The organism is Micromonospora sp. NPDC007230, assembly GCF_042869115.1.
Classification (GTDB): domain Bacteria; phylum Actinomycetota; class Actinomycetes; order Mycobacteriales; family Micromonosporaceae; genus Micromonospora.
This window is the reverse complement of record NZ_JBIAFE010000009.1, coordinates 56,684-282,785: the sequence shown is the minus strand read 5'-3', so window position 1 is coordinate 282,785 and position 226,102 is coordinate 56,684. Positions and strand designations below refer to the sequence as shown.

At 71.2% G+C, this 226,102-nt stretch carries 210 protein-coding genes and 2 pseudogenes (1 of these 212 only partly in view); 119 read left to right on the top strand and 93 right to left on the bottom strand.

All coding sequences use genetic code 11. The annotated features are described in order from the left end of the window. Nucleotides 1-950: phosphotransferase family protein (locus ACFYML_RS15900; RefSeq protein ID WP_387421308.1), on the bottom strand; the 950-nt coding region annotated here is incomplete at its 3' end. 303 nt (nt 951-1,253) lie between these two features. On the opposite strand from ACFYML_RS15900, the gene ACFYML_RS15895 reads away from it, so the two are divergent. Both ACFYML_RS15895 and ACFYML_RS15890 read left to right on the top strand, forming a co-directional pair. Then, nucleotides 1,254-1,751, top strand: coding sequence for a hypothetical protein (locus ACFYML_RS15895; protein WP_387421307.1), 498 nt, complete (start codon nt 1,254-1,256; stop codon nt 1,749-1,751). Nucleotides 1,752-1,772: 21 nt separating this feature from the next. Continuing rightward, nucleotides 1,773-2,189 (top strand): YchJ family protein, encoded by a 417-nt coding sequence (locus ACFYML_RS15890; protein ID WP_387421306.1) that lies wholly within the window; start codon nt 1,773-1,775, stop codon nt 2,187-2,189. Between the two features lie 82 nt (nt 2,190-2,271). Here the strand turns inward: ACFYML_RS15890 and ACFYML_RS15885 are convergent, their stop codons facing one another. The 8 genes from ACFYML_RS15885 to ACFYML_RS15850 form a co-directional block, all read right to left on the bottom strand. Further along, nucleotides 2,272-2,820: a gluconokinase gene (locus tag ACFYML_RS15885; protein WP_387421305.1), complete on the bottom strand. Its 549-nt coding sequence runs from the start codon at nt 2,818-2,820 to the stop codon at nt 2,272-2,274. Next, a complete protein-coding gene (gene manD, locus ACFYML_RS15880; protein WP_357440261.1) occupies nt 2,810-4,039 on the bottom strand; it encodes a D-mannonate dehydratase ManD in 1,230 nt (409 codons plus the stop codon). Before manD ends, ACFYML_RS15885 begins: the two co-directional genes overlap by 11 nt. A gap of 23 nt (nt 4,040-4,062) precedes the next feature. Continuing rightward, the gene (locus ACFYML_RS15875; RefSeq protein WP_387421304.1) at nt 4,063-5,016 is read right to left on the bottom strand and encodes a sugar kinase; all 954 of its coding nucleotides are present in this window, start codon (nt 5,014-5,016) and stop codon (nt 4,063-4,065) included. Beyond that, nucleotides 5,013-5,636, bottom strand: a complete 624-nt coding sequence (locus tag ACFYML_RS15870) for a bifunctional 4-hydroxy-2-oxoglutarate aldolase/2-dehydro-3-deoxy-phosphogluconate aldolase (RefSeq protein WP_387421303.1) — start codon at nt 5,634-5,636, stop codon at nt 5,013-5,015. Before ACFYML_RS15870 ends, ACFYML_RS15875 begins: the two co-directional genes overlap by 4 nt. Before the next feature lie 4 nt (nt 5,637-5,640). Next, nucleotides 5,641-6,789: a galactonate dehydratase gene (gene dgoD / locus ACFYML_RS15865; RefSeq protein WP_387421302.1), complete on the bottom strand. Its 1,149-nt coding sequence runs from the start codon at nt 6,787-6,789 to the stop codon at nt 5,641-5,643. A gap of 5 nt (nt 6,790-6,794) precedes the next feature. After that, nucleotides 6,795-7,610 carry a carbohydrate ABC transporter permease gene (locus ACFYML_RS15860; protein WP_387280771.1) on the bottom strand — a complete coding sequence of 272 codons (816 nt, stop codon included), beginning with the start codon at nt 7,608-7,610 and terminating at the stop codon, nt 6,795-6,797. Continuing rightward, nucleotides 7,607-8,557, bottom strand: coding sequence for a carbohydrate ABC transporter permease (locus ACFYML_RS15855; protein ID WP_387421301.1), 951 nt, complete (start codon nt 8,555-8,557; stop codon nt 7,607-7,609). Before ACFYML_RS15855 ends, ACFYML_RS15860 begins: the two co-directional genes overlap by 4 nt. A gap of 77 nt (nt 8,558-8,634) precedes the next feature. Next, the gene (locus ACFYML_RS15850; protein ID WP_387421300.1) at nt 8,635-9,924 is read right to left on the bottom strand and encodes an ABC transporter substrate-binding protein; all 1,290 of its coding nucleotides are present in this window, start codon (nt 9,922-9,924) and stop codon (nt 8,635-8,637) included. Nucleotides 9,925-10,059: 135 nt separating this feature from the next. Here ACFYML_RS15850 and ACFYML_RS15845 point away from each other — a divergent pair, with 135 nt between their 5' ends. From ACFYML_RS15845 to ACFYML_RS15835, 3 genes are all read left to right on the top strand, one after another. Further along, nucleotides 10,060-10,818 carry a FadR/GntR family transcriptional regulator gene (locus ACFYML_RS15845; RefSeq protein ID WP_387421299.1) on the top strand — a complete coding sequence of 253 codons (759 nt, stop codon included), beginning with the start codon at nt 10,060-10,062 and terminating at the stop codon, nt 10,816-10,818. Nucleotides 10,819-11,048: 230 nt separating this feature from the next. Next, nucleotides 11,049-11,777, top strand: coding sequence for a hypothetical protein (locus tag ACFYML_RS15840; protein ID WP_387421298.1), 729 nt, complete (start codon nt 11,049-11,051; stop codon nt 11,775-11,777). Continuing rightward, nucleotides 11,774-12,163 (top strand): VOC family protein, encoded by a 390-nt coding sequence (locus ACFYML_RS15835; RefSeq protein WP_387421297.1) that lies wholly within the window; start codon nt 11,774-11,776, stop codon nt 12,161-12,163. Before ACFYML_RS15840 ends, ACFYML_RS15835 begins: the two co-directional genes overlap by 4 nt. A gap of 122 nt (nt 12,164-12,285) precedes the next feature. Here the strand turns inward: ACFYML_RS15835 and ACFYML_RS15830 are convergent, their stop codons facing one another. After that, complete coding sequence (locus ACFYML_RS15830) at nt 12,286-12,675, bottom strand: DUF2267 domain-containing protein (protein WP_387421296.1); 390 nt, start codon at nt 12,673-12,675, stop codon at nt 12,286-12,288. A 131-nt stretch (nt 12,676-12,806) separates the two neighbouring features. Here ACFYML_RS15830 and ligD point away from each other — a divergent pair, with 131 nt between their 5' ends. Further along, on the top strand, nt 12,807-13,772 hold the full coding sequence (ligD, locus tag ACFYML_RS15825) for a non-homologous end-joining DNA ligase (RefSeq protein ID WP_387421295.1): 966 nt from the start codon (nt 12,807-12,809) through the stop codon (nt 13,770-13,772). Nucleotides 13,773-13,785: 13 nt separating this feature from the next. Here ligD and ACFYML_RS15820 read toward each other — a convergent pair whose 3' ends face one another. From ACFYML_RS15820 to ACFYML_RS15725, 20 genes are all read right to left on the bottom strand, one after another. Beyond that, on the bottom strand, nt 13,786-14,193 hold the full coding sequence (locus tag ACFYML_RS15820) for a DUF2267 domain-containing protein (protein ID WP_357440285.1): 408 nt from the start codon (nt 14,191-14,193) through the stop codon (nt 13,786-13,788). 68 nt (nt 14,194-14,261) lie between these two features. After that, nucleotides 14,262-16,115, bottom strand: a complete 1,854-nt coding sequence (locus ACFYML_RS15815) for a transketolase (RefSeq protein ID WP_387421318.1) — start codon at nt 16,113-16,115, stop codon at nt 14,262-14,264. A 102-nt stretch (nt 16,116-16,217) separates the two neighbouring features. Then, the gene (locus ACFYML_RS15810) at nt 16,218-17,255 is read right to left on the bottom strand and encodes a zinc-dependent alcohol dehydrogenase family protein (RefSeq protein WP_387421294.1); all 1,038 of its coding nucleotides are present in this window, start codon (nt 17,253-17,255) and stop codon (nt 16,218-16,220) included. Beyond that, nucleotides 17,252-18,121 (bottom strand): carbohydrate ABC transporter permease, encoded by an 870-nt coding sequence (locus tag ACFYML_RS15805; protein ID WP_387421293.1) that lies wholly within the window; start codon nt 18,119-18,121, stop codon nt 17,252-17,254. Before ACFYML_RS15805 ends, ACFYML_RS15810 begins: the two co-directional genes overlap by 4 nt. Continuing rightward, on the bottom strand, nt 18,118-19,044 hold the full coding sequence (locus ACFYML_RS15800) for a carbohydrate ABC transporter permease (protein ID WP_387421292.1): 927 nt from the start codon (nt 19,042-19,044) through the stop codon (nt 18,118-18,120). Before ACFYML_RS15800 ends, ACFYML_RS15805 begins: the two co-directional genes overlap by 4 nt. A 57-nt stretch (nt 19,045-19,101) precedes the next feature. Continuing rightward, entirely contained in the window at nt 19,102-20,382 is a 1,281-nt protein-coding gene (locus ACFYML_RS15795) for an ABC transporter substrate-binding protein (RefSeq protein ID WP_387421291.1), read from the bottom strand. A gap of 146 nt (nt 20,383-20,528) precedes the next feature. Further along, nucleotides 20,529-21,290, bottom strand: coding sequence for a DeoR/GlpR family DNA-binding transcription regulator (locus ACFYML_RS15790; RefSeq protein ID WP_073834528.1), 762 nt, complete (start codon nt 21,288-21,290; stop codon nt 20,529-20,531). Between the two features lie 243 nt (nt 21,291-21,533). After that, complete coding sequence (locus tag ACFYML_RS15785; RefSeq protein ID WP_387421290.1) at nt 21,534-22,736, bottom strand: MFS transporter; 1,203 nt, start codon at nt 22,734-22,736, stop codon at nt 21,534-21,536. 198 nt (nt 22,737-22,934) lie between these two features. Beyond that, nucleotides 22,935-23,840: a hypothetical protein gene (locus tag ACFYML_RS15780; protein WP_387421289.1), complete on the bottom strand. Its 906-nt coding sequence runs from the start codon at nt 23,838-23,840 to the stop codon at nt 22,935-22,937. 215 nt (nt 23,841-24,055) lie between these two features. Then, nucleotides 24,056-24,559: a hypothetical protein gene (locus tag ACFYML_RS15775; RefSeq protein WP_387421288.1), complete on the bottom strand. Its 504-nt coding sequence runs from the start codon at nt 24,557-24,559 to the stop codon at nt 24,056-24,058. An 18-nt stretch (nt 24,560-24,577) separates the two neighbouring features. After that, complete coding sequence (locus ACFYML_RS15770) at nt 24,578-25,396, bottom strand: hypothetical protein (RefSeq protein WP_387421287.1); 819 nt, start codon at nt 25,394-25,396, stop codon at nt 24,578-24,580. Between the two features lie 23 nt (nt 25,397-25,419). Then, nucleotides 25,420-26,655, bottom strand: coding sequence for an MCE family protein (locus ACFYML_RS15765; protein ID WP_387421286.1), 1,236 nt, complete (start codon nt 26,653-26,655; stop codon nt 25,420-25,422). Continuing rightward, nucleotides 26,652-28,064, bottom strand: a complete 1,413-nt coding sequence (locus tag ACFYML_RS15760) for an MCE family protein (protein WP_387421285.1) — start codon at nt 28,062-28,064, stop codon at nt 26,652-26,654. The genes ACFYML_RS15765 and ACFYML_RS15760 overlap by 4 nt, the downstream gene beginning before the upstream one ends. Beyond that, entirely contained in the window at nt 28,061-29,311 is a 1,251-nt protein-coding gene (locus tag ACFYML_RS15755; RefSeq protein ID WP_387421284.1) for an MCE family protein, read from the bottom strand. The genes ACFYML_RS15760 and ACFYML_RS15755 overlap by 4 nt, the downstream gene beginning before the upstream one ends. Further along, nucleotides 29,311-30,294 (bottom strand): MCE family protein, encoded by a 984-nt coding sequence (locus tag ACFYML_RS15750; RefSeq protein WP_387421283.1) that lies wholly within the window; start codon nt 30,292-30,294, stop codon nt 29,311-29,313. The genes ACFYML_RS15755 and ACFYML_RS15750 overlap by 1 nt, the downstream gene beginning before the upstream one ends. Beyond that, nucleotides 30,291-31,325, bottom strand: coding sequence for an MCE family protein (locus ACFYML_RS15745; protein ID WP_357440321.1), 1,035 nt, complete (start codon nt 31,323-31,325; stop codon nt 30,291-30,293). Before ACFYML_RS15745 ends, ACFYML_RS15750 begins: the two co-directional genes overlap by 4 nt. Next, nucleotides 31,322-32,617 (bottom strand): MCE family protein, encoded by a 1,296-nt coding sequence (locus ACFYML_RS15740; RefSeq protein ID WP_387421282.1) that lies wholly within the window; start codon nt 32,615-32,617, stop codon nt 31,322-31,324. The genes ACFYML_RS15745 and ACFYML_RS15740 overlap by 4 nt, the downstream gene beginning before the upstream one ends. 2 nt (nt 32,618-32,619) lie before the next feature. Beyond that, the gene (locus ACFYML_RS15735) at nt 32,620-33,414 is read right to left on the bottom strand and encodes an ABC transporter permease (protein WP_338013282.1); all 795 of its coding nucleotides are present in this window, start codon (nt 33,412-33,414) and stop codon (nt 32,620-32,622) included. Nucleotides 33,415-33,424: 10 nt separating this feature from the next. After that, a complete protein-coding gene (locus ACFYML_RS15730) occupies nt 33,425-34,195 on the bottom strand; it encodes an MlaE family ABC transporter permease (protein ID WP_387421281.1) in 771 nt (256 codons plus the stop codon). Next, a complete protein-coding gene (locus ACFYML_RS15725) occupies nt 34,192-35,211 on the bottom strand; it encodes an ABC transporter ATP-binding protein (RefSeq protein WP_387421279.1) in 1,020 nt (339 codons plus the stop codon). The genes ACFYML_RS15730 and ACFYML_RS15725 overlap by 4 nt, the downstream gene beginning before the upstream one ends. Nucleotides 35,212-35,376: 165 nt before the next feature. On the opposite strand from ACFYML_RS15725, the gene shbA reads away from it, so the two are divergent. Both shbA and ACFYML_RS15715 read left to right on the top strand, forming a co-directional pair. Then, nucleotides 35,377-35,955: an RNA polymerase sigma factor ShbA gene (shbA, locus tag ACFYML_RS15720; RefSeq protein WP_387421278.1), complete on the top strand. Its 579-nt coding sequence runs from the start codon at nt 35,377-35,379 to the stop codon at nt 35,953-35,955. Beyond that, complete coding sequence (locus tag ACFYML_RS15715; protein WP_387421277.1) at nt 35,952-36,797, top strand: anti-sigma-D factor RsdA; 846 nt, start codon at nt 35,952-35,954, stop codon at nt 36,795-36,797. Before shbA ends, ACFYML_RS15715 begins: the two co-directional genes overlap by 4 nt. Nucleotides 36,798-36,973: 176 nt before the next feature. On the opposite strand, the gene ACFYML_RS15710 is transcribed toward ACFYML_RS15715, so the two are convergent. Both ACFYML_RS15710 and ACFYML_RS15705 read right to left on the bottom strand, forming a co-directional pair. Continuing rightward, a complete protein-coding gene (locus tag ACFYML_RS15710; protein WP_387421276.1) occupies nt 36,974-37,858 on the bottom strand; it encodes an SPFH domain-containing protein in 885 nt (294 codons plus the stop codon). A 98-nt stretch (nt 37,859-37,956) separates the two neighbouring features. Then, a complete protein-coding gene (locus tag ACFYML_RS15705; RefSeq protein WP_387421275.1) occupies nt 37,957-39,066 on the bottom strand; it encodes an enolase C-terminal domain-like protein in 1,110 nt (369 codons plus the stop codon). A 178-nt stretch (nt 39,067-39,244) separates the two neighbouring features. On the opposite strand from ACFYML_RS15705, the gene ACFYML_RS15700 reads away from it, so the two are divergent. After that, complete coding sequence (locus tag ACFYML_RS15700; protein WP_387421274.1) at nt 39,245-39,751, top strand: MarR family winged helix-turn-helix transcriptional regulator; 507 nt, start codon at nt 39,245-39,247, stop codon at nt 39,749-39,751. Between the two features lie 125 nt (nt 39,752-39,876). Beyond that, the gene (locus ACFYML_RS15695; protein WP_387421273.1) at nt 39,877-40,053 is read left to right on the top strand and encodes a hypothetical protein; all 177 of its coding nucleotides are present in this window, start codon (nt 39,877-39,879) and stop codon (nt 40,051-40,053) included. 59 nt (nt 40,054-40,112) lie between these two features. Here ACFYML_RS15695 and ACFYML_RS15690 read toward each other — a convergent pair whose 3' ends face one another. From ACFYML_RS15690 to ACFYML_RS15640, 11 genes are all read right to left on the bottom strand, one after another. Then, nucleotides 40,113-40,934, bottom strand: a complete 822-nt coding sequence (locus tag ACFYML_RS15690; RefSeq protein ID WP_387421271.1) for an HpcH/HpaI aldolase/citrate lyase family protein — start codon at nt 40,932-40,934, stop codon at nt 40,113-40,115. Beyond that, on the bottom strand, nt 40,934-42,127 hold the full coding sequence (locus ACFYML_RS15685; RefSeq protein ID WP_387421270.1) for a CaiB/BaiF CoA transferase family protein: 1,194 nt from the start codon (nt 42,125-42,127) through the stop codon (nt 40,934-40,936). The genes ACFYML_RS15690 and ACFYML_RS15685 overlap by 1 nt, the downstream gene beginning before the upstream one ends. After that, nucleotides 42,124-44,274 carry an alpha/beta hydrolase-fold protein gene (locus ACFYML_RS15680; RefSeq protein WP_387421269.1) on the bottom strand — a complete coding sequence of 717 codons (2,151 nt, stop codon included), beginning with the start codon at nt 44,272-44,274 and terminating at the stop codon, nt 42,124-42,126. The genes ACFYML_RS15685 and ACFYML_RS15680 overlap by 4 nt, the downstream gene beginning before the upstream one ends. Further along, nucleotides 44,271-46,223 carry a formylglycine-generating enzyme family protein gene (locus tag ACFYML_RS15675; protein ID WP_387421268.1) on the bottom strand — a complete coding sequence of 651 codons (1,953 nt, stop codon included), beginning with the start codon at nt 46,221-46,223 and terminating at the stop codon, nt 44,271-44,273. The genes ACFYML_RS15680 and ACFYML_RS15675 overlap by 4 nt, the downstream gene beginning before the upstream one ends. Nucleotides 46,224-46,299: 76 nt before the next feature. Then, nucleotides 46,300-47,238: a ribokinase gene (locus tag ACFYML_RS15670; RefSeq protein WP_387421267.1), complete on the bottom strand. Its 939-nt coding sequence runs from the start codon at nt 47,236-47,238 to the stop codon at nt 46,300-46,302. Next, on the bottom strand, nt 47,235-48,596 hold the full coding sequence (locus tag ACFYML_RS15665) for an ADP-ribosylglycohydrolase family protein (protein WP_387421266.1): 1,362 nt from the start codon (nt 48,594-48,596) through the stop codon (nt 47,235-47,237). The genes ACFYML_RS15670 and ACFYML_RS15665 overlap by 4 nt, the downstream gene beginning before the upstream one ends. Continuing rightward, nucleotides 48,593-49,726 (bottom strand): ADP-ribosylglycohydrolase family protein, encoded by a 1,134-nt coding sequence (locus tag ACFYML_RS15660; protein WP_387421265.1) that lies wholly within the window; start codon nt 49,724-49,726, stop codon nt 48,593-48,595. Before ACFYML_RS15660 ends, ACFYML_RS15665 begins: the two co-directional genes overlap by 4 nt. A gap of 2 nt (nt 49,727-49,728) precedes the next feature. Then, nucleotides 49,729-51,024 (bottom strand): ABC transporter substrate-binding protein, encoded by a 1,296-nt coding sequence (locus ACFYML_RS15655; protein WP_387421264.1) that lies wholly within the window; start codon nt 51,022-51,024, stop codon nt 49,729-49,731. Nucleotides 51,025-51,062: 38 nt separating this feature from the next. Continuing rightward, the gene (locus ACFYML_RS15650; protein ID WP_387421263.1) at nt 51,063-51,902 is read right to left on the bottom strand and encodes a carbohydrate ABC transporter permease; all 840 of its coding nucleotides are present in this window, start codon (nt 51,900-51,902) and stop codon (nt 51,063-51,065) included. A 1-nt stretch (nt 51,903) separates the two neighbouring features. Then, the gene (locus tag ACFYML_RS15645; RefSeq protein ID WP_387421261.1) at nt 51,904-52,836 is read right to left on the bottom strand and encodes a carbohydrate ABC transporter permease; all 933 of its coding nucleotides are present in this window, start codon (nt 52,834-52,836) and stop codon (nt 51,904-51,906) included. Beyond that, on the bottom strand, nt 52,833-53,912 hold the full coding sequence (locus ACFYML_RS15640; RefSeq protein WP_387421260.1) for a LacI family DNA-binding transcriptional regulator: 1,080 nt from the start codon (nt 53,910-53,912) through the stop codon (nt 52,833-52,835). Before ACFYML_RS15640 ends, ACFYML_RS15645 begins: the two co-directional genes overlap by 4 nt. A 306-nt stretch (nt 53,913-54,218) precedes the next feature. On the opposite strand from ACFYML_RS15640, the gene ACFYML_RS15635 reads away from it, so the two are divergent. The 12 genes from ACFYML_RS15635 (at nt 54,219) to ACFYML_RS15580 (ending at nt 66,276) form a co-directional block, all read left to right on the top strand. Continuing rightward, the gene (locus ACFYML_RS15635) at nt 54,219-54,854 is read left to right on the top strand and encodes an RNA polymerase sigma factor (protein WP_387421259.1); all 636 of its coding nucleotides are present in this window, start codon (nt 54,219-54,221) and stop codon (nt 54,852-54,854) included. Next, nucleotides 54,851-55,813: a CU044_5270 family protein gene (locus tag ACFYML_RS15630; RefSeq protein WP_387421258.1), complete on the top strand. Its 963-nt coding sequence runs from the start codon at nt 54,851-54,853 to the stop codon at nt 55,811-55,813. Before ACFYML_RS15635 ends, ACFYML_RS15630 begins: the two co-directional genes overlap by 4 nt. 433 nt (nt 55,814-56,246) lie before the next feature. Beyond that, nucleotides 56,247-57,380 (top strand): N-acetylmuramoyl-L-alanine amidase, encoded by a 1,134-nt coding sequence (locus ACFYML_RS15625; protein WP_387421257.1) that lies wholly within the window; start codon nt 56,247-56,249, stop codon nt 57,378-57,380. Nucleotides 57,381-57,525: 145 nt separating this feature from the next. After that, entirely contained in the window at nt 57,526-57,939 is a 414-nt protein-coding gene (locus ACFYML_RS15620) for a VOC family protein (RefSeq protein ID WP_387421256.1), read from the top strand. 214 nt (nt 57,940-58,153) lie between these two features. After that, on the top strand, nt 58,154-58,885 hold the full coding sequence (locus ACFYML_RS15615) for an ABC transporter permease (RefSeq protein ID WP_387421255.1): 732 nt from the start codon (nt 58,154-58,156) through the stop codon (nt 58,883-58,885). A gap of 134 nt (nt 58,886-59,019) precedes the next feature. Continuing rightward, nucleotides 59,020-61,086 (top strand): glycogen debranching N-terminal domain-containing protein, encoded by a 2,067-nt coding sequence (locus ACFYML_RS15610; RefSeq protein ID WP_387421254.1) that lies wholly within the window; start codon nt 59,020-59,022, stop codon nt 61,084-61,086. 81 nt (nt 61,087-61,167) lie between these two features. Further along, nucleotides 61,168-61,674 (top strand): DUF2231 domain-containing protein, encoded by a 507-nt coding sequence (locus ACFYML_RS15605; RefSeq protein WP_073838742.1) that lies wholly within the window; start codon nt 61,168-61,170, stop codon nt 61,672-61,674. A 29-nt stretch (nt 61,675-61,703) separates the two neighbouring features. Continuing rightward, nucleotides 61,704-62,621: an NADP-dependent oxidoreductase gene (locus tag ACFYML_RS15600; protein ID WP_387280817.1), complete on the top strand. Its 918-nt coding sequence runs from the start codon at nt 61,704-61,706 to the stop codon at nt 62,619-62,621. A 196-nt stretch (nt 62,622-62,817) separates the two neighbouring features. Next, on the top strand, nt 62,818-63,912 hold the full coding sequence (locus ACFYML_RS15595; RefSeq protein WP_387421253.1) for an endonuclease/exonuclease/phosphatase family protein: 1,095 nt from the start codon (nt 62,818-62,820) through the stop codon (nt 63,910-63,912). Nucleotides 63,913-64,012: 100 nt separating this feature from the next. Continuing rightward, nucleotides 64,013-65,200 (top strand): DNA polymerase IV, encoded by a 1,188-nt coding sequence (dinB, locus tag ACFYML_RS15590; RefSeq protein WP_387280819.1) that lies wholly within the window; start codon nt 64,013-64,015, stop codon nt 65,198-65,200. A gap of 31 nt (nt 65,201-65,231) precedes the next feature. Beyond that, nucleotides 65,232-65,423, top strand: a complete 192-nt coding sequence (locus tag ACFYML_RS15585; protein WP_387421252.1) for a hypothetical protein — start codon at nt 65,232-65,234, stop codon at nt 65,421-65,423. 43 nt (nt 65,424-65,466) lie between these two features. Continuing rightward, the gene (locus tag ACFYML_RS15580) at nt 65,467-66,276 is read left to right on the top strand and encodes a TIGR02452 family protein (protein WP_387280821.1); all 810 of its coding nucleotides are present in this window, start codon (nt 65,467-65,469) and stop codon (nt 66,274-66,276) included. A gap of 74 nt (nt 66,277-66,350) precedes the next feature. Here ACFYML_RS15580 and ACFYML_RS15575 read toward each other — a convergent pair whose 3' ends face one another. Continuing rightward, the gene (locus ACFYML_RS15575; RefSeq protein WP_387421251.1) at nt 66,351-67,841 is read right to left on the bottom strand and encodes a CoA-acylating methylmalonate-semialdehyde dehydrogenase; all 1,491 of its coding nucleotides are present in this window, start codon (nt 67,839-67,841) and stop codon (nt 66,351-66,353) included. After that, on the bottom strand, nt 67,838-69,142 hold the full coding sequence (locus ACFYML_RS15570; RefSeq protein ID WP_387421250.1) for an aspartate aminotransferase family protein: 1,305 nt from the start codon (nt 69,140-69,142) through the stop codon (nt 67,838-67,840). Before ACFYML_RS15570 ends, ACFYML_RS15575 begins: the two co-directional genes overlap by 4 nt. Before the next feature lie 128 nt (nt 69,143-69,270). Between ACFYML_RS15570 and ACFYML_RS15565 the strand changes: the two genes are divergently transcribed. The 7 genes from ACFYML_RS15565 to ACFYML_RS15535 all read left to right on the top strand — a co-directional run bounded on the left by ACFYML_RS15565 (nt 69,271) and on the right by ACFYML_RS15535 (nt 78,885). Further along, nucleotides 69,271-70,875, top strand: a complete 1,605-nt coding sequence (locus ACFYML_RS15565) for a PucR family transcriptional regulator (RefSeq protein WP_387280824.1) — start codon at nt 69,271-69,273, stop codon at nt 70,873-70,875. A 243-nt stretch (nt 70,876-71,118) separates the two neighbouring features. Continuing rightward, nucleotides 71,119-72,675, top strand: coding sequence for an NCS1 family nucleobase:cation symporter-1 (locus tag ACFYML_RS15560; RefSeq protein WP_387421248.1), 1,557 nt, complete (start codon nt 71,119-71,121; stop codon nt 72,673-72,675). Then, entirely contained in the window at nt 72,672-73,514 is an 843-nt protein-coding gene (locus tag ACFYML_RS15555; protein ID WP_387421247.1) for a nitrilase-related carbon-nitrogen hydrolase, read from the top strand. The genes ACFYML_RS15560 and ACFYML_RS15555 overlap by 4 nt, the downstream gene beginning before the upstream one ends. 156 nt (nt 73,515-73,670) lie before the next feature. Then, a complete protein-coding gene (gene hydA / locus ACFYML_RS15550) occupies nt 73,671-75,074 on the top strand; it encodes a dihydropyrimidinase (RefSeq protein WP_387280827.1) in 1,404 nt (467 codons plus the stop codon). 12 nt (nt 75,075-75,086) lie between these two features. Beyond that, on the top strand, nt 75,087-76,079 hold the full coding sequence (locus tag ACFYML_RS15545) for a TIGR03842 family LLM class F420-dependent oxidoreductase (RefSeq protein WP_387421246.1): 993 nt from the start codon (nt 75,087-75,089) through the stop codon (nt 76,077-76,079). Between the two features lie 93 nt (nt 76,080-76,172). Continuing rightward, on the top strand, nt 76,173-78,041 hold the full coding sequence (locus ACFYML_RS15540; RefSeq protein ID WP_387421245.1) for a Xaa-Pro dipeptidyl-peptidase: 1,869 nt from the start codon (nt 76,173-76,175) through the stop codon (nt 78,039-78,041). 232 nt (nt 78,042-78,273) lie between these two features. After that, entirely contained in the window at nt 78,274-78,885 is a 612-nt protein-coding gene (locus ACFYML_RS15535) for a hypothetical protein (RefSeq protein ID WP_387421244.1), read from the top strand. Nucleotides 78,886-78,936: 51 nt separating this feature from the next. Here the strand turns inward: ACFYML_RS15535 and ACFYML_RS15530 are convergent, their stop codons facing one another. The 3 genes from ACFYML_RS15530 to ACFYML_RS15520 all read right to left on the bottom strand — a co-directional run bounded on the left by ACFYML_RS15530 (nt 78,937) and on the right by ACFYML_RS15520 (nt 81,868). Next, entirely contained in the window at nt 78,937-79,650 is a 714-nt protein-coding gene (locus tag ACFYML_RS15530) for an RraA family protein (protein WP_387421243.1), read from the bottom strand. Nucleotides 79,651-79,659: 9 nt separating this feature from the next. Then, on the bottom strand, nt 79,660-81,036 hold the full coding sequence (locus tag ACFYML_RS15525) for an aromatic acid exporter family protein (protein WP_387421242.1): 1,377 nt from the start codon (nt 81,034-81,036) through the stop codon (nt 79,660-79,662). Nucleotides 81,037-81,115: 79 nt separating this feature from the next. After that, entirely contained in the window at nt 81,116-81,868 is a 753-nt protein-coding gene (locus ACFYML_RS15520) for a dienelactone hydrolase family protein (RefSeq protein ID WP_387421241.1), read from the bottom strand. 138 nt (nt 81,869-82,006) lie between these two features. On the opposite strand from ACFYML_RS15520, the gene ACFYML_RS15515 reads away from it, so the two are divergent. After that, nucleotides 82,007-82,456: an SRPBCC family protein gene (locus tag ACFYML_RS15515; protein WP_387421240.1), complete on the top strand. Its 450-nt coding sequence runs from the start codon at nt 82,007-82,009 to the stop codon at nt 82,454-82,456. Nucleotides 82,457-82,489: 33 nt separating this feature from the next. Here ACFYML_RS15515 and ACFYML_RS15510 read toward each other — a convergent pair whose 3' ends face one another. Beyond that, entirely contained in the window at nt 82,490-84,469 is a 1,980-nt protein-coding gene (locus ACFYML_RS15510) for a zinc ribbon domain-containing protein (protein ID WP_387421239.1), read from the bottom strand. Nucleotides 84,470-84,773: 304 nt separating this feature from the next. Here ACFYML_RS15510 and ACFYML_RS15505 point away from each other — a divergent pair, with 304 nt between their 5' ends. The 5 genes from ACFYML_RS15505 (at nt 84,774) to ACFYML_RS15485 (ending at nt 87,208) form a co-directional block, all read left to right on the top strand. Beyond that, nucleotides 84,774-85,139 carry a hypothetical protein gene (locus ACFYML_RS15505; protein WP_387421238.1) on the top strand — a complete coding sequence of 122 codons (366 nt, stop codon included), beginning with the start codon at nt 84,774-84,776 and terminating at the stop codon, nt 85,137-85,139. 107 nt (nt 85,140-85,246) lie between these two features. Then, a complete protein-coding gene (locus ACFYML_RS15500) occupies nt 85,247-85,984 on the top strand; it encodes a peptidoglycan-binding protein (protein WP_387421237.1) in 738 nt (245 codons plus the stop codon). Between the two features lie 213 nt (nt 85,985-86,197). Beyond that, nucleotides 86,198-86,632, top strand: a complete 435-nt coding sequence (locus ACFYML_RS15495) for a DUF2809 domain-containing protein (protein WP_387421317.1) — start codon at nt 86,198-86,200, stop codon at nt 86,630-86,632. After that, a complete protein-coding gene (locus ACFYML_RS15490; protein WP_387421316.1) occupies nt 86,523-86,903 on the top strand; it encodes a DUF2267 domain-containing protein in 381 nt (126 codons plus the stop codon). The genes ACFYML_RS15495 and ACFYML_RS15490 overlap by 110 nt, the downstream gene beginning before the upstream one ends. A 26-nt stretch (nt 86,904-86,929) precedes the next feature. Continuing rightward, nucleotides 86,930-87,208, top strand: a complete 279-nt coding sequence (locus ACFYML_RS15485) for a hypothetical protein (protein WP_387421235.1) — start codon at nt 86,930-86,932, stop codon at nt 87,206-87,208. 98 nt (nt 87,209-87,306) lie between these two features. Here the strand turns inward: ACFYML_RS15485 and ACFYML_RS15480 are convergent, their stop codons facing one another. Together ACFYML_RS15480 and ACFYML_RS15475 are read right to left on the bottom strand one after the other, a co-directional pair. Then, a complete protein-coding gene (locus ACFYML_RS15480; protein WP_387421234.1) occupies nt 87,307-88,236 on the bottom strand; it encodes a diacylglycerol/lipid kinase family protein in 930 nt (309 codons plus the stop codon). A 63-nt stretch (nt 88,237-88,299) separates the two neighbouring features. Then, entirely contained in the window at nt 88,300-89,523 is a 1,224-nt protein-coding gene (locus tag ACFYML_RS15475; RefSeq protein ID WP_387421315.1) for a multidrug effflux MFS transporter, read from the bottom strand. Between the two features lie 243 nt (nt 89,524-89,766). Between ACFYML_RS15475 and ACFYML_RS15470 the strand changes: the two genes are divergently transcribed. The 4 genes from ACFYML_RS15470 (at nt 89,767) to ACFYML_RS15455 (ending at nt 93,440) form a co-directional block, all read left to right on the top strand. Beyond that, a complete protein-coding gene (locus tag ACFYML_RS15470; protein ID WP_387421233.1) occupies nt 89,767-90,531 on the top strand; it encodes a DUF427 domain-containing protein in 765 nt (254 codons plus the stop codon). 57 nt (nt 90,532-90,588) lie between these two features. Then, nucleotides 90,589-91,146 carry a hypothetical protein gene (locus tag ACFYML_RS15465; protein WP_387421232.1) on the top strand — a complete coding sequence of 186 codons (558 nt, stop codon included), beginning with the start codon at nt 90,589-90,591 and terminating at the stop codon, nt 91,144-91,146. 192 nt (nt 91,147-91,338) lie between these two features. Continuing rightward, entirely contained in the window at nt 91,339-92,244 is a 906-nt protein-coding gene (gene murQ, locus ACFYML_RS15460) for an N-acetylmuramic acid 6-phosphate etherase (RefSeq protein ID WP_387421231.1), read from the top strand. Continuing rightward, nucleotides 92,241-93,440, top strand: coding sequence for an anhydro-N-acetylmuramic acid kinase (locus ACFYML_RS15455; RefSeq protein WP_387421230.1), 1,200 nt, complete (start codon nt 92,241-92,243; stop codon nt 93,438-93,440). Before murQ ends, ACFYML_RS15455 begins: the two co-directional genes overlap by 4 nt. A gap of 39 nt (nt 93,441-93,479) precedes the next feature. Here ACFYML_RS15455 and ACFYML_RS15450 read toward each other — a convergent pair whose 3' ends face one another. Continuing rightward, nucleotides 93,480-96,533 carry a BTAD domain-containing putative transcriptional regulator gene (locus ACFYML_RS15450; RefSeq protein ID WP_387421229.1) on the bottom strand — a complete coding sequence of 1,018 codons (3,054 nt, stop codon included), beginning with the start codon at nt 96,531-96,533 and terminating at the stop codon, nt 93,480-93,482. Between the two features lie 156 nt (nt 96,534-96,689). Here ACFYML_RS15450 and ACFYML_RS15445 point away from each other — a divergent pair, with 156 nt between their 5' ends. The 12 genes from ACFYML_RS15445 (at nt 96,690) to ACFYML_RS15390 (ending at nt 108,170) form a co-directional block, all read left to right on the top strand. Continuing rightward, complete coding sequence (locus tag ACFYML_RS15445) at nt 96,690-96,857, top strand: hypothetical protein (RefSeq protein ID WP_387421228.1); 168 nt, start codon at nt 96,690-96,692, stop codon at nt 96,855-96,857. A gap of 321 nt (nt 96,858-97,178) precedes the next feature. After that, on the top strand, nt 97,179-97,697 hold the full coding sequence (locus tag ACFYML_RS15440) for a TlpA family protein disulfide reductase (RefSeq protein WP_387421227.1): 519 nt from the start codon (nt 97,179-97,181) through the stop codon (nt 97,695-97,697). After that, complete coding sequence (locus tag ACFYML_RS15435; RefSeq protein ID WP_387421226.1) at nt 97,694-99,523, top strand: ABC transporter ATP-binding protein; 1,830 nt, start codon at nt 97,694-97,696, stop codon at nt 99,521-99,523. The genes ACFYML_RS15440 and ACFYML_RS15435 overlap by 4 nt, the downstream gene beginning before the upstream one ends. Further along, complete coding sequence (locus ACFYML_RS15430) at nt 99,520-99,957, top strand: S26 family signal peptidase (RefSeq protein WP_387421225.1); 438 nt, start codon at nt 99,520-99,522, stop codon at nt 99,955-99,957. The genes ACFYML_RS15435 and ACFYML_RS15430 overlap by 4 nt, the downstream gene beginning before the upstream one ends. Continuing rightward, entirely contained in the window at nt 99,954-101,033 is a 1,080-nt protein-coding gene (locus ACFYML_RS15425; protein ID WP_387421224.1) for a thioesterase domain-containing protein, read from the top strand. The genes ACFYML_RS15430 and ACFYML_RS15425 overlap by 4 nt, the downstream gene beginning before the upstream one ends. After that, nucleotides 101,020-102,582, top strand: a complete 1,563-nt coding sequence (locus ACFYML_RS15420) for an amino acid adenylation domain-containing protein (protein ID WP_387421223.1) — start codon at nt 101,020-101,022, stop codon at nt 102,580-102,582. The genes ACFYML_RS15425 and ACFYML_RS15420 overlap by 14 nt, the downstream gene beginning before the upstream one ends. Nucleotides 102,583-102,608: 26 nt before the next feature. Then, nucleotides 102,609-103,169: a MauE/DoxX family redox-associated membrane protein gene (locus ACFYML_RS15415; protein ID WP_387421222.1), complete on the top strand. Its 561-nt coding sequence runs from the start codon at nt 102,609-102,611 to the stop codon at nt 103,167-103,169. Beyond that, nucleotides 103,166-103,495 carry a hypothetical protein gene (locus ACFYML_RS15410; RefSeq protein ID WP_387421221.1) on the top strand — a complete coding sequence of 110 codons (330 nt, stop codon included), beginning with the start codon at nt 103,166-103,168 and terminating at the stop codon, nt 103,493-103,495. Before ACFYML_RS15415 ends, ACFYML_RS15410 begins: the two co-directional genes overlap by 4 nt. Nucleotides 103,496-103,798: 303 nt before the next feature. Beyond that, nucleotides 103,799-104,869 carry an Ig-like domain-containing protein gene (locus tag ACFYML_RS15405; protein WP_387421220.1) on the top strand — a complete coding sequence of 357 codons (1,071 nt, stop codon included), beginning with the start codon at nt 103,799-103,801 and terminating at the stop codon, nt 104,867-104,869. A 214-nt stretch (nt 104,870-105,083) separates the two neighbouring features. Beyond that, entirely contained in the window at nt 105,084-105,911 is an 828-nt protein-coding gene (locus tag ACFYML_RS15400) for a DUF72 domain-containing protein (RefSeq protein ID WP_387421314.1), read from the top strand. A 51-nt stretch (nt 105,912-105,962) separates the two neighbouring features. Further along, nucleotides 105,963-106,472 carry an FBP domain-containing protein gene (locus tag ACFYML_RS15395; RefSeq protein WP_387421219.1) on the top strand — a complete coding sequence of 170 codons (510 nt, stop codon included), beginning with the start codon at nt 105,963-105,965 and terminating at the stop codon, nt 106,470-106,472. Between the two features lie 393 nt (nt 106,473-106,865). Next, a complete protein-coding gene (locus ACFYML_RS15390; RefSeq protein WP_387421217.1) occupies nt 106,866-108,170 on the top strand; it encodes an MFS transporter in 1,305 nt (434 codons plus the stop codon). A 46-nt stretch (nt 108,171-108,216) separates the two neighbouring features. Here ACFYML_RS15390 and ACFYML_RS15385 read toward each other — a convergent pair whose 3' ends face one another. Continuing rightward, nucleotides 108,217-108,870: a response regulator gene (locus ACFYML_RS15385; protein WP_387421216.1), complete on the bottom strand. Its 654-nt coding sequence runs from the start codon at nt 108,868-108,870 to the stop codon at nt 108,217-108,219. A 2-nt stretch (nt 108,871-108,872) separates the two neighbouring features. After that, nucleotides 108,873-109,964: a HAMP domain-containing sensor histidine kinase gene (locus tag ACFYML_RS15380; RefSeq protein ID WP_387421215.1), complete on the bottom strand. Its 1,092-nt coding sequence runs from the start codon at nt 109,962-109,964 to the stop codon at nt 108,873-108,875. Between the two features lie 214 nt (nt 109,965-110,178). Here ACFYML_RS15380 and ACFYML_RS15375 point away from each other — a divergent pair, with 214 nt between their 5' ends. From ACFYML_RS15375 to ACFYML_RS15360, 4 genes are all read left to right on the top strand, one after another. Further along, nucleotides 110,179-110,676: a cation:proton antiporter regulatory subunit gene (locus ACFYML_RS15375; RefSeq protein WP_387421214.1), complete on the top strand. Its 498-nt coding sequence runs from the start codon at nt 110,179-110,181 to the stop codon at nt 110,674-110,676. 236 nt (nt 110,677-110,912) lie between these two features. Next, the gene (locus ACFYML_RS15370; RefSeq protein ID WP_387421213.1) at nt 110,913-112,592 is read left to right on the top strand and encodes a Na+/H+ antiporter; all 1,680 of its coding nucleotides are present in this window, start codon (nt 110,913-110,915) and stop codon (nt 112,590-112,592) included. 407 nt (nt 112,593-112,999) lie between these two features. Beyond that, nucleotides 113,000-114,259 (top strand): sugar ABC transporter substrate-binding protein, encoded by a 1,260-nt coding sequence (locus tag ACFYML_RS15365; RefSeq protein ID WP_387421212.1) that lies wholly within the window; start codon nt 113,000-113,002, stop codon nt 114,257-114,259. A 2-nt stretch (nt 114,260-114,261) separates the two neighbouring features. After that, entirely contained in the window at nt 114,262-114,474 is a 213-nt protein-coding gene (locus ACFYML_RS15360; RefSeq protein WP_387421211.1) for a hypothetical protein, read from the top strand. A gap of 280 nt (nt 114,475-114,754) precedes the next feature. Here ACFYML_RS15360 and ACFYML_RS15355 read toward each other — a convergent pair whose 3' ends face one another. Next, a complete protein-coding gene (locus ACFYML_RS15355; protein ID WP_387421210.1) occupies nt 114,755-115,225 on the bottom strand; it encodes a DIP1984 family protein in 471 nt (156 codons plus the stop codon). Between the two features lie 131 nt (nt 115,226-115,356). Between ACFYML_RS15355 and ACFYML_RS15350 the strand changes: the two genes are divergently transcribed. Continuing rightward, nucleotides 115,357-116,001, top strand: a complete 645-nt coding sequence (locus tag ACFYML_RS15350; RefSeq protein ID WP_387421209.1) for a helix-turn-helix transcriptional regulator — start codon at nt 115,357-115,359, stop codon at nt 115,999-116,001. 22 nt (nt 116,002-116,023) lie between these two features. Here the strand turns inward: ACFYML_RS15350 and ACFYML_RS15345 are convergent, their stop codons facing one another. Both ACFYML_RS15345 and folE read right to left on the bottom strand, forming a co-directional pair. Next, the gene (locus ACFYML_RS15345; RefSeq protein ID WP_387421208.1) at nt 116,024-117,277 is read right to left on the bottom strand and encodes an NAD(P)/FAD-dependent oxidoreductase; all 1,254 of its coding nucleotides are present in this window, start codon (nt 117,275-117,277) and stop codon (nt 116,024-116,026) included. 17 nt (nt 117,278-117,294) lie between these two features. After that, nucleotides 117,295-117,969 (bottom strand): GTP cyclohydrolase I FolE, encoded by a 675-nt coding sequence (gene folE, locus ACFYML_RS15340; protein ID WP_387421207.1) that lies wholly within the window; start codon nt 117,967-117,969, stop codon nt 117,295-117,297. Nucleotides 117,970-118,555: 586 nt separating this feature from the next. On the opposite strand from folE, the gene ACFYML_RS15335 reads away from it, so the two are divergent. Then, nucleotides 118,556-119,071 (top strand): winged helix-turn-helix domain-containing protein, encoded by a 516-nt coding sequence (locus ACFYML_RS15335; protein ID WP_387421206.1) that lies wholly within the window; start codon nt 118,556-118,558, stop codon nt 119,069-119,071. Nucleotides 119,072-119,173: 102 nt separating this feature from the next. On the opposite strand, the gene ACFYML_RS15330 is transcribed toward ACFYML_RS15335, so the two are convergent. After that, on the bottom strand, nt 119,174-123,532 hold the full coding sequence (locus tag ACFYML_RS15330) for a S8 family serine peptidase (RefSeq protein ID WP_387421205.1): 4,359 nt from the start codon (nt 123,530-123,532) through the stop codon (nt 119,174-119,176). A 361-nt stretch (nt 123,533-123,893) separates the two neighbouring features. Here ACFYML_RS15330 and ACFYML_RS15325 point away from each other — a divergent pair, with 361 nt between their 5' ends. After that, complete coding sequence (locus ACFYML_RS15325) at nt 123,894-124,424, top strand: winged helix-turn-helix domain-containing protein (RefSeq protein ID WP_387421204.1); 531 nt, start codon at nt 123,894-123,896, stop codon at nt 124,422-124,424. A gap of 12 nt (nt 124,425-124,436) precedes the next feature. Here ACFYML_RS15325 and ACFYML_RS15320 read toward each other — a convergent pair whose 3' ends face one another. Further along, a complete protein-coding gene (locus ACFYML_RS15320; protein ID WP_387421203.1) occupies nt 124,437-125,183 on the bottom strand; it encodes a hypothetical protein in 747 nt (248 codons plus the stop codon). A gap of 130 nt (nt 125,184-125,313) precedes the next feature. Between ACFYML_RS15320 and ACFYML_RS15315 the strand changes: the two genes are divergently transcribed. The 3 genes from ACFYML_RS15315 (at nt 125,314) to ACFYML_RS15305 (ending at nt 127,338) form a co-directional block, all read left to right on the top strand. Next, nucleotides 125,314-125,574 carry a hypothetical protein gene (locus tag ACFYML_RS15315; protein ID WP_073835825.1) on the top strand — a complete coding sequence of 87 codons (261 nt, stop codon included), beginning with the start codon at nt 125,314-125,316 and terminating at the stop codon, nt 125,572-125,574. A 127-nt stretch (nt 125,575-125,701) separates the two neighbouring features. Next, nucleotides 125,702-125,902, top strand: a complete 201-nt coding sequence (locus ACFYML_RS15310; protein WP_387421202.1) for a hypothetical protein — start codon at nt 125,702-125,704, stop codon at nt 125,900-125,902. Between the two features lie 23 nt (nt 125,903-125,925). Next, entirely contained in the window at nt 125,926-127,338 is a 1,413-nt protein-coding gene (locus ACFYML_RS15305) for an acyl-CoA synthetase (protein ID WP_387421201.1), read from the top strand. Nucleotides 127,339-127,346: 8 nt separating this feature from the next. Here ACFYML_RS15305 and fmdA read toward each other — a convergent pair whose 3' ends face one another. From fmdA to ACFYML_RS15285, 4 genes are all read right to left on the bottom strand, one after another. Further along, nucleotides 127,347-128,591: a formamidase gene (fmdA, locus tag ACFYML_RS15300; RefSeq protein WP_387421200.1), complete on the bottom strand. Its 1,245-nt coding sequence runs from the start codon at nt 128,589-128,591 to the stop codon at nt 127,347-127,349. A gap of 132 nt (nt 128,592-128,723) precedes the next feature. Next, nucleotides 128,724-129,860 carry an RNA-guided endonuclease InsQ/TnpB family protein gene (locus ACFYML_RS15295; protein WP_387421199.1) on the bottom strand — a complete coding sequence of 379 codons (1,137 nt, stop codon included), beginning with the start codon at nt 129,858-129,860 and terminating at the stop codon, nt 128,724-128,726. 705 nt (nt 129,861-130,565) lie between these two features. After that, nucleotides 130,566-131,078: a hypothetical protein gene (locus ACFYML_RS15290; RefSeq protein ID WP_387421198.1), complete on the bottom strand. Its 513-nt coding sequence runs from the start codon at nt 131,076-131,078 to the stop codon at nt 130,566-130,568. Continuing rightward, nucleotides 131,068-132,822, bottom strand: coding sequence for a RyR domain-containing protein (locus ACFYML_RS15285; protein ID WP_387421197.1), 1,755 nt, complete (start codon nt 132,820-132,822; stop codon nt 131,068-131,070). Before ACFYML_RS15285 ends, ACFYML_RS15290 begins: the two co-directional genes overlap by 11 nt. Nucleotides 132,823-133,092: 270 nt before the next feature. Between ACFYML_RS15285 and ACFYML_RS15280 the strand changes: the two genes are divergently transcribed. From ACFYML_RS15280 to ACFYML_RS15270, 3 genes are all read left to right on the top strand, one after another. Next, entirely contained in the window at nt 133,093-136,248 is a 3,156-nt protein-coding gene (locus ACFYML_RS15280; RefSeq protein ID WP_387421195.1) for a BTAD domain-containing putative transcriptional regulator, read from the top strand. A gap of 66 nt (nt 136,249-136,314) precedes the next feature. Continuing rightward, entirely contained in the window at nt 136,315-137,289 is a 975-nt protein-coding gene (locus ACFYML_RS15275; RefSeq protein ID WP_387421194.1) for an ATP-binding cassette domain-containing protein, read from the top strand. 104 nt (nt 137,290-137,393) lie between these two features. Next, nucleotides 137,394-138,149, top strand: a complete 756-nt coding sequence (locus ACFYML_RS15270; RefSeq protein WP_387421313.1) for an ABC transporter permease — start codon at nt 137,394-137,396, stop codon at nt 138,147-138,149. A gap of 116 nt (nt 138,150-138,265) precedes the next feature. Here ACFYML_RS15270 and ACFYML_RS15265 read toward each other — a convergent pair whose 3' ends face one another. Beyond that, nucleotides 138,266-139,228, bottom strand: a complete 963-nt coding sequence (locus ACFYML_RS15265; RefSeq protein WP_387421193.1) for a helix-turn-helix transcriptional regulator — start codon at nt 139,226-139,228, stop codon at nt 138,266-138,268. Between the two features lie 62 nt (nt 139,229-139,290). Between ACFYML_RS15265 and ACFYML_RS15260 the strand changes: the two genes are divergently transcribed. The 4 genes from ACFYML_RS15260 (at nt 139,291) to ACFYML_RS15245 (ending at nt 143,577) form a co-directional block, all read left to right on the top strand. Next, the gene (locus ACFYML_RS15260) at nt 139,291-139,875 is read left to right on the top strand and encodes a DinB family protein (RefSeq protein WP_387421191.1); all 585 of its coding nucleotides are present in this window, start codon (nt 139,291-139,293) and stop codon (nt 139,873-139,875) included. A 1-nt stretch (nt 139,876) separates the two neighbouring features. After that, nucleotides 139,877-140,314: a VOC family protein gene (locus ACFYML_RS15255; protein WP_387421190.1), complete on the top strand. Its 438-nt coding sequence runs from the start codon at nt 139,877-139,879 to the stop codon at nt 140,312-140,314. Nucleotides 140,315-140,433: 119 nt separating this feature from the next. Then, nucleotides 140,434-142,068: an amidohydrolase gene (locus ACFYML_RS15250; protein ID WP_387421189.1), complete on the top strand. Its 1,635-nt coding sequence runs from the start codon at nt 140,434-140,436 to the stop codon at nt 142,066-142,068. A 261-nt stretch (nt 142,069-142,329) separates the two neighbouring features. After that, entirely contained in the window at nt 142,330-143,577 is a 1,248-nt protein-coding gene (locus tag ACFYML_RS15245; RefSeq protein ID WP_387421188.1) for a M14 family zinc carboxypeptidase, read from the top strand. Between the two features lie 91 nt (nt 143,578-143,668). Here the strand turns inward: ACFYML_RS15245 and ACFYML_RS15240 are convergent, their stop codons facing one another. Next, nucleotides 143,669-145,030 (bottom strand): hypothetical protein, encoded by a 1,362-nt coding sequence (locus ACFYML_RS15240; protein WP_387421187.1) that lies wholly within the window; start codon nt 145,028-145,030, stop codon nt 143,669-143,671. A 464-nt stretch (nt 145,031-145,494) separates the two neighbouring features. On the opposite strand from ACFYML_RS15240, the gene ACFYML_RS15235 reads away from it, so the two are divergent. From ACFYML_RS15235 to ACFYML_RS15165, 15 genes are all read left to right on the top strand, one after another. Next, the gene (locus ACFYML_RS15235; RefSeq protein WP_387421186.1) at nt 145,495-146,541 is read left to right on the top strand and encodes a LacI family DNA-binding transcriptional regulator; all 1,047 of its coding nucleotides are present in this window, start codon (nt 145,495-145,497) and stop codon (nt 146,539-146,541) included. Between the two features lie 39 nt (nt 146,542-146,580). Then, nucleotides 146,581-148,176, top strand: a complete 1,596-nt coding sequence (locus ACFYML_RS15230) for an FAD-dependent oxidoreductase (RefSeq protein WP_387421185.1) — start codon at nt 146,581-146,583, stop codon at nt 148,174-148,176. 22 nt (nt 148,177-148,198) lie between these two features. Next, nucleotides 148,199-149,479 carry an ABC transporter substrate-binding protein gene (locus ACFYML_RS15225; protein ID WP_387421184.1) on the top strand — a complete coding sequence of 427 codons (1,281 nt, stop codon included), beginning with the start codon at nt 148,199-148,201 and terminating at the stop codon, nt 149,477-149,479. Between the two features lie 10 nt (nt 149,480-149,489). Then, nucleotides 149,490-150,437 (top strand): carbohydrate ABC transporter permease, encoded by a 948-nt coding sequence (locus ACFYML_RS15220; protein ID WP_387421183.1) that lies wholly within the window; start codon nt 149,490-149,492, stop codon nt 150,435-150,437. Then, nucleotides 150,427-151,269, top strand: a complete 843-nt coding sequence (locus tag ACFYML_RS15215) for a carbohydrate ABC transporter permease (RefSeq protein ID WP_387421182.1) — start codon at nt 150,427-150,429, stop codon at nt 151,267-151,269. Before ACFYML_RS15220 ends, ACFYML_RS15215 begins: the two co-directional genes overlap by 11 nt. An 8-nt stretch (nt 151,270-151,277) precedes the next feature. Further along, a complete protein-coding gene (locus ACFYML_RS15210) occupies nt 151,278-152,159 on the top strand; it encodes an ROK family protein (RefSeq protein ID WP_387421181.1) in 882 nt (293 codons plus the stop codon). 53 nt (nt 152,160-152,212) lie between these two features. Beyond that, nucleotides 152,213-152,914 carry an N-acetylmannosamine-6-phosphate 2-epimerase gene (locus ACFYML_RS15205; RefSeq protein ID WP_387421179.1) on the top strand — a complete coding sequence of 234 codons (702 nt, stop codon included), beginning with the start codon at nt 152,213-152,215 and terminating at the stop codon, nt 152,912-152,914. 9 nt (nt 152,915-152,923) lie between these two features. After that, the gene (locus ACFYML_RS15200) at nt 152,924-154,564 is read left to right on the top strand and encodes a DUF4127 family protein (protein ID WP_387421178.1); all 1,641 of its coding nucleotides are present in this window, start codon (nt 152,924-152,926) and stop codon (nt 154,562-154,564) included. Between the two features lie 212 nt (nt 154,565-154,776). Further along, nucleotides 154,777-155,703, top strand: a complete 927-nt coding sequence (locus ACFYML_RS15195) for a hypothetical protein (protein ID WP_387421177.1) — start codon at nt 154,777-154,779, stop codon at nt 155,701-155,703. Next, nucleotides 155,700-156,155, top strand: a complete 456-nt coding sequence (locus ACFYML_RS15190; RefSeq protein WP_387421176.1) for an ABA4-like family protein — start codon at nt 155,700-155,702, stop codon at nt 156,153-156,155. Before ACFYML_RS15195 ends, ACFYML_RS15190 begins: the two co-directional genes overlap by 4 nt. A gap of 5 nt (nt 156,156-156,160) precedes the next feature. Further along, the gene (locus ACFYML_RS15185) at nt 156,161-157,432 is read left to right on the top strand and encodes a sensor histidine kinase (RefSeq protein WP_387421175.1); all 1,272 of its coding nucleotides are present in this window, start codon (nt 156,161-156,163) and stop codon (nt 157,430-157,432) included. Continuing rightward, a complete protein-coding gene (locus tag ACFYML_RS15180) occupies nt 157,429-158,055 on the top strand; it encodes a response regulator (protein WP_387280944.1) in 627 nt (208 codons plus the stop codon). Before ACFYML_RS15185 ends, ACFYML_RS15180 begins: the two co-directional genes overlap by 4 nt. A 149-nt stretch (nt 158,056-158,204) precedes the next feature. Beyond that, nucleotides 158,205-159,401, top strand: a complete 1,197-nt coding sequence (locus tag ACFYML_RS15175) for an NAD(P)/FAD-dependent oxidoreductase (RefSeq protein ID WP_387421174.1) — start codon at nt 158,205-158,207, stop codon at nt 159,399-159,401. Then, complete coding sequence (locus tag ACFYML_RS15170) at nt 159,398-160,318, top strand: RNA polymerase sigma-70 factor (protein ID WP_387421173.1); 921 nt, start codon at nt 159,398-159,400, stop codon at nt 160,316-160,318. Before ACFYML_RS15175 ends, ACFYML_RS15170 begins: the two co-directional genes overlap by 4 nt. Before the next feature lie 80 nt (nt 160,319-160,398). Continuing rightward, nucleotides 160,399-160,830: an ankyrin repeat domain-containing protein gene (locus ACFYML_RS15165; RefSeq protein ID WP_387421172.1), complete on the top strand. Its 432-nt coding sequence runs from the start codon at nt 160,399-160,401 to the stop codon at nt 160,828-160,830. Between the two features lie 468 nt (nt 160,831-161,298). Here the strand turns inward: ACFYML_RS15165 and ACFYML_RS15160 are convergent, their stop codons facing one another. Beyond that, complete coding sequence (locus tag ACFYML_RS15160; protein WP_387421171.1) at nt 161,299-162,102, bottom strand: DUF998 domain-containing protein; 804 nt, start codon at nt 162,100-162,102, stop codon at nt 161,299-161,301. A gap of 499 nt (nt 162,103-162,601) precedes the next feature. Beyond that, the gene (locus ACFYML_RS15155; RefSeq protein ID WP_387421170.1) at nt 162,602-163,471 is read right to left on the bottom strand and encodes a hypothetical protein; all 870 of its coding nucleotides are present in this window, start codon (nt 163,469-163,471) and stop codon (nt 162,602-162,604) included. A gap of 267 nt (nt 163,472-163,738) precedes the next feature. On the opposite strand from ACFYML_RS15155, the gene ACFYML_RS15150 reads away from it, so the two are divergent. The 3 genes from ACFYML_RS15150 (at nt 163,739) to ACFYML_RS15140 (ending at nt 167,901) form a co-directional block, all read left to right on the top strand. Next, nucleotides 163,739-164,197, top strand: a complete 459-nt coding sequence (locus tag ACFYML_RS15150) for a hypothetical protein (RefSeq protein WP_387421169.1) — start codon at nt 163,739-163,741, stop codon at nt 164,195-164,197. Further along, nucleotides 164,194-166,812, top strand: coding sequence for an alpha-amylase family glycosyl hydrolase (locus ACFYML_RS15145; protein WP_387421168.1), 2,619 nt, complete (start codon nt 164,194-164,196; stop codon nt 166,810-166,812). Before ACFYML_RS15150 ends, ACFYML_RS15145 begins: the two co-directional genes overlap by 4 nt. 423 nt (nt 166,813-167,235) lie before the next feature. Continuing rightward, the gene (locus tag ACFYML_RS15140) at nt 167,236-167,901 is read left to right on the top strand and encodes a hypothetical protein (RefSeq protein WP_387421167.1); all 666 of its coding nucleotides are present in this window, start codon (nt 167,236-167,238) and stop codon (nt 167,899-167,901) included. 88 nt (nt 167,902-167,989) lie between these two features. Here the strand turns inward: ACFYML_RS15140 and ACFYML_RS15135 are convergent, their stop codons facing one another. Together ACFYML_RS15135 and ACFYML_RS15130 are read right to left on the bottom strand one after the other, a co-directional pair. Beyond that, complete coding sequence (locus tag ACFYML_RS15135; protein WP_387421166.1) at nt 167,990-168,673, bottom strand: class I SAM-dependent methyltransferase; 684 nt, start codon at nt 168,671-168,673, stop codon at nt 167,990-167,992. 66 nt (nt 168,674-168,739) lie between these two features. Beyond that, nucleotides 168,740-169,573, bottom strand: coding sequence for an ATP-grasp domain-containing protein (locus ACFYML_RS15130; protein ID WP_387421165.1), 834 nt, complete (start codon nt 169,571-169,573; stop codon nt 168,740-168,742). 340 nt (nt 169,574-169,913) lie between these two features. Between ACFYML_RS15130 and ACFYML_RS15125 the strand changes: the two genes are divergently transcribed. The 6 genes from ACFYML_RS15125 to ACFYML_RS15100 all read left to right on the top strand — a co-directional run bounded on the left by ACFYML_RS15125 (nt 169,914) and on the right by ACFYML_RS15100 (nt 173,531). Continuing rightward, nucleotides 169,914-170,759 (top strand): hypothetical protein, encoded by an 846-nt coding sequence (locus ACFYML_RS15125; protein ID WP_387421164.1) that lies wholly within the window; start codon nt 169,914-169,916, stop codon nt 170,757-170,759. Between the two features lie 148 nt (nt 170,760-170,907). Beyond that, nucleotides 170,908-171,315, top strand: a complete 408-nt coding sequence (locus ACFYML_RS15120; protein ID WP_387421163.1) for a hypothetical protein — start codon at nt 170,908-170,910, stop codon at nt 171,313-171,315. Between the two features lie 520 nt (nt 171,316-171,835). Continuing rightward, nucleotides 171,836-172,252, top strand: a complete 417-nt coding sequence (locus ACFYML_RS15115) for an ASCH domain-containing protein (RefSeq protein WP_387421162.1) — start codon at nt 171,836-171,838, stop codon at nt 172,250-172,252. Between the two features lie 114 nt (nt 172,253-172,366). After that, complete coding sequence (locus ACFYML_RS15110; RefSeq protein WP_357440678.1) at nt 172,367-172,714, top strand: metalloregulator ArsR/SmtB family transcription factor; 348 nt, start codon at nt 172,367-172,369, stop codon at nt 172,712-172,714. After that, nucleotides 172,711-173,175, top strand: a complete 465-nt coding sequence (locus ACFYML_RS15105) for an SRPBCC domain-containing protein (RefSeq protein WP_387421161.1) — start codon at nt 172,711-172,713, stop codon at nt 173,173-173,175. Before ACFYML_RS15110 ends, ACFYML_RS15105 begins: the two co-directional genes overlap by 4 nt. Beyond that, nucleotides 173,172-173,531: a nuclear transport factor 2 family protein gene (locus ACFYML_RS15100; protein WP_387421160.1), complete on the top strand. Its 360-nt coding sequence runs from the start codon at nt 173,172-173,174 to the stop codon at nt 173,529-173,531. Before ACFYML_RS15105 ends, ACFYML_RS15100 begins: the two co-directional genes overlap by 4 nt. 67 nt (nt 173,532-173,598) lie before the next feature. On the opposite strand, the gene ACFYML_RS15095 is transcribed toward ACFYML_RS15100, so the two are convergent. The 6 genes from ACFYML_RS15095 to ACFYML_RS15070 form a co-directional block, all read right to left on the bottom strand. Then, the gene (locus ACFYML_RS15095; RefSeq protein WP_387421159.1) at nt 173,599-174,045 is read right to left on the bottom strand and encodes a hypothetical protein; all 447 of its coding nucleotides are present in this window, start codon (nt 174,043-174,045) and stop codon (nt 173,599-173,601) included. Next, a complete protein-coding gene (locus ACFYML_RS15090; RefSeq protein ID WP_387421158.1) occupies nt 174,045-174,485 on the bottom strand; it encodes a hypothetical protein in 441 nt (146 codons plus the stop codon). The genes ACFYML_RS15095 and ACFYML_RS15090 overlap by 1 nt, the downstream gene beginning before the upstream one ends. A 126-nt stretch (nt 174,486-174,611) precedes the next feature. Continuing rightward, complete coding sequence (locus ACFYML_RS15085; RefSeq protein ID WP_387281850.1) at nt 174,612-175,097, bottom strand: hypothetical protein; 486 nt, start codon at nt 175,095-175,097, stop codon at nt 174,612-174,614. A gap of 836 nt (nt 175,098-175,933) precedes the next feature. Continuing rightward, on the bottom strand, nt 175,934-176,719 hold the full coding sequence (locus ACFYML_RS15080; RefSeq protein WP_377418345.1) for a dihydrofolate reductase family protein: 786 nt from the start codon (nt 176,717-176,719) through the stop codon (nt 175,934-175,936). Between the two features lie 60 nt (nt 176,720-176,779). Beyond that, nucleotides 176,780-178,405 (bottom strand): dolichyl-phosphate-mannose--protein mannosyltransferase, encoded by a 1,626-nt coding sequence (locus ACFYML_RS15075; RefSeq protein WP_387421157.1) that lies wholly within the window; start codon nt 178,403-178,405, stop codon nt 176,780-176,782. Between the two features lie 107 nt (nt 178,406-178,512). Continuing rightward, on the bottom strand, nt 178,513-179,109 hold the full coding sequence (locus ACFYML_RS15070; protein ID WP_387421156.1) for a GNAT family N-acetyltransferase: 597 nt from the start codon (nt 179,107-179,109) through the stop codon (nt 178,513-178,515). 362 nt (nt 179,110-179,471) lie between these two features. Here ACFYML_RS15070 and ACFYML_RS15065 point away from each other — a divergent pair, with 362 nt between their 5' ends. After that, on the top strand, nt 179,472-180,677 hold the full coding sequence (locus ACFYML_RS15065) for a DUF418 domain-containing protein (RefSeq protein WP_387421155.1): 1,206 nt from the start codon (nt 179,472-179,474) through the stop codon (nt 180,675-180,677). Nucleotides 180,678-181,709: 1,032 nt separating this feature from the next. Here the strand turns inward: ACFYML_RS15065 and ACFYML_RS15060 are convergent. Further along, nucleotides 181,710-182,579 carry a class I SAM-dependent methyltransferase gene (locus tag ACFYML_RS15060; RefSeq protein WP_387421154.1) on the bottom strand — a complete coding sequence of 290 codons (870 nt, stop codon included), beginning with the start codon at nt 182,577-182,579 and terminating at the stop codon, nt 181,710-181,712. Next, nucleotides 182,557-183,078 carry a hypothetical protein gene (locus tag ACFYML_RS15055; RefSeq protein ID WP_387421153.1) on the bottom strand — a complete coding sequence of 174 codons (522 nt, stop codon included), beginning with the start codon at nt 183,076-183,078 and terminating at the stop codon, nt 182,557-182,559. Before ACFYML_RS15055 ends, ACFYML_RS15060 begins: the two co-directional genes overlap by 23 nt. A gap of 178 nt (nt 183,079-183,256) precedes the next feature. Between ACFYML_RS15055 and ACFYML_RS15050 the strand changes: the two genes are divergently transcribed. Continuing rightward, nucleotides 183,257-183,901: a TetR/AcrR family transcriptional regulator gene (locus ACFYML_RS15050; RefSeq protein WP_387421152.1), complete on the top strand. Its 645-nt coding sequence runs from the start codon at nt 183,257-183,259 to the stop codon at nt 183,899-183,901. Between the two features lie 112 nt (nt 183,902-184,013). Here the strand turns inward: ACFYML_RS15050 and ACFYML_RS15045 are convergent, their stop codons facing one another. Beyond that, nucleotides 184,014-184,715 (bottom strand): response regulator, encoded by a 702-nt coding sequence (locus ACFYML_RS15045; RefSeq protein ID WP_387421151.1) that lies wholly within the window; start codon nt 184,713-184,715, stop codon nt 184,014-184,016. Further along, on the bottom strand, nt 184,712-185,956 hold the full coding sequence (locus ACFYML_RS15040) for a sensor histidine kinase (RefSeq protein ID WP_387421150.1): 1,245 nt from the start codon (nt 185,954-185,956) through the stop codon (nt 184,712-184,714). Before ACFYML_RS15040 ends, ACFYML_RS15045 begins: the two co-directional genes overlap by 4 nt. Before the next feature lie 223 nt (nt 185,957-186,179). Between ACFYML_RS15040 and ACFYML_RS15035 the strand changes: the two genes are divergently transcribed. From ACFYML_RS15035 to ACFYML_RS15015, 5 genes are all read left to right on the top strand, one after another. Continuing rightward, nucleotides 186,180-186,587: a DUF6220 domain-containing protein gene (locus ACFYML_RS15035; RefSeq protein ID WP_387421149.1), complete on the top strand. Its 408-nt coding sequence runs from the start codon at nt 186,180-186,182 to the stop codon at nt 186,585-186,587. Further along, nucleotides 186,584-188,581, top strand: coding sequence for a multicopper oxidase family protein (locus ACFYML_RS15030; protein ID WP_387421148.1), 1,998 nt, complete (start codon nt 186,584-186,586; stop codon nt 188,579-188,581). The genes ACFYML_RS15035 and ACFYML_RS15030 overlap by 4 nt, the downstream gene beginning before the upstream one ends. A gap of 67 nt (nt 188,582-188,648) precedes the next feature. Beyond that, on the top strand, nt 188,649-188,885 hold the full coding sequence (locus tag ACFYML_RS15025) for a hypothetical protein (RefSeq protein WP_387421147.1): 237 nt from the start codon (nt 188,649-188,651) through the stop codon (nt 188,883-188,885). Between the two features lie 10 nt (nt 188,886-188,895). Beyond that, a complete protein-coding gene (locus ACFYML_RS15020) occupies nt 188,896-191,061 on the top strand; it encodes an MMPL family transporter (RefSeq protein ID WP_387421146.1) in 2,166 nt (721 codons plus the stop codon). Between the two features lie 666 nt (nt 191,062-191,727). Then, nucleotides 191,728-193,275, top strand: coding sequence for a hypothetical protein (locus ACFYML_RS15015; protein ID WP_387421145.1), 1,548 nt, complete (start codon nt 191,728-191,730; stop codon nt 193,273-193,275). A 118-nt stretch (nt 193,276-193,393) separates the two neighbouring features. Here ACFYML_RS15015 and ACFYML_RS15010 read toward each other — a convergent pair. Beyond that, nucleotides 193,394-194,934 (bottom strand): annotated as a pseudogene (locus ACFYML_RS15010) (IS1634 family transposase). 158 nt (nt 194,935-195,092) lie between these two features. On the opposite strand from ACFYML_RS15010, the gene ACFYML_RS15005 reads away from it, so the two are divergent. The 5 genes from ACFYML_RS15005 to ACFYML_RS14985 all read left to right on the top strand — a co-directional run bounded on the left by ACFYML_RS15005 (nt 195,093) and on the right by ACFYML_RS14985 (nt 200,543). After that, nucleotides 195,093-195,236: a hypothetical protein gene (locus tag ACFYML_RS15005; protein WP_167190358.1), complete on the top strand. Its 144-nt coding sequence runs from the start codon at nt 195,093-195,095 to the stop codon at nt 195,234-195,236. A gap of 54 nt (nt 195,237-195,290) precedes the next feature. Continuing rightward, nucleotides 195,291-196,031 (top strand): hypothetical protein, encoded by a 741-nt coding sequence (locus ACFYML_RS15000; protein ID WP_387421144.1) that lies wholly within the window; start codon nt 195,291-195,293, stop codon nt 196,029-196,031. A gap of 464 nt (nt 196,032-196,495) precedes the next feature. Then, complete coding sequence (locus ACFYML_RS14995; protein WP_387421143.1) at nt 196,496-197,290, top strand: methyltransferase domain-containing protein; 795 nt, start codon at nt 196,496-196,498, stop codon at nt 197,288-197,290. 73 nt (nt 197,291-197,363) lie between these two features. Further along, nucleotides 197,364-198,107: an SDR family NAD(P)-dependent oxidoreductase gene (locus ACFYML_RS14990; protein ID WP_387421142.1), complete on the top strand. Its 744-nt coding sequence runs from the start codon at nt 197,364-197,366 to the stop codon at nt 198,105-198,107. Between the two features lie 627 nt (nt 198,108-198,734). Next, complete coding sequence (locus tag ACFYML_RS14985) at nt 198,735-200,543, top strand: M14 family metallopeptidase (RefSeq protein ID WP_387421141.1); 1,809 nt, start codon at nt 198,735-198,737, stop codon at nt 200,541-200,543. A 123-nt stretch (nt 200,544-200,666) separates the two neighbouring features. Here the strand turns inward: ACFYML_RS14985 and ACFYML_RS14980 are convergent, their stop codons facing one another. Next, nucleotides 200,667-201,254: a hypothetical protein gene (locus tag ACFYML_RS14980; RefSeq protein WP_387421140.1), complete on the bottom strand. Its 588-nt coding sequence runs from the start codon at nt 201,252-201,254 to the stop codon at nt 200,667-200,669. 53 nt (nt 201,255-201,307) lie between these two features. Beyond that, nucleotides 201,308-201,889 (bottom strand): alpha/beta fold hydrolase, encoded by a 582-nt coding sequence (locus tag ACFYML_RS14975; RefSeq protein ID WP_387421139.1) that lies wholly within the window; start codon nt 201,887-201,889, stop codon nt 201,308-201,310. A 612-nt stretch (nt 201,890-202,501) separates the two neighbouring features. Here ACFYML_RS14975 and ACFYML_RS14970 point away from each other — a divergent pair. Then, a complete protein-coding gene (locus ACFYML_RS14970; RefSeq protein ID WP_387421138.1) occupies nt 202,502-203,671 on the top strand; it encodes a DUF418 domain-containing protein in 1,170 nt (389 codons plus the stop codon). A 141-nt stretch (nt 203,672-203,812) separates the two neighbouring features. Further along, nucleotides 203,813-204,994 carry a YncE family protein gene (locus tag ACFYML_RS14965; protein ID WP_387421137.1) on the top strand — a complete coding sequence of 394 codons (1,182 nt, stop codon included), beginning with the start codon at nt 203,813-203,815 and terminating at the stop codon, nt 204,992-204,994. A gap of 525 nt (nt 204,995-205,519) precedes the next feature. Here ACFYML_RS14965 and ACFYML_RS14960 read toward each other — a convergent pair. Beyond that, a pseudogene (locus ACFYML_RS14960) lies at nt 205,520-206,065 on the bottom strand (GNAT family N-acetyltransferase); the annotation flags it as partial. A 47-nt stretch (nt 206,066-206,112) separates the two neighbouring features. Here ACFYML_RS14960 and ACFYML_RS14955 point away from each other — a divergent pair. Together ACFYML_RS14955 and ACFYML_RS14950 are read left to right on the top strand one after the other, a co-directional pair. Next, entirely contained in the window at nt 206,113-206,709 is a 597-nt protein-coding gene (locus tag ACFYML_RS14955) for a TetR/AcrR family transcriptional regulator (RefSeq protein ID WP_387421136.1), read from the top strand. 152 nt (nt 206,710-206,861) lie between these two features. Next, nucleotides 206,862-207,359: an N-acetyltransferase gene (locus ACFYML_RS14950; RefSeq protein WP_387421135.1), complete on the top strand. Its 498-nt coding sequence runs from the start codon at nt 206,862-206,864 to the stop codon at nt 207,357-207,359. Nucleotides 207,360-207,677: 318 nt separating this feature from the next. Here ACFYML_RS14950 and ACFYML_RS14945 read toward each other — a convergent pair whose 3' ends face one another. After that, nucleotides 207,678-209,195, bottom strand: coding sequence for an FAD-dependent monooxygenase (locus tag ACFYML_RS14945; RefSeq protein WP_387421134.1), 1,518 nt, complete (start codon nt 209,193-209,195; stop codon nt 207,678-207,680). 89 nt (nt 209,196-209,284) lie between these two features. Here ACFYML_RS14945 and ACFYML_RS14940 point away from each other — a divergent pair, with 89 nt between their 5' ends. The 7 genes from ACFYML_RS14940 to ACFYML_RS14910 all read left to right on the top strand — a co-directional run bounded on the left by ACFYML_RS14940 (nt 209,285) and on the right by ACFYML_RS14910 (nt 217,275). Continuing rightward, nucleotides 209,285-209,851 (top strand): TetR family transcriptional regulator, encoded by a 567-nt coding sequence (locus ACFYML_RS14940; RefSeq protein WP_387421133.1) that lies wholly within the window; start codon nt 209,285-209,287, stop codon nt 209,849-209,851. Nucleotides 209,852-210,249: 398 nt separating this feature from the next. Further along, nucleotides 210,250-211,071, top strand: a complete 822-nt coding sequence (locus ACFYML_RS14935) for a carbohydrate ABC transporter permease (RefSeq protein ID WP_387421132.1) — start codon at nt 210,250-210,252, stop codon at nt 211,069-211,071. Between the two features lie 23 nt (nt 211,072-211,094). Then, entirely contained in the window at nt 211,095-212,369 is a 1,275-nt protein-coding gene (locus tag ACFYML_RS14930; RefSeq protein WP_387421131.1) for an ABC transporter substrate-binding protein, read from the top strand. Further along, a complete protein-coding gene (locus ACFYML_RS14925; RefSeq protein WP_387421129.1) occupies nt 212,366-213,379 on the top strand; it encodes an ABC transporter ATP-binding protein in 1,014 nt (337 codons plus the stop codon). Before ACFYML_RS14930 ends, ACFYML_RS14925 begins: the two co-directional genes overlap by 4 nt. Continuing rightward, nucleotides 213,376-214,257 (top strand): carbohydrate ABC transporter permease, encoded by an 882-nt coding sequence (locus ACFYML_RS14920; protein WP_387421128.1) that lies wholly within the window; start codon nt 213,376-213,378, stop codon nt 214,255-214,257. Before ACFYML_RS14925 ends, ACFYML_RS14920 begins: the two co-directional genes overlap by 4 nt. Nucleotides 214,258-214,275: 18 nt before the next feature. After that, entirely contained in the window at nt 214,276-214,743 is a 468-nt protein-coding gene (locus ACFYML_RS14915) for a hypothetical protein (protein ID WP_387421127.1), read from the top strand. A 141-nt stretch (nt 214,744-214,884) separates the two neighbouring features. Then, complete coding sequence (locus tag ACFYML_RS14910) at nt 214,885-217,275, top strand: WD40/YVTN/BNR-like repeat-containing protein (RefSeq protein ID WP_387421126.1); 2,391 nt, start codon at nt 214,885-214,887, stop codon at nt 217,273-217,275. 75 nt (nt 217,276-217,350) lie between these two features. Here ACFYML_RS14910 and ACFYML_RS14905 read toward each other — a convergent pair whose 3' ends face one another. The 3 genes from ACFYML_RS14905 to ACFYML_RS14895 form a co-directional block, all read right to left on the bottom strand. Continuing rightward, nucleotides 217,351-217,761 carry a DUF2267 domain-containing protein gene (locus tag ACFYML_RS14905; RefSeq protein WP_387421125.1) on the bottom strand — a complete coding sequence of 137 codons (411 nt, stop codon included), beginning with the start codon at nt 217,759-217,761 and terminating at the stop codon, nt 217,351-217,353. A 152-nt stretch (nt 217,762-217,913) separates the two neighbouring features. Continuing rightward, a complete protein-coding gene (locus ACFYML_RS14900; RefSeq protein WP_387421124.1) occupies nt 217,914-218,165 on the bottom strand; it encodes a hypothetical protein in 252 nt (83 codons plus the stop codon). Next, the gene (locus ACFYML_RS14895) at nt 218,162-218,461 is read right to left on the bottom strand and encodes a DivIVA domain-containing protein (protein WP_387421123.1); all 300 of its coding nucleotides are present in this window, start codon (nt 218,459-218,461) and stop codon (nt 218,162-218,164) included. The genes ACFYML_RS14900 and ACFYML_RS14895 overlap by 4 nt, the downstream gene beginning before the upstream one ends. Nucleotides 218,462-218,729: 268 nt before the next feature. Between ACFYML_RS14895 and ACFYML_RS14890 the strand changes: the two genes are divergently transcribed. Then, nucleotides 218,730-219,620: a helix-turn-helix domain-containing protein gene (locus ACFYML_RS14890; protein WP_387421122.1), complete on the top strand. Its 891-nt coding sequence runs from the start codon at nt 218,730-218,732 to the stop codon at nt 219,618-219,620. Then, entirely contained in the window at nt 219,613-219,816 is a 204-nt protein-coding gene (locus tag ACFYML_RS14885; RefSeq protein ID WP_387421121.1) for a DUF397 domain-containing protein, read from the top strand. Before ACFYML_RS14890 ends, ACFYML_RS14885 begins: the two co-directional genes overlap by 8 nt. Before the next feature lie 144 nt (nt 219,817-219,960). On the opposite strand, the gene ACFYML_RS14880 is transcribed toward ACFYML_RS14885, so the two are convergent. From ACFYML_RS14880 to ACFYML_RS14860, 5 genes are all read right to left on the bottom strand, one after another. Next, nucleotides 219,961-220,959: a restriction endonuclease gene (locus ACFYML_RS14880; protein ID WP_387421120.1), complete on the bottom strand. Its 999-nt coding sequence runs from the start codon at nt 220,957-220,959 to the stop codon at nt 219,961-219,963. A gap of 157 nt (nt 220,960-221,116) precedes the next feature. Further along, nucleotides 221,117-221,902: a hypothetical protein gene (locus ACFYML_RS14875; RefSeq protein ID WP_387421119.1), complete on the bottom strand. Its 786-nt coding sequence runs from the start codon at nt 221,900-221,902 to the stop codon at nt 221,117-221,119. A 75-nt stretch (nt 221,903-221,977) separates the two neighbouring features. Continuing rightward, nucleotides 221,978-223,006: a hypothetical protein gene (locus tag ACFYML_RS14870; RefSeq protein WP_387421118.1), complete on the bottom strand. Its 1,029-nt coding sequence runs from the start codon at nt 223,004-223,006 to the stop codon at nt 221,978-221,980. Nucleotides 223,007-223,151: 145 nt separating this feature from the next. Further along, nucleotides 223,152-223,388, bottom strand: a complete 237-nt coding sequence (locus ACFYML_RS14865) for a hypothetical protein (RefSeq protein ID WP_387421117.1) — start codon at nt 223,386-223,388, stop codon at nt 223,152-223,154. 437 nt (nt 223,389-223,825) lie between these two features. After that, nucleotides 223,826-224,296 (bottom strand): UPF0158 family protein, encoded by a 471-nt coding sequence (locus ACFYML_RS14860; protein ID WP_387421116.1) that lies wholly within the window; start codon nt 224,294-224,296, stop codon nt 223,826-223,828. Nucleotides 224,297-224,616: 320 nt separating this feature from the next. Between ACFYML_RS14860 and ACFYML_RS14855 the strand changes: the two genes are divergently transcribed. Then, nucleotides 224,617-225,165: a YceI family protein gene (locus tag ACFYML_RS14855; protein ID WP_387421115.1), complete on the top strand. Its 549-nt coding sequence runs from the start codon at nt 224,617-224,619 to the stop codon at nt 225,163-225,165. Nucleotides 225,166-225,341: 176 nt separating this feature from the next. Beyond that, nucleotides 225,342-225,809 carry an AAA family ATPase gene (locus ACFYML_RS14850; protein ID WP_387421113.1) on the top strand — a complete coding sequence of 156 codons (468 nt, stop codon included), beginning with the start codon at nt 225,342-225,344 and terminating at the stop codon, nt 225,807-225,809. A 146-nt stretch (nt 225,810-225,955) separates the two neighbouring features. Here the strand turns inward: ACFYML_RS14850 and ACFYML_RS14845 are convergent, their stop codons facing one another. Then, nucleotides 225,956-226,102, bottom strand: partial view of a hypothetical protein gene (locus tag ACFYML_RS14845; protein ID WP_387421112.1) — the 3' portion only. 90 nt of this gene lie beyond the right edge of the window; the window shows 147 of its 237 coding nt (coding positions 91-237); its start codon lies off the right edge, out of view — the gene reads right to left on this strand; it ends in the stop codon at nt 225,956-225,958.

The window sequence follows — 226,102 nt, the reverse complement described above, 5'->3', positions numbered from 1 at the left end:
TTCCACCTCCACGCCCACGCGACCCCACCACGGTGGGAAACGATCCCGGAAACCCCATCCGACTCAGGATCGCTAAGCTGATCAGGGACGCTCAGGCGGCGACGCGTTCCGGTGTCCAGGGGGAACGGCGCGATCGTCCGGTAGGCCCGCACCACGGGGTCGTCCAGTTCGTCTTCGGTTCGCTGGAACAACAGCGGCGACACCAGGTCCATCAGCGGGTCGCCCCACAGGTATCGCTCGCCGTCGACCAGACCGCTGAGCCGGGGCGTACCGTCCGGGCCGGCGACCGCGAGCACGTTGCCCGCCCAGCCGTCGAAGTGCAGCAGTGCTGGGCGGCGTACCGCGTCGAGCACGGGAGCGTGTCGGTCGACGAGCTCCCGGACCCGGTCCGCCGGCACCGGCAACGGCACCCGCCAGTCCGCCGCGTCGGCGAGCAGATCGTCCAGCATGGCCAGATACGCGCCCCGCCAGGTGTCGGCGCCCGCGCGGCCGCCGTCGTAGCCGTACCGGTCACCGGTGATCCCGTGCAGGGCGGCCAGCGCGACGCCGAACTCGGCCCGGACCTCGTCGGTGTCGTCGCCGGCCTGGGTCAGCTCCCACAGGCTGCGGCCGGGCAGCAGGCCGGTGAGCAGCCAGTCACCCAGCACCGGGTCGCTGCCGTGGTGAAGCAGCGGCGGGACGGGAACGGCGGGCGCGCGCTCGGTGACCAGCTGCAGGTAGCGGGCCTCGGCGCCGACCATGTCGTGCTCGTAGCGCAACAGCGGCACCTGTGCCGGCGGCCCCACCTTGAGCACCACCGCGCGCCCGTCGGCCAGGTTCACCCACCAGACGGCGGCGAAGCCGCCGCCGGTCATCGGCCCGCATCCGGTCACCCGGGGCGCGGGGCCGAGGGACGCGGCGACGTACCGGCGGACCGTGTCCGGGTCGAGGCGGCGTTGCGTCGGGCTCATCCGGCCGCCCACCCCGTCCGGCCGCTGCGGATCCCCGTCGTCAGCTCCATGTTCCGTCCCACGCTAACGGTTCCACCGGCCCGGCGGTGTCCCGCGACCACCCTGCGGGCCGCCGAGGTCCTCGCCGACCGGCGCCAGGAATCCGATCCGTACCTCCACCACTGAGCCAATTGCGGCTGGGCCGGATCCGCGTTTGGTCGCCCGGTTCGGGGGAAGACACCGGCCCGCCGAGCGTGCCGGCCGGCGGACGCCCGGGCGTCCCCGGGCCACCGGCGCGGACGACGCAGCCGAGGAGGAGTGACGATGGCCCAGGCGGCGACCAGGCCCAGCAGCGCCCGGAAGGCCACCGGCGCGCGGAAGGCTCCGATGCCGAACAAGGCCGCGGCCAAGAAGGTCGCGACCGTCGCGAAACGGGCCACCGGGGCCACCCAGGCGAAGACGCCGGGTGGCAAGCCGACCCCGACGACGGCCCGAGCCGCCCGGAAGAAGGCCACCGCGGCCACGGCGACCCCCGCCCGGACGAAGAAGGTGCCCGCCACGAAGGCGCCGGCGACGAAGGCGCCGGCCACGAAGGCAGCGGCGAAGAAGGCGCCCGCGAAGAAGGCCACGGCGAAGAGGGTTGCCGCGAAGGCGCCGGCCAAGCGGGCGACGGAGGCGTCGCTGACCCGCACGACCGCCGCGAGCCGGGCCCCGGCGAAGGCGGCGAAGAAGGCCACCACCATGGCGTCGTTCGGCAAGCGGAACACGGCGAGCACGCCCGGCCGCAAGCCGGTGGGCAGGGCGACTCGCGCGCCGCGCTGACCGGTCGACGAGAATGGCCGGATGGCGAAACGCGCTGGCCGCCGGAGCGCGGCCGTTCCGACCGGAACCTGTCCGTGCGGCTCCGGTGTGCCGTACGCGGACTGTTGCGGCCCGGTCCACCAGGGCGCGTCCACGGCGGCGACCGCCGAGGCGTTGATGCGCTCCCGGTACAGCGCCTTCGCCGTCGGGGACGCCGACTATCTGCTGCGCAGCTGGCACTCCAGCACCCGGCCGGCGCGGCTGCGGCTGGATCCGGGGCAGCGGTGGATCCGGCTGGAGATCCTCGGGACCGACCGGGGTGGCCTCTTCGACACCGCCGGCACAGTCCGGTTCCGCGCCCACTACCGCGAGGCGGGCCGCCCGGGCTCGCTGGACGAACAGAGCCGTTTCGTCCGGGAGGACGGCCGCTGGGTCTATCTCGACGCGCTGCCCGACTGACCATCGGCGGCGCCGCCCGCTCGCGCCGCCACCGGCCCGGTGTCTCGGTGTCGGCGCCCCGCACCCCCGGGCCGGCGGCCGGTCAGCGGCCGGCGGCCGCCGTGCCCAGCAACGGCAGGCGGAGCCGCGCGATCGCCGCCGTGACCAGTTCGGCCGGTGCTGCCGTCACCTGCAGCACCACCCCGGACTCGTCCGGGTCCAGTTGCTCCAGGGTGGCCCGTTGCGAGTCGAGGAGGCTCGCCGGCATGTAGTGCCCGACCCGCCGGCTCAACCGGTCCCGGATCAGCTCCGCCGTCCCGTCCAGGTGGAGGAACTCCACGTCCGGCGGCCCCTGCCGCAGCACATCCCGGTAGGCGCGTTTCAGCGCCGAGCAGGCCAGGATGGTGGAGACCCCCTCGGCGTGCCGGTCGGCCATCCAGCCGGCGAGGGCGCGCAGCCAGGGCCAGCGCTGCGCGTCGTCGAGCGGAATGCCGGCCCGCATCTGCGCCACGTTGGCCGCCGAGTGGAACTCGTCCGCCTCGGCGAACCGCAGCCCGGTCAGCTCACTGATCCCCCGGGCCACCGTCGTCTTGCCCGCCCCGGACACGCCCATCACCACGACGTGTCGGGTGGGCCGCCGCTCACCAGTCATGGACGGTGCCGTCCTTGAGCCGGTTGTACGGCAGGTACGCCGGCTGGTACGGGAACCGCGCGGCGGCCTCCTCGTCGAGTTCCACGCCGAGGCCGGGCTGCTCTCCCGGGTGCAGGTACCCGTCGGCGAAGGTGAACGACTGCCGGAACACCTCGTTGGTGAGCGCCCCGTGCTGCATGTACTCCTGGATGCCGAAGTTGTGGATGGCCAGATCCAGGTGCAGCGCGGCGGCCATGCCGACCGGCGAGATGTCGGTGGGGCCGTGGATGCCGGACTTGATCTGGTACTGGGCGGCGAAGTCGAGCAGCTTGCGCATGGCCGTGATGCCGCCGGTGTGGGTGACGGCCGACCGGACGTAGTCGATCAGCTGTTCCCGGATCAGGGTCTGGTAGTCCCAGACGGTGTTGAAGATCTCGCCGATGGCCAGCGGGGTGGTGGTGTGCTGACGGACCAGCCGCAACGCCTCCTGGTTCTCGGCCGGGGTGCAGTCCTCCAGCCAGAACAGGTCGTACGGTTCGAGGGCCTTGCCGAGCTTGGCGGCCTGGATGGGGGTCATCCGGTGGTGCCCGTCGTGCAGCAGCGGCAGCTCGGGGCCGAACTCGTTGCGCACCGCCTCGAAGACGCCGGGCAGGTGGCGCAGGTAGGCGCGGGTGTCCCAGTCCTCCTCGGCGGGCAGCGGGGTGCGCTGGGCCGGCTCGTAGTCGTAGCGCTTGCCGTCGGCGCTGGGCTGCGCGGCCACCCCGTAGACGGCGTTGATGCCGGGCACCGAGGTCTGCACCCGGATCGACCGGAAGCCGAGGTCGAGGTGGTGGCGGATCGAGTCGAACAGCTCCGGCAGGTCCCGGCCGGAGGCGTGCCCGTAGGCCATGATGCCGGTCCGGGAGGCGCCGCCGAGGAGCTGGTAGAGCGGCATCCCGGCGGCCTTGGCCTTGATGTCCCAGAGGGCGACGTCCACGGCCGCGATGGCGGCCATGGTGACCGGGCCGCGCCGCCAGTACGCCGACCGGTAGAGGAACTGCCAGGTGTCCTCGATCTGGTGCGGGTCCCGCCCGATCAGCAGGGGGACGACGTGATCGGCCAGGTAGGACGCGACGGAGAGTTCGCGCCCGTTGAGGGTGCCGTCTCCCAGTCCGGTCAGCCCCTCGTCCGTGGTGATCTTGAGGGTGACGAAGTTGCGGTCGGGGCTGGAGACGATGACGTCCGCTGCGACGATCTTCACGCGGGTGCCTTTCTCGGGGTGGATCAGCGAAGGGTGCTGCCGGGCAGCAGGTCGTCCAGGAGGGACAGCTCGTCGCGGCGCGGCAGGGCCTCCCAGTCGCCGTGCCCGGCGACGGCGAAGGCGCCGAGGGTGACCGCGCGGTGCAGCCGCCCGGCCAGGTCGAGTCCGTCCAGGTGGCCGGAGAGGTAGCCGGCGGTGAAGGCGTCCCCCGCGCCGACGGTGTCGACCGCCGTCACGGGCAGCGCCGCCGCGTGCCGGCAGCCGTCCCGGGTGTACGCGCGGGCGCCGTCGCCGCCGAGCTTCACCAGCACGGTCGACACACCCCGGTCCAGCAGCCGGGCCACCACGGTCTGCTCGTCGGCGCCCGGCGCGCCGACGAGGTCCAGCTCGTCCGCGGAGGCCACGACGACCGAGACGTGGTCGGCGAGCGGGGCGAGCACCGTCCGGGCGGCGTCCCGGCTCCACAGCTTCGCCCGGTAGTTGACGTCGAGGCAGACCAGTGACCCGGCCCGGGCGGCGCTCTCCGCCGCCCACGTCGTGGCCTCCCGGGCGCTGTCGGACAGCGCCGGGGTGATCCCGGTCAGGTGCAGCACCCGCGCCCCGGCAGCCAGGGCGGCCCGCAGGTCGTCGACGCGGAGCGCCGATCCGGCCGACCCGGCCCGCTGGTAGATCACCCGGGTCAGGTCGGCGGTGCGCCGCTCCAGGAACATAAGCCCGGCCGAGCGCTGCGGATCGCGGGTCACGTGCGCCACGTCGACGCACTCGGCCCGCAGCTGCCGCAGCAGGAACCCGCCCAGCTCGTCTTCGCTGACCCGGCCGGCGAAGGCCGCGCGGTGCCCGAGCCGGGACACGCCGATGGCCACGTTGCACTCCGCTCCGGCGAGGTGCGGTGTGAGCGGGCTGCTGGCGGCGAGCGGCCCGGCCGAGCGCAGCGAGACCAGGGCCTCGCCGAACGAGAGCAGGTCGACGGCGGTCACGAGGTGGCAGCCAGGTAGGCGCGGGCCCGTTCCCGCAGGGCGTCGAGGTCGCCGCCGGAGGCCGCGTCGCCGACCAGCGGCCCGCCCACGCCGACGGCGATCGCCCCGGCGGCGAAGTAGCCGGGCAGGTCGGCCAGACCGACCCCGCCGACCGCGACGAACGGGATGTCCGGGAACGGGTCGCGCACCGCCCTCAGGTACGCCGGGCCTCCCACCGACACCGGGAACAGCTTGATCGCCGACGCCCCCATCCGCATCGCGGTGTACGCCTCGGTCGGGGTGAACGCGCCGGCGGCGACGGGCAGGCCGCGCCGCGCCGCCTCGGGGATCGACTCGACCACGGCCGGCGTCACCACGAACTGCGCGCCCGCGGCGGCCACGTCGGCGACGTCGGCGGCGGTGAGCACCGTTCCGGCGCCGACCAGGGACCCGGCGGGCGCGGCCGCGCGCAGCGCCTCGACGGCCGACGCCGCGTTCGGCGTGGTGAGGGCCACCTCGACAATGCGTACGCCCTCTTCCAGCAGGGCGGTGCCGGCGGCGATCGCACCGGCGGTGTCCGTGCCCCGGATGACCGCGAGGATCCGGGCGGCGGCGAGTTCGGCGGTGAGATTGACGGTCATGTGGTCACCATTCCGCGTAGGAGCCGTCGCGGTGCCGCCAGGTGGGGCTGCGCCAGGCGTGGCCGCGCTTGTCCGCCGCCCGCACCGCGTCTTCGTCGATCTCGATGCCGAGGCCGGGTCCTGTGAGCCGCTCGACGTGGCCGTCGACGAAGCTCAGCGGCTTCTTGTCGAGGCAGTAGTCGAGCACCTCGGCGCCGAGGTTGTAGTGGATGCCGATGCTCTGCTCCTGGATCAGGTAGTTCGGCGTGGCGAAGCCGACCTGCAGGCAGGACGCCAGGGCGATCGGGCCGAGCGGGCAGTGCGGCGCGAGCTGTACGTCGTACACCTCGGCCAGCGCGGCGATCTTGCGGACCTCGGTGATGCCACCCGCGTGCGAGAGGTCCGGCTGGGCGACCGCGATGCCGGCCTGGAGCACCGGCAGGAACTCCTGCCGGTTGTAGAGCCGCTCCCCGGTGGACACCGGCGTGGTGGTGGCGCGGACCAACTCGCCGATGAGGTGTGAGTTCTCCGGAACCACCGGCTCCTCGAGGAAGAACGGCCGGTAGGGCTCGAGCAGCGGGGCAACCCGGCGGGCGGTGGCGAGGCTGAACCGGCCGTGGAAGTCGACCGCGACGTCCCGCTGATCACCGAGCACCTCGCGGGCCGCGGCCACCCGCTGGACCACCCCGTCGAGTTCGGCCACCGAGGCCACCGGGCTCATCCGGCCCGAGGCGTTCATCTTCACCGCGGTGAGGCCCGTGTCGACGGCGGCGCTGATCTGGTCGCGGACCTCACTGGGCTCGTCGCCGCCGACCCAGCCGTACACCCGGATCCGGTCCCGGACCGGGCCACCGAGCAGCTGGTGCACCGGGGCGCCGTAGTGCTTGCCGGCGATGTCCCACAGCGCCTGGTCGAGGCCGGCCACGGCGCTGGCCAGGATCGGCCCACCGCGGTAGAACGAGCCCTTGGTCATGACCTGCCAGTGGTCCTCGATGCGCAGCGCGTCCTGGCCGATCAGCAGTTCGCTGAGCTGCTCGACGGCGGTGCGGACGGTCTCGGACCGGCCCTCGCAGGTCGCCTCGCCCCAGCCGACGATCCCGTCGGTGGTCTCGACGCGGACGAAGAGCCAGCGGGGGGCGACGAGGAAGGTCTCGATACGTGCGATGGTGGTCATGCTGCTCAGCCCTTCGTGGCACCGGCGGTGAGGCCGGAGACGATGTACTTCTGCACGAACAGGGCGATCACCATGATCGGCAGGGTGACCACGGCGGCCGCGGCCATCAGGCCGCCCCAGTCGATGCTGGCGTAGCCGACGAAGTCGAAAATCGCCACGGGCAGGGTCTTCGTGTCCGCGCCGGAGAGCACCAGGGCGAACATGAAGTTGTTCCAGGAGAAGATGAAGGACAGAATCCCGGCGGTCGCGATGCCCGGTACGGACAGCGGCAGCGTGATCCGGCGGAACGCGCCGATGTGGGTCAGCCCGTCGACCAGCGCCGCCTCTTCCAGGTCCTCCGGCAGGCTGTCGAAGAAGCCCATCATGATGTAGACGATCAGCGGCAGCGACACGAACATGTGGCTGAGGATCAGCACCGTGAAGCCGCCGACCATCTGCAGGTTCGAGAAGACGTAGTACCAGGGCACCAGGAGCGACACACCGGGGATGACCCGAGCCATGAGCACGACGAGCGCGGACTTCTTCATGTTGAAGCGGCTCATCGAGTACGCGGCGGGCACCCCGAGGATGAGGGAGAGCACCGTGGCGGCGAACGCCACCCAGAGGCTGTTGCCGATGAACTGGACGTAGTTCGCCTGCTGGAGCACGTTGTGGTAGTTGTCCAGCGTGGGCGAGAAGGAGAACGCCTTGCTGGTGTCGTAGATGTCGACGTTGGTCTTGAACGAGGCGGCGAGCATCCAGAGCAGCGGCGCGACCAGCGAGATCACCACGACGGCCAGCGCCAGCGCCTTGAACACCTTGAACGGCTTGCCCGGGTTCATCGCTGCAGCCCCTTCTTGCGGTAGGTCAGAGCCCACATCACCCCGATGATGATCAGGAAGAAGATGATGAGGACCGTCGATGAGACGCCGTAGTCGTTGTAGTCGAAGCTGAGGCCGTACGCGTAGACGTTGAGGGTTTCCACCTCGTGGAACGACCCGCCGCCGCGGCCCTTGGTGGCGTAGAGGATGTCGAAGGTCTTCAGCGCATCGATGCCGCGCAGCAGGATCGCGACGATCACGGTGGGCATCAGCAGCGGCAGGGTGACGTGCCGGAACCGCTGCCAGGTGCTGGCGCCGTCGATGAGGGCCGCCTCCTGGGGCTCGTCGGAGAGCGACGTCAACCCGGCGAGCAGGATCAGCACGACCATCGGGGTCCACTGCCAGATGTCGATGAACATCGTCGTCGGCAGGGCCGAACTCTGGCCGGCCAGCCAGGGCTGGGGGCCGATGCCGACCCAGCTGAGCATCTGGTTCGCCATCCCGATGTTGGGGTCGAAGATCAGCCGCCACATCATGCCGACCGCGACCGGGGTGGCCACCAGCGGCAGGAGGATGGCGACCCGGACCCACTTCTCACCGCGGAACGGTCGCCACAGCAGCAGGGCGATCGCCATGCCGAGCACGACCTCGACGAGGAGCACGACGCCGGTGAAGAAGACGGTTCGCCACACCGCCGGCCAGAACCGTTCGGTGTCGGTGAGCACGTCGAGGTAGTTCTGGAACCCGATGAACTGGCTCTCGGCGCGTACCGAACCTTCGGCGTCGGTCAGGCTGAGGTATCCGGTCCACGCCACCGGGAAGATGATCAGCACGGCGACGAATGCCATGGCGGGTGCCGCGAAGAGCCACTTGCGGTGCGCGTTGGCCCAGCGCGACCAGGCCGACTCCGCCGAGGGTGCCGGGCTGGCGTCGGGCGATCTGGTGACGGGTGTGGTGACGGCTGACATGAGGTCTCCGGGTGTTCAGGGCCAGGGTCCCGGCGCGGGGTGGCGGGGCCGGTCAGCCCTGCCACCCCGCGGTCGGACTACTTCGCCTCGTCGTCGAGGAACTTCTGGAACGCCTCGTTCGCCGCGTCCGCCGAGGCGGCCGCGTCCTTGCCGGTGATCGCGTCGACGATCGGCTGGCCGACGATCTCGCGAGCCTGGGCGACCTTCACGACCAGCGGACGGTCGTGGCCGATGCCGTTGGCGGTGCTGACCTTGGTGGCCTCGGCGAGGTCCTTCGGGTAGGTCGCGGTGCCCTCCGGGTTGTCCCAGACGGAGGCCCGGGCGCCGGGGACGCCGGCCTTCTGCTGCGTCAGGGACTGCTCCTTGCCGGCCGCCCACTGGATGAACTTCCAGGCGTTGTCCTTGTTCTTCGACGCGTCGTTGATGCCGAGCGCCCAGGACGGGATGTTGTACGGCTTCGAGCCGGCCGGGCCGGCCGGGAAGGTCGCGAAGCCGACGGTGTCGGAGACCTTCGACTTGGCCGGGTCGGTGGCGTTCTTGTAGAGCGAGTTGGCCTCGGTGTAGAAGGCCGCCTTGCCCTGGGTGAAGATCGCCATCGCCTCGGACCAGCTCATGTCGGTGCTGAGGTTCTTCGGGCCGTGGTCGCGGAGCAGCCCGCCGTAGTAGGCGTACGCCTGCTTGGCCTGCTCGGTGTTGACCGAGGCCTTCCCGCTGCCGTCGACGAAGTCGCCGCCGAAGCTGTACAGGAAGCTGGAGAACTGCGTGACCGCGGCCGCCTTGCCGGTACGGGACACGAAGCCCGCGACTCCGGGGTTGTCGGCCGCGACCTTCGCCGCCTGCGTCTTGAGCTCGTCAAGGGTCTTCGGCGGGGCGGTGAAACCGGACTTCTCCAGCAGGTCCTTGCGGTAGTAGAGGACCTCCTGCTCGGTGATGATCGGCACGCCGACGATCTTGTCCTCGTACGTGGTGGCCTGCACCGGACCGGCCTGGAAGTCGCTGAACTCGAAGGCGCTGTCGGACTTGGTCCGGTCGGTCAGGTCGGCGAGGTACTTGTTCTTGGCGAACAGCTTCCCCTCCTGCAGCGGCCGGTACATCATCACGTCGAGGTCGCTGGACCCGGCGTTCAGCTTGACGTTGTACTGGTCGGAGAGCTGGTCCTCACCGAGCTGGGTGACCTCGACCTTGAGGCCCGTCTGCTTCTCGAACTCCGGCAGGGCCTTCTTGATGTTCTCCGTCCAGACGTGGTTCACCAGCGTCACGCGCAGGGTTTTCGACCCGCTGCCGCCGTCGGCCCCGCCGCCGCAGGCGGACAGGCCCATGGCGGCGACGACGGCCAGCGAAGTGCCGATTATCGATCGACGTCGCACGCTTATCTCTCCTTCGGTCCCGGTCGCGGCCCCTGATGGGCGCCACCTCGGGGTTTACATCCGCTTAACGTCGGGATGCTAGGCCGAAAAAGCTGACTTATTCAAGGGGTAGACCCAACTGATATGATCCTTGGCGTGGAACCGTACTCCTCCGGGGGCACCACCGCCCAGCACGCCCCAGCCGAAGCCGGGCTGCATGCACGTGTCCTTGAGCACCTCGGCACCGCCATCTGCGGCGGCGAATTCGCCCCCGGGGCGGTCCTCAACATCGACGATCTGGTGGACCGCTACGAGGTGTCCCGCTCGGTGGTCCGCGAGGTGCTGCGGGTCCTGGCGTCGATCGGGTTCATCGAGACCCGCCGACGGGTCGGGGTGACGATCCGGCCGGCGCACGACTGGAACGTCTTCGACCCGCAGGTGATCCGCTGGCGGCTCGCCTCGAACAGCCGGATCACCCAGCTCCGGTCGATCACCGAGCTGCGCACCGCCATCGAGCCGCACGCCGCCCTGCTGGCCGCCAACCGGGCCGGCCACGACGAGGCGAGCGATCTGGTCGGACTCGCGGCGAAGATGTGGGCCGCCGGCAAGGCCGGCGACGAGGAGCGCTTCCTGCGCCTCGACATCGAGTTCCATCGGCGGGTGCTGCTCGCCTCCGGCAACGAGATGTTCGTCCGGTTGCAGGATCTGGTCGCGGAGGTGCTCACCGGCCGACACAAGCACCACCTGATGCCCCACCACCCGCACGAGCAGGCGCTGCAGCTGCACGCCGAGGTCGCCCAGGCGATCCAGCGGCACGACGGCGAGCGCGCCCGGGAGGCGATGGTGCAGCTCATGGAACAGGCCTTCGACGAGATGAAGTCGATCTGGGAGCAGACCGCCGAACCGGCCCGATGAGCTGACCTCCCCCACCCCGGGCGTTCGGAGGCGTATGCTTGCCCCGGCGCAGTCCCGCGCCTCACCTCCTGCCCGGTGCTCACGCCGCCGGCCTCGCGGAGGCAAAGGGGACCTCGGGTCCTCGGGGCGCGGTGCCGACTGGCCCACCTCGACACGCCACATGCACTCCAGTGCGGCGAGGTCGACGGGAGCGTGAGTCCCTGCGACCGCGCCGCCGACGGGAGCATGTGATGACGACCCAGAAGTCGTTCAAGACCCGGGTGCGGGCCCGGATGGCGAAGACCGGCGAGAGCTACGCGACCGCCCGCCGCCAGCTACTCGCCAAGGCCACCACCGGCACCCCGGCCCCCACGACCGCCGGCACGCCCGACCCCGTTCCGGCCGCCGCCGGCGGCCGGGGGCAGCGGGACCGGGTCTCGGATGCGGTGTTGCGCGAGCGGACCGGACGCGCCTGGGACGACTGGTTCCGGCTGCTCGACGAGTGGGGTGCCGCCGAGCGCGGCCACACCGAGATCGCGCGCTGGCTGGTCACCACGCACGACGTGCCCGGCTGGTGGGCGCAGACGGTCACCGTCGGGTACGAGCAGGCGCGCGGGCTGCGCGAGCCGGGGCAGCGCCGGGGCGGCGGCTTCGAGGCCACCGGCAGCCGGACCGTGGCGGTGCCGGTAGCGGTGCTGTTCGCCGCGTTCGCCGACGAGGCCGTACGCCGGCGGTGGCTGCCGGACGTGCCGGTGCGGGTCCGTACCGCCACCGCGCCGAAGACCTTCCGGGCGGACTGGGCGGGTGGGCCCACCCGGATCGCCGTCGGCTTCACCCCGGCGGGCGAGGCAAAGGCGCGGGTGGCGGTCCTGCACGAGAAGCTGGCCGACGCCGACGAGGCGGACCGGCTCCGGGCGTACTGGCGGGACCGGCTGGCCGCCCTCAAGCAACTCCTGGAGTCGCCGGAGGAGACCCGATGAGCAGCGGAACGTTCGTCAACCTGCCGGTACGCGACCTCGACCGGGCGGTCGAGTTCTTCACCGCCCTCGGCTTCACCGCCGGGCCCCGGCAGCCCGGCGGGGAGAGCGCCCAGCTCACTCTCGGCGGCAGCACCCACCTGATCCTGCACACTCCGGCGGCCTTCGCCGCGTTCGCCGGCACCGCGGTGTGCGACACCGCGACCAGCCGGGAGGTCATCGTCGGCCTCGGCGTTGACCGGCGGGAACGGGTCGACGAGCTGGTCGACCTGGCGGCGGTCGCGGGCGGGCAGTCGCTGGGCCCGGGCCAGGACCTCGGGTTCATGTACATGCGCGGGTTCCGGGACCTCGACGGCCACCAGTGGTCGTTCCTGTACCTGCCCGGCTGACCGGAGGAGTCCCGGCGGTCCACGGGCGACCGCCGGGACCACGGAAATGCCTGCCCCGGCCGCCTCTTGGGGCGTCGCCGCTGGGTGTTCGTCCGCCCCGGCTGGCCGCCTGAGCCGCGCGGTCAGCGCCCGCGGGGCACCGGCTGGGCCAGGTTCCGGATGTCCGCCGGCAGTTGCGACAGCGCGTTCGTGAATTCCTGGTGCCCGACCACGGGGTCCAGGGTCCGCAGGACGGCCCGGGCGCCCCGCTCGGCGACCTCACGTTCCACTCCCGCGCGCTCCGCCACCCGGCGCAGGAACTCGTCGTACCCGAATGCCTCCGGCTCCTCGGGGCGGGCCCGGGCCAGGAGCGGACGCAACTGGTGCGCCACGTGGTCGGCCAGGTCGGCCGCCTCGCCGCCGCTGATCCGCTCCGCGAGGGTACGCAGGGTGGCGTCGGTCAGCGCTCGCGCCGTCTCCGCCGGGACCCCGGCCCCCGCCGCCACCTTCTCGACGAACTCCAGTTCAGCCATGCCCCGTCCTTCCCGTCCTGGAGACCGGGTGGCTACCCGCCGCCGCCTGCCACAAACGACGGCGGTCCGGCCACCGGGCGAAAGGCCGGAAACCGGCGTTGCCCGGCGGCGGCGTTGGCCATGATCGAGGCGTGGGTGCCAGGATGCCGAAGCTCGTGCCGCCGATGCTCGCCTCCAGCGGCGCGCTGCCCACCGGGTCGGGTTGGGGCTACGAGTTCAAGTGGGACGGCGTCCGCGCGATCGCCTACGTCGACGGCGGGTTGCGGCTGCTCAGCCGCAACGACCGGGACGTCACCCGGGCGTATCCGGAGCTGGGCGAGCTGGCGCGGCTGCTGGCGGGGCGGCGGGCGGTGCTCGACGGGGAGATCGTGGCGCTCGACGGCCAGGGGCGGCCCAGCTTCTCGGCGTTGCAGCACCGGATGCACGTCCGGGCGCCGGCCGCCGCGCTGGTCGAGGCGACCCCGGTGCGGCTGTACCTGTTCGACCTCCTGCACCTGGACGGACGGGACCTCACCGCGCTGCCGTACACCGAGCGCCGCGCGGCGCTGGAGGAGCTGAGCGTCAGCGGCGAGAGCGTCGACACGCCGCCGTACTGGACCGGCGAGGCCGGCCGGGACCTGGCCACGGCGGCGGCCGAACTCGGCCTGGAGGGGGTCGTCGCCAAGCAGCTGGGTGCGCCGTACCAGCCCGGCCGCCGGGCACCGGCATGGGTCAAGGTGCCGCTCAACGACACGGTCGAGGTGATCGTCGGTGGCTGGAAGCCGGGGTCCGGCCGGCGGGCCGGCACCATCGGTTCCCTGCTGCTCGGCATGTACGACGCGGACGACAAGCTGATCTACATCGGTCACGTCGGCACCGGCTTCACCCAGACCGTGCTGCGCGACCTGCAGCGGCGCCTGGAGCCGCTGGGCCGGCCGGACTCGCCGTTCGACTCCCCGGTGCCACGCGAGCACGCCCGCCACGCCGTCTGGGTCGACCCGGCCCTGGTCGGGGACGTCACCTTCCGGTCCTGGACCCCGGACCGGCGGCTGCGGCACCCGTCCTGGAAGGGGCTGCGCAGCGATCGCGAGCCGGCTGAGATCCGGCTGCAGGGGTGACCCCCCGAGCGCCCTAGGTGCCGACCCGGCGGGTTTCGAACCGGTTGACCGATGGTCCGGTCAGCTGCCAGAACTCCTGCGGCAACTGGTCGACGACGTCGCCGTACTCCTTGGCGCTGATCTTCTCCCGCAGGGTGTCCAGCACGGCGCGCGCGCCGTCGGTGGCCTCCTGGCGGTCGACCGCGGCCCGGTTCTGCACCCGCTCGAGGAACTCCGTCAGCCCGAACGGTTCGGGGTGCTCGTCGGGCTTGTCGACACACGACCGCAGTTCCTCGGGAAGCTGGGTGGCGAGGTCCCGCGCCTGCCCGCCGGTGATCCGTTCCGCCAGCGTCACGAGCGTGGCGCGGGTGATCGGCTCGGCCTGCGCCGGTGCGGCCAGCGGTTTCGCCGCCACCGACTGGATGAACTCGGTGTAGTTCACCTGGACCCCCCTCTCGGACCGGACCTGCGGGTACCCGCGCCGGCGGGGGTGAAACGACGCGGGGACCGTCACCCCAGGGCGCGGGCCGCCGAGACGATGGCGGTCACCCCGATCCCCGCCTGGTCCATCAGCTGGGTCGACGTGCCGGAGGTGGGCAGCCCGCGGACCGCCAGGTGGGTCACCCGCACCGGGTCGGCGAGGTCGGCCAGCGACTCCAGCACGGCCGACCCCAGCCCGCCCTCCGGGTAGTGGTCCTCGACCACCACCAGCCGGCCGCCGGTGTCCCGCACCGCGTCGAGCAGCCGCTGCCGGTCCAGTGGCTTGACCGAGTAGAGGTCGATGACCCGAGCGTCGATCCCCTCACGCGCGAGCTCGTCGGCGGCGGCGAGGCAGTTGTGCACGGTCACCCCGGCGCCGATCAGCGCGACGTCGTCACCGGGGCGGAGCAGCTTGCTGCCCCCGATGGGGAACTCGTCGCCGTTGTCGTAGAGCACCGGGTACTTGCCCCGGGTGGTGCGCAGGTAGCTGACGCCCTTCCGGTCGGCCAGCTGCGCGACGAGGGCGGCGCAGGACACGGCGTCGCTGGGATAGAGGACGGTCGAGCCCTGGACGGCGCGCATTGCGGCGAGGTCCTCCAGCCCCATCTGCGAGGGCCCGTCCGCCCCGATCTCCACCCCGGCGTGCGAGCCGGACAGGGCGATGTCGGCCCGGGAGATGGCGGCCATCCGGATGAAGTCGTAGGCGCGGGAGAGGAACGCCGCGAAGGTCGCGGCGAACGGCCGGTAACCACGTACCTGCAGGCCGACCGCGGCGGCCACGAGTTGCTGTTCGGAGATGAACATCTCGAAGAACCGGTCCGGGTAGGCCTCGCCGAACTTGTCGGACCGCGTGGAGTCGCTCACCTCGCCGTCCAGGGCGACCACGTCCGGCCGGGAGCCCAGCGCGCGCAGCGCCTCACCGTACGCGTTCCGGGTGGCCACCTTCGCCCCCTTGTCGTACCGGGGCAGCTCCGGCGGCTTGGCTTCGGGCTTGGCGGCGGGCTTGGCGGGCTCGGGCTTCGGGCCGGCGACCCGGATCTGCCGGACGCCGCCGAGCGCCTGGACGGCCCGTTCGGCCATGTCGGGTTTCAGGGGTTTGCCGTGCCAGCCCGGCTTGTTCTCGACCTCGGCCACCCCCTTGCCCTTGACCGTGCGAGCGAGCACCACCGTCGGCCCGGTCGCCTGCCGGACGCGGCTGAACGTCGCGTCGATCGCCGCCAGGTCGTGGCCGTCGACGACCAGGGGATGGCAGCCGAACGCCTCGACCCGCCGCCGGTAGGTGTCCAGGTCCCACTCCAGCTCGGTCGGCCCCCGCTGCCCGAACCGGTTCACGTCCACGATCGCGGTGAGGTTGCGCAGCCCGTAGTGCCCGGCCTTGTCCAGGGCCTCCCAGATGGAGCCCTCGGCGGTCTCGCTGTCGCCGCAGAGCACCCAGACGTGGTACGGCAACTGGTCGAGGTACTGGCCGGCCAGCGCGATGCCGACGCCGACCGGCAGCCCCTGGCCGAGCGAGCCGGTGGCGACGTCCACCCAGGGCAGCGCCGGGGTGGGGTGGCCCTGCAGGCGCGACCCGAGCTGGCGGTAGGTGTCCATCAGTTCCTGGTCGCTGATCGCGCCGACCGCCTTGAGGACCGCGTACAGCAGGGGGGAGGCGTGGCCCTTCGAGAAGATCAGGTGGTCGTTGTTGCGGTTGCGGGCGTTCACCCAGTCGTAGCGCAGGTGCCGGGAGATCAGTACCGCCATCAGGTCGGCGGCCGACAGGCTGGAGGTGGGGTGCCCGGAGCCGGCCTGGGTGCTGCAGCGGATCGAGTCCACCCGTAGCTGGGCGGCGAGTTCACCCAGCTGGCTGATCTCCTCCGCGCGCAGGGTGCGCTCTGCTTCCATGGTCACCGGTATCGCCTCCCGAGGTCCGCCCCGCTCGGCCGGTCCTCGGCCCGCACGGGCGGCTGACCGCCTCCCGCCAACGGTAGTCCGAAAGGCCAGACATCATCCGGTAAAGACTGATTTGCCGGTCGGGCTGTCGGCATCACCGCCCGGCCCGGTCACCTGGATCTTGCGACCGACGCCGGCCCGGAACTGGGCCATCGCCTCGGCGTACCGGTCGAGCGGGAAGCGGTGGCTGATGAACACCTCCGGGTCGAGCACGCCGGCGGCGAACAGTTCCCCGGCCCGTTCGAAACTGTGCAGCACCGCCATCGAGCCGGTGACGGTGATCTCCCGGTTGTAGATCCGGTACGGCTCGACCGTGGCCCGGGTGCGGTACTCCGAGACGCCGAACTGCAGGAATGTCCCGGCCGGGGCGACCCGGCCCAGCCCGTCGTCGATCGCCGCGCGCACGCCCGTACAGTCGATGACCACGTCCCACCCCCGGGGGCGGAGCACCTCGTCGGCGCTCGCGGCACTGGCCGAGCAGCCCAGCCGCACCGCGGTGGCGAGCCGGTCCGGGTTCGGGTCCACCACGCTGACGCTGGCCGCGCCGCAGCGCTTCGCCAGCTCCAGCATCATCAGGCCCATGGTGCCGGCGCCGTAGATCAGGTAGTGGTCGGCGAGCCGGCGGGGCAGCACGTCGAAGCCGCGTACCGCGCAGGAGAGCGGTTCGATCAGCGCGGCGTCCGCCGGCGCGATGCTCTCGGGGAGCAGGAAACAGTTCCGCACCGGCGCCACCGCGTACTCGGCCGCGCCGCCGGAGGCGGTGACGCCGATGGCCGCCCAGCGTTCGCAGAGGTTGCCCCGGCCGCGCCGGCACTGGTAGCACTCGCCGCAGTGCAGCGACGGGTCGACGGCGACCGCATCGCCCGGTCGCACCTCGGTGACGTCCCGCCCGGTGGCGACCACCGTGCCGGCGAACTCGTGGCCGGGCACGATCGGGTACGCGGGTGCGAACTCGCCGTCCATGATGTGCAGGTCGGTGCCGCAGATCCCGCACCCGGCGACCTCGACGACCACCTCCCGTGGCCCTGGCGTGGGATCCGGCACGGACTCCAGCGAGATCTGTCCCGGCGTGACGATGACCGCTGCCTTCATTTGACCGCCCCCATGGAGAGTCCTCGGACGAGCTGCTTCTGGGCGATCCAGCCGGCCAGCACGACCGGCAGCGACACGATGGTCGCCGCCGCGCAGAGCCGGGCGAGGAACAACCCTTCGGACGTGACGAAGCCGACCAGGAAGATCGGTGAGGTGCCGGCCCGGGTCGCGGTGAGGTTGACCGCGAAGAAGAACTCGTTCCAGCTGAAGATGAAGCAGATCAGCGCGGTGGCGGCCAGGCCCGGCGCGACGATCGGCAGGAGGATCCGCCGGATCGTGACGGTCAGGCTGGCGCCGTCCATCGCCGCCGCTTCGATCAGCGCCGAGGGGACCTCCAGCAGGAACGAGCGCATCATCCAGACCGCGAGCGGCAGGTTCATCGACGTGTAGAGGACGACCATGGTCCAGACGTTGTCGAGCATCCCGAGGTGCTTGACCAGCAGGTAGATCGGCAGCAGCGCGGCGACCGCGGGCAGCATCTTGGTGCTGATGAAGAAGAACAGCACGTCCCGCCACTTGGCGACCGGCCGGATCGACAACGCGTACGCCGCGGGGGTGGCCAGCAGGAGCACCAGCAGGGTGGAGACCAGGCTGGCGGTCACCGAGTTGAGCAGGTACGGGGTGAGGTCCCGGTCGAAGACCTGCCGATAGCCGTCGAGCACCGGGGTGAAGGACCAGGTCGGCGGGTTGCTGGCCGCGTCGACCTCCCGCTTGAATCCGGTGAGGACCATCCACAGCACCGGCAGGAAGAACAGCAGTCCGGCGAGCCAGGCCAGCGTGGTCCAGGCCGCCCCACGCACGCCGCTGGCCCGCCGGGTCGGGCTGGTGGGCCGGCGCCGGGACGGGTGCCGGGTCAGTTTGGTCATCGCGCACCCTCCATCCGGAAGAGGCTGGAGATCACCCGCAGCGCGAAGGTGGCGACCACGATCGTGCCGATCACCACCACGACGCCGGCCGCGGCGGCCTCGCCGTACTCGAACTTGCGGAAGGTGGTCAGGTAGATCTCGTACGGCAGGTTGGTGGTGGCGGTGCCGGGGCCGCCCTGGGTGATGGTGAAGACGGCGTCGAAGGTCTGCACCAGATAGATGGAGCCGAGCAGGGCGCCCAGCTCCAGGTAGGGGCGCAGGTAGGGCAGCGTCACCCGGGTGAAGGCCTGCCACGGCCCGGCCCCGTCGACCCGGGCGGCCTCCAGGGTTTCCAGCGACTGGCCCTGCAGCCCGGCCAGGATGATCAGCATCATGAAGGGGGTCCACTGCCAGACCAGCGTGGTCACCACGGAGATCATCGGGTACTGCGACACCCAGTCGGTGCTGCCGCCGGCGATGCCGTTGATCAGGCCGTACGACGGGTTGTAGATGGCGTGCTTCCACAGCAGCGCCGCCGCCATGGGCATCACCAGGAACGGTGTGATGAGCAGGGTGCGGACGACGCCGCGTCCGGGGAACCGGCGGTCGAGCAGGATGGCCAGGCCGAGGCCGAGCAGGACGGAGACGACGACGGAGGCGGCGGTGAGCAGCACCGTGTTCAGCAGGGCGGCGCGCAGCCGGGCGTCGGTGAGCACCTCGCCGTAGTTGGCGAGGCCGATGAACGCGCGGCGGCCGGGTCGCAGCGCGTTCCAGTCCAGGGTGGACAGGTAGAGGGTGACCAGGAACGGGATCTGGGTCACCACGATCGCGAAGATCAGTGCGGGCAGCAGCGGGGCGCGGCGGGTCCAGCGTTGCCGGGCGCCGAGCGGGACGGGTCGGACGGCACGGCGCGGCGGTGCGCCGGTGGTGATGGTCCGGGTCATCGGTTCACCTCGTGGGGTGGCCGGGGCCGGCCGTTCGGCGGCCGGCCCCGGCGGCGGCTACCGGTATTCCTTGGCGACGTCGTCGGCCAGTCGCTGGCCGTCGGCGAGTGCCTTCTCCACGGTGGTGCTGCCGGCGATGGCGGCGGAGACCTCCTGCGAGACCTTGGTGCCGAGGTCGGCGAACTCGGGGATGCCGACGAACTGCACCCCGAGCGCGGGACGGGGCTGCCGGCCGGGGTTGACCGGGTCGGCCTCCTGGATCGACTTCAGGGTGAGGTCGGCGAAGGCGGTGGCGGACTGCCGGTACTCCGGGATCTCGTAGGTGGACTGGCGCTTGCCAGCCGGCACCCGGGACCAGCCGAGGGAGGAGCCGACCAGCTTCTCGTACTCCTTGCCGGTGGCCCAGGCGATGAACTTCCAGGCGGCGTCGGCGTTCTTGGTGGTCTTCGGCATCGCGAGGGCCCAGGCCCACAGCCAGCCCGACGACGTCGTCCGGTTGACCGGCGCGTACGCGTAGCCGACCTTGCCGGCGACCTTGCTGGCGCTGGCGTCCTCCAGCGTGCCGGCGGCGGAGGTGGCGTCGTACCACATCGCCGCCTTGCCCTGGCCGAAGGTGTTCAGGCACTCGGTGAAGCCGGCCTGCGGGGCGCCGGGCTCACCGTGGGCGCGGATCAGGTCGACGTAGAACTTCGTCGCCTCGGTGAACTCGGGCGCGTTCACCTTCGGCGTCCAGTCCTTCTCGAACCAGGTGCCGCCGAAGGTGTTGACGACGGTGGTCAGTGGCGCGAAGAGTTCGCCCCAGCCGGGCAGGCCGCGCAGGCAGATCCCGGCGACGCCGGCCTTCTTGTCGTCCAGCGTCGCGGCGAACTGTGCCACCTGCTGCCAGGTCGGCCGCTCCGGCATGGTCAGACCCTTGGCCGCGAAGAGTTCCTTGTTGTACATGAGAAAGGACGACTCGCCGTAGAACGGCGCCGCGTAGAGCTTGCCGTCTTCACCGGAGAGCGAGGCGACCATCGGCTTGAGCAGGTCACCCTCGTCATAGCCGCCGTCGGCGTCGGCGTACGAGCTCAGTTCGTGCAACCAGCCGTTCTTGGCCCAGATCGGTGCCTCGTACGCGCCGATCGTCGCCACGTCGTACTGTCCGCCCTGGGTGGCGACGTCCTGGGTGACCTTGTCGCGCAGTTCGTTCTCCGGCAGGATCGTGAACCGCACCGTGATCCCGGTCTGCTTGGTGAAGTTGTCGGCGGTGACCTTCGCCAGGTCCTCCATCTGCGGGTTGCCGACCATCAGCACGGTGATGGTCTTGCCACCCCCCCGGGCCGGACGAGGAGCCGCCACCGGCTCCGGAGCAGGCGGTCAGAGTCAGGCCGGCCGCGACGGCGACCGCGAACGCGCCGCGCCATCGGCGAGGAGACCGTGTTCTGGACACAGTGAACCTCCATGGGTGGTGGTGGGGTTGTGGTGGAGGCGGGTCGGCCCGGCGCTCAGACGCGCAGCACCACGGGGCCGAGCAGCGAGTAGCGGTGTGCCTCGGACGCCGGTAGCGCGGTGTCCGTGACGATGGTGTCGACGTCGGCGACGTCGGCGAAGCGACAGAAGCTGTGGCCGCCGAACTTGGTGTGTACGCCGGCGAAGACCACCCGCCGGGCCACCCCGATCGCCTGCGCCTTGACCGCGGCCACGGCCGGGTCGGGCGTGGTCAGCCCGTGTTCCCGGGAGATCCCGTTCGCGCCGACGAAGGCGAGGTCGATGACGAAGCCGGCGAGCATGGCGGTGGCCCAGTGGTCGACGGTGGCGAGCGTGCGGCCGCGGACGCGGCCGCCGAGCAGGAGGACCGTGAGGGTGGGTGAGTGGGCCAGCGCCGCGGCGGTGTGCAGCGAGGCCGTGACGACGGTCAGCGGTCGGTGGGTGGGTAGCGCCTCGGCGATCAACTGCGGGGTGTAGCCCTCGTCGATGAAGATCGACTCCGCGTCGCCGACGTGTTCGACCGCGGCGGCGGCGATCCGCCGCTTCTCCGCGACCATCCGGGTGGTGCGGGTCTCCAGGGTGGTCTCGAAGCGGGCCGTCTCCACCGGGTACGCGCCACCGTGCGTGCGCCGCACCACGCCCTGCTGGGCCAGCATGCTCAGGTCGCGCCGGACGGTCTCCGGGGCGACGCCCAGGTCGGCCGCCAGCTTCTGCACGTCGACCTCGCCGTGCCGGCGGGCCAGCGTGAGGATGTGGTGTCTGCGTTGCGCTGCGTCCACCTGGCACCTCCCCGACTCGTGCCTCTGTTTCTAACACCGCCGAACGGGCGTGACGACGGTCACATCTTGGGTAATGACTTGGGTTTGCCGCCCGGGATGCCGCCCGAACGGGCAGCGGAGACCGGGCGCATCCGGCATACCTCTCTTTTGGCTCGCCCGTTTCTCGCCATCCGCTGCCCGATCTCGACCCGGCCCGCCCGAGCGGGCCGGGCGGGGACCGGCCTGCGGCCCCGCCCGGCCGGGTCAGGTCCGGCGGGCGGCCAGCCAGACCGCCACCACCAGGTACGGCACCAGGGCCACCGCGAACGCCACGGCGTTGCCGGCGGCGGTGGCGACCGCGCCGTAGCCGGCGTAGACCGCGATGATGCTCAGGTCGGTGGCCATCCCCGCGGCCGAGGTGACCGTCGCCCGGCTCGGCCCGGTGATCCGCGACTGCAGCCGGACATCGGCGAGCACCGTGGCGAGTTGGAACGCGCCGAACGCCGCCCCGATCAGCACGAACCCGGCCGGATGGCGAACCAGGGCACCGGCGGCCAGGGCCACCGCCGCGACCACGAGCAGGGCCGCGTACCCGCGGGTGGCCAACCGCTCCCCCACCGGGGTCAGCAGCCCGCCGAGCGTCGTGCCCGCCCACACCAGCACGAGCAGCAGCGGCACCCGGTCCAGCGCCACGCCGGTGTCCCGGGCCAGCAGCGGCGTGTACTCCTCCAGCGCGCCCCAGATCGCGGCGACGGCCGGGACCAGCAGCAACGCGGCCCGGACCGACCGGTCGGCGCGGGCCTCGGCCAGCCCGCCGCGCAGACTCGCCAGCCACCCCGGATCGGCGTCCGATCCGTCGTCGTCGGCCGGGCCAGTGCCGTCGGCCGGGCGGTGCTCGGGGAACCGGGTCGCGACCGCCGCGGCGAGCAGGCAGGCGGCGACGCTGGCCGCGCCGACGGCCCGGTAGCCGCCAAGGGCGAGGACCGGGCCGGCGAGTCCCATCGCGGCGAGCACACCCAGGATCTCGGCGGTCTTCGCCCGGCCCATCAGGCGGGCATACCGGCCGGTGGCGTCGAGCCGGTCGAGTTCGGTGAAGACCAGCGCCTCCAGGGCGCCGGAGCGCAGTGCCCCGCCGGCGCCCCAGAGCAGGAAGCCGACGGCGAACGCCGGGTAGGACGGGACGAGCACCCAGAGGGCGAAGCCGGCGGCGGGCAGCAGCGGCGCGAGGCAGAGCAGCAGCCGCCGGGAGACCGCGTCGGCCCAGGCGCCGGAGGGCACCTCCAGCAGAATGCCGGTGGCCGACCAGATGACGAACAACGAGGAGATCTGCCCGACCGACAGCCCGGTGTCGGCGAAGAGCAGCGCGTAGAGCGGGTAGAGCAGGACGAGGTCGGTGAGGAACGCGTACGCGTAGAGCGTCGCCGCCAGCGGGCGGACGTCGGATCGGCGCGCGGAGACAATGAGCATGGAGGCCTTCCCACGGGGACGTGACGGACACCGGACATGCGGTGTCCGCGGCGGCCCGCGGCCTCGGCCTTCAGGGTGGGATCAACATCGCCAGGTCATGCGCCGATGGTAGTCGGCGCCGGTCGTCCCCGCCGCCCCGCCAGACGCGAAACCGGGGTGGGACCCGGCTGGGCCCCACCCCGGTCGCGACGCGGGCGGTCAGCGGCGGAACTTCTCCGCGGTTGCCGGCGGGATCACCATCGTGGCGTCGTTGTCCACCGCCTGCCCGGCCGTGGACTGCCGCGGGGTGGCCGCCGCGCCGGCGTGCGGCATCGGCTGGGTGGGCTCCGCCGCACCGTGCGGGCCGACCGGCTGGGTCCGCTCCGCCTCGGCGTACGGGCTGCCCAGCTGGGCCGCCACGTCCCGCCGCCCGGCCTGGTACGCCCGGGCGTGCTCGGCGATGGTCCGGCGCTCCTCCTCGGCACGAGCCAGCCAGCTCTCCCAGCGGGCCTGCATCGGCCGGACCAGCCCGCCGCCGACGCCGACGACCAGGATGCCGCCGATCGTGGCGAGCACGGCGATCAGCACCGGGGTGGTGACCGTGGTGGCGACACCGATCTGGTTGAGCGCGGCGATGACGCCCAGGCCGAGGATGAACACCGAGACGATGTTCGCCAGCACCCGGCCGTAGGAGAGGCCACCGAGGGCGCTGGCGATGATGTCCTTCACCGCCTTGGCGATCGCCGCGGCCACCACCACGATCACGATGGCGACGAACGCCTTGGGCAGCCACGCCACCACGCCGCGGATCAGGTCCGAGATCGGATTCGGGCCCCAGATGCCGAACGCGAGCTGCAGGGTGACCAGCAGCACCGCGTAGTAGGCCAGCTTGGCGACGATGTCGCTGGCGTCGTACTTCGAGCGCGCCAGCGCGGTCTTGATGCCGCCGCGCTCGACGGCCCGGTCGAAGTGCACCCGCTCCAGGATCTTGTCCACGAGCTTCAGCACGGCCTTGGCGATCAGCCAGCCGACCACCAGGATCGCGATGAAGGCGACCGCCTTGGGCAGGAACAGCATCACCGAACGGAACGCGTCTCCCACCGCGTTGCCGAAGTTGTCTCTCATCGAATGGCCTCCACCCATGTGTTCCGGTCAGTCCCGTGAGGACCTACCCCGGGCACACCGGCGGAAAACGCGGTCAGCCCCCGCCGGCAGCGGTCAGCGACCTGCGCGCCGGCCTGTGCCGGCGACGGCGACATCCTCCAGTGCCGGGCCCTGGCCGACGTGATCATGAGCTCGACGATGCTGTCCCGCCGGAGCCGATGGCGGAAGCCCGCCGGTCAGATCGCGGTGGCCTTGACGACCTTCCACTCCCCGTCGACCGGGACCATGGTGAGCACGACCCGGTTCTGGTCGACCTTCTCCCCCGCCGTGGTCACGTTCCGCCGGTACTGGTTGAGGAAGAGCAGCAGCTCCACCCGGTCGCTGTCGGCGCTGACCACGCCGGTGGCGGACACCTCGGCCAGCACGACCGCCTGCTGCTTCGTGGCGGTCTGCTTGAGCGCGGCGGTGGTCTGCGCGTACTCGTCGGCGAACGCGCCGGTGGCGAAGGTGCGGCCGTTGGCGATGCTGTCGTCGAAGGTGCGGTAGTCGTAGGAGAAGAGTGCCTTCGCCGCGGCGGGCGCGGTGGCCAGGGCCTGGCGTACGGCCTGGTCGCGCTGGCCGGCGCGGCGGTCGCCGTACCAGGCGGCGAGGGCCACCGCCGCCACCAGGACCAGCGCGACGACCAGGGTGGGCACGGGGCGCAGCCGCGGCGGGCGGCGCAGGACGGTCGGGACACGCATCGAGGTCTCCTCCTCCGGTCAGCCGACGAACTGGAGCTTGAACACCAGCCAGTCGCCCGAGTCCTTGTCCCGGACCAGGTCGAGCTGGATCCGGTAGTGCGACGGCCGCCCGTCGGGTGACTTCACGTTCTTCACCGTGGCGTCGACCGCCACCAGCACCACCGCGTGCCGGCGGTCTCCGGAGACCAGGCCGGCGCGCAGCACCGTGCCCTGCGACTGGACCTTGTTCTCCACCACGGCCGTGCGGACCTGCGCCTGGCCGCGGGTGAACTCGTCCTTGAAGTCGCCGGTCGCGCCGGCGGTGATGCGCTGCAGGTCGCGGTCGACGCTGGCGGCGCTGACCGAGACGAAGTTGACGGCGGCCTGCCGGGCGGCGGCGACGGCGTCGCCGCGGGCCTGGTCGGTGGCCCGGTCGACGTACCAGCGGTGGCCGTAGACGCCGGCGGCGGCGAGGGCGGCCGCGAGCAGCACGACGAGCAGTGCGGTCAGCGCCCGGCCGCGGCCCGGCGTGCCCGGCGCCGCCTCGGCCCGTCCGCCGTCGGCCGCCGCGGTGGCGTCGGCATCCTTCGCCTTCGGGTCGGCCCCGGTGTCGGTGCCGGCCTCCTTGTCGTCAGGGTCGGGGGGGTCTTCGAGCCCGACGGGGTCGGCGACGACCTTCAGGTCGCCGGCCGCCGCGGGGGCCGCCACCGGCTCCCGGTCGAGGCGTTCCAGCACCTGCTCGATCGGCTCGGCCGGCCGGGGCACGGGACGGGTGACCAAGCGGCGTCGCGCCGGGGACGGGCCACCGGCCAACGCTCCCTTGATGACTTTCAGCGTGGTGTTCCTGCGGCTGGTCATCGCCACCTCCTCGGGTACGCCGGTCACGGGGTCACCCCGGCGAGCAACAGCTGTTTCCAGGACTGGTCACCGGCCGTGCGGTACTGGCCGCCGGTCCCGCCGAACTGCAGCGGTCGTCCGTCGGAGCCGAGCACCAGGCCGGTCGCCGGGTCGTAGCCGGCGTTCGCCCCTGGGTCGGACGGCGGCGGCGCCGGCTCCCGGCCGGACGGTCGGGGGGCGTTCTGGGCCCCGCGTACGCTGGCACCGGCGGCGCGCTCGTTGCCGCTGCACCTGGTGCTGCCGCCCCGGTAGACGCAGGACGGCGGATCGCCGGCGTTGACCACGAGGCCCAGGTGGGCGGTGCCGTCACCGGGGGTGACGGTGAATCCGCCGGCCACCGCGATCGGGTACGTCACGAGCAGCTGCTCGATACCGGGCAGCCGCCGGGCAGCGATGCCGTTGACCGTGACCAGGTTGCCGAGCAGCGCCCCGACGTCGGGTTCCAGGCCGCGCAGCAGCGCCCGCAGCTCGGCGCCGGCCGGCGGTCCGGTGGCGAGCAGCCGGCGCAGGTCCGGGTCGGCGGCGCGGATGGCGGCGGCCAGCTCGGCCAGGCCGGCTGACCAGCGGCGCAGCGCCTCGGCGGACTCGGCCTGGGTGGTGAGCACGGTCCGGGCGTCGCGAATCAGGGTGAGCGTCTCGGGCAGCCGGGTGTCCGCCTCGGTGAGCAGGGCGTCGCCCGCGTCGAGGATCCGGGCGAGGGCCTGCTCGTTGCCCTCGAACGCGGTGCCGAGCTCGGTGATCAGCACGCTCAGGTCGTCCGGGTCGACCGAGCGGACCAGGGCTTCGAGGTTGGTCAGCAGGGTCTCCGGGGCGAGCGGGAGGCCGGTGCGGTCGGCCGGGATCACCGCCCCGTCGGCAAGGTAGGGCCCGCCGTCGCGGTCGGGGCGCAGGTCGAGGTACTGCTCGCCGACGGCGGACCGCTGGGTGACCACGGCCCGCAGCGCGTCGGGCACGCGTACGCCCCGGTCGATCCGCAGGTCGGCGCGGACCCCGTCGGCGCGCAGCGCGACGGCGGTGACCCGGCCGACGGGCACGCCGCGGTAGGTGACCGGGGCGTTGGCGAACAGGCCGCCGGCCCGGGCGAGGTCGACGTGGACGACGTAGCCGGTGCCGAACAGCCGGTCCCCGAGGCCGACGTAGCGGATCCCGACGTAGCTGACGCCGAGGAGGCTCACCAGCACGAAGGCGAGGACCTGGAGTTTCGCGGTGCGTCCGATCACTTGATCAGCCCTCCTCCGAGGAGGTCGGTGAGGCCACCGAGCTGGCCGATGACGGCCCCGGTCACCGGGAGCACGCACTGGGCGGTGAGCACGGTGCCGTCGGGCAGCTCGGTGCCGGCGGGGAACGCCGTGCCGGGCGGCACGAGGCCCTTGGGCAGGAGCAGCCCGCCGAGCGGCACCGTCGAGCCGGGCTTGAGCAGCTGGCAGCCCTCCGGCAGCCCGCACTCCTCGGGCGGGGTGAAGATGGCCGGGAAGTTCTTCAGATCCGGCAGACACCCGGTCAGGGGCAGCTCGGGGAGGATGCCGCCGGGCTTGCCGCCGGGCCGGTTCGGGCCGGTGCCGGGTGACCGGGGCGCGGTCGGCGCCTTGGCGCCCGGGGCGGGGCGGTTCCGCTGGGCCGGGGCGGGTGCGGCGGCCACCAGGTTGGCCAGGATGCTGGCGGCGTCCAGGTCGGCGGTGACGGACAGGTTCACGAAGTCGCCCACGATGGCGCCGGTGACGTTCGGCGGGAACGGGTACGACAGCATGAAGTCCAGCGACTTGGGCAGGTCGTCGCCGGCCCGGGCGAGCTGCTCCAGGATCGGTTGCAGGGAGCGTACGGCGGCGACGGTGTCCGCCCGGCTGCGCTCGACCACCCGGGTGCCGACCGTGCCGAGCTGGCCGAGGGCGGTCAGCGCCTTGGTGAGCTGGACGCGTTGTCGGGCCAGGACGGTCAGCCCGGGCGCCAGGGAGTCCAGCGCGTCGCCCACGACCTGCCGTTGCCGGGCGAGGCGGCCGGTCAGCCGGTCGAGCGCGTCGATGGCGCGGACGATGTCGGCCTTCTGCCGGTCGAGCCCGGCGAGGAAGGTGTCGAGCTGGGTGAGGGTGTCCCGCAGGGCGGGTTCGCGGCCGGCGAGCGCCTTGCCGAGCTCCTCGTTGATGGTCCGCAGCTGGGCCAGGCCACCGCCGTTGAGCAGCAGGCCGAGGGCGGCGAGGACCTCCTCCACCTCGGCGCCGCGGGTGGTGCGGGACAGCGGGATGAGGTCGCCGTCGGCGAGCCGGCCGCGGGCGGGCTCGGTGGGCGGCGGGGCCACCGTCACGTACTTCTCACCGAGCAGGCTGCTCTGCCGTACGGCGGCGGTGGCGTTGGCGGGCAGCCGCACGCCGCGGTCGATGCGCAGCCGGACCCGGGCGTGCCATCCGGACAGGGAGATCTTCTCCACGCTGCCGACGGTGACGTCGTCGACCTTGACGGCGGCCTGCGGCACCAGGTCGAGCACGTCGGCGAACTCGGCGTTGATGGTGTAGCCGTCGCCGGCCGGCTTGCCGCCCGGCAGCGGCAGGTCCGCGACCTCGGGCAGGCCGCAGCCGGCGGGCAGCAGCGCCACCGCGAGCGCGCCGGCCAGCAGGCGGAGCAGCCGGGCGCTCATGCCGGACCCCGCAGGATGCCGCCGAGCGTCGGGTCGCTCGTGGTGGTGGGTGGTAAGCCGCCCGGCGCCTCGTCGGCGGTCGGCGCACCGGGGGAGCTGATGGAGCCCGGTGGGGACCCGCCGGCCACCGGGGCGCCGGGCGGCAGCTTGAGCAGCTTGCGCAGCTGGTCGGTCAGGGGCAGGTTGCGGGAGTGCAGGGTCTGTGCGAGTGCGGTGCACTTCGCCGGCACCTCGGCGGCGGGGAGCTGGTCCACGATCAGTGAGCAGACGAAGCTGGCCGGGTCGTACGGGCCGAGCGGGTTGTCGCGGGTGTCCAGCGTCCCCGAGCGTGCGTTGTACGCGAGGTTGAGGTTGCTCAGCGCCAGCGGGGCCACGTCGAGGATCTGGACGACGGCCTGCTGCTGGCGGACCAGGATGCGGGTGATGTCCGCCAGCGCGGTGACGTTGGAGGTGAGTGCGGTCCGGTTCTGCCGGACGAAGGTGGTCACGTCGGCCAGCGCGGCGGCCAGGTTGCGCAGCGCGGCGGCCAGCTCCTCCTTCTCCCCCGCGAGCTGCTCGGCGACGTCGGCGAGCTGCTGCTGGAAGCGGCGTACCTGCTCGTCGCTGCGGGCCAGGGTGGTGGTGAAGCGTTGCAGGTTGGCCACCGTGCCGAACAGGTCGCCGCGGCCGTCGGAGAGGGTGGTCAGCGCGCGGGACAGCCCGTCGAGGGTGTCGTGCAGGTTGGCGCCGTTGCCTTCCAGGTTGGCCCGGCCGGTGGTGACCAGGTCGGACAGGGCGCCGTCAGCGTTGGCGCCGGTCGGCCCGAGGGTGCGGTTGAACTCGTCGAGCGCCCGGTAGATGTCGTCGATCTCCATCGGCGCGGCGGTCCGCCCGACCGGGATCTCGGCGCCGTCGGCGAGCGCGGAACCGCCGGTGAACGCCGGGGTGAGCTGCACGTACCGGTCGCTGACCACGCTGGGCGGGACGATCAGGGCCTGGGCGTCGGCGGGGAACCGCAACGCCGGGTCGTAGCGCATCTCGACCCGGACGGTGCGCCCCTGCGGGACGACCTTCTCGACCTCGCCGACGCGGACGCCGAGCACCCGGACGTCCGAGCCGGGATACACGCCGACCGCGCGGGTGAAGTAGGCGACGACCCGCCGTTGGGGTGCCTCGTGCCGCCACACCACAGCGCCGACGGCGCCGGCGAGAAGCAGGACGGTGGCCGCGGCGAGCGGGCGCCGCCAGCGCTGGACCGGACCGGGCATCAGCGTCCTCCCGTCGTGGGCAGGTACGGCTGGAGCAGGCCGTCGACGTACGAGTCGAACCACCGGCCGTTGCCGACCACGTTGGCGAACGCGGTGACGAACGGCCCCATCCGCTTGATGGTCTGCTCCAGGTCGTCGCGGTTGCGTTGCAGGACGGCGACCACGTCGCGCAGCTTGCGCAGGGCCGGTTCGAGCTGGGTGCGGTTGTCGGCGACCAGCCCGGACAGCTGGGTGGCGAGCTGGTCGGTGCCGACGAGGAGCTGGTGGATGGCGTCCCGGCGGCGGGTGACCTCGGTGAGCAGCTTCTCCCCGTCGGTGACGAGCTTGCGGAACTCCTCGTCGCGTTGGGCGAGCACGCCGGTGACGTCCCGGGCGCGGGCGAGCAGGGTGCGCAGCTCGGCGTCGCGGCTGGCGACGGTGCGGGACAGCCGGGACAGCCCGGTCAGGGAGGTGCTGACGCTGGCCGGGGTGTCGGCGAAGGTCTGCGACAGGGTGGTGAACGCCTGCGCGAGCTGGTCGGTGTCGACCTTGTCGAGGGTGTCGGCGAGCCCGGTGACGGCCTGGACCACGTCGAACGGGGCGGCGGTGCGGTCGAGCGGGATCTGGGTGTGCTCGGGCAGCTTGCCCGGTCCGGCCGGGGACAGGGCGAGGTACTTCTGGCCGAGCACGGTCTTGATCCGGATGGTGGCGCCGGTGTCCCGGCCCAGGCGTACGCCGTCGTCGTCGACCCGGAAGCGGACCCGGACGTACGGCTGGCTCTCGCGGGCGAGTTCCACGGCGGTCACCACGCCGACGCGCACCCCGGCCACCCGGACCTCGTTGCCGGTGGCGAGTCCGCTGGCGTCGTGGAACGCGGCCTGGTAGCTGCGGCCGGTGAGCGCGGCGAGGCGGTCGAGCTGGAAGGCGCCGAGCAGGGCGGCGAGGATCACGGTCAGCCCGACGGCACCGACGACGACCGGGTTGCGTTCGCGGAAGGGTTTCACTGGCTGCCTCCGGTGGCGCAGCGGGCGGCGGTGGCGCTGACGCCGGGCGTGGTCAGCGGCGGCTGGCCGGCGACGGCCACCCGGCCGTCGAAGTCGCAGAGGTAGAAGTTGAACCAGGAGCCGTACGAGGCGACCCGCGTCAGCGACTCGTAGCGCTGTGGCAGCCGGCCCAGGGTGGCGTCGATGACGGCGGAGTTGCGGTCGAGGGTGCCGGCGAGATCGCCGAGGGCGCGGACGTCGGCGGCCAGCGGCGGCCGGGTCTGGCGCAGCAGCCCCGCGGTGGTGTCGGTGAGCTCGCCGAGGCTGACCAGCGCCTCGCCGATGGCGGTGCGGTCGGCGGACAGCCCGGAGACGAACTGCTGGAGCTGGGTGACGCTCTCGTCCAGTTGCTGGTCGTGGCTGGCCAGGGTCGCCAGGACCTGGTTGAGGTTGGTGACGACCCGGCCGATCACGGCGTCCCGGTCGGCCAGGGTGTTGGTCAGCGAGGCGGTGCGGCGCAGCAGGCTGGCGACCGTGCCGCCCTCGCCCTGCAGCACCTGGATGATCTCGTACGCGAGCTTGTTGACGTCGTCGGGGTTGAGCGCGGTGAACAGCGGCCGGAACCCGTTGAACAGCACGGTCAGGTCCAGCGCCGGTTTGGTCTGGGTGAGCGGGATCAGCCCGTCGGCCCGTAGCGGCCGACCGTCGCCGGGTCCCTCGGTCAACGCCAGGTAGCGCTGCCCGACCAGGTTGCGGTAGCGGATGGCGGCGCGGACGCTGGTGGCCACCGGCACGTCCCGGTCGACGGTGAAGGTGACCTCGGCGACGCTGTCGTCGACCACGGCGATGTCGCTGACCTTGCCGACCCGCACTCCGGCGATGCGGACGTCGTCGCCGGGCAGCAGGCCGGTGACGTCGGTGAACCGGGCCCGGTAGGCCACCCCGCCGGGCGGGAACGCGCCGAGGGTCTGCGCGAGCAGCGCGGTGGCCAGCAGCGTCACCGCCGCGAAGATCACCAGTTTGACCAGCGCGGGCGTCGTCTTCCCGGTCATCGCGCGTTCACCACCGCTCCACGTAGCAGCGGCCCCCAGAGCAGCACCGCGATGTCCGGCACCTCGGCCGGCGGGGTGCCGGTGAGGCCACCGACGAGGGGTTTGAGCAGGGCCTGTTCCGCATCGGTGCCGGCCTGGCCCATGGCCGGGGAGGCGGCGGCCGGGGCTGCGCCGCCGGACGCGGCGGGCAGCCCGACGGGCAGCAGCGGCGGGGTACGGGTGCCCCGGTAGTCGTAGCCGTCGGCGACCGGCACCTGCGGGGCGGGCATCGGCGGGTCGGGCAGGTGCCGGCAGTTCGGGCCGTCCTGGGCGCCGTAGACCGGCTCGTCGCGGCCCCGCTCGTAGGGGCCGCCGTCGCGGGTGACCTCGAGGGTGATGTGCATCCGCCCGCCGGAGAAGACCTCCTCGACCCGGGGTTGCAGGGCGACCAGCCCGCTGACCAGGCAGGGGTACTCGGGGGCGTAGGTGGCGAGCAGTTCCAGCACCGGCCGGCTGACCTTGCCGAGGTGGATGAGCTGGTCGCCGTGCCGGTCCAGGAAGCCCCGGGCGGTGTCGGCGGTGTCGGTGGTGTCGGCGAGGAACGCGGCGAGCTGGGTGCGCTGGTCACTGACGGTGCCGGCGGTGACGGTGACGTCGCGCAGCAGGGCGAGCAGGTCGGGCAGCGCGGCGTCGTAGCTGTCCAGCACGACGGCGAGCTTGCGGAGATCCTCGGCGATGGTGGGCAGTTCCGGGTTGAGCTGCCGCAGGTACGCGCCGAGCCGGGTGAGGTTCGCCCCGAGCTGGTCGCCGCGTCCCTGCAGGGCGGTGGAGATCGCGCCGAGGGTGGCGGCGAGCTGGTCGGGGCGGATCGACTGCAGCAGCGGCAGCGCCTGGTCGAGCACGCGTTCCAGCTCGACGGCGGTGCGGCTGCGGTCCTGGCTGATGACCGAGCCGTCACGGATCGGTCCGACGGTGCTGCCCGCCGGCGGGACCAGTTCGACGTACCGCTCCCCGAAGAGGGTCTTGGGCAGCAGCCGGGCGGTCACGTCGGCGGGGATCCGGCCGGTGGTGGCCGGGTCGAGCGCGAGGCCGATGACGGCGCCGCCGCCGTCGCTGCGGACCGAGCGGACGTCGCCGACGACCACCCCGCGTACCTTGACGTCGGCGCCCTCGAGGAGGTGCAGGCCGGCGCGGTCGGCGTGCAGGGTGACCCGGTCGACCGGGGTGAACGCCTTCCGGTACTGCAGCACGGAACCGGTCAGCGCCGCGGTGAGCAGGGCGATGAAGACGATGCCGAGGACACGGTGTCGCATGGTCACCCCGCGATCCGGACGGTGGTGGTGGCGCCCCAGATGGCCAGGGACAGGAAGAAGTCCACGACGTTGACGGCGACGATGGCGGTACGCACGGCCCGTCCGACCGCGACGCCGACGCCGGCCGGCCCGCCCTGGGCGGTGTAGCCGTACCAGCAGTGCACGAGCACCACGATCACGCTGAACACGAGCACTTTGCCGAAGGACCAGAGCACGTCCCCGGGGGGCAGGAAGAGGTGGAAGTAGTAGTCGTAGGTGCCGGCGGACTGGTCGAAGTAGACGACCGCGATGGTGCGGGTGGCCAGGTAGCTGGAGAGCAGGCCGATCACGTAGAGCGGGATGACCGCGATGAAGCCGGCGATCATCCGGGTGGTGACCAGGAACGGCAGGGACGGCACGCCCATCACCTCCAGCGCGTCGACCTCCTCGGAGATCCGCATCGCGCCGAGTTGGGCGGTGAACCCGCAGCCCACCGTGGCGGACAGGGCCAGCGCGGCCACCAGCGGCGAGATCTCCCGGGTGTTGAAGTACGCGGAGACGAACCCGGTGAACGCGCTGCTGCCGATCTGGTCGAGCGCCTGGTAGCCCTGCAGCCCGACCTCGGTGCCGGTGAAGAAGGTGAGGAAGCAGATCACGCCGACGGTGCCGCCGAGCACGGCGAGTGCGCCGGTGCCGAAGCTCACCTCGGCCAGCAGGCGGATCACCTCGCGCTTGTAGCGGCGCAGGGTGCGTGGCGCCCAGGCGAGGGCGCGCAGGTGGAAGGCCAACTGCCCGCCGAGGTCGTCCAGGTAGCGCAGCACGGCCACGTCAGCTTCCCTTCTGCGGTACGACCTGGAAGTACACGGCCGTGACGATGAAGTTCAGCGCGAACAGCAGCATGAAGGTGATGACGACGCTCTGGTTGACCGCGTCGCCGACACCCTTCGGGCCGCCTTTGGCGGTCATCCCCTTGTAGGAGGCGACCAGCGCGGCGGTGGCCCCGAACAGCAGCGCCTTGACCTCGCCGACCAGCAGGTCGGGCAGTTGCCCGAGGGCCTGGAAGCTGGCCAGGTAGGCCCCCGGGGTGCCGCCCTGCAGGAGGACGTTGAACGCGTACCCGCCGGTGACGCCGACGACGCTGACCAGGCCGTTGAGCAGGACGGCGACCAGCATCGAGGCGAGCACCCGGGGCACCACGAGGCGGTGGATCGGGTCGATCCCGAGGACCTGCATGGCGTCGAGTTCCTCGCGGATCTTCCGGGAGCCCAGGTCGGCGCAGATCGCCGAGCCGCCGGCGCCGGCGATGATCAGGGCGGTGACGATCGGGCCGGCTTCGCGGACCACGGCGAGCACCGAGGCGGCGCCGGTGAACGACTGCGCGCCGAGTTGGCGGACCAGCGAGCCGAGTTGGAGGGCGATGACCGCACCGAACGGGATGGAGACCAGGGCGGCCGGGAGGATGGACACCGAGCTGATGAACCACGCCTGCTGGACGAACTCGCGTACCTGCACCGGCCGCCGGCCGAGCCCGCGCAGGGTGTCCAGACAGAACGCGAAGAACTCACCGGAGCGGCGGACGGCCGCGGTCGGGGCGCTCATCGGGCCACCTCCCGGCCGTGCCTGCCCGGGTCGTCGGTGAGGTGTGCCGCCAGGTCGATGGTCGGTCGCTCCACCGGCCGGAGGCCCTCGAACGAGCCGGGCGGCGGGGTGACGCCGTGCTCGCGGCACCACTGCCCGGGTGGACGCTCGGCCCGGCGGGGCAGCCCGTCCGACGGCTGCAGTTGCAGTGGGATCGGCGGCAGCGGCGGCAGTTCCACCCCGGACTCCGCCTCGGCGGCCAGTTCGTCGGCGTCCTTCTCCTCGGCCATGCCGATCGGCCCGATCCGCTGGGCGTTGAGGAACTGCCGGACCACCGGTTCGGTGCTGGACAGCAGCATCTCCCGCGGCCCGAACATGGCCAGGTGCCCGTGGTAGATCAGGCCGATGTTGTCGGGCACCGTGCGGGCGGTGTTGATGTCGTGGGTGACGATCAGGAAGGTCGCCTCGGTGCGCTGGTTGAGGTCGATGATGAGCTGGTTGAGATAGGCGGTGCGCACCGGGTCCAGCCCGGAGTCCGGCTCGTCGAAGAGGATGATCTGCGGGTCGAGCACGAGCGCGCGGGCCAGGCCGGCCCGTTTGCGCATGCCGCCGGAGATCTCGCCGGGCAGCTTCTTCTCGGCTCCGACCAGGCCCACCATGTCCAGCTTCTCGGTGACGACGGCCCGGATCTGGGACTCGGACATGCGGGTGTGCTCGCGCAGCGGGAACGCCACGTTGTCGTAGATGTTCATCGAGCCGAACAGGGCGCCGTCCTGGAACAGCACGCCGAAAAGCTTGCGTACCTCGTACAGCTCGCGTTCGGACAGCCGCGGCAGGTCCTTGCCCTCGATCAGGATGGCACCCCGGTCGGGCCGCAGCAGCCCGACCAGTGTCTTGAGGAAGACCGACTTTCCCGTGCCGGAGGGTCCCAACAGGACGGAGATCTCCCCGGCGGGCAGGGTCAGGGTGATGTCCGACCAGACCGGCTGCCCGCCGAACGACTTGGTCAGCCCTTGCACGGCGACCTCGACGCCCACTGGTCCCTCCCCTCTCCGTCGCTGCCTGACACATCGGCGCGACCGTGGAGAACGCAACAAACTTCTTTCCGGCGTGGGTTCGTCACAAACCGTGAGCTAGGAAAATTGAGCAAGGCTCGATAGCGTGCCGGTAACCCGCCGGTAATGAAGGTGCCTCGCGAGCTCATGACAGTGATCCAGCAGCCAGATCTCGTCCGCCGGGCCGCCGCGGGCGACCCGGCGGCGACCGCGACACTGCTCACCGACGTGCGCCCCGGTTTGGTCCGTTACTGCCGGGCCCGCCTGGGGAGGGTCGGCGGGGCGTACACCACCGCGGACGACGTGGCCCAGGAGGTGTGCGTGGCGGTGCTGCGCGCGCTCCCCCGCTACCGCGAGCAGGGTGTCCCGTTCGCCGCCTTCGTCTACGGGATCGCCGCGCACAAGGTCGCCGACGCCCAACGCGCGGCCATCCGGGACGCGGCCGTCACCCCCACCGACGCCCCGCTGGATCAGCCCGACGCCGCGCCCGGGCCGGAGCAGCAGGTGATGGCCACCGACCTGGCCCGGCGGCTGTCCGCCCTGCTGGACCGGCTGCCCGACGTCCAGCGGGAGATCATCCTGCTGCGGGTCGCGGTGGGCCTGTCCGCCGACGAGGTGGGCACCATCGTCGGGATGACGGCGGCGGCGGTACGGATGGCCCAGTCCCGCGCACTCGCCCGGCTCCGTACCCTTGCCGGGGGTTCCCTGGACGAGGTGGCAGCATGAGCGGGCGGACGCCGGACGGCGGCGAGGCGGTGGATCTGGACATCCTGGCCCGCGACGACGCGCTGCTCGACGCGCTGGGACGGGGCGAGCTGATGCCGGCCGGGGACGAGTTGGCCGAGTTGCTCGCCGCCTGGCGGGCCGACATCGCCGACGGCGTCCCCGAACCGGCCGAGGTCCGTCCGGCGGCGCCGGCCGAGGACCCGGTCGAGCCCACGCCACTTCCGGTACGTCCGGCCCGGACCAGGCGACCCCGCCCCTGGGCGGTGCGTCTCGCGGCGGCCGCCGTCGCGCTGCTGGCCCTGGCGTCCGGGCTCGGGATCAGCAGTCGCGACGCCGAGCCGGGCAGTCCGCTGTGGTCGCTGACCAGGCTGCTCTACCCGCAGCAGGCGGAGATACGGGACGTCGAGGACACGATCACCCGGGCCCGCACGGCCCTGACCGAGCGGCGGTTCGACGAGGCCCAGGAACTCGTCGACCAGGCACACGGCGAACTCGACCAGGTCACCGACCCGGCGAGCGCAGCCCGACTGCGCGGCGACCTCGACGTGCTCGGGCGGGACCTCACCGCGGAGCGGGCAAAGCTCCTGCCCACCGCCGTGCCGATCTCCCCCATGCCCGGCGTCGTCCCGACCACCCCGGCCACTCGCCCCAGCACCGGCACGGTGGCTCCGCCGCCCGGGCCGTCCCAGCCGCCGGCCTCGACCACGCCGGGCGGCGCCGTGAGCGACGGCGGCAGTCTGCTGCCGCTGCCCAAGCCGCCGCGGCCGCCCTCGCCCAGCCTCTCGCCCCTGTTGCCTGGGCTGCCCGGGCTGCCGCTACCCACCGGTGGCCTGCTCGACTGAGCAAGGTCCGGCGAACGGCCGCCCGTGGCCCCGGCCTGAGCGCGGGGGGCCACCGGCGGCGGACGCCCGGCCCACACCAGCACCAGCCAGCCGACGACCCCGGCCCAGGCGAGTCCGGCCGCGATCCGGCGCAGCCCGATCAGGGCGGCGAGCTACCGGTATATGCGCTGTCCCGGTCAGCGCTGCGGTCGGTGCCCGTCCCCCTCGGCCGCCGCGGCGACGCCCTCCGTGGTCGGGCCGAGCGCCTCGGCCGGTTCTGCCCGCCCCGGCCCACCGGGCGCCGCCTGCTCGCGGGTGCGCCGCCCGTACTCCTGGAAGAACTGCAGCAGCTCCACCGGGAACGGCATGACCAGCGTGCTGTTCTTCTCCGCGGCCACGTCCACCACCGTCTGCAGCAACCGCAACTGGTACGCCCCAGGCGTGTTCGCCATCGCCCGCGAGGCGTCGGCGAGCCGGCGGGAGGCCTGGAACTCACCGTCGGCGGCGATCACCCGCGCGCGCCGTTCCCGCTCCGCCTCGGCCTGCCGGGACATCGACCGCTTCATCCCCTCGGGCAGCGACACGTCCTTGACCTCGACCCGCTCGATGAGCAGGCCCCACGGCTTCTCGGTGGGCGCGTCGATGACCGCCTTCAGCTCGGCGTTGATCTTGTCCCGGTCCCGCAGCAGGGTGTCGAGGTCGGCCTTGCCGATCACCGACCGCAGCGCGGTCTGCGCCACCTGGAGCACCGCCGCCGGATAGTCCCGCACGTTGACCAGGGCCTTCACCGGGTCGACCACCCGGTAGTAGACGACCGCGTCGACGGTGAGCGTGACGTTGTCGCGGGTGATGACGCCCTGCGCCGGCACCCCGATCACCGTGGTCTGCATGCTGACCCGCACCATCCGGTCCGCGACCGGGATGATCAGGTGGAACCCGGGTTGGCGGATGCGCTCCAGCACCCGGCCGAAGCGGAACACGACACCGCGCTGGTACTGCTGCACCAGCCGGACGCTCAGCGACAGCACGATCAGCGCGAGCACGACGACGATCACCACTGCGACGATGGCGGCGACTGCCATGGTCCCCCTCGATCCCGGAGGCGCCCGCCTCCCGGCGCCGGGCCTACCCGTTCCGGCGCCGTTCAGTCCTGCCGGATCGCGGCGGAGACCCGCCGGATTCACCCGATCCGGTACGGCGCCGCCGCCGACTCGTCGAACCGCAGCCCGTGCCCGGGCACGGACAGGTCGGGCCGCAGCAGGCCGCCCGGCTCGGGCGTGACCGTGCCCTGGAACAACATCGACTCGATGCGGACGTGGTCGTGGAACCACTCCAGGTGCCGCAGGTTGGGAGTCGCGGCGGCGACGTCGAGGTGCAGGTGCGGGCCGCAGTGGCCGGAGAGCTGGAGGTTGTCCGCGGCGGTCACCGCGGCCACCCGCTGCCACTCGGTGATGCCTCCGCACCGGGACACGTCCGCCTGCAGGCAGTCCACCGCGCCGGCCCGCACCATCGCGGCGAAGTACGGCAGGTGATAGCCGTACTCCCCGGCGGCCACGTCGGGCAGGACGGCGTCGCGCACCTGCCGCAGGCCGGCCAGGTCGTCTGAGGAGACCGGCTCCTCGTACCACCGCACGTCCTGGTCGGCCAGCGCCTGCCCCACCCGGATCGCCTGTTTGCGCTGGTAGCCGCCGTTGGCGTCGACGTAGAGCTCGGCGTCCGGGCCGATGATCTGCCGCGCCGTGCCGACCCGGGCCAGGTCGCGTTCGACGCGGGTCCCCCACGACTCGCCGATCTTCATCTTCACCCGCGGGATGCCCAGCTCGTGCACCCAGTGGGTGAACTGGGCGCGCAGCTGCGCCTCGTCGTAGGTGGTGAAGCCGCCACTGCCGTAGATCGGCACGGTTTTCCTGGCCAGGCCGAGCAGCCGGGCCAGCCGGATCCCCAGCAGGCGGGCCTTGAGGTCCCACAGCGCCACGTCGACCGCGGAGATGGCGTAGGCGGCGACGCCGGGGCGGCCCACGTTGCGCACGGCCGCCTGCATGGCCTGGTAGCTGCCGGGGACGTCGAGCGCGTCGCGCCCGGTCACCACCCCGGCCAACAGCTCGGTGACCAGCTCGCCGGCGGCGGCCGCCGCGTACGTCCAGCCAGTGCCCACCTCGCCGCCCGCGCTGACCTGGACCAGCACCAGCGTGGTGGCGCTCCAGGCCGCGGTGCCGTCCCCTTCCGGGGCGTCGGTGGGGATCCGGTACGCCCCGGCGGTCACCCGGTCGACCACGGAGTCACCCCGCACGGCAGGCCTCCCGACGCGGTGGGACGGCAGGACCTCGGTCCACGCGCCGGGGGGCCAGGGCTGCGGAGGTGATGCGCTGCATGAATCGGAGATACCGCGGATCGCGGGAAGCAAACCCCCGCCGGCGCCGCCCCCGGCGTCGCCCGACGGGCTGCCGGCTTGCTGGAATGATGGCGGGATGCAATCACCCGCCGGCGACACCGAAACGGCGGCCGTCGAGGCGCTGATGGCGGCCAGCCGCGCGTTCGTCGGCCTCGCCGCCCGCTCACTGGCCGGCCTCGACGCCGAGGTCACCCTGCCGCAGTTTCGGGCGTTGGTCGTGCTGGCCACCCGGGGACCCCAGCGCGCCGTCGACATCTCCGCCGAACTCCAGGTCGCCCCGTCGACCGGCACGCGGATGTGTGACCGTCTGATCCGCAAGGGCCTGGTCCGCCGGTCCCGCTCCACCAGCGACCGCCGCGTGGTCCGGCTACGGCTCACCCCCGCCGGGCTGGCCCTGGTGCAGGAGGTGATCCGTCGGCGGCGCGCGGAGCTGTGGCGGATCGTCGCCGCGACCTCGGCGTACTGGCAGCCGACGGTGACCGAGGCGCTGACCGCGTTCGCCACCGCGGCGGGTGAGCTGCCCGAGCAGGAGTGGTGGCTGGGCTTCGCCGCGGCGGACAGCCCGGCGGAGGCCGAGGCCTGACCGCGCCGTCTAACGGTCATGCGTCAGAACCTGGCCGAGATGCTGGCACAGTGCAATGATGGCCTTATGCAAGCGATGCGGTGACAGCATCGACCATCGTCACGACCAGTGACGGGAGGCGCGCCATGGACCGCGACGGACACCACGAGGTCGCCCGGATCGACGACACGGTCACCCCGGACACCCTGCACGAACGGGCCGAGCGGGTCGCCGTGCCCGACTTCGACTACCTCACCCAGTTCATCGAGGCGGTCGCGGACGGGCTCACCCCGCACCCTGCCAGCCCGACCAGGCGAGGTTGACCCGCCGCCGCCCCGGCCGGCGGACATCGGCCAGGGCGGCTGACCGGAGTGGGCTGCGCTCAGGCGGCGTAGCGGGCGGCGAGGTCGACGACCCGGCGGGCGGCGGCCACCATGGCCCGGTCGGCGAACCGCCCGTCGGGCAGCACCACGGTGCCGGAGTCGCGGGTCTGCGCCTCGGCGATGGCGGCGAGCAGTTCCCGGGCCCGGGCCACCTCGCGCTCGGCCGGGCGGAATGCCGCGGCGATGACCGGGAGCTGTCGTGGGTGGATGGCCGTCCGGCCGAGGAAGCCGAGCCGCTGGCCGGCGGCGCAGGAGGCGGCCAGCCCGTCGAGGTCGGCGACGTTCGGGTACACCGACATGGCCGGCGGCGGCAGCGCGGCGGCGCGGGCCGCGACGACGATCCGGCCGCGGGCCCAGAGCAGGCCGTCGTCGCCGCCGACGCCCAAATCGGAGCGGAGGTCGGCCTCGCCGAGGCCGAGCGAGGCCACGCCCGGGTGGGCGGTGGCGATCCGGTACGCGGATTCCAGCCCGACGGCGGACTCGATCAGCGGGTGCAGCGGGGTGTCGACCCGGGTGGCGACGGCGGCGACGGCCGCCGGGGACTCCACCTTGGGCAGGCGCAGGCCGGCCAGCCCCGGTTTACCGGCGACGGCGGCCAGGTCGGCGTCGACGTCCGGGCCGGTCAGTTCGTTGACCCGCACCTGGACCGGCACCGGCGACGGTTCGGCGAGGAACTCGGCGACAGCGTCCCGGGCGTACGCCTTGCGGCCGGCGACGACGGCGTCCTCCAGGTCGAGGATGACCGCGTCGGCGCCGGAGGCGACCGCCTTGGCGAACCGGTCCGGCCGGTCGCCGGGCACGTAGAGCCAGGTCAGCAGCATCAGATCACGCCCCGCTCGCGCAGCGCGGCCAGGTCCGCGTCGGTCAGGCCGAGCGCCCGGAATACCTCGTCGGTGTCCTGGCCGTGCCGCCGGCCGACGTGCCGGATCTCGCCCGGGGTGGCCGACATCCGGAACGGGACGTTCTGCATGCGGACCTCGCCGAGGTCGTCGTCGGGGACGGCGACGACGGTGCCGAGCGCCGCGTACTGCGGGTCGGCGAGGATGTCCCGGACGTCGTAGACGGGCGCGACGGCCGCCTGGGCCGCCTCGAAGGCGGCCACCACCTCGTCCCGGTCCCGTTGTGCCACCCAGCCGGCGACGGCGGCGTCGAGTTCGTCGGCGTGCGCGGCCCGGCCGCTGCCGGTGGCGAACCAGGGCTCGTCGACCAGCTCGGGGTGGCCGACGAGGCGGATGACCCGCTCGGCGATGCTCTGCGCGCTGGTGGAGACGGCCACCCAGCGGCCGTCCGCGCACCGGTAGGTGTTGCGCGGGGCGTTGTTGTTGGACCGGTTGCCGAGCCGGGGCTGCACGTAGCCGAGCTGGTCGTACCAGGTGATCTGCGGGCCGAGCATCGCCATGATCGGTTCGATGATGGCCAGGTCGACCACCTGGCCCCGGCCGGTCAGGTCGCGGCCACGCAGGGCCAGCATGACCGCGTACGCGGCGGCGAGCGCGGTGACCGAGTCGGCCAGGCCGAACGGGGGCAGGGTGGGCGGCCCGTCGGGTTCCCCGGTGGCGGCGGCGAAGCCGCTCATCGCCTCGGCGAGCGTGCCGAAGCCGGGCCGGGGTGCGTAGGGGCCGACCTGGCCGAAGCCGCTGATCCGGGCGATCACCAGGCGTGGGTTGACCGCGTGCAGGCCGTCCGGGCCGAGGCCCCAGCGTTCCAGGGTGCCGGGGCGGAAGTTCTCCACCAGCACGTCGGCGTCGGCGAGCAGCCGGCGCAGCAGTTCGGCGCCCTGCGGGTCGGACAGGTTGAGCGTGACGGTGCGCTTGTTGCGGCCGAGCACCTTCCACCAGAGGCCGACGCCGTCCTTGGCCGGGCCGTGCCCGCGGGACGGGTCGGGCTTGGCCGGGTGCTCGACCTTGACCACGTCGGCGCCGAAGTCGCCGAGGAAGGCGGCGGCGAGCGGGCCGGCGAAGAGGGTGGCCAGGTCGACCACCTTGACGCCGTGCAGCGGGGCGGGCGCGGTCATGGCGTTCCCTTTGCCGGTTCGACGGCGGCGAGGAACACGTCGCCGTTGCCGAGGGCGGCGCCGCCGGTGGGCGTGCCGGCGGTGCGGCCGCTGACCAGCAGCCGGCCGTCGGGGGCGAGGGTGGCGTAGACGTTCTCCTCGCCGAACGGGTCGGCCGCGTCGTCGCGGGCGGTGCCGTACTGCGCGACGGCGAGCTGCCGGCCGCGGGCGTCGAGGCGCAGGGTGAGCACGTCCGCCCCGCCGGCCGGCACGCCGAGCGTGCTGCCGGTGAAGCCGACCACCGCGAGCGAGCCGTCGGCCAGGGCCAGAACGTCGGTGCCGGCGTCCGCGCCGCGCCCGCCGGTGACGGTCCGCCAGCGCTGTGCGCCCTTGCTGGTGTACGCGACGGTCAGCACGTCGCCGGAGGTGGCGCCGGTGGCCACGACCTGCCCGGTACCGGTGACGGTGACGCCGCCGAGCAGGTCGTCCCCGTCGCCGCCGGCGACGGTGAGCCAGTCGCGGGTGCCGTCGGGGGTGAACCGGGCGAGCCAGCCGTCGGCGCTGCCGAGCGGGGTGGTGTCGGGCAGGGCGGCCGAGGTGCCGCCGGCGACATAGACGCCGTCGGGGCCGACGGCGACGGCGTACGCCTTGTCCTCGCCGGGGCCGCCGAACTGGCGGGTCCAGGCGAGCGTGCCGTCCGGGGCGATCCGGGCGAGCACGGCGTCCTTGTCGCCGGCGTTGGTGCCGCCGAACGCGCCGCTGGTGTAGCCGGCGACGTACGCGCCCCCGTCCGGGGCGGCGGCGAGGGCGTAGAAGCGGTCGGCCTTGGCCGGGTCACCGGCCTGGGTGAGCCAGGCGCGCTGCCCGGTGGCGGTCAGTTTCGCCACGAACCCGTCGTCCGCCGGGCTGCCCGGGTGCCGGCCGTCGAGGTCGCCGCGGGTGTAGCCGGCGGTGAGCACGCTGCCGTCGGGCAGCGGCACGGTGCCGTAGAGCCGGTCGTTGGCGGCGGTGCCGAACTGGGCGGTCCAGCGGGCGGTGGTGCGGTCCGCGGCGAGCCGGGTGAGCACGGCGTCGAGGCCGCCGGCGTACGGCTGGCCGGCGACGCTGCCGGACGCCGCGTAGCCGAGGGTGACGTCGCCGTTGGGGTGGGCGGCGACCCCGCCGGCCCAGTCCGCGCCGGGGGTGCCGTGCAGCGGGGCGGGCAGCCCGGCGGGCGGGGTGACGCTGAGGGTGGCGGCGAGGTGCGTGAGACCGGCGCCGAAGGCGGGGCGCCAGACGTCCCAGTCGTGCCCGCCGTCGAGGACGCGGAACTCGGCGGCGATGCCGTCGGTGCGCCGGACGGTGTTGTAGAGGGTGGCGGCTTCGTAGTCGAGGTCGTGGACGGCGTCGGCCGGGTCCGGGTTGGGCCATTCGTCGTCGCCGACGGCGATGAACATCCGGACCGGGGATTCCGGGTCGACGCCGGGGAGCAGGGCCGGGTAGTTCAGCCGCCGGTAGACGTTGTCGGAGAAGAGCTGGTCGCCGGCGCCGAAGGCGCCGAACTCGCGGGCCGAGGAGTCGGCCGGCGGCAGCGGCCGGTAGACGGCGGGGCTGAGCACCAGCGCGTTGGCGAAGAGGTCCTGGTGGGCGAGGGCGTAGCGCAGCGCGCCCGCGCCGCCCATCGAGTAGCCGCCGATGAGCCGGGCGTTCCGGTGCGCGGCGGTGCGGTAGGTGGCGTCGACGTGGGTGACGAGGTCGCGGGTGAGCGCGGTCTCCACGGGGCGGCCCGGGTTGTCGGCGCCGGTGTACGCGGAGTCGACGTACCAGCTGCCGCGGCTGCTCCACGGGGCGTCGGGCAGCACGGCGATCACCGGTGGCACCTCCCCGTCGGCGATCAGCCGGTCGAGGTCCGACTTGATGCGGGTCCACGCCTGCATGGTGTCGCCGCGCCCGTGCAGCAGGTACAGCACCGGGTAGCGGGTGGTGGCCTGCGCGGGGTCGCGGTAGCCGTACGGGAGGTAGACCGTGTAGTCGATGCTGCCGCCGAGGGCCGGCGAGGGCGCGGTGGCGGTGCTGAGCGTGCCGGCGGGATCCTTGGCGGCGACGGCGGTCTCCGGCGCCAGGCCGGTGAGCCCGACGGCGGTCAGCAGGGCGACGAGGATGGCGCCGGTGCGCCACGTTCTGCTCATCGGGGGGCTCCTTCGGCGGGCAGGTCGGCGGCGCAGCGGAAGCCGATCGAGTCGGAGCGGGTGAGGCCGGCGCCGGTGAGCAGCAGCTTCACCGACACCTCGGGCGGTTGGGGGCCGCCGTCGAGATACCAATCGGAGCCTTCCGCCCGGTACGCGCAGCCGCCCTTGAGGATGACGAACCGGGTACGCCCGTCGGAGTGTTCACTTTCGGTCAGATTCCAGACCAGGGGTGCCCGGCGCGCGAGCAGTCCCGCCTCGGCGGCGACCTGCCATTCGTCCTCGGTGGGCAGCCGCAGCCCGGCCCAGTCGGCGTACGCGCGGGCGTCGGCGAGGTCGACGCCGGTGACCGGGGCGTCGGCGGGTCCCTGCCCGGCGGTGAACCGTTCCGGCCGGACCGGCCGGTAGCCGGTGGCGGCGAGGAAGCGGGCGTACTGGCCGTGGGTGACCTCGTGGGTGTCGATGGCGAAGCGGCCGAGCCGGACCGGGCGGCGCAGGGTGCCGGTGTGGTGCAGTCGGGGCGGCAGGGGCTTCCACTCGTCGACGTAGGGGGCTTCGCCGTACAGGCCGGTCTCCCGGACGCGGTGGCGGACGGTCAGCTCGCGGTGGCCGCCGTCGACGCAGACCATGCCGTCGGGCAGGGCCGCGAGGGGCGACCACGGGGTGCGGGTACGCACGGCGGCGCGGGCCGGGAAGGACGGGTCACCGGTCGGCGGCTCGTGCCGGTCGACGGGGGTGTCGGTGGCGACCACCGCGGCGATCGCCCCGGCGGGCAGCGGCCCGCCGACGGCGACCCCCCCGTCCTCGAGTTCGGTGACGGTCAGCTCGGCGCCGGTGACCAGGTCGACGAAGCGGCCGGGACGGGGCTCGGTGAGCAGCCAGGGGCCGTCGTGGTCGGCGCCCCGGTTGACCACCGTCCACAGGGGCTGGCCGTCGTGGGTCCAGCGGGACGCGTACACCTGGCCGGTGCCGGGGTGATCGGCGAGCGGGATCCAGTCCTCGGCGCGCAGCCACGCCGCGTGGCTGGCCTGCACCCGCCGCATGGCGCGCAGCACGGCCTTGTCCCGGTCGTTCCAGCCGACCCAGACGCCGAAGACGCTCTCCCAGATCAGCACGCCGCAGCCGTTGAGCCAGGCGGAGTGCAGCTCGTCGAGGTGGCTGCGGTGCCAGCGGCGGGTGTGGTGCAGGATGTGCCGCCGCTCGAACCACTTGGCCCGCAGCACGCCGGGCACGTCGGAGTCGGCGAACCACTGCGCCCAGGACATGGCGTGGTCGGCGATCCGGGCCAGCGGCACCCGGCTCTCACCCTCCAGGACCAGGCCGGGGCGAACGGCGTCAAGGGTCTTGCGCAGCTCGCCGGCGCCCTCCTTGAGGGTGTCCAGGAAGACCCCGTCGACGCCGAGGGCGGCGGCCAGCGCGGCGACCTCCTCGGCGTCGGTGCCGGGCTGCCGCCTGGTGCCGGTGTCCCAGGGGTTGTAGTCGACGAACACCCGGACGCCGTGGGCCTGGAACTGGCGGACCACGTCGGGCAGCTCGGGGACGTCCCGGTACCAGTCGAACTGGTTGCGCGCGTCCAGCCCGATCACCGGGTACGCGTGCCAGAGGACCACTCCGTCGAAGCCGCCGAAGTCGCGCCGCGCCGCGTCGAGAAACGCGTCCACGGTGAATTCGCCCCGGTCGTGGTCGTAGAGGGTCTCGTCCCACAGCCAGGCGAGGCAGACGGTGAAGCAGTCGCCGGTGATGTCGTCGTAGTGCTCGCCGGTGTAGGCGAGCCGGGCCCGGGCGTCGGCCCGCCAGCGGGTGAGCTGGTCGCGCCAGGCGGGCCAGTCGGCGGGGTGGCCCGGGGCGGCGAAGATCTTCGCCTCGTCGAGGGTGGCCAGGTCGGCGTGCGCCCCGAGCGGCACCTCGGTGGGCCGGTCGATGGGGCGCGGGACGTACGGGTTGAAGCTCACGCCGCCGCCTCCCTGCGGTCGGCGCCGACGCGAGGCTCCACCGCACTGAGTTTGATGGTTCGCTCGCTACGCTCGTTCACTCTTCCGCTCCGTAGGTCGCGGCGTGCAGGGTGTCGATGGCGGCCCGGTCGGGCAGCGCGGGGGACGCGCCGGGGCGTTGGGCGCAGGCCGCCCCGGCGGCGCAGGCCCAGCGCAGGACGGCCGGCGCGGTGGCGGCGGTGAGGGTGCCGCCGCGTTCGGCGAGGGCGACCGCGAGGGCACCGGTGAACGCGTCGCCGGCCGCGGTGGTGTCGACCGCCTCGATCGCCGGCGCGGGCACCTGCAGGCGGGTGCCGTTCCGGTCGGCGTAGGCGGCGCCCCGGGCGCCGAGGGTCAGCACCACCCGGGGTACCAGGGCGACCAGCGCGTCGAGCAGGGCGGCGGGCTCGTCGATGAACAAGCCGGCGACGACGGCCGCCTCGTGTTCGTTCACCACCAGCACGTCGACGAGGTCGAGCAGCTCGACGGGGAGCGGGCGGGCCGGGGCGGCGTTGAGCACCACGGTGGTGGCGTCGGCGCGGGCCCGGTCGGCGGCCTGGGTGACGGCCGCCAGCGGCACCTCGAGCTGGAGCAGCAGCACGTCGCCCGCGCCCACCGCCGCCCGGTCGGCGGGGTGCAGGTCGGTAAGGGTGGCGTTGGCGCCGGGCGCGACGACGATGCAGTTCTCCGCGGCGTGGTCGACGGCGATCAGCGCGACGCCCGAGGGCGCGTCGACGGTGCGCAGGCCGCCCACGTCCACGCCGGCGGCGGTCAGGTTGTCCCGCAGCTGCGCCCCGAAGTCATCGGCGCCGACCGCGCCCACGAAGGCGCAGTCCGCGCCGGCCCGGGCGGCGGCGACCGCCTGGTTGGCGCCCTTGCCGCCGGGCACGGTGCGGAAGCCGTCACCGAGCACCGTCTCGCCGGGCCTGGGCAGCTGCGGCGCGGTCACCACCAGATCCAGGTTGGCGCTGCCCACCACGACCACCCGCGCGGTCACGCCGCACCCCGGTGGGCCAGGGCGAGCGTCCGGCCGGCCAACTCGTCGAAGCGGACGCCGTCGAAGCCGGCGATGCTGCTGGCCAGGCGGTTGCGCAGCGGGGCGACCCAGCGCCCGGGCAGGGCGGACGCGCCGGTGAGCGCCCCGGTGACCGCCCCGACCGTCGCGCCGGTGGAGTCGGTGTCCCAGCCGCCGGAGACCACGGCGCAGATGGACCGTTCCAGGTCGCCGCGCCCGTACGCGAGGGCCGCGGCGACCAGGGCGGCGTTGTTGCGGACGTGCACCCAGTGCAGGTGCCCGTGCCGGGCGTAGAGGGTGTCCACAATGTGCTCCCAGTCGTCGGTGCCCGCGCCGAGGGCGCGTGCCTCCCGGATCGCGGCGGTGAACCGGCTGTCCGGGGGCAGCACCGACTCGCCCGCGTCCAGCACCTCGTCGATGCTGGTGGCGACCGGTGCCGCCGCGGCGAGGGCGGCCACCCAGATCGCCCCGTACGCCCCGGCCCGGACGTGGCTGACGGCGGCGTCCCGCCAGGCCGCCTCGGCGGCGCGGTCGGGGCGGCCGGGGTTGGTCCAGCCGTACACGTCGGTGCGGATCTGCGCGCCGATCCACTCCCGGAACGGGTTGTGCCGGCGGGCGGTCCGCGGCGGGGTGAGGCCGAGCAGCAGGTTGCGGTAGGCGACCCGTTCGGCGGTGAAGACCCGCCCGGCGGGCAGCCAGTCCAGCCAGGCCTGCGCCACGTCGGCGCTGGTGAAGTCCGGCCCGTACGTCTCCAGGATGCGCAGCGCGAGCAGCGCGAAGTTGAGGTCGTCGTCCTCGGGCATGCCGGCGATGTTCTCGGCCAGGCTGGTGGGGGCGCTGCGCCGGTTCCACGGCCAGCGGGCGGCGACCTCGGCGGGCAGCCCCTGCGCGGTGAACCACCCGCGCAGGGGCCACCGGCCGGTGGCGGAGAGGATCTCCCGGATCCCATGACGGGGGATCTTCTCCACCGGCTTGCCGAGCAGGCAGCCGGCGGCCCGGCCGAGCCAGGCGCCGTGCAGCCGGTCCCGCTCGACCGTGGTCGGCAGGTGCCAGGCGCTCGGCCAGGTCGCGCGGACCGCGTCGAGGTCGTCGGGCTCGTGCGCGGTGTCCGGTCCGGGCCGCGCGTCGGCGGCGTCGAGCAGGTCGACGGCGAGGGCGCGCAGCCGCGGCGACGCCGGCACGGGCGAGGCGCCGCTGACCGGGGCGGTGACGTCACCACCGGCCGCCGCCCACCGGTCGGCGAGGTCGGTGACGTCGCGGCCCTCGTCGCGGCTCGCGGCCAGCTCGTGCGGCAGCAGGTCCTCCGGCTGCACCCAGGTCAGCCGTAGCCCGTCGCTCATGCCAGACCGCCGAAGCGTTCGGCGCGGCGGGCGAACCGCTCCCGGTCGCGGTCGAAGACCTCGGTGGCCACCTGGGCGAGGACCCGGGCGGGCTCGACCAGGTCGGTGCGGGACGCGGAGGCGACCGCCTGCGACCACTCGGCCGGCACGGCCGCGGCGCCGCCGAGCGCCCCGGCGATCGCACCGGCCATGGTGGCGGTGGAGTCGGCGTCGCGGCCGTAGTTGACCGCACCCAGCACCGCCGCCCGGTAGTCGCCGCCGGCCACCGCCAGCATGCCCAGCGCCACCGGCAGTTCCTCGATGGCGTGCAGCCGGCTGGGCCGGCGGGCGCCCAGGCCCGGGTTGCGGTACTCCTCGCCCACCGTGTCGTAGGGCGCGACGGCGGCGCGCAGCGCGGGGATGGCCACCTTCCAGTCGTCGTACCCGCGGGCCTCCTTGACCACCGCGTCGACGGCGGCGCGGGTGCCGTCGCGGGCCAGGTCGAGCGCCGCGGCGATCACGTCGTCGACGCCCGCGCCGGGTGCCGCGGCGGCGGCGACCGCGGCGGCGAAGACCGCCGCGGCCTCCCGCCCGTAGCTGTGCTGGTGTGCCCCGGTGAGCTCCACCGCCTCGGCGTACGCCCCGGCCGGGTCGCCGGCGTTGACGATGCCGACCGGGGCCACGTACATGGCGGCGCCGCAGTTGACGATGTTGCCCACGCCGGCCTCGCGGGGGTCGGCGTGCGCGTGGTGCAGGCGGGTGACCAGCCACCGTTCGGCCGCGGCCAGCCGGTGGAAGGTCACCCCCTCCCGCTCCAGGTCCGGGAGGTACACCACCCGCTCGATCAGGTCGGGGACGAGCAGTTCCGCCACGTCGTACGCGTCGAGGTGGTCCCGTTTGGCCGCGTACGCGCGGACCAGGGCGTGGGTCATCAGTGTGTCGTCGGTGATGTGCCCGTCGCCCTTGTGGTACGGCGCGAGTGGCCGCGCGGTGGCCCAGTCGGCGTGGTACGGGGGCACGATCCCCTCGACCCAGCCGCCGAAGCGGGCGCGGATCTGCTCCGGCAGGGCTGTCTCGGTGGCCCCGCCGAGGGCGTCGCCCACCGCGGCGCCGACCAGGCAGCCGACCGACTTGTCGAGCAAGAGTGACATGGTTACCTCAGCACCTGCTTGCCCCCGTCGACCAACTGCGTGCCGAGCTGGTCCAGGGTGATCTTGTTGGCGAAGTACTGCTGCAGTGCCGGGGTGGCGTACTTGGTCTTCCACTCCGGGTAGCCGTCGACCTTCTGGAACGGCGCGACGGTCAGGTCGGCGGCGCTGTCCGCGGCGACGTCCCAGCCCTGCTTGCCGCCGGTGGCCTTGACCAGCTCCTGGTTGGCCTGCTTGCCGGTGGGCACCAGCCAGTCACCCTTGGCGAGGGTGGCCATGTTGGTGGGGTTGAGGAACCACTCCAGGAACTGCGCGGCCTGCTTCTTGTGCTTGCTGTCCTCGGAGATGGACAGCGTCTGCGGGTTGGCGGCCTGCTTGCTGGACAGCCCCTTGATCGGCGGGAGGGTCACCCACTCGAAGCCGGCGGGGGCCTGCTCGACCATCTGCTGGCGCAGCGAGACCGAGCCGGGGAGCATGGCGTACTTGCCGCCGAAGAAGCCGGGCAGGGTGTCCGCGCCGCTCATGCCGAGGGCCTCCGGGGAGGCGGACTTGGCGGTGTAGAGCATGTCATGGATCCGCTTGGGCACCTCCTTCTCCGGGTCGCCGACCTTGACCTCGGTCTTGCCGCCGTCGGTGTAGAAGAACTTGCCGTCGTAGTTCAACGCCAGGTTCATCACCCGGTTGGTCGGCGACTTCAGCGCCCAGGCCACGCCGTACTGGCCGGGCTTGGTGAGCTTCTGCGCGTTGGCCTGGAACTCGTCCCAGGTCCAGCCGCCGTCGGCCGGCGGGACGGTGACGCCGGCGGCGTCGAGCAGCTTCTTGTTGGCGATGACGACCTGCGACTCAAGCAGGAACGGCACCCCGGTGACCTTGCCGTCGAACGTGACGGTGTCCCAGACGCCCTGGTCGATCTGGCCCTTGAAGTCGTCGCTGAGCAGCTTCGAGACGTCGGCCAGGTAGCCCTGCTTGGTGAACTCGCCGATGGCGGATGCCTCGTAGTGCACGATGTCGGCGGCGTCGCCGCCCTCGAACGAGGTGACCAGCTGGTCGTGGATCGAGTTCCAGTCGCCCTGGACGTACTCGACCTGGATGTCCGGGTGTTCGCTGTTCCACTTGGCGACCAGGTCCTTGTTGGCCTGCAGCGACTCCTTCTGCCAGGCCAGGCTGAGGAAGCGCAGCTTGACCGGGCCGGACGACGCCTCGTCCTTGCCGCCGCCGTCACCGCAGGCGGTGAGGGCGCCGAGGCCGACGACCGCGACCGCGGTGGCCGCGGCGAGCCGACGGAATCTGCTTCGGAGCATGGGGGTTTCCTCCTTGGTGGTGGGTGGGGGGATGGGGTTCAGCCCTTGACCGCGCCGGCGAGCGACCCGGACGAGAGCCGGCGTTGCATGAACGCGAAGAAGATCAGGCTGGGCAGGGTGGCGAGCAGGGATCCGGCCGCGAGGGGGCCGAGCCGGGCGGTGCCCTCGATGCCGACGAACCGGGCCAGGGCGACCGGCAGGGTCGCCAGCTCGGGCGTCTTGACCAGCACCAGGGCGAAGAAGAACTCGTTCCAGGCGGAGATGAAGGAGAACAGCGCGGTCGCCACGATGCCCGGCGCGAGCAGTGGGAACACCACCCGGCGCAGCACCTGGAGCCGGCTGGCGCCGTCGACGGCGGCCGCTTCCTCCAGGTCGCGGGGGATGTTGCGGACGAAGCCCTGCAGCATCCACAGGGCGAACGGCAGCGCCCAGACCACGTAGATCAGCACCAGCCCGGCGTGCGTGTTGGCCAGCCCGACCTGCCGCAGGATCAGGAAGATCGGGATGATCAGCAGTACGAACGGGAACAGCTGCGACAGCAGCACCCAGCCGAGCGCGACGGTGCCGAGCCTCGTGCGGAACCGGGCGAGGGCGTACGAGGCGGGCAGCGCGACCAGCACGGTGAGCACCGCCGAAGCGAGCGACACCTGGAGGCTGTTCAGCGCTGCCCGGCCGAGTTGCTGCTCGGTGAAGGCCTGCACGAAGTTCTGCAGGGTCGGGTTGCTGGGGATCAGCGTGGGGTGCAGCTGGACCAGTTCCCGGGGCGGCTTGAACGCGGTGGAGAGCAGCCAGACCAGCGGGAACCCGAGGAAGACCAGGTAGCCGGTCAGCGCGAGATATTGCAGCGTGCGCCCGGTGCGGCTCGGCTTTCCGAACATGTCAGTTCGCCTCCCTCAACCGGCGACGCAGATAGACGGCGAGCAGCGCCACGATGATCACGACCATGACGTTGCCGAGGGCGGCGGCGTAACCGTAGTTGCCGTAGCGGAACGCCTCCTCGTAGGCGAAGAGCATCGGCAGCATCGTCTTGCCGCCCGGCCCGCCCGCGGTGAGCACGTAGACCAGGCCGAACGAGTTGAAGTTCCAGATGAAGTCCAGCGAGGTGATCGCCACGATCACCGGCGCGATGGCGGGCAGGGTGACGTTGCGGAAGCGGTGCCAGGTGCTGGCACCGTCGACCGCGGCCGCCTCGTGCAGCTCGCGCGGCACACCCTGCAACCCCGCCAGGAGTACGACGGTGGTCTGCGGCATGCCGGCCCAGACCCCCACCAGGATCACGGCGGGCAGCGCGGTGCTGAAGTCGCCGAGCCAGTTGGTGCGCAGCCCGTCGGCGCCGATGCGGTGGAAGAACTCGTTCAGCAGGCCGGCGTCCGGGTGGTAGACGAGCTTCCACAGGATGCCGACCACCACCGGCGGCATCGCCCACGGCACCACGGACAGCACCCGGGCCACGCCGCGGAAGCGCAGCTGCTGGTTGAGCAGCAGGGCCAGGCCGAGGGCGAGCAGGAACTGCAGCACGGTCACGCCGACGGCCCAGAGCAGGCCGATCTTGAAGGAGTTCCAGAACAGCTCGTCGCCGAGGAGCTCGCGGTAGTTGGCCAGCCCGGTGAAGCTGATCTCGACGTGGCGTCCGGCGCGGGCGTCGGTGAAGCCGAGGTAGATGCCGCGCAGCAGTGGGAACACCGACAGCACCACGATCGGCAGCAGCGACGGGAGCAGCAGCAGGTAGATGCCCATCCGGTCGGACCGGGACCGGGCCACCCGCGGCCCGTCGGCGGGGGCGACGTCGGGCCGCTCGGCCAGGGTGGTCATGCCGTCACCTCCGGGGTACGCGGTGCGGCCAGAGTTACGCCGGTCGCGGGCCCGGTGGCGCTGGAGGCGCGGACGGCGAGGCTGGGCGCGACCTGTTCCCGCCGGGGCGGCAGGGTCGGGTCGGCGATGCGTTGCAGCAGCAGCTCGGCGGCGCGCCGACCACGTTCGGCGGAGCCGAGGGAGACGCTGGACAGCTGCGGGAACATCATCCGGGCCAGCTCGGTGTCGTCCATGCCGACCAGCGCGACGTCCTGCGGGACGCGGTGGCCGGCGGCGAGCAGGGCGTGCAGCGCGCCGACGGCGATCAGGTCGTTGGCGCAGACCAGCGCGTCGGGGCGGGCCCGGGCGAGCAGCCGTTCGGTGGCTGCGCGGCCGGCGGCGTACTGGAAGTCGCCGACCTCGACGAGGCGCTCGTCGAGGTCGATGCCGTGGGCGGCCAGGGCGGCCCGGAAGCCGGCGTCGCGGGCGGCGCCGGGGACGGTGTCGAGCGGGCCGTTGACGAACCCGATCCGCCGCCGCCCGGCCGCGACCAGGTGGTCGACCGCAAGCCCCACACCGGTACGCGAGTCGGTGCGCACGTTGTCCACCGGCGCGTCGGCGCCGAGCTGGCCGACCACGACCACCGGCACGGGGCTGTCGACCAGCGCGGCGAGGTGGTCGTCGGTGACCCGGATCGGCGAGACGATCATCCCGTCGACGTAGCGGTGGGCGAGCCGGCGCAGCAGCGCGGTCTCGTTGGCGATCTGCCCGCCGGTGGCGTGCACCAGCAGTTGCCGGCCGGAGGCGGCGACCACCGACTCGATGGCCCGCATCATCTCGACGTAGACCGGGTTGCCGATGTCCTCGACGGCGAGCGCGATCAGGCCGGTGCGCTGCGACTGGAGTGAGCGGCCGATGGCGTTGGGAACGTAGCCGACCTCGGCCGCCGCCTCGCGCACCTTGCGGATGGTCTCCGGGCTGCCGCCGACGCCGTTGAGCACGCGGGAGGCGGACGCGATGGAGACACCGGCGCGGGCGGCGACGGTGTGGACGGTGGGACGGCCGTCGGCCGGCTCCTGTAAACGTTTACGACCCACGCCCGGCACCTCCACCTGTCTGCTGTAAACGTTTCCGGGAGTCTGCGCCGAGCCGGCGATCAGGTCAAGGGCTCGTTACGAAAACGTTTCCAATCACGCTGAGCTGCGATGGCAGGCCGGGTCCAGAACGAGTTCGGGCTGGAAGCCGTGGTGGCCAGGCCACGGCATCGTTGCGCCCGCGTGTCCCTACCTCTTGCGCCCACACCTTGACTGATGGGACCCGTGTGTCGAACCAGTGGCATTCAGCATGCCGAACGGTTCACGAAAATTGCTGGAACCGGGAGCTTCCTGCGGACAGGAGAAGGTGTGAGCGCAACACTGCGAGCCCGAATTCGCGCGGGGGACGCTGCCGCCTTCGGACAGGTATTCGACGAGCATGCGGCAGCCGTCTACCGGCATGCGGTGCGGGCCGACGGTCACACCTCGGACGCGGAGGACGTCGTGTCGCTGACGTTCCTGGAAGCGTGGCGGCTCCGCGCCACGCTGCGGCCCGACGGTGACAGTCCGCTTCCCTGGCTGCTGGGCATCGCGACGAATGTACTGCGCAACCGACGCCGTGCGACCCGACGGCATCGGGCGGCCCTGCTGCGGATCCCGCCGGCTGCCGCAGTCCCAGACGTCGCCGAGGAGGTCGTCGGCCGGATCCACGATGCGCGGCAGTTGGCCGCAGCCGCGGCCGCATTACGTCGGCTACGCAGGGCGGAGCGGGAAGTGTTTGTGCTCTGCGTGTGGTCGCAGCTGAACTATTCGGCCGCCGCCGAGGCTCTCGGCATACCCGTCGGCACGGTGCGGTCACGGTTGTCGCGGGCCCGCACCCGGTTACGCGCGCTGGTCGAGGTGGAGATGTCGCGCACGGAAGTGCGGAACTCGGCGGTGCGGCCAGGACAGGAACAAGGCGGGCCGCACGGCACGGCTCTGTATGAGGCAGGAGGTTCCCGATGACCACGCCACCCCGCAGGACCGAAGTCAACGACCTCGCCGAACTGATCACGCTGCTACCACCGCCGGGCAATCCAGGACTGCCGGATCGCCGCCTACAGGACCTGAAAGGGCACTTGATGAGCGAGATCCAGCATGCGGCTGCGGTTCGGCCGCAGATCCGGGGCCGCCGCCGGCTGCTCATCGCGGCATCGGCCGCGGCGAGCGTGTTGGCTGCGGCGCTCGCGGCCGGTGTTGTCATGCGCCCTTGGGAGCGGGCAGGCCAGCCCGCGCCGATCATTCAGGTGTTGCAGGGCGATGCGAGCGGCGCGGGCGCTTTCTTGAACCGGGTCGCGCTGGTGGCGGCCGCAAAGCCGCAGGAGCCGGTCGGGGCGGGTCAGTACATCTACATCAAGAGCCGAATCGCCTACTCCATACTCGGCGACGGCCCACGGCGGCTGGACAACCTGCACGACCGGGAGATCTGGATTCCACAGTCACCCGGGGGCCACGGCAGGCTTCACGAGGCTGGCCGGCCATCGGATCTCGGCATCACCACGTCTAACGAAGAGATGGTCGACCTGCCGAGCGACCCAGACCTGCTGCTCAAGAAGATCTACGCCGACACCCGAGGGCAGGGCAACAGCCCGGACGGCGAAGCCTTCACCACCATCGGTGACCTCCTGCGTGAGTCGCTCATGCCACCGAAGATCAGTGCGACCCTCTACCGGGCGGCGGCCAAGATCCCAGGCGTGGTGCTCGTGCCTGACTCGGTCGACGCCGCCGGACGCCACGGTGTCGCCGTTGCACACGTTGAGTTCGGCGAACGCACAGAGTGGATCTTCGACAAGACCACCTATGAATACCTCGGCGAGCGCAGCTATCTGGTCGAGGACACCAGCGACGGCAAGGCAGGCATGCTCACCGCCACCACCGCCGTCATCACCCGGGCCGTGGTCGACCGGGCAGGCCAACGCCCATAGCCGTTTCACAGCGCGAGGGCCAACCTCGACCAACCGCCAGTGCTGAACCCCAACTGGCCACCACCACACCGCGACGGCGACAGGCCGCTGGACTCTCCTCCAATATCGCCGGATAGCAATCCTCGTACAGGCGATATGCCTCTGAGGCATGTTCATGCCCCAGAGGCATATCGCTTTCAGGCCCCCTCGCGGGGATGACGACACGCCGCACAGCAACACGCAGACGCGGACGCCACAGCCAATCCGGGCAGCCACGCCCGCCCGAGTTGACCATACTGGGCCACATTCGACCCTCCACCTGGGGCGCTGATCGATTCTTGTCGCCGTCAACCTCTAGCGCGACACCCGCTGTTGGCAATATCCTCCGTCCCACGCGCGGCTCTTGAAGTTCCTTTTCATGCCCTGGTCCTTGCCCGGCCGCGGAGGAGACGACATGCACTTCAACCACCCTGAGCTGGACCGCCGCACCCTGCTGCGGGCCGGATTCGGCGCCGCCGCGGTCGCGGTCGTCGGGAGCGAACTCGCGTTCCCGGCCGCCGCGCAGGCCGCGCCCGGCGCGAACCTCGACTGGATCATCAGCTGCGACGAGTGGGGCGCGCGCCCCCCGGCGGACCCGCTGTCGATCAGCGCCATCGCCACCAACAAGATCATCGTGCACCACATGGCGTTCCCGAACAGCACTGACTACTCCGAGGAGCACGCCAAGCAGCTGGCCCGCGACTGCCAGGACCTGCACATGGACGGCAACGGGTGGTCGGACACCGGGCAGCACTTCACGGTCAGCCGGGGCGGGCACGTCCTGGAGGGCCGGCACGGCAGCCTGGAGCGGCTCCAGGCCGGCGACCGGCAGATGATCTCGGCGCACTGCCCGGGCGAGAACGGCCGGGCCATCGGCATCGAGAACGAGGGCACGTACGTCACCGACACGCCGCCCCGGGAACTGCTCGACTCGCTGGTCAAGCTCTGCACCACCATCTGCCAGCAGTACGGCCTGCACGCGCACGACATCTTCGGCCACTGGGACTTCCGCGCCACGCTGTGCCCCGGTGCGATGTTCTACCGGGAATTCCCCACCCTGCGCCGCCGGGTCTTCGCCGAGCTCGGCACCAACCTGGCCGACGTGCCGGCCCGCCGGTGGCCGGACATCTGGCGGTTCGTCGGCGGCCCGGTGGTCCGCGTCGCCCAGTACCTGCTCACCTTCCGCGGCTACACCGTCCCGGTCAACGGCGTCTTCGACGCCGCCACCGTCGCCGCCGTGCAGGACTGGCAGGCCCGCAACGGCATCCCGGTCGACATCGACGCCACCCTCACCGCGCCGACCTGGGAGACCCTGGCGCCTGAGCTGGACAAGGACGCGACTGGCATCCCGGTCACCGCGGTGCAGTTCATGCTCAACTCCAAGGGCTACGCCGACGTGGCGATCACCGGCGAGTACGACTACGTGACCAAGAAGGCCCTGAAGGACCTGCAGCACCTGCACGGTCTGGACCCGAACGGCAAGGTCAGCACCACCACCTGGTGTGCGCTGGTGGGGGGTGTGGTGCGGCAATCCTTCCAGCAGGACTGACGTACCGGCGGGGAGAGCGGTGGGGGTGGCAACGGCGCCACCCCCGCCGCGTCCGTTTCGGTACGACTCGCCCAGCACACGTCGTTGTCCCTGTCGCACCTGGCTGCGACGATGACCCTCGTCAAGGACGAAGGAGGGTCGCACAATGGCGTCTCGGCTCAACCCGTACCTCAGCTTCCGCGACAACGCGCGGCAGGCCATGGAGTTCTACCAGAACGTGTTCGGCGGCAACCTGACGCTGAGCACCTTCGGCGAGGCCGGCAACCCGGATCCGGCGGTGGCCAACCAGGTCATGCACGCCATGCTGGAGACCGACCGGGGGTTCACCCTGATGGCCTCCGACACCCCGCCGGAGATGGAATACAGCCCCGGCAACAACATCTCGATCAGCGTGAGCGGGGACGACGCCGACGAGCTGCGCGGCTACTGGAAGCAGCTCGCCGAGGGTGGCACGGTCTCGGTGCCGCTGGAGAAGCAGATGTGGGGCGACGAGTTCGGCATGTGCGTGGACCGGTTCGGCATCGGCTGGATGGTCAACATCGCCCAGCCGCAGGCCTGACCCGGGCAACGGCGGCTGCGCGAGCGTCCCGCCGTGCCGGCCACGACGCGCGGGCCGGCCCGCCGAAGGGACTTGAGGCGCTGAGGTCCGGCAGGAGCGGCCGGTCGTGCGCGCCGGCGGGACGGCCCGAATACGATCACCAGGTGGCCGGCGTCGACGACATCCCCCGCGACCGGGCGCGACGATGAGCGGCGCGGCGACAGGTGGCGGCACGGTGCCGATCGGGCCGACCCTGGTGGTCGCCCTCACCGGGCTCACCCTGGCCGGTGCCGTGGTGCTGCGGCTGTCCGGGCTCGGGCGGGCGCGGGCCGTGCTGGGCGCGGCGGGCCGGGCCACCATCCAGCTCGGTGCCGTCTCGCTGATCATCGTCGCGGTGCTGCGGGCGTGGTGGAGCACCGCCGCGTTCATCCTGCTCATGTACGTGGTCGCCAGCGTCACCGCGGGACGGCGGATCGGGCCGGCCGTCCCGCGCCGGGTCGCGGCGCTGGCCATCGCGGTCGGGGTGGTGCCGAGTCTCGCCGTACTCCTGGCCAGCCGGGCCCTGCCCGCGACGCCGCTGGTGGTGCTGCCGACGGCCGGCATCCTGATCGGCGGGGCGATGACCGCGGCGAGCCTGGCCGGCCGGCGGACCCTCGACGAGCTGCGCACCCGGCACGGCGAGTACGAGGCGGGGCTGGCCCTGGGGCTGCTCCCCCGCGACGCCGCGCTGGAGATCTGCCGGCCGGCTGCCGGGCAGGCTCTCATCCCGGCGCTGGACCAGACCCGCACGGTCGGGCTGGTCACCTTGCCGGGCGCGTTCGTCGGTGTGCTGCTCGGCGGGGCGGGCCCGCTCCAGGCCGGGGCGACCCAGCTGCTCATCCTGATCACCCTGCTCGCCGTGGAGGCGGTGGCGATCGCCCTCGCCGTGGAGTTGCTCGTCCGCCACCAGGCGCGGATCCAGCCGTGAGGCCCCGGCGGGCACGTGTACCGGCCGTCCGACCGGGTACAGGCGTGCCCGATGACCAGGGTGCGCAATCTCCGCGTCCGGCCCGACCTGCTCTACGTGGCGAGTGGGTGGAGCACGCTGGTCACCGACGTGCGTTGCCGGGTCACCGGAACCGACCGCAGGGATTCTTCGCCCGGAACACCCGGGTGCTCAGCGTCGAGCAGGTCACGGTCGACGGCCGGGAGCCGATCCCGTTCAGCGCGGCGAACGTGCTGGGCAGCTCCCAGCTGTCGTACGCCGCGCTGGGTGACGGGGAGGAGCTGCCGTCCCGGGCGGCCTACCTGCTGACCGAACGGTTCGTCGGCGCGGGGCTGCGGACCAGGCTGACCCTGGTCAGCTACGCCCAGCAGCCGCTGCGGCTGGCGCTGGCGGTCCGGGTCGAGGCGGACTTCGCCGACAGCGTCGAGGCCGAGACGGGCCGCCGGTTGCAGACCGGCGATGTCGGTGCGGACTGGGACGCCGCGGCGCAGGAGCTCCGCCTGACCTACCTGCGCGACGACATCGACCGTGCGGTCGCCGTCGCGGTGCGCGCCGACACCCCCGTCCGGTACGCCGACGGCGCGTTCACGGTCGAGGTCGAGGTGTCGCCGCGCGGCGCCGCCCGGGTGGACCTGATCGTGGAGCCGATCTTCGACGGCGCGCGCCTGCCCGCGCCCCCGGCCAGCTTCACCGGTGCCACCGACACGGCCGCCCGGGCCCGAGGCCTGCTGGTCAGCGAATTCGCCGGGTTGACCAGCAGCAACTTCGACGTCACGGCGGCTTGGCGCAACGCGGTGGAGGAACTGGCCGTGCTGCCGCTCGGCGAACCGGCCGGGCCGACCGCGCCGATGGCCGGGCTGCCCATGTACCAGGAGATCTTCGGCCGGGACACGATGACGGCCTCCTGGCAGGCGCTGCTGGCCGGGCCGACCATGCTGGCCGACAGCCTGCGGCTCAACGCCCAGCACCTCGGGCAGCGATTCGACGACTGGCGGGACGAGGAACCCGGCAAGCCGCTGCACGAGGCCCGCCGGGGCCCGGTCTCGGTGCTCGGCCTGGACCCGTACACCGCCTACTACGGCGACTGGTCCACCGCCCCGGACTTCCTGGTCTTCCTCGGGCAGTACCTGGCCTGGACCGGCGACCTGGACACGGTGCGGGACCTGCTGCCGACCGCCCGGCAGGCCCTGAACTGGATCGAACGGTACGGGGATCCCGACGGCGACGGCTTCCTCGAGTACCACCACCGCTCCCGGGGCGGTCTGAAGAACCAGGGGTGGAAGGACTCGGACACCGCGATCGTCGACGAGGACGGGCAGGTGGTGCCCAACCCGATCGCGACCAGCGAACTGCAGGGCTACTGGTACGCCGCGCTGCGGCACGCCGCCGTGGTGTTCACCGTGACCGGCCACCCGGCCCGGGGCGCCGCGCTGCTGGCCCGGGCCCGTGCCCTACGGCGACGCTTCCACGACGCGTACTGGCTGCCGGACCGGGGCTGCTACGCGATGGCGCTCGGGCCGGACCGGCGGCCGGTGCGGTCGACCAACTCCAACGACGGGCACCTGCTCACCACCGGCATCGTCCCGGCCCGGGCCGCCGCCCGGGTGGTCGACCGGCTGTTCGCGCCCGACATGTTCAGCGGTTGGGGGGTCCGGACGTTGTCGGCGGAGCATCCGGCGTACAACCCGTTCAGCTACCACCGGGGCAGTGTCTGGCCGGTGGAGGCCGGGACCATCGGGCTCGGGCTGGCCCGGTACGGGTGCTGGAAGCACCTGCACCGGTTGGCCGAGGGGATGTTCGCCGCGGCGGCGCTGTTCGAGGAGCACCGCCTGCCCGAGGCGCTCAGCGGCCTGCCCCGAGACGCCGATCATCCGCACCCCGGCGTGTACCCGAACTCCTGCGCTCCGCAGGCGTGGTCGGCCAGTGCGATCGTGGCGCTGGTGCAGGCGCTGCTGGCGCTGCGCCCGGTCGCGCCCCTGCGGGCGATCATCGTGGACCCGCACCTGCCCGACTGGCTGCCGGACCTGCGGCTGGAGGGCGTACAGGTGGGGGGCGCCACCGTCGACCTGACTGTGCGCCGCCGGCGCGGCGGGCGAACCTCGATCAGCGCGCGCGGGGACCGGCTGGCGGTGATCCGGCGTCCCCCGCGGCAGGCGGTCTCCCGCCGTGGGCGGCGGGCCTGAGCGGTCGACCGGGTGGGCCGGCACGTGTAGTCCGGCGGTGGCGGGGAAAGCGCCCTCACCTGAACAGACAGGAGGGTTGGCATGGAGAGTCGCGCCAAGGCGATGGGGCACGGGATCCACCCCATCCTGATCGTGTTCCCGCTGGGCCTGCTCGCCACTTCGGTGATCTTCGACATCCTTTACCTGATCACCGACCGGGCGGGTTTCCAGATCTCCGCGGCGTACACGATCGCCGCGGGTGTCATCGGCGGCCTGATCGCCGGGGTGTTCGGCCTGGTCGACTGGCTGTCCATCCCCGCCGGCACCCGCGCGAAGCGGGTCGGCGCGGTCCACGGCCTCGGCAACGTGGTGGTGCTGCTGCTGTTCGCGGCGAGCTGGTTCCTGCGGCTGTCGGCAACAAACTGGGAACCCCCTGCAGCGGCTCTGGGCTGCAGCTTCGTCGGCATCGTGCTGGCCGGCTTCACCGGCTGGCTCGGCGGTGAGCTGGTCGAGCGGCTCGGCGTCGGCGTCAGCGACCAGGCGGGGGTGAACGCGCCGAGTTCGCTGTCGCGCGGCGCCGCTGGCCGGCCCCACACGCGGGGCGCCTGACGGACCGCGGCGACGAGAGGGGTACGCGCATGCGGGCGATCACGCTGGTCGCGGAGGGAGGGGAACCCGCCCTCCGCGACCTGCCCCAGCCCAGCCCCGGCCCCGGTGAGGTGCTCGTGCGGGTCCGGGCGTCCTCGGTCAACGGCTTCGACAAGAAGGCGGCGGCCGGGATGATGAAGGGCGGGCTCGAGTACCGGTACCCCGTCGTGCTCGGCAAGGACTTCGCCGGCGAGGTCGCGGCGCTCGGCGACGGGGCGACCCGCTTCCGCGTCGGCGACCCGGTGTTCGGCGTGGTGATGCGGTCCTACCTGGGCGACGGCTCGTGGGCCGAGCACGTGGCGGTCGGCGAACAGTTCGGCATCACCCGCCTTCCCGCAGGTCTCGACCCGTCGACCGCGGGGGCGCTCGGGCTGGCCGGCGCCACCGCGGTCGACGTGGTGAACACCGTCGCACCCGGTCAGGGAGACACCGTCCTGGTCGCCGGCGCGACCGGCGGCGTCGGCGCGCTCGCCGTCCAGTACGCCACCGCGGCCGGCGCGCGGGTCATCGCCACCGCCCGCCCCGGCGCCGCCACGGACTTCGTCCGGCAGCTGGGCGCCGCCGAGGTGGTGGACTACACCGGCGACCTGAGCGCCCAGGTCCGCGCGGTAGCTCCCGACGGGGTGTCCGCGGTGGTGCACCTGGCCGGTGACGGCATGGAACTCGCCGGGCTGCTCGCCTTCGAGGGGCGCCTCGCCTCGACCATCGGCTTCGGCCCCGACCAGCATCCGGCCGCCACGTCGATCATGGGCAGCCCGAGCCCCGAGACGCTCGACCGGCTCGCCGGCGACCTCGCGGCCGGTCGGCTGCACGTCCCGGTCACCCGACGCTACGACCTGGCCGAGGTGCCCAAAGCGCTCGGCGACTTCGCGGGCGCGCTGGGCAAGCTCGCGATCACCGTCTCCTGACCGCCGCACGACCAACGACCGGCGGCCGCCCTGGACCGGGGCGGCCGCCGGTCTGTCGCACGTATCCCTGCCCGTCTGACACTGCTCTCGGAGCTGGTGGAACCGCCCGAACGGCGGTGTCCACGATGGTCGCCGCGGCGCTACCGTACGCCCTGGTTACCCGACGCGGATCATCCGCTGGAGAGAGGACCGGGGCATGGACGGCAGAACACGTTTCCGACTGACCCGGCTGGTCACCGCCGCCGCCGTCGTGGCCGCCAGCCTGGGGCTTCTCCCGGCGCCGGCGCAGGCGGAGGCCGGCCCTAAGGTGACGGTGCTGACCCGCAACCTCTATCTCGGCGGCGACCTCACTGGATCGATGACCGCGCCGACCCTGCCGGCGTTCCTGGCCGCCAACGCGGCCCTGCTCAGCCACGTCGACCGGATGGACTTCCCCGCCCGGGCGCGGCTGGTCGCCGCGGAGATCCGCGAGCGCAAGCCCGACCTGGTCGGCCTGCAGGAGGTGGCGCTGTGGCGCACCGGGCCGCTCGGCGATCCCGCGCCGGCCACCACGCTCCGGTACGACTACCTGGCCCTGCTGATGTCCGACCTGGCCGGCTCCGGCCACCCGTACGACGTGGCGGTGGTGCAGAACGAGGCGGACCTGGAGGTCCCGGCGGGGGCGCCGCACAACGTGGACGCCCGGCTCACCATGCGCGACGTGATCCTGGTGCGGCACGGCGGCCGGGTGAAGGTGACCGGGACGTCGTCGGGGAACTTCGTGCACAATCTGGTGACCCCGCTCCCGCCGGTCGGTGGCAGCGCCACCAGCACCCGCGGCTGGACGGCGGTGGACGTGGCGCAGGGCAGCCGGACCTACCGGTTCGTCAACACCCACTTGGAGGCGTTCCACCCGGGCGTCCGGGTGCTGCAGGCGCAGGAGCTGCTGCAGGGACCGCTGCGCACCACCGGCCGGCTGATCCTCGTCGGGGATCTCAACACCGGGCCGGAACTGCCCGATCCGAACAACCGGCTCGCGTACTTCACGCTGGTGGGCGGCGGCATGATCGACACCTGGCCGGTCCTGCACCCCGGAGACCCCGGGTACACCTCGGGACTGGGCGACGACCTGAACCAGCCGGCCGGCGACGTCGAGCACCGGATCGACATGGTTCTGGTCAAGGGGCGCGGTCGTGCCGGTGCGCAGCGAGGTCTTCGGCACCGAGCGGCAGACCCCGGACGGCCGGTGGGCGTCGGACCATCTGGGGCACGCCGCGGTGCTCGCGCTGCCGTGACCGGTCCCCACCGCTGAGCCAACCCGGGCGCCGCCGCAGTGCCCGGGCCGGCGCTGAGTTGACCTGTTTTCGGCAGGTCAGCGGAGCATTGTCGAACACCTGTGCGAACATGTGTTCGTGTCGGGCGAGGCCACCATCCTGCATGCCGACCTGGACGCCTTCTACGCGTCGGTCGAGCAGCGCGACGATCCCCGGCTGCGCGGCCGGCCGGTGATCGTCGGCGGCGGCGTGGTGCTGGCGGCCAGCTACGAGGCCAAGGCCCGGGGCGTACGCAGCGCGATGGGCGGGCGGCAGGCGCTACGGCTGTGCCCGGAGGCGATCGTGGTGCGGCCGCGGATGGCCGCGTACACGGCGGCGAGCCGGGCGGTGTTCGAGATCTTCCGGCAGACCACGCCACTGGTGGAGGGGCTCTCCATCGACGAGGCGTTCCTCGACGTGGGCGGCCTGCGCCGGCTGGTCGGCCCGCCGGCCGACATCGCGGCCCGGCTGCGCCGCGAGGTACGCGAGCAGGTCGGCCTGCCGATCACCGTCGGCGTGGCCCGGACGAAGTTCCTCGCCAAGGTGGCCAGCGGGGTGGCCAAGCCGGACGGGCTGCTGGTCGTCGAGCCCGGGCGGGAGCTGGCCTTCCTGCATCCGCTGCCGGTGGAGCGGCTGTGGGGCGTCGGCCCGGTGACCGCGACGAAGCTGCGCGACCGGGGCATCCGTACCGTGGGGCAGGTGGCCCGGCTGGACGAGCCGACCCTGGTGTCGCTGCTCGGCGGCGGTGCCGGCCGCCACCTGCACGCCCTCGCCCACAACCGCGACCCCCGCCGGGTCCAGGTCGGGCGGCGCCGGTCGTCGATGGGCGCCCAGCACGCACTGGGCCGGGAGCCGCGCTCCCCCGCCGAGCTCGACGCCGTGCTGGCCGGGCTGGTCGACCGGGTGACCGGGCGGATGCGCGCGGCGCGGCGCACCGGCCGTACGGTCACCCTACGGCTGCGCTTCGCCGACTACACCCGGGCGACCCGCTCGCACACCATCGACAAGGCGACCGCCCAGACCCGGCCACTGCTCGAGGCCGCCCGCGCGTTGCTGCGGGCGGCGCTGCCGGAGATCGACGCCCGGGGTGTGACGCTGATCGGGGTGTCCGTCGGCAACCTCGACACCGGGCACGTGCAGCTGACGCTGCCGTTCACCCGCGACCCGGGCGCGGAGCTGGATGCGGCGGTGGACGCCGTCCGGGACCGGTTCGGGTCGTCCGCGCTGACCCGGGCCGTGCTGCTCGGCCGGGATCCCGGCCTGGAGATGCCCCGCCTGCCCGACTGAGCGGCGTTGGGACGACCACGGCCTCGACCCGGTGCCGTCGGGACAGCGCGCGGCGGTCGTCCTCTGGACCGACGACACGGCCGCCGCGTACGCGGCGCTCACCGCCGACGGCGCACCCGCACTGGCCGCCCCGCACGTCTGGCTCGACCGGCTGCTGATCGCCTGGACGGCCGACCCGGACGGCAACCCGATCCAACTCGTCCAGCACCTGCCGGCCCGATAACCGGTCGTCGCGCCCCGGACCGCTGCCGCACAATCAGGCGATCATGAGTACGCGGCTGCGGGCCATCGCCCGCGACACCCTGGACATCCTCGACGCCGGCCGGTACCTCAACGGGCACGGCGAGCCCGTCGAGCTCACCGACCCGGTCCGCGCCGCCGTCGCCGGCACCCGCCTGCACCTGCCCGACGACCCGCTGCCCACCCCACCCACCGGTGACGCGGCCCCGGCGGTGGAGGTGACCGGGGAGAGCACGCTGCTGGCCGCCCGCCGCCTCGCCCGAGGCGGGGACGTCGCCGCGCTGGTGTTCGCCTCGGCGAAGAACCCGGGCGGCGGGTTCCGCACCGGGGCGCAGGCGCAGGAGGAGAGCATCGCCCGGGCCTCGGCGCTCTTCCCCTGCCTGACCGCGGTCCCCGGGTTCTACGACTTCCACCGCGCGCAGCGGGACCTGCTCTACAGCGACCGCGTCATCCACTCGCCGCGGGTGCCGGTGTTCCGCGACGACAAGGGTCGGCTGCTCGACGCCGCCCACGAGGTGTCGTTCCTGACCGCCGCCGCCCCCAACCGCGGCGCGGTGCTGCGCAACCAGCCCGCCGACGCTGAGCGGGTCGCCCCGGCGCTGCGTACCCGGGCCCGTCGGGTGCTGGCCGTCGCGGCGGCGCACGGCCACCGGCGGTTGGTGCTCGGCGCGTGGGGCTGCGGCGTGTTCCGCAATGACCCGGCCACGGTGGCGGAGGCGTTCGCGCTGGCCCTGGCCGACGCGGCGGGCTGGTTCGACCAGGTCACCTTCGCGGTGCTCGACCGGGCCGGCGGGCCGGTCGAGGCCGCGTTCGCCGACCGCTTCGGGGCGTCGTGACGGAGGTCAGTACCCCACCAACCACCGCCCGGGGGCGGTCCGGTCAGGCGGGCAGCCGCCGGGTCGGCCGGTGGTCAGCGGTTCTGCGGGAAGCCGAGGCTGACCCCGCCGTGGGAGGGGTCGGGCCAGCGACTGGTGACCACCTTGGACCTGACGAAGAAGTTCACCCCCTCCGGCCCGTACGCGTGGGCGTCGCCGAACAGGGAGTCCTTCCAGCCGCCGAAGGAGTAGTAGGACACCGGGACCGGGATGGGGACGTTCACCCCGACCATGCCGACCTCGATCTCGTTCTGGTACCGGCGGGCCGCGCCGCCGTCGTTGGTGAAGATGGCGGTGCCGTTGCCCCACGGGTTGGCGTTGACCAGCTCGACGGCCGCGTCGTAGCTGGGCACCCGCAGCACCGACAGCACCGGCCCGAAGATCTCGTCGGTGTAGACGGACATGTCGGTGTCGACGTGGTCGAACAGGGTCGGGCCGAGCCAGAAGCCGGCCTGCTCGCCGTCGACGGGGTGGTTCCGCCCGTCGACCACGAGCTGCGCGCCCGCGGCCCGGCCGGCGTCCAGGTACGCCGTCACCCGATCCCGGTGGGCGCCGGTGACCAGCGGTCCCATCTCGCAGCCGGGGCGGCGGCCGTCGCCGACGTGCAGGGCGGCCATCCGCTCGCTGATCTTGGCGACCAGCTCGTCGCCGACCGGGTCGACCGCGACGACGACGGAGATGGCCATGCAGCGTTCGCCGGCCGAGCCGAAGCCGGCCGAGACGGCGGCGTCGGCGGCGAGGTCGAGGTCGGCGTCGGGCAGCACGACCATGTGGTTCTTCGCGCCGCCGAGCGCCTGCACCCGCTTCCCGTGCCGGGTGCCGCTCTGGTAGACGTAGCGGGCGATCGGGGTGGAGCCGACGAACGAGACGGCCTTGACGTGCGGATGCTCGAGGATCCGGTCGACCGCCTCCTTGTCGCCGTGCACCACGTTGCACACCCCGTCCGGCAGCCCGGCCTCCGCGAACAGCTCGGCCAGGAAGTTCGCCGCGGACGGGTCCTTCTCGCTCGGTTTGAGCACCACGGTGTTGCCGCACGCGATGGCGTTCGGCACGAACCACAACGGCACCATGGCCGGGAAGTTGAAGGGGGAGATCACACCGACCACGCCGAGCGGCTGTCGTAGGGAGTACACGTCGACCTGGGTCGAGGCGTTCTCGCTGTATCCGCCCTTGAGCTGCTGCGGGATGCCGCAGGCGAACTCGACGTTCTCCAACCCGCGCTGGATCTCCCCGGCCGCGTCGGAGAGGACCTTGCCGTGCTCGGCGGTGATGATGGCGGCGAGGTCGGCCCGGCGGGTGTTCAGCAGTTCCCGGAAGGCGAACAGCACGGTGGTCCGCTGGGCGAGGGAGGCGGTGCGCCAGCGGGTGAACGCCTCGCGGGCGGTGGCGACCGCCTCGTCGACGACCGCGGCGGTGGCGAAGTCGACCTGTCCGGCGACTTGGCCGGTGGCGGGGTCGTAGACGTCTCCGGTGCGCTCGGCGACGCCGTGCCACGGCTTGCCGCCGATCCAGTGGGTGGTCCTCATCGGGGCTGCACCTCCTTGGCCACCGCCTCGATCGACTGGGTGAGGATCTCCAGCGCCTCCTCCGCCTCGGCCCGGGTCAGGGTCATCGGTGGCGCGAGGCGGATGACGTTGCCGTACAGGCCGCCCTTGCCGACGAGCAGGCCGCGTTCCCGGGTCTCCTCCAGCAGCGCGGTCGCGGCCGCCGGATGGGGCTCGCCGTCGGGGCCGACGAACTCCAGCGCGATCATCAGGCCCTTGCCGCGCACGTCGCCGACCACGGGATGGGCCGCGGCGACCGCGCGCAGGCCGTCCAGCAGGCGGGTGCCCAGCTGTGCGGCGTTGGCCTGCAGGTCGTGCTCCAGCAGGTAGGTCAGCGCCGCCAGCGCGCCGGTGGTGGCCAGCGGGTTGCCGCCGAAGGTGGAGATCGAGTTGGCCCGTAGGCAGTCCATCAGGTCGGCCCGGGCGACCACGCCGCCGATCGCGAGGCCGTTGCCCAGGCCCTTGGCGAAGGTGATCGCGTCGGGTACGACGCCGTGCGCCTGGATGCCCCAGAAGTGCTCGCCGGTGCGGCCCCAGCCGGTCTGCACCTCGTCGGACACGAGGAGGATGCCGTACTCGTCGAGCACCTTCTTGAACTCCCCGAACAGTCCGTCCGGCGGGGAGGCGAAGCCGCCGACCCCCTGGATCGGCTCGACGATCATGCAGGCGACGTCGCCGGCCGTGGTCGTCTCGATGACCTCGCGCAGGTCGGCCACGCACGCCCTGATGTAGTCCGCGTCGGACAGGTCGCGGAACGGACTGCGGTAGCGGTAGCCGCCGTGCACCCAGCTCACCTTGACCGGGCTGAGCGCGCTGGCCGACCAGCCGCGGATGCCGGTGATCGCGATGGTGGCGAAGGCCCGGCCGTGGTACGAGTTGCGCAGGGCGAGCACCTGTTCGCTGCGGCGGTGCTGGGTGGCGAGCATGAGTGCGGTCTCGTTCGCCTCGGTGCCCGAGTTGGTGAAGAACACCTTCGCGTCCGGGATGCCGGACAGCTGCGCGATCTTCTCCGCCAGCTCGACCTGCGACTGGATCAGGTACAGCGTGGACGAGTGCAGCACGCCGGTGTCGACCTGTGACCGGATCGCGTCGCTGATCTCGGCGATGTCGTAGCCGATGGCGTTGGTGAGGATGCCGGCGAAGAAGTCCAGGTAGGTCCGCCCCTCACGATCGGTCACCCGGCGGCCGTGCGCACCGGCGATCTCGATGGGCTGCTCGTAGTACAACGCCAGCCAGTTCGGCAGCACGGATCGGTGTCGGGCCAGCAGCTCGCGGTGGGCCATCGCGTCCTCCCGTAACTCGTCCCCACGGCGAGTGTGGCGGCAATCGTTGTGCAACCGCTACGCACAACCTGTACCGCTGTGGTCGCCGCACCATTACGTTGTGTGCAGTCCCTCCCCTGGGAGCCGCGATGTACCCCTCCGTCGCAGAAGCCATCGCACTGCCGGTGATCCGGCGCGGAAAGCCGCAGGTGGTGGCCGGTTCGGCCGGCATGCAGGGCCGGGTGCGCTGGGTCCATGTGGCGGAGGTAGCCGACATCGCGCACCTGCTACGCGGCGGGGAGCTGGTGCTCACCACCGGCATCGCGCTGCCCGACGAGGCCGCGGCCCTGGCGAGGTACGTGGACGACCTGGCCGCGGTGCACGCGGCGGGGCTGGTCATCGAGCTGGTCCGGCGGTGGAGCGGCCAGCTGCCGGAGGCGTTGGTGGCGGCGGCCAACCGGCATCGGCTGCCCCTGATCACGCTGGCGCAGGAGACCCCATTCGTGTCCGTCACCGAGGCGGTGGTGGCGCTGATCGTCGACGCGCAGCTCGCCGAGCTGCGGGCCGCCGAGCAGGTGCACGAGACGTTCACCTCGCTCACCGTGGCCGGTGCGGATCCGGCGGAGGTGCTGCGCGAGGTGGCCCGGATCTCCGGGCTGCCGGTGGTGCTGGAGACGCTGGGGCACGAGGTGCTCGCGTACGACGCGGCCGGCCGGGACCCGACGGAGTTGCTGGCCGACTGGGGGCAGCGGTCCCGGTCGGTGGCCGCGCCCGAGCGGACCGCCTACGACGAGGACGCGGGTTGGTTGGCCACCATGGTCGGGGCGCAGGGCGCCGACTGGGGGCGGTTGGTCCTGCTCTCACCGGACCCGCCACCGCACCGGCACGTGGTGGTCGCCGAGCGGGCCGCGTCGGCGTTGGCGGTGCATCGGCTCGTGGCGCGGGACCGGGAAAGTCTGGAGCGGCAGACGCACCGGATGCTGCTCGCGCAGCTGCTCGGTCAGGCCGTACCGCCGCCGGACCTGGCCGCCCGGGCGGCGGCGCTGGGGGTCGGCGTCGAGCGGCGGCAGTTGGTCGGGATGGCGATCCGCCCGGCCACCGGGACGCCCCGGGCCCCCGCGCTGGCCACGCAGGAGGTGTTGCGGGACCTCGCGGAGGCGACCGCGCTGGCGGCGCGGCGGGTGGCGGTGCCCGCCCTGGTGGGCGTGGTGGACGACACGACCGTACGCGCGCTGTTGTCGTTGCCGGCGCAGGCCGGGGTCGACGCGGTGCTGCGCCGGTTGGCCCGGGAGGTGCACCGCTCGGCGGCCGGTCCGGTGCTGGTGGCGGTCGGCACCACCGTGTCGCACGTCGCCGAGGTACGCCGCAGTCTGGGCGAGGCCGCTCACGTGGCGGGGGCGGCCCTGCGCGCCCCCGGCACGCAGCTGTACCACCGGCTGGACAACGTGCGCCTGCGCGGCCTGCTGCACCTGTTGCGCGACGACGATCGGGTCCGGGCCTTCGCGGACCGCGAGCTGGGTCCGCTGCTGGCGCGGGACGCCAACCATCACAGCCGGCTGCTGGAGCTGCTGCGCTGCTTCTGCGAGCAGGGCGGCAACAAGTCCGCGGCGGCGGCTGCCGCACACGTGTCGCGGACCGCGTACTACCAGCAGTTGGCGCGGATCGCGCAGGTGCTCGGGGTGTCGTTGGAGGACCCGGAGTCGATGCTGTCGCTGTACGTCGCGCTGCTGGTGCACGAACTCGACGACGCATGACCCGACGCCGAATCCGGTAGGCGGCCGGAATCCGTCCGCCGCGCGGATTGACATGATCGCTGCGGCCATGCTCGTGGACACAGTGTGCCGTGATCATGGCAAGCGTGGACACTTTGCCACTGCCCGTGGCGGGTCCGTGACACTCACCATTCCGAGATAAAGATCGTGCTGTTCCGCCCCATCCGCAGCACGCGCGCCGGCTGCCCGCCGCTGTTGCGGCAGCGCAACAGGGAGGTGACACCGATGGCCGTTGAACCCCTACCCCACGAAGCCACCGCGGTCGAGCCGGGCACCCAGATCACCCATCCGGATGGCCGAGTGGAGCTGCGCGATTTCTCCACCATCGCCGACAGCCGGTACTTCAACCTCGAACTCGCCCCGGTGCCCATCGAGCGGCGTACCTGGAACACGTACAACTTCACGGCGCTCTGGGTCGGGATGGCGCACAACATCCCCAGCTATCTGCTCGCCGCCGGGCTCATCCAGCTCGGCATGAACTGGGTGCAGGCGTTCCTCACCATCACCCTGGGCAACCTGCTCGTCCTGATCCCGATGCTGTTGAACAGCCACGCCGGGACGAAGTACGGCATCCCGTTCCCGGTCTTCGCCCGCGCGTTCTACGGCGTCCGGGGCGCCAACCTCGCGGCCCTGCTGCGCGCCTTCATCGCCTGCGGCTGGTTCGGCATCCAGACCTGGATCGGCGGTGAGGCGATCTACGCGATCGCCGGCAAGCTGCTGGGTTCCTGGTGGGTCGACGCGGCGAAGGTCATGGACCACCCGTGGACGCTGTGGGCGTCGTTCCTGCTGTTCTGGGCGATCGAGATGGCAATCATCTGGCGCGGCATGGACACCCTGCGCCGCTTCGAGAACTGGGCCGCGCCGTTCGTCATCGTGGTCGCCGTCGCGCTGCTGATCTGGGTCCTGGTCCAGGCGGGCGGGCTCGGCCCGATCCTGTCCCAGCCGTCCAAGCTGGGCTGGGGCGCCGACTTCTGGAAGCTGTTCGCGCCGTCGCTGATGGCGATGATCGCCTTCTGGGCGACCCTGTCGCTGAACATCCCCGACTTCACCCGGTTCGGTGGCAGCCAGCGGCAGCAGGCGTACGGCCAGATCCTGGGCCTGCCCACCACAATGTCGTTCTTCGCCATCCTGTCGATCGTGATCACCTCGGGCACGGCGGCGATCTACGGCGAGGCGATCTGGGACCCCATCCAGCTGGCCGCGAAGTTCGAGAACCCGCTGGTCGTCGCGCTCGGCCTGTTCACGGTGGTGGTGGCCACGCTGTCGGTGAACGTGGCGGCCAACACGGTCAGTCCGGCGTACGACTTCTCCAACGCCGTGCCCCGGCTGATCACCTTCCGGACCGGCGGGCTGATCACCGGCGTACTCGGCATCCTGATCCAGCCGTGGCGGCTGGTGCAGGACCCGAACATCTACATCTTCGTCTGGCTCGGGTTCTACGGGGGCCTGCTCGGCGCGGTCGCCGGCGTGCTCATCGCCGGCTACTGGGTCCGCAACCGCACCCGCCTGCAGTTGCCCGCCCTCTACCGCCCCGAGGGCCGGTACTGGTTCTCTGGCGGCTGGAGTTGGACGGCGGTCGTCGCCACCGTCGTCGGCGCGGTCCTCGCCGTCGGTGGCGCCTACTCCGCGCCCGGCAAGGGCCCGTTCCCGGAGGACGGGCTCATCCCGTTCCTCAAGCCGCTCTACGACTACAGCTGGGTCGCCGGCCTGGTCGGCGCGTTCGTGGTTTATCTGGCGCTGTCGGCACCGCGCGGCAGCCACGCCAAGGGGGAGGTCAGGTGAGCACCATCATCCGAGCCGGGCTGGTGCAGCAGAAGTGGACCGGTGAGAAGGAGTCCATGATCGCGAACGCGGTCGAGGCGATCCGCCGCGCCGCGTCGCAGGGCGCGCAGGTGGTCTGCCTGCAGGAGTTGTTCTACGGTCCGTACTTCTGCCAGGTCCAGGACGCCGACTACTACTCGTACACGGAGGCGATCCCGGACGGGCCGACGACGGCGCTGATGCGCGAGGTCGCCGAGCAGCACGGGGTGGTCCTGATCGTGCCGATGTACGAGCAGGAGCAGCCGGGGGTCTACTACAACACCGCTGCGGTGATCGACGCCGACGGCACCTACCTCGGCAAGCACCGGAAGAACCACATTCCGCAGGTGAAGGGGTTCTGGGAGAAGTTCTACTTCCGGCCGGGGAACCTGGGCTATCCGGTCTTCGACACCGCTGTGGGTCGCATCGGCGTCTACATCTGCTACGAGCGGCACTTCCCGGAGGGTTGGCGCGCCCTGGGGCTGGCCGGCGCGAAGATCGTATTCAACCCCTCCGCCACCAGCCGCGGCCTGTCGGAGTACCTGTGGCGGCTGGAGCAGCCGGCCGCCGCCGTCGCGAACGAGTACTACGTCGGGACGATCAACCGGGTCGGGGTGGAGCCGTTGGGCGACAACGACTTCTACGGCCAGTCCTATTTCGTCGACCCGCGCGGGCAACTGGTCGGCGCGGCGGCGTCGGACACCGAGGAGGAGGTCGTCGTCCGCGACCTGGACATGGACAGGCTGGCCGAGGTGCGCGACCTGTGGGCGTTCTACCGCGACCGCCGGCCCGAGACCTACGAATCGCTGGTGAAGCCATGAGCGAGCGCAGCGAGCGAATCATCAAGCACTGCGCGGATGTGCCTCATGACGGCGGCGAGCGAAGCGAGGCGCCGGCATGAGCGAGCGCAGCGAGCGAATCATCAAGCACTGCGCGGATGTGCCTCATGACGGCGGCGAGCGAAGCGAGGCGCCGGCATGAGCATCGTCATCCGCAACGGGACTGTCGTCAACGCCACCGGGGCGTACCCGGCGGACGTGCTGGTGGAGGGCGAGCGGATCGCGGCGCTCGCCGCACCCGACTCGGGTCTGGCGCAGCAGTGGGCGGCCGGCGCCGAGCGGGTGATCGACGCCGCCGGGAAGTACGTGGTGCCGGGCGGCATCGACGGGCACACCCACATGGAGATGCCGTTCGGCGGCACGTTCTCGACGGACACGTTCGAGACCGGCACGATCGCGGCCGCCTGGGGCGGTACGACGACCATCGTCGACTTCGCGGTGCAGGCCAAAGGCACGTCGCTGTTGTCCGCGCTGGACAAGTGGCACAGCAAGGCGGACGGCAACTGCGCGATCGACTACGCGTTCCACATGATCATCTCGGACGTGAACGACACGTCGCTGAAGGAGATGGAGGCCTGCATCGACGCGGGCGTCAACACCTTCAAGATGTTCATGGCGTACCCCGGGGTCTTCTACGCCACCGACGGGGAGATCCTGAGGGCGATGCAGAAGGCCCGCGACACCGGCTCGATGATCATGATGCATGCGGAGAACGGCATCGCCATCGACCAGCTCGTCCTGCAGGCACTGGCGAGTGGGCAGACCGACCCGGTGCAGCACGGGCTGACCCGGCCACCCGAGCTGGAGGGCGAGGCGACCAACCGGGCCATCACCCTCGCGAGGGTCACCGGCGCGCCGCTGTACATCGTGCACCTGTCTGCCGCGCACGCCCTCGATGCGGTCACCCGCGCCCGGGACACCGGCCAGAACGTGTTCGCCGAGACCTGCCCGCAGTACCTGTTCCTGTCGTTGGACGACCTGGCCAGGCCGGACTTCGAGGGCGCGAAGTACGTCGCCTCTCCCCCGCTGCGACCCAAGGAACACCAGGCGGAGCTGTGGCGCGGTCTGCGCACCAACGACCTGTCGCTGGTGTCCACCGACCACTGCCCGTTCTGCTTCAAGGACCAGAAGGAACTCGGCCGGGGAGACTTCTCCAAGATCCCGAACGGGATGCCGGGCGTCGAGCACCGGATGGACCTGCTCTATCAGGGCGTCGTGCGCGGCGAGATCACCCTGCCGCGGTGGGTGGAGATCAGCTCCACCACACCCGCCCGGATGTTCGGCCTCTACCCCCGCAAGGGCGTCATCGCGCCCGGCGCGGACGCGGACATCACGGTGTACGACCCGACGGCCCGGCAGACCATCTCCGCGAGCAGCCACCACATGAACGTGGACTATTCCGCGTACGAGGGCATGGCGCTGACCGGGAAGGTCGCCACCGTGCTGTCCCGCGGTCGCGTCGTCGTCGACGACGGCGCGTTCCACGGCGCCGCCGGACACGGCACGTTCCTCAAGCGCGATCTCTGCCAGTACCTGGTTTGACAAGGAGTGGCCGTGGACTTCGGTGTTGTACTCCAGACCGACCCACCCGCCCGCGACGTCGTCGCCGGGCTCACCGCCGCCGAGGACAACGGCTTCCGTTACGGCTGGACGTTCGACTCCTGCGTGCTGTGGCAGGAGCCGTTCGTCATCTACTCGCAGGTCCTCGCCGCGACCAAGCACCTGATCGTCGGGCCGATGGTGACCAACCCGAGCACCCGCGACTGGTCGGTCACCGCGTCGCTGTTCGCCACCCTCAACGAGATGTTCGGCAACCGCACCGTCTGCGGGATCGGTCGCGGCGACTCGGCCCGGCGGGTCATCGGCCAGCCGCCGGCGAGCCTCGCCACGCTGAAACAGGCCATGCACGTGATCAAGGAACTGGCCGAGGGCCGGGAGGCCGAACACCACGGCACGCCGGTGCGCATCCCATGGGTACGCGACGGCCGGCTGGAGGTCTGGATGGCCGCGTACGGCCCGAAGGCGCTGCGGCTGGTCGGCGAGCAGGCCGACGGCTTCATCCTGCAGACGGCCGACCCCGACATCGCCCGCTGGACCATCGGCTCGGTACGCGACGCGGCCACCGCCGCCGGCCGGGACCCCGACTCGATCACCATGTGCGTGGCCGCGCCGGCCTACGTGGGCACGAACCTCGCCCACCAGCGGGACCAGCTGCGCTGGTTCGGCGGCATGGTCGGCAACCACGTGGCCGACCTGGTCGCCCGCTACGGCGACTCCGGGGTCGTGCCGAAGGCGCTGACCGACTACATCCGGGGCCGCGAGGGCTACGACTACACGCACCACGGCCGCGCCGGCAACCCGTCCACCGACTTCGTCCCGGACGGCATCGTCGACCGGTTCTGCCTGCTCGGACCCGAGTCGGCCCACGTCGACCGGCTGCAGGAACTCAAGGAGATCGGGGTGCACAACTTCGCCCTCTACCTGATGCACGACGACAAGGAGAAGACCCTGTCCGCGTACGGCAAGGACGTGATCGCGCACGTCTGACCGGGCGCCATTCGCGCCCGAACGACCATCGACCGTGGCCAGTGGCGCAACTACCATGATCCTCTTGGGAAGCCCCCACCACGGGAGGTATACGTGCGCCAACCGCGCTATCGCATTCTCTTCACCGCCGCTCTAGCCACCACAACCGTCTTGGCCGTGCCCGCGGCACCAGCCGCCGCCACGCCGACGCCCGGCATCGTCGTCAGCGACGGAATGACCCAACCGGTGTTCTCGTTCGCGGACGCCATCGAGGAACGGGTGTGGGTGGAGACGCCGCTCGACACCGACCACGACGGCCGGCTCGACCGGGTCGTCGCCGACATCTCCCGCCCCCGGGAGACCGCCACGGCGGGCTTCAAGGTCCCCGTCGTCTTCGAGCACAGCCCCTATCGCAAGGGCACCTGGGGCGACGTGCCGTACCCGAGCGTGCTGGTGGACGAGCTGCCGCAGACCGGGCTCACCCAGCAGCTGCGCAGCCAGTCGCAGGCCATCGGGATCCAGCGGGCCAAGGCCAACCTGCCCGGCTCCCTCGACGACTACTACGTCCCCCGCGGATATGCGGTGGTGCTCGGGCAGAGCATCGGCACCGCGGACTCCGACGGCTGCCCGACCAGTGGGGACATGGCGGAAACGCTGGGCACGAAGGCCATCATCGACTGGCTGGGCGGCCGGGCGAAGGCGTACAACGCCGCCGGCGAGTCGGTCACCGCCGACTGGACCACCGGAGCGGTGGGCATGACCGGCGTGTCGTACAACGGGACGCTGCCCAACCAGGTGGCCACGACCGGGGTCGAGAACCTCAAGACCATCATCCCGGTCTCCGCGATCAGCAACTGGTACGACTACTACCGGGCCAACGGGCTGGTGGTGGCGCCGGGCACCTTCCAGGGCGAGGACCTCGACGTCCTGGCGCAGTACACGGCGGGTCGGGCGCGCGCCGAAGGCCGGTGCGCCGACGAGATCGCCCAGCTGACGGCGGAACAGGACCGGATCACCGGGGACTACAGCGACTTCTGGCGGGCCCGCGACTACCTGCCGGGCGCCAAGAAGGTCACCGCCAGCGTTTTCGTCGTGCACGGGCTCAACGACTGGAACGTGAAGACGGAGAACTTCGCCGGCTGGTGGGACCGGCTCGCCGCGGCCGGCGTGCCGCGCAAGATCTGGCTGCACCAGGGCGGCCACGGCGGGCCGGGCAGCGCCGCGACGGTGACCCTGCCGAGCGGCCAGGCGTGGACCTACAAGCAGACCGAGAACCGCTGGTTCGACTACTGGCTGTGGGGCGTGCAGAACGGCATCATGGACGAGCCCACGGCGGTCCTGCAGCGTGAGAACCGGGCCTACACCACGTACGCGAACTGGCCGGACCCGGGCGCCCGGGACGTGGCGTTGACCCTCACCGCCGACAGCGCCACCGAGCCCGGCAACCTGATCACCACCGACGCCCGGAACCAGCGCACCGAGCAGTCCTTCGTGGACGAGGGCCGCACGATCAGCCCGAGCACGCTGGTGGCCGGTCCTGACACGGCCAGCGCCAACCGGCTGGTCTACCGCTCGCCGGTGCTGACCGGCGACGTGCGCCTGTCCGGGCGGCCGGAGATGCGGTTGCGGATGTCCATCGACAACCGCCCCGACGCGAACCTGTCGGTCTACCTGGTCGACTACGGCGCGCCCGGCTCGACCGCGCGGCCGGTCGTGGTGACGCGGGGCTGGATGGATCCGCAGAACCGGACCGGCTGGTCGCACACCGTCGCGGTCCAGCAGGGCGTGATGTACGACTACCGCTGGACCCTGGAGCCGAAGGACTACGTCTTCGCGGCGGGGCACCGCATCGGGGTCGTCGTCTTCTCCAGCGACCAGGAATACACCCTGCTGCCGCTCGGCGGCACCCGACTGACCGTCCAGCCCGGCTCCAGCCGCCTCACCCTGCCGATCGTCGGCGGCCGCGAGGCGCTCGGCTTCTGAGTACGTCGCCGGCCCGGACGGCTCCTGTCGTCCGGGCCGGCGGTGGCTCGCGGTCCTCGACGTCCCGCCGGTCCCGGTTGCCGGCCGACGCTCCGCGGCTCCGGCCGCTGATCGCAGCGTGGCGAATGCCCGGCCGAAAACGGGGTACACCCGCCGCGCTCGGGCGGACGACCGCGATCGGGCGGCAGCGGCGGCAAATCTCGTGAGGGGCGGAGCGGATGGGGCATTTCCGGTGCGTGACGTCGGACCGCCTCCGGTGATGTTCGGTGGCCACGCGCGGCGCGCTCGTCGCATCCCGGCCGGACCCGTCGGGCGCCGACCCCTGACCCGGCTGACCGTGGTCAGCCTGGCCGGACACGTGGCCTTCGAGCTGGCAGCGGGTGTCGGCATGCCGCTCGCCTCGCTGATCGGGCCGTACGCCGCCGCGGGTTTCTGGACGCTCGTCACCGGCGGCGTCCTGGCCGCGACCGGTCGCGACGAGTCCGCTGACCCGTTGTTGGCCGCGGCGAACGGCTTCGGGCTCGCCGCCGTGTCGGCTCATCTGCGCGGTTGGCCAACTCGTCGCACCAGAGCCGGCCTGCCGTGGTTGAAGGACTGCGAGGGGCTGGGACCGGAGCTGATGCCCTTCTACAACCCGATCCTCTACACCTCGGCCGTCGCGGGTCTGCTCGCCGTGGTCCGGGAGAACCGCACCGCCCGGCTGCGGGTGCCGGCGGTCATGCTCGGACTCGTGCCGGTGCTCGTCGCCTATCAGCACTGGGAGCACCGGCGGTTGCGCCGGCAGGCCCACACTCGCCCCGGGTGGTGGAACCGCCGCCTGCGGCACCTGCCCCAGGCGGCGTGACGCGGCCGACGCCCCCGCACCGCGGGATCGCCGACCGCGACCCCGCCGAGCTCACTCCTCGATCGCGCCGCCAACCGCACGCAGATGGTCCCGGAAGGTCAGCGTCGGGTTCTCGGCCCGTGCGGCCAGATAGCCCCCGAAACCCACCTGCGCCCGCAGCGGTTCGCCGGAACGGATCCGCTCGGCCTGCCGCCGCTCGGTGTCCCGGATGGACTCCGCGAGGTCGAACAACTCCCGGGCCCGGGTGGCCGGGATGAAGAGCACCCCGTCCTCGTCGGCCAGCGCGAGGTCGTCGGGGTCGACGGTCCACTCCCCCACCCGCGCCGACCGCAACGCCTCCGGCGGCCGCGGGTCGAGCCGTCGCGGCCCGGTGGGGGTGGCGCCCAGGCTGAACACCGGCAGCCCCACCGCCCGGATGTCGACGGTGTCCCGGTGCAGCCCCCAGACGACCAGGCCGGCCAGCCCGCCGGCCTGCGCCTCCAGCACCACCAGGTCGCCCACGCACGCCTCGTCGGTGCGTCCGCCGTTGTCCACCACCAGCACGTCGCCGGGCGCGGCCCGGTCGATCGCTTCCAGGAAGATGTCGACGCTGCCGACGTGCCGGGTCGGCAGCACCCGCCCGGCGGCCCGCGCACCGACGACCACCGGTCCGACGCCGGGTGGGGCGCAGCGGACCGGCACGGCGGCCCGCAGGCAGGCGTCGGCGACGTGCGCGGTGGTCAGCGTCGCGAAGCGGTCGCGCAATTCATCCGGGTAAATGGTCATGACCCGACGCTAATCACGCTCGCCGGTCATGGGAGGGGCCAGTTTCCGGTCCGTGGCCTGCCGCTCGCCTCGGGCCGGAGCTCTAGTCCGGGAACTCGTGCCCCGTCGTCCATGGGCTCGCCGCTCCAGCCGCAGGCGCCGCCGGGCGCGCGGGGTGTGCCGCCGGGGCCGGAGCATCCGCGCCCGGATCGGTGGGTGCAGCTCCGCCTCACCCGCGCCGGCGGCGGTCCGCACCATCCGGTTGGCGTCGTCCGGCTCGCATCCGGTGGCGCGCAGCAGCTCACTGGCCGCCGTACGAAGGTCGGTGATCACGCCGTCACCGTACGAGCGGACGCCCTGGGCCCACGCCCGGCCGGCCAGTTGCGCGCTCTCCCGGGTCAACTGGTGGGTGCGGTCCAGGTCGTCGCCGGAGCGGCCGGCGCGGCGCAGCGCCCGTGCGGCCTCAGCGAGCCGGGAGACGGCGTCGGGGAGCGCAGCCGGGATGGGCTCGTCGTACTGCAGGGCGGTGGCGGAGCGACGGGCCACCGACCGGGCGTAGAGGATCAGCCGTTCCAGGTGTGCCGCACCGTTGGCATAGCGGTGGTACAGCGCGCGGCGGTGCCAGCGGGCCGGCGCGAGCGTCACCACCTCTCCGGCGCCGGTGAGCGCCTCGTTGAGCCGCCCGACGTCGGCGTCCAGCCCGCGCAGCCCCTCCAACGCGCGGACCGCCGCGTCGGCGTCCCGGGTGGTCAAAGCGTGCGCCACCGCGTCGAGCTGCTCGGTGAGGACGGTGAAGATCGGCGCGGCGGCCCGGTCCAGCACCCGGATCGGATTGACCGGCAACAGCAGGACGACCACCGCGAGGCCGACCAGGCCGCCGACGAGCGCGTCGAAGATGCGGGGCAGCTCGAGGCCGGACCGGACCGGCGCCAGGGCGGAGATCAGGACCGCCGTACCGCCGGCCTGGCCGACCAGGGCGCCACCCCGGCCGGCCACCAGCAGCGCCGTCGCGATCGCCAGCGCCACGACCAGCCCGAGCTGCCAGGACCCGGAGCCGAGCAGAAAGCGCAACAGGTCGCCGACGAGGATGCCGAGTCCCACCCCGACCAGCAGCTCGAAGGTCCGCCGGGCCCGCTGTCCGATGGCGGTGGCGATCGTGCCGACCGCGGCGGCCGGGGCGAAGACGTGCGCGCCGGGACCGAGGAGGTACTGGGCGAGCAGGGCGGCGAGCGCGGCGGCGAGCCCGGCCTGCACGGAGATCACGGCGGTGACCTCCAGCTGACGCAGGCGTAGCCGGCCGGCCTGTCCGCCCTGGCTGCGGACGCGGGTCACCGCTCGTTCGCCCCGCCCGGTCACCCGGTTCAGGGGTGAGCGGACGGTGTCGGCGGAACGCCGCTTGTCGGCCATGGCGGCGGTTACCCGACGCGACGCGGGTGAATCGTCCTGTTGGTGACGGTTGACCCGGTCGCCGCGTCCAGCTCGCCGGTCAGCGGCGGAACGTGCGGTCGAGCAGGTCGAACAGCGCGGCCCAGTGCCGCTCGGTGGCCTGCTCGTCGTACTCGGAGGTGTCGGACTGGGTGTAGCCGTGGCGGGCACCCGGGTACACCTCGGAGCGGTAGGCGACGCCGGCACGGTCCAGGGCCTGTTCCAGGACCGCGATCTGCTCGGCCGGCATCGACCGGTCCTGGTCGGCGTGGCCGAAGTACAACTCGCCGGTGACCGCGCCGACGGCCAGGTGCGGGCTGTCCGGGGCGTCGGTGGCCAGCCGCCCGGCGTGGAAGACGGCCGCGGCGGCGATCCGGTCCGGGTGCGCCTCAATGGCCCGCAGCGCGTTCAGGCCGCCCATGCAGTAGCCGGTGATGGCGACCGGGCCGGGCGCGACGTCCGGCTGCGCGGCCAGGAAGTCCAGGTAGGCGGCGGTGTCCCGGGCGACGACGGCCGGGGTCAGGGAGCGGATCATCGGGCCGAGTTCCTCGAACAGCGCGCCGCGCCGGGACGGCTCGCGGAGCCCGGAGAGGTCGACCAGCGGCGCGCGACCGAAGCGGTGGAAGAGATTCGGCACCAGCACGACGTGGCCGCGGGCGGCGATCGTCTCGGCCATCTCCGCCAGCCGCGGGCGCAGCCCGTACGCGTCCATGAAGACCAGGACGGCCGGGAACGGGCCGTCCCCGTCGGGCCGGACGAGATACGCGTCGGCCACTCCGTCGCCGGTCGGCACGTCCACGGTCGTCGTCTGCACGGTGCGCCCTCCTCGCGTTGATCGTTCGGCGTGCACGCTACTCGCAAGGTTGCAGGCCCGCCCGTCGCGGGCGCGGGCGCGCGGTGACGGGTCAGACTGGATGCGACGAGGAATCGGCGTGGCCAGGACGCGGAGGGTATGCCCGTGGTGGATGTGGTGTCCGAGGTGGTGATCGACCGTCCGGTCGCCGAGGTGGCCCGCTACGCGGGCGATCCCTCGAACGCGCCCGCTTGGTACCTGAACATCACCTCGGTCGAATGGTTGACGCCGCCGCCCCTGCGGGTCGGTTCCCGGGTCGCCTTCGTGGCGCACTTCCTCGGTAGGCGGCTCGCCTACACGTACGAGATCGTCGAGCTGGTCCCGGACGTGCGGCTCGTGATGCGGACCGCCGAGGGGCCGTTCCCGATGGAGACCACCTACCGGTGGGAGCCGCACGGCGACGGCGCCACCCGGATGATCCTGCGCAATCGAGGCGAGCCCAGCGGCTTCGCGTCGGTCGCCGCTCCGGTCCTGGCCGCCGCGATGCGCCGGGCGAACCGGAAGGATCTGGCCACGCTGAAGGCTCACCTGGAAACCGGCCCCACGTGACCCTCGGCTGACCGCTCGCGTCAGCGTCCCTGATCAGCTTAGCGATCCTGAGTCGGATGGGGTTTCCGGGATCGTTTCCCATCGTGGTGGAGATGCATGGACGTGGAAGTGGAATCCTGCGCCCAGTGCTGCTCCTCCTGGCCGGTGGCCGGCGGTGGTGGATGTGCTGATCGTGTTCACGCCCTGGTGTCGGTGGGCTGCGCGGGGCAGCCTCCGGTCCGTTGGTGCGTGTCCCTCCGGACGCTTACCCGCCTGACCATGAGGCCGGGTGGGGGAGGGTGCCCCGCGTCGCCTGGGCGCGGGGCGTGGAGTGCGGGGCCGGGTGGGGCCGGTCTTCGACCGGTCCCACCGGCTGGCATTAGAGGTGCTTGGGGTGACGACGGCTGCGGCTTCGAGTTCGTCGGCGACCGTGCGGATCACCATCTGCCCGCTGGTCTTGTCGATGACGGCCTTGCCCTGATGGGTCAGGCCACGGGCGGCGATACGCCGCCATGCTCCGTGGTCGCGGTCGCCCTGCCAACCACAGCTGCCGGTGTTGGGGCAGATGGCCCATTTCCATCCCGGTGTGGTGGGCCGGTCGGGGGCTTTGCGGTGCTGCAGTGGGGTCAAACATTGGGGGCAGTGTTTGGAGGTGTTGCGGGCGGGGACGGTGACCACGGCGACACCGGCTTCGGCGGCGAGGTGCCGTATGCGGTCGCTGATCTTTCCGCGGACCTGTTGGGACAGGCGGGTGTTGCGGGTGGCGCCCATGCCCTTGGCTTCCATCGACCGCAGGTCTTCGAGGTAGATGACGGTCGCCGCAGCGGCGATGGCCTGGTCGACGGTCCAGCGGGCGGCAGCCCAGGCGAGCGCGTCGTTTAAGTTCGCGCGGCGGGTGGACACGTGGCGGATCTCGCCGGCCAGCACCTCGTGTTTCGCTCTCAGCTGCTCGTCGGGGCGGCCGCCGAGCAGCCGCGTGTACTGGTCGGCCTTGGCGTGCAGCCGCTCACTGTGGCGGCGCAGGCGGTGCTGCTTGGCCAGGACCCCGGCGGCGCGGAACTGGCCACCCGCCCCCAACGCCGTGATCCGGCCATCCTTTCCCAGTCGTAGGGCTCCGGCGCTGAGGAGGGTGTTGAGACCCCAGTCCACGCCGACCGCCACGGTGTGACCGGTAGACCGGGCTTTCGGCACGGCGTGCGTGTATGCCATGTCGGCGCGGACCGTGCCGTCGGTGAGGCGGAGGGTGGGCAGGTGCAGCACCGCCGAGGCGGGGACCGTGGACGGCAGCCTGATCGGGCAGGCGACCCACGTCCAGTCCCGATACGTCCGCGGATCCGGACGGGTGGGCAGTTGCAGCCGCAGCAGCGCTCTCGCCGGGTCGGTGTCGCAGCGCTCGATGGTGGCCTGCTGCCGGTCGCACGCGGCCAGCAGCAGCATCCGCGGAATCCGCGGGGCGCCTTCCAACTCGAACACGTCCACCGGCAGGCGACCATTGGCCTTGGCGAACGTGACGACCTGCCGGGTGCGGCCCTTGATGACATTGGATGGCAGATACTCGCCGCCGGGGGTCGAGGCCCGAACCTGATCCCACTCGGTGGGGGTGCGCTTGCGCGGATCGGCCGGCCACGCCGCCAGGACCCCGGCGGTCACCTCGGCACGCCACGCCGCCGAACGCAGCGCACGCCCCGCCTGCTCCTGCGCCATCCGCACGACCCGGTCATTGACCCTCACACCTGCCGGCGCGGTCACCGCCCAGCCCAGCCGCCGCAGGGCCATCCACGCGTTCGACGGCAACCGCCGCCCGCCCGCATCCACCCCGCCGGCCAGGACCTCCACATCCACGCTGTTCCAGTGCGCGCCGATCAGCGCGGCCGCCATGCCTGCCACCAGATCGGCACACCACCCGACCCGCTGCGCCAGCACCGCCGGAGACAGGACCTCACCGGTTGCCTCGTCCACACCGGTGCGCAGCACAGCCCGGGCACACGCAGTCCGGGCCGTCTCGCCTTCGCCCAGCCGCAGCTTCCCGCTCACCGGCTCAACGACCCACCATCGATCGAGCAGAACCAACGCTCACGGCCGGCCGCGTCACCGGAATCCGCCCCGAACCAGCCCAACCACCAAGCGTCACGAGGCGGACACCGACAGACGCGCCGCAGTCTGCGAGAATCGAAGAAGGTCCACACGACCAATCTATGATCACTGACGATTCATAATCAAATTGGTCAGCCTGGGCCGGAGCCGAGGCGCGGCGCGCCCGCGGGGTCGTAGGCCAGCATGGCCGGTTCTGACCGCTCGTGGCCTTCCCGTGCCGGTGTGTCTACGGCATGCTGGATCGATGGGAGAGGTGCTTCCGATGCCCAGCTTCGGTGACCTGTTCACCGACCTGCGCGGCGAGGACCGGACGCTGCGGATCAGCTACCACCCCGACCGCGGCGCCGTGGTGTTGTCCCTGTGGAGCGGCTCGCTGTGCCGCGGCTCGTTCCGGATGCCGACCGACGACCTCGGGCGACTTCTGGCCCTGCTCACCGACATGCGGAGCGCCGCCGGCCCCGACGCCACGGCCGGGGGTGACGCGACCGGTTCGGCACCGACCGCCGACGAGACCACGGCCACCGCGCCGGCGCCCTCGGTGGAGCGCACCGGCGACGTCTCGGCGCACCGGGTGGCGCTGCCGATCCAGCCCGTGCCCCGGGTGGCCTGACTCCACACGTGCCCTGACCTCGAACGTGCGGAACCGTTACAAAACAGGGCAGCCGTCCTCGCTTCCACGGGCTACCGTCATGCTCAGGAATTCGGAAGGGAGGGACGATGCTTCCCGTCTCACCACACACCACCCGCCTTCGCCACCCCGCCTCGCGCGCCGCGCTCGGGATGGCCCTCCTCGTGACCGCCGGCGGCCTGGCCGTCACCGCCAGTCCGGCGTCGGCCGCCGCACCCACCCCCAGCACCGTCACCACCGTCACGCTCGCCGCGAGCAGCAAGCCGGTCCTGCGGCAGGGCTCCAAGGGCGCAGCGGTCAGCACCCTGCAACGCCGGCTCACCGCGCTGCACTACGACGTCGGCGGGGTCGACGGCGACTTCGGGCCGTCGACGCACCACGCCGTCGTCGCCTTCCAGAAGGTGAACGGGCTGGCCCGGGACGGGATCGTCGGGCCGCGCACCTGGGCGGCGCTCGACCGCCCGGTCGTTCCCAAGCCGAAGTACACGCACTCCGGCTATTCGCTGGAGGCCAACCTGACCCGGCAGGTGCTGTACCTGGCGCGCGGGGGGTCAGTGGTACGGATCCTGGACGCCTCCAGCGGAAAGTCCAGCACCCCCACCCCCACCGGCAACTACAAGATCGAGCGGCGCATCGACGGCTGGCGGCAGAGCGACCTCGGCCTGCTGTGGCGGCCGAACTACTTCTACCGCGGCTACGCGGTGCACGGCGCCACCTCCGTGCCCACCTACCCGGCCAGCCACGGCTGCGTCCGGGTGCCCATCCCCGCCATGAACCGGCTCTGGTCGGTCATCGGGGTCGGCGTCCCCGTGCACGTCTACCGCTGACGCGCGACCCGGCCGGCGGCCCACCGGATGATCTGGTGGGTTGCCGGCTCGGGACGGCGCGGACGACCCGGCGCCGATAGCATCGCCGAAATGTCGATCCGGCCGACCATCTTCCGGCTACTCATGCTGGTGTCGGCGGCGTTGTTCCTGGCGGTGGCGCTGGCCATCCGGGCCCTCGCCGACGGCCGCCTCGAGTAGCACTCCGGCACGGCCCTGTACGCGTCGCTGGTGTACGCCGGGGTGCTCTTCCTGTGGCCGCGCCTGCGCCCGGTGTCGGCTGGGGCCGTCGCCGTGGGCTTCTGCTGGGCGATGGAGTGTTTTCAGCTCACCGGCGTGCCGGCCGCGCTGTCGGCGCGTAGTCTGCTGGCCCGGCTGGTGCTGGGCGTCCAGTTCGATCCGGTGGACCTGCTCTGGTATCCGGTCGGCGTGGTGCCGCTGGTCGTGCTGCACCGGCTGCTGCCGTTTGAGCCGGCGGCGGCGGGGAAGACGCGGGCATCCGTCCGAGAGAAGGGCCCTGATGATGGACGACAACCAGTTCATCGGCCTGGTGGCGAAGCGCACCGGGACGTCGTCGCAGCAGGCGACCGCCCTCGTCCGGGCCACGCTGACGACCCTGGCGGAGCGGATCGACGGCGGCGAGGCGCGTGATCTGGCCGGCCAGCTTCCCGAGGGTCTGCGGCCGTACGCCTTCGCCCCGACCGAGACCGCCGAACGGTTCGGGCTCGACGTCTTCCTGCAGCGGGTCAGCGGGCGCGCCGAGGTCGACCCGGAGCGGGCGAAGGACGGGGCGACAGCGGTGTTCGACGCCCTCCGCCAGGCCCTCCCACCCGAGGGGTATGACGACGTGGTGTCCCAACTCCCGGCGGAGTTCGGCGAGATCGCCGACCTGACCGCGCCCTTCGTGCAGCGCACCCGCTGAGCGGGCCGCTCGGGTCGGAGGCCGCGATGACCGCCAACTGGGACGAGCAGGCTGACCCGCTGCGCCGGCCGCCGGAGGTCGACGCGCAGGAGCAGCAGCAGGACGAGACCGTGGTCGGTCCGCCGGACGCGGTCTCCGACGCCGTGCCGGAGGCGTCCGAGGCGGACCTGGCGGAGCAGGGCGTCCTGCGTCCGCCGAGTGACCAGACCGACCTGCCCGGCGCGGTCCGCAGTGATGTCAGCCCGGCGGACGCCGTGGAGCAGAACCAGGAGATTCCGGTACCCGACGAGGACCGCCGGGACTGAGGGCCCCGGGGCGCGGGCGGTCCGCCCGGACCGCCACCGGCACTCCGTCAGCACCTGCGGGAGCTCGCCGGTCGGGCAGGACGGGCAGCCGGCCGGGCTCAGCGGTCCGGGCTGTCGGCGGCGGCCATGATGCGCAACGCGTTCGCGTCCAGGCCGATCCGGATCGGCGTCTCGCCGTACAGCTCGCCGTCGACCTCGACCGGCGCGGGCCGGTCGGTCTCCAGCCACAGCTGGCGCACGGCGAGGAACGGCTCGTCGCCGAGCGTGCGGCGGTGCCCGGTGGCGGCGTTGCGGGCGGTGTCGCGCAGCAGCCCGCGGCGCGTCGACCCCCCGACGGGGTACGCCACCAGCAGCCGGTCGTCGGCGTTGGCGTCGGCGGTGATCGGCCGGCCGGCCTGGTGGCCGCCGTTGGCCACGTACAACTGGTGGGTGACGAACTCGTGCGTGCGCGCCTCGGCGCGCACGGTCACCCGCAGCGGCCGGTGCCGGGTGAGCAGCGCCAGGGCGGTGAGCGGGTACGCGAGTCGGCCGATGGCCCGTTTGAGCCGCGGCGGCGTCCGGAGCATCACGTCGGCGGACAGGCCGATGCCGACGTGGTTGGTGAATCGCATGTTCCCGACCAGGCCGAGGTCGACGTCGATCACCTTGCCGGCGGTGAGGATCCCGACCGCGGCGTCGAGGTCGAGCGGGATGCCGACGGTGCGGGCGAAGTTGTTGGTGGTGCCGAGCGGCAGCAGGCCGAGCGCGATGTCGCGGTGGGCGAGCAGCCGGGCGGCGGTGCCGATGGTGCCGTCACCGCCGCCGGCGACCAGCAGGTCCGGCCCCAAATCGGCGGCCGCGGCGAGGCGCTGTTCGAGCTCGCCGGGCCGCTCGACCGGGTATGTGCCGAGCAGGGTGAACCCGGCCGCCACCAGCCGTGACCGGGCTCCTTCGTAGAGCTGGCGGCCCCGGCGGGAGTGGGCGTTGACGACGAGCACCGCCCGCCGCTCCCGTCGGATCGCCGCCCCCAGCTCCTGCTTGGTCCGCATGAGGCCCGACCCTATCCGGCGGGCGCCGGTCGGGGCGGGCAACGACGGGCCGGCGCCCGCCGGTCAGTGCGCGGCCACGGCGACCGCGGCCGGCTCGACCTCGGCCAGCCGCGCTGGCCGGACCACGACGAGCAGGACGGCCATCGCCGCGACCATGCCGCCGGCGACCACCGCGGCCATCGCCACGCTGCCGGTGCCGAGTACGCCGACGAGCGGCGCGGCCAACGCGCCGACGCCGAACTGCACCGCGCCGAGCAGGGCGGCGGCGGTGCCGGCGGCCTCGCCGTGGCGGGACAGCGCCAGGGCGGGCGCGTTCGGCATGGCGAGCCCGGCCGCGGCGAGCACCACCCACAGCGAGGCGAGGATGGCGGCGAGGCCGCCGAAGCCGGTGGCGGCGACGGCGAGCAGCACGAGTCCGGCCGCCGTGCCCACGCCGAGCGCGGTGACGAGGATCCGCTGCGGCGAGTACCGGCGCAGCAGCCGCACGTTGAGCTGGGTGGCCGTGATCAGGCCGACCGCGCCGGCGCCGAAGGCGATCCCGAACTGCTGCTCGTCCAGCCCGTACTGCTGCTGGAAGACGAACGACGACCCGGCCACGTACGCGAAGAGTGCCGCCATGGCGAGCCCGGCGACCAGCACGAGGCCGACGAACGTCCGGTCGCGCAGCAGCGCGAGGTAGTCCCGCCCGGTGGCGGCCAGCCCGCCGCGGCGGCGCCGCTCGGGCGGCAGGGTTTCGGCGAGCCCGAACGCCGCGACCGTGACCAGCAGGACGCCGAAGACGGCGAGGGCCACGAACACGCCCCGCCAGTCCGACCAGCGCAGCAGCCCGCTGCCGAGCGTGGGGGCCAGGATCGGGGCCACGCCCATGACCAGCATCAGGCGGGAAAAGAGCCGGGCGAAGGCGGCGCCGCTGAACAGGTCGCGGACCACCGCCATCGCCACCACGGAGCTGGCCGCGACGCCGAGCCCCTGCAGTACGCGCAGGGTACCGACGATCCCGATGTTCGGCGCGATCGCGCACAGCATGGACGCCACGATGTGCAGCGCGATGCCGGCGAGCAGCGGCTTGCGTCGGCCGACCGCGTCGGACAGCGGGCCGATGAGCAGCTGGCCGAGGGCGAGGCCGGCGAGGGTGCCGGTCAGGGTCAGCTGGACGGCCGCCGACGTGGTGTGCAGGTCGGTGGTGATGGCCGGCAGCGCGGGCAGGTACATGTCGATGGTCAGCGGCCCGATGGCGATCAGCGAGCCGAGGACGAGGACGAGCCGCAGCCGTTGCCGGGTGCTCATCAGGTCACCGGAAAGCTGGGTTGGCGTGGATGTCTCGATGGTGTCGACGGTCGCGGTCACGGGGCCACGTCCGTCCGGACGCGGGCGGAGAACTGTGCGGCGGTCACACCTGCCACCAAATCACCGGACCCCTGATCTCATTCCCACTCGCGACGAAGGTGCCTCAGGTCACACGCGCCGCGAACGGCCGCGCCGATCGTTGAACCGGTACCCGACGCGAGCCAGCAGTGGAGGACAGGACAGGTGCCGGACTACCCGAAGGCGATCACCCCGGTGGACCACATCGAGCCCGTGCCGCGCCGGGTCCGCGCGTTCCTCGCCGCCGAGCCGGTGCTGGACACCACGCGGGCCCGGTACGTCTGGGAGTGGCCCTTCTACCCGCAGTACTACATCCCGAGCGCGGACGTGAACCGTGACCTGCTGGTCGACGAGCAGCGCACGGACCCGTCGCGGCGGGGCACCGGGCGGCTGCACGGGTTGCGGGTCGGCGAGACCACCCGTGGTTCGTGCGCCCGGTGGTACGGGGACGACGCGCTGCCCGGGCTGGCGGACACGATCCGGTTCGACTGGGCGGCGCTCGACGGCTGGTTCGAGGAGGACGAGGAGGTGTTCGTCCATCCGCGTAACCCGTACGCGCGGGTGGACGCGGTGCGGTCCTCGCGCAGCGTGCGGGTGGAACTCGACGGGACCGTGCTGGCCGAGTCGACGTCGCCGGTGCTGGTCTTCGAGACCGGCCTGCCGACCCGCTACTACCTGAACCGCACCGAACTGAACTTCCACCGCCTCGTGCCGTCGGAGACCACGACCTCCTGCCCGTACAAGGGTCGGACCAGCGACTACTGGTCGGTCCGCGGCGACGGCACGGTGCACCCGGACCTGGCCTGGTCGTACCGCTTTCCGACCGGGGCGCTGCTGCCGATCGCCGGCCTGGTCGCGTTCTACAACGAGAAGGTCGACCTGATCGTCGGCGGGGAGCGGCTGGCCCGGCCCAGGACGCACTTCTCCTGACCGTGCCCGCGCAGAACCCGGTGTCGCTTCATGCGGCGCGGGCGCATGCTTGGCGACATGGTCGATGGCACTCCGACGTGGCGCAGCCCGTCCCTGGCCCGGACCGTCGCTGAGCTCGAGGCGGAACTCGAGCTGGCCTGGGGGCGCCTGCTCGCCGAGTTGGACGTCACCCCAGGTTCGCCCGAGGAGACCGCGCTGGGCTGGCTCGTGGCGGACGGTCCCGACGAGCACGACTGGCGGGTGGTGGACGCGGCCCTCGACCGGCTGACGTGCCCGCTCTGCGGATCCACGCTCACCCACGGGCCGGTCACCTGTCACCGGTGCGCCTACTACCACGGCATGCGCTTCGCGGCGCGGGAGACGGACCGGCCGAACGTGCCGCCCGGCAACGAGCATGCCATCCGCGTCTCCTTCGCCGTCGCCCGTAACCGTGGGCGCTACTCGCCCCGGGCCCGGGTCGGCTACGAGCTGAGCCTGCCCGGCCTCGTGGCCGGTGACCTGCCCACCACGGCGCAGGCGCAGGCAGCCAAGGCGTTGATCAACAAGTTGACGCCCGAGGAGTGCGATGAGGTCGTCACACTCGCCGAGGTGGAGGCGCTCGCGCATACCCGGTGACGCGTCGGTGGAGCGGCATTCCCATCGCTGGCAACTTTCTTCATCTTGCCGTCGTGAGGTGGAAAACGTTGACAGCGCTCCGCGGGCCCCGTGATACTCGGTCGCCGGGCGTGCGGTCAGCGCCCGGGCCGGGCTCAACCTGCTCGGCGACGGGCTCCGCAACGCCCTCGACCCGAGAAGTGGACGCAACGCATGACGGATCGCCTGGGTGACCTGCTGACCGAGCAGGTCGACGATCGGTACACCGGCCTCGACACCGCCTCGGTCGCGCAGTTGGCGGTGGTCATGAACGACGCGGACGCGACCGTGCCCGGCGCCGTGCGGGCCGCGCTGCCGCAGATCGTGCCGGCCATCGAAGGGATCGCCGACCGGCTCGCGGCCGGCGGGCGGCTGCTCTACGTCGGGGCGGGCACCGCCGGCCGGCTGGGGGTGCTCGACGCGTCGGAGTGCCCGCCGACGTTCAGCACCCCGCCGGAGCTGGTGCGGGCCGTCATCGCCGGCGGCACCCCGGCGCTGTTCGCGGCGCAGGAGGGTGTGGAGGACGACGAGGCGGCCGGCGCGGAGGCGATCGCCGAGTGCGCCATCACGGCCACCGACGCGGTCGTCGGGATCTCGGCCAGCGGCCGCACCCCGTACGTCCTGGCGGCGATGCGGGCCGCCAGGGAGCGGGACGCGCTGACCGTCGGCCTGTCGTGCAACGCCGACACCCCGCTGAGCGCCGCCGCCGATCACGGGATCGAGGTGCTCGTCGGCCCCGAGGTGGTGGCCGGCTCGACCCGCCTGAAGGCCGGCACCGCGCAGAAACTGGTACTCAACATGATATCGACGGTCTCGATGATCAGATTGGGCAAGACGTACGACAACCTCATGGTCGACCTGCGGGTGACCAACGCCAAGCTGCGCGACCGGGCGGTGCGCATCATCCGGCGGGTGACCGGGGCGCCCCGCGCCGAGGCGGAGGCGGCGCTCGACCGCGCCGACCTGGACGTCAAGACCGCGATCCTGATGCTCGACGGCCCTGCCGACGGGGCGGACCCCCGCCAGCGGCTGGCCGCCAGCGGCGGCCGGCTGCGGAAGGCGCTGGAGGCGAGCCCGTGAAGGTGCTCGGCCTGATCTCCGGCACCTCCCACGACGGGATCGACGTCGCGGCAGTCGACTTCGCGCTGCGCGACGGGGTGCTGCACGGCACGGTCGGGTACGCCGGCAGTGCGCCCTATCCGGAGGAACTGCGCGCCCGGCTGATGCGGGCCCTGCCACCCGCGGCGCTGACCTTCGCCGAGGCCTGCGAGCTGGACACCCTGATCGGTCAGGCGTTCGCCGAGGTGGCGGCCGACGCGGCCGGGCGCGCCGGCGGGGTGGACCTGATCTGCTCGCACGGGCAGACCGTCTACCACTGGGTGCAGGGGCGCCAGGTGCGGGGCACCCTGCAGATCGGGCAGCCGGCCTGGATCGCCGAGCGCACCGGCGTCCCGGTGGTCGCCGACGTACGGGTGCGGGACGTGGTCGCCGGGGGCCAGGGCGCGCCGCTGGTGTCCATGATGGACGTTCTGCTGCTGTCCGGCCTGCCGGGCCGGCCGGCCGCGCTCAACCTGGGCGGCATCGCCAACCTGACCGTGCTGCGGCCGCCCGGTGGCGGCGGCCCGGTGGCCTACGACACCGGACCGGCCAACGCGCTGATCGACGCCGCCGTGGTGCGGGCCAGCGACGGCCGGCTGCGGTACGACGCGGACGGCCGTCTCGCCGCCACCGGCCGGGTGCACGCCGGCCTGCTGGCGGAGCTGCTCGCCGAGCCGTACTACCGGCTCGAGGCGCCGAAGACCACCGGCAAGGAGCTGTTCCACGCCGCGTACCTGGAGTCGGCGCTACGGGCGCACCCGGACCTGCCGGACGCGGACGTCGCCGCCACGCTGACCGCGCTCACCGCGCAGACAGTCGCCGACCAGGTACGCCGGCACGACGTCGACACCCTCGTGGCCTCCGGCGGGGGCTGCGCCAATCCGACCCTGATGGGCATGCTGCGCGAGCGCCTGCCCCGGGTGCGGGTCACCGCCGCCGACGAGTTCGGCGCGCCGGCCGACACCAAGGAGGCGATCGCCTTCGCGCTGCTCGGCTGGCACACCGCGCACGGTCTGCCCGCCACCGTGCCGTCGTGCACCGGCGCGACCGGGGCCCGGGTGCTCGGCGCCATCGTGCCCGGCGCCGGCCCGCTGTGGCTGCCCGCTCCCCTACCCGCCGCGCCCACCGCGCTCCGGCTGACCGGGCCCGACGGAGCAGCCGCAACCGGCAGCCGCTGATCCGTGGGACATCATGCCGGCATCCAGGAAATGCCATACTCAGCCATGGTCGCGATCGGCCGGGTCCTCCCCGGCGACGTCGGACGGGACGGGCAGGCCGAGGTCGGCGAACAGGTCGTACGCCTGGCGCCGGTGCCGCGCGGCGCCACCTCGCTCACCAGCAGCTTGCCGGGCGTTGGCTAGGCCGCGGTGCGCCTGGGCCTGATGGAGCCGATCGCGGGCGGCGTCCGCGATGTCCAGCGCCTCCCGGTAGCAGCGCTCCGCGTCGTCGCGACTGCCGATGGCAGACAGCGTGTCGCCACGTCGGGTGAGCACCATCGCGGTCAGGTTCGGGTCGCCGACCCGCCGGCCCAGGTCGAGCCCCTCGTCGAGGTGCTGCAGCGCCTCGACGGGTCGCCCCTGGCACAGCCTTAGCAGCCCGAGTTCGCCGAGGCAGGTCGCCTCGTCGTGCTGGTCCGCGTGCTCGCGGCTGAGCTGAAGCGCGTGCTCGAGGTGCCGCCCGGCCGCATCGAGGCGGCCGAGTTCCCGGTACGTGGCGCCGAGGCCGATGCGGGCGAAGGTCTCCGCGTACCGGTCGTCGGCGTCCTCACTGACGGCCAGCGAGCGTTCGTAGTGCCGCAACGCGTCGGCGTGGTCGCCGAGCAGGTAGGAGACCTCGGCGATGTTGCCCAGCAGGAACGCCCGGTCACGCGGGTCCTCGTCGGTGCACAGTTCCAGGGCCGCCAGGTAGTGCCGTCGCGCCTGGGCGTAACGGCCGATGCGGTGGTACGCGGTGCCCAGGTTGCCCACGGCGCCGGCCTCGCCGCGCTGGTCGCCGAGTTCCCGCATCAGCTCGATCACCCGCTGGTAGCGGTCGACCGCCCGGGCGGACCGTCCACCGTGGGTGTCGGCGGCGGCCATGCTGTTGAGCATTTCCGCCTCCGCTGTCCGGTCGCCCGCCTCGCGGGCGGCCACTGCCGCGGCCTGGTGACTCGTCAGCCAGTCGTCAAGGTGTCGGCCGAGCAGGAAATACCGCCACAGGGTGTGCGCGAGATGCCAACTGTAGGCCAACTCGCCGACGGCCACCGCGTACCGCACAGCGGCCACGAGTGTGCCCCGTTCGGTGTCCAGCCAGGCCAGCGCCTCGTCGTAGCTGGCGACGGTGGGCAGCACGAGCGGGCCGGGCGGTGGGGCCGCAGGCAGCCGTCGGCGGTGCGGCGCGACCAGGTCCACCGCGCGCCGGGCAGCAGCGTCGTACCCGGCCAGCAGGCGGACGACGGCGGCGCGACGGGCCGGCGCCGGTTCCTCCGTGCGGCACTGCTCCAGCGCATACACCCGAAGCAGGTCGTGCATCCGGTACCGGGTCGGGGCGGTCTCGGTGACCAGATGAACCCCGGCCAGTGTGTTCAGAAGCCGGCTGGCCTCGGGCCGCGTCAGCCCGGCCAGGTTGGCGGCGGCAGTCGGATCGATCTCCGCGGCCGGGTGGAGGCCGAGGAGCCGGAACATCCGCGCGGCGGCGGGCGGCAGGGCGAGATACGACCAGGAGAACGCCGCCCTGACCGCGGCGGCCGGGTCGCCCGCCGCGTCCAGCGTTTCCAGCCGGTGCGCCTCCAGCTCCAGCGCCTTGACCAGTCGGGTCAGCCGGGTGTCCGGGTGACGGCTCATCCGCTCGGCGGCCAGCCGCAGGGCGAGCGGGAGCCCATCGCAGAGCACCGTCAGCATGGTGGCCGCTGCCGGCTCGGCCTCGACCCGGTCCGCTCCCAGCGTACGGCGCAGCAGATCGCGACCTTCGGACGCGGTGAGCGGGGTGAGGGTGATGCGGCGTGCTCCGTCCCGGGCCACCAGGCCGGCCAGCTCGTCCCGGCTGGTCACCACGACGGCACACCGGTTCGAACCGGGCAGCAACGGCCGGACCTGTTCCGCGGAGCGTACGTTGTCCAGCAGGACGAGCACCGCACGGTCGGCGAGCAGCGTCCGGTACAGGGCGGTGCGCTCGGCCAGGTCGGGCGGCACCTCGTCCGCGGGTACGCCGAGGGCGCGCAACAGTCCGCCGATCACCACCTGCGGGGCGACGGGTTCGTCCCGGTCGTAGCCCCTCAGGTCCGCGAAGAGCTGCCCGTCGGGGAAGTGCCCGGCCGCCGCGTGGGACCAGTGCACGGCCAACGTGGTCTTGCCGACGCCGGCGGGGCCGACGATCGCGCTCACCGCATGCCCGCCCGTCAGCAGCGTGTGCAGTGCGGTAAGCGCCTCCGCCCGGCCGACGAAGTCCGGCACGGTGGCGGGCAGCTGACGTGGCACGCGGGACAGGATCGGGGAACCGGTGGTCGCGGCGGCCGGTGCCGACGGAGGTGTCGGTTCGCCGCCCGCGGAGGCGCTGTTGTCCTCGTCCGCCGCGCCCAGCACCTGCCGGAACGTGCCCTGCAGCAGGGGGCCCGGCTCGATACCGAGCTCGTCGGCGAGCAGGCGGCGAATCTGCTGGTAGGCCTCGACCGCGTCGGCCTTGCGGCCGGCCCGGTCCAGCGCGAGGATCAGTTGGCCCCGCAGCCGCTCGTCGAACGGATGGTCGGCCGTCAGCTGGCTGAGCTCGGCGAGCAGTTGCAGGTGCCGCCCCACCCGCAGGTCGGCGTCGATCCGGTTCAGCAACGCGGCCAGGCGGCGCTCCTCGAGGGCCGGCCCGAAGGCGGTGGTCAGCTCCTCGGTGGTGCCGGACAGTGCCGGGCCGCGCCACAGCGCCAGGGCCGACCGCAGCTGCCGGGCAGCGAGATCGGCGTCGCCGGCGCGCAGGACGTCCACGGCCGATTCGCATTGGGCGTCGAACACGTGCAGGTCGATCTGCTCCGGCGGCGTCCGCAGTTCGTACCCGGCCGGAGACCGATGGATCAGGGCCGGGTCGGGCAGCAGGGCCCGCAACGAGGAGACCTGATGCTGCAGCAGTCTCGGCGCGGACGACGGCGCGTCCTCGGCCCACACCAGCCGGATCAGCCGGTCCGCGGGCACCGGCCGGCCGACGTTCAGCGCCAGCACCGCCATCACCGACCGAAGCTTGTGGCCGGTCAGCTGGACCTGGCGCCCGTCACGCCAGAGCTCCACCGGGCCCAGCAGACGAAACTCCACCAATGTCACATCCTCGCCGCGCTCGCCGCGCCGTGCCCACGGATTCGTACACAGAGGACGATAGACCAAGATCGACACACGTTCGCCATCAAGATCGATACTCCTGGCCGGCAGAGTCTGGACCGCCAGTACGAACACCGGAAGGAGAACCGGCAAATGAAGATCGTCAACCGGGTGGGGTACGCCCTCATCAATCGTCTCGCGCCGAAGGTGACGGCGGAGGCCGCCTGCATCTTCATCTCCAAGTACTCGCCGAACTGCGACGGCATCTGCATCTACTCCTACGACAACTGCCCGTCCAGGACCGCGCCCTGCAACTGGTAACGGGTATCGGACCCACGGAGGTGGAACCATGCGAGTGGTGACCCGGGCGGCCGAACGACTGCTGTCACTGGTTGCGCCGAGGATGACCGCGGAGGCGGGGTGCATCTCCCTCGGCACGTACTGCGTATGCACGTCGACGTGCGTGAACTACTGCTGCACCACGTACGACAACTGCCCGACGCGCTGCGTGTGCCGGTAACGGCCGGACGCGGCGAACGGTAGGCCGGCGGCCAGGGGCCACCAGGCCGGACAAGTGTCCGGGTGGCCCCTGGCCGTGCCCCGGCCCCCTTCCGTCAACCATTACCGCAACATGGAGGCGTGGTGTCCGTGACCACGGTCGCGATGACCATCCTGGCGCTCGTCTGCGCCCTCAACCTTCTCCTCCTCGTCGGCGTTATCCAGCGCCTGCGGGAGTACGAGAGCCGTTCGTCCGACCCGCGCCAGCCCGATCTGTCGCTGCCGGTCGGAGCCCGGACCGGCGAGTTCACGGCCGTGTCCACCACGGGTGTCGCCATCTCCGACCGGCTGCTCGACCGGCGGACGGTGGTCGGTGTCTTCTCCCCGACCTGCACGCCGTGCCACCGCCAACTGCCCGCCTTCATCGAATACGCCGGACGCGCGGACTCGGCCATCGCCGTGGTGATGACCGACGGCGACGACCACACGGAGCTGGCCGCCCGGCTTGAGGAGAGCTGCCCGGTGGTCGTCGAGCCGCAGGGCGGCCCGATCACCAGAGCGCTCGGTGTGATCGGCACCCCCGCTCTGCTCGTCCTGGAAGACGGAGTGGTGGTCGCGACAGAGACGGTGGTCGACCGGCTGCCCACCGCCGTCCGGGCATGACCGCCGCCGACCGGGGCCGTACGAGCGCCACGCCCGCCGTGGCGGCCGGCCTCGCCTGGCGCGCTGCGCCCGGGGCACTGACCCTGCTGGCGGTCTGCACGGTCGCGGCCGCGGCGGTCCCGGTCGGCAGCGCGCTGGCCGTCAAGCTGCTGTTGGACCGGATCACCGCGGGCGACACGGCGGTGATCGGCCCCGGCCTTGGGCTCTGCGTGCTCGGCCTCGCGCTGGCCGCCCTGCCTGCGCTGTCCAGCTATCTACGTTCGGAGCTGGCGCGGGCCACCGGACTCACGGCCACCGATCGGCTCTACTCGGCGCTGAACCGGCTGCCCGGCCTCGCCCGGTTCGAGGACCCGGCGTTCGTCGACCGGCTGCGGATGGCGACCCAGTCCAGCGGCACCCCGGTGCAGGTGGTCGACGGTGCCCTCGGCCTGGGCGGAAGCCTGCTCACCGTCGGTGGGTTCCTCACCACGCTGCTGGCCATCAGCCCCGTCATGGCCGCCGTCATCACCGCAGGGGCGGTCCCGGCTCTCCTGGCCGAGTTGGCGCTGGCCCGGCGCACCGCCGCGATGCTGTGGCAGATCGGGCCGGCGCAGCGGCGGGAGTTCTTCTACGCCGACCTCATGGCCAACATCGAGGCGGCCAAGGAGGTGCGGCTGTTCGGGCTCGGCGGCTTCTTCCGGGCCCGGATGCTGGCGGAGCGGCGGCAGGCCAACGACAGGCAACGCCGGCTGGACCGCCGCAACATGCTCGTCCAGGTGTCGCTCGGCGTACTCTCGGCGGCCATCACCGGCGGCGGCATCATCTGGGTGGTCAGCGGCGTACGGGCCGGCACGATCAGCGTGGGCGACGTGGCGATGTTCGTGGCCGCGGCGGCCGGCGTCCAGGCCGGCAACGCGGCGCTGGTCAACCAGATCGCGTCGACCCACCGGCAACTCCTGCTGTTCCGGCACTTCCGCGACGTCGAGGCGACCCGCTCCGACCTGCCCCTGCGCCCACACCCGGTCACCCTGGCCCCGTTGCGCTCCGGCATCGAGTTCCGGGACGTCTGGTTCCGGTACAGCCCCAGCCACCCGTGGGTGCTACGTGGCGTCAACCTGACGATCCCGTACGGGCAGACGGTCGGGCTGGTCGGGCACAACGGCTCCGGCAAGAGCACGCTGGTGAAGCTCCTGTGCCGCTTCTACGATCCGCAGCGCGGGAGCGTGCGCTGGGACGGCGTCGACCTACGCGATCTCGACCCGGCGGAGTTGCGGAATCGGATCAGCGCACTGTTCCAGGACTTCATGACCTACGACCTGTCCGCCGGCGAGAACGTCGGACTCGGCGACCTCCGCCTGCTGCAGGACGAGCCCAGCGTGCGCCGAGCCGCGCGCGGCGCCGGGATCCACGACGACCTCATGTCCCTGCCAAAGGGCTATGACACCCTGCTGACCAGGGTCTTCTTCGACACCGACGCGGACGACGAGGCGACCGGCGTCGTGCTGTCCGGCGGGCAGTGGCAGCGGGTGGCGCTCGCCCGGGCGATCCTGCGCGGGGAACGTGACCTGCTGATCATGGACGAGCCCAGCGCCAGCCTCGACCCGGAGGCGGAGTTCGACATCCACCGCCGAGTCAAGGCGCACCGGGCCGGGCGGACCAGCCTGCTGATCTCCCACCGGCTGGGCGGGCTGCGGGACGCGGACCAACTTGCCGTCCTCGCCGACGGCTGCGTCGCGGAGTTGGGACGGCACGACGAACTGATGGCCCGCGACGGCCTCTACGCCCGCCTGTTCACCATGCAGGCGGACGGTTACCGCAGCGACCTGAATCCGGAGGTACGGGCATGACCTGGATCCTGGCCAGCACGCTGATCGCCGTACTCGGCGCCGGCTCGTTGTTCATCCGGCGTCGGCTGATCATCACCGAGGTGTCCGGGCCCAGCATGTCACCGAGCTATCAGGACGGCGACCGGCTGCTGGCCCTGCGGCGTCTGGCGCGGTCCCCGCTCGCGCCGGGGCAGGTGGTGGTCTTCCGCAACCCACGCCCGGTCGGCGTACCCGGCTCGTCATCTGGCCCGTGGCTGATCAAGAGAGTCGTGGCGGTGGCCGGTGATCGGGTACCCCGCACCGTTCCGGCCACCGGCGTCGCGCTGGTCCCCCCGGGGCACGTCGTGGTCCTCGGCGACAACCCCGACCAGAGCCTGGACTCCCGGCACCTGGGTTTCATCCCGACCGGCAACGTCGTGGCGACGGTACTGCGCCGGTTTGGCGGTCGGCCATGACGGACGCGGCGACGCGGGCGGACACGACGGAGACGATCTGCCGGATCTGGCGCGACCTGCTCGCTATCCGGGTTGCCCCGGACGACGACTTCTTCGACCTGGGCGGCTATTCACTGCTGGTCCCCACCGTGGTCGACGAGGCACGGCGGGAGGGGTTGCCGCTGACGTCCGGGGACCTCTTCACGTACCGGACACCCGCCGCGCTGGCGGCGGCGCTGGAGCGGGTGCAAGCGGAGGGCGCTGCGCGAACGGTCCCCACCGCCCCGGATTTCGGCACGGTGTGGCGCGGCAGCCGCCCCGCCACCGAGCCCGGCCAGGGTGGCGGGCTGGTGCAACTGGCCGACGGCGCCGGCACACCGATCTTCTGCTTCCACTGGGATCTGGGCAACATCCGGTTCATGCGCGGCCTGGTCGACGCGTTCCGGTGCAACCGTCCGGTCTTCGGCACCGAGGCGCGGGGACTGTGGGACCGGCACCGCCCATCCCTGTCCGTCGTGGACGCGGCCCGACATCACCTGGCCCAGATCCGGGCGGTGTGCCCGAGCGGGCCGTACCTGTTCCTCGGCCTGTGCACCGGCGGGCGGATCGCCTACGAGGCCGCCCGGCAACTCGGCACGGACGGCGTACCGGTCGCGGCGCTCGTCCTGGTGAACACGAGGGCACCCGGCCAACCGGAGCTCGACCCCGGCTGGGGGCTGCGCGAGCGGTACGACTTTCGGCTGGACGTGCTTCGCAACTGGTTCGCGATGCCCGACCTGGGCGCGACGCACCAGCGGCTGGTCGAACGAATGGCGGCCGAGGCCTGGCTCGATGAGGGAATGGTTCCGGCGGACCTGTACTGGCGTCAGGTGGTGTGGGCCATGGAGTCCTTCGCTCAGGACCACTATCCCCCGCTGCGTTTCGATGGCGCGCTCACCCTCGTCCAGTCCGCCGGGCATCGGCTGGACGAGCAGTGGCACGGCGTCGCCGCCTCGGTCACCAGCCACACCGCCGCGGCAGCCGGCACTCTGCCGCTGCTGCGCGACAAGTCGGTGGCCGCCATCCTGCGCAAGGAGTTCACCGGTGTCCCCGACTGAACCGCGACCCGCCCTGGCCACCTTCGCCTCGCTGCCTCAACTGTTCCGGGCGGTGGTCGCGGACCGTGGCGATGCCCTGGCTGTCGTCGACGGACGTCGGCGGCTCCGCTACACCGACCTCGACGCGGCCTCCGACCGGCTGGCCGCACGACTGTGTGCGGACGGCGTTCGACCCGGCGAATTCGTCGGGATCATGCTGCCCCGGTCGGCCGACGTCGTCATCGCGATCCTCGGGGTCCTCAAGTCCGGCGCGGCGTACCTGCCGATCGATCCGGTGCAGCCGCCGGAGCGGATTCGCCATCTGCTCGCCGACGCCCAGGTCCGCCGTCTGGTGACGGACGGGCCCCCGCCGACCGGCTGCGAGGTGCGGATCGTCTCGCCGCGAGCGGCAGGTACGGCGCGGATCCCCGCCGACTGGCCGGACGTTCGGCCGAGCGATCCCGCCTATCTCATCTACACCTCCGGCTCCACCGGCACTCCGAAAGGCTGCGTGGTGTCACACGGCAACCTCCTCGCGCTGCTGCCCGCCGCGCTGTCCCTGATCAGCGTCGACACGACCGACCGGTGGGCGTTGTTCCACTCGTCCGGCTTCGACGTCTCCGTCTGGGAGTTGTGGGGATGCCTCGCCACCGGGGCCACCGCCGTGGTGGTTCCGTTGGAGGTGGCACGCTCGGCACCGGACCTGCTCCAGTTGCTCGCCGACGCCCGGATCACCGTGCTCTGCCAGGTCCCGTCGGCCTTCCGCGCACTGGCCCACAGCAACGCGCAGGACCGCGGCCACACGCTCACCCTTCGCCAGCTCATCCTCGCCGGAGAGAGCGTTGAACTGGACGTGGTCCGGGACTTCCTCCACCGCCTGCCTGGACCGGCGCCGGTTGTCCTGAACATGTACGGGCCAACCGAGACGACCGTCTACGCCACGGGCCGGGTCCTCACCCGGGATGACCTCTCCGGGTCCGTACGGTCACCCATCGGCACCGAACTACCCGGCGTCCGCGCGGAGATCCGGGATCCGCACGGCCGCGCCGTGCCACTCGGCTCGGTCGGCGAGCTGTGGCTCACGGGCCCGACCGTGACCAGGGGATACCTCGACCGGCCGGACCTCACCGCCGAACGCTTCGTGGTCGACGAGGACGACCCGACGGTCCGCTACTACCGGACGGGCGACCTGGTCCGCCGGCTGCCCGACGGCGCGCTGGAATATCTCGGCCGAAACGACCGACAGCTCAAATTACGCGGCTACCGCATCGAACCGGGCGAGATCGAGGCTGTGCTGCGCGCCGCCGCAGAGGTACGGGAGGCAGCCGTGGTGCTCACCACCACGCCCGGCGGCGCCCAACTGCTGGTCGCCTTCGTCGTCCCGGACGGCCCCGCGGCGCCGGATCTGGCGGCACGGCTTCGCCGGCACGGCGGGGCCCTCCTGCCTCCGTACATGGTGCCCGCGCGCTACCGACCGGTCGCGCGACTGCCAGTCACCACTTCCGGCAAGGTCGACCGAACGGAACTGGAACGGCTGGCCAGAACCGACGCCGAGGCTACTGTCATTTAGCTGGGCAACCAGCGGAAGGTCACGTGATGCTGTATCTCGCCATCGGCTGCCGGTCCCTGCTTGCCGCGGTGTTCGCCGTCGCGGTCGCCGGTAAGCTGCGAAACCGGGAGGCCTTCGCGGAGTTCGTGCGGTCGATACAGCGGATGGCGATCGTCGCACCGTCGCTGACCCGGCCGGCGGCGATCATCTCCGTCGGCGCCGAGATCGTCGTGGCGCTGTTGCTGGTGACCCCGGCGCCGGGTCCCGGGGCGGCCGGTTTCGCACTCGCCGCCGGGCTGCTCGTGGTCTTCACCGTGGTGATCGTCGGGTCGCTGCGCCGCGGAACCACCGTCCCATGCCGGTGTTTCGGCCGCTCGGAGATCCCGTTGGGGCGCCGCCACGTGCTGCGTAACGCGCTGCTCGTCGCGGTGGCGGCAGCCGGTCTGCTCGCCTCGCTGCCCGGCGCAGCCGTCGACGCCGGGCCGGCGGTGGTCGCCACCGTGACCGGGGGCGTTCTGGGTGCCCTGGTGACAGTGCTCGACGACATCGTCTATCTCGTCGCTCCGGCACCGCCGGACAGCGGGCCGCGGCGGGACGGCGCGCGATGACGGACCACCGGCTGCTGGTGGGCGCCGTCGACCGGCGGCGGTCGTTCGAGCAGATCGTGGAGCTGGTCGCCCGGGTGACCGGCGCGGCGGTCCGAGAGGTGCCCGGCGAGCGCCAGTCGGTGGTAGGCACGCTTCCCACCGGCTACGTCCGGGTGCTGCGCCAACGCGACGACAGGCAGCCGCAGGCCAGCGGCACCTACGTGGTCGATCTGGAGCTGGAGGATCGGTCGCGGGAGCCGGCGCTGATGAACGAGGTCTTCAGCGCCCTCGTCGCCGACGGCTACCGGGTGGTCCTGGTGGCCGGGAGGCGGCAGGACCCAGATTGACCGGTTGACGGCGGTCCGACGCATCGTCGCACGGGACGGTCAGCGGCTTGCGCGGCACGCCGCCCAGCCACCCACCTGGGGCGGGTAACGGAATCGACGCCGACCCTCGGGTGGGGCGCCGCGGGGAGTACTCTCCCGGCGGAGAGGAACGCGATGATCAGTCGTCGAAAGTTGATCGCCACCGGTCTGGGTGTCACGGCCGGCCTGGTGACGGCAGGTTGCAATCAGAAGTCGTCGCCGTCCGGCGCGGCGTGGTCGCAGCCCGGTGCGGCCGCGGCGAACGCGCCGGCGGACGAGGTTCGGGTGACCGTCACGCCGGCCGCCGATGCCACCAAGATTTCACCGCTCGAGCAGGTCGTCGTGGCGGCCGAGGGCGGCACCCTCAAGGACGTCTCGGTGGCCACGGGTGGCAAGACCGTCGCCGGCAAGCTGGGCGACGACCAGACCTGGCGGTCGACCGGCAAGCTGGCCTATGGCAAGACCTACACGGTCACCGTGTCGGTGGCCGACCCGGCCGGCGCGCTGACCGAGCACCGGAGCAGCTTCAGCACCCTCAAGCCGTCCGGGGTCGCCTCCGCCACCTTCCAGGCCAACGCGCTGGCCGCCCTCCGGGCCGGCGGCACGTACGGGGTCGGTCAGCCGGTCATGGTGCACTTCAGCAGGCCGGTCAAGAACCGCGCCGAGGCCGAGAAGGCGATGCTGGTGCAGACCACGCCGGCCGTCGAAGGACGGTGGCGCTGGATCGACAGCCGCAACGCGCACTGGCGGCCGGCGAAGTACTGGACGTCGGGCACGAAGATCTCGGTGCAGGTCAACCTCTTCGGCCAGGACCTCGGCCAGGGCGTCTACGGCGGCTCCAACGTCAGCACGAACTTCACCATCGGCCCGTCCCGCATCGCCATCGCCGACGCCCGCACCCACCGGATGAAGGTCTACCTCGACGGCAAGATGGTGCGGGACATCCCGATCAGCATGGGCAAGGGTGGCACCACCACGGGCGCGAACGGGGAGACCATCAGCTACTGGACGCGGTCCGGCCCGCACGTGGTGATGACCCGCGAGCCCTCGCACCGGATGACCTCGGCCAGTTACGGGGTCACCGACCCCAAGAACCCCAACTATTACGACGAGGTCATCCAGCTCTGCCTGCGGATCTCGTACTCCGGCGAGTTCGTCCACATGGCGGACTGGAACATCGGTGCCCAGGGCAACCAGAACACCTCGCACGGCTGCATCAACGTCGGACCGGCCCACGCCCGCTGGTTCTACGACACGTTCCGGCTCGGCGACGTGGTCGACGTCCGTAACACCCCGCGAGCGATGACGCTCACCGACGGGGTGGGCGACTGGACCATCCCGTGGGACAAGTGGTGACCAGCGGGGCAAGGCTTCCGGGGGCGCGGTAGACCGGGTGCGCGCGAGATTCAGGTGCCGATACTCACGCGCGTCGACTGAACGCCCCGCGCCGACACCGAGCCGGGCGGGCACCCGGGGTCCCGGCCGGATACCGTACCCGCGGCGCGGGTCGCCCCGCGCCGCGCCGTCGAGCGGTGAGGAGGGCCGGATGCGGCTGCACGTCGGGTGCGCGATGTGGACGCACAAGTCCTGGCAGGGACGCTTTCTGGCGCACCCGCTGCCGGCGAACGAGCGGCTACGCGCGTACGCCGGTTGGTGCACCGCGGTCGAGGGGAACACCACCTTCTACGCGACGCCGACGCGGGAGGCGGTGGCGTCGTGGGCGCGGCAGACCGACCCGGGTTTCCGGTTCGTGCTCAAGCTGCCGAAGGCCGTCACGCACGAACGCCGGCTCACGGGTGCGGAGGACGAGCTACGGGTCTTCCTGGACGCGATCGAACCCCTCGGCCCGCGGGCCCACGCCCTGTGGATCCAGTTGCCGGGCTCGTTCGGCCCCGCCGACGTACCGGCGCTCGCCGGCTTCCTGCGCGGGCTGCCCACCGCCCACCGGTATGCCGTGGAGGTCCGCCACCCCGCGTTCTTCGACGACCCCCGGGCGGTGCGCACGCTCGAGGAGACGCTCGACCGCGTCGGCGCGGAGTGGATTCCCTTCGACACCACCGCCTTCTTCCGCACCCCACCGACCAGTGACGCGGAACGGGAGGCGTGGACCCGCAAGCCGCGTACCTCGCTGCGCACCAGGGCGTTGACCGATCGGCCGATCATCCGATACCTCGGCCGGGACGACCCCGCGCGGACGGTCGAGGGCTGGCAACCGTGGCTCGACATGGTGACCGGCTGGCTGCGCGAGGGCCGCACGCCGACCGTGTTCGTGCACACGCCGGACAACGCCGACGCGCCCGACCTCGCCCGCCGGTTCCACGACGAGGTCCGAGCCCGCCTGCCCGAGGTCGAGCCGCTGCCCGAACCGGTGCCGGTCGGGCCGTCGACGCTGTTCTGACCAGCCGAAAATCGGGTGACCGCGGCCGTGGGCCCGGTTAGCTTCCCCGGCATGCAACCACTCGATGAGAAGGACATCCGGAGGTCCTTCGTCAACTGCAGCAAGGGCGAGGCGAGCCGGATCCGGATGCCCGCGGGCTTCGCGGAGGGCACCATTCCCTGGGCCGATCTGGATTTCCTCGGCTGGACGGACCCGGGCGCTCCGCTGCGGGCGCTGCTGGTCCTGCCGGGTGAGGACGGGCCGACGGGCGTGGTGCTACGGCGGCCCGAGGCGTACAAGCCGAGCACACTGCGGTCGAGCATGTGCCGGATCTGTCTGACCGATCACACGGCGTCGGGAGTGGCGCTGTTCGTCGCGCCCCTGGCCGGGGCGGCCGGGCGGAACGGCAACACGATCGGTGAGTACCTCTGCGCCGACCTGGCCTGCTCGCTCTACCTCCGGGGCAAGCGGCAGCCGAAGATGCGGCTGGTCCGCCGGGAAGAGACGCTGACCCTGCAGGAGCGGATCGACCGGGCGATGGTCAACCTAGCCGCCTTCACCAACCGGGTCGTCGCAGGCTGACCCCACGCCCCATCGACGGCGGAACGTGCGTTTGACCGGCAGTTAGGGAGAGACCGCGGGCTGATGAAGCGGACAACGAGTGGCGGCACAAGACGTGGCCCCGCCGGCCGCACGAGCTGCGGCCGGCGGGGCCTGGCCTGAGCTTCTGATCAGGCGGGCCGGCTGTCCGGGCGGCAGGAACCGGGAGAGGAAGGCCCGGATACGCGGGTTGCCCGGCCGATCGAGCACCTCGGCGGGAGTGCTGCTCTCGACGATCCTGCTCGCCTTCGCCGCTTTCGGGGAGCATGATTCACCACAGGCGACCATCGTCCGGCGCTGATCAGGTTCTCCGTCAACGACAGCCACGCGCCGTAGCTGACCCGGTCGGCGGCACGGTGGACGGAGGTGTTGGTGGTGACGCAGACCGACGCTCACCGCACCGGCCGGTTCGTGGTCGCGTGGCGCGCCGCGGCGCCGTACCGGCCGTTGATGATATTGATGCTGGTCAGCTCGACGGCGTCATTCGCGGCACTCGCCGTCCTGTCGTTGTTCGCCCGGGACGAGCTGGGCGCCTCGGACACCATGGTGACGATCAACTTCGTCGTCGTCGCGCTGGCCAGCATGGCGGTGCTGCTCGCCACGGGCCACGTCTCCGATCTCGGCGGCGTCCGACGACTGCTCATCCCGGCGAGCCTCGCCTGGCTGAGCATCGGCTACGCGGTCCTGGCGAGCGTGCGGGCGTACCCGGCGATGCTCGCCGTCGGCGTCGTCTTCTTCTGCGCGGTCGGCGTGCCCAATGCGCAGCTGATGGCCTACGCGCGTGACCTCGTCGAACGCCGGGACGACACCGCCACCTCCACCGCTGTGATCGCCATGATGCGCGTCGTGTTGTCCATCGGTTCGTTCACCGGATTCGCCATCGGCGGGCTCGGCCTGGCCTACCTCGGGGCACGTCCGCTCTTCCGGGTCGTGGCCGTCGTCTGCCTCGGCTGTCTGGCGCTGTCGTGGTACCTGCTGCGCGGGCACGCCACCGATGCCTCCGCAGCACCGCACCCGCATCGGAGCACCGATGAGCAGCGCTACGCCCAGCCAAGGAGGGCCGGTGGGCAGTGGCTACTGCTGGTCCTCGTGGTCGTCATGGTGCTGTTCACCAGCGGACGCGTCATGCTGCTGTCCCAGCTGCCGATCCTGGTGACCGTGTCCCTGCACGCCCCGCTGCAGATGACCGGAATCGTGCTCGCGCTGCCACCGCTGTGCGAGCTGGTCCTCATGCCGGCGGCGGCGTTCGCGGCGCTGCGCTGGGGACGCGGCAGGGTGTTCCTGGTGGGCGGCGCCGCGAGCGTGGTCTACTACGGCGGCCTCGTCGTGGTCACCACGCCTGGACAGCTGATGCTGCTGCAGGTCGGCTACGCGGTGTTCGGCGCCGCCACGATCGTTGCCGGCATCGACCTGGCCCAGCGGCTGATGTCGGGGCGCGCCGGCAGGGCCACGTCGATATATCTCAGTCACGAGAACGTGGCAACCGTCAACGGGAGTCTCGTGGCGATGGTGTCGGTTGCCACGCTGGGGCACCAGGTCGGCTTCGTCGTCCCGGGAGCGCTGTGTCTGATCGCGCTCGCCCTCGCCACGTGGGCGTTCGTCCGCTACCCGGAGACCTTCGACCTGCGCCGCGGCCGACCGCGCGGACCACGACCCCGGATACCCGCCGCTACGACCTGAGTGCCGGCGGACGTCGTCCTGTGCCGGGTGGTCTCGCGAGGGGGTGTCACGGTTCGATGAGGCCGGCCCGGATGGCGTAGCGGGTGAGTTCGAGCCGGTCGCGGAGCCCGAGCTTCTGCAGGATGTTGGACCGGTGCCGTTCGACGGTCTTGACGCTGAGGAACAGCAGGTCGGCGATCTGTTTGCTGCTGTGCCCCTCGGCGACGAGCTTGAGGACCTCCTCCTCCCGGTCGGTGATCCGCCGCGCGGTGGCGGTGTCGGGGCTGCTGCCCCGTCCGAGGTAGTCGCGGACCAGCGTGGTGACGGCCCCCGGGTAGAGGAACGGCTCGTCGCGCATGGCCGCCCGACAGGCGTCGATGAGGTCGCGGTCAGCCGCCGACTTGAGCACGTAGCCGGCGGCGCCGACGCGGAGGGCCTCGAAGAAGTACTGCTCGTTGTCGTACATCGTCAGCATCAGGATGCGCAGGTCGGGCAGTGCGCGGGACATCTGCCGGGCGGCCTGCAGACCGGTCAGCCGGGGCATGGCGATGTCCAGGATGGCCAGGTCCGGGGCCGCGGTGCGGGCCAGCTCGACGGCTTCGGCACCATCGGCGGCTTCGGCGACGACGGTGAGGTCGGGCTCGTTGTCGAGGATGAGTCGCACGCCGCGGCGTACCAGGCCGTGGTCGTCGGCGAGCAGGATGCGGGTGGGTCCGGGCATGGTCAGCTGGTCTCGTTTCGCGTCGGTACCCGGAGGCACACGTCGGTGCCGCCGGTCGGGTCCGGGCCGATCGTGAGGTCGGCACCGATGAGCAGCGCCCGTTCCCGCATGCCGCGGATGCCGGCGCCCTCGTGGGCGGTCGCGATCCCGTGGCCGTCGTCGCGGATCCGCAGCTCGACGCCGCCGGCGGTGCGCTGCAGGATCAGGTGCGCCGTGCGGGCCCCCGAGTGCCGGACGACGTTGGTGAGCCCCTCCTGGGCGGTCCGGTAGAGGACCAGTTCGACCTGGTCGTTGAGCTCCGGGAGGTCCCCGGCGAGGTGCCGGTGCACGGTCAGCCCGGCGGTGGTGTATTCCGTGGTGAGGGCCTTGAGCGCGCTGGCCAGGCCGAGTTCGTCGAGGACGCCGGGGCGCAGCCGGCGGGCGATGCGACGGATCTCGTCGAGGCTGTTGCGGGTGGTCTCCTGCACCTGGTGCAGCTCGTCGCGGACAGGTGATGGTGCGTGGTCGGCGACGCGCTTGAGGTCCAGCAGCACGGCGGTCAGTGTCTGGCCGATCTCGTCGTGCAGTTCCCGGGCGACGCGCCGCCGTTCGGCCTCCTGGGCGGAGAGCGCACGCGCCGCGCTGGTGGCGCGTTCGGCCTCCAGCCGGTCGAGCATGGCGTTGAAGGTGCGGATCAGGTCGGCGATTCCGGCCTGGCCGGTGACCGGCAGCCGGTGCCCGGGACGCAGCAGGTCGATCGTCCGCATGGTGCGGGTGACCCGCTCCAGCGGTGCCAGTCCGACGCGCAGCAGCAGCGCATTGGCCACCAGCATGGCGGCGAGGCCGCCCGCCAGAACCGCCACCTCGGTGAGCACGACGGGGGTCGACACGGTGATCGGGCCGAGCAGCAGCAGGACCGTGGCGACCACGAGTACCGCCGCGTTGAGCAGGAAGATCCGCCAGAACAGCGACAGTGACACGTCGGCCGCCTCCTCTCCGGTGCGCTCCGCGTCCTTTCTAACAGCGTCCCGGGACCCGGGCGGTTGGTCGGCCCGGAACCGCGGCGCCCGTCCAGCCTCGCCCAGCAGCGGGTGGGTCGGCATCGGGGCGGACACCCATGTTTCCGCCCAGGCCAGGGGACGACGCCGGGCACCGTGGGAGGTCGTCGGCGGGAATGGGGGTCGGCACCGATGCGGGGTGCCGGGCTACCGCGCCATCCTGGGGGTGGTCGCCGGGTCAGCATCGCCGCGGCCCGCACCGGCGGCCGCCGGCCCTTGGCACGGACGCGCGGCGCGATCACGGCAGCGCCGAGTTGATGGGAACGAAACGATGACCATGGAACGAATCGCACTGCCCGGGGTCGGTATCGGGTGGGCCACCACCACCCGCGCCGGGCAGCGGCTCGGTGTCGTCTGCCACCTCACCGGCCAGCGCGACCTCGTCGTCTACGACCCCGACGACGCCGAGCGGGCGCTCAGCACGGTCGTCCTCGACCCGGACGAGGCACGCTGGATTGCCGACGTGCTGGACACGACGGTCACCGTCGACCACCTGACGGAGCTGGAACGGCAGGTCGACGGGGTGGCGGCGGTCCGACTGCGCCTGCCGGCCGGGTCCCCCTACGTCGGCCGGCCGCTGGGCGACACGCGGGCACGTACCCGTACCGGCGCGTCGATCGTCGCCGTCGTTCGGGGCGATCAGGTCATCGCCGCGCCGGCCCCGGACTTCGTTCTGCGCCCCGACGACACGCTCGTCGCCGTCGCCGACCAACGCCGGGTGGCCGCCCTCGCCGACCTGCTCGCGGGCGGTCCCGGGGCCGAGCGCTGAGGGTGGTCGAGGCGACACCGGGTTGACCGGCGGGGTCGTGGCGTCGCTCTCCGCGCGCTGCGGCGAAGTCACCCCGCCCATACCAGCGGGTACGCTCCGGACTGCGGCAGACTGCGCGGCCGGCGCTTCAGCGCCGATGCCGCCACCGATCGGCTCCGGCCGGCTGAGCCGCCCGGGCCGGGGCGGTCGCGCATGCCGTCTGCTCGGACCATCCGCCGGCTAGGGAGAGTAACCGGGTGAGCCCCCAGACGACGTTGTTGTTCGTGCTCGCCGCCGTCGCGGTCATCGTCGGCGTGCGGTGGGTGGCGTCGCGCACGGGTCTGCCGGCGGCGGCGCTCCTGCCGCTCATCGGCATCGCGTACGCGCTGCTCCCGGGGCCCAACATCAGCCTTGATCCCAACCTCGTGCTCACGGTCGTGCTGCCGCCGCTGCTCTACAGCGCGGCGCTGGACTCCTCGCTGCTGGGCATCCGCCGCAACCTTCGCATCGTGGTCAGTTTGTCCGTGGTGCTGGTGCTGCTCACCGCCCTACTGGCGGGGGTCGGTTTCCACCTCTTCGTCGCCGGGGCGACGCTGGCCGCCGGGATCGCGGTCGGCGCCGCGATCGCGCCGCCCGACCCGGTGGCCGCGCTGGCGGTCGGCCGCCGGGTCAACCTGCCGCCGAAGCTGGTCACGATCATCCAGGGCGAAGGGCTGCTGAACGACGCCACCGCGCTCACGATCCTCAAGGTCGCCGTCGCCGCCGCCGTGGGCGGTGGCTTTTCGTTTCCGTCCGCTGTCGGCCAGTTCATGTTGGCGGCGGTGGGCGGGGTCGCGGTGGGTGCTGTCGTCGCGTGGGGCGTACGGCTGGCCCGACCGCTCACCGCGGATCCGTTGCTGTCCAACGCCATCTCGCTGGCGACGCCGTTCGTGGCCTACCTGGTGGGCGAGGAGCTTCATGTCTCCGGCGTGCTCGCCGTGGTGATCGCCGGGCTGATCGTCGGCCACCACACGCCCCGGCTCGTCTCCGGCGCCACCCGGCTGCAGACCAGCGCGGTGTGGCGGCTGGTCGACTTCCTCCTCGAGGGCTTCGTCTTCCTCCTGATCGGGCAGCAGCTGCCCACGGTGGTCCGGGGCCTGCACGAGTACGAGACCTCCACGGTTGTCATCGCGGTCGCCGTGTCGGTCGGCGTGGTGCTGCTCCTGCGCCCCGCGTGGCTGGTGCTGATCCAGGTGCTCCCCCGGTCGCTGCACACCCGGCTAGGCGGCACCTCCGACGAGGACGAGCCCGACGAGGCCGGCAGCAGCCGCGAGGCCGCGCGGGCGGAGCGCAACGCGCGTCGACTGACCGGCCGTGAGGTCGCGGCGCTGAGCTGGTCCGGAACCCGCGGCGTGATCAGTCTCGCCGCGATCTTCACCCTGCCGCTGACCACCGACAGCGGCGTGCCCTTCCCCGACCGTAACCTCCTGCTGTTCTGCACGTTCGTGGTCGTTCTCGTGACCCTGGTCGGGCAGGGCCTGACGTTCGCGCCGCTCGTCCGGGCGCTGGGCCTGCGGGCCAACGAGAACGACCAGGCCCGGGTACGCAACGAGGCCCGCTCGGCGGCCGTCGAGGCGGCCCTGGCCCGCCTCGACGAGGTCGCCGCCGACGAGCCGGACCTGGCAGCGGCCGTCAACATCACCCGCGGGCAGCTGCAGACCCGCCTGGCCCGCTATCGGGGTCGCCTCGACCTGCTGCAGAGCGCCGAATCAGCCGAGGTGCCCACCTCACCCGAGTACGAGGCGGCGCTGCGCATCCGGCGGGCCGCGATCGAGGCCCAACGGGAGGAGCTGCTGCGCTGGCGGGACGCCGGCCGGCTGCCCGACGAGGGGCTCCGCGTCCTGGAACGCGAACTCGATCACGAGGAGCTGCTACTCCCGAAGCGCGACCGCCGCTGACCGGCGATCCAGGTGCTGTCCGGTGCGCCGGTGCGTTCGCGGTCTGCCGGCGCGTCGGACCAGTCCCGGCGGCCCGCCCCGCACCGACGATCACCGTCTCCTCGCCGACGCGGACGCCGACCGGCAGCATCAGGCCGGTGCGGCCGTCGACCCGGATCCGCCGGCCGGCGAGCAGCGGTTCGCCCCGGTGGGCCAGTGTGACCGCCACGCCCGACGGGGCGACGTTGAGCAGATGCAGCAGCCGCTGCCCGGCCCGATCGACGATGGAGGTCACGACGAGGCCGGGTCCAGGCGGAAGTAGTGCACCTCTCCGGCGAGCAGCAGGTGAGGTCGGTCGTTGAGCAGGATGCGGCGGCGGTGCAACATCCACCACCGGGCGCCGCCGCCCACTCCGAGAAGGTGAGGCCATGAAGCATCTGCGATATGCGACCGCCCTGGTGGTCGCCCTCGCGCTGGGGGTGCCCGGCTGCGGCCAGGACGAGGCCGACTCAAGCTCGGCCGGCAAGGAGATCGCGGCCGGCAAGGCCAAGGGCGCGATCAGGGTCTGGGCCATGGGCGGCGAGGGCGAGAAGCTCACCGAGCTCGCCACCGACTTCATGAAGGAGAATCCCGAGGCCAAGGTCAACGTCATGTCGTTCCCGTTCGAAGCGGCGCACGACAAGATCGCCACGGCCATCGCGGGCCGGCAGACGCCGGACGTCAGCATGGTGGGTACCACCTGGATGGGCGAGTTCGCCAAGACGGGCGCCTTTGACCCCACCCCCACGGGCCTGTTCGACAAGAGCAAGTTCTTCGAGGGCGCGTGGAACAGCACCGTCGTCGACGGCACCGCCTACGGGGTCCCGTGGTACGTCGAGACCCGGCTGATCTTTTACCGCAAGGATCTCACCGCCAAGGCCGGCGCGCAGAAACCGACCAACTGGCAGGGGCTCACGGACTTCGCCCAGGCGATGAAGGACAAGGGCGGCGCCAAGTGGGGCATCTACCTGCAGCCGGGCGGCACCGAGTCGTGGCAGAGCTTCATGCCCTTCGCCTGGCAGGCCGGCGCCGACATCATGAAGGACGGCAAGTTCACCCTCGACTCCCCCGAGATGCGCAAGGCGCTGGAGTACTACGCCTCGTTCTTCAAGCAGGGCCTCGCGCCGACGAATCTCGCCCCCGAGGCGGTGGCAGCGGGCTTCATCAAGGGTGAGGTCGGCGCCTTCGTCTCCGGCCCGTGGCACATGGGCATCCTGCGCGGAGAGGGCGGCCCGGGCTTCGAGGGCAAGTGGGACGTCGCGCAGATGCCGCACGAGCAGGCCGGCACCTCCTTCATCGGCGGCTCCGACCTGGCGGTCTTCAAGGAGTCCAGGAACCGCGACACGGCCTGGAAGTTCGTCCAGTTCCTCACCACCCCGGCCGCGCAGCAGAAGCTGTACGACCTGGTCGGCAGCCTCCCGGCGGTGCAGGAGAGCTGGCAGTCCGGCACGCTGGCCGACGACCCGCTCCTGAAGGCGTTCGGTGAGCAGCTCAACGATGCCAAGTCGGCGCCGGCGATCGCCACCTGGGAGCAGGTCGCCGACGTCCTCGACGACGGCATCGAGCGGGTGGTGCGCGGCGTTTCCGATCCCGCCACCGCCGCCAAGGAGATGCAGACCACGGCGACCGCGATCGGCACCGGGAGGTGACGGTGACCGGGCCGCTGTCCGCGCCGGTCACCGCCGCCGCGCTGCCCGCGGCCGGCGAACCGCCGACCGTGCGGGTGTACGGCGGCGCGGCGGGCGTACCACCGCACCGTCCGTGGCAGCCGATGATCGGCAGCGAGCGACTGTCCCAGCTGCTGTGCCCGGACCTGACCGGCGGGCGGGAGATCGGCATCGAACTGCTCGCGGTACCGCGGTGACCACCTTGTTCGCTCAGCGCGGCGGGCCCGCCGCGCTGGCGCGACGGCCGCTGCGATGTGGGTGACCCCGAACCCGCCCTCGCCGTCATGGACCTGCACGTGGTGGTGAATGGTGCGCGGTGCGCGATCACCTGTCCTCGGTGCTGGGCTGCGTTGTCACCTCGGGGAGTCGAACCCCCGCGCTGCCCATCGCGCGCCAGGAGAAGGTTGCCGGGTTACAGCCGGCCCTGTCTGTGCACGCTTCCACGACGACTACCTGCTCCACATCGCTGTGGCCGCACTACTCCAGGAGATCGGCCTCCCAGTTGGTGCGCTGGATCAGCACGTCCAGCTCACGGAGCTCCTGGGCGATCCCGTCGGCCTGGCCGCGCAGTTCCCCGACCGGCAGCGCGGCGAGCATCTTCAGCTCCGAGCGGAGCTGCCGTACCACGTGACCACGTCCGCTGCCGGCGGCGGCGTCTGCGGCGGCGGTGAGCGCGGCATGGCGCAGCCGGAGTACGTCGCGGCGGGCGAGCGCGTCGGTCAGGGTTCCGAGGCCACCGATCGTCACGGTTGCGTTGGTGCGGTTGATCCGCCGAATCAGCGCCTCGAGATGGTCGAGTACGCCCTGCAGCTCGGCCAGCAACTGCTGGGCGTCTTCTGCGGGCAGCTCGCCCTCCTGGTACCGGGCGCTGCCGATGATGCGCGACCGGAGCTGTTCCACACGACGGGTCGTCTCGGCACGGTCTGCCAGCGCCTCGCCCAGCTTCACTACAATGAACCTCCCTGACGATGAGTACGCCGAGAATAGATGATCTCGGTCCACCCGGCCGAGGCATTTTCTTCTCGATGGATGCGCCGAGGAGAAATTTCGACAACGCCTGTTGGTGATAAACTCTCGGCATGGCGACGGCCCCCTGGCAGGCGGTGACTGTCCTCACCGACCAGGTACGACGGGCTCTGTACGACTACGTCCGGAGCCAGGACCACCCGGTGACCCGGGACGAGGCCGCCGAGGCGCAGGGGATCTCGCGCAACCTGGCGGCGTTCCACCTCGACAAGCTCGTCGACGCCGGGCTGCTGCACGCGCGGTACGAGGCTCCGGCCGACCAGCCGCGCGGCCGTGGCCGGACACCGAAGGTGTACGAGGCGGCGCCAGGCTGCATCGCCCTGACCATCCCGGAGCGCCGCTACGAGCTGATCGGCGAGATCCTGGCCGACGCCGTCGCCGAGGATCCGACGGATGCCCGGTCGGCCGCCCTCCGCGTGGCGGCGCAGCGGGGCGCGGAGATCGGTCGCCAGGTCGGCGGCGGCCGGCCGGTCGCCGCCGTGCTGGCCGATCTGGGCTTCGAGCCGGCCGGCGAGCAGGAGCTGATCCGGCTGCGGAACTGCCCCTTCCACGCCCTCGCCGCCCGGCAGACCGAGCTGGTGTGCGGCCTGAACGAGGCCTTCATCGCCGGGCTGCTCAGCGGGCTCGGCCGGACGGATCTGCGCGCGCGGCTGGCCCCCGCACCCGACGCCTGCTGCGTGCAGGTCCGCCCGGCCTGACGCGTCGCGCCGGCGCCTGTCGTCAGGGCAGCAGGTCACCCAGCGGCACCTGCGGGTCCGCGAGCCGGTCCAGGTCGACGGCCCGGCCCCGGTGGCCCGCCCGCACCAACGCCTGGATCTGGTCGGTCACGTCCCAGACGTTGGCGTTCATCCCGGCCAGCACCCGGCCGTCCGAGACCCAGAACGCCAGGAACTCCGGCGCCCGGCCGCCCACCACGGCCGGGTCGCCACGGAACACCACCCGGTCGTAGCCGCTCGGGTCCACCCACCCCGAGTACTCCATGCCCAGGTCGTACTGGTCGGAGAAGAAGTACGGCAGCCTGTCGTACTCGACCTGCTGGCCGAGCATGGACCGGGCCGCGGCGGGGCCGCCGTTGAGCGCGTTCGCCCAGTGCTCCACGCGCAGCTGCCGATCGAGCAGCGGGTGGTGGGCGTTGGCCACGTCGCCGGCGGCGAAGATGTGCGGGTCGGAGGTACGCAGCCGGGCGTCGGTGACGATCCCGTTGTCCACCTTCAGGCCGGCCGCCTCGGCCAGTTGCGTGTCGGGTTGGATGCCCACGCCGACGACGACGGTGTCGGCGGGCAGTTCGGTGCCGTCGGTCAGCAGCACCGAGGAGACCCGCCCCGCGCCGCGCATCTCCTGGACTCCGACGCCGAAGTGGAAGGTGACGTCGTGGCCGCGGTGCAGGTCGGCGAAGACCCGGGCGACCTCGTCGCCGAGCACTCGCTGCAACGGCAGGTCGGCGGTCTCCACCACGGTGACGGTGGCGCCGTACTGGCGGGCGGCGGCGGCGACCTCCAGGCCGATCCAGCCGGCACCGATCACCACGAGGCGGGCGCCGCCGACGAGGGCCGTGCCGATCTCGGCGGAGTCGTCCAGCGTGCGCAGGTACCGCACGCCGTCCAGGTCGGCGCCGGGGACGTCCAGTCGGCGGGGCGTGGAGCCGATGGTCAGCAGCAGTTTGTCGTATCCGAGCCGTTCGCCGGTGTCGAGCACGACCTGGCGGAGGTCGCGGTCGACGGCGGTGACCCGGGTCGCCGTCCGCAGCTCGACGTGGTTCGCGGCGTACCAGCCGGGCTCGTGCACATACGCGTCCAGCCACCCCGTGGTCCCGAGCAGCAGGCCCTTGGACAGCGGTGGCCGCTCGTAGGGCCGTTCGGGCTCGGCGCCGAGCAGGATGACGCGGCCGGCGAAGCCCTCCTCGCGCAGGGTCTGGGCGGCCTTGGCGCCGGCGAGTCCGGCGCCGACGATGACGAAGGTGTCGCTGCTTTCCATGCCGCTCTCCAGTTCGGTCAGTGGGCGCCGGTGAGGGAGAAGAACTCGCCTCTGGAGCGGGGGTCGTCTCGTAGGGCGCCGAACAGGGTGGACGTCACGGTGGTGGCGCCGGCGGCCCGTACGCCCCGCAGGGTCATGCACAGGTGCTCGGCCTCGATGACGACGCCGACGCCCTTGGGTGCCAGTTCGAGGGCCAGCCAGTCGGCGACCTGCTTGGTCAGCCGCTCCTGCACCTGCGGGCGGTGGGCGAAGAGTTCCACCACGCGGGCGAGCTTGGACAGTCCGAGGATCCGCTCGCCGGGCAGGTAGCCGACGTGTGCGACACCGACGAAGGGCAGCAGGTGGTGTTCGCAGACCGACCGGATCGGGATGGATCGAGCCAGGACGAGTTCGTCGTAGCCCTCGTCGTTGGGAAACGTGGTCAGGTCGAACGGACGTGCGGTGAGCAGTTCGGCGTACGCCCGGGCCATTCGGCGGGGAGTGTCGCGCAGGCTCTCCGAGTCCAGGTCGATGTCGAGTGCGGCCAGGAACCGGGCGGCGGCCTGTTCGGCAGCGACCAGGTCGAGCACTGGTCGCTGGTCGACGCGGCGTTGGGCCGGTGCGATGCTCACGTCAGCCACCTCCGAGTGCGGTGTGCAGGTGCCACGCCGCAACCTCCGTCTCCACCAGGGATGGTTGCTCTTCGTCGCCATCCTGGCGCGCTTGCGCCGGAATTTCAATAGCGCCCACTGGCGAAAATCCCGCGGGCAGATCGTCGCCCACCGGCAGGGCCTGGGCGCGCTCCCCCGGGCCCGATCGGTCTCCTCGGCCACGCTCCTGAGCGACCTGAACAATCGGTATTGGAACACTCAAACCGGTATCGGCTATCACAAATGCAAGGTGCGCATTGGACGTTGCCCGTTACATCGAAGTGCATTACTATACCAACGGCGTCTTGATCAACGAGGCGGCAAGGAAACGCCTGAAGAGAGGCAGCACGAGCACCCGGAGTGACATCTCGACAGCACCGGAAACCAGCATCAGGGGCCACCTTGAGCGGCGAAGGGTCGAGGCCATGCACCAGGCGAGCAGCGGAGACCGGGTTCGCCATCCATCGCGTACAGTGACCACCCAATAAAATGACGACCACGTTTCAAAATTGTTGTCCACAATCGACTACTGACTCGCCGATCAGCGGATACTTTACGCCAAACGGGCATTAGCACGTAAGAACGCCAATTGATTGGCGTTGCAGGAGAAACATCCCAGAACGGGTCGGGAACCGGAAGGGGTGGGGGGATGAGGGCAATCCCGAGCGAATCCTTGGTCATCGGCATCGCGTCCTCGCCGGCCGAACGTCGGCAACTCGCACAGCTGCTCGGCGGGACGGAGGCCTTCCTGATCGTCTCGACCGTCCAGCAGGCACGGGAGTTCCTCGACGCGGCCGGGGCACCCGGGGCCGCCGGGGCCGCACCGGCTGGCCAGACCGCGATCGTCGACGCCGTGGAGGACAGCGGTCCGCCGCCACCGCCCGAGCTGATCGTCGACTCCGACCGACGGGTGCTGCGCTGGCTGGACCGCGAGATCGATCTCACGCCGCTGGAGCACGATTTCCTGGTGTGCCTGGTCGGTACGCCCGGACAGGTGTGGACCTACGAGCAGCTGCACCTGAAGGTCTGGGGCAACGAGCACCTCGGCCGAGGCTCCGACATGCACTCGGTGGTGCGCCGCGTACGGCGCAAGCTCGCCTGGCTGGACGCCCGGGCGGCGATCCACGCGGTCCGTGGGGTGGGCTTCCGCCTCGCCCTGGCCTGACCACCACACTCAGCCCGCGCCGAAGCTGGCTGACAACCTGCACACACTGATCCGGCCCGCCTGGTCGCAACCAGACGGGCCGGGTCAGTCACTGTTCAGTTGTCAGCACCTGGTTGGGGACAGCGCGAAGTCCTCCACCCTCGGGGTGCTGCTGATCGTCGTCTGACGGTTCTGGGGCTTCCAGCCGTCCTTGGCGACGATCATCTTCAACGGGTTGTGCTTGCGGTCCAGCCAGTAGGCGTACTTGCCCTGGGCGTCGGTGCTGAAGGTCCAGGAGGTCGACTTCGAGTCGACCTGGACGGTCGCACCCTGGAGCGGTGCGCTGACGCCCTGACAGTTCGTCCCGGTGACCGTACCGAGCAGCTTGCCCCAGGTACCCGGCGGCTGCGCGTTCATCGTCACCGGCACCGGCTGCACCGTGTACGGCGTGTTCTCCTTGATCGCGATCGAACCGGAGTAGGTGCCCGGCTGGTCGACGTTCGCCGTCATCCCGACGGTGACCGTGATCTTCTCGCCCGGCGCCAGCGTGGCCGACGTCTTGTCGATCGTCATCCAGCTGACGTCGGCCGGGCGCTCAGCGCACTCCTCGAAGCCAGGCAGGGCCTCGCTGTCCGGTGTGGCGTTGAAGCTGCCCGAGGAGCCGCCGATCTTGTAGAAGCCGCACGCCGCGCCACCGCGGTAGCGGGCCGTGTTGGCGTTCGGCAGGTTGGACCAGGAGTTGGCACCCGGGTCGTAGGCGAAGCCGGCGTTGCTGATGGCTCCGCCCTGCACGCCACCGACGACCATGAGCTTGCCGCTGGCGACGGCGAAGGAGCTGGCCCAGGTGTCGGTCGGCGCGTCGGCGATGGCGGTCCAGGCGTTGGCGCCCGGGTCGAAGGCGTAGCCGGCCTTCTGCGCGGCGGACCCGTCGTTACCACCGGTGCAGTAGACGACGCCGTCGATCCCGCCGCAGGAGGCGAAGGCCACCGACTTCGGGTAGTTGGCCAGCGTCTCCCAGGTGTCGCTGCCCGGGTCGTACCGGACGACCGTGTTGGACATCGGGGTGCAGGAGGCGGTGGTGCAACCGCCGATGGCGTACAGCTTGCCGTCGACGACCGCCTGCCCGGCCGCGGCGCGCGGCGCGGGGTTGCTGGCCTTGCTCGTCCAGGTGTTCGCCGCCGGGTCGTACGACCAGGTGGCGCTGTCGGGCCCGGAAGCCCCCCAGCCGCCGGTCGCGATGATCTTCCCGTCCACGACGCCCACGGTCACGGCGTTGCGGGCACCGGGAAGATCGGCGATCGCCGCCCAGGTCTGCGCGATCGGGTCGTAGACGTAGTTCTTCGCCGAGGACGCCGATCCGTTGCCGCCGGCGATCGAGTACACCTTGCCGTCGAGGTTGACCACCCGGTTGTCCATGACGTTAGCCGGGTAGCCCGCGATGTCCGTCCACGGCGCGGACTGCGGGCCGTCCGCGGTGGTCACCTTGGCGTCCTTGCTGGACGCCTGCGCGGCGAACGACGTCGGGACCTCGAGCCGCTGCTCCGGCGCGCCGCTGGAGGCGAGCAGCTGCTGCTTGCTCATCGTGGATCCGTCGGCCCGAAGCAGCGAGAAGCCACCGTCCCGCTCACTGAACTGGACGTCGACCGGCGCGGCGCCGGTGTTGGTCACGGTGAAGGTCTTGTTGACCTTGCCGCTGGGCATCTGGACCGTCCCGCTCACGTCGGACGGCTGGATGGACAGCCGGCCGGCGCCGAGTTGGAAGGTCGCGGCCGTCGCCCCGTTCTTCTGAACGTTGACGTCCTTGCTCTGGCTGACGTAGCTGCCGGCCTTCGCGGTGAACTTGTGCGATCCGGTCAACGACGAGAACATCCAGAAGAAGCCGTCCGGCAGGTCGGTGTCGTCCGGAGTCGCGGCGGTGGTGGCCTTCTCGGCCGTCCGGTCGTCACTGGTGACGGTGGCGCCGTTGAGGTAGCTGTCGTCGTTCTTGTCCTGCACGTGGCCGAGCACCAGGCCACCGTCGATCGGCTGGCAGCTGACCTGGCTGCCGATCAGCACGTTGTCGACCTGCCACCACCACGCCCAAGAGGCGTCGTAGTAGCGGAACCGGACCCTGGCCTGCGCGTTGCCGGCCGCCTGCGGGATCTTGACCTCGGTGACCAGCGGTCCCCGGGCGCTGGTCGACTGCCGGAGCACGTTGGCCCAGGTGGTGCCGCCGTCGAGGCTGAGGTCGACATCCGCCTTGTTGGTGCCCAACTGCCGGAAGTCCTGGTTGAACCGGATCACCGGCGCCGTGACGTTGGTCAGGTCGACGACCGGGCTGACGAGCGAGCTGTCCTGCCGGTTGCCGCTGCCGTACTTGTCGCTGTCGAGCACCGCCGAGTTGCCGGCGCCGCCGGTCAGGTTGCCGCGGTTGCCGGGGTCGTTGAACTGCCAGACCTGGCCGTTACCGAGACCGTCCACCACCGACCAGCCGGCCGGCGCGGTAGTGCCGTCGAAGGTCTCGTAGACACCGTCGGAGCCGTTGCGGTAGCCAGGCGCCGTGGTGCAGGAGTTGGCGTTCACCGGCACGGCAACGTCGTGGGTGACGTTGCTCGAGCCGACGACGACGTCCTTGGTCACCGTCTGGTAGCCCGGGTACTGCGGCGCGACCTTGATGCTGTACGTCGCCCCGCTCGGGAGCTTGAAACTGTAGTGGCCGTCGGCGGGGGTGGTGTAGCCGGACACGCCCGACGGGCCCTCGACGCTGACCTTGGCGTAGAGCGGCCAGCCCTGCCCGGAACCGTCGGTGACCGTTCCGCTGACGGTGACACTCGGCACCGCCGCCAGCGCGATGCTGGTCGTCGTGGTGGTGTCCTTGGTGACCGTCGCCGGCACCGTCTTGCTCTCGTAGCCGAACGCCGACACGGCGACCTGGTAGTCGCCGGCCGGAAGCAGCGACGAGTACTTGCCGTCGCTCCCGGTGGTCAGCTGGCGGCTGGCCGCGCCGGTCAGGGCCACGGCGGCACCCGCGATCGGGGCACCGCTGCCCGCGTCCGTGATCGTGCCGGTCAGGGTGCCGGTGTCGCCGATCGGGGCGGCGTTGAGCAGCGCGAGGGCGTCCAGCCGGCCCTCGCCGTACACGTTGTTGTTCGCCGCGGTGCCGCCGCACTGGGAGTCGGCCTTGTCGACCGCCGTGGTGTTCAGCAGCGCGCGGGTGGCGTTGATGTCACCGACCAGCGCCGGTGCCGCCGACCACAGCAGCGCGACCGCGCCCGCGAGGTGCGGGCTGGCCATGGAGGTGCCGTTGAAGCTGGCGTAGCTGCTGCCCGGAACGCTCGACCGGACGTTCACGCCGGGGGCCGAGATGTTCGGCTTGATCGCGCCGTCCTGCCCGGCGCCCCGGGAGGAGAAGCTGGCGATGTTGTTGTTGATGTCGTAGGCGCCGGCGGAGTAGTTGTTGATCCGGCTGCCCGGCGAGCCGCTGGTCTGGCAGGACGGACCGTTGTTGCCGTTGGACCAGGCGCCGAAGATGCCCGACGCGGCCCAAGCGTTGGTCACGTCCTCCATGAACGGTTCGTTGGAGGGTGCCGTGGTACCCCACGAGTTGTTGATGATGTTCGGCCGCTTGCTGGCGTCCGGGTTCTGACCGTTGAGGTCCCGGGGCTGGAGCATCCACTGGCCGGAGGAGATCAGTGCGGCGTCGCTGGGGCAGCAGCCGTTCGCGGCGATCCACTTGACCTCGGGGGCGACGCCGATCTGGTTCGCGCCGTCGGTGCCGGCCATGGTGCCCATGGTGTGCGTGCCGTGGCCGTTGCTGTCGCAGGGCGCGGCGGCGCAGGTCCCGGCGGCGTTGAACCAGTTGTAGTTGTGGTCGAACGTGCCGTCGCCGTTGTTGCCGCGGTAGGAGTTCACCAGGGCGGGGTGGTCGAACTGGACGCCGGTGTCGATGTTCGCCACCGTGATGCCCGCGCCTTTGACGCCGTACTGGGACCAGACGTCGTCGGCGTTGATGTTGGCGATGCCCCACTCGAGGGCGTTGACGGTCTTCTCGTTGGTGCCCTTGGTGACCTCGGGAACCTTGTACTCCATGGGGGCGTACAGGCCGTCGACCTCGGCGTGGGCGGCGAAGTTCTGGGCCATCGTGGACGACCCGCCGGTGACCTTGATGGCGTTGGTCGCCCAGAAGGTCTGGTACTTCACACCCGAGCTCTCGAGCTCAGCCTTGATCTTGGCCTGGCTCTCGGCGGCGGTCTTCTGCAACGCCTCCGCGACCGCGGTGCCCCGCTTGGCCCAGTCCGTGATTCCGGTGGCCTTGCTCAGGTCTGCCTTGGCCTTGAAGTGGATCCAGAAGTCGCCCTCGGTCTTGCCCTGCAGCTGCTTGGCCAGGTCCGGGCGGATCTTGTCAGAGGCGGAGGCTGCTCCCGTCCCGGCCTGTGCCGCCTGTGCACCTGAACCGGTGGCCAATCCTGTTGCGACGAGGGCGATCGCCGCGCCGGCGCTCACCAGACATCTGGCGATGCGCTTCCTGTGTGGACGTCTTAGCATTGGTGCTGCCTCCTCCAGAGACGACCCGCAGTTGATCGAGTCATGGCGAAGGGTGCGGGAGACTCCCGTTTGGATCACACCCGGAATGGACGAACTCCCCATGCCCCCTCAGGGCGCCGCGCGGGTCACGTCGACTGCCCAGGGTGGACACTATGATCTAGAGGAAAGCGCGATCAAGGACGCTACGTAAGCAACTTCTCACTAACGGTTGCCTGGTTGGCGGCATGATTGACAATTACTGTCAGGGCCATAGCGAAGTTGGGCAGATTTTGCCCACCGTTCGGGGTGGGGTGCAGTGGCCGAGGACGAGGAAAGCAGGGTGCCGGACCAGTCCGAGCCGGCCGCGGAACTGTTCCCGCTGTTGATCGCGGTGACGCCGTCGCCGGCCGAGCGGCTCCGGCTCGCCGAACGCCTCGACGGCGTCGCGCCGCTGCTGCTGGTCGCCGATCTCGACGAGCTGCGCAGGCTGATCGCGACGCCGCAGCGGCTTGCCCGGGCGGCGGCCGCGCCGCCACCCGCCGCCCCGTCCACCGGAGCCGACGACATCCTGCTGATCGACTCGGCCCGGTCCACCGCCCGCTGGCGGGACCGCGAGATCAGCCTCACCCGCCTCGAGCACGACTTGCTGGCCTGCCTGACCACCGAGCCGATCCGGGCCTGGAGCTACCCCGAGCTGCACCGATCGGTCTGGCGTGACGAAGGGCGGGAGCGCAAGGCGGATGTGCAGTCGCTGGTGAAGCGGCTACGGCGCAAGCTCACCGAACTCGGCACCGGCGTCACCATCGTCGCGGTACGCGGCGTCGGGTTCCGGCTGGCCGGCCACCAACAACCGGGGACTCCCGACGCGTGACGCCCGTTCTGGTCAGGCCCATCTGCCCTCGAAGAGCGGGGCGACCGGGCGGTCCCGGCGGCTGATCCGCAGGTCTCCGAAGACCGTGCTCCGCTCCGCCCGGTCGACCTCCGCGTCCAGGTCGACCCGCAACTCCTGCGAAGCGTCGTGGGCGGCGCCGATGAGCACGAGCTCGGTCCCGGGGTGGTCGAGGAAGCCGGGCGGATCGAGCGGGGCGAAGCGGCGACCGTGGAACTTCTGCTGCAGCGCGGCGGGCAGCTTGACCTTGCGCGACCGGCCGAGGCCGACCCCGGGCGGGGAAGGCGCCCGCGGGTTCTTGACCGTGACGATGTAACTCGCCTCCGGCTCGATGCTCAGCTCGTGCTGCGCCTCGCCGGGCCGCAGCGGCAGTTCCAGCTCGTACGCCAGGTGCGTGTGGTCGTCGTGCCGGGCGATCACGTACGCGCCCTCCGCCACGGGCCGCGCCGGCGGCTGCCGCCGCCGGTCGCGGGTCCTCGTCCGGTACGCCCGCGCCTGCACCGCCTCGTGCAGCTGCTCGGGCCGATCCACGACCTCGTCGACGAACGCCCAGAAGCGGTCGTGCTCGTCGATGTCGGGCAGGCGTTTGCGGCCGATGATCAGCAGCCGCAGGTGCCTCCCGTGCCACGGGTGCAGCACCACCAACAGCCGCTGCACCTCCTCCAGGGAGTCGACGTGCTCCTCCTCCACACGGGGGCGGTAGAGGAAGTAGATGTCGCCGTCCTCCAGCAGCTCCGCCACCCGCCCCGCGTACCCGCAACGGCCGGTCCCGAACGCCGCCCGCGGCCCGGAGTGCTCCCCAGCCCGCCCGTTTGCTCGCCTGCACCACGGGCAATCGGGCGAAGAATGCCGTCACGGGGAGGAGCAGTCGATGAAGATCCACGACCCGTCCAGCCAGGCGATGCAGAAGGACTACGACGTCACCGACATCGAACGCCTGATGGGCAAAAAGGACTGGAAGAACTACGACGACGTGATCAACTGGCTGAAGAAGGAAGGTGACGAGGACCGACGGTTCACCCCCGGCGAAGTGCAACACATGATCGACGACTTCGCCCGGGCGCGGGACAAGAAGATGGACTTCGTCCGCGACCCCGAGCAGCTCTACCAGAACCTCAAGAGCAGCCGGTAGCGACACCGGTCGGGCCTCGGCCCACGTCGACGGCACCCGGGCCGCTGATAGCGGCCCGGGTACGTCGCGCATGCATGCCCGGGGTACGGGGCACACGGGGAGGGCGGCCGGGCGGTACCGTCAGGCGATGACGGACGTGGCCAGTGGTGCCCGGCAGTCGATCCACGCGGAACGGCCCCCCGGCACGCGTACCCTCCTGGCGCTCCACGGTCTGCTCGCGGCCGGCTACCTGCTCGGCGCCGGCGTCACCGCGGCCGTCTCGTTCGCGCTGCTCGCGATCAGCCCGACACCGGACGGCAGCCAGATGCAGGCCTGGCTGCTGGACTGAGACCACCCGAGGGAAGCCACGAGGTGCTGCTGCCGGCCTTGTCCGGGGCGTTCGGTGACGACGCCGACGCGATCCGGGTCGGGGACCGGCGGGCGTCGCGGGAGGAACTGCTCGCCGCCGCTACCGCCCTCGCCGAACGGATCGCCGGCAGCGACGCGATGGCGATCTGGGCGACGGCCAGCATGGAAACCGTGGTGGCCGTGGTCGCCGGCCTACTCGCCGGCGTGCCCGTCGCACCGGTGCCGCCGGATTCCGGCCCGACCGAGCGGGACCACGTGCTGCGCGACTCCGCCGCCTCGCTGCTGCTCGTCCCCCCGGCCGTCGAGGACGGCGCAGCGCCAGCGGACGGACGGATTCCCGTCGTCGCCGTCGACCTGGGCGCCCGCTCGAGCAGCGGCCATCCCGAGCCGGCGCCGCAGAGCCCCGCGCTGATCCTCTACACCTCCGGCACCACGGGAGCGCCGAAGGGAGCGGTGATCCCCCGGCAGGCGATCGCCGCCGACCTGGACGCCCTGGCCGACGCCTGGTCGTGGACACCCGAGGATCTGCTGGTGCACGGTCTGCCCCTGTTCCACGTACACGGCCTCGTGCTCGGGGTGCTGGGTGCGCTACGGGTCGGGTCCCGGCTGGCCCACACCGGCCGTCCCACGCCGGACGCGTACGCCGCCGCCGGCGGCACCCTGTACTTCGGCGTGCCGACCGTGTGGTCGCGGGTCTGCGCCGATCCGCCCGCCGCCCGGGCCCTGTCGTCGGCTCGGCTGCTGGTCAGCGGCAGCGCACCGCTGCCGCTGCCCGTCTTCACGCGGCTCGCCGAGCTCACCGGCCAGCCGCCGGTCGAGCGGTACGGGATGACCGAGACGCTGATCACGGTCAGCGGACGCGCGGACGGCGCGCGCCGGCCCGGCTTCGTCGGCACGCCACTGGCCGGAGTCGAGACCCGGTTGGTCGGCGAGGACGGCGGCCCGGTGGCACCCGACGGGGAGTCCCCCGGCGAGCTCCGGGTGCGTGGGCCGATGATGTTCCGCGGGTACCTCAACCGGCCGGAGGCCCACCGGGAGTCGTTCACCTCGGACGGCTGGTTCCGCACCGGCGACATCGCCACCGTCGACGCCGACGGGTGGCACCGGATCATGGGCCGCGCGTCCATCGACATGATCAAGAGTGGTGGGTACCGGATCGGGGCGGGCGAGGTGGAGGACGCGCTGCTCGCCCATCCCGGGGTCCGGGAGGCGGCCGTGGTCGGCGCGCCCCATCCCGACCTCGGGCAGCAGGTGGTCGCCTACGTGGTCGCCGACGCGGCGAGCGAGGCGCAGCTCATCGAGTTCGTGGCCGGCCGGATCGCCGCGCACAAACGCCCGCGGCAGATCCATCTGGTGGAGCAGCTACCGCGCAACGCGATGGGCAAGGTGCAGAAGAAGCTGCTCGCCGCAGGATGAGGCGTCCCTCAGAAGCTCGCCTTCGGCGCACCCTGGCCTGGATCGATCCTGGTCGGTCCGCCGGCCGACGGCCGCACGTCGAAGTTGAAGATCTCGGTCGGGATGTAGACGGTGGCACAGGAGTCCGGGATGTCCACCACCCCGGAGAACCGTCCCTCGATCGGCGCGGCGCCGAGGAGGAGGTAGGCCTGTTCCGGGGTGTAGCCGAATTTGGTCAGGTAGTCGATGGCATGCAGGCAGGCTCGCTGGAACGCCAGCTGGGAGTCCAGGTAGCGCTGTTCGCCGTCCAGCGTCACGGAGATGCCGGAGAAGGCCAGCCACTGGCAGTACTGCGGGTTGGTGTTTCCCGGCAGGAAGATGACGTTCTCCGAGACGCCGTAGGTGCTCATGCCGCCCTTGATGAGGTCGACGTGCAGGTCGATGAAGCCGCCCATTTCGATGGCGCCGCAGAACGTGATCTCCCCGTCGCCCTGGGAGAAATGGAGGTCGCCGACGGACAGGTTGGCGCCCGGGACGTAGACCGGATAGAAGACCCGTGATCCCTTGGTGAGGTTCTTGATGTCCTGGTTCCCACCGTTTTCCCGGGGCGGCGCCGTCCGGGCCGCTTCCGCCGCCACCCGGTCGAAGTCGGCGCCGTTCAGCGTTCCGAGGATCGCGTCACGCGGCTCGGGTGGCAGTGACAGTGGCGGCACCCGGTCGGGATCGGTGGCCCGCAGCGCCGTTTCCCGTTGGTTCCAGGTCGCCAGCAGCTGGGCCGACGGGGCGGTCCCCATCAGTCCGGGATGGATCATTCCGGTGAACGTGACCCCCGGGATGTGCCGTGACGTGGCCTTCTGCCCGGCAAAGTCCCAGACCGCCTTGTAGGCGTCGGGGAAGTAGTCGGTGAGGAAACCCCCGCCGTTGCGTTTGGGAAAGATCCCGGTGTATCCCCAGCCCTGGCCGGCGAGGGGGCCCGAGTCCTCCTGCGGGATGGGGCCGACGTCGAGGATGTCAACCACGAGCAGGTCGCCGGGCTCGGCACCCTGCACCGCGAACGGCCCGCTGAGGGCGTGGACCTTCGACAGGGGCGCGTCCCGCACGTCCACCGCCGAGTCGTCGTTGTGGATGGCGCCGTCGAACCACTCGCGGCAGTGCACGCGGAACGATTGGCCGGGCCGGACGGTGACCGCGGGCGGGATGTCCGGGTGCCATCTGTTGTGACCGACCTTCGCCTGGTCGGTGAAACTCCTGGCCGAGTCCAGTGGGAACAACACTTCGGGCTTGACATCCTCCCGGCCCTGAAGGGCCAGGATTCTCACGGTCGCCCGTGAGGTTTCCTGTTTCATCGCCGACTGCCTTTCCGGGAGGATCTTCCCTTGAGGTCTTACATCAGCTCCGCAGGCGTTTTACCTCTCCGCCAGCCCGGCGGCGAGGATGTTCTTAGCGGCGTTGATGTCCCGGTCATGCTCGACCCCGCAACCCGGGCACGTCCACGAGCGGACGTTGAGTGCGAGGGTGGTGTTGATCCGCCCGCACCCGGAGCAGGTTTTGGACGAGGGCAGCCACCGGTCGACGGGGATCACCTCACGCCCGTACCAGGTGGCCTTGTACTCCAGCATGCTGCGGAACTGGCCCCAGGCCGCGTCGGAGATGACGCGGGCCAGGCGGCGGTTGCGGAGCATGTTACGCACGCTGAGGTCTTCGATCGCGACCGTTTGAGTCTCACGGACGAGTCGAGTGGTCAGCTTGTGCAGATGGTCCCGACGCCGGTCGGCGATACGGGCGTGGATGCGGGCCACCGTCATTCGGGCTTTGGCCCGGTTGTTGGAGCCCTCCTCCTTGCGGGCGAGGTTCCGCTGCGCCTTGGCGAGCTTGCGCCGGTCGGCCTGCCCGTAACGCGGGTTGGCCACCTTTCCGTGCTCGTCGCTGATTCCGGGGATCGGGTGGGACAGGGTGAGCAGGCTGGTGATGCCCGCGTCCACACCAACCTCCGCCGCTGCAAGCGGCAGCGGCTTCACCGTGGGGTCTTCCACCAGCAGGGAGACGAACCAGCGGCCGGCGGCGTCCCGGGACACCGTGACCGTGGACGGTTCCGCCCCCTCCGGCAACGGTCGGGACCACACGATGTTCAGCGGGGTGTTCATCTTCGCCAACGTGAGCCGGCCGTCACGCCATCGGAACGCGGAGCGGGTGTATTCGGCCGACGCCCGCGACTTGCGCTTGGACTTGAACCTCGGATACCGGGACCGCTTGTCCCAGAACGCCACGAACCCCGCCTGCAGATGCCGCAACGTCTGCTGCAACGGCACCGACGACACCTCGTTCAGGAACGCCAGCTCCTCGGTGCGCTTCCACTCGGTCAGCCACCCCGACGACTGCACATAGGTGGTGCGCTGACGATCCACTGCCCACGCCCGGGTGCGCGCCTCAAGCGCCCGGTTGTACACCAGACGCACGCACCCGAAGGTGCGGTTCAACTGTTCGGCCTGTTCAGGAGACGGGTAGAAGCGGTACTTGTAAGCCCGCTTCACCACCTCACCCACCCCTCACACCCTACCAACCGTCCATGTAAGACGATCACCGAAGGGAGGGAGCGTCGTGTCCTCCCGGCCGTAAACGGCCGGGTTTCCACGCCACAATACCGATGAGCCGCTTCCCTTCGCCGAGTGCCGTGCCGCGGCCCCCTGGGACATCCGATGCCGGGTCCTATCCCACGTTCATCGTCGTGGGAGGCGAGCCTGGAGGGGGTTCGCCGGGCGGCGTCCCGCCTGCTGCCTGCCGGGAATCGACGACACCACGTCGGGTCTTTCCGCGCTCTGCGCCGCGCGGTCGATCGCCACGGCCAACGGACGTGGCGTGCGGATGAGCAGCGGCGCGGAGATCACTCTGGCCCCGTCGCTGCCGCACACCGAACACGGGACACGTGCGGTCGCCTCGCCGATCGGAAACGACACGGCGAAATCGCCGTGTCGGGAACATCGGTACGTGTAGGTCGCCACCCCAGCCTCCCTCGCCGAGGCACGTTCCCGGCCCGTGCGCGTGCGTGACGGAACGGTCCAGGAGTCGCATGCCCGTGGTGCCAACATCGGACGCGGACGGCCTGCCTCGCAGGCCAATGCCGCAAATCGTTAATGCTGGCGCAACAGTCCTCCGCCGTGGCAGGCGCCGGCCCTTGCTCGGCGTCCGGGCCCGGTCCAGCAGCCCGCCGACGGTTTCGCAGCGGGCAGCCGTCCGCGGTTGCCGACCCGTCAATCCTCGCGGAGCACTCGACGGGCGCCGTCGGGCCAGAGGATCGTGGTGGGGATGCCGTGTTCCCGCGCCAAGTCGATCGTCCGGTCCGTCGACGCCGCGTGGCAGCCGGGTTCGCCGTCCCACACCGCCACGAGTCGCTGCACCCGTCGCACCAGTTCCCGGTTGGCCGCCACGTAGGCGGCGGTGCCCGAGCGGTCGTACCCGGTGTGGACGACCTCGACCGCCCGGGCCAGCAGCTCGTCGAAGGCGGCCCGGTTCCCGGGGTGGATCACGGCGGTCCGGTAGTCCCGAGCCGGCAGAATCACCTCGTACGTGCCGCCGGTGGCCAGAATCGTGCGCGCGAAGACCTGATCGGCGCCGGCCGCCAGGCAGGTGACGCCGTGCACCGGCCGGTCACTGATCCGGCGTAGCTCGACGCGGAGCGCGTCGGCGACGAGCCCCTCGGTGGCGCGGGTCAGGTTGATGTGGCCGGTGATGCCGACCCGCACCGGTACGGAATCAGCGGACATTCCCCGGTCCCCTCCGCTGCGCGGGCATCGCGGGTGCCAGCCGGATCAGCTCGAACCCGTTGTCGGACAGCACGTCGGGCAGTGCCCGGATCTCCTCGCGGTTCTGCTCCTGGACCTCGGGAGTCAGTTCGTCCCACGGCCGCAGCGCCGGGTGTCGTCGCCGGGCGTCGTCGCGGGGTTCGCCGTACGTCCAGCCTTCTCCTCGTCGTTCCCGGCACCACCGTTCGTGCTCGAGGCGGGCGAGTTCCTCGATCCGGTCGTCGATGGCCAGCCCGGCGGCGGAGGCGTCGCCGGTGCTGCCGTGCCGGGGTGCCACGACGCAGCCGAGGTTCAACAGCTTGGCGGCGATGTCCTGGACGTGGGCCCGGTTGGCTCGCCGCAGTGACTCGGGCAGTCGTGACCAGTCCACCATCGCCGGCGCGTCGCCGGGGCGTACTCCGGCGCGCTGCTGGGCTTGCAGGTAGCGGTCGTGGATCAGCCGGGCCAGCCGTTCGGTGAGATCCTCGGCGATCAGTCGGGCGTCGCAGGCGCGGGTCAGCACCGGGTAGAGGCGGAGCTTGCCGTGCACCTCGTCGAGGAGGTCGTGGCGGGAGTCGCCGTGGAAGGCGGCGGCGAGCGCGGCCTGCCGATAGACCGGTACGAACACGGAACTCTCCGCGCCCTGCCAGAGGGCGGGCGTGTCCAGCACGAACTGCAGGCCGCTGGTCTCCTCCGGGGCGCAGATGTAGATGCGGTCGTAGTGGTCGCGTTCGAGCGGGGCGAGCTCGACGAGGCGGTCGAGGTCCAGGTTGTACGCGGCGAGCTGGCAGACGGTGGTCAGGAACGGGTAGCGGGACGCCGCGAGGGCCAGTTCGGTGCTGGCGTCCGGGGCGACGAGGTCCACCCGCAGGGGTGTGACGAGGTGACCGGGAGGGGTGTCGGCGCGGCGGGCTCGCCAGTGCCGGGCGGTTTCCACCAGGAGGGCTCGGCGGAAGGGGCCGGTGCCGGCGATGAGGACCCTCGTCGGTCGGCCGGTCGCGGGTGGCAGTGGGTGGTGGCGGTGCAGCGCGCGGGCGGCGACGTCGTCGACGTGGAAGTAGTCCAGCCGTAGTCGGCTGGATCCGGCGGCGCCGAGTCGGCGGGCCTGCAGGGACAGGCACATCTCGGGGTCGTGGACCTGCACGTAGACCCGAGGTGGTTGCCGCCGGTCCTGGACGAGTCGGCTGGCGGTGTTGGCGATCGCGTGGTTGCGGTCGGCGTCGTCGGTGCAGGCGTAGATGGTGTGGGCCAGGGGCAGCCCCGCGCCGCGCAGCACTTCCGGGCTGGTCGGGTCGCCGACGACGCCGAGATAGCGGCGCTGGCGGTATTCCAGCGGTCCGAACGGTTCGGAGCGCACCACGACCACGCGTTCGCCGTCGGCGAAGAGCCGGTCGGCGAGCATGTGGGCGAACTGGGAGTCGCCGCAGACCAGGACGTGATCGCGGGCTCGTCGGGCGCGCAGGCGGCGGATCTCGGCGGCCAGCAGCAGCCGGCCGGTCTCGGCCACGGCGAGGAGGGTGAACAGCGGGGCGGTGAACCGGGCGACCTGCAGCTGCCACGGGTAGGGGCCGGCGTTCTGGAAGGGCTCGGCGCTGAGGACGAAGAGTTGCAGGTCGTAGTAGAGCACGTCGTACGGGTCGTGGGCGGTCTCGGGCCGTACCGCGAGCAGGCGCTCGAAGCCGATGTAGCCGAGGACGAGGGAGGCCAGCCCGATGACTCCGAACACGATGCGCAGCCACCATCCGGCTGGGCGGGAAAAGCCAGCGACGGGGTCCGTCATCGAGCGGCTCTCGGGTCGGTGGGACGGTGGTGGCAGGGGCTGGCGAGGCGGGGACGCCGGTAGGGGCGGCGCGGCCACCAGGTTGCGACCATGAGCGCCATTTTATTTGACGGAGTCGATCGGGGCCGCGCTCGACGCACCTGCGCATTTCGCAGGTGAACCCGAACCGGTGGGCGGTGACCGTCGACCAGGAACGCCTGAGCGACAATCGACGCCGTGCGGTTCGGCATCCTGGGCGCGACCGAGGTGTATACCGCCGACGGTCGCCGGTTGACCGTCGGCGGGCCGCGGCTGCGTGCGCTGCTGGTGCTGTTGCTGCTCGACGGCGGGCGGGTGGTGCCGCGGGGGCGGCTGATCGACGGCCTCTACGGCGCCGAACCGCCGGCCGGCGTGGCGAACGCGCTGCAGTCGCAGGTGTCCCGGCTGCGTCAGGTGCTGTCGACCGGGCCGGTCGATCCGGTCGAGTTCCATCCGGCGGGCTACCGGCTGGCGGTCGACCCGGAGGACGTCGACGTGCACCGGTTCGTCCGCCTGGCCGACTCGGGGCGGGCCGCGCTCGGCGGCGGTGATCCGCGCCGAGCCGCCGACCTGCTGCGCGAGGCGCTCGCGTTGTGGCGCGGGGAACCGCTGGCGGATGTGCCGGAGGCGCCGTTCGCCGCGGCGCAGGCGGCGCGGCTGCGGGATCGGCGGCTTGCCGCGACGGAGGAGCGGATCGAGGCGGAGCTGCGGCTGGCGGTGCCCGGATCGTCTGGCGTCGGGACACTGGTGGCCGAGCTGCGGGAGCTGGTGGCCGCGCACCCGTTGCGGGAGCGGCTGCACGGCCAGCTGATGCGTGTGCTGCGCGCCGACGGCCGCCGGGCCGAGGCGCTCACCGCCTTCGCGGACCTTCGTCGGGTGCTCGCCGACGAACTGGGCACCGACCCGTCCGCCGAGCTGGTCGCGTTGCACGCGACCCTGCTGCGCGACGAGGTCGAACCCCGAGCCGACGCCCCGCCCCGGCTGCCCTCGCTGCCCGGCCAGTTGAGCAGCTTCGTGGGCCGGGAGGAGGAACTGCGCCGCCTCGGCAAGCTGCTCGGCGAGGCTCGGCTGGTCACGCTGCACGGCCCGGGCGGCGTGGGGAAGACCCGGTTGGGTCTTGAGGCCGCCGCCCGGCACGGCGGCGAGGTGTGCCTGGTCGAGTTGGCTGCGGTGCCGGCCGGTGCGGAGGTCGCCCCGGCGGTGCTGGCCGCGCTCGACCTGCGCGACGCCGCGCTGCGCGTGCCGGGCGGGCCCCGCGACGTCACCGACCGGCTGGTCGCGGCGCTCGCCGACCGCCGGCTGCTGCTCCTGCTCGATAACTGCGAGCATGTGGTGGCCGAGGCGGCCCGGCTCACCGCCCGGCTGCTGCGGGCCGCCCCGATGGTCCGGGTCCTGGCCACCAGCCGGGAACCGCTCGGTGTGACCGGTGAGGCGCTCTGCCCGGTGGTCGGGCTGCCGGTGCCGTCCGGCAGCGTCCCGGCCGAGTTGGCCCGGGAGTACGCCGCGGTGCGGCTGTTCGCGGACCGCGCCGCCGATGTGGCGCCGGGGTTCGCGGTGGACGCGAGCACGGTGGCGGCGGTGCTGCGGATCTGCCGTACCCTCGACGGTTTGCCGCTGGCGATCGAGCTGGCCGCGGCGCGGTTGCGGGCGCTGCCGGCGGCGGAGGTGGCGGCTCGGCTGGACGACCGGTTCCGGTTGCTGAACCGGGGCAGCCGGGTGGCCGAGCCGCGGCACCAGACGTTGCGGGCGGTGGTGCGGTGGAGCTGGGATCTGCTGGACGAGCCGGAGCGGCGGCTGGCGCGCCGGCTGAGCGTGTTCACCGGCAGCGCCGACCTGGCGGCCATCGAGCGGGTCTGCGCGCCGGTGGGCGCGGACGTGCTCGACGTGCTGACGAGCCTGGTGGAGAAGTCGCTGGTGGACGCGACCGACGGGCGTTTCCGCATGTTGGAGACGGTGCGCGCGTTCGCGGCCGAGCGGCTCGCCGAGGCGGGCGAGGTCGACCGGCTGCGCCACGCGCATGCGGCGTACTTTCTCGACCTCGCTCGGGCGGGCGACGTCGGGTTGCGGGGTGCGGCGCAGCTGGAGTGGCTGCGGCGGCTGGACGCCGACCGCGATGACCTGCTCGCCGCGCTGCGCCGGGCGGTGGCGGGCGATGACACCGGCGTCGCGTTGCGGCTGGTCGCCGCCCTGTCGTTCTACTGGTGGCTGCGGGGCCTGCGGGCCGAGGGCGCCGCGCTGGCCGGCCGGCTCGTCGACCGGCTCGGCGCCCCGCCGCCGGGGCTCGCCGAGGAGTACGCGCTCTGCCTGCTGGTCGCCGCGGTGAGCGGATGCGGCAGCGCGAACCCGTTGGCGGCCAGCGAGATCCTCTGGGGTCTGGGCCGGCCGCCCGCGTACCCGTTCCTGCTCTACCTGTCCGGGATGACCGCCGGTCCCCCGTCACCGGAGCGGTTGTCGCTGCTCACGCAGCGGCGGGACGAGTTGCTCGGTGGTGATCCGTGGAGCCAGGCCCTGGGGTCGCTCGGGCTGGCCATGTTGTGGCTGCTCAACGGCCGGTACGACGAGGCCCGCGCGGAGCTGGCGGTCGCCCGCGACGGTTTCCGCGCGATCGGCGAACGGTGGGGCATGATCCTGGTCCTGAGCACGCTCGCCGAGGGTGCCTATCGGGTCGGGGATTCCGCGGCGGCAGCCGAACCGATGGCGGAGGCGCTGCGGTTGGCGCGCGAGCTCGGCTCGGCGCTCGACATGGCCGAGTTGCTGCGTACCCGGGCGGACGGGCGGCTCGGGGTCGGTGACCTGGACGGGGCGGGCGCCGACTATCGCCGGGTGGTGGAGGTCGCGCAGCCGGCCGGGGCGCCGGAGTTGGTGGCCGCGGCCCACTACGGGCTCGGCGAGATCGCCCGGCGCAGCGGTGACCTGGACCGGGCCCGGCAGTTGTGCGAGCAGGCGGTGGCGGAGTGCCCGGCCGGTTGGTTCGGCGCCGAGGTGGTGCGGCTGGCGGCGTTGGTCGCGCTCGGACAGATTGCCGACGCGGTCGGGGACGCGCCGACGGCCCGCGCCCGCTACCGGGAGGTGCTGGGCGCGACCTTCGGGGTGTGGGACGTGCCGACCGTCGGCGCCGCGGTGGAGGGCCTGGTCGGGCCGGTGCTGCGGCGCGGTGAGGCCGAGCGGGCGGCGCTGTTGCTCGGGTCGGTGTCAGCGCTGCTGCGCGGTACCGGCGCCGGCGAGGCGGCGCAGGCCGCGCCGGTGGCGGCGGCCGCCCGGGCGCAGCTAGGGGACGGGGCGTTCGAGCGGGCCTTCGCCCGGGGCGCTGGGCTGGGCCGGGAGCGGGCGCTCGCGCTGTTGGACGGGCGCTGACGGCGGGCACAGTCGCCGTCAGCGGACGGTGCGCGGCCGGTCAGCGCGGCCGGCCAGGCTGCTGGCATGACCTACGAAACATCAGCCGTCGTCGCCGAGGGGCTGCGCAAGTCGTACGGCGGCACGCCGGCACTCGACGGGTTCGACCTGACTGTGCCGGCCGGCACGGTCTGCGGACTGCTCGGCCCGAACGGCGCGGGCAAGACCACCGCGGTACGGATCCTGGCCACCCTGCTGCGCTTCGACGCCGGGCACGCGCGGGTGGCCGGGTACGACGTGGCCCGGCACCCCGATCGGGTCCGCGCGCTGGTCGGGTTGACCGGGCAGTACGCCGCGGTCGACGAGATCCTCAGCGGGCGGCAGAACCTGATCCTGTTCGGCCGGCTGCGGCACCTGCCGGCGCGGGTGGCCCGGCGTCGGGCCGACGAGCTGCTCGACCAGTTCGGGCTCGCCGACGCCGCGGACCGCTCGGCCGGGGCGTACTCCGGTGGGATGCGCCGGCGGCTCGACCTCGCCGCCAGCCTGATCACCACCCCGCGGGTGCTGTTTCTTGACGAGCCCACCACCGGGCTGGACCCGCGCAGCCGAAACGGCCTGTGGGAGGCGGTCCGGTCGCTCGTCGCGGGCGGCACCACGGTGCTGCTCACCACGCAGTACCTGGAGGAGGCGGACCAGCTGGCCGACCGGATCTCGGTGGTGGACGCCGGCCGGGTGGTGGCCGAGGGCACCTCGGCCGAGCTGAAGGCCCGGATCGGCGAGGACCGGATCGAGCTGGTGGTCCGGCACGCCGCGCAGTTGCCGGCCGCCGCCGGCGTCGTCGAACGGATCACCGGCGGGCCGGTGTCCGTGGACGTGGAGATCCGGCAGCTCAGCGTGCCCGTCGTGGACCGGATCGGCGCGCTCGCAGACGTCATGCGGGCGCTGCAGGAGCACGGTGTGGCGGTCGAGGACGTCGTCCTGCGCCGGCCCACCCTGGACGAGGCGTTCCTACGGCTCACCGGGCACCAGTCGGCCGGTACCCGCGAGGAGGTGGCGGCGTGAGCACGACAGTCGACTCCCGGCGCGGCGCGGCGGAACCCACCGAGGTGCGGTCGCCCGCCGGTCCGCTGGCCCGGCTCGGCTGGGCGGTGGCCGACGGTTGGGTGATGGCCGGGCGGAACATGCGGCACGTGGTCCGGTCGCCCGAGGAGATCATCCTCTACTTCAGCCTGCCGATCATGTTCGTGCTCGTCTTCGGTTACGTGTTCGGCAGCGGCATGGCGGTGCCCGGCAACGGCAACTACCGGGAGTTCCTGCTGCCCGGCGTGTTCGTGATGACGATGCTCTACGGCCTCGGCGCCACCGCGTCGGCGGTCGCCGCCGACGCCAGCCGTGGCGTGGTCGACCGGTTCCGGTCCATGCCGATGGCCCGGTCCGCACTGCTCACCGGGCGGGCCTGCGCCGATCTCGCCCGGGCCGTGCTGGAACTGGCCACGCTGGTGGTCTGCGGCCTGCTCGTGGGTTGGCGGTGGCGCAACGGGGTGGGCGACGCGCTGGCGGCGGTGGGCCTGATCCTGCTGCTGCGGCTCGCGCTCACCTGGGTGGGCATCCTGTTCGGCCTGCTCGTGCCGAACCCGGACACGGTCTCGGTGATCGTGTTCCCGCTGGCCTTCCCGCTCACTGCCCTGTCCAACGTCTTCGTCGCCCCGGACCTGCTGCCGCAGTGGCTGGGTGCGGTGGCCGCGTGGAATCCGCTGTCCGCCACCGTGGCGGCCGCGCGGGAGTTGTTCGGCAACCCGGGCATCGGCGGCGAGTCGTGGGCGGCGCAGCATCCGCTGCCGTTGGCGGTCGGCTGGCCGCTGCTGCTCATCGTGCTGGTCGCGCCGCTGGCGGTCCGCCGCTACCAGCGGCTCAGCCGCTGACCCACCGGCCGGGCGCGTCGCTCGTACGCCGGAGGAGGTGGGTGCGCAGCCATCCGCCTCCTCCGCTGCCGGCTTGGGCTACCGGTACCGGCTGCGATCCGGCAGCGGACAGCAGCTCATCGACTGATCCCGGCCATCGCCGCGAGGCGCCGGGCGAGCCGAGCGGTCGCTTCCCGCAGCTCCGGAGGCTCCAGCATCTCCGCCTCGAAGCCCAGCCCGGCCACCCGCACGGCGAGCCAGTCCAGGTTGTCGCCGCCGACGACGAGCACGCACCACCCGTCGCGGTCGTCCTCGACGCGCCCCACCTGGGGTGGCACCAGCTCCCGCACCCGGTCGGGCCGGGCGTGCAGCCGCACCCGGGCGAGATACCGGTACGGCGCCTCGGTCACGGACCGCTGCACGTGGGCGACCGGGTCGGGGTGCTCCCTCGCCCGGAAGCGCCAGGTCGTCGCCACCACCTCGCGCATCCGGTCCAGCCGGAACGTGCGCCAGTCGTCTCGGTCGACGTCCCAGGCCATCAGGTACCAGCGGCGGCCGGTGGTGACCATCCGCACCGGTTCGGCCGTACGCTCGCGGTCCCCGCCGTCGCGGCCGGCGTACCGGAACCGCACCCGCACGGCGTCGCGACAGGCCCGGGCGAGCGTCACCAGCAGCTCCCCGTCGATCTCGACCCCGGGGTCGACCAGGGTCTCGGTGGCGCCGTGCACCGCCCGCACCTCGGCGCGCAGCCGGGGCGGCATCACCTGGTCGAGCTTCGCGAGCGCCCGCAGCGCCGCCTCGCCCGCGCCGGCGACCGTGCCCCCGGCCGCCAGCCGCAGGGACACCGCCGTCGCGGTCGCCTCCTCGTCGTCGAGGAGCAGCGGCGGCAGCCGGGTACCCGCGCCGAGCTGGTAGCCGCCGCCGACGCCCGCCGTCGCGTGCACGGGATAGCCGAGCGCGCGCAGCCGCTCCACGTCGCGGCGCACCGAGCGGTCGGTGACCCCCAGCTCGCCGGCGAGCTCAGCGGCGGTCCAGGACGGCCGCCGCTGCAGCAGCGCCAGCAACCGCAGCACCCGCTCGGTCGTCGCTTCTACGGTCACCCGCTCATCGTCCCACGGGATCACGGAACGATCCTGTCCGCATTCTACGCGAGGCTGGCACCATGACCGACCAGACCTGGAACGCCCTGCTCCGGGACCAGCTCACCTGGCACTGGACCACCCAACTGCGCGAGCGCCTCGACGGACTCACCGACGACGAGTACTTCTGGGAGCCGGCGCCCGGCTGTTGGAGCGTGCGCCCGCGTGGCGCCAGTGCGGCACCGGTCCAGGCCGGGTCCGGCGCGATGACCATCGACTTCGCGATGCCGCAGCCCGACCCGCCACCGTTCACGACGATCGCCTGGCGGCTCGGGCACGTGATCGTCGGCGTGCTCGCGGTACGCAACGCCGCGCGCTTCGGTCGCGCGCCCACCGACTACCAGTCGTTCGAGTACGCCACGACCGCGGCCGCGGCGCTGGCCCAGCTCGACGCGGAGTACGCCACGTGGCTGGCCGGGGTCGAGTCCCTCGGCGAAACCGGCCTCGCCCGCCCGTGCGGGGAGGCGGAGGGCCCGTACGCCGAGCGTCCCCTGGCAGCGCTGGTGCTGCACATCAACCGCGAACTGATCCACCATCTGGCCGAGGTGTGCCTGCTCCGCGACCTCTACCAGCACACTCACGAAGAGACCCGACGAAAGGCGAACTGAGATGGCCCGCGACGTACAGATCACTTTTGACTGCGCCGACCCGGCCGGGTTGGCGGCGTTCTGGGCCGACGCCCTCGGCTACCGGGTGCAGGACCCGCCCAAGGGCTTCGAGTCGTGGGAGCAGGCTCTGGAGGCGATGGGCGTGCCGCCCGAGCGCCGCAACGACGCCTCGGCGGTGGTCGACCCCGAGGGCGCCGGACCGCGGCTGTTCTTCCAGCGGGTGCCGGAGCGCAAGCAGGTCAAGAACCGGGTGCACCTCGATGTGCGAGCCGCTCCCGGGCTCGAAGGCGAGGCGCGGATGGCGGCCCTGGAGGCGGAGGCCGAGCGGCTGGTCTCCCGCGGCGCCACCCGGCTCGGGCGCCACGAGCCCGCTCCCCCGCTCGGCGCCGGCCACATCGTGATGGCCGACCCGGAGGGCAACGAGTTCTGCCTCGACTGATCGGCCGCGCGGCGGGCCGGCGACATCAGCCATTGCCGAAGCGTTTCGGTTTGTGCTTCGATCCTGGGCCAACCCCGAGGCGAGGGCCGCCGTGCGGTTGGGCCGGAAGGGGAGGCACCGTGACCGAGTACGCCGACCTGGTCATCACCGGCGCCGACGTCTACACCGTCGACGCCGCCCGCAGCTGGTCCGACGCCGTCGCCGTACGCGGTGACCGGATCGTCGCGGTCGGCTCCGAGCCCGCGTCCGAGCTCATCGGCCCGCGGACCAGGGTGATCGAGGCCGCGGGCGCCATGGTGCTGCCGGGCTTCCAGGACGCCCACATCCACGCGCCCTTCGCCGGGCGCAACCGGCTCCGGGTCTGGCTCAACGACCTCGCCGGCCGGCACGCGTACCTGGACCGGATCGCGCGCTACGCGGCCGACAACCCCGACCAGCCCTGGATCATCGGGGGCGGCTGGGCGATGGAGCACTTCCCCGGCGGCACACCACGAAAGGAAGACCTCGACGCGATCGTGCCGGACCGCCCGGTCTTCCTGTTCAACCGGGACGTGCACGGCGCCTGGGTCAACTCCAGGGCCCTCGAGATCGCCGGCATCACCAGGGACACCCCGGACCCCGACGACGGGCGGATCGAACGCGACCCGGCCACCGGCGAGCCGACCGGCACGCTGCACGAGGGCGCGGCGTACGGCTTCAACGACCGGCACGTGCCGCTGCCGGGGCGCGCCGAGTGGGAGGAGGCCATCCTCAACGCCCAGGAGCACCTACACTCGCTGGGCATCACCGGATGGCAGGACGCCTGGGTGACGCCGGGGACCCTTGCGGCGTACCGGTCGCTCGCCGCGTCCGGTCGGCTCGCGGCCCGGGTCGTCGGCGCCCTGTGGTGGGACCGGCACCGCGGCCTCGACCAGATCCCCGAGTTCCTCGCCCAGCGGGAGTCGGCGACCGGTGGCAGCTTCCACCCGACCACGATCAAGATCATGACCGACGGGGTGCTGGAGAACTACACCGGCGCGCTGCTCGAGCCGTACTGCGACGGCTGCGGCGGCCACACCGAGAACCACGGCCTGGCGTACGTCGAGGCCGAACTGCTCGCCACCGCGGTGACCGAACTGGACCGGCTCGACTTCCAGGTGCACCTGCACGCGATCGGCGACCGCGCCGTACGCAACGCCCTCGACGCCGTCGCGGCCGCCCGCACGGCCAACGGACGCCGCGACAACCGGCACCACATCGCCCATCTGCAACTCGTCCACCCGCAGGACGTGCCGCGCTTCCGGCAGTTGGGGGTCGCCGCGAACTGCCAGGCCTTCTGGGCGCAGACTGAACCGCAGATGGAGGAGCTCACGGTGCCGTTCCTCGGCCGGGAGCGGGCGGACCTGCAGTACCCCTTCGGTGATCTGCTGCGCTCCGGCGCCACCCTGGCCATGGGCAGCGACTGGTCGGTGACGACGGCGAACCCGCTCGAGGAGATCGAGGTCGCCGTCACCCGGATCGACCCGGAGCACCGCGACAACGCGCCGTTCCTCCCGGAGCAGGCGCTGCCGCTGTCGGTCGCCCTCGCGGCGTTCACCGCCGGCTCGGCGTACGTCAACCACGACGCCGACGGCGGCACTATCGCGGTCGGCAAGCGCGCGGACCTGGCCGTGCTCGATCGCAACCTGTTCGCCGCCGGCGCGGGGCTACCGGCCGACGCGCGCGTCACCCACACGATCGCCGCCGGCACCGTCGTCCACGGAGGCGGTTGTTGATCTGCACACTGGAGGCAAAAGTCCCATTTGAGCACGGCAGCGGGTTCGTGGGCTTCTGCCGTCTGTCGGAAAAAGGTGGACGGAGCTCCACCGTCTGTAGGAAACCTTCATTTTCATTGGCAAAGTTGCATCTTCTCATTGCATCGCCGGGGGCGCGCACGCCAAGATCGCCGAAAGGCAGAGGTGGTCCGCTCCCCCGAGCCTCCCCGGTGCTCAGCTGCGCCTCGCTCGGTGGACAGTGGATCCACGAGAGGAGTACGCGTGCAGGTACACAAGATCTCGACGATCCTCCGATCCCGAAGCGCGCTGGCCGCCGCCGTGACGGCCGCGCTGGCCGGTTCGATCCTCACCGCCCCACCCGTCTCCGCCGCCGCTCCAGAGGGACCGGGGCAGGGCAGCTGCAAGATCGCCGACAGCCCCTCCTGGTCGGGCTGGAGCAACCACCAGCAGGTGGGCGAGCAGCTCGCGCAGATCGAGCGCACCAGCGGCGGCCGGGTGGACGTCGACGTGGTCGGGCGCACCCAGCAGGGCCGGGAGCTGTGGGCGGCCCGGGTGGGCACCGGCGACAAGGTGCTGCTGGTCACCAGCGCGATCCACGGCAACGAGCGGACCGGCACGGAGGCGCTGCTCGCGATCCTCAAGCGTCTGGGCAGCAGCGGTGACGCACAGACCCGGAAGATCCTCAGCGAGATCACCTTCGTCGCGATGCCCATGGTCAACCCCGACGGTGGCGAGCTCAACCGGCGGATGAACGTGCGGTCCTGGGACGAGACGCTGGCGGAGTTCCCGCAGCTGGCCGGGGCGCCGCGCGCCTGGTACCACCGGCTCAGCGGAGACGGCATCGACCTGCCCGGCTACGACCTCAACCGCGACTTCAACCCCGACCTCAACTACGTGCCGCGCGCCACCGACCTGCCGGGCCGCGACACCGACGCCGGGTTCTTCCTCTCCCCCGAGTCGCGCGCCATCCGCGACGTCTACGTCGGACTGCGGGCGGAGAAGGGCGCGGTCGACGCGTACGTCGACCTGCACCACATGGGACCGTGCGACCGGCTCACCGGCGGTACGCAGGACGGCAACCTCATCTCCGTCTCGCTCGACTACCCGCCGCTCGGGGTGCAGGATGGCGCCAAGTACAAGGCGGCGTGGCCGGCGCTCGACCAGGACAAGTCCCGCCGCTACGCGCTCACCGTCGCCAACGGCATGCTGGCGCAGTACGGCGACCAGTCCAAGCTCGCGGCCGTGGGCCGGTACTTCCACCCGGACGCGCGGGAGTACGCGGGTCAGGGCCGCTCGGCGTTCGCCCTCAACGGCACCGGCACGGTGCTGTTCGAGGTCCGCGGCCAGCAGGACGACCTGGGCCAGAAGCAGCACGGCATGCTCGTGAAGAGCGTGCAGACCGGCGTGGAGTCGCTGCTCGGTGGCCTCGCTGACGGCACCGTCGACCGGGTCGACGGCGACGACTTCTTCGACCTGCCCGACTACGGCTGGGACACCACCAACGACTGACGATCGACGAGGCAGCCGCGGGGACATCCTGTTCCCGCGGCTGCTCCGTCTCCTCGCCCCTACCCGCCGTTAGGGAGCCGTAGGTTGAGGATCACGCGGGTGGCTGCCCCTCGTCGTGCGGGACGGTGACGGTGACGGTGCAGCCGACCGGTCGTCCGATCTCGTCGTGGCCGGCGTAGGTCAGGTGGTAGACGCGGTCCCCGCCGTTGCCGGCCCGTTCGGCCCGCAGCTTGCCGCTCGTGGCGGGCGTGCCGGTGGTGAAGCCGCTGACGTCCGTGGCGTCGCCGCCGGTCACGCCGGTCAGGGCGAACGCGTTCGGGCCGAGCACCCCGTCGCGCAGGTCCACGGTCACGGTGACGTCGATCAGCTCGTGGTTGGGCGGCCACAGGACCGGCCGGTCCACCGTGCAGTCCAGCTGCCGTTCGGGCAATGGGTTGGCCAGGGTGGCGGTGGCGTGCCCGATGGTCGCGGTGAGCCGGCCGCCGGCCTCGTAGTACATGTGCGCGGTACGCCCGTCGAAGTAGAACGTCGGCGCGGCCGATCGGCCGAGGTCGGGCGCCGCGGACATCGAGTCGTGCACGATGCCCAGGTGGATCTCCTGGTCGAAGTCCTCCCCGACGTCCACCGCGTGCATGTTGCCGTCGGCGGCGTGGTAGATCACCAGATTGCGGTCGTTCCAGCGGAGGAAGAACGGCCCTGAGGCGTTCGGGCCTTCGACGCCCTGCGGGGTCACGATCGGTTCGGGTTGCATGGTCCAGGTCCGTGCGTCGTTGGAGACCGCCCAGCGGATCCGCCGGGACACCGGCCCGGTCGGTCCGGGCAGCGCCGCAGTGGGGTTGTCCATGAACAGCATCAGGTAGCGGGTGCCCAGGCGGGACACGGACTGCTCGAACACCCGGGCGTAGGAGGTCTCGCCGCCGGTGGTCTCGTTGCGGCTGACCGCGGTGCCGCCGTAGGTGAAGTGGATGCCGTCGTCGGAGGTCGCGTACCGGGTGATGGAGTTCTCGCCGTGGAAGTAGAGGAACAGCTTGCGCTCGCCCTCGATCCACACCGCGTGCGGTGAGGAGATGTGGCTGACCGTGGCGTAGTGCGGCAGCCAGGTGTTGCTGATCAGCGGGTTGGCATCGTATTCGGTCCACGGTCCGTTGATCGAGTCGGAGTACGCGAGGGAGATCCCGCCGGGCCGCTCGTGCGGGGCGTAGTACAGGTAGTAGGTGCCGAGCGGGTGGGCGAAGTAGTCGGCGGCCCGGATGACGCTCGGGAAGATGAACTCGTTCGTCGGGTTGTAGGCGAGCTTGCTCTTGTCGAACGCGGTGCCCACGTAGGTGAACTGGGGGAAGTCGAGGCCAGGGTCGGCGGCGGCCGGCGCGGCGCCGGCCATGGCGGCGACGAGCAGGCCGGCGCCGGCGGCTGCCAGGACGGCGCGTCGGGACGAGGCAAGTGGTGGCGTCATGCGTCTTCCTGTTCTGTCGGATCGATCGCTTGGCGGTTCTCGACGGACGGCGCCGGGCGTGCGGGGGCGTCTGGCGGCAGCACGGGAGGCGCCGTCCCGTGCGTGGTGCTCCGCGCCGGCCGCTGGCGGCACGCGGTAACTCTCAGTAAGACGACAAGGTTCGTCGACCGGTCGGAGTCCTCTCGGGCCGCCGGGCTAATACGTATTAGCATCTATGTTTCTCGAATGTTGCTCGCCCGGAAGGGCTCCTGTCAAGAGGCTGGCCCCCCTCCTCCGGTTTCGCGCACCTCTCGCGCCTCCCAGGCGCCGTCCGGTCGGGAACCGTTCCCGCTAATGCGCATTACTACAGGGAGTTCATCGGGCGGAAATCTCGACTCCACCTCTTGACACAGGCCGACCCACCCGCCAAGCTCCATCCCAACGCCGAGCGCTAATACGCATTAGCCGCACCGGAAGGACTCGTCGTGTCCGCTCCCCCCAGACGCGTCACCCAACGTGACATCGCGCGGTTGGCTGGTGTCAGCCAGGCGACGGTGTCGCTGGTGCTGAACAACCGCACCGACGCCGAGGTCCGAATCGCCCCGGAGACCCGGGACCGCGTGCTGCGGGTCATCGCCGAGACGGGGTACGCCGCCGATCCGGTGGCCCGCCGCCTCGCCGCACGGTTCAACCGGATCATCGGCGTGTTCACGTATGAGCCCGCTTTCCCCAGCGGCAGCCGGGACTTCTTCCACCCGTTCCTGCTCGGCATCGAGGAGTACGCCGAGCGGGTGGGCTGCGACCTGCTGCTGTTCACCAGCGCACCCGTGGTGGACGGCCGGCGACGCATCTTCCACCAGGACAACCGGTTGCGCCTGGCTGACGGGTGCATCCTGCTCGGGCGCGAGATCGACGGCGCGGAACTGCACCGGCTCAACCGCGACGGTTTTCCGTACGTCGCCGTGGGGCGCCGCAACGACGCCGGCGGACCGGTGCCCTACGTCGGCGCCGACTACGCGACGGCGGTGGCCCGGCTCGTCGAGCGGGCATTGCGGCGCGGTCATCGGCGCCTGACGTACGTGAGCATGGGCATGAACGCCGAGTCCTCGGAGGACCGGCGCCGTGGGTTCGTCGCCGCCGCGACGACCGCGGAGAGCGCCCGACAGGTTTCCACGGTGGCCGAGGAGGCCGACGCAAGCCTCGACGACCTGCTGGCCGACGGGACCACCGTCGCGTTCGTGGAGGACTTCGCCACGGCGGTGGCGCTGGAGTCGGCCGCCCGGCGGCGGGGGCTGACCGTGCCGGGCGACCTGTCGATCGTCACCCTCGGCGACCCGACCGTCCCGGTCCCCACCGACATCGCGTTCACCGGGTTCCTCATCCCGCGGGAGGAGATGGGCCGGCAGTCGGTCGAGGTGCTGACCGGCGTCATCGACGGCAGCGTCGCCGGCCCGCAGCAGCGGCTTCTCCCCTGCGAGCTCGTCGAGGGCAACACCCTCGGCGCCCCTGATCCGGCGGTCCACCGCCGCTGAGCGGTGGACCGCGCAACTGGAAGGAAGCAAGTGGTACAGATGCGTGCGGACGTCCTCGTCGTCGGGGGCGGACTGGGCGGGGTCGCCGCGGCGCTCGCCGCGGCGAGGGCCGGCCGGTCCGTCATCCTGACCGAGGAGTTCGACTGGCTCGGCGGGCAGCTCACCAGCCAGGCCGTCCCGCCGGACGAGCACTCCTGGATCGAGCAGTTCGGCGCCACCGCCAGCTACCGGGCCCTGCGCAACGGCATCCGCGACTACTACCGTCGCCACTACCCGCTGACAGAGCGGTCCCGGGCCTGGACCGACCTCAACCCGGGCGCCGGCTGGGTGAGCCGACTCTGCCACGAGCCGCGGGTGGCCGTCGCCGTACTCGAGGAGATGCTCGCGCCCTACCGGGGATCGGGGCGGCTGACCGTGCTCCAGCCGTACCGGCCGGTCGCCGCGGAGACCGACGGGGACCGGGTCACCGGCGTCACCCTGGCGCACCGAGACCGGGACGACCGGATCGACGTGGTCGCACCGTACGTGCTGGACGCCACGGAGACCGGTGAGCTGCTGCCGCTGACCGGCACGGAGTACGTCACCGGGTTCGAGTCGCAGGCCGAGACCGGGGAGCCGAGCGCCCCAGCGCAGGCGCAGCCGATGAACATGCAGGCCGTGTCGGTGTGCTTCGCGATCGACCACGTCGACGGTGATCAGACCATCGACCGGCCCGCAGGGTACGACTTCTGGCGCGACTACAAGCCCGACTTCTGGGGTGACCGGCTGCTGTCCTGGCGGTCGCCGCACCCGCGCACGTTGGAGATCGTCGAGCGCAGCTTCACCCCCAACCCGGACGACGACCCGCTGAGCGTCAACGCCGATCAGCGCGTCAACCCGGGTGACGGCAACCTGTGGACGTTCCGGCGGATCGCTGCCCGGCGCAACTTCACCGACGGGACGTACGGCAGCGACATCACGCTGGTCAACTGGCCGATGATCGACTACTTCGAGGGTCCGGTCATCGACGTGCCGAACGCGTCGTGGCACCTGGCCAAGGCCCGCGAGCTGTCGTACTCGGTGCTGTACTGGCTGCAGACGGAGGCGCCCCGGCCCGACGGCGGCACCGGCTTCCCCGGGCTGCGGCTGCGCGGCGACGTGACCGGCAGCCCGGACGGGTTGGCGCAGGCGCCCTACATCCGGGAGTCGCGCCGCATCCGGGCCGAGTACACGGTGGTGGAGCAGGACCTCTCCCTGGCGGTGCGGGGTGAGCACGGCGCGGTGCACTACCCCGACTCGATCGGCGTGGGGATGTACCGCATCGACCTGCACCCGTCCACCGGCGGCGACAACTACATCGACGTCGGCTCCTGCCCGTTCGAGATTCCGCTCGGTGCGCTGATCCCGCAGCGGATGGAGAACCTGCTGCCGGCGGGCAAGAACATCGGCACCACCCACATCACCAACGGCAGCTACCGGCTGCACCCGGTCGAGTGGAACGTCGGCGAGGTCGCCGGCCTGCTCGCCGACTTCTGTCTGACGCGGGGCGAGTCCCCGCGTGCGGTCCGCGGCACCCCCCGCCTGCTGGCCGAATTCACCGACCGCGTCTCGGCCGCCGGCGTGGAACGCCGCTGGCCGCAGATCGCGGGCTACTGAACCCCCCGGTGAGGAGAAGATAGTGAAACGAGGAAAGGGTCTGGCTGTTGTCGCCGCCGCACTGGCCGGCGTCCTCGCCCTGTCCGCCTGTGGTGGCGGCGAGGCGAAGGACAAGGGCCCGGCCAGTCTGCGGATGACCATCTGGTCGGCCAACGAGGCGCACCTGAAGCTGTTCAACGAGATCGCCGACGAGTACCGCAAGAGCCACCCGAACGTCGCCGAGATCAAGTTCGATCCGCTGCCGTTCGACAACTACACCACCACGCTGACCACCCAGATCGCCGGCGGGAACGCGCCCGACCTGGCCTGGGTGTTCGAGAACTCCGCCCCCGACTTCGTGGCCTCCGGCGCGCTGCTGCCCCTCGATGACACGCTCAAGAAGGCCGACGGGTACCAGTACGACGACCTCTCCCCCGCCACGCTGAAGCTCTGGCAGAACGGCGGCAAGCTGTACGCGTACCCGTTCTCCACCTCGCCGTTCGGCGTATTCGTCAACACCGACCTGCTCAAGAAGGCCGGGCAGAAGACCCCGGCCGAGCTGATCGCGGCCGGGCAGTGGAACTGGGACAACGCCCTCGCGGCGGCGGGAGCGGTCAACGGCAAGACCGGCAAGGCCGGGCTGGTGATCCGGGACTTCGACTACAAGGGCTGGGACAACCTGTCCACCTTCTGGACCGGGTGGGGCGCCCAGGCGTGGAGCGAGGACGGCAAGAGCTGCGGTTTCGCCAGCCCGGAGATGGTCGAGGCGATGACCGCCCTGCACAAGGCCATCTTCACCACGAAGGCGCTGCCCGGTCCGGGCACCACCGCCGACTTCTTCGCCGGTGACGCCGCCATGACGATCACCCAGATCTCCCGCGCCTCGCTGCTGAAGGACGACGGCTTCGCCTGGGACCTGGTCCCCCTGCCCGCAGGCCCGAAGGGGCCGTACTCGGTGGTCGGTCAGGCCGGCATCGGGGTGATGAAGAAGAGCCCGCACGCCGATGTGGCCGCCGACTTCGTCGCCTTCCTGACCAACCCCACCAACTCGGCGAAGCTCGCCCAGTTCTTCCCGCCGCCGCGCCAGTCGCAGCTGACCGCGGAGACCCTCGCGAAGACGAACCCGAAGCTCAAGCCGGAGCAGTTGCAGAAGGTCGTCATCGACGGCATCACCAACGGTGTGGTCAAGCCCAACCACGCCGGGCAGGCCGAGCTGAGCCAGCAGGTACGCGCCGGGCTCGACCCGCTGTGGAAGCCGGACGCGGACGTCAAGGCCGTCCTCGACGGGGTCTGCGCCAAGATCCAACCGCTGCTGGCGAAGTAGGCAACCGATCATGACCCGGACGGACACCAGGGTGGGCCAGGTCGAGGCCCGGCCCACCCTGGGCCGGGCGCGGCCGTTCTGGACCACCCGCCGCCGCGACCAGCTCACCGGTTACCTCTTCATCACCCCGCAACTGCTCGGCAGCGCCGTCTTCGTGATCCTGCCGCTGATCCTCGTGGTCTGGTACAGCCTGCACGAGTGGAACGTGCTCGCCGGCACGTTCGACTTCGTCGGCACGGACAACTACCAGGCTCTCGCCGACGATCCCAACCTCGGCGCGGTGCTGCGGTCCACCGGGCTGTTCTCCGTCGGGCTGGTGGTGCTCAACCTCGGCCTGGCGTTGCTGCTGGCCGTCCTGCTCAACCAGAAGCTGCGCGGCACGATCCTGTTCCGCACCCTGTTCTTCTCCCCCGTGGTGGTCTCGCTGGTGGCCTGGACCATCGTGTGGGGCTTCCTGCTGCAGGACAACGGCGGGATCAACGGCCTGCTCGGCACGATCGGGGTGGACGGGCCGAACTGGCTGCGCGGCGAGGGCACGGCGATGCTGTCGGTGATCGTCGTGCAGGTGTTCAAGAACGTCGGCTTGAACATGGTGCTGTTCCTGGCCGCCCTGCAAGGGGTGCCGGCGGAGCTGTACGAGGCCGCGGAGGTGGACGGGGCGAGCCGGATGCGCCAGTTCTGGCGGATCACCGTGCCGCTGATCAGCCCGACGATCCTGCTCACATCGATCATCACGGTGGTCGGGTCGCTGCAGGTCTTCGCGCAGATCGCGGTGCTCACCCAGGGCGGGCCCGGCACGTCGACGACGGTGCTCGTCTACTACCTCTACCAGCAGGCGTTCCAGTTCCACCACTTCGGCTACGGCGCGACGCTGTCGATCCTGTTGTTCGTCATCGTGCTCGCGCTGACCGTGCTGCAGTGGCAGATGCGCAAGAGGTGGGTCTTTCATGAGTCGTGACCTGTCGCGGCGGACCAAGCTGGTGCTCTACGGGGTGCTGCTGGTCCTGGCGATCCCGTTCGTCTTCCCGACCTGGTGGATGGTCACCTCGTCGCTGAAGCCGGTGGCGGACATCTTCGCCTTCCCGCCGCAACTGCTGCCGGTCAACCCACGGTTGGACGCCTACCAGCGGGTGTTCGAGTTGCAGCCGTTCGGGCAGCAGTACCTGAACAGCCTCTACATCGCGCTGCTGGTCACGGTCGGCACCCTGGCCGTGTCGGCGCTGGCCGGGTACGCCTTCGCGCGGATCCGGTTCCGCGGCCAGAACGTGTTGTTCCTGGTCGTCCTCGCGGGCCTGCTCATCCCCAGCGAGGTGACGATCGTGCCGCTGTTCCAGATGTTCTTCAAGCTGGGGCTGATCAACACGCACTGGCCGCTGATCCTGGTGCCGATCTTCGGCGCGCCGAGCGTGCTGGCGACGTTCATCATGCGGCAGTTCTTCATCAGTCTCCCCGGTGAACTGGAGGAGGCGGCCCGGGTCGACGGGCTGGGCCGCTTCGCCACGTTCTGGCGGATCGCCCTGCCGCTGTCCCGGCCCGCGCTCGGCGCGGTGGCGATCTTCACCTTCCTGCACAGCTGGAACCTGTACCTGGAGCCGATCGTGTTCCTCTCCTCCCCGGAGAAGTTCACCCTGCCCCAGGCGCTCACCCAGTTCGTCGACGCCTACGGCGGCCCGATGTGGGACGTCCAACTGGCCGCGGCGTCGATGACCGCACTGCCGGTGCTGGTGGTGTTCGTCATCGCGCAGAAGCAGTTCGTCGAGGGCCTCGCGCACACCGGCCTCAAGGGTTGACGGCCCCGGTGATCGGCATCGACATCGGCGGCACCAAGACGGCCGCCGCGCTGGTCGGCCCCGACGGGAAGGTGCTGCAGCGCCGGGAGGCGCCCACCCCCGCCCGGTCCGGCCCCGAGGCCGTGCTGGACACCGCGGCGGGGCAGGCCGCCGAGCTCCTCGGCCTGGCCGACGCCGGACCGGTGGGGGTGGGCACCGCCGGCACGGTCGACCCGGCGACCGGCCACATCCGGTACTCCACCGACAGCCTGCCCGGCTGGACCGGCACCCCGGTCGCCGACGCGCTGGCCGCGCGGCTCGGTCGAGAGGTGCGGGTCACCAATGACGTGAACGCCGCGGCGCTGGGCGAGTGCTGGGCCGGCGCCGGGCGGGGCCGGGCGCATGTGCTGCTGGTGGCCGCCGGCACCGGGCTGGGCGGGGCGGTCGTGCGCAACGGCCGCGTCGAGGCCGGTGCCCGCGGCGCCGCCGGCGAGGTGGCGCATCTGCCGGCTCCGGGTGCCGAACGGCTGCGGTGCGGGTGCGGCCGGTACGGGCACCTGGAGGCGATCGCCTCGGGCACCGGGCTGGCCGCCGCGTACGCCATCGAGACCGGCGACCGCGTCAGCGGACGGGCGGTGGCGGACCGCGCGGCGGCCGGGGACGCGGTCGCCCGGCAGGTCGTGGACCGGGCCGGCGCCGTGCTCGGCGCGGTGCTGGCGGGGTTGGTGGCCCTGCTCGACCCGGACGCCGTCCTGGTGGCCGGCGGGGCGGCCGGAGCGCTGCTGCCCGCCGCGTCGGCCGCCTACGCGGCGGAACTGCCCGCGGGCTGGGCCGACGTGCCGCTGCTGCCGGCCGCCCTGGGCGCCGACGCCGTCGTGGTCGGCGCGGCCCGGCTGGCCACGAACGCGTAGGAGTGAGCGGTGACCGCGCGAGCCGTACCCACATCAACGGAAGGACCAGAGGGGTGAGTGTGCTCGACGACCTGGCCGGCGGGCTGGTGGTGTCCTGCCAGCCGCTGCCCGACGAGCCGGAGGATCCGATGCGGGACCCGTACGTCCAGGCCCGGGTGGCGGCCGCGGTGGTACGCGGCGGCGCGGTGGCGGTGCGGGTCAACGGGCCGGACGACGTCAAGGCGGTGCGCGCCGCGGTCGACGTGCCGGTGATCGGGTTGTACAAGCACGGCACGGCGGACGTGTTCATCACCCCGACGGCGGCGCACGCGCTCGAGGTGGCGCTGGCCGGGGCGGACATCGTCGCGGTCGACGCCACCGACCGTCCCCGACCGGACGGGCGCACCTTCGCCGACACCGTGCGGGCGGTCCGCGAACGGACCGACGCGCTCGTGCTGGCCGACGTCTCCACCTCGGCCGAGGGTGTCGCCGCCGTCGCGGCGGGCGCGGACGCCGTCGCCACCACGCTGTCCGGCTACACCCCGGACAGCCCGCAGACTGACGGGCCCGATCTCGGGCTCGTGGCGCGACTCGTCGCACTGCTGCCGGTTCCGGTGATCGCCGAAGGGCGGTACCGGAGCACGGAGCAGATCGGCGCGGCCTTCGAGGCCGGTGCGCACGCGGTGGTGATGGGCAACGCCGTCACCTCACCGCTGTGGATCACCCGCCGGCTCGTGCCGGCCACCCCCCGCGCGGCGAGCGCCCCAGAGAAGTAGGGAGAGCAAGTGAAGAGACGTACCCTCCTGGCCACCGGCATGGCCGGGCTGGCCACCGCGGCCATCGGCCGGCCGGCGTTCGCCGGGCCCGCAGACCGGCAGCTGACCGTGGCGCTGGTGCCGTTGGACGACCGGCCGGTCAACACCTACTGCCCCCAGATGACGGCGGCGAGCGCGGGCGCGCGGGTGCTACTGCCGCCTCGGGAACTGCTGGGCCGCTTCTTCACGCCCGGCGACGGGGCCGCCATCGCCCGTTGGCTCGGTGCCGCCGACGGCGTCGACGGGTACGTGATCTCGGTCAGCATGCTCGCCTACGGCGGTCTGATCGCGTCCCGTACCGCCGCCCCGACGCTGGCTGCCGCCCTGGAGAACCTGGCCGCGATCCGGAACCTGCGCGCGACCCGGCCCGGGGCGGTGATCGAGGTACACGACACCATCCAGCGGCTGGCCATCACCAGCACCGGGACGGAGCTGGACAAGTACCGCGACCGGCTGGTCGAGTGGGCGAAGCTCTACGACCAGGTGGTCAACCTCGGGCAGGAGGAGCTGCGGTCCCGGCTCGACGCCGTACGGGCGCAGATCCCGGACCAGGTCGTCGAGGACTACCTCGCCGCGCGGGCCCGCAACCACCAGGTCAACCGGTTGATGGTGGAGTGGGTCGCCGACGGAACGATCAGCCATCTCGTGCTGTCGGAGGACGACACCGCGCCGGTCGGCCTGGCCCGGGCGGAGCGGGTGGAGCTGGAGGCGTTGGTGGCCCGGCTCGGCGTCGGCGACCGGGTGGAGATCTTCCCCGGCGCGGACGAGGTCGACGCGCTACTGGTCGCCCGGGTGATCGCCGCCGGCACGACGCCCAGCTACCGGCTGGAGTACGCCGGTGTGTCGGGTGAGGACTGGACCGCGCAGTTGGAGGGCATCCCGTTCGCGGAGAACATCCGCCGGCACGTGGCCGCCGTGGGTGGCCGGGTGGTCAGTGGCGACGCGGACATCGTGCTCGCCGTGAACACCCCGTCCGCGGCGTCCGGGCAGCGGGCCGCCGACCTGGACGCCTTCGTCGGGCGGGTCGGCGCCCTGCTGGCCGCCGGCACCCCGGTGATCGTGGTGGACCCGCTGATCGTGAACAAGGCCGACCACGACCTGGTCGCGCGGATGGAGAACGGTCTGGATCTCGCGGCGCTGCTGTCGTACTCGGGGTGGAACACCGGCGGCAACGCGCTCGGGCTGGCGCTCGGCCACGGCACCGCCCGCTGGGCCCACCTGCGCTCCTCGGACAGCGGGTACGGCGTACCCGAGCTGCGCGGGCCCGGCCTGGCCCACGCCGAGTACCTGCTCTACCGGTTCGTCAAGGACGACCCGTGGAAGAACGTGGTGCAGGTCGATGCGTACGCGCACGCGCGGGCGCAGGGCTGGGACCCGCTCGCGCTCACGCCTGAGCAGAAGAGCTTCTTCGACGGCTGGGTACGGGAGCGGCTGGTGCCGCTGACCGAGCGGTACTTCGCCGACCACTTCGCCGGGCACCGCGTCATGCTGGGCCGCCGGGGCGCGAGGACGTTCACGGCGACCCTGGCGCGCTTCGAGTCGGCCCGGGTCGAGCTGCCGTGGGACCGGCTGTTCGAGGTGACCCTGGAGCCCCGGCTGCAGCTGTCCTGACCAGCACATCCGGTCGCGCCGGCAGGGGGACTGCCGGCGCGACCGCGGGCCGGCGACCGAACGGTCCCAGCGTCGAACGCCAGCCACGGCACGGACCAGGGCTCACGGTTCCGTCTCCTACCCAGGTAGGAGGAACCGGCTCCGACCGCCGGCCGCGACCGGGGCTTCAGGTCGGGCGAAGTACGCCGGCCGGCGCACCAGCATCTGCAGGTATGACAACCACGATGCGCCGGGCGGCACACTGGCACCGCCCACTGATGCTCTTCGTCGCGGCGATGGCGATGCTCGCCCTCGTCTCCGCGGTCGGCATCGTCGCCGACTCGCGGATCCTCACCGGCGTGCCGATCTGGCTCAAGCCGTTCAAGTTCTCCGTGTCCCTCGCGCTGTACGGCACCACCCTCGCCTGGATGCTCTCCCTGCTGCCGAGACGGAGCCGGATCGCGGAGCGGGCGGCCACCGTCATCGTCGCGATGGGCGTGGTGGAGATGGCGGTGATCGTCGGACAGGTGCTGCGCGGCACCACCAGCCACTTCAACGGGACCACCCCGCTCAACGGCATCCTGTTCTCGCTGATGGGTACCGCGATCATGGTGCTGTTCGTGGCGCACTTCGTCATCGCGATCGCGGTGCTGCGGCAGCCCATCGCCGACCGGGTCGCCAAGTACGCGGTCGGGCTGGGCCTCGGCCTGACCCTGCTCGGCATGCTGGTGGCGATCCCGATGGTGCTGCCCAGCCAGGAGTCGGGCATCGAGGGGATCTCCGGGGCGCACAGCGTGGGCGTGCCGGACGGCGGGCCCGGGCTGCCCGTGGTCGGCTGGAGCACCACCGGCGGGGACCTGCGGATCGGACACTTCGTGGGGATGCACGCGTTGCAGGCGCTGCCGCTGCTGGCGATCCTGCTGCGCCGGTCCCTCGGGCGACTCGACGAACGCACCCAGGCGCGGCTGCTAATGGTTGCGGGCGGCGCGTACGGTGCACTCACCATGCTGTTCACCTGGCAGGCCCTGCGCGGGCAGCCCCTGCTGCGGCCGGACGCGCTCACCCTGGCCGCCGTGGCGGCGCTGGTGGTCGCGACCGCGACCGCCGCCGGCGCGGTCCTGGCCCGTCGGCACCGCGCGGAACTGGTGCTGGCGGCATGACCGGCACCCTGTTCGAGCTGACGTTCGCGGTGGCCGCGCCGTTCTGGGCGCTGATGATCCTCCTGCCCCGCTGGTCGTGGACCGCCCGGATCATCAGGTCACCGCTGATCGTGGCACCGGCCCTGCTGATCTACGCGATCCTGGTGATCCCGGCGCTCGGGGACGTGCTACCGGCGGTGGCGTCCCCGACCCTGGACGGCGTACGCGACCTGCTCGGCACCGACATCGGCGCGGCGGCGGCCTGGGCGCACATGATCGCGTTCGACCTGTTTGTCGGCCGCTGGGCGTGGCTCGACAGCCGGGAACGGGGGGTGCCGGCGCTGGTCATGGCTCCGGTGCTGGTGCTGACGATCCTGCTCGGGCCGCTCGGCCTGGCCGCCTACCTCGCCGCCCGGGTCAGGTGGCCGCAGCCGGTGGCGATTCCGGCCGCCGAGCCGCAGCGCATAGGCTGAACGCCGTGGGGTGGGTGGGACGACTGTTCGACGTGCGCGACGGCTTCGTGCGGATCGTGCTGCTCGACCTGAGCGGCGTCGGCTACCTGGTCTTCGGCGCCCCGATGCAAGGCCACGGGCCGACCGCCACGCAGTTGATCCTCGCGGGGATCGCATTCGGCGTCGCGCTGGTGTTGCACCGCCGACCACTGGTCAACCTGCTGGCGCAGACCGCGCTGCTGGCCGTCGCCATCTGCCTGCTCGACGACATCACCATCAACCAGGTAGGCGCCAGCTGGGCGTTGCTCGAACTGGCCATGCGGGCGCGCCGACCACGGACCATCTGGCTGGCCGCCGGACTGCTGGCCGCGGTCGACCTGACCGATTCGATCGGCGACCCGTTCCCACGGTTGCTCTCCGGCATCGTCGGGCTGCTCGTGGAGGTCGGCGTCCCGCTGCTGCTCGGCCTGGTCATCCGGGCCCAACGGGAACTCACCCGGCAGGCGCAGGAGCGGGCGGCGGAGGAGCAGCGCCGACTCGAGTCGGAGAGCCGTGCCGCCCGCGCCGACGAACGCAGCGCCATCGCCCGGGAACTGCACGACGTGGTCGCCCACCACGTCGCGTCGATGGTGCTTCGGGTCGGCGTGGCCCGGCACGTACTGACGGATCTGGACCCGCGGGTGGGTGAGGTGTTCGACGACGTGCACGGCACGGGGAGCGCCGCCCTGGCCGACCTGCGCCGGCTCGTCGCGGTCCTGCGCAACCCCGACGGCGTGCGCGGCGACGCGGCGCTGACCGCCATCGAGCCGTCGGCGCTGCCGGCGGCCCTCGGCGCGGCGGTCGACCGGGCCCGCCAGGCCGGCGTCACCGTCGAGGCCGACATCGACCCCGCGGTCGGGTCGCTGGATGCGGTACGAGGAATGGCGGTGTTGCGACTCACCCAGGAGGCGCTGACCAACGTGGCCAAGCACGCCGGCACGTCCGCCCTCGCCCACCTGTCGGTCAGCGTGGTCGACGAGGCCGTGCACTGGGAGGTGTCCGACGACGGGGGCGGCTGGGTGCCGGCGGCGATGCCATCCGGCGGCGGCCACGGCATCACCGGCATGCGCGAACGCGTCGAGGTCCTCGGCGGTCAACTGGAGGCCGGCCCGGCGGGTGCGGGTTGGCGGGTGCGTACCGTCCTCCCGGGCCCGGCCATCGCGCTGGCACCTGCTCCCCCCTCCCCTGCCGTCCCACTGGCCCAGTCGGACCAGGACCGCGAGGCTCCGGTCGGGCCCCGCACGACGGAGCCGGCATGATCCGCGTCCTGCTGGTCGACGACCAGCACCTCATCCGCGCTGGCCTGCGCATGCTCTGCGACGCCCAACCCGACATCGAGGTCGTCGGCGAGGCCGACAACGGCCGCGACGCGGTGTCCCTCGCCGCGCGGCTCATCCCCGACGTCGTCGTCATGGACCTGCGCATGCCCGGCGTCGACGGGATCACCGCGACCAGCCGCATCCTCGCCGACCGGCCCGCCACCCGGATCCTCGTGCTGACCACGTTCGGCGACGACGACCACCTCTATCCGGCGCTGACCGCCGGCGCCTGCGGATTCCTGCTCAAGGACGCACCCCCCGCCGACCTGGTGGACGGCGTCCGCAAGGCCGCCGCCGGCGACAGCCCGTTCAGCCAGGAGGTGCTACGCCGCCTCGTCCGGCGCGCGGTCGACGCCCGCTCCGACACACCCCGGCCGGTCGAGGGACTGACCGCCCGCGAACAGGACGTGCTGAACCTGGTCGCCGAGGGCCTGTCGAACACGGAGATCGCCGAGCGACTGCACATCGGCATCACCACGGTCAAGACCCACATCACCAGCCTCATGACCAAGACCGGCAGCGACAACCGGGTACGCCTGGCCCTGTTCGCCCGCGGCGCCTGACCGGTTCGCCCGCAGCCGGGCGGCCAGAACACGACGTCGCGGTCACGCCTGCGGACCGCTGTGCCGCGCATCACAGGGACCTCATGTCACGGACGGGCGGGCAGCTTCCATCTGCTGGTCGTCAGCAACACGTGGAGGAAGGCACAACGATGAGCACACAGCGCGAAGCCGGCAGGACCACCCACCGCGTCCTGATCCTGGGCGCGGGCTACGCGGGCATGGCCGCGGCAGTCCAACTCGCGGCCCGGGTGAGGCGGCGTGAGGACGTGCAGGTGACCCTGGTGAATGCGCAGGAGCGGTTCACCGAACGGCTGCGGCTGCACATGACGGCGACCGGCCAGCGGGTCGCCGAGCTGAGCATCCCGGAGCTGCTGGACGGTACGGGTGCGCAGTTCGTGCGTGGCTGGGTGACGGCGGTGGACGCGGACGCGAAGATCGTGCGGATCGACGACGACCGGGTCCTGCCCTACGACACACTGGTGTACGGGTTGGGCAGCGCGGCCGACATGGCGGCGGTTCCGGGTGTCGAGGACCACGCGTACACCTTGAACAGCGCCCAGGACGCGGAGCTGCTGGCCGCCCGGCTGGCGCAGCTGGGCAGCGGCACGGTGGTGGTCGGTGGCAGCGGGCTGACCGGTGTCGAGTCGGCCGCGGAGATCGCCGAGCGGCACCCGGAACTGAATGTCGTGCTGCTGGGCCGGGGCGAGCCCGGTGCGGCAATGAACCCGAAGGCGAAGGCATATCTGCAGGCCGCGCTCAGGCGGCTGGGCGTCCAGGCGCGCAGCGGGGTCGAGGTGGTGAAGGTGCTGCCCGATTCGGTCGAGCTGGCCAGCGGGGAGAGCATCGCCGCCGAGGTGGTCCTGTGGACCAGCGGCACGCGGGTGTCACCGCTGGCGGCCGCCGCCGGGCTGACCGTCGACGAGCGCGGCCGCGTCGTCACCGACGCCGCGCTGCGGTCGGTGTCACACCCGGACGTGTACGCCGTGGGCGACGCGGCCGCGATCCGTCAGGGCTACGGCGTCATGCACGGCACCTGCCAAGGTGGTATGCCGACCGGGGTGCACGCGGCGGTGTCGATCGTCCGTACCCTGGCGGGTAAGCAGCCCAAGCCGTTCCGGTTCGGCTTCTACCACACCCCGGTGAGCCTCGGCCGGCACGATGCCGTCGTGCAGTTCACCCGCCCCGACGACAGCCCCCGGCGGGTGTGTCTGACCGGCCGCCTGGCGGCACGGTACAAGGAGACGGTGACCGCTTCGCCCTGGCCGACCTACGGCCGAATGAAGAAGATGCCCGCCTCGGGCGCGTTCTGGCCCCACGGCGGCCGCTTCACCCGGGAGGCACGGTGACCCACCTGCCGTCGGACCTCGACCAGCAGGTCTTCCACCAGCATCGCAACCTGCTCTTCTCGGTGGCGTACCGCATCCTCGGCACCGCGGCCGACGCCGAAGACGCCGTTCAGGACGCCTGGATCAAATGGTCGGCCGCCGACCGCGCCCAGGTGGCCGACCCCAAGGCGTACCTGGCGCGGATCGTGTCGAACCTGGCGCTGGAACGGCTGCGCTCCACCCGGCACAAGCGCGAGACCTATGTCGGGCCGTGGCTCCCCGAACCCATCCTCACCACCGGCGACACCGCCGAGGCCATCACGGACGCCGAGTCGGTGTCGACGGCGATGCTGGTGGTGCTGGAAACACTGAGCCCGCTCGAGCGCGCAGTGTTCGTGCTGAAAGAGGTCTTCGACTTCAGCCACGCCGAGATCGCGGAGGCCCTGGAGCGTTCCGAGACCGCGGTGCGGCAGGCCGCGCACCGGGCCCGTAACCATGTGCGTGCCCGGCGGCCGCGCTTCACGGCGGACCGGTCACGGCAGCGCGAGGTCACCGAGCGGTTCTTCGCCGCCGCGACCGGTGGCGACATCAACGCCCTGATGGAATTGCTGTCTCCGGACGTCACCCTGTGGACCGACGGCGGCGGCAAGGTCCGCCAGGCCCTCCGCCCGGTCGTCGGGGCAGGCACGGTGGCCGCCTGGTTCGCCGCCATCGGCACCGTCACCTATCAGGGCGTCGAGCCGGCCGACATGACCGTCGAACTCGTCGAGCTCAACGGCGGTCCGGGCATCGTGTTCAGCGGACCAGACCGGGTGATCGCCACCGTCACCTTCGATTTCGACGCCGACGGCCGCATCACCGCCATCCACAACATGGCCAACCCGGACAAACTCCGGGCGGTCGCCGACGGCACCGCGCACGACATCGGGACGGAGTGAGCCGGAGCGGGCCCTGCCCCCGTCGACCCCGGTCGACCGGGCAGGGCCCGGGTGGTCTGGAGCCGCCTACGCTGGTGCTGGTGAACGTCCGAGAGCGCAAGAAACTCACCACCCGCCTGATGGCGGCGCTGGGCGACGACCCCCGCGCTGTGCTCACGCTGCTGCGTGCGGGGGCGGACCCGAACGCGGCGGACCGCGACGGTACGACGCCCCTGTACCGGGCATCCGTGCACAACGAGCCCGCGGTCGTACGGGTCCTCCTGGAGGCCGGCGCGGACCCGAACGTGGAGAGCGGGCGTGGTGCGGAGGGCACGCCACTGACCGGTGCCGCGGCGTGGGGACACACCGAGGTGGTACGCCTACTCCTCGCGCGCGGCGCGGACCCGAACCTCCGCGAAGACCACGGCAGCGGCCTGTCGCCGCTCGACTGGGCCCTCCGGGGCGACCACACCGAGACGGCCGCTCTGCTGGTGGCCGCAGGCGCGTCCGACGATCAAGGAGCACGCAAGTAGCGCACGAGCACCGGCGTGCCTTCCCGCCCGGCCTGGGCGAGCGATACGGCTCACCGCCGACCTGCCGTCCCGCTGACGCCGCTGTGCGGCAAATCCAGCCGGCCTGGCCGCTCCCGCCGGCGACGGCTTGCGCCCGCGGCGGCCCGGCGTGGCCCGCTCCCCGGATCTGGACCAGGATGGCGAGAGGAAATGCCGAGACGGGGAGGCGACCCGGTCGAGTCGCTGAAGGTCGAGACCGCCATGGCCGAACCCGCCCTGCTGGCTGGCCACCCGACACTGTGGCAGCTGGCCCTCAAGGGTCTCGCCGATCCGGTCCGCATCGAGGCACTGACGGCCCTGCCGGCGCTCTCCCACCTCGACCTGTCCGCCGTCGAGGTCACCGACCTGGAGCGCGTGGCCGCGCTCCCCCGGTTTCGCGTGCTGACGCTCAACTGGCGCCAGTGGCAGCATCTGCGCGACAGGAACGCCCTACCCGCGGCGCTCGCCGCCGCCGAAGTGTCCGGCCACACTTCGCTTGCCGACGCCACCGACTGGGCCGCCGAGCTGGACACGTCCCGCCCGGTACGTCCCGGGCCACCCATCCACGGCACGCTGGCCTGATCGGCCGCCGGGTGGAATCACGTCGGACGTCAATCCCGCCGCCGTCAGTTGCGCGGTTGCCTGCAGGCCCAGGCGAATCGTGCCGAGCAACAGCAGCAGGACGACCTCGCCCAGCGCGACGGCCCGTTCGATCAGCCCGAGGTACGGCTTCAGCGGCGAACTCGCCAGGTAGGCGGAGACGAACGGAACGAGGGCGACCAGACAGACCGCCGCGGTCACCGCCACCACCCGGGCACCAGGTCCGCGCCGGCGCCGGGCCGTCAGCAGCGCGCCGAGCGGCAGACTGAGCAGGGCGATCACGGATGCCCATTTGTGGATCTCTCCGGTCACGGTGGTGGGTGCTCCCACCGGGTCGCGTGGAAAGACCGTCAGCACCACCAGTCCGAGGCACCAGCAGGCGTAGCAGCCGGTGGCCAGCGGCACGGCGGCCTGCCGCCGCAGCAACGGACCGAGCAGGCACACCGAGCTTGCGGCCAGCACCAAGACCGCCGTGTCGAAGATCCAGCCGTCCGGGGAGAGGGCGTAGTCGCTGATCGTGTCCGTAACCGGGCTGAGCCGGGCCACCAACACGTGCAGCAGGGCGAACAGCACCAGCGCCACCGCGGCGGCGGCCAGGCCGAGGAGCCGCCCGAGCCGGTTGGCCACCCGAAGCGCGAGACGGGCGTCGGTCATCCGGCCCACCCCGGCCCGGGCCGCATCCGCCACTGGTGTCCCCGCCGCCCGTCGGCGCACCTCGGCAAAACTGCCGGCGGCGCCGCCACCAGAGACGTTGACAAGGGTTCCCTCCCTATCCCGAAGGCGATGACAGGGCCCCTTCCTGCCGGGATCCACCGTCAGGGGCGCCCCCCGGAGCGCGCCTCGTGCAGTGTCGGGGATCGAGGCACACCTGGCCATCGTCTTCGCCGTCAACCACCGGATCGAGGACGGCACAGGCTGATCGCTCAGGACGCTCATCCGCACCGCTCGCCGCTACCGCACGATCCGTGCTGACGGCCAGAGGCGCTCCGCCGGATACCCGCTGCCCGACGAACTACGCCACCTGCCTGACCGGATTCGCGGTCACCCGCAAAGCCGACCGCGATGATGTAACCGATCGGGCCATCCGATCGCCCAGCCCGAATTCGTCCAGGCCGAACAGGATCCGCTGGCAGCCGCACAATCCCGGGCGTGCTCAGTCGGCGCGGCGCAGCCGGCCTGTCTCCTTGGACCGGGCGTCGAGGAGCACCAGGGTCTCGCCGGCCAGTCCAGCCCGCCAGGACGAAGCTAGCCACGCCCCAACGGGTACCCCGTCGCAGCCGATCAGGGTGCTGGGCCCGGTGGTGGCAAGGAGGGCTCCTCCGGAGCCGACCACCCAGCGCCCGGCTTGGCCATTGCAACCGTCGGATCCGCGCCACTCACCGTCGGCCTTGAACTCGACGTACGCCCTCCTGGGCCCGGACACGGGCACCCACCTTCCGACAAGCCGGTCCCCGGCGGCGGGAGTAAGGGTTGCCGGCAGCGCCGCTGCCGGCGCGAACTGCCGCCGGACCTCGTCGGTGATCTCCGGTGGCGCCACCTCGGACGCCGCCAGGTACGGTCCGGGCGTCGGTGTCGCCCCCGGCCGCAGGCGGGCGACGAGCGCGCCGTCGGCGTCGAGGAGCATCGGCGTGTCACCCTCCAGCCGGTACGAGGTGACCCGCTGCAGCCACTGCGGGTTCGGCTCGGTGTTGGTGCAGCGGGGGCCGCCCTCCGGCCCGGATGAGCCGAACATCCCGGCGACGAAGAGACCACCGGCGTCGGCCCGCCAGGAACCGACCAGGATCCCGCAGCGGCCGAAGAGCTGGATCCGATCGGGTGCGAGGCGCAGGATGCCGTGCGGCTCGTCGGCGACTCCGGCCAGCGTCCAGTTGCCGAGCAGCGCCACCGGATCCGCTGGTCCCGGGCTTCCGGTGGCCGGCGGCAGGGCGGGCTGCGGCGACTTTTCCGCCCCTGTCCCGCCGGCGCAGCCTGCCAGCAGGGCGCCGACCGCGACCATCGTCAGGAGGAACCTTCGCCGGCCCATCTCGTCTCGCCGTCCTTCCCGCCGTGCCGGCCAACCGCCGGTCCCAGTGCTTGGACGGCGCACGGTCACCCTTGGTTGCCGCACCCGGCACGGAATCCCGGCGTCGTCGCGATCTGTCGGATGCACGTCATCACCCGGCCGTCGAGGGCTCGCGTAAGGGTCGGATCGGGTGGTGACGGGCGTGCCGCCGGCACAGCACCCGGCGCCGCGCGGGATCCCATGGCCGGGACCCTTGCACGGTCAACCGAGTGCGACCACGATGGGATCATGGCCGATGGATTGATCTTGCGGGTGGTGTCCGACGGGCCGGTCAGCGATGAGGAACTGGCCGAGCAGACCCGCCAGCTGAAGGACCACCTGAACCACCTTCCAGGCGTCGAGGCGGCGGAGCTCGTCGAGGCGGCCCGGCCGGGGACGCGAGATACGGTCAGCATCATCTTCGGCGCACTCACCCTCGCGGTCTTCAGCTACCCGACCGCCAAGCGGGCCGCGGCGGACATCAAGCACCTGGCCGAGGTCATCAAGCGCTACCAGGACCGCAACAAAGGCAAGCACCTGCGAATGAGTCTCCCGGACGGCACCGAGATCGAGGTGCGGGACGTGTCGGAGAAGACCCTGACCGAGGTCATCAAGTCGGTGTCGGTGCCCCGGCAGGGCACGCCCGCCGTGCCCGAGAAGGTAGATGGTGACGCGGGAGCGTTCGGAGCCGGTGGGCAGCCGCGGTGAAGCGGGCACTCCTGCTCGGTGTGGGCAGCTACACCAGCGAAGGGTTGCCCGATCTCGACTCACCCGCCAGTGATCTCAAGGACTGGGGACGGCTGCTTCGGGACCCCGCCCTGGGCGCGTTCGACGACGTCCGGGACTGCCTCGACGACGACTCCCACACGGTGCAGGTCACGCTCTACGACTTCCTGACGAGCGCCGATCCGCACGACTTCCTGCTCGTGTACTACTCCGGCCACGGCCGGCTGCACGACGGCCATCGCCTCTACCTCACCGCGACCGACACCGACCTGGACCGCCTTCCGCCCACCGCGGTGCCGACCGACGAGCTGCGGCACTGGATCGACGAGTGCCGGGCCAGCGAGCTGGTCCTGATCCTGGACTGCTGCCATGCGGGCGCCTTCGGCGACCTCAAGCAGCGCGGGGATCGCAGCCGCATCGTTGTGGTGTCCGCCGGGGCCACCGAGCTGGCCCACGAGGGTGACGGCTACAAGCAGCACGCGCTGCCGTCCGCGTTCTCCGGTCCCTTCCTCGAAGGGCTGCGGACCGGTGCCGCCGACCGGGACGGCAACGGCATCATCAGCGTCCGGGAGGCCTTCGAGTACGCGGCCGTCCGGATGGTCGACCGGGAACGCCGGCAGACGCCCCAGATGCGGGCCGCCGGCGTCGGGGACCTGATCCTCAGCAACGCGCCCCGGCGGCCCGAGTTGATTCCGGACGATCTTCTCGCGCTCACCCGCAGCGGGCTCGCGTCGGCGCGGGTGCTCGCCGTGGACGAGCTGAGCAACTGGTCGCACGGCAACCAGCGGACCCGCGAGCAGCTCGTGGCCGCGTTCGAGACCCTTGAGGCCTTGGAGCGGGACCCGGCGGAGCGGGTGGCCGCGCGAGCCCGGCAGGCCCTGTCGGGTCGGCTCCGGCTCGCCCGCACCGAGGTCGAGGACGCCCCCGGCCCGCAGCCGCCGGGCGACCCGAACTGGGCGGCCGGCAGCGCCTTCTACGAAGTGAACGTGCCGTTCTTCTACGACTCGGACGGCGACGGCCACGGCGACCTGCACGGCGTCACCGAGAAGCTGGACTACCTGCGCCGGCTGGGGGTGGACTGCCTGCTGCTGAACCCGATCATGGCGTCGCCTTCCCTGGGTGACGGTCGAGCCGCGTCCGACTTCGAGACCATCGACGCCGGCCTCGGGCAGCCCTCGCACCTGCTGGAGCTGCTCAGCCTCGCCCACCGCCAGGGCCTGCGGGTGGTACTGGACCTGGTGCTCAACCACACCAGCGACGAGCACCCATGGTTCACCGCCTCCCGGAGCGACCCGGACGGCCCGTACGGGAACTTCTACGTGTGGCGCGACACGGGCGACGACTACGCCGAGGCGGACGATCCGCTCAGCAGCCGTGGCGGGGGCTGGACCTACGACGGTAAGCGGCGGCAGTACTACTGGCACCGCTACAGCCGGCACGAGCCGGACCTCAACTACGACGCGCCCGAGGTGCGGGCCGCCATGCGCGCGGTGATGGACTTCTGGCTCCGGCAGGGGCTCGACGGGCTGCGCCTGCTCACGGTCCCCTACCTGTTCGAGCGCACCGGCACGTCGAGCAAGGGTCTCGACGAGACGCACACCTACCTGCGGGACCTACGGTCCTGGCTGGACTCGACGTACCCGAACCGGATCCTCATCGCGTGGAGTGAGGACTGGCCGGAGGGTGCCAGCTCCTACTTCGGCACCACCGAGCACCCCGAGTGCCACCTGGTGATGTACGCCTCACTCATGCCGAGCCTGCTGCTCGCCATGCGGCGGGAGACGCACCGCCCGGTGTCACAGGTGCTGCTGCAGATGCGTGACCAGCCGGAGGACCGCCACTGGGTGGTGTTCCTCCGCAACGGCGACGAGATGTCGCTGGGTCTGCTGCCCGAGCGGGAACGCGACGAACTGCTGCACACGTACGCGCCGCTGGCCCGCATGCGCGGCGCGACCGGCATCCGGAGGCGGACGGCCAGCCTGCTCAACGACGATCGGGGCCAGCTCGAACTCGCCTTCGCGTTGCTGCTGTCGATGCCCGGCGTTCCGGTGATCTACTACGGCGACGAGATCGGCATGGGCGAGAACCTGTCGCTGCCCGGCAACCGGGCGGTCAACACACCGATGCAGTGGGCACCGGACCGCAACGGCGGCTTCTCCGTGGCGCAGCCGGAGAACCTGCCGGCGCCACTGATCCATGAGTCGATCTACGGCTACATGGCGGTCAACGTGGAGAACCAGCTCCGCTCACGGTCCTCCCTGCTGCACGTGATCGAAAAGCTGATCGAGACTCGCCACGCCTGGACGGCGTTCTCCCGCCCTGGCTGCCGCATCGTCCGGTCGACCAACCCGGCGGTGCTCGCCTTCCTCCGCGGCGAGCCCGACGACGAGGTGTTGTGCTTGTTCAACTTCTCCCGGTACCCGCAGACGACGACACTGACCCTGCCCTCCCACGCCGGCCGTCGGCCACGGGAGCTCATGGGCGGCGCCGAGTTTCCCGCGGTGCGGGAGTCCGGCGAGTACGACCTGGGCCTCGCCGGTCACGGCTTCTTCTGGCTCTCCCTGTCCACGGCGGAGACCCCGCCCCCGTCCGCCTGAGCTCCCAGCGCATGATCGACTACTGCTGCTCGGGCTGCGGCCGGCGCTGCGCCACGGATCTTCCAGAACGAGTTGGTCTGCCATGCCACGTCTGTGCGGGCAAGGCCACCTGGGAGTCGCTTCCACCGAAGATGCAGCGGGCAATCGATGCGGCGATCAGTCGTGGCGTGATACCTGGTCTCCTCGCGATGCGATCAGCCGACCCGCCGATCCCGCTCCCCCAGGCCATGGACGTGCTCCAGTTCCGCACCAACGCCGGACTCGTTGACACACCGGTTGCCGAGCAGCCGCCTCACGTCCGGTAGTGGGCGCTGTGCGGCACATGTTGTCCAGCAGGGCCCGTTCTTGGCGCGGTGGACGCCGGCATGAGCGGATCTTGTAACCGGCTTGCCCGGGATGGCGGCGGATCGGCACCATGCGGTCGTGGGGTCGGACTGGATCTGGGAGCTGCAAGTGTCCGTGGCGGCGGGGCCGGCCCTGTGCCAGTTGTACGCACTGGCAGCCGAGCGGAACCTGCGCCCGCAGCGCCCCGACGGGCTGATCAACCTGTTCACCAATCCCGACGCCGACCTACGCACGGTCGACGACCTCGACACGGCGCTCGCCGCAATGGCGACGGGCGCCGAGCACGGCCAGTTCTGGACGAACGGCGACATCGACATCTTCGTCAACTGGGAAGACGGGCGCCTCCTCTGGGCTCTGGACGCATGCTTCTGCCATCGCCGCCCGGCGCCCGAGGCGGACAACTTCCGCGAGCTACACGGCCGCCTGACCGGCCTGTGGCTTGATGTCGCGCAGCGTCTGAACGCCGACGTCGGCCGCGTCCTCGACGAGTGGTCGAGTGATCAGATCTGGGAATGGGGCATCCACGACGCCCCGCATCCGACCGGTGGTTGGCCGGCTGAGCTCGGCTGGTGGACCTACCTCGGGCCCGACCGTCGTCTGCCACCGCCACCACTGCCCGAGGTCGCCGTCCGCACGCGCCGGCTTCCCAACGGCGCGCAGTTGGTCACCCTCCTCGACGACCCGGCCGCTATCGACCCGGTCCGCTACAAGGCCATCCACAGCCGCTGGCTCGGGGCGGCATGAGTGCGCCGGGGCAGCAACCTGTGATACGCCTTCGGCGGCCCAGTGCCTACGGCGGCATGTCAGTGGGCATCTCGTCGGCGGCTACTGATCACCGAAGGCCGGTGTATTCGGTGTAGTAGGAGTTGACCGCGGGCTGGCCGGTGTAATTGGGGCCAGCGTGGTCGTCGGCGCCGAGATACGTGTATGGCAACGACACGACGCCGGGTCCGTTTCGCCTGATCCGCCGACGGCGGGTGTCGACGGTGAAGCCTGCCCCGCGCAGTGCGGTGGCGAGTCTTCGCCCTGCGGGCCGGCCATCGGCGAGGCGGATGCTGTCCAGGTCGAGATCGGCGCTGAACTGTCCGTCGTCGGTGAGCCAGCTGGCGATGCGGGTCAACACCGCGAGTTTGTCGCCGACATAGTGCAGTCCGTGGACGCAGGTGATGAGGTCGAATCGTCGCGGCGGCGACCAGGACGTGATGGAGGCACAGTTCAGTTGCAGCGCCGTGCCCCGGATTGGCGTGGGGTCGAAGAAGTCGACGAGATCCACGCCGACGATCGTGACGAGCTGATCGAGCCCGTCGCGGGCGAGGGTGTCTGCGGCCTGTAGGAGGCACCGCCCGGTCCCGCAGCACAGATCCAGCCAGCCGACGGTCGTCTGCTGCGGCGGACCGGGTGGGGATTGCCGGATCCGGGCGACGATCCACTCGAGTGGGTTGAACCCGATTTCCCGCGCGTAGCTGTTCACGCCAGCGAGTTGGCGTTCCCGGTTCATCGCCGAGTTCGCCACCACCGCGGACGATTCCAGGGCCTCATCATCGAGCAAACTATCCGGCACGGAGAACAGCCTGCCAGAGCCCTACTGAACGGCCGATCCGGTGATGAGCGCGGCGATCAGGGCCTGCGGTGGGATGGCGCCTGGCCGGTCGCTGACCTGGCCGTCGCCAACCTCGACAACCCGCCACACGCCGTCGGCGCGCAGCGCGAGGTCCACGGTGACGAATGGCAGCCGAAGCGCCGCCACCCGCGGTGCCAGATCGGTGACGTCGATGTCTGAGGGTGGGTAGTCGTTCGGGGTGTCCGGGTGTGGGCCGATCAGCCGGCAGGCGCCGTTGATCCACCAGGTGCGTACCTCGGCGCCGGTGAAGTGCTCAAAGCGGCGCAACACGAACCCGCCTGCGAAGTCATCCTCACGGAGTTGGCGGAACCGGTCGGCTACCGCCCACGCTGCCGCTCGGTCGTCAACGTCAGGGATGAACATCGCTTCATTCCAGTGGTGCTTCATCGACTTGGTGTGGTCACGCAGCACGGCCGGGCCGGCGCCCAAACCGCTGCAGGCCTCGTCGAAGGCGGCGCGGTCGTCGCCTTCCGTCCACGTCGAGGCTGGCGTCACTGCCTGCAGGCATGGGTACCAGCCGGGCAGTTCGTGTGCCCGCCGGTACTGCTGCGGACCGGTGCGTAGGACCACTCCGCGCAGCGCCAACGCTTCGGCGAACGCGGCGTATTGCGCGCTGGTCAGCATCCAGCCGCGATAGACCGCCTCACCACCGCTGGTCACGCGGGCAACGGCCCGCTCCGTGCCGTCGAGGCGAGCCAGCGCGTCATGGTCGACCACGGCCACGTCCACGCCGGCCGCTCGTGCCGCGTCCGCCTCGGCGGCGAAGTGCGGGTCCGCCCGGCGCGGGTGCAGCACGTCGGCGGGAACCAGCAGGATCACCCAGCTATGGTGATGGACATCGCCTACGGCGTCCACGCTTATTAGGCGATGAGCAGCGACAGATCCATGCACCTGAGCAAGTGATCGAGCAAGTCGCTAACCGATAGTGCTTATCTGGTGCTGCCGCGAACGGTGGCTGCCTGCATCAGCCGGGCCTGGCGGCCGGCTGGCGGCCTTCACGGCCGGGACCTGCCTTCATCATGTCGCTCGGCGTTTCAGGCGAGCCGACGCGTGCCCTGGGACCTGATGTGTCCGTCGGGACAGTGTGATGATCTCTTTCAGGTGACGCATTGTCGCGCTGCGCGGAGGGGGAATCGTGGTTTGCGTTGGGCCTGACGGCGCGTTCTCGGTCAACGCAGTCGGCCTCGACGGCGCACCGTTTCCGCTGAGCTTCAGCGTTCGCGAGATCGCGGGCTGCTGGGTGGTCGCCGCGACGGCGGTGCAAGCGTCGGAACTCGCTGATGTCCTCGTCAGCGCCGCGCAGGACACCGTCGTCGTCGTGGACGTCGCCACCAACAGCTTCCTGGACGAGAAGTATGTGCAGTGGCAGCCATCGCGGATAGCGGCAGCGCAGGGCGTCACCTGCTCGGTTCACGGCTTCGGTTCGCTGGCTGGCGGCGTTGTCGGTCTCAGCGATGAGGCCTTGGTGATGCGGCGCCAGGACCTGCCCGGTTTCCTGCACGGCTGGTCACCGTACGAGTTGACGCTGGTCGGCCTTTCCGGCATGCCGCGCGCGGAGCAGCTGGACGAGATCGCGCTCGCCATCGGAACAGCCGGGCAGGGTCAGCCGATCTTGCCGACGCTTCCTGGATGCTCGCTCTGGTATTCCGGACACGACGATTGTTATGCCTGGGTGGAATCAACTGATCAAGGAGTTTGCCTGGCCATCATGCGGCGCCTGCTGGCTCTGCTGGTTGGCTCTGCCCTGGCCGAGGCCGAGCCCGTGGAGGTGTCAGAACCAGCCGATAGTCTCGTCGAAGCCCTGATCGCGGACAGCCCACATTGGATCGGGAAGCTGGGTGCAGCCTCCTCACGTACGGTTACCGTGAACCTCTCCGCCGCGTCCGAGCCGTGGCGGCTTTCCCGGCAGCTGCCGCGTCAGGTCGATCGCGCCGCGGTCTATGACGTCCTGAAATCCACCTGGCATCTCGTCAGACTGTGAGGAGCACCCGGCGCCCGTCACGCGCCAGGGACGTCCCCGTCGGCGGCTATTCCTGGACCGGCTCTTGTGGCTGCTCGTAGGCCGCAGAGTGAGCGCACTGATGCCAGCCCGTGATGGGTACGTAATGGCGGTCCCCGAGGATTCCACCATGAGGCGTTCGCTCGCCGTGGCGGTAGCCGCGTTCATGGCATGGATGTCGCTGGGCGCCTGCTACCTCGGTCCGAGTCCAGCGCAATACGCGGCCCTGGCCGTGATCGGAGGGCGGCCGACGGCGGTCATCGCCGTCTGCGGACGATCAACAGTCAGCATCGACTTGTTCCTCAACGAGGACACCATGGACGGTGACTTGCACTTGTGGTCTGTCACGGTCACGGCGCCGAACCGGGTTGACGAGGTCGAGGTGGAGTTGCTTGGTAAGGCGCGCCCGGGCTGGGAGGTCACCTCCAACGAGGAGCACGTCATCGGGACCGGCCTGGACAGTTTCAGGGTCATACCGTTGACATCCATCGAACCTGGGCACCGTTACACCACTCGACTCGTGGGAAAGCGGCCCTGAAGGCGCGAGGGCACCGGCGGTCACCTTCACCACGGACAATCTGCCTCAGATCGGCACCGGTGAGGTCCTAGCAGCGATTGACCGCAAGCGTTCCAAGGTGGTCTCACGCGACTCGTTCGTCAACGAGCGCTGTGGGTAGCCTTCACGTCGAGGGGCGCACTCGCCTCGGCGCGACCACGCGATCAGCACAGATCTGTACGCCGTGGGCCCAGTTGGCTCACCGCGCGGGGCCAGCGTCACCCAGCCGCAGATTGTGCCTTTCGAGTGCGGCCTCGATGCTGGGCCCGTCGGCCGGCCACCGACGGAAGATGACCTTGTCGGTCAGGGTGCCGGGATGGCGTACGCCCAGGCGGTCGAGCCCAGGCAGGTCAGGAGTCCGAATCGCCGGAGATCGAGGATGTCATGGTCCAGCCATGCCACGACGGCTGGCCGCGACGAGTCGATCCGCAGCATCCACACTGCTCGTAAGGGCCACACAATCGGCTCGCAGACGACAATGCTCTCTCGTTAGTCTCCCCCGATGACCGCAGATCTACCCAGGTTCGAGTTCGCCTTCCCTGGTCTGCTGCGCGACAAGCTGGTCGCTGCAGTGCTCGATGGGACCAAGACCACCACGACCGGCCTGCTCCAGGACTACGAGATCGAAGGCGAGCCACTACCGGTCGTCGGTGCCCGGGCGGCGGTGGTCGATTCTGCCGGTCGCCGGGTGGCCGTGATCGAACTGACCGAGGTGAGAGTCAGCCGGCTGGGCGACGTCGACCTTGACCACGCCCGAAACGAGGGCGAGGGGCACGACTCGGTCGCCGCCTGGCGGGCTGGCCACGAGGACTACTGGCACGGAACGGACTACCGAGGGTGGCTGGGCGATCCGGACTTCACCGTGGACGACGACACGCCAGCTGTGCTGGAACGGTTCCGGCTCGTCGCGACGCTCTGACCGCGCCACGACCGCACGGCGACATCGCTGCTGGGAGCCCGCACACGGCACCCGCAGGCGCGACATCCGCAAACAGTTGCTTGCGCAAATGATGGTTTGCACTAGGGTGGGGCCATGGCTCCTGCACTCGTGGCCCCTGGTCCGGACCTGGATTTGGCCTTCGCCGCTCTCGGCGACCCCGTCCGTCGCGCCCTGGTGACTCGTCTCGCCGGAGGCGATGCCACGGTGGGAGAGCTTGCTGCACCGTTCGACCTGACCCCACAGGCGATCTCCCACCACGTCGGCGTCCTGCGGCGGTGCGGCCTGGTCGAGCAGCGACGCGAGGGCACCAGGCGCCCCTGCCGGCTCAGGGTCGATCAGCTTTCGCTGCTCGGCACGTGGATCGACGACCAGCGCCGCGCGTGGAACGATCGGCTCGACGCCCTCGAGCGGCATCTCACCGACGAGGGAGCGGCTCGTTGACCAGCGCCGAGCTTCACGGCGACGAACTGATCGCCCAGCGCCACCTCCAGGCGGAACCCGAACGTGTCTGGGCCGCCTTCACCTCGCCGGCAAGCATCGCGGCGTTCTGGGGAGGTTCGCACGCCACCGTGCCGCCTGAGTCGGTAAGCGTCGATCTGCGTCCCGGCGGAGAGTTCGCGCTTGACACACGCGCGCCGGACGGGCGGACCCGCCGGCTGCGGTTCGTCTACGTGAGCGTCACCGCACCGCGCGAACTGGTGTTCGACGAGTCTGTCACCGGCCTCCGCACGACCGTCACCGTCCAACCCGCCGGCGATGGCACGGACCTCACGGTCCATCAGCGGCGCCTTCCCCCTGAGCTCCGGACGGCGCACGCCGTCGACGGGCTCGCCTCGATCCTCGACGCCCTTGCCGCACACCTGCAGCACCACGAGCCCACACAAGGACGGAGAACGCCGTGACGCAAACGACCCAGCGCGACCTCGTCGCAGAGTACTTCGACGGATTCCGGGCGAGCGACCACCCACGCATCCTCGCGACCCTTACCGACGACGTCGAGTGGGTCATCCACGGCCACCGAACCACCCGCGGCAAGGCAGAGTTCGACGGCGAGATCGAGAATCCGGCGTTCACCGGAAGCCCCGAGCTCGACGTTCAGCGTGTCTACGAGGACGGTCGAGTCGTCGTCGCCATAGGCGAGGGCCGCGGCGTCAGCGTCGACCATGGGCCGTTCCGCTTCGCCTTCAACGATCTGTTCACGTTCCGCGGCGGGCTCATCGCCCGGGTCGACTCCTACGTCGTCCCGCTGCCTTACTGATCATTTCAGAATGGGTTGAGCTGCGGGTCTTGCGCTCGGCAATCTTCGTCGGCGAGGTGCCGCCCGCTCAAGACCCCAGTTGCGCCGCGTCCGGTCCCTCGCCCCAGATGTTCATGATCGTCCAGCGGGTCAGCCCGTAGACCAGCGTCCAGCCGATCGGCGTCAGGTAGGACACCACGATGACGAAGGCGGCGACGGTGCCGGCCTGTATCCGGTCCCGCAGACCCTGCTCGCCGTCGCCCTTCAGCGCACGCCGGCCCTGCCAGGCGAGAAACGCCGCGATGAGCGGGGCCAGCCAGGCCACCGCCGTGGCGAGCAAGGTGAACCAGGCGGGCGGAAAGGCCAGTGAGCCACGCACCGACACCCCCTCAGGGAGCGGTCCGTACACCATGTCGTACACGCCGTTGCTGTTTCCGCCGTGCGGCCCGCCCAGCAGCCCGAAGAGGAAGAAGAACACCGCGAGCCCGAAAGCCCACACCAGAGCCAGCTGCGCCCGCCACAGTCCCTTCGTCATCAGTCCACCACCCAGCTCAGCAGCAGTCGGCCCGGCGGCAGCAGCGTGAAGACCAAGAAGGCCAACGTGAGACCGGCTGCCCCGAACAGCGACCGCCGCAGCACGGCGGACATCTCCCGACGCCGCCTGGCCAACGAGGTGAACGACATCAGCAGCAAGAGGACCGCAGCCATCGGCCCCAGAATTGTGATGATCATGGCGGGAACCAGCAGCGCCAACATCGGCCCGCTGAACACGTCGCCGGGCGCCTGGCATCCGGTCGTCGAGCAGTGACCGATCCCCTCGAGGGTGAACGTCAGCAGGTACGGGACGACCACGCCCGCCAGATAGAGCGCCACCATCGACAGCTGCCCGACCACGAGCAACCGCGCCGCGACGAGACGGGACCCTGGCTGTGACACGCACGGAGCATACGGCCAGTGGATCTCCAGCACCAGCACGAGCGCCCGGGATCAGGCAGGAACTAGATTAGGGCGACCACGGCTGGATCAAGTTGACCAGATGCCAGCCATGCCCACCGCGAGTCGTGGTCACCATTCACACCGGACGTCCTGACGATCGCCCGCTCAGCCGGAGAACTTGAACAACCAGTAGATGGGGTAATCGGAATTGCTCTTACGGACACCACCGTAGACGTTCGTCACGTAGTCTTCCGCCCAGTCAAAGTTGCACTTGGCCCACGTACCGCCTCCGTGGGGGTTACGGCAATACCGCCAAGCCACACCCGCGCCGGCATCGATTCGCGCAAGTCCCGAATGGCCGTCTACCCTGCCATCCCTCACATAGACGATGTCGCCGTGTTCTACGACGCAGACAGCCGTGAGGTAGGTTTCGTCCGTCCCGCACTGGTCCGCGACCGTAGGCTCGCCTACCTGGACTCCAGTCTGGCACCTAACGCCGTAATCAGTGCAGTGGTCGAGGTAGTTCTCGTCGGCCCAGCTCGGTGACTGCAAGCCGAAAACGGCGGTGCTGACGGCAACGGTGCCCACTGCGACACGAGATACGGCTCTGCGTCCGGGGGTGGACGGGGTGAACCAGTTTTTCACGGACATGGTGCTCCTTACTCTTACTACTCCAGCCCGGCCCTTATGGCCAGGCAGCGAACTCCAAGGGGAAGCCGGCCCTCTCTTGGCGTCCCTATTAGACATGCCCAGATTCAACGCACGGCGATATTTGAATTCGTCAAGATGCGCCGTCAGCCTGGTTGTCCTTGACGTAGAGGTAGCCACCGTCGCATTTGACGCAGACGGACGTGTGGTGCGGGTCCGCGGACGCCGTGTCGCATTCGCCTTCCGCGTTTCCGACCTCGACGTCGGCCTGGCAACGCACAAACACTTACAGTCAGTTCAGAGCCGTCGTCATTGTCTCAAGGACTGCATCCTCGCTGAATCTGGTTCAAGCTTTCATCGGACAGGGAGCACGTTATGACGCGGCATCCTCTCGGGCCAACCGTGCACGATGCTCAAGTTCCTCTGCCGACCGTGCACGGTGCCCACTCACGGTGCGACAGGCGCGGACAACAGCAACTGCACCTGCTCGCTGTCGGCCGCTGTTCCTGAGCCGGCCTCCGGTGGGTCGGCGGCGCGCCGCGTGGATCAGATGCGGCGTCGTCCGGGAGCGGTCAGCGTGCAGCGGCGCCAGGGCCGACCGTGGACGGGTCGGCCCTGGCGGGCTGTGCCGGCGGACTGGGCATAAGGCTTCCGCCGACGGTGCATCCGGTTATCTAGTGCCACGTCAGGCAACGTTTGCCCTGTCCGCTACCGGCACCTCGGGGCGATGTCCCCTGTCGATATGTCCGCGCGTTCGGGGCACGGCCAGCGCGGGGCAACGCGACCCCGAGCCGTCGTTCCGTCGCGAGGCAGCGACCAACGTGCCAGGACAAATCACGTCAAGCCGGAGCTCGCGTGGCTCGGTATCGCAGGGCGATCGCCCCCGACCGGAACGCATGGCGGTCCACGAGCTCGAGCTGGATGCGCTCGCGCAGACCGGCGAGCAACGTCGGCCCGTGTCCGGCAAGGACCGGCTGCACAAGGAACTCGTACTCGTCGATCAGTCCCAGATCTGCCAACGCCAGGGGGAGCGTCACGCCGCCCACCCACAGGCCCTCGCCTGGCTCCTGCTTGAGCCGCTGAACCGCTTGCCCCAAGTCGCCTCGCACCAGCTCGGCATTCCAATCGACCCCGCTCAGCGTGCTCGACACGACGTACTTCTTCGCCCGGTCGATGGTCTCGGCGAACGGGATCTGCCACTCATTCATCCAGTCAGGCCACGTGCCCGTGGCCGGCTTCCGCCACGCCGACTCCATCATCTCGTAGGTCACCCGGCCGAACAGCAGGGCATCGGCTCGTTCCATCTCAGCGGTCCAGTGGCGCATCGACTCCTCGTCCGGCGGGAGCCCTGCCTCGTGATGGCAGCAGCCGTCGAGCGTGACGTTGATCGAGTATCGAAGTGGTCTCATCTCGTTGCTCTCCCTTGATGCGCGCCCCGCGTTCACCGGTCCATATTTAGACGACTGACGACGCCATTTCTCATCGGCGCCCCGATCGCACCTACTCAACACCGTCGTGATGCGAACCAGACCGCAGACCGAGCGCGCGACCGATTCGGCGCTCGGGGCGTTCAGGTTCGCAACCGGACGGCGCCCATAACGCTCGACTTCGATGCACGGTGCCACGCCGCCCTACCGCCGGCTCAGGGTCAACGACGAACGTCGCAAACGTTGCCTGACGCGGCACTAGATCCAGCGGTTGCCCAACCACATCCGGGCGGCCCAGTCGGTGTACGGCAGAACCTTGCCGACGTAGATCGGATAGAAGTACGCAAAGCAAGCCGCAACCAGTAGCACGTAGGCCGCTGCGACGATGACGCCGATCGGACGCCGGTCAGGTCCGGACGGCGCGTTGCCGGTGGTAGCCGATGGGCGAGGCGGAGTCATGACCATACCGAGGACGTAGACGACGGCGAGGACCAGGAACGGCTCCGCGGGAAGGGCGTAGAAATAGAACATCGTCCGGTGGTCGGCGACGGCGAAGTAGAACCAGGGCAGCAGTCCGGCGAGGATGCCGAGCCAGATGGGGCCGACCCGCCAGTCCCGTCGCGCGATGCCGAACCAGGTCAGTGCGCCCAGCGCCGGGATGAACGACCACCACAGCAGCGGCGTGCCCAACAGCAGGACCTCCCTTGTGGGGGCTGACCCGGCGCATGGTGCGCCGCCACACCACCAGTCGAACGCGACCGGTCGCCCGAGCAGCAGCCACTGCCACGGCCAGGACTGGTACGGATGCGACTTCTCCAGCGTGGTGTGGAACCGTAACGCCTCCACGTGGTAGTGCCAGAGGTTCTGCAGCGCGCCCACGATCGGCAACTCGTCGTGGCCGGCGTCGCGCAACCAGTGCCGGAAGTGTCCCCCGTCGGTTGACAACCAGCCCGACCAGCTCGCCAGGTACACGACGAGGAGAAGCGTGCCGCCGATCGCCAGCCAGCCGATCTCTCTGACCAGAGCGTCCCGCCACGGGCGGCGTACGCCCGCGGAGCGGCGTGCCTGCATCTCCCAGTAGAGCATCAGCGCGGCGAAGGCGAGCACGTACCAGATGCCGCTCCACTTGACCGCGCAGGCGCAGCCGAGCAGAACGAAGGTGGCCAGGCGCCACCACGGCACCGCAAACGGCAGGCGGCCGGCCGGCCCCGGCGCGGAAGGGTCGAGGCCGGCTTCGAGCGCCGTCAGCCAGCGCCGTCGGCGGGCGTCGCGGTCGAGGAGCAGAGTACCGAACGCCGCGAGGATGAAGAACATCAGAAAGATGTCGAGCAGCGCCACCCGGGACAACACCAGATGCATGCCGTCCAGCGCCATCAGCAGACCCGCCGCGCAGCCCAGCACGGTGGATTGGAACATCCGCCGCGCCACGCGTACGAGGATCAGCACCGACAGGGTCCCGACGACCGCGGCGGAGACGCGCCAACCCGTCTCGTTATAGCCGAACACCAGCTCACCGAGCCCGATCATCCACTTCCCGAGCGGCGGGTGGACGACGTTTGCGGCGACGTTGTTCTTCTCGTCCCACTCGAAGCCGCGCAGCAGCAGGTGGTGTGCCTCGGTGGCGTAGTAGAGCTCGTCGAAGATCTTGCCCTTTGGGCTGCTCAGGTTGAGCAGACGCGGCGCGGCGGCAATGGCGACGATCAGCGCGGTGGCCAACCAGGAGCAGAGGTCACCGCCCGCGTCGAACGGTGACAGCCGACGCCGGACGACTTCCGGGACTGCTCGGCGGACGTCACCGGCAGAATCCGCGACGTTCGACCCGCCTGCGGCGGCCGCCTCGCCACCGAGCGGGGCACCTCTCCGGTACGTACCAGCCACCGCCATCACCGGCAGATCGTAGGCCAACGAGCGCCACTGCCGCTGGCACCTGTGGCCGCATGGCGGAGCCTGCTGATCTGGCGGGCGTCGATCAATGCTGGTCTGAACTGAAATCAGGTGAGTGGCGCATCGTCCCGGATGCGGGCGTGCAGGTGCATGTCGTGTCGACCGTCAGAGTGGACGGCGCCGCTCCGCTTGGTGCCTTCCAGAAGGAAGCCGGATTTGGCGGCAACCCGGCAGGAGGCCCTGTTGAAGGTCGAGTGATCCAACTCCAAGCGGTGGAAGCCCGCCTCGCCAAGGGCCCAGACGCTCGCGGCCGTGAGCGCGCGGGAGGCCACGCCTGCGCCGCGGGCGGCCGGGAGTACCCAGTATGCGCATTCAGCGATACCGTCATCGAGATCTATTCCGCGCATCGCGATGCGCCCCAGCACCTCACCGCCACTGTGAGTCACCGCCCAATGCGCACCCTTCTCGTGCGCCCAGTCCTGGCGATGCTGGTCGAACCATTCACCGACCTGATCCTCGGATACGGGTTGGCGGGTGTGCCAACGCTGGATCTCGGGGTCGCGATAGGCGGCGAAGAAGACTGGGGCGTCGGTCGGCTCCCAGGGCCGCAGCAGCAGGCCTCCGGTGGCGGTGAGCACGGGTTGTGAGCCGTCGGCGAGTGTGCCGGCGGGGATGGCGGGGGGCGTCGAGAGGCCTGACGTCATTGCCCATCCTCTTCCAGCGGCCGTCACGCGTGTCAAGCTTCCGAACGACCGCGCGTTGTTGGCGCGGCGACAAAAGCCGACCTCCACGTACCGCTGTTGACCACCATGGACGTGACCGCTGCCGTGGTCACCGCGGACGCGTTACACACCCAGCGCGAGCACGCCCGCTGGCTGGTCCAGACCAAGCAGGCCGGCCACCAACTACCCCGCGAGAGCCCTGGGGTAGGGCCTGTCCCACCGCTCGGGTAGGGCCTGCACCACCGGCAATCTTCACCCTCACCGGCTGTCGTATGGACAGACCGCTTCATAGGGTCGCAGGAAAGCCAACGAACACGATTCCTGTCCGTTCCGGAGGTGGTCACGTGAATTTCTCCATCGAAGACCCGCCCGTCGGGAATCGAGCGTCGTCCGGGACGATCTCCCGGATCGTCGACGTCGACGCGTTGCGCGCCGTGGCGCTTCTCCTCATCCTGGTCGTCAACATCGCCTTCTTCGCCTCCGGCTATTCCTTCCATCTGGTTCCGGATCCCGCGCACGACTCGTGGGGCGACCAGGCGGTCCGGTGGCTGGTCGAGCTGCTCCTCGCGATGAAGGCGTACCTGCTTTTCTCCTTTCTGTTCGGCTACAGCTTCACGCTCCAGCTCGATTCCGCCGCACGGCGCGGCGTCGATCTCGCCCCACGGTTCCGGCGACGGCTGGCCGGGCTCTTCGTGTTCGGCATCCTGCACGCGGTGCTGCTGTTCCAGGGCGACATCCTGACCACGTACGCATTGCTCGGTCTGGTCCTGCTCGCCATGCGGCGAGTCAGCGTCGGGACCGCGCTTCGCGCCGCCGTACTGCTGACCGGCGGGATCGGCTTCATCCTCGCGCTCGCCGCCGCGGGCGGGACCCAACTGGTCACCGATCCGGCGACTGCACTCGCGGCGGGGCAGCGGTCCACCGAGGCACTACAGGGCGGGATCGGCTCGGTGATCACCGAGCACGTACGCCAGCTGCCGGCGATGTTCGGCACGCTCCTCGTGCAGGGGCCGCTCGCCCTCTCGGCCTTCCTCTTCGGTTACGTGGCCGGGCGGCGCCAGCTACTCACCGACGTCGTCGGGAACCGGCAGCTCCTGCGCCGGGTGCAGCAGCTGGGCTATCCGATCGGCCTGGCCGGTGCGGTGATCTTCGCATCGGGCGGGGGCACCGCCAACCTGACCGGGCTGACGGCGGGCGTGCTCACCGCGCCGCTGCTCGCGGCCGCGTACGCCGCCACCCTGCTCCAGTTCTTCCAGACCGACCGGGGGCGGCGGGTCGTCGCCGTACTCGCGCCGGCCGGACGAATGTCCCTGTCGAACTACCTGGGTCAGTCGCTGCTCTGCGTGCTGGTCTTCACCGGCGTCGGGCTGGGCCTCGCCGGTGCCGTCGCACCCTCGGTCGTCGTACTCATCGCGGTCGCGATCTACTGTGTGCAGCTCGCCGCCAGCGCGGCGTGGATGGCCCGGTTCCGGTACGGACCGTTGGAGTGGCTGTTGCGGGCCTGGACCGAGCAGCGGTGGCCACGGCTGCGGGCCGCGGACCCGGCATGACGGGTCCCGGTGGGGCGCATTGCCGCCGGGCCGCACCCAACCGGGCCAGCACTGCATCGGGCAGGTCCGGGGCACACTCGGCGATCTCGGTGACCGTGCTCTGCCCGGCAGCCACCGCCGCGGCCGCGATCGCCAGCACCAGAAGACCGCGCTCTTCCAGGTAACCCCGGAACCGGCGTGGCCACGTGAAGACCGTCTATCCGGTCATATTCCACCTTGCGAAGGCCCTGGCCTCACCTCGCCCACCTGACCGTCGCAGCCGGCGCAACCTTCTCATCAGCCACCAACCCGCCAGCCCCCATCCAAAGGCCACCAGCACCAGCACGGCCAAGCTCTTCACTGGAGCGAGGGGTGTCCCTTTACCGTAGACAACCCTTCGCGCTCCTGTATCGCGCGCAGGCACGGCCAGGCCGATCCGCATCCGATCAGGCGGGGTATCAAGGGCCACACCGCGACGGATGATCCTCTGATCTGTGCTTACGAATGTCCCCCGCCACTCCTGATGACGGCCACCTCGCCCGATAGCATCCACCCGCTCGGGTGTGAACTCCCCCTCCACGCCGTGTCCCGTCGCCGCCCGCCACGATGGACCGAATTCGTCGAACGACTGCCAAACGTCGAGTACAGATATAGCCGCGAGGGCGGCGACCAGCACACCGACCAGGGAGTAACGCGAGTATTGCCGCACGCTCCTCGCGAGCCCCCTGCGAGACATCAGCACCCAGGCCAAGGCAAGCCAGACAGCCAGCAGGACCGGGAGCGTCCTGACCCTGATTATACGAGCGCTGGTCACGTCGTTCGGCAGATGAAGATCATGCGAGGTTCATGCTCGCGCCAACTCATCCAGGGCCTCGTGGCGGGCCGAGTAGAGCCAATGGCCGGGTGACAGCAGCGAAGTCGGCGCGGAGGGGCGTCTTGGTTGCCGTCGCCTGGTGGGGATGCGGCGCGAGCACACCGGGCGGGTCCCTGGCCTGCCCGCAACGCCGGCTCAAGGGGTCGCAGAGCCGCTTCGGAGCGGCTGAGGCGTTGCGCTCAGTGCACGAATTGCTGATCATCTGTTTCCGTTGCGGCGGTGACGAGCCAGAATGCGCCCGTTAGCTGGACGCCGTCGGGGTGCTCGTAGGTGCTCAGTGCGGTGGTGAGCGCGATCCGCGCTCGGGTGGCGGCGTGCCGTTCGCTGTTGTCGAGCAGTGCGCGTGCCGGTCCGGTGCCGAGCACGAGTTGGGCGGCGTTTGCGGCGTCGTGTCCGTAGGTCATGGCGGGATCGAGGCCGGTGATGGTGACGTCGCGGAAGCCGGCCGTGGTCAGCAGTTCGTCGATGCGTTGCGGGTCGGCCAGGGAGAACATGCCCGGCTCGTACGCCGCCCTCGGGTCGGTGTGCGGGACGCGGCCGACGAGTGCGGTCATGAATACGGTGAACCACTGCTGTTCGTCGACGGCTCGCGCGCAGGTGAACGCCAGGCGCCCGCCGGGTCGCAGCGCGTGCGCGATGTTGGTGAAGGCCGCCACGGGGTCGGTGAAGAAGGTCAGCCCGCCTCGGCTGAGGACGACATCGAACTCGCCGGGCGGGAACGGGTGCACCTGCACGTCGCCCTGCTCGAACCGGACGTTGGTCAGCCCTTCGCCGGCGGCGTGGCCCCGCGCGGTCTGCAGCATCGGACCGGACAGGTCGACGCCGAGCGCGTATCCGTCCCGGGCGCGCCGGGCGGCCAGGCGGGTTGTCTGGCCGTTGCCGCAGCCGAGGTCCAGCACCCGGTCGTCCGACTTGATCCCGGCCGCTGCCAGGAGCGGTTTGTTGAGCTCTGCGCTGACGGCGTCCCACTGGGCGGCGTGGTCGGCCCAGTGCCTACCTTCTGGTCCGTTCCACGCCTGTGCCTGCTCAATGTTGACGATCGGCTGCATGTGCCACCTCCTCATTTGCCGCCTGAGCGGGCCGCCGCCGGCCCGGCTTGAAGACTCCGAGGACCACGTTGATCCCGAGGACCAGCAGTGCCGCCGCCGGTGCCGCCACCGCCACGACCCGCTCGCCTCGGGGGACGCCCGCCGGTGATGACCCGACCGCCGCTGCGGCGGCGTGCCCGAGCCGGGGTACGAGCAGGGCAAGGGCGGCCGCGGCGAGTGCCGCCGCGAGTGTGAGCTTGACGGTGACCCAGCCGTGCCGCAGTGGCCGCCACGGCCCGGCGGCCGCCAGTGCGAGGCCGGTCAGCAGGCTGCCCACGGCCAACGGCGCGACCAGCCACCGGCCGAGGAGGTACGCCGCCGGGTACGCCGTGCGTGGGTCGGTGTCGCTCAAGCCGGACATCGCCAGCGCCAGGAGTGCCGCGTCGGCGCCCAGTGCACCCACCGTGACGATGATGTGGGCGGCCAGCAGCAGACGACGAGATCGTGGGGGCAGGTACATCGGGCGTCTCCCTACCGCTGACCTGGCCGGAGCTGCCGGCCATGGCCGAACACTCGTACGATGTCGAACAGCATGTTCGAGTATGGTCACGGGCGGCGAGCCGGTTCAACGACCAGAAGAGGGCCACGATCCGTTACCGGACATCCGCCGACAACTGTTCGGGAAGTGAGGATGCGAGATGCCGGGACAGGATCGCCGGGTACGGCGCAGCCAGCGCCTTCTTCGCGAGGCGCTCGTCGCCCTGATCCCCGAGAAGGGCTACGACCGGATCACTGTGCAGGACATCCTCGACCGCGCCGACGTGGGGCGCTCCACCTTCTACACCCACTACCGCGACAAGGATGACCTGCTGTTGGCCGGCTTCGACGACCTGCGCACCGATCTGCGGCGCGACCTCGACGCCCTCAGCCCCGGTGTGCCACCCCATCCGACCAGCCCGACCGGCGTGATCTTCGCCCACGCGTACTGTCACCGGGATCTCTACCGCGCGCTGTGCGGCCGGCGCGGCGGCAGCGTCGTGCAGCGCCACCTGCACCGGCTCGTCAGCGATCTGCTCCGCGACCATCTGCGCCCGCACATCGAGGCCGCCCGCAGCGATCTACCGGTTGACGTCGCCGCCGCGTTCTACACCTCCGCAGCCCTCGGCCTGCTCACCTGGTGGGTCGACCAGGATTTCCGGCCCGGACCCGCCGCCCTCGCCAGCATCTATCAGCGGCTCGCCGCGCCGGGCCTGCTCGCCGCCCTCGCCCCGCCGGCACCCGAGCCACCACCCTCGACCGGGAAGCGACGAGGGGCAGCCGGCGAGCGCTCGGCGCTGGATTGACCGTGCTCTGGCATACGCGCGCTTGTGCCGTAGCGGGCGAGCGGTTCCGGGTTTCCGTGGCGGGCGTCCGGTCGGCCGATCGATGCGGGCTGCGTCGTGGCGCGGTACGCGTTCATGCCATGTTGGGGCTGACCAGTCCGGTCTGGTAGGCGATGACGACCAGTTGCGCGCGGTCGCGCGCACCCAGTTTCGCCATCGCGTGGCTGACATGGGTGCGGGCGGTGGCCGGGCTGAGGAACAACTCGGTGCCGATCTCGTTGTTGCTCAGGCCCTGTCCCACGAGGGCCAGCACTTCGCGCTCGCGCTGGGTCAGCACCGCGAGCCGGTCCTCCGCGGCCTGGGCAGCGCTTCGTTGCGCGGTGAACTGGCCGATGAGCCGTCGGGTGATCCGGGGTGCGAGCAGCGCGTCTCCGGCAGCGACCACCCGGATGGCGTGCAGGAGTTCGGCCGGTCCGGCGTCTTTGAGCAGGAAGCCGCTGGCGCCGGCTTCCAAGGCCTCGAAGACGTACTCGTCGGTGTCGTAGGTGGTGAGGATGAGGACTCGGACCTGCTCCAACCCGCGCGTCCCGGTGATCTGGGTGGTGGCTTGAATCCCGTCCAGCTTTGGCATGCGGATGTCCATGAGGACGACGTCGGGGCGGGTGGCGCGGGCCCGCTCGACGGCTTCGGCGCCGTTGGTGGCTTCTCCCACCACCATGATGTCGTCCTCGAGGTCGAGCAGGACCTTGAATCCGGACCGGACGAGACCCTCGTCGTCGGCGAGCAGCACCTTGATCGGAGCGTTGGTTGACGGTGACGTGGCTGCTGCGTTCATAGGCGTGACCCGGTCGGCGCGAGGGGCAGCCGGGCCATGACTTCGAACCCTCCGCCCGGAGTCGGCTTTGCCTCGAGTTCGCCGCCCAGCAGTTGGCAGCGTTCGCGCATGCCGAGGATGCCGCGGCCGGGCTTGGCCGAGCTGCCGGTGCCGGTCGGCTGTTGGGCCGGTAGGTGCGGGCCGGCGGGGTCGCCGGCTGGGCGGGCGTGGCGCCCCTCATCGGTCACGCGGATCTCCAAGGCGTCGATCCCTGGGTGCAGCGCTACCGTCACCCGGGTCGGCCCGACGTGACGGATCACGTTGGTGATCGATTCCTGCAGGATTCGGTAGGCGGCGCTGCCCACCGCGCTCGGCAACGGCGCCGCGGGCGAGGTCTGCTCGAGTTTGATGTCGAGTCCGGCGTCGCGTGCCTTGGCGGTGAGGTCGTCGATCTGCTCGAGCCCTGGGTACGGCACGCGCCCGTCGGTGTCGTCACGGAGCACCCCGAGGATGGCTCGCATCTCCCGCAGTGCCCGAGAGCTGGTCTGCTCGATGGCTTGCAGCGCCTCGCGTGCCACTTCCGGCTTCTTGTCGAGCACGTGCGCGGTGACACCGGACTGGACGTTGATGATCGCTATGGCGTGCGCGACGGTGTCGTGGACCTCGCGCGCGATCCGGAGCCGTTCGGCGTCGACCCGCGCCCGTGCTTCCTCCTCGCGAGTCCGTTCCGCCAGCTCAGCGCGCGCCTGAGCCTCGGCGGCGATGACCCGTCGAGACCGGACGGACTCGCCGAGGGCTGCGCTCATGACCGATGCGCCGATCCGGAAGAACACCCAGCCGATGGCGGCGCGGGGCTCGATGTCGGCCGCGGCGACCAGCCACCAGACGGCGAGCACCGTGGTACCCACGCCAGCCACCACCAGCGATCGGCGCCCGTCGCCGTACGCGGTGAGGGTGTACAGAGCTACGAAGAGCCCGAGCCAGCCGGGCCCGTCCGGGAAGTCGAGGCCGTAATACACCAAGCTGGCGAGCGCGGTGGTGACAAACACCGGCACCGGCCACCGGCGGCGGACGGCCAGGGCCAGGCCACTCACCATCAGCAGCGCGTATCCGAGGTTTCCGAAATCGGCGAGCGGACGCGGTGCCCCCTCGATGGCAACCTTGGCGACCGTGCCCTGCACCTGCATCACGGTGACGAAGAGCGCGAGCGCCACGTCTTGCGCCACCATACGCAAGGGGAACGACACGGCACGTGGTTGCATGCGGTGATCCTACTGTTCTCGCTCACGACCGACGCTCGGCGCAGATGCGCGACCTGCTACGCGCACGGGCGTAGTGAGCTACGAGGTCGTCTACGCCCAATTGCGTAGACGCTGCCATCCGTTGTCAGAGGCCACGGCCGCCTCACCGGCGAGACGATCTCCGCCATGAGCGATCACCCTCACCCACTTCGAGGAGCGTGCCATGCGTAGATTCTTCGCCGGCGTGGCGGCCCTGCAGATGCTGGCCGTCGTCGCACAGTTCTTCCTGGCTGCCAGCGGTGCTTTCGACACGGCACCCAACGATGAGTCCTTCCAGCCGCACCGCGCGCTGGGCGGCGGAATTGTTCTGATCGCGGTCCTGGTGACCGTCGTCGCCGCGGCAGCCCGGATGCCCGGGCGGGTCATCGGGATGAGTGGCCTGGTCGCCGGGCTCGCGGTTGTCCAGTTCGTGATCAAGGGGATCGCCACGGCGGTCGACGGCACCGCCGGCGGGCTCGTTTTCGGCCTGCACGCGGTCAACGGTCTCGCCATCGTGGCAGTGACCGGGATGATCATCCGTCAGGCCAGGCAGCCGTCCGGGCCGGACACTCAGCTGCCCAGGCCGGCCATGCCTGCGCGACAGGCGCCATGACCACGGGAATGTGGATCATCCTGGACCACGTCGTCGCGCTGCTGAGCATCGCCGCGTGGTTCGCCGCCGGCGTCACGCTGGCGCTCCGGCGCACTCGGCTGGCGCTCACCGGCCTCGTCGCGGCGGTGCTCGTGACGCTGGTCCGGGTGGGCACCGTGGCGATGCTGGCCGGCCGGGGCTGGTGGTTCGTACAGGAGAAGGTGCTCCTGGGGCTGCCGATGCTGGGGGCCGCCGGGGCCGTCGCCGTGCTGCTCGCCGGCCCGCAACTGCTCGCGGTAAGACGGGGGCGAGCAGCTGGAGGGCCGGCACGTGGCCTGGTCTCGGTGTTCACCGCGGGCTACGCGGCACTGGCCGGTCTGGTGGTGACGTTCCTGGTCGGATACCCGCTCACTGTGAGCGCGGCCTTGATCACGATCTCGCTCGTGGGCGCCGGCGCGTTGCTGACCGCGCGAGTAGTCACGGCGCCCGTCGAGGACAGCGCCGATGCGGGCGTCGCGCAGGCGCCGGAGGATCGACGGGCGATCTCTCGCCGCCGGTTTCTCGGCTGGACCGGTGGCGCGGTCGTGGTGACCGCGGCCGGTGCCGGCACCGGGCTGTCGTTCCTCCCCACCGAATCGGTGACCAGGGGCGGCGGCCCGGGACGCTCGTCCCGGGCGGCCGTGTCGGTGGCCGACCTGCGGGGCTCCGGCTCACCGGCACCGGGTGGCACCGTGCGGCGGCAGGTGCTCACCGCGAAGAAGGCCACCGTGCGGCTCCCGTCCGGGCGGGAGATCGACGCGTGGACCTACAACGGGGAGGTCCCGGGTCCGGCGATCACCGCGACCCAGGGTGACCTGATCGAGGTGCGGCTGCACAACGCCGACATCGACGACGGCGTGACCCTGCACTGGCACGGCTACGACGTGCCGTGCGGCGAGGACGGCGCGCCGGGCGTGACGCAGCTGGCCGTGCGACCCGGTGCGGACTTCGTTTACCGGTTTCGCGCCGATCAGGTGGGCACCTACTGGTACCACACCCATTACGCGTCTCACGTCGGCGTACACAAGGGGCTGTACGGGACTCTCGTCGTGCAGCCGCGCGACGGGCAGCGGGCCGACGAACCCTCCGCGGCGGAGCAGGTGGACCTTACGCTGCCCGTGCACACCTTCGACGGCACCGTCGTGATCGCCGGCGGAGACGGCCGAACCGAACATCCCGCACCACCCGGTGCACCGGTTCGGCTGCGACTGATCAACACCGACTCGGATCCGCACCGGATCGTCCTCGCCGGAACCCCGTTCCGGGTGGCGGCCGTCGACGGCCGGGACCTCAACCAGCCCGGTGAGGTCAGCGACGTCGGACTGCACCTGCCCGCGGGCGGGCGGTACGACCTGGTGTTCCTCATGCCGGACACGTCCGTGGCGCTTGTTGTCGACGACGATCGTGACGGCGGAGTGCGCCTGCGCCCGCGTGGCGATGTGCGCGGTGAAGCGCGTGTCGAGGACACGTCTGACCTGCCGGAGCTCGACCTGCTGCGGTACGGGGCTCCGGCCGCCGTGCCCTTCGACAGCGGCAACGCCGACCGGCACTTCACCATGGTGCTCGATCGCGGAGTGGCGATGGTCGACGGGAAGCCGGCGTTTGCGCAGACGGTCAACGGTCGAGGCCACCCCGCCATCCCCGACCAGCTCGTCGCCGAAGGCGACATCGTCCGGTTCACCGTCGTCAACCGAAGCCTGGAAACGCACCCGTGGCATCTGCACGGCCATCCCGTGCTGATCCTGTCCAGGAACGGGACGACGTCGACGGGCAGTCCGCTGTGGGTGGACACCTTCGACGTCCGGCCGGGCGAGACGTGGGAGGTCGCGTTCCGCGCTACGAATCCGGGAATCTGGATGAACCATTGCCACAACCTGCCGCACGCGCATCAGGGCATGATGCTGCGGCTCCACTACGACGGTGTCACGACGCCATTCGGCGGCTCGCACGGCGGAAGCCCCGGCCATGGCCACTGATTCAGCCCGCGCCGCTGATCGGCCCGCCCGGTGCACGGACGATCTCAAGTCGGACGTCCTGGCCCTGGTGCACCGGCACCACCGGGCCGTCATCGACGCCGAACTGCGTCGGCTGGCCCGTCGAGCACCGTCCCTCTCCCCTGCCGACCTGGACGTCGTCAACACGGCTCTCGAGGAACTCGCCGAGTCGGCGATTCTCGCTCCGCTGCGAAACGCGCCACGGGACACCGCGATTCTGCTGACGCGCATTTTCGGCCACACCGGCAACGGATCAAGGCGATTGAATGCAACGCTCAACGATTGAGGAGAAGATGATGACAACCGAGGCTCCCCGTACGGATGGGGCGCTGGCGGGACTAGCCCGGTTCTGTTTCCGGCGCCGCGGCCTGGTCCTCCTGACCTGGATCGTCGGCGTGATCGCCGTGGCGTTCGTCGGCTTCAGCTACGGCGCCGCCTCCGACAACGACTACGCCGGTGGAGACTCCGATTCCGCCAAGGCACAGGTCCTGATCGAGAAGCACTTCCCCGAGCAGCAAGGGGACACGCTGACTCTCGCGATCAAGGCGGAGAAGGGGATCGACGACCCCGCCGCCCGGCAGAAGATCGAGAAGGTCATCGCCGATCTGGATGCCTCGCCCATCACCGGGCCGGTGATCTCGCCGTATCAGGACGAGAATCTGGTGACGAAGGATCGCCGTATCGCCCGTACGACCATCCCGCTGACCGACAAGGATGTGGCGAAGACTGAGGTCAAGCCCCTGGTGGACAGGGTCAAGGACGCCTCCGGCGGCGGCGTGACGCTGGGGCTGGGCGGGGAGAAGGCGGAGAAGGCGGAGACGCCCAAGCAGGGCCCGGCCGAGGGTGTGGGCCTCCTGACGGCGGCGGTGGTCTTGTTCATCGCCTTCGGGTCGCTGGTGGCGATGGGCCTGCCGCTCGTGACCGGAGTGCTGGCGGTCCTCGGCGGCATCGCCCTGATGAAGCTCGTGGGGCATGTGGTCCCCTCGCCGGATTTCACGGTGCTCGTCTGCTCGTTGATCGGGCTCGGTGTCGGCATCGACTACGCACTGTTCATCCTGACCCGCTACAAGGACAGCCTGCAGGACGGCGACGAGCCCGAGAGTGCCACGGTCAAGGCCATCACCACCGCAGGTCACGCGGTGTTGTTCGCCGGCACGACCGTCTTGATCGCACTGCTGGGCCTGATCGCCATGGGACAGAAGATGATGACCGGCGTGGCCATCGGCGCGTCGGTGACGGTGCTGGTGACGATGATCGCCGCGGTTACCCTGCTGCCGGCGTTCCTGGGCTTCATCGGCCACCGGATCAACTCGCTGCGCCTGCCCCGTCGCACGTCCCGCCGCCGCGGGGCCGGCGGTGTCCCGTCCCGGGAGCGCCGTACCCCGGCCGAGCGTTGGGCCGGCGTGGTGCAGCGCAAGCCGCTGGTCGCCGCGCTGCTGGCCGGCGCGAGTCTGCTGGTGCTGGCCGCCCCCGCACTGTCGATGCGGCTGAGCCTGCCCGACGCCAGTGTCCAGCCCCGCGACCGGAGTAGCTACATCTCATACGAGATCCTCTCCGAGGGCTTCGGTCCCGGCTATGGCGCACCCCTGATCTTCGCCACCGAGGTCGACTCCAGGGACGCCGATCTGAGTTCCGTCGTCGCAGCGGTCAGGAAGACCGAGGGCGTCGCCTACGCCACTCAGCCGCGGATCAGCCAGGATGGGCAGGCCGCCATCTTCATGGCCTTCCCCAAGACCGGATACCAGGACGAGGCGACGGCGGACCTGGTGCACAAGCTCCGCCACGAGGTGCTGACCACGGCACCCGGCGGCAACGCGGTCTACCTCGGCGGCCCGAACGCCGGCGCGATCGACTTCGCCGCGGACACCAGCTCGCGCCTGCCCCTGATGATCACGGTCGTCATCGTGCTGTCCCTGCTGCTGCTGGTCGTGCTGGTCCGGTCGGTCACGATCGCGCTGCAGGCCGCCGTGATGAACCTGCTGTCGATCGGCGCCGCCTACGGCGTGCTGGTCGCGATCGTGCAGTGGGGATGGCTCGGCTCGGCCCTCGGTTTCCCCACGGCCATGCCGATCACGACCTGGGTACCGATGATGATGTTCCCACTCCTGTTCGGCCTGTCGATGGACTACGAGGTCTTCCTGATCTCGCGGATCCGTGAGGAGTACGAGCGCACCGGCGACACCCGGACGGCCGTCGCTCGCGGGCTGGCGCGAACCGCCAAGGTCATCACGGCCGCGGCCGCAATCATGATCGCCATCTTCACGACCGCCGTGCTCGGCCCCGACGTCTCGGTCAAGCAGATCGGTCTGGGCATGGCGATCGCCGTCCTCGTCGACGCGACCATCATCCGGATGGTCCTCGTCCCCGCGGTGATGGAGCTGTGCGGCGAGGCCAACTGGTGGATGCCCGGGCGTCGCTCACCGAAGGCGGCCACGGCGGCACAGGCGCAGGTCGGGGTCTGACCCTTCCTCGTGTGCGCGTGCGGACACCCTCGGGCGGGCGGCTGACCACACAACCCGTAGGCATCCTAGGAGGATGCCTACGGGTTGGTGCGTCGCGGACGCCGTGCTCTGTGGGCGGCATCCGAGCGTGTTGCTCCGCTCGTCGGCCAGAGCCGCTCCGCGCGGCGTGGCTGAACCTGGTGTCGGCGTACGGGTTAACCAGCTGAACATGCACAGTGTCGCGCAGACGGCGGGGGCACGTCCGAGCCTTCAACCGCCCGCGAGCCGGCCGGCGGATTCAGCGAGACCCACAGAAACGGGAGGGCTGCCATCGTGACGTTCCGTTACCAGCGAGCCGGCATCGACCGTATGGCGCACCCGCTTCTAGCCGATGAGCAGGGCGCCCGCTCAGATGTTCGTTGATGTGCCTTAGCCGCTGGAGGCCGCCTGCTCGTTCCAAGGCCACCGACGGTCTCAGTCGGACAACATCAGCTGCCAGACCAGCTTTGGCGAACTCAGTAGAGGCGGTGCAGCACCGGCTTGCCGAACGTGTGTCAGAGCCAGCCGTGTACGCGATGCCGAACGTTCTCAAGACACGCCGTGCGTCGGGGCCTCGCTCGGGCGGACTACAGTGATGTTGGGGCATCCGGCAATCGACCATCGTAACGGGCAGGGAAGGTCCACGACATGGTTGCTGACTACACGAACGGCACTGCCGTCTACCTCGACAACGCCACCATCTACAATGCCTGTTCTGCGTTGCTGGAGCCGGACAGCTTCGACGCATACAAACTGATGGACCTCGAGACCTTCTGTCAGGCGTTCCTGCTGCACTCGAAGGTCATTACTCTAGTCGGCCACAGTTATCAACACCGGGTACAGCGGCATCCCATCATCGCTAAGCAACTCCTCAAGACCGGCGTACTTGTCCACGAGGAATCGTCCATCAGCTACCATGGTCTGGAAAGCGTCGACGAGGCTGCCTCGCGAGTTGACCTAAAGAGGCTCGTCGAAGCGGCGAACGCGACCTTCCCCGACGGCGCACCATGGGTCGGTGATCTGTGGGCTGACACTGGGCTGGCCAAAACAATCATCCTGGGGAGCAGGACGCCGACAAGCTATAGCTACCCGTTCTATTCGTTTTCGCGAGAATTGCTCGCCGAGGCAGGAGTGGGCACACTTCGCGCGGGGGAGCATGATTCGCGCGGCTGGGTGCGGGCCCTCACCGCCCAGACCTTCTTCTACGTTCACCAAGCGGTGAATGCCGGCACGGCGTTCATGTGTTCGGCAGTGCGCGTACCGGTGGTCGCAGAGCTGCTGCAGCAGTCGAACCAGGCGTTTCTGTCCGTCGCCCAGGCCACGCTCGGTTCGGCGGCATCCGCGATGGATACGAGGACTGCCGAGTTGCGGGCGTTCTTCGGTGAACACTTCCTGACGCCGTTGCGCGTTCCGGCGCTTCGGTACGTGTTGAACAACAAACCCGACCGGACCAGCTTCATCGCTGCGCTCCTGGCCGCCAGAGAGGATCCTAAAATCTGCGAATTCCGCCGATGGTGCGGTGCGCTCCAATCGGCGTGGGAGACCAGCAACCTCAAGCGGGTCATGGCCGCGCTCTCGGAACTGCGTTCGGTCTCGGATCGGTTTGACCCAGATGTGACGAGCGCGACCTCTCTCATTCAAGCTCCGGCGACAGGTTTGGTGGATGCACAGCATTTCGGTGGCCCCGCTCTCGCGTTCCTCGCCGACATCCACGGCGACCTCCTCGGCGGAACGTCAACGACCCGGCAGATCGAACGCCTGATCGAGCAGCCCGTCGATGACGACACCGTCAGCCAGTACCACATGTTGAGGCAGCACTGGAACACCCTGCACAGTCCCGGGCGCATCGTGGGTGCGCGCCAACACATCCAGATGGAGGTCCATATGGGCGACCGGTTCGAGCAGGTACACGGTTCCGTGATTGTGAACCGATCGGTTCTCAACAACTCGTTCAACTCCATTGCAAATGTTCACGGTCAGGACGTCGCCGACGCGATACGGCGAATTGCGGTCGAGGTGGAGCGCAGCGGGAGTCAGGAAGCGGCTGAAAACCTGGAGGCTTTGACCGAGGAGTTGCAACAACCACAGCCAAAGCGAGGGGTCCTTCGAGCGCTTTGGAAAGGAATCGTCGAAGCGGTGCCGACCATCACGCAGGCCACTGACGCGGCAGAGCGGTTGACCAAACTGTTCTCCTAGACTGCCGGGCAAGCGCGGCGAGCGCGGGCAGCACGTCGGGGCGGTCGAACGGCACCCCCTCGACCATCACACCGTCGAGCAGGGACGGTCGCACCCCCGCCGCCCCGACTTGGCTCATTTAGTGCGTGCCGTGGATGACGTCGAGTGCGGCGCGGAGTTCGTCGGGTAGGGGGTCGGCGGGGGTGATGCTGTGGTCGCCGGCCTGGATCGTGATCGTCCGGTAGCGGCGGGCGGTGGTGACGAACCGTTTGATGCTCCAGCCGGCGGTGTTCTCGATCCAGCGGGACACGGCCAGGGCGGCGAACACGATGGTCAGGTGCGCTTCGATCGATTCGCGGGTGTGGTGGTAGATCGGCCGGGCGGCCAGGTCGGTCTTGGACACTCGGAAGGACTTCTCGACCTGCAACAGTCGGCTGTAGGCGCCGATGACCTGCTCGGGGTCGGGGGTTGGGCAGGTTGGTGACGTAGCCCTTGATCCCGGCCAGGGCCCGGTTCTTGACCTCCAAGGCCCGGTTCACGCTCTTGACCGCGCCGGTCAGGCGCACGTACCGGTTCCGCTTGACCCCTGTCCGGCCTGCGACCGCGTTTTCGGCCTTGGTGATCTGCTGGTCGATTCCGCGCAGGGTGCGGCGGACCCGGTCAGCCCGGTACTGGTAGTAGATCGTGTGGTCGCGGCGGTTGTCGCCGGGGCCGGCGGGCCAGGGCTGGACGAACACGTGCCCGACTGGGATCTCGGCATCGGGGTGGGCGTTGCGCCACTCTGCGACGACGTAGGGCACGTCGGGGACGCGGGCACCGAGGATGAACGACAAGCCGGCGGCTTCGATCGCGCGTTTGTTCGCCTCCGACATCATCCCCGCGTCGGCCACGACCGTGACATTCGACAGGTGGTGCGCGTTCAGGAAGGCCCGTAGGACCGGCAGCATGGTGGTGGTCTCGGCCCGGTTGCCCTCGAACGCGTGCACCATCAACGGGAACCCCGACCCGTCGGTGAGCAGCCCGACGGTAATCTGCGGCTCCAGCCGGCGTTCCTTGGAGAACCCGGGCTCGCGGAACCCGTCACCCTCGTCGGTCTCGAAGTACAGCGTTGTGACGTCGTAGAGCAGCAACGTCGCCGGCCCCAAGCTGACGTGCGCGGCGCAGGCGCGGGCCAGCCGGGCCCGCCATGGGCCACCGGCCGGATCGAACGTCGGCTCAGCGTCGCCCTCGACCGGCACACCCTCGGTCTTCCCACCGGCCGCGGAAGCCTTGCCTCCCGTGGCATACACCCCCAGCCGCCGCTTGATCGTCGCGTACGACGGCGCCCAGGCGCCAGCCTCGTCCAGCACCCGCACCGAGTCGAGCTTGCTGGTCGGCTCGATGATCCTGGCCAGGACCAACGCCTTGAACACCTCGTCCCGCTCGGCAGCCGCAGCGAACCCCAGCGCGTCGTATCCGCGGCCCAACGCGTCCAGCAGGTGCCCCACGCGTGGACGTGATCGGCAACGGACCGCCTCCGTTGGCCGGACCGTCCGGCAGACGCAGATCCAACTCGCCCTGCCCCGCGGCCAGCCGCTGCCGCGCCACCGCCTTGAGCAGTTCCAGGTCCGCATCCGTGTGCGCAGATCCGATGTGCTCGATGTCCCGCGAACCCCGTCGCTGAAAATGCACGATCTGCACCGCCCGCGCCCCGGACGCCGTCTTCACCGTCCGCACGTACGCCACGACCGACACCATAGAGCCCGACCCGTTTAGTGCGTGCCTCCCGACCCAACACCCCAGGTCACACCCCCACAGACCCCCGAATCAGCCAACCGTGAGTCAAGTCGGGTTAGTGCGTGACTTTGCGGGCGTGGATTCTCGAGGATGGCCTGCTTCTCGGCGGGGATGGCGGGGCGAAGGTCTGTGTCGTGCCATTGATCGCGATGGTCGCCGAGCGCAGCGGCCGCGGCTGCTTGATGACGTTGCGGATCGCCAGCTGAGTCGGCAACCGAGACCTCGCCGCCGACGCTGGTGGCTCTGCAAGGATGGTGGCCATGGCGAGCTTCCACGCGCGGTACGTGTCCGGTGATCCCGACGACGTATGGCGCGACCTGCGCGGTCTTGGCCTACGGGTCTTCGACGCCCCGTACCGCGAGGACGCCGAGGCGGTGGCGCGCGAGTTCGCCGACCGTGCCCGCAGGAACGTCGAGACGCTCGTTGAGCGGCTGCAGGCGCGGGGCTTCCGTGCGGAGGAGAACGACGACGAGGGGACGCCGTGTCGCGCCCACGTTCCCCCGTCGCCGGGCGCGCCCGCGCTGGCCGACTGGCTGGAGGTGACGTTCGCGCCGTTCCCGATGACGATCAGCGCGTGGATCCGGCAGGTGGGCGATGTGTGGCTCGTCGGGGAATTGCCGGGTTGGCCGGCCAGCGTGCTCGCGGACCCGTTGGTGGTGCAGCTCGAGTGGGCCGAGCGGGGCGGCTCGCGCTCCTACTACGAGGCCGAGCACGCCGCGTACCTCAGGGACACCGCGCGCCGGGACGCCGGCATCCCGTTCCAGCTCGACTACGCGCCCGACGAGCTCCACAAGGCGAACATCAGCGGCGACGCGCCCTACGGCATCGACCTGCCCGGCCTCGGAATCGACGGGAAGGTGGGGCCCGCGATCTGGTTCGTCGACGATCTCAACACTGCGTTCGCGGCCGGCGGCTTTCCCGGTGCGCTGTGGGACGAGGGCTACCAGGAGCCGCCCGCCGGATTGCGTGAGTCGCTCGCCGCGGGGCTGCTGCGGCTCTGAGGCCGCCAGACGGCTGGCCGGTCAGACCCAGTTGACTCATTCGGTTAGTGCGTGAAAACAGCCCCACCTGCAGGCATCACCGCAGGTGAACGCGACGCGGGCCTCACGAGCGCGGCACCGTGAGCCAACTCAGGTCACACCGTCGAGCAGGGACGGTCGCACCCCCGCCGCGGGCTCGACCAGCGAACGTGGGGCGACCGCTAGCGATTTGTTACATGCATTCTTCTGCCGCAATGCGCGCGGCGACTCGGGCGGCAAACAGACACCCTCAGTTGTCACGATCTCGGCCCGACTCCGACACGATAGTCACTAAAATCGATGGCCGGATCGACGGCAGGGCGCCGAACGTCCGGGGATCAATCGTTGAGCGTCGCTATGGACCTGTGCACGTTCGGGGCGCACCCGGTTGGGCACGTTGGCCCGTACGCCGACACCTGGACATCAGCGAGAGAGATGATGCGGACGTGGCCGACGACAGCGGTTATCTGCTCGACAATCAGCAGGCGGAAGCGGGGGCGCGCTTTGGCGCCCTGGCGGCGCTGTTCGACCCTTCCACGTTCCGGCACATCGACGCGCTCGGCATCGCGGACGGCTGGCGGTGTTGGGAAGTCGGCGCCGGAGGCCCCAGCGTGCCGTCCTGGCTCGCCGCGCGCGTCGGCCCGGCGGGGCACGTGCTCGCCACCGACATAGACGTCTCGTGGATGACCGCTGCCGCCGACGCTGGCTACGAGATCCGCCGCCACGACGTCGGCGTCGAGCCGCCGCCAGCGGAGGGATTCGACCTGGTGCACGCGCGCCTCGTCCTGGTGCACGTGCCACAGCGTGCTGCGGCTCTGGCCGCCATGATCTCGGCGCTGCGACCGGGCGGCTGGCTGCTGGTGGAGGAGGCCGACCCGATGATGCAGCCGCTGGTCTGCCCGGACGAGGCCGGGCCGGCCCAGCGGCTGGCCAACAAACTCAAGCGGGACTTCCGCACGCTGATGGTTCAGCGTGGTGTGGACCTGTCGTACGGGCGCACGTTGCCTCGGTTGTTGCGCGACGCGGGACTCGTCGGCGTCGAAGCCGACGCCTTCTTCCCGATGGCCGGCGCTGCCTGCACCCTGCTGGAGCAGGCCACCGTGGCTCAGATCCGCGACCGGCTGGTCGCCGCAGGCCTGGCTACCGACGAAGAAGTCGACCGGCATCTCGACAACGTCGCGGCGGGGCTCCTCAATCTCGCCACCTCGCCCATGATCTCGGCCTGGGGCCGGAAACCCTGAGGCCGGGAGTAGCGGCGAACGCGGCGTCCGATCACCGCCGGACGGCTGGGGTTTCGCCGACCAGGCTTGCATCATGAACAACGCACTTGATGGCAAGGTGGCTCTGGTTACCGGCGGTGGTCGTGGCATTGGCGCCGCAGTGGCGCTACGCCTGGCCGAGGAAGGTGCCGACGTGGCGCTGACGTTCCAGCGGAATCAGCAGCGCGCCGACGATGTGGTGGACCAGATCAAGGCCGCGGGACGGCGAGCGATCGCCGTGCAGGCCGACAGTGCCGATCCGGCGGCAGTGATCGCCGCGGTGGACCGGGTCGCCGGTGAGCTGGGTCGGTTGGACATCCTCGTCAACAACGCCGGCGCGTTCCTGCTCGGACCGCTGGAGGAACTGAGCCTGGCAGAGTTCGAGCAGACCGTCGCGGTCAACGTCCGGGCACCGTTCGTGGCCTCGCAAGCCGCAGTACGCCGCATGTCGGCCGGCGGGCGGATCATCAACATCGGCAGCAACATGGCCGAGCGGGCGGTCTTCCCGGGCTTTTCGCTGTACGCGATGAGCAAGACCGCGCTGATCGGCCTGACCAAGGCGCTCGGACGTGAACTCGGCGGCAGGGCGATCACCGTGAATCTCGTGAACCCAGGGGCCACAAACACCGAACTGAATCCGGCCGACGGCCCCAACGCCGACACCATCAACGGATTCACCGCCCTCGGCCACTACGCCGAACCAGCCGACGTGGCCGCCGCGGTGGCGTTCCTCGCCGGTCCGCAGGGGCGTTACATCACCGGCGCGACGATCAACGTCGACGGCGGCTTCACCATCTGATCATCGGCTCACCGCCGTTTGCCCACCCGTGCGCACACCTGCGGCCCGTCCCTACCCGTCGTATCGGGGACGGGCCGCACCTCCTTTCCGGTCGCGTGAGCCGGGAGACCTCGGCGCTGTTACCCCGATGGTTGAGCTTGAGCCGGTGTCGCGTCGTCGTCACGGCTGCACCGGTACGGCTCATTCTCGCCGGAGACGGCGCTTCCCCGGATCGGCCTGCGGCGGGACGAGCAGCCGGGGGCCGGCGCCCGGCAAATGTTGGGCGCGGCAGTAAGGAGTCAATGCCAATCAAGCATTTACATCTGTCTGATGATCGACTACGGTGATCGGAACTCGAGTATCCAAAGGGTGGCCACCCCCTTACCCAGCGCGACTGCCGTGCCTGCCGTGCACGAGAGCGCGCTGACGTGACAGTGGGAGATTGCCTTGGGTTCCGACGCCACACATAACTCATCCGGTCAGCGAGAAGCCTCCTCGCACGACACACCGATCCAGCACACACCAAAAGCGCGCCTCCTGCAGCGCATCCGCCCGGTCTCCATCCTGGCGCCCCTGGCAGCGGGCGCCCTGATCCTCGGCACCGCGCAGCTGTGGGGGCCAGCCGCACAGGGGCTTGACGACACGACCATGTCCGCGGCCCCCGCCTACGCCGTCGGCCTGCAGCCGCCGCAGGATCCGGGCCCGTTCCCCGGCAGCGTGACGCCCACCTCCGCCACCATCACGATCGCCGGGCAGCGGGACGGCGAGAGCACGTTCAAGGTCGTCAAGTACGACCAGGTGAAGCCGAAGAACCCGGGCCAGATGGACTTCGCGCACTTCCACACCGGCATCGAAATCCAGTGGTGGCTGAAGAAGTGGGCCCACGAGCGCCCAGACATCGTCGACCTGCACATCGTCGGCGAGAGCTACAGCGGGCAGCCGATCTACCAGTTGACCATCACCGACAAATCCACCGGCGCCGACACTGACAAGCCAGCGGCCTACTTCGAGGGGAACCGTCACTCGGGCGAGGTGTCGTCCGCCGAGAGTTCGCTATGGCTGGCGAACCACCTCATCACCCAGGCGGGCAAGGACGCGAAGGTCGACAAACTGCTCGACGAGAAGACGGTGTACATCCGACCGGTCAACAACCCCGACGGCCACGACATGTACCTGTACACCGCCCAGACGAACCGGTCGACGGTGCGGCCGGACGACAGCGACGGTGACGGCAAGCGCGACGAGGATCCGGGCGAGGACCTCAACGGTGACGGGTACCTGAGCCAGATGCGCCAGTACGTCGGCGCGGGCAAGGGCACCCACGTCGTCGACGAGCGGGATCCGGCCGGGAACGCCATGCTCAGTGTCGGCGCGGGCAAGGGCGACTACCTGATGTTCTCCGAGGGCGTCGACAACGATGGCGACGGCCGCTACAACGAGGACGGCATCGGCGGCCTCGACCTGCACCGCAACTACCCGTACAACTGGCATGTCATGCCGGCGGACGACGCGACCGGCCGGAACCTGACCCAGGGCGGGGCCGGCGAGTACCCGTTGTCGGAGCCGGAAACTCGGCATGTGTACACCTGGCTGATGTCGCACACGAACATCGCCGCGGTGAACAGCATGGACACCCGGGTGCCCATGCATCTGCGGGGGCCGTCGACCTGCGACCCCGTCGAGTGCATGTATGCGAGCGACCGCAAGCTCTACGAGCACTTCGACAAGGCGGGTGCCTCGTTCACCGGCTACCGGAACACGGGAAGCGTCTACATCGACTACGCCACGCGCAACGGTGGCCAGCCGACGCCTCTGTTCGGGCACGGCCCGGACTTCGGCTACTTCCAGTACGGCGCGGTCTGGTACGGCGACGAGATCTGGAACGGCGGTGACTACATCGACTATGACGAGGACGGCCGGTACTCCGACTGGGAGCGGTCGCGGTGGTGCGCCGAGAACGGCCGCACGAACTGCTTCCTGCCGTGGACGGAGGTGCAACACCCGAAGCTGGGGAAGGTCGAGATCGGCGGGATCAACCCGAAGTTCTGGTCGCAGAACCCGTCGGCCGATCTGATCGGTGAGTGGGCTGCCAACCAGGCCCGGTTCAACCTGTATCTGATCGATTCACTGCCGCAGGTCGGCCTGACCGAGGTCACCGCCAAGAAGCTCACGGGTTCGCAGAGCGACGGCGCGACGCACGAGATCACGGCGACGGTCAACAACAGCGGCCGCATTCCGACCGCTCTCGAGCAGGCGAAGGAGATCAAGATCGTCGCTCCGGACACCGTCAAGGTCGAAGGCGCGCGCATCGTCGGCGCCGCGGCGCAGTTCTACCTGGACGGCGGCGACAAGCAGAAGGTCCGCCTTCGGGTGATCAAGACCAGCGGCGACGCCGTCGCGGTGAAGGCGGTCAGCGTTCGCGGCGGTCTCGATACCACATCCGTACGCCTGAACTGATCCGCTTGTGCGGTCCCCACCCCGTTCACCGGGGTGGGGACCCTCGGCATTCGGACCCGGGCCGGCCGGAAGCGGCGGCCCAGAAGCACAAGATCGGCGATGTGCTCGGAGAGGGCTCGCAGTTCAGCCATCCGCAGCTGTGGTGGCGTCGCCGAGCAGGCGCCGTGCTTCGGCGATGACCTTTGCGTCGACATCCTCGGCCACGGTGCTCGTGTACGACCGCCCTTCGTAGACGGCGTCGAGGTAGTCGTAGGTGTTCTCAAGGTCGATGAGCTCCCTTGCCAGGGGAGTTCCGTCGTAGGTGATGAACCCGGACGCCCAGGACGTGAGGTCGCGAGGTGTGATGCTCTTGTCGAGCAGCCGTCGGGCCATGACCCGGAGGCCTTCCTCTTCCCCCTCTCGGCTTCCTTCCCGATAGTAGGCCAGGGAAAGCTCCGTCAGCGCGTCTCGCAGCCAGCGGCGCAGCTCGTCACTCTCGCTGCCCTTGACAGGCGAGACGCCGGCCAGGATTCGGAGGGTCGGAGTATCTGCGCCTGCTGCCAGGCAGGCGCAGGCGGCATTGATCACGTCAGTTGCAGGGGCGGAACCCACGCTCCACAGAGTCGCGGCTTCCTGGAGGCTGGCGAGAGCTTCTCCACTGGTCATCGACACATGATCTACCTCCAGGGTGGCGATGTCCCGGAGTTTTCTGGGCAGGGCGGGCCGGTCCATCGGCGTGGGCAGATGGTGGGTGGATCCTCGAAACCTGCCTCACACCTTCGTCGCTATCCCTTGGTGACGGGTCCGAGGTCGTCAGGACTTATCGTCTTCGCCACCTCGCTCAGGTCATTGCCCAGCTGGTGATCGCGACCGGGCAGCCGGTGCAGCTGTGCCTGCGGGATGACGCGGGCGTACAGGTCAGCATGCGACGGTGGGGCAGTATCGTCCTGAAGCCCGTGGAACACCTGCACCGGCACGCCTTGCGGCAGCCTCGCACCGAGGTCGTGCGGCAGCTCGAACTCGTCGCCGGGCCAGCCGCCCGCACCGACGAACGGAGCGGCGATCAGCACGATCGCCCTGAGCTTCTCCGGCTCCGGTGGCCGCTCGGCGAGCGCGTTGATGAGGATCGTCCCGCCCACCGAATGGCCGACGACGACCGCGCCGTCGTCCAAGGCCGTCATCTCACGCCGGATGGCCGCGCTCCACTTGACGTAGCTCGGGTCGTGTTCGTCGGGCATGCGCGGGTAGCGGACCTCGTACCCGTCCCCGAGCTCCCGCCTCAAGCTGTCGAACAGCTTGTCGTCCCACTCGTCGTGCGCGCCCGCGCCGCCGCCCTGAATGAACAGGATCTGCCGGATCCCTGCCATGACGATCCTCCTGCGCGCTCGTGACGATCCGGTTCTGGTACCACCGCCGCAACCGGGAGGTCTGGCGCGGCGAGGGTCCGGTGCGAGCTGGGGTCCCTCATGCGGCAAGCGTAGGTGTATGGGCGACCCGGGACGACGCGCCCCAACCGCACCAACATGCCTTCGAAGCAAGGTTCGAGTCCGGCACCCGGGGAGCATTAGGATTTGATGGCTCAGCAACGCCTGTTGCCTTCCTCCCCGGACGTCCGGCACACCTGCTCGTGGTGGAGTAGCAGCTAAGACGGCTGACCTGGCGTGATGTGCAGCTCGCCCGCGAAGTCCGGGCCAGCGTGTTCGTGACCTGTCCCAGCCCCGACATGTGTGGCTTGGTGTCCTCAGTTGGGTGTGAAGCTCAGGAAAGCCCAAGGGCTCCCGTTCCGTCCGGGGACTACAGGTGACGGGAAGGTTGGACGGGCGAACGATCTTGAACTCTTGTTGATGCCCCGTTATGCCGACGTCGCGGAACGGGAAGAAAGACCGGGGTGACGGAGACCGGCCGTTGTGAGGCGGCACCGGCCCACGGGTCCCGCTCGGGCCGTGGTGAACACCGCTGTCCCCCGGGTAAAGGGGCCTATGGCTCGGACGCCACCGAGCAGTGATGCGTTCGACCGGATCCTGGACGTGGACGCGCTGCGGGGATTCGCGTTGTTCGGCATCCTGCTGGTCAACATCTGGTACTTCGCCTCGGGCTACGCGTTCCACCGCATCCCTGACCCGGCGTACCCCTCCTGGCTTGACCATCGGATCCACGACAGCGTGGCGCTGCTGTTCGAGATGAAGTTCTACCTGCTCTTCTCATTTCTGTTCGGCTACAGCTTCACGCTCCAACTCGACGCCGCGCGGCGCCGGGACACCGCCTTCCGGCCGCGATTCCTGCGCCGGCTGGGCGGCCTGTTCGTGCTTGGCGGACTGCACGCCGTGCTGCTCTTCCACGGCGACATCCTCACCACCTACGCCGTACTCGGGCTGGTTTTACTCGCCGTGCACCGGATCCGGCCGCGCACGGCGGTGATCCTGACCGGCCTGCTCGTGGGGGTCGTCGTACTCTCCTTCGGCTCGATGGCCCTGGCGGAGGCGCCGTCGGTCGAGCAGTCGGCCGCCCTCAGGGCCGGGGAAAGCGTCACAGCGGCGCTGGCCGGCGGGCCGGCCTCCGTCATCGCTCAGAACGTCCGTTCGATACCGCATATGATCCTCGGGACAGCGCGGCTGCAGGGACCGGTCGCCCTGGCCATGTTCCTTCTGGGGCTCGCCGCCGGCCGTCGCCGGATGCTGGCCGACGTGTCGCCACACACTCGCGCTCTGCGCCTGATCCAGTGCGTTGGATACCCGGTTGGTCTCGCCGGCGCGTTTGCCGTCGTAGCCCTGGGCGGCCGCACCACGGTCGAGGGCCTTGCCTTGGCCACCCTCACCGGGACGGCGCTGGCGGCCGCGTACGCCGCCACGATGCTGCGGCTGTTCCAGACACCGACGGGGCGTCACCTATCGGCCGCGCTCGCACCGGCCGGCCGGATGGCGTTGACCAACTACCTGAGCCAGTCTCTGGTCTGTGCTCTGATCTTCACCGGGCTCGGTCTCGGGCTGATCGGCCAGGTACCGCCGGCCGGCGTACTGGCCATCGCACTTGGCATCTTCGCCGCACAGCTTGTGCTGAGCGCTCGCTGGATGAGGACCCACCGGTACGGCCCGGTCGAGTGGATCCTCCGGGCGGTGACCAACGCCGAGCGGCCGGCGTGGCGTCGATAAGTCCGACGCGGAAGCCACCGTGGTCGAGCCGGACGACGGCCGGCAGCCGACCCGGACCCGGTGACCAGTCGTCATCACCGCCGCAGTGGAGACGGCAACCGTCCCCCGTCCCGCCGGGCTTTTGTCCGTTATTGTGGGCAAGTGTCCCGTCGACAGTTGTTGGCTGCCGTCCCGGTCCTGGTTCTGTCGGCCGGGCTGCTGGCCTGCACCGACCGGGCACCTGTCCGGGAGGCGGTGACCAGCCCGTCCGCGGGCGTCTCGGCGGGTGGGTCGTTCGGGCCGCTGGTGTCGGGGATGCCGAGTTATCCGGCGGCGGGCAACGTCTACGCCGCGGCCGGCCCCGGCCAGCTCGCCGCCGCGGTGCGCGGGGACCGGCCGGCGGTGTATGTGCCGAACACGAAGAGCAACGACGTGTGGGTGATCGACCCGGCGACGTTCAAGGTGGTGCGGAAGTTCCCCGGCGGGCCGGAGCCGCAGCACGTGGTGCCCTCCTACGACCTGCGCACGCTCTATGTCGCCTCCAGCCAGATCCCCAACGGTGGCCTGGTCCCGATCGACGCGCGTACCGGCGATCCGGGCCAGTTTCGCAAGCTCGAAGACGTCTACAACCTCTACTTCACCCCCGACGGCAAGCAGGCGATCGTGGTCGCCGAGGCGTACCAGCGGCTCGACTTCTACGACGTGAGCACCTGGCAGCGGGTGCGGTCGGTCCGGTTCCCCGAGTGCGGCGGCATCAACCACATGGACTACACCGCCGACGGCAAGACCATGCTGTTCAGCTGCGAGTTCGCCAACCGGATGCTGGTCCTGGACACCACCAGCCTCCGCAAGCTGCGTGACTTCCGGCTCACCGAGACCTCCGACGGCATGCCCCAGGACACCCGACTCACCCCCGACGGGCAACACTTCCTCGTCGCGGACATGCACGCCCACGGCGTGTACGTCTTCGACGGCCAAGCCACCCGCCAGACCGGGTTCATCCGCACCGGCCGAGGCGCCCACGGCATCTACTTCAGCCGCGACGCCCGACTGGCCTACGTCACCAACCGCGACGAAGGCACCGTCACCGTCCTCGACCTGACCACCCTGAAACCCACCACAACCTGGCGGATCCCCGGCGGCGGCAGCCCCGACATGGGCGGCCTCTCCGCCGACGGCAAACAACTCTGGCTCTCCGGCCGCTACCACGACGAGGTATACGTCCTGAACACCGACAACGGCAAACTACTAGCCCGAATCCCCGTCGGCCGAGGCCCACACGGCCTCACCATCTGGCCCCAACCCGGCCGCTACTCCCTCGGCCACACCGGAAACATCCGATAGGGCCGCTCCGGGCCGGCCGCGACAGCCGCTTCCGTGCTCCGTCGCGCTCAAGAATCTGTCGCGGCGGGCTCGAAGGCGGGGTCCCTCGTCCCAGGCCAGCGAGCTCAACTTCCAGCCCGACGGGGTTTTGACGAACTGGGTCGTCTTCATGCCCCGGCCCTCGAACCACTCGCCGTTGAGATAGCCGGACTTGTGGTACTCGCTGAACCGGTGGGCGATCGCGCCGTAGATTTCGGTGGTCTCCGCGGTCTCCCATTCCCGGAACTCAGTCAGCGTCCCGTCGGTGAGGATCTTCTGGCGAGGTTCGACGAACTGGGACAGGTTGTAGATCACCGGGGTCGCGCCCACATTGTTGATGATCATCCCTTCGGGCATGAACACCTCGTAGATCGCCTCGACGTTCGGCCTGGCGCCGCCGGGGTTGGCGAAGGCGCCCAGGAAGGTGGCCATGAGGCCGTCGAGTTCGGCCTTCACAGCAGCGGACATGATGGCCGTGGTGGCGAGAGGGGCCGGTCGGCCGGCGTGGCGGGCCCGCCACTCGTCGGCCAGCACGGACCAGATCTCGAGGTCGATCCGTCCGCCCGCGCCGTCCGGGTAGACCTGACGCAGCGTTCCGTCGCGGCTCATGCCCAGCCGCTGTGCGACTGCGATGCTGCGCTCGTTGCGCGCGTTGGTGCGCCACTCGACGCGAGCAATGCCGCGTTCTTCCACAGCCCAGTCGATGATCCGCTCCGCAGCGCGAGTGATCAGCCCGCGGCCCTGTGCGCCGGGCTCCAGCCAGCAGCCCGCTTCGCAGACGCGCAGCGCGGTGTCGAAGGAGACGAACATGACGCCGCCGACCAGGCGGCCGTCCAGCCAGATGCCCCAGATGCCGCCGCCGTCCTGAGCCCACTTGTCCGCGTAACGCTGCAGCACCGCGCGGGCCTCGCCGACGTCGCGGGCGACGAAGGCGGGCGAGACCCACGGCGCGATGTGCTCGCGCGCCCGGTCCAGGTGGGCCAGGAACTCCTCGGCCTGCCACGGTTCGAGTGGGCGCAGCACGGCCGAGTCGGCGAGGGGCAGCGCGAACATCACGACCTCCGTACATAACAAACGTTTGGCATGTACGCTAGCAGGCCATGAGCCCCGCACGCACCGACCATGACTCCCGCCGCCAGGACGTCTCGGAGGCGGTTTGGCAGGTCCTGGCCGAGCACGGCTTCGGCGGCCTCACCATGCGTGCCGTCGCAGCAGCCCTGGGCTCCTCGACCGGACTGGTCACCCACTACTTCGCGGGCAAGCGCGAACTGATCGCCCACGCCCTCGACATCCTCGAAGAGCGCACCGCGCACCGCCCCCGGCGGACCGCTCCCGCACCCGGACTGGCGGCGCTACGCACGCAGATGCTCAACATCCTCCCGCTGACCCCCGCCGCAGCGGCGATGAACCGGATCTGGGTCGGCTCCTGGGACGTCGCCCTGTCCGACCCCGACCTGTTCGCCGCCCAGAGCCTTCGCTACGAACGTATCCGCGCAGGCCTGCGCGCCTCCATCGAGGAAGCACAGCAGCTGGGCGAAATTCCTGACGTGGACCCCGGCCGGCTCGCGATCATCGTGCTGTCGTTCACCCACGGCCTGGTGGTCCAGGCACTTTTCGACCCCGAGCGGCTGCCGGCCGCGACACAGACCCGACTCGTCAACGACTTCCTCGCAGCGCTCGCGCGCGAAACCGCATGACCATCCACTCGCGCCGGCACTCGCCAGCGGCAAGAAGTCCTTTCCGCTTAAGCATTTAGAACCCGCCCCTACCGCCCGGGGGCCTGTCGCTTGGATTACCTGATCCAGCCGCCCGGATCACCCCGCACCGATCGGCGGTAGCCTCGGCCCCCATGAGCTGGCTGCCTGAGGACTACGTCCACCCCGTCTACGTGCCGGTGCCCAACACCACGCTTCACCTACGGCCGATCCGGGAGGCGGACGCCGCGCGCGACTACCCCGCCGTGATGGGCTCCCGAGAGCGCTTGTGGGAGATCTTCGGCCCGGCCTGGGCTTGGCCCAAGGAGACGATGACCTATGAGGCGAACCGCATCGACTTGCTGCGGCACGAGAAGGAAATTGCCGCGCACCAGTCCTTCAACTACGCGCTGCTGGACAAGGAGGAGACGGCGATCTTCGGCTGCGTCTACATCGACCCGCCCGAGCGCACCGGCTCCGACGGAGAGGTCTCCTGGTGGGTGGTGGACGACCTCGTAGGCGGCGAGGTGGAGCGCGCGCTCGACGCGCTGGTGCCGCAATGGATCGCCGCCGACTGGCCCTTCCAGCAGCCCCGTTATCTTGGCCGCGACATTACCTGGCAGGACTGGCTCGCGCTGCCGCGCGCCCAGTGACGCATCCGAGGCGGCGCCTGGATCGTGCCATGAAGATCGTCTCGTTGTGTGGATATGCCGTTGACGGCTGCCCAATGGGCATGGGTCGAGCCGCTGCTCCCTGCCCGGTCACCCCGTCGTGGCGGCCGGCGGCACGATCACGGCAGGTGATCGACACGATCGCATGGAAGTACCAGACCGGCGCGCAGTGGCGACGCCTTCGGCCGGGCGGGCAGTCCGGGACAGGAACCAAATGGCACCCTGTCGTCCATCCACCCAGCATCGGCGACGTACGGCTCTGAAAGCGGGCCTCTCCCCGCCTTTAGGCGGGAGAGGATGTCAAACCTGCCCAGTTCCCGACCGGACCGCATCGGATTCCTGCGACACGACCGGCGCGCCGCACCACTCGCCGAGCGCGACGCGTAGCTGCTCATCCCGTTGGCCGGGGTCGGTCTCCTCCGACACCCAGGCGATGTACCCGTCGGGGCGGACCAGGGTGAGGGGCGGGCTGGCCTCCGCCGGGGTGGCCAGCCGGACCCGGTCGCCCCAGGCTCGCGCGTTCGACGCGTCGATCCCGGCCGGCACGAGGAGGACGAACGCGCCGCCGCGCAGCGCCTCGGCGAGCCGTCCGCCGGCCTGGTCACCGGCGAGCGGCAGGTCCTCCGCGCGGGTGCCGACTTGCGGGTGCGCGCCGCGCGGGGCGGCGTACCGGATGCCGACACCGGAGATCATGCCGGCCATCCGCCGCCTGACGGGTCCGAGCCGCAGCGCGATGCGCAGGATCATGGTGCGGGCCACCTGGGCCGGCCGTGACCGGATCAGGGCCAACCGGATGATCGCGCCGCTGCCGCGCAGCACCATCCGCCCGACCGGGTGCCGTTCGGCGTGGTAGGTGTCCAGCAACCCGTCCGCCGCACGGCCCTGCACGGCGGCAGCGAGCTTCCAGCCGAGGTTCGCCGCGTCCTGCAGGCCGGTGTTCATGCCCTGGCCGCCGGCGGGCGAGTGCACGTGCGCCGCATCGCCGGCGAGGAAGACGCGGCCCACCCGGTACTGGGGGGCCTGCCGCTCGTCACTGTGGAAGCGGGACATCCAGCGCGGGTCATGCATGCCGAAGTCGGTGCCGAGCGCCTCGCGGGTCACCTCCCGCAGCTCGGTGAGGTCCACCGGCACGCTGTCCGGCTGCTGGTTGCGCCGGTTCCAGGCGAAGACGCGGTACCAGTCGTCGCCGAACGGTGCGATGAAGGCGAATGCGTCGCCGACCGCGTTGACCATCAGGACGTCCCGGGGCGGTTCGGCCAGCCGTACGTCGGCGAGCATGAGCGAGGTGACCACGGCCTTGCCGGGAAACGGCAGGCCGAGCGCCGTCCGGACGCGGCTGCGGTGCCCGTCGGTCCCGACGACGTACGACGTCCGCACGGTCACCGGTCCGTCCTGGGTGGTCACGTCGACGTCGACGCCGTCGGCGTCCTGCCGCAGGCCGGTGACCTCGGCGCCGCGCACCAGGTTCGCCCCTGCCGCCACGGCCCGCCGCTGGAGCAGCCGCTCGACCTGGTACTGCGGGGTGATCAGCACGAACGGGTGCCGGCTCGGCAGCGAGGAGAGGTCGACCCGGACGCCGCCGAAGAGTCGCAGCGACGGCACCTGGGCGCCGGTGCTGATCAGTTCGTCGGCCAGTCCCCGGGCGTCGAGTTGCTCCAGGGTGCGGGCGTGCACCGCGAAGGCGCGGGTGAGGTTGGACTCCTCCAACCGGCGTTCCAACACGGTGGTGCGTACGCCCGCAGCGGCCAGGTCGCCGGCGAGCAGCAGCCCGGTGGGGCCGGCGCCGACGATCACGACGTCGTTCTGCTGGCTGATCATGACAACTCCCCGCAAGTCAACAATCGTTGACATTGACGGTAGGCCCGTCCGAAGATTGAGTCAACACCTGTTGACCTACACTCGTTGACATGACCGCTCCCAGCCGCGCCCGCCGCTCCGACACGACCCGCGAGGCGATCCTGCGCGCCGCCCGGGAACGTTTCGCCGCCGACGGGTACGACCGAGCGACCATCCGGGCGATCGCCGCCGACGCCGGCATCGACCCGGCGATGGTGATGCGCTACTACGGCAACAAGGAGAAGCTGTTCGCCGCGGCGGCCGAGTTTGACCTGCACCTGCCCGACGCCCGCCAACTCCCGCGGGAGAACCTGGGCGAGGCGCTGGTCCGCCACTTCCTGCACCGGTGGGAGGTGGACGACTCACTGGCCGCGCTGCTGCGAGCGGCCGTGACGAACAATGCCGCCGCCGAGCGGATGCGGCAGATCTTCGCCACCCAGGTCACCCCGGCCGTCGCCGCCGGCTGCCCCGACCCGGCCCAGGCCGGGCGGCGGGCCGGGCTCATCGCCACTCAGATCCTCGGCCTCGCCCTGTGCCGGTACGTCGTGCAGCTACCGCCCGTCGTGGCGATGACGCCGGACGAGCTCGCCGCCCAGGTCGGCCCCACCCTGGACCGCTACCTCACCGGCGCCGACTGAGGCGGCGAATACTGCACGAGATTCCGTTCCAGGTAAGCGGCTCGGTACCGGCCCGGCGCCGCGCCCTGGTCGCTCCGCCGGCAAATCAGCGGCGCAGGCGGCGGGCGCGGGAGCTGGCGCGGTCGGCGCGAAGCAGGCAACGTCGGTCGGCGGGAGCGCGACAGGCGTAGGAGCTACCGCTGTTGTTCTTCAACAGCTGCCCGATGATCGGCGAGCCGCCAATTCGTAGGTTTGGCACAGCCGCTTGGTAGCTTCTGACTGGCGCAGAGGACCGGGGCGGTGTTTGTCGGCGGCGGTCAGCCGGCAGGCGAGCCGCCCACCTGTGACCGCTGGCAAGAGAGGCTGGTGTGCGCTTGCGGACGCGCGTTCCCGGGTCGGGGCCCACGGTTGGGATTCGCGTGATCGGGCGCTTTGTCGTGCCGGCTCTGTTCGCGGCGCTGTTCGCCGCTCCGCTGTGGTTGATGGTGGTTGGCTCACTGCGACCGGCCGGCCTGCCCCCGCCACGCACGCTCGAACTGTTTCCGCCCGAGCCGACGTTGGCCGCCTATGCTCGGCTACCCAGGCTGATCCCCCTGTTCACCTACCTGGCGAACTCGGCGCTGGTGGTCGCGCTTGCCGTTCCGTTGACCGTCATCGTCGCCTCGCTGACCGGCTTCGGTCTCCGGCTGCTCGCGCCGCCCGCCCGGCGGCGGGTGGTTCTCGGTCTGCTGGTGGTGCTCCTGGTGCCGGTCACCGGGGTGTGGGCGACCCGCTTCGAACTGTTCCGGCTGGCCGGCGTGGTCGACACCTACGTCCCGCTGCTGGCCCCGGCGGCGCTCGCCGGCAGCCCGTTCCTCGTGCTGCTGTACTTCTGGAGTTTCGGCGGCGTACCGGACACCCAGCTCGGGGCGGCTCGGCTGGAGGGCGCCGGGTGGCTGACAATCTGGCGCCGGGTGGCCCTGCCCCAGGTACGTCCGGCGACCATGGCGGTGGCGGTCCTCGCCTTCACCTTCCACTGGTCCAACTTCATCGACCCGCTGCTGTACCTGCAGAACGGTGACCGCTACACCTATCCGTTGGGTCTGCAGTTCCTACGCCTGCTGAATCCCACCGACTGGCCGCTGTTGATGGCTGGCTGCGTGATCGCGACCGTGCCGTGCGCGGTGGTGTTCCTGCTGGCCCAACGGATCCTGTTGAACGACAACCCGTTGAGGGCATTGAGATCTGGAGGACGCCGATGACCGGAGGCGCTGTACGGCGGTGGGTGGCGCTCGCCACCGCGGCCCTGATGATCGGTTCGGGCGCCGGCTGCGGTGACGCCCGTGGCACGGACGACGCGGCGGGAATCACGGTGGTGCTGGCGGGCAACGCCGAGGAGATAGCCGGCTACCGGAGCCTGGTCGAAGCCTTCAAGAAGACCGATCCCGGGTTCGACGTCACCCTCTCCCCGGTCGCCGGCCAGGACGACCTGATGGCGCGGTTGACCACATCGTTCGCGGGCGGGAATCCCCCCGATGTCTTCCTGTTGAACTACCGCCGTTACGGGCAGTTCGCGGCGCAAAAAGCGATCGAGCCCGTCCAGTCCTACCTGGACGGTAGCAAGGTGCTGAAGGAGAAGGACTTCAGCCCGCGAGCTCTGGAGGCATTCCGTTTCGACGGGGAGCAGTTGACCTGCCTCCCGCAGAACATGTCTTCGCTGGTCGTCTACTACAACGCGGACCTGTTCGCCAAGGCCGGCGTGCCGCTGCCGAAGGCGGGTTGGAGCTGGGCGGACTTCCTGTCGGCGGCGCAGGCCTTGACCGGCGACGGTGTGTACGGTGTCGGCGTGGCGCCGTCGATCGCCCGGGTCGCGCCGTTCGTGTGGTCCAACGGTGGTGAACTCGTCGACGACACGGAGCAGCCCGCCGCGCTGACCCTCACCCGCAACACGGCCACGCGCAAGGCCCTCGACTGGTTCCTCGACCTCCAACTGGTGCACCATGTGGTGCCACCTGACGCCGAGGAGCAGAGCGAATCAAGCGAGGCACGGTTCCTGCGCGGCGGCTTGGGCATGTACCTGAACAGTCGGGTGGCGGTGCCGACACTGCGCACCATCAAGGGCTTCGAGTGGGATTCGGCGTCACTGCCGGTGGCGCCAGGAGGCGTACCGGCCTCGATCCTGCACAGCGACGCCTACTGCATGAGCGCGGGCCGCTCAGACCACGGTGCCGCCTGGCGATTCATCGAGTTCGCCATGGGGGTGCAGGGCCAGGAGATTCTCGCCGAGTCGGGCCGCACGGTGCCCTCCCGCCTCGACGTCGCCAACTCCCCCGCGTTTCTCGCCGCGGATCGGCCCCCACGCTCGTCGGGTGTCTTCCTGGACGCCGAGCCGCACCTGCGCGCCACACCACGCACTGCCACCTGGGCTCGGGTGGAGCGGGAGGCCGACAAACTTCTCGAAGAGGTGTTCTACGGACGGGTTGGGCGGGAGGAAGGACTGCGTCAACTGGAGGAGCAGATCCGGCCACTGTTCACCCTTGAGGTGGGAACCGGCCGGTGAGCATCGAGCACCACGCGATCCGGCTGGAGTCACTGGCCAAGTCGTACGGAAAGGTCAGCGCCCTCGACGGCGTCGACCTGGAGGTCCGGATAGGTGAGCTGGTGACCCTGGTCGGACCGTCGGGCTCGGGCAAGTCGACCATCCTGCGCCTGATCGCCGGACTGGAGCGACCTGACGGCGGCCGGATTCTCGTCAACGGTCAGGATGTCGGCAATCTCCCGCCGCACCGACGCGCGGTGGCGATGGTTTTCCAGGACTACGCGCTCTACCCGCACCTGACCGTGCGCGGCAATCTGCTCTTCGGACTGCGGGTGCGCCGGGTCCGACGCGGCGAGGCCGAACAGCGGGCGCAGCAGGCCGCCGAGCGGCTGGGCATCGCGGACCTGCTCGACCGCTACCCCGACCAGATGTCCGGCGGGCAGCGCCAGCGGGTCGCCCTGGCCCGGGCTGTCCTGCGCGAGCCCCGCGTCTACCTGTTCGACGAGCCGATGGCCAGCCTGGACGCCCCGCTGCGCTTCGCCACCCGCGCCGACCTGCTGGCCCTGCACCGCGAACTCGGCACCGCAACGATCTACGTCACGCACGACCAGGCGGAGGCGATGACGCTCGGCGACCGGGTGGCCGTGCTGCACGGCGGGCAGGTGCGCCAGGTCGGCAGGCCGCAGGAGGTGTACGACCGGCCGGCCGACACCTTCGTCGCCGGTTTCCTCGGCAGCCCACCGATGAACCTGGTCCCGGGCGGGGGTGTGCTGGGCGGCACGGCCGACCTGACGCTCGGCGTACGGCCAGAAGATCTGGCCCTCGACCCCGAAGGGCCGCTGGAGGCCACCGTCGAGGTGGTGGAGGCGCTCGGCAGTGAGGCGATCATGCTCACCCGCTGTGCGGACGGCACCCGGTTGGCGGTACGAACCGGACCAAGGCCGGAGAGTCGGCCGGGCGATCGGGTACGGCTTCGCCCCGACCCCAGCCGGATCCACCGCTTCGACGCCGACAGTGGGCGGCGCCGGTGAAGACCAGCCGGGCCAGACGTCCCCTCACCGCCTGGGCGTTCCTCGCGCCGTACACCGTCGCGGTCGTGCTGCTGATCGCGCTGCCCGCCCTGCTCAACGTGGGCTACGCGTTCACCGACCACACCGGACTCACCCGCGATCCACAGTTCGTGGGCCTGGCCAACGTCCGTCGCCTGCTCGCCGACGACTTCCTGCTCGACAGTCTGCAGGCGTCGCTGTTCCACGTGGCGCTGGCGGTACCGGTCCGGCTGCTCGCCGCCGTGGGGCTCGGGCTGCTACTGGCCGCACCACGACCGGGCGGTCGGTTGTTCCGGGTCGCTGTCTACCTGCCGACCGTCATCCCGGACGTGGCGCTGGCGGTGCTGTTCCTCTGGGTGCTCAACCCGCTGTACGGCCCGCTGAACCAGCTGCTCGGACTGTTCGGCCACTCCGGCTACACCTGGCTGGCCGATCCGACGACCGCGCGGATCGGGGTCGTCCTCATGCTGGCGTTCCCGATCGGGGAGGGATTCATCGTGGTCCTCGCCGCACGCCGGCTCCTGGACGGCCGGCTGTACGAGGCGGCGGCGCTGGAAGGCTGCGGCCCGTTCGGTCAACTCCGGCGGCTCACGCTGCCGCTGCTCGCCCCGGTCCTGGTGCTGCTCGCGGTCCGGGACACGATCCTCACCCTGCAGGTCAACTTCGTCCCGGCGTACGTCCTCACCGATGGTCGGCCCGCCAACGCCACGCTGTACCTGCCGGTCTACATCTTCGACCAGGTCTTCGAGTTCTCCGGGTTCGCCTATGGCTCCCTCATCACGATCATGCTCATGGCGGTCACCGCGGTCATCATCGCCCTGCAACTGCTGCTGGTGCGGCGCTGGCGCGTACTGCGCTGAGCGTGACATCCTGCTGCGGTGAGAGTCCGGGTGGTTGCCCTCGTCGTCGCGGTCGCGTCGCTCGCCGGCTGCGGCGGCACGAACTCATCCCGCGGCAGTGATCGCGCCCGGGGGATGCTCGCGAACCTTCCGAGCTGCGACCGGGTGTCACTAGACGACGATCCCGAGATCAGCGCCGAGGTCACCGGGCTGGTGCTGCCCGACGGCGCGCGGGTCACCTCGGTGCGCGAGCAGGGCGTGCTGACGACGGTGGAAGCCACCGTCCGCATGACCCCACTGGACGTACGCGCGCACTACGAGAAGCGCCACGACATCGACCTGCTGCGCGCCGAGGACGAGACCTTCGAGGCCGAGGTGCTGATCCGCACGCCGCAGCGGCGGATGTACCTGCGGGCCGGCGCGCTCTGCGCGGACGGCACGAGCCTGACCGCGGTGGTGGGCCCGGACTCCGACGAGGCGGGGCTTCCGGAGTTCCAGAACCACTAGGCACCGGGCCAGCTCAACAGCTGTCCTAACCCGACGATGCTAATCCCGTCAGATGCTCGGTGACCTTTGTCACCGGGGTGTCTAAGGTGCGTACGGACGGCCGGTCACCCCGGTCGCGTCCCACCGACAGGGAGATCCTGCATGAATCCAATCCTCCTGCGAAGTCGTCGCGGCCTCACGGTGGCAGCGGGCTTGGCGCTACTCACCGCGGTCGCGCTGACAGCGTCGTCCCTCACGTCCGCCAGCGGCCAGGAATCCCTGGCCACGAGCACGCCGACCGGGCCGATGGAGCTGCCCGACGAATGGATGACCGCCCAACGGCTCAGCGACGGCAGCACGACCTTGTCCACGGCCAAGTACGCCAAGGCACGCGGTGAGGCGAACCAGCTCGCCGCGCACAGCCGCAGCGTCTACCGCGACCTGGCCGAACGGAACTGGAGCTTCTTCGGCCCGACCAACATCGGCGGCCGGGTGGTCGACATCGCGGTGGACCCCCAGGTCGAGGACCAGATCTTCATCGCCGCCGCCTCCGGCGGTATCTGGAAGTCCAGCGACGCCGGTGCGACGTTCACCACCGCGTGGCCGGACAGCTCGGGCCAGAGCATGGGTGCGGTCGCCATGACCAGCAACGGCGTGCTCTTCGCCGGCACCGGTGAGCCGCAGCCGGGCGGCGGCTCCATCACCTTCGGCGGCGACGGCATCTACCGCTCGCAGGACCGAGGCGCGACGTGGCAGCACGTCGGCCTGAAGGACAGCCACGCCATCGCTCGCTTCGCCGTCGACCCGAGCAACGAGGACCGGATCTTCGCCGCGGCGACCGGCAACCTCTTCGTCCCCGGCGGTGAGCGGGGCGTCTACCTCTCGGAAGACGGTGGCGACACCTGGCGTCAGTCCCTCGCCGCGCCGAACGACACCACCGGCGCGACCGAGGTCGTCATCGACCCGAGCAACCCGGCTCGCATGTACGCGGCCATGTGGGACCACCGTCGTGAGCCGCACCAGCGCACCTACGGCGGCCCCGGCTCCAGCCTCTGGCGCTCCAACGACGGCGGCCAGACCTGGCAGCGGATGACCAACGGCCTGCCGACCGACGCCGACCAGGGCCGATGGGGGCTGGCGGTCGCCCCGAGCAACCCGCAGCGCCTGTACGCGTACGTCGGCACGGCCCTCGGCCCGTTCCGCGCGTTCTACCGCTCGGACGACGGCGGCGACACCTGGACGCAGACCCCGGTCACCGCCGGCCAGGCGTCCCAGTCCACCTTCAGCTGGTGGTTCGGGAAGCTCGCCGTCGACCCGAAGGATCACAACCACGTCTTCCTCACCGGGGTCAACCTGATGCGCTCGACCAACGGCGCCCAGAGCTTCTCCTCGGTCGGCGGCCCGCACGCCGACCAGCACGTGCTGCGGTGGGACCCGAAGAAGCCCAACCGTGCCTACCTGGGCAACGACGGCGGCTTCTACCGGTCGGACAACAACGGCGCGAGCGGCTGGGTGAAGTCGACCCACGAGCCGTACACCCAGTTCTACACGGTGGATGTCGCGGAGACCGATCCCGCGCTGCGGGTGGGTGGCGCGCAGGACAATGGATGCAACCGCGGCTACAACGGTCGGGGTGGCGCGTGGAACGCCATCGGCTGTGGTGACGGCCTCCAGGTGATCATCCACCCCGAGAACCCGAACATCGTCTTCGGGTGCAGCCAGTACGGCTCCTGCTACCGGTCGGAGAACGCGGGTGGGGCGCCTCGCCAGAGCATCAGCACCGGCCAGACGGTGTCGGATCGGCGCAACTGGCTGACGCCGCTGCAGTTCGACCCGAGCGACCCCAACGTCATGTACTACGCCGGGAACATCGTCAACCGGTCGACGGACAACGGTCGTACGTGGAAGGCGATCAGCCCGGACCTCACCGGTGGCGGCCCCAACGACCCCTCCGGCTACCCGTGGGGCACCATCAGCACGATCGCGGCCGCCCCGACGGACGGCAACAAGCTGTACGTCGGCACCGACGACGGCCGGCTGTGGTGGACCGACGACCTCGGACAGAACTGGAACCGGGTCGACCAGGCGCAGCTCCCCGGGACGTGGGTGACCCGGGTCGCGGTGCACCCGAAGGACAAGAACATCGCGTACGCCACGTTCTCCGGCTTCCGGTCCGGCAGCGACCGCCCGCACGTGATGGTCACTGTCGACGGGGGCCGTACCTGGACGGACATCGGCCGCGGGCTGCCCGACGCGCCGGTGAACTCCGTGGTACCGACCTCGGACGGGCTGCTGCTGGTCGGAACCGATGTCGGGGTGTACGTCTCCGGTTGGAACGGCGGCGAGTGGGCCTCACTGGGCGCGGATCTGCCGAACGCGGCCGTGATGTACATGCGCTACCACGAGCCGACGCGCCAGTTGAGTGTGGCCTCGTTCGGTCGGGGCATCTACGACCTCGCGGTGCCCCGGTGCCCCGCGGCCTCGACCAAGCTCCCCTTGCGCGCGCCGGGCGTCGGCGTCGTGGGGGCGCTCGCCTCGTGCCGAGCGGGATAATGATCCAGATGTAGTCGGGGCGGGGATCTGGAGGCTTGCCTCCGATCCCCGCCCTCATCCTTGCTGCCGTGGGTGCTACGAGCCGGGGCGCCGCCCGCCGCCGGCACCCACCGGTTCGATCACCTGCCAGAACTCCTTCGACAGCTGGGCCATCGCGTTCTCGAACTCGTCACGGGAAACAGCCTCACGTAGCGTGGTGAGCACCGCGGGGACAACGGCACCGGCGAGCGCACGGTCGACGTCCGGGCGGTCCCCCACCCGCCGCACGAACTCGTCGAACCCGAACGACGTGGCCCGTTCCCGTCCAAGCGGTCTGCTCAGGTGATCAGCCAGCTCGTCCGGAAGCTGATAGGCAAGGTCCTCAGCCTGGCCGGCGCTGATCCGGTCTGCCAATATCTCCAACGTCGCGCCGGTAAGTGTCGCCGCCTGATCGGTCGACACCTTTGCCCGCGTGGCCACGGCGTTGATGAAATCCTGGTATTCCACCTGATCTCCCCTCCGGCCGGATCGCCGTCGAACCGCCCATTGCGAGCCCTTGACCCCGATAGCGCCGCAGCGCCTTGCCAACAGCCTCCTGCGCCGGTGGGTGACCCTGCCTCATCCCCATCGGGTGAATCACCAAGGCGCGCTGCGGCGGGTCAGCGGCGCAGCCGGCGGGCGCAGGGGCCGTCGTGGTCGGCGCGGAGCAGGCAGCGACGGCCACCGGGCATGAGCAGATCGCAGAAGACCCGATGGCGTACGTTCTGGTCGTCCTCGGCGGAGACGGTGGTCTCCCCCGGGTCCGCCTGCGGCAGGACGATCAGCCAGCGGCCGACCACCCGGCCCAGGCGCTGCGCAGCGGGCAGGTCGGTGGCGACGACCGGCAGGTGGATGACGTACCGCTGGGTCACCGCTCGTGTCCCCGGGCGGCGCGGGCGCGGGCCTGGTCGGACTGCCAGCGGCGCAGGGCGTCCTTGATGACGGCGGTCTCCCGGCGGCTGGCGGCCAGGGCAGCGTAGACGGCGGCCATGTCGCCGGCGACCCGGTCGAGGAACGCGTACACGTCGTCGGGGTTCAGGCCGCGGCGTCCGAGCCCGACCGGCTTGAAGCGGCGCTCGCGCACCTGCCACGGCAGCAGGCTGGTGTACGCGCTGGAGCGGTAGGTCGCTCCGCTCCCCCGGGCCGGTCGCTGGTAGCGGACGGTCATCCCGCAGTCTCCCTCGCTCGTCGTGGGTGGATGGGGTGGGGCCACCCGCCCTCCCCGCACAGGCGGACCCACCCCGGCCCTGCCACCGCAGCTCCACTCAGCAGTACGGCAACACGGCCCTTGTGGTCAGCTTGTGACACCGCGAAGCAGCAGCGCAACGTTCCACAGCGGATTTCTCGCCAGATGTATTGACTTTCTTTACTGAAACCTGTACGTGTTGCAGAGCAGCGTCACGCAGTGTTGCAGGACGGAATCAAGGAGTGTTCGGATGGCCGAGGACATCGGATCGACCGTGCCGCGCCGGCAGCTCGGCCGGCTGCTGCGCCAGTACCGCACCGAGGCCGGCGTGACCCTGGACGCCGCCGCCGAGGCCCTCGAATACAGCCGGCAGAAGATCTGGCGCATCGAGTGCGGCCTGGGCGCCGTCCGGGTGCTCGACGTCAAGGCGATGTGCGAGCTGTACGGAGTCTCGGCGGAGATGACCGAGGCGATGAAGGGCCTGGCCACCGAGACGAAGTCGAAGGGCTGGTGGCACGCGTACGGAGACGCGGTGCCGAGCTGGTTCGAGCTGTACGTCGGCCTGGAGTCCGCCGCCGCCCACCTGCGTCAGTACGAGGAGACAATGATCCCCGGCCTGCTGCAGACGCGTGAGTATGCCCTCGGGCTGGCTCGACTCGACCGGCCGTCTGCCGCCGAGGAGGAACGGGAGCGGGCGGTCGAGGTGCGGTTGCAGCGGCAGGGCCTGCTGAGCCGACGGCTGCCGAAGCCGCCTCGACTGGACGCGGTGCTGTCGGAAGCGGTGCTTCGCCGCGCCGTCGGCAACCGTGGTGTCATGGTCAGTCAGCTCAGCCGGCTCATCGAGGCCGCCGAGTTGCCGAACGTGTCAGTGCGGGTGCTCCCGTTCGCCGTCGGGCCACACTCGGGAGCGGTCGCCGGCTCCTTCGTGATCCTGGACTTCCCCGCCACAAAGGGCGGTCGGGCCGCACCGGAGCCGTCCGTCGCCTACAGCGAGTGGCTCACCGGTGCCATCTACCTCGACAAGCCGGACGAGCTGGCTACATATCGAGCCGCGTGGAAGAGCCTGGAGGCACTGGCCCTTGATGAGGCACAATCGACCGACATGATCAAAAAGATCATCGGGGAGGTACGGCATGACTGACCTGGCTGGCGCCATCTGGCGCAAGAGCACCCGCAGCGGCGGCAACGGGGGGAACTGCATCGAGGTTGCCACCAACCTCCCCGACATCGTCGCCGTCCGCGATTCCAAGAACCATGCCGGCCCAGCCCTAACCTTCACGCCGCAGGGCTGGTCTTCGTTCGTGGCCGCCGCCAGGTGCGACACACCTGTCCGCTGATTCAACTCGTGGCGCTCAAAGAGCTTCCCTATCCTTTGCCAGGGCGCACCACTCCATAAGGGACGCCAGATCCGAGCGATTGGGCGGCAGGAGCGCTCAGCGGCGGCCACAGGCAGGCCGTCCATCCACGGAACGAGCACCGACTCAGGCCTCCGAGAAGAAGTTTTCGTCGATCTGCTTGAGGGTGTAGGTCTCCTCGGTTACTACTCCGCAGCCGTGAACGATCATCAACCTGGCGAGCTCCGGACCGTCGATCAAGATAAGCCGAGAGTTCACCCGGTCCGCGTAATCCCTTGCGTCAGCACTGAATCTACTGGTGGTGATAAAGATGCCTCTGTTGGCTTGAGCGCCCTGCAGCGCTCCGACGAATGCCTGAATGTCGGGGCGACCGACAGGCCGGTCGGTGTAACGCTTAGCCTGCACGTAAACGACGTCCAAGCCGAGCGGATCGAGCCGTACCAGGCCATCCAGCCCGCCGTCACCCGGACCACCCATGTGCTCGATCATTCTTTCGAGACCGCCGTAGCCCATCGCGACGAGAAGACGCAGCACGAGGTGTTCGAGAAACTCTGGCGGCTGGCTTACCACTCGACTTAGCAGTTCCGCCGCGACTGCTGAATGAGCTTCCTCGATGAGTTCTTCGATTGCCTCACGAGGTGCCAGCGCCTCAACGTTTACTTCCTCCCCCTGCGCCTGCGGAGCCGCGCCTGGCTGCCGTACTCGGGTACGGGTGCGGAACTCGACGTACTCGGGGAAGCCCTTGAGGATTCTGATATCCACCCGTTCCGGGTGTGCCCGGAGGACTTCCTTTCCCCGCTCGGTGATCTCAGTGACGCCCCTCGTAGGCCTGGTCAGCAGTCCTGCCTGTGCGAGATGGGTGATAGCCCAGGCGATCCTGTTGAGGTACCGGGGCTCTCGCCCACTCGGCAACATCACTTTCCGATCCTCAACAGTGATCGCGAGAGCGGTCGCCACCGCCTCCCGGATCTCCGCCACGGCGTGCGGCTTCTGGTCGTTATGAGCGTTGAGCACAGGCCGCATGAAGGACTGGAAGTCAGGAATTGCCACTATTCTCCTTCGGGCGATCATCTCGCGCCCTTCGTCAAGGCGCATGAGGTCGGTCAGTAGTGCCTCGATCTCCACCGCTCGATGCGAAGCCAGACCGTGGACGCGACGAACATCGAGAAGCATGCGCTGGAGCTTCTTGGCGGGGCGCTGTGTCGCCCACGCCAGCTGGCCGAGCGGGTACGTAACCTCGTACCGCTCAGCGACACGCTCCTGCGCCTGCGCACGCCAATCCCTAGAAACGCTCGCCGTACACGTCAGCAAGCTCCCGGTACGCCTCACGAACCGCGACGATGGCGTCCGGGTCGTGGGCGGCGTTCTCGGCGGCGACGGCGGCGAGTTCGAGGGCGGTCCGGATCCGGGCCAGCTCCGCTTCGGTCTGATCCCACTGCGCCGTCACCTTCTCCCGCTGTTCGGCCAACGCCTGGGCAGCATGGCTGCTTGGCGAAGCGGTCGGTGTCCACTGCTGCTGGCGGACCAACTGCGGGCGTAGCTGCTGCCGGCGGCTGAGCACGTCAGCACCTTCCCACAACACTTGGGCAAGCAACTGCCCGCCCTCGGCCGGATCGATTACCTTTTCAACGGCTGGCAGGGCACGACCGGCCCGCTCGGCCGACTCCACCAGGTCGAAGAAGTCCTCGCGCTCTTCCTCCTCATCGAGCGTGTGGTGCAGCGCCGGGAACGCCTTCTGGTCCGGTGCCACCACTCGAGCAGCCGGGGCTTTCGATGTAGTTGCAGCCAACCCGATACCCAGCACAAGCGCGGCCAGGATGAAGATCACCAGAGCGGGTGCGCCACTGAGGCACAGCCCGAAGGCACCGATCAGCACCAGCGTGGCGAGCACGATGATGCCGGCGATGTTGTGAGACTTCTGTGGCACCGGTACGGCGCGCAGGTCGGTGATGCTGCCCCACTCGTGCTTGAGCGGCGTTCTGGAGATCTTGAGCGGAGCGAGTGCGGCAATGGTTCGCGTGTCGTCCGCGGCGATCCAAAGGTGGAAGGGGGGATCGGACGGGGACACCCGTCCTCCTTTCGGCAGGGGTTGGGAAGTCAGGCAATGCCCTTGCTGGGGCGGATCATCAATAAGTAGCTGATGCTACGCGGTCGGCACGAACCGGGCATGGGCGTTGCCCGCCGTGATCGCGTTCGCCCCGGACGGCCTCGCCGCCTGCCCACCACTGGCGTTGGGCCGCCGGCCGGGCAGTTGGGCGCAGGCCAGGTCGTGCAGGCGCCCCGGCATGACCGCATCGCCGGCGAGGTCCATGCCGGTCATCGCCGGATGCCACGAGCAGTTTTGGCCACTGCCACCTACCTCGCGAAGCGATCGGTGACATCCCTGCCGGCGGTCAGCACATCCGCAAGCTGGATTCGAACATCGGACCTGACCACCTCGGTGCCCGCTCCAAACGAGGCCGGCATCCGCCATGTCCGCCAGATTCTCAACGGGCACCGCCGCCTCCCGCTTCTGCCGCTTGAGGATCGCCTCGGCGGCGATCACGTCGGCGTGACGGCCCTCAACGACCTCGACCAGTTCCGCACCCGCCAGCAAATGCTGTCGAACCCGACGTGCGCCGCCGACGCCGAACTTCAGCAACCCGCGATGCCGGACCAGGTACAGCAGGTAGGACGTGTCTCGCAGCGCGGTAAACGACCGGTCCCCCGGCTCCGGCGGGCACTTCGGACAGGCGCGGTCGCGGAGCCTCTGCCACGACCGACATCGGGTATGGACGCCCCAGGTCCCGTGGGACGAGGTCCCCTGCCGTGCGCCGTACCACGGGAGCCCGTGTACGTCACCAACAAGATCAGTCCAGCCGTCGCGGCAGCGCCGATCGAGTTCCCCGCCGAGTGCGATCGCGGCTTGGAACTCGGCGGCGACGCGAGCGGGAATGGCGTCCGCAGCAGCCAGGCTGGCGAACCGGCGAACCTGGTCCGCGAGGGCGGGCTCAAGCGGGAGCCGGGACAGCAGCCCCTCGCCGGCCGCGAGGGCGAGACCGGCCGAGCGCTCATCCAGGCAGACATGGCATCGGGTCCGCCAACCCGTGCGGCAGACCCGGTGGGTGCCACAATCTCGGCATCGGTAGATCTCGGCGCCGCTGTCGTCTGGCAAGAGGTCGGCCGGTTCCATCTGGTGCCCAACCAGATCCGCGCAGGGGTGGCAGTGGACGAACCATGCGGGCCGCGATGGCGCGAATTCGCCTGGCCCTGGACGGCTTCGCCGCAGTTGACACAGGCTCGTTCAGCGGGCTGGTTGGCCCTTCCCGCTTGCCTTGTCATTCGTCCGAGGCGGCACGATCCCGGGTGCCGGTCCGGTCCGCACCGGCAGCGATCGCCTGCGAGGTACCGCGTCCACTACCTGCCGCCCACGACACCTGGCTGTACTCGTCCCAGCGCTTGTCGAGCTGCGCCGGAGCGGCCCGGTGGTCTGGCGTGACGGTGAAGTCGCAGCCAATGAGGTTCATCTGCATCCATATGGCGTTGACGATGTCCGCGTACTGGTCATCGTCCACACCGCCGAGGCGAACCGTAATCTCCCGCATCTCACCGCTCCCCGTCTTCTATGGACCTGTGCCTGAGCTGGCAAGACAACCAAATCACCTACGGCGGAGCAACCTACGAAAGGGGTAAGGAGCCACCCGACCGTCCGATCGCGAGGTGGGCTTACCGACTGGCGACCATGCGCCGGCGGCATCGGGTGGGCGGGTACCTCGCCGTGGGCTCAGTGCGGCACGCCGGGCTCACGACCGCCTTGCGCCTCAGAGCGACGACGGGGCCGCGCGGACGAATACCGCCCCGGCACTCCCGGTGAAGCTGAGGACCGTTCCCGTGCGGCCCTTGCTGTCGTACGGTGACGGCGCCTATGCGACTCCCTCCCGCGTTGATCACGGCCTTCGAGGTGGAGTCGAGCGACTCGCTGCACCCTGACGTCATTCGGCGGCACTGCGGATCACGGCACCGCCGGATCAGGGTGCTCGGCCCGGGCTCGCTCCGCCGCGTCCTCTGCGATGAGGTTGTTGTCCGCCAGAAATTCAATCGCACGCCGGAGGGCACGCGCGTTGTGGAGGTCCTGCCACACCGACACCAGGTGCGGGTACTCCTCATACAGTTCGTTCCGGAAGCGCCGGAAGGCGCCCCTGCCGTCGATCGCTCGATGCAGTCGTCGGCTGGCGCGCTCGTCGCTGAGCAGGTCCGCGAAGTCGACCATGTCCTCGTACCACACGTAGGACGGCAACGGGTCGATGGGCACCACATCGAGTTCGTCGAGGTCGACGGGTGTCTTACCGTCGATGCCACCATCGGCGGTCCAGAAAAGCACCTCTCCGGTTGCCGGGTCGATCAGCCACCGGTGCTCGTACGCGCTCTGATCCTCCAGCGCAGTAGCGATCTCCTCGAGGTCGAAGTCGTGTGGATCGCGCATCCGTTCCGCCTTCGCCGGCCGTGGCAGCTCTCAAGCCACCGAGAATACGCGGCGGACCACGCTTGGGCGGACCACGTCGTTTCGTTCCCTAAACCCAGGCTCTCACCGTTGCGCACGTCCCAGAGGGAGGCCGGCTCGCGGCCGGACAGTTCGGTGACCGCGTCGGAGGCCGCTGCCCAGCGGCCCTGGCGGATGGACTCAAACATGCTCGTGTCCTTCGGGCACCGGCGCGGGCGGGCCGGCGACGAGCCTGGTCACCGACTCGCCCTCGTCCAGGCTAGCGAGGGAATTGATCTGGTATGTCCGCGTACGCTTGGCGGGTGGAGATCAGAACCGGACGGTGGCGACTCGGCCCGGACGAGGGACGCATGCTGCTGCGGACCCGCCGCGCGGGGATCGGCTCGACCGTCGGGCACGACCTGGCCATCGAGGTGACCGACTGGTCGGTGGAGTTGGACGTTCCGGAGACTGGACCGGCGGATGCCACCGCGACGGCCCACGTCGGGTTGGGATCGCTGGCCGTGCGGCAGGGCACCGGCGGTGCGCGACCGCTGACGGACAAGGATCGGGGCGAGATCGAGAACAACGCCCGGCGGACGTTGGGCGTCGATCGCCATCCGACGGCCACCTTCGAGTCCAGCCGCATCGTCGTCGGCGACGACCATGCCACGATCAGCGGAACCCTCACGCTGCACGGGGCCGCTGGCCCGATCGACATCGAAGTGCGTGAGGTGGCGCCCGACCGGTACCGCGCCGCCACGGTGGTGACGCAGTCGGCGTACGGAATCAAGCCGTACTCGGCCTTTCTCGGCGCGCTCAAGGTCCGTGACGACGTCGAGGTGGAAATCGAGGTCGACCTCGGACGTTGACCTGCGGTCGACCGCACCGGCCCGTCTCCGCTCGGGCGCAGTGCTCGTGTACGAGGGCAGTCATCTCACCACGCTGTCCCGCCCTACCGGGCTGCTGCATCTCCTCGGGTCGCCGCTTGCCCCCGCAACGTTCAGGTCTTTGTGGGTGCGTGAGAAGCGGGTACCGGCGGCGGTCCATGGCTGACGGGCTGGAACTGGCGATCTTGATCGGGTTGCAGGCATCGGGGAAGTCCACGTTCTGCCGGCGGCTGTTGGCCGACACTCATCGGGTGGTCAGCAAGGACGCTTTCCCGAATGCCCGCCATCGTCAGCGCCGCCAGATGCGTCTGGTCGATGAAGCGCTGGCCGCGGGGCGTTGTGTCGTGGTGGACAACACCAACCCCTCACCGCAGGAGTGGCAACCGCTGATCGAGGCCGCTCGCGTCCACGGGGCAAGGACGGTCGGGTACTGGTTCCGGCCCGATCTGCCTGCGGCGCTCGCCCGCAACGCCGCCCGTGAGGATCGAGCTCGGGTGCCGGACGTCGGGCTGTATGACACGCTCAAGCGGCTGCGACGCCCTCGGCAGGTCGATGGATTCGATCTGCTGTACGAGGTCCGGATCGGGGGCAGGGGCGGTTTCCAGATCGAGCCGATGGAAGGCTGACAGGAAAGTTGAGGAGTTCAGGGAGCGACAGCGGTCCCGGGAGCACTTCCACTCACTGAGCGTGCTATCCGGCGCCTGGACTGTGGTCGGGGTCCCCGGGGACCAGCATCATGATCGGGCCGTACCCCTCGTCCCGCCCGACCGCGTCAGCGCGGCCTGCCCCTCCGGCGGCGCATCAGCCACAGCACCAGCAGCACCCCCACGGCGATAACCACCAGGCAGCAGACCAGGCCCGCGCCGCCCCGCGGCCTGCTCGCGACGGCCTCCACCACCCGCTCGGCGGTCCCCGTGGA

Coding starts and splice junctions, on each gene's coding strand:
- hydA (WP_387280827.1), top strand. CDS start 73,671: ATGAGCATCGTCATCCGCAACGGGACTGTCGTCAACGCCACCGGGGCG.
- ACFYML_RS15785 (WP_387421290.1), bottom strand. CDS start 22,736: ATGCTCATTGTCTCCGCGCGCCGATCCGACGTCCGCCCGCTGGCGGCG.
- ACFYML_RS14870 (WP_387421118.1), bottom strand. CDS start 223,006: ATGGAACCGGCCGACCTCTTGCCAGACGACAGCGGCGCCGAGATCTAC.
- ACFYML_RS15715 (WP_387421277.1), top strand. CDS start 35,952: ATGAGCGGGCGGACGCCGGACGGCGGCGAGGCGGTGGATCTGGACATC.
- ACFYML_RS15160 (WP_387421171.1), bottom strand. CDS start 162,102: ATGACCGACGCCCGTCTCGCGCTTCGGGTGGCCAACCGGCTCGGGCGG.
- ACFYML_RS15050 (WP_387421152.1), top strand. CDS start 183,257: ATGCCGGGACAGGATCGCCGGGTACGGCGCAGCCAGCGCCTTCTTCGC.
- ACFYML_RS14985 (WP_387421141.1), top strand. CDS start 198,735: ATGTCCGCGGCCCCCGCCTACGCCGTCGGCCTGCAGCCGCCGCAGGAT.
- ACFYML_RS15885 (WP_387421305.1), bottom strand. CDS start 2,820: ATGACTGGTGAGCGGCGGCCCACCCGACACGTCGTGGTGATGGGCGTG.
- ACFYML_RS14970 (WP_387421138.1), top strand. CDS start 202,502: ATGGCTCGGACGCCACCGAGCAGTGATGCGTTCGACCGGATCCTGGAC.
- ACFYML_RS15055 (WP_387421153.1), bottom strand. CDS start 183,078: ATGTACCTGCCCCCACGATCTCGTCGTCTGCTGCTGGCCGCCCACATC.
- ACFYML_RS15810 (WP_387421294.1), bottom strand. CDS start 17,255: ATGAAGGCAGCGGTCATCGTCACGCCGGGACAGATCTCGCTGGAGTCC.
- ACFYML_RS15365 (WP_387421212.1), top strand. CDS start 113,000: ATGAAGCATCTGCGATATGCGACCGCCCTGGTGGTCGCCCTCGCGCTG.
- ACFYML_RS15030 (WP_387421148.1), top strand. CDS start 186,584: ATGACCACGGGAATGTGGATCATCCTGGACCACGTCGTCGCGCTGCTG.
- ACFYML_RS14940 (WP_387421133.1), top strand. CDS start 209,285: ATGACCGCTCCCAGCCGCGCCCGCCGCTCCGACACGACCCGCGAGGCG.
- ACFYML_RS15690 (WP_387421271.1), bottom strand. CDS start 40,934: ATGCTGCTGACCTGGCTCTACGTGCCCGGCGACCGGCCGGACCGGTTC.
- murQ (WP_387421231.1), top strand. CDS start 91,339: ATGACGGATCGCCTGGGTGACCTGCTGACCGAGCAGGTCGACGATCGG.
- ACFYML_RS15595 (WP_387421253.1), top strand. CDS start 62,818: ATGGACGGCAGAACACGTTTCCGACTGACCCGGCTGGTCACCGCCGCC.
- ACFYML_RS15425 (WP_387421224.1), top strand. CDS start 99,954: ATGACGGACGCGGCGACGCGGGCGGACACGACGGAGACGATCTGCCGG.
- ACFYML_RS15400 (WP_387421314.1), top strand. CDS start 105,084: ATGTGGACGCACAAGTCCTGGCAGGGACGCTTTCTGGCGCACCCGCTG.
- ACFYML_RS15015 (WP_387421145.1), top strand. CDS start 191,728: ATGGTTGCTGACTACACGAACGGCACTGCCGTCTACCTCGACAACGCC.
- ACFYML_RS14980 (WP_387421140.1), bottom strand. CDS start 201,254: ATGGACCGGCCCGCCCTGCCCAGAAAACTCCGGGACATCGCCACCCTG.
- ACFYML_RS15560 (WP_387421248.1), top strand. CDS start 71,119: ATGGCCGTTGAACCCCTACCCCACGAAGCCACCGCGGTCGAGCCGGGC.
- ACFYML_RS15075 (WP_387421157.1), bottom strand. CDS start 178,405: ATGGCGGTGGCTGGTACGTACCGGAGAGGTGCCCCGCTCGGTGGCGAG.
- ACFYML_RS15475 (WP_387421315.1), bottom strand. CDS start 89,523: ATGAGCACCCGGCAACGGCTGCGGCTCGTCCTCGTCCTCGGCTCGCTG.
- ACFYML_RS15395 (WP_387421219.1), top strand. CDS start 105,963: ATGCAACCACTCGATGAGAAGGACATCCGGAGGTCCTTCGTCAACTGC.
- ACFYML_RS15710 (WP_387421276.1), bottom strand. CDS start 37,858: ATGGCAGTCGCCGCCATCGTCGCAGTGGTGATCGTCGTCGTGCTCGCG.
- ACFYML_RS14850 (WP_387421113.1), top strand. CDS start 225,342: ATGGCTGACGGGCTGGAACTGGCGATCTTGATCGGGTTGCAGGCATCG.
- ACFYML_RS15755 (WP_387421284.1), bottom strand. CDS start 29,311: ATGCCCGGTCCGGTCCAGCGCTGGCGGCGCCCGCTCGCCGCGGCCACC.
- ACFYML_RS15650 (WP_387421263.1), bottom strand. CDS start 51,902: ATGTTCGGAAAGCCGAGCCGCACCGGGCGCACGCTGCAATATCTCGCG.
- ACFYML_RS15660 (WP_387421265.1), bottom strand. CDS start 49,726: ATGTCACTCTTGCTCGACAAGTCGGTCGGCTGCCTGGTCGGCGCCGCG.
- ACFYML_RS14975 (WP_387421139.1), bottom strand. CDS start 201,889: ATGGCAGGGATCCGGCAGATCCTGTTCATTCAGGGCGGCGGCGCGGGC.
- ACFYML_RS15835 (WP_387421297.1), top strand. CDS start 11,774: ATGAGCAGCGGAACGTTCGTCAACCTGCCGGTACGCGACCTCGACCGG.
- ACFYML_RS15855 (WP_387421301.1), bottom strand. CDS start 8,557: ATGTCAGCCGTCACCACACCCGTCACCAGATCGCCCGACGCCAGCCCG.
- ACFYML_RS15085 (WP_387281850.1), bottom strand. CDS start 175,097: ATGTCCGTGAAAAACTGGTTCACCCCGTCCACCCCCGGACGCAGAGCC.
- ACFYML_RS15695 (WP_387421273.1), top strand. CDS start 39,877: ATGGACCGCGACGGACACCACGAGGTCGCCCGGATCGACGACACGGTC.
- ACFYML_RS15630 (WP_387421258.1), top strand. CDS start 54,851: ATGACCACGCCACCCCGCAGGACCGAAGTCAACGACCTCGCCGAACTG.
- ACFYML_RS15480 (WP_387421234.1), bottom strand. CDS start 88,236: ATGCGGACCAAGCAGGAGCTGGGGGCGGCGATCCGACGGGAGCGGCGG.
- ACFYML_RS14955 (WP_387421136.1), top strand. CDS start 206,113: ATGAGCCCCGCACGCACCGACCATGACTCCCGCCGCCAGGACGTCTCG.
- ACFYML_RS14895 (WP_387421123.1), bottom strand. CDS start 218,461: ATGACCGTCCGCTACCAGCGACCGGCCCGGGGGAGCGGAGCGACCTAC.
- ACFYML_RS15515 (WP_387421240.1), top strand. CDS start 82,007: ATGCCCGTGGTGGATGTGGTGTCCGAGGTGGTGATCGACCGTCCGGTC.
- ACFYML_RS15445 (WP_387421228.1), top strand. CDS start 96,690: ATGAAGATCGTCAACCGGGTGGGGTACGCCCTCATCAATCGTCTCGCG.
- ACFYML_RS14890 (WP_387421122.1), top strand. CDS start 218,730: ATGGCCGAGGACATCGGATCGACCGTGCCGCGCCGGCAGCTCGGCCGG.
- ACFYML_RS15230 (WP_387421185.1), top strand. CDS start 146,581: ATGCGTGCGGACGTCCTCGTCGTCGGGGGCGGACTGGGCGGGGTCGCC.
- ACFYML_RS15220 (WP_387421183.1), top strand. CDS start 149,490: ATGACCCGGACGGACACCAGGGTGGGCCAGGTCGAGGCCCGGCCCACC.
- ACFYML_RS15290 (WP_387421198.1), bottom strand. CDS start 131,078: ATGTCCGCTGATTCCGTACCGGTGCGGGTCGGCATCACCGGCCACATC.
- ACFYML_RS15800 (WP_387421292.1), bottom strand. CDS start 19,044: ATGACCCGGACCATCACCACCGGCGCACCGCCGCGCCGTGCCGTCCGA.
- ACFYML_RS15020 (WP_387421146.1), top strand. CDS start 188,896: ATGACAACCGAGGCTCCCCGTACGGATGGGGCGCTGGCGGGACTAGCC.
- ACFYML_RS15625 (WP_387421257.1), top strand. CDS start 56,247: ATGCACTTCAACCACCCTGAGCTGGACCGCCGCACCCTGCTGCGGGCC.
- ACFYML_RS15780 (WP_387421289.1), bottom strand. CDS start 23,840: ATGAGAGACAACTTCGGCAACGCGGTGGGAGACGCGTTCCGTTCGGTG.
- ACFYML_RS15275 (WP_387421194.1), top strand. CDS start 136,315: ATGACCTACGAAACATCAGCCGTCGTCGCCGAGGGGCTGCGCAAGTCG.
- ACFYML_RS15760 (WP_387421285.1), bottom strand. CDS start 28,064: ATGAGCGCCCGGCTGCTCCGCCTGCTGGCCGGCGCGCTCGCGGTGGCG.
- ACFYML_RS15730 (WP_387421281.1), bottom strand. CDS start 34,195: ATGAGCGCCCCGACCGCGGCCGTCCGCCGCTCCGGTGAGTTCTTCGCG.
- ACFYML_RS15665 (WP_387421266.1), bottom strand. CDS start 48,596: ATGAGCGACGGGCTACGGCTGACCTGGGTGCAGCCGGAGGACCTGCTG.
- ACFYML_RS15195 (WP_387421177.1), top strand. CDS start 154,777: ATGACAACCACGATGCGCCGGGCGGCACACTGGCACCGCCCACTGATG.
- ACFYML_RS15770 (WP_387421287.1), bottom strand. CDS start 25,396: ATGACCAGCCGCAGGAACACCACGCTGAAAGTCATCAAGGGAGCGTTG.
- ACFYML_RS15890 (WP_387421306.1), top strand. CDS start 1,773: ATGGCGAAACGCGCTGGCCGCCGGAGCGCGGCCGTTCCGACCGGAACC.
- ACFYML_RS15655 (WP_387421264.1), bottom strand. CDS start 51,024: ATGCTCCGAAGCAGATTCCGTCGGCTCGCCGCGGCCACCGCGGTCGCG.
- ACFYML_RS15685 (WP_387421270.1), bottom strand. CDS start 42,127: ATGACCGCGCCCGCCCCGCTGCACGGCGTCAAGGTGGTCGACCTGGCC.
- ACFYML_RS15190 (WP_387421176.1), top strand. CDS start 155,700: ATGACCGGCACCCTGTTCGAGCTGACGTTCGCGGTGGCCGCGCCGTTC.
- ACFYML_RS15155 (WP_387421170.1), bottom strand. CDS start 163,471: ATGGGCCGGCGAAGGTTCCTCCTGACGATGGTCGCGGTCGGCGCCCTG.
- ACFYML_RS15580 (WP_387280821.1), top strand. CDS start 65,467: ATGAGTACGCGGCTGCGGGCCATCGCCCGCGACACCCTGGACATCCTC.
- ACFYML_RS14910 (WP_387421126.1), top strand. CDS start 214,885: ATGAATCCAATCCTCCTGCGAAGTCGTCGCGGCCTCACGGTGGCAGCG.
- ACFYML_RS15680 (WP_387421269.1), bottom strand. CDS start 44,274: ATGAGCAGAACGTGGCGCACCGGCGCCATCCTCGTCGCCCTGCTGACC.
- ACFYML_RS15815 (WP_387421318.1), bottom strand. CDS start 16,115: ATGGAAGCAGAGCGCACCCTGCGCGCGGAGGAGATCAGCCAGCTGGGT.
- ACFYML_RS15575 (WP_387421251.1), bottom strand. CDS start 67,841: ATGAGGACCACCCACTGGATCGGCGGCAAGCCGTGGCACGGCGTCGCC.
- ACFYML_RS15600 (WP_387280817.1), top strand. CDS start 61,704: ATGCGGGCGATCACGCTGGTCGCGGAGGGAGGGGAACCCGCCCTCCGC.
- ACFYML_RS15115 (WP_387421162.1), top strand. CDS start 171,836: ATGACCGCAGATCTACCCAGGTTCGAGTTCGCCTTCCCTGGTCTGCTG.
- ACFYML_RS15310 (WP_387421202.1), top strand. CDS start 125,702: ATGACGGACGTGGCCAGTGGTGCCCGGCAGTCGATCCACGCGGAACGG.
- ACFYML_RS15565 (WP_387280824.1), top strand. CDS start 69,271: ATGTACCCCTCCGTCGCAGAAGCCATCGCACTGCCGGTGATCCGGCGC.
- ACFYML_RS15215 (WP_387421182.1), top strand. CDS start 150,427: ATGAGTCGTGACCTGTCGCGGCGGACCAAGCTGGTGCTCTACGGGGTG.
- ACFYML_RS15375 (WP_387421214.1), top strand. CDS start 110,179: ATGACCATGGAACGAATCGCACTGCCCGGGGTCGGTATCGGGTGGGCC.
- ACFYML_RS15045 (WP_387421151.1), bottom strand. CDS start 184,715: ATGAACGCAGCAGCCACGTCACCGTCAACCAACGCTCCGATCAAGGTG.
- ACFYML_RS15120 (WP_387421163.1), top strand. CDS start 170,908: ATGAGGCGTTCGCTCGCCGTGGCGGTAGCCGCGTTCATGGCATGGATG.
- ACFYML_RS15840 (WP_387421298.1), top strand. CDS start 11,049: ATGACGACCCAGAAGTCGTTCAAGACCCGGGTGCGGGCCCGGATGGCG.
- ACFYML_RS15175 (WP_387421174.1), top strand. CDS start 158,205: ATGAGCACACAGCGCGAAGCCGGCAGGACCACCCACCGCGTCCTGATC.
- ACFYML_RS15525 (WP_387421242.1), bottom strand. CDS start 81,036: ATGGCCGACAAGCGGCGTTCCGCCGACACCGTCCGCTCACCCCTGAAC.
- ACFYML_RS15000 (WP_387421144.1), top strand. CDS start 195,291: ATGGCGAGCTTCCACGCGCGGTACGTGTCCGGTGATCCCGACGACGTA.
- ACFYML_RS15805 (WP_387421293.1), bottom strand. CDS start 18,121: ATGACCAAACTGACCCGGCACCCGTCCCGGCGCCGGCCCACCAGCCCG.
- ACFYML_RS15645 (WP_387421261.1), bottom strand. CDS start 52,836: ATGACCACCCTGGCCGAGCGGCCCGACGTCGCCCCCGCCGACGGGCCG.
- ACFYML_RS15775 (WP_387421288.1), bottom strand. CDS start 24,559: ATGCGTGTCCCGACCGTCCTGCGCCGCCCGCCGCGGCTGCGCCCCGTG.
- ACFYML_RS15350 (WP_387421209.1), top strand. CDS start 115,357: ATGGCGACGGCCCCCTGGCAGGCGGTGACTGTCCTCACCGACCAGGTA.
- ACFYML_RS15410 (WP_387421221.1), top strand. CDS start 103,166: ATGACGGACCACCGGCTGCTGGTGGGCGCCGTCGACCGGCGGCGGTCG.
- ACFYML_RS15830 (WP_387421296.1), bottom strand. CDS start 12,675: ATGGCTGAACTGGAGTTCGTCGAGAAGGTGGCGGCGGGGGCCGGGGTC.
- ACFYML_RS15255 (WP_387421190.1), top strand. CDS start 139,877: ATGGCCCGCGACGTACAGATCACTTTTGACTGCGCCGACCCGGCCGGG.
- ACFYML_RS14950 (WP_387421135.1), top strand. CDS start 206,862: ATGAGCTGGCTGCCTGAGGACTACGTCCACCCCGTCTACGTGCCGGTG.
- ACFYML_RS14860 (WP_387421116.1), bottom strand. CDS start 224,296: ATGCGCGATCCACACGACTTCGACCTCGAGGAGATCGCTACTGCGCTG.
- ACFYML_RS15180 (WP_387280944.1), top strand. CDS start 157,429: ATGATCCGCGTCCTGCTGGTCGACGACCAGCACCTCATCCGCGCTGGC.
- ACFYML_RS15270 (WP_387421313.1), top strand. CDS start 137,394: ATGGCCGGGCGGAACATGCGGCACGTGGTCCGGTCGCCCGAGGAGATC.
- ACFYML_RS15860 (WP_387280771.1), bottom strand. CDS start 7,610: ATGAACCCGGGCAAGCCGTTCAAGGTGTTCAAGGCGCTGGCGCTGGCC.
- ACFYML_RS15465 (WP_387421232.1), top strand. CDS start 90,589: ATGGTCGATGGCACTCCGACGTGGCGCAGCCCGTCCCTGGCCCGGACC.
- ACFYML_RS15040 (WP_387421150.1), bottom strand. CDS start 185,956: ATGCAACCACGTGCCGTGTCGTTCCCCTTGCGTATGGTGGCGCAAGAC.
- ACFYML_RS15870 (WP_387421303.1), bottom strand. CDS start 5,636: ATGACCGTCAATCTCACCGCCGAACTCGCCGCCGCCCGGATCCTCGCG.
- ACFYML_RS15110 (WP_357440678.1), top strand. CDS start 172,367: ATGGCTCCTGCACTCGTGGCCCCTGGTCCGGACCTGGATTTGGCCTTC.
- ACFYML_RS14885 (WP_387421121.1), top strand. CDS start 219,613: ATGACTGACCTGGCTGGCGCCATCTGGCGCAAGAGCACCCGCAGCGGC.
- ACFYML_RS14945 (WP_387421134.1), bottom strand. CDS start 209,195: ATGATCAGCCAGCAGAACGACGTCGTGATCGTCGGCGCCGGCCCCACC.
- ACFYML_RS15745 (WP_357440321.1), bottom strand. CDS start 31,325: ATGACCGGGAAGACGACGCCCGCGCTGGTCAAACTGGTGATCTTCGCG.
- ACFYML_RS15345 (WP_387421208.1), bottom strand. CDS start 117,277: ATGGAAAGCAGCGACACCTTCGTCATCGTCGGCGCCGGACTCGCCGGC.
- ACFYML_RS15895 (WP_387421307.1), top strand. CDS start 1,254: ATGGCCCAGGCGGCGACCAGGCCCAGCAGCGCCCGGAAGGCCACCGGC.
- ACFYML_RS15700 (WP_387421274.1), top strand. CDS start 39,245: ATGCAATCACCCGCCGGCGACACCGAAACGGCGGCCGTCGAGGCGCTG.
- ACFYML_RS15570 (WP_387421250.1), bottom strand. CDS start 69,142: ATGGCCCACCGCGAGCTGCTGGCCCGACACCGATCCGTGCTGCCGAAC.
- folE (WP_387421207.1), bottom strand. CDS start 117,969: ATGGCGACGAAGAGCAACCATCCCTGGTGGAGACGGAGGTTGCGGCGT.
- ACFYML_RS15240 (WP_387421187.1), bottom strand. CDS start 145,030: ATGACGCCACCACTTGCCTCGTCCCGACGCGCCGTCCTGGCAGCCGCC.
- ACFYML_RS15415 (WP_387421222.1), top strand. CDS start 102,609: ATGCTGTATCTCGCCATCGGCTGCCGGTCCCTGCTTGCCGCGGTGTTC.
- ACFYML_RS15620 (WP_387421256.1), top strand. CDS start 57,526: ATGGCGTCTCGGCTCAACCCGTACCTCAGCTTCCGCGACAACGCGCGG.
- ACFYML_RS15740 (WP_387421282.1), bottom strand. CDS start 32,617: ATGCGACACCGTGTCCTCGGCATCGTCTTCATCGCCCTGCTCACCGCG.
- ACFYML_RS15095 (WP_387421159.1), bottom strand. CDS start 174,045: ATGACGAAGGGACTGTGGCGGGCGCAGCTGGCTCTGGTGTGGGCTTTC.
- ACFYML_RS15070 (WP_387421156.1), bottom strand. CDS start 179,109: ATGACGTCAGGCCTCTCGACGCCCCCCGCCATCCCCGCCGGCACACTC.
- ACFYML_RS15150 (WP_387421169.1), top strand. CDS start 163,739: ATGGCCGATGGATTGATCTTGCGGGTGGTGTCCGACGGGCCGGTCAGC.
- ACFYML_RS15435 (WP_387421226.1), top strand. CDS start 97,694: ATGACCGCCGCCGACCGGGGCCGTACGAGCGCCACGCCCGCCGTGGCG.
- ACFYML_RS15500 (WP_387421237.1), top strand. CDS start 85,247: ATGCTTCCCGTCTCACCACACACCACCCGCCTTCGCCACCCCGCCTCG.
- ACFYML_RS15260 (WP_387421191.1), top strand. CDS start 139,291: ATGACCGACCAGACCTGGAACGCCCTGCTCCGGGACCAGCTCACCTGG.
- ACFYML_RS15335 (WP_387421206.1), top strand. CDS start 118,556: ATGAGGGCAATCCCGAGCGAATCCTTGGTCATCGGCATCGCGTCCTCG.
- ACFYML_RS15385 (WP_387421216.1), bottom strand. CDS start 108,870: ATGCCCGGACCCACCCGCATCCTGCTCGCCGACGACCACGGCCTGGTA.
- ACFYML_RS15530 (WP_387421243.1), bottom strand. CDS start 79,650: ATGACCATTTACCCGGATGAATTGCGCGACCGCTTCGCGACGCTGACC.
- shbA (WP_387421278.1), top strand. CDS start 35,377: ATGACAGTGATCCAGCAGCCAGATCTCGTCCGCCGGGCCGCCGCGGGC.
- ACFYML_RS15315 (WP_073835825.1), top strand. CDS start 125,314: ATGAAGATCCACGACCCGTCCAGCCAGGCGATGCAGAAGGACTACGAC.
- ACFYML_RS15505 (WP_387421238.1), top strand. CDS start 84,774: ATGGGAGAGGTGCTTCCGATGCCCAGCTTCGGTGACCTGTTCACCGAC.
- ACFYML_RS15060 (WP_387421154.1), bottom strand. CDS start 182,579: ATGCAGCCGATCGTCAACATTGAGCAGGCACAGGCGTGGAACGGACCA.
- ACFYML_RS15430 (WP_387421225.1), top strand. CDS start 99,520: ATGACCTGGATCCTGGCCAGCACGCTGATCGCCGTACTCGGCGCCGGC.
- dgoD (WP_387421302.1), bottom strand. CDS start 6,789: ATGACCACCATCGCACGTATCGAGACCTTCCTCGTCGCCCCCCGCTGG.
- ACFYML_RS14990 (WP_387421142.1), top strand. CDS start 197,364: ATGAACAACGCACTTGATGGCAAGGTGGCTCTGGTTACCGGCGGTGGT.
- ACFYML_RS15605 (WP_073838742.1), top strand. CDS start 61,168: ATGGAGAGTCGCGCCAAGGCGATGGGGCACGGGATCCACCCCATCCTG.
- ACFYML_RS15485 (WP_387421235.1), top strand. CDS start 86,930: ATGACCGCCAACTGGGACGAGCAGGCTGACCCGCTGCGCCGGCCGCCG.